Here is a 224,647-nt window from a genome sequence, read left to right on the forward strand (position 1 = left end):
CGCAACCTGCCCGCATCCTCTGCCGGGCTTCAGGCCCTGTCGGCCCTGCCGCGCGACCTCGCCCGATCCCGCCTTGCCGCCGAACTGGAGTCACAGCCATGACCGATCCGCAACCGAAACCCGGCGTCATGGTCAATGCCTATGTCCCCGGAAAGGGCGACCTGCCGCCCGATGATGCAGCCCTCGTCGCCCGCAGGCAGGCGGCGCTTGGCCCCGCCTACCGGCTGTTCTACGAAACCCCGGTGCACCTGGTGCGGGGCGAAGGCGTCTGGCTCTATGACCGGCAGGGCGAGGCCTATCTCGACACCTACAACAACGTGGCCTGCGTGGGCCACTGCCACCCCCATGTCGTGCAGGCGATGACCGCGCAGGCCGCCACCTTCGCCAGCCACACGCGCTATCTGCACGATACGGTGGTGGATTATGCCGAACGCCTGCTGGCCACCATGCCCGCCGGAATCGGGCACATGATGTTCACCTGTACCGGGTCCGAGGCGAACGACCTTGCCTTCCGCATCGCGCGCGAGGCGACCGGAGGCACCGGCATCATCGTGACCGAGAACGCCTATCACGGTGTCACGCTGGCGGTGGCAGAAGCCTCGCCCTCGCTTGGCACGGGCGTCCCGCTCGGCGCGCATGTCCGCACCATCCCGCCGCCCGACCCGGCGCGGCTTGGCCCCGATGTCGGCACGGCCTTCGCCGCCGAGGTGCAGCGCGCGATCGACGACCTGAAGCGCCACGGCATCCGCCCCGCAGCGCTTCTGGTCGACACGATCTTTTCCTCGGACGGGGTCTTTGCCGATCCGCCCGGCTTCCTCGCCCCGGCGGCCGATGCGATCCGTGCTGCAGGCGGCCTCTTCATCGCCGACGAGGTGCAACCGGGCTTCGGGCGCACCGGCGCGGGCATGTGGGGCTTTGCCCGCCACGGGCTCGTTCCCGACATGATCAGCATGGGCAAGCCGATGGGCAACGGCTATCCGGTCGCGGGCCTTGCGATGCGCCCCGACGTGATCGCCGAATTCGGCGCCCGCGCGCGCTATTTCAACACCTTCGGCGGCAATGCCGTGGCCGCCGCCACCGCCGCCGCCGTGCTGGACGTGATCGAGGACGAGGGCCTGATCGCCAATGCCCGCGACGTCGGCGCCTATCTGCGCGACGGCCTTGCCGACCTATGCCGCCGCCACGAGACATTGGGCACGATCCGCGCCGCGGGCCTGTTCATCGGGGCCGACATCCTGACCGACGGCAAGCCCGACGGTGCCCGCGCTGTCCGCGTCGTCAACGCGCTGCGCCGCAACCGCGTGCTGATCTCGGCCTCGGGCCCCAGGGGCGAAAGCCTCAAGATCCGCCCGCCCCTGCCGTTCTCGCGGGCGAATGCCGATCTTTTCCTTGACCGGCTGGATCAGGCGCTGAAGGCCAACTGACCTTCATTCTGGGTCAAATATCCCGGGGGATCCGGGGGGCAGCGCCCCTTGGCTAAAATTCTTCGTACGAAGAATTTCAGCCCCCCATCCGCCGCGCCACGTCCAGCATGCGGTTGGAAAAGCCCCATTCGTTGTCATACCAGCCAAAGACCCGCAAAAGCCCGCCGGCTGTCGTCCGTGTCTCGGGGCAGGCCATCACGATGCTTTCCGGCCGCGCCCGAAGGTCCGTGGACACCAGGGGCCGGTCCGTGGCGCCGATCACGCCGCCCGCTGCGCGGAAGGCCGCGTTCACCGCCTCGATCTCCGGGCGCGCCTCGGTCAGCACGGTGAAATCCACTGCCGAAACGCTGGCCGTCGGCACCCGCACCGCAGCCCCCTCGATCCGCCCGGCAAGATCCGGCAGAACCCGGTCCAGCAATCTTTGCGCGCTGGTCGTCGTCGGCACCATCGACAGCGCCGCCGCGCGCGAGCGTGCGAAATCCGCTGCGGGCGCATCCACCGTGGGCTGGCTGCCCGTGTAGCAATGGATCGTCGTCATCCAGCCGGTGACGATCCCCCATTCAGCATGGATCAGCCGCGCCAGCGGCGCCAGCGCGTTCGTCGTGCAGGAGGCGTTCGACACGATCCGATGATCGCCCAGCGACGCCTCGTTCGCGCCAAGGACCACGGTGAATTCCGCCGCCGATGAGGGCCCCGAGATCAGGATCCGCCCGGCCCCCGCGCGCAGGCCGCGTTCGGCCACCTCGCGTGCCTCGGCCCGGCCGGTGCATTCCATCACCAGATCGACCCCCGAAAGGTCCAGCGTCGAGATGTCGGGCGTCCGGTGCAGCGGAATCGCGCGGCCGTCCACGACCAGCGCCCCATCCGCAAGCGCGACGCTGCCCTGCCAGGGGCCGAAGACGCTGTCATATTCGAACAGATAGGCGCACATCTCGGGCGCGGCGATGTCGTTGATCCCCGCGATCTCGATTCCGGGGCCAGCGCCTTTCGCCCAGGCACGCAGGACGCTGCGGCCGATCCGCCCAAACCCGTTGATGAAGACCCGCATGGCGCGCCCCTGTGCCTTGTCTCGTGCCGCGATGCGCAGTCAGATCACGCCTGACCGCCGCCCGCAACCAGCGAAACCAAACTTGATCAAAAGGATAGGGCCTCTGCCCCGCGGCTGCCGGGCGCTTTCAGACCAAAACCTCGATCCCGAGGCCCCGCTCCTCGGCGCGGCGCAGCGCGATCCCTGCCACCGCCAGATCCTGCAAGCCGACGCCAGTTCCGTCAAAAAGCGTGATCTCGTCGGGCGACCGGCGACCAGGATGCGCGCCGGTCAGAACCTCACCCAGGGGTGTGATCGCCTCGGCCCGCAGGCTGCCCGCGGCCACCGCATGCTGCGCCTCGCCGATCGTGATGCTTTGCGCCACCTCGTCGGTGAAGACCCGGGCCGAAGCCACAAGGGCTGGATCGACCTCCTGCTTGCCCTTCGTGTCGGTGCCCATGCAGGCCAGATGGGTGCCGGGCGCGACATGTGGGGCCATCAGGCTGGCCGCCGGGGCCGAGGTGATGGTGATGATCGCATCGGCCTCGACCATCCGCTCCAGCGGCACGGCCTCGAACGGAAGGCCCAGTTCGGCCGCCACCGCACCAAGGCGCGGCAGCATCTCGGGGTGCAGGTTCCAGGCGATGACCCTTTCGAAGCGGCGCACCCGCGCCGCCGCGCGCAATTGGAACTGCGCCTGATGCCCGGCGCCCACGATGCCCAGCACGCGCGCCTCGGGCCGGGCCAGCCGGTCGATCGAAATCGCACTCGCTGCGGCGGTGCGCAGCGCGGTCAAGAGGTTGCCGCCCACCATCGCGCGGGGCACTCCGGTTTCCGGGTCGAACAGGATCACCACCGACTGGTGGTTGATCATGCCCCGCGCGGCATTGCCGGGAAAATATCCGCCCGATTTCACGCCCAGTGCCCCCGGCATGATCCCCGACTTGAAGCCGTATTGCCGCCCCTCGCCCAGTGCCTCGCGCACGACGGGAAAATTCCGCGCCTCGCCTTCGGCCATCGCGGCAAAGGCGGCCTCGACGGCGGCGTGGGCGTCTTCGGGGGTGACCAGATCGGCGATCAGGGATTCGGGGATGATAAGCATGGGGGCCTCGTTTCCCGCCGCACCGGCGGGGTGGATCGGAATACCGGGTGGCCCCGCCCAGGGGGCCGCCCGGTCAACGGGTCTCAATAAGCCTTGCCGCGCGCCGAGACGGGCCAGACGCATTCGACCTTGCCGTTCCGCACGCCCACATACCAGTCATGCACGTTGCAGGTCGGATCGCAGTGACCGGGCACGAGGCGCAGCTTGTCGCCCACCTTCAGAACGCCCTGCGAATCCTCGATGACGCCGTGTTCGTCGCTGCACTTGATGTATTTCACATCTGTCCGGCCGAAGATCACCGGCAGGCCGCTGTCCACCGATTGCGCCTTGAGCCCTGCATCGCAGATCGCCCGGTCGGCCTTCACATGGCTCATGACGCTGGTCAGGATGAACAGCGCATTCTCGAACTCGGTCTGGTCGATGCGGTTCCCGTCCTTGTCGAGGATCCGGCCGTAATCGGCATCCATGAAGGCATAGGAGCCGCACTGCAATTCGTTGTAAACGCCCGAGTTACCTTCGAAGTAATAGGAGCCGGTGCCGCCGCCGCCGACGATGTCGCAGGTCAACCCCTCGGCCGCCAGCGCATCGACCGCGTCCTTCACCATCGCCACGGCGATGTCGATCTTGGCCTTGCGGTCCTCATAGCGGTCCATGTGCTGCATCGCGCCCTGATAGGCCTGGATGCCCGCGAAACGCAGCCCCGGCGCCGCCGCGATCGCCTTCGCAAGCGCCACCACGGCGGGGGTCGAGGTCACGCCGCAACGCCCCGCGCCGCAGTCGATTTCCACCAGACATTCGATCTGCGTGCCATGCCTGACCGCCGCCGCCGACAGGTCGGCCACATTGGCCGGATCGTCAACACAGACGATCGCCCGCGCGCCCAGCTTCGGCAGCCGCGCCAGACGGTCGATCTTGGCCTTGTCGCGCACCTGATTGCTGACCAGCACATCCCGGATACCGCCACGGGCAAAGACCTCGGCCTCGCTGACCTTCTGGCAGCAGACCCCGCAGGACCCGCCCAGACGTTCCTGCAGCTTCGCCACGTCCACCGACTTGTGCATCTTGCCATGCACCCGGTGGCGGACGCCCACCGCACGCGCGAAATCGCCCATCTTCACGATGTTGCGTTCCAGCGCGTCCAGATCCAGCACCAGGCACGGCGTCTGGATGTCGGCCTCGTCCATCCCCGGCAGGGCGGGGATGTCGTAACCCACTTCCAAACCATCGAAATTCGCATGCGTGTTCATGGTCTTACCCTTTCATCCAAGGCAGGCGGTCAAGGTCCACATTGCCGCCGGTAATGATCACCCCGACGCGCTTTCCGCGGAAAACCTCGGGGTTCTTCAGGATCGTCGCCAGCGGCACGGCGCAGGACGGCTCGATCACGATCTTCATCCGCTTCCACGTCGTCTTCATCGCCTCGACGATCTCGTCCTCCTCAGCGGTCAGCACATCGGTGACGTGGTTCTTCACGAAATGCCAGGTCAGGTCCTTCAGCGGCACCTTCAGCCCGTCGGCCACCGTTTCCGGCGCGTCATCGGCGATGATATGGCCCGCGCGGAAGCTGCGTGCCGCATCGTCGGCGTTCTTCGGCTCGGCGGCATAGATCCTGACCCCCGGCGCGATATTGGAAAGCGTCAGGCACGTGCCCGAGATCATGCCACCGCCCCCGATCGGCGCCACGACCGCCTCCAGCCCCTCGACCTGCTCCATCAGCTCGCGCGAACAGGTGCCCTGCCCCGCGATCACGCGCGGATCGTTGTAAGGATGGACGAATTCCGCCCCCGTGCGGGCCTGAACCTCGGCAAAGACCGCCTCGCGGCTGGTGGTCGAGGGTTCGCATTCCGTGATCTGACCGCCATAGCCGCGCACGGCATCCTTCTTGGCCTGCGGCGCGGTGCGCGGCATCACGACATGGCAGGGAATGCCCCGCCGACCGGCCGCATAGGACAGGCTCAGCGCATGGTTGCCGCTGGAATGGGTGGCCACACCCTTCGCCGCCTCCGCGTCGCTCAGCCCGAAAACCGCGTTGCAGGCCCCGCGCACCTTGAAGGCGCCCGCCTTCTGGAAGTTCTCGCACTTGAAGAACAGCTCCGCCCCCGTCAGCGCGTTCAGATAGGACGAGGTCAGCACCGGCGTGCGGTGAACGTAAGGGCGGATCCGCTCATGCGCCGCGATCACATCGTCAAACTCGGGGATCACCATCCCCTCCATCGTCTTCATCTCAAGCCCTTTCATTCTGGCTCAAATATCCTCGGGGGGTCCGGGGGGCAGACAGCCCCCCGGCCTTCCCGCCTATTCCGCCGCCATGGCCAGCGCCGGCACGCTGCCGCGGAACCAGTCCTGCGCCGCGGCCACGCCCGATCCAAGCCGCACGTTCCAGCCAAGATCGGCCATGCACATCTCGGCCGTCGCCAGACCCGACAGCACCATCACGTCGGTCAGCATCCCCAGATGTCCGATGCGGAACACCTTGCCCGCGACCTCGCCCAGACCCACGCCGAAGGCCATGCCGTACTTGTCGGCGGCCAGTTTCACGAGGTCGGTGCCGTTGCAGCCCTCGGGCACGACAACCGCCGTCACCGTGTCCGAGAAAAGATCGGGCGTCGCCGCGCAGGGGCGCATGCCCCAGGCCGCCACCGCCCGGCGCACGCCTTCGGCCAGCCGATGATGGCGGGCAAAGACGGCCTCCATCCCCTCGTCCTCCAGCATCTCGACCGACCGGGCGAGGCCGGCGATCAGCCCCACCGCCGGGGTGTAGGGATAGCCACCGGCGGCATAGGTGCGCGCCATGTCGCGGAAGTCGAAAAAGGTGCGCGGCAGGGTCGCGCTTTCCATCGCGTCCAGCGCCTTGCGGCTGACACCCACGATGGCCAGGCCCGCGGGCAGCATGAACCCTTTCTGGCTGCCGGTCACGGCGATATCGACGCCCCAGCCGTCCATCTCGAACGGCATGGAGGCGATCGAGGACACGCCATCGACGAACAGCATCGCCGGGTGGCCGGCGGCATCCATCGCACGGCGGATGCCCGCGATGTCCGACCGCACGCCGGTTGCGGTTTCGTTATGGGTGGCCAGCACGGCCTTGATGCTGTGGCCCGTGTCGGCCCGCAGCGCGGCCTCGATCGCGGCCAGCGGCGCGCCCTGACCCCAGGGCGTTTCGATGATCTGCACCTTCAGCCCGTGGCGCTGGCACATGTCGATCCAGCGGTGGCTGAACATGCCGAAGCGCGCGGCCAGCACCGTATCACCGGGGCTGAGCGTGTTGGTGATCGCCGCTTCCCATCCGCCGGTGCCGGTCGAGGGGAACAGGAAGACTTCGCCCGTGGCCGTCTTCAGGATGCGCTTCACACCCTCCAGCGCAGGGCGAAAGACCTTGCCGAAGGCCGCCGAGCGATGGTCGATCGTCGGCATGTCGCAGGCTTTGCGAAGGGCTTCGGGAATGTTGGTCGGGCCGGGAATGAACACCGGGTTCTGCAGGGACATGGCCGCCTCCGTTCAGGATCTGCACACAGACTATGCGCCCGGCCACCCACCTGCAATTTTTTCGAAAAAATTTTTCATCATGCACGGTCTTCCAGATTGCCTGCGCAATTTCATGGTGTTATGATTTTTTCACATGATGGTTTACGTTTTCAGAAAGTAAAAAATGGTGCAGAAACCTGTCCCGCGCCCGCGCGGCCGGCCCAAGGCCTTTCATGACAAGACAGACCAGAACACCGTGCAGTCGCTGGACCGCGCGCTGTCGCTCTTGGAACGGCTGGCAGCGTCCTCGGGGATGACTCTTTCGGAACTGGCGACCGATACGGACGAATCCGTGGCGACCGTCTATCGGGCGCTTGTGACGCTCCAGACGCATGGCATGGTCGAGGCAGAGGAACCCGGACAGGTCTGGCATGTCGGCGCCGGGGCGTTCCGGGTGGGGTCGGCCTTTCTGCGGCGCACCAAGATCGTGGAACGGGCGCGGCACCCGATGGACAGACTGATGCGGGAAACCGGGGAGACGGCCAATCTTGGCGTGGAATCCGGGGATCAGGTGCTGTTCGTCAGCCAGGTCGAGACGCATCAGGCGATCCGCGCCTTCTTTCCGCCCGGCACGATGGGACCGATGCATGTGTCAGGCATCGGCAAGGCGCTTCTGGCGTGGTATCCACCGGAAAAGGTCGCGGGGATCGTGGCGCGGCGCGGGCTGGAACGGTTCACCAGCCTGTCGATCACCAGCGAAACGGCGCTTGCCCGTGACCTCGCGCGCACCCGCGACCGTGGCTTTGCCATCGACGATCAGGAACGCACCGAGGGCATGCGCTGCGTGGCCGCCCCGATCTTCAACGCGCATGGCGAACCTGTGGCGGGCCTGTCTGTATCGGGCCCCGCCTTCCGGGTGGGGCTGTCCGACACCGCCCGACTGGGCGAGATGGTGCGCGCCGCCGCAGACCGCGTCACCGACGCGACCGGAGGCTCTCAACCAAGCTGAGCGGCCCTGGCGTGAAGATGCGCCACCAGTTCCGCATCAAGCCCCAGGCGCGCGGCCAGCATCGCCAGATAGCCCTTTTCAGCGGCGCCTTCGGCGTTCACCACCAGAAGCGAGGCAGCATAGATTTCCGCCGCTTCCTGCGGCGTGCGCGCGAGGCCCGCGATGCGCCCGACATCCAGCGGCGAGTCGAGTTCCGCCGCGATCAGCGACTGTGCCTCGGCATCAAGGCCAAGCTGGCCCAGCTGGGCGTTGATCCGCTGATGTTCGGTGGGGGTGACATGGCCATCGGCCTTTGCGGCCGCGACCATCGCCTGAACCAGCCGTTCGGCCAGGTCGTTTGCCGCCACGGCATCGGTCGGCAGGAAATCGGGCGAGGGTTCGGGCAGGGCAAGCGGTTCATCGGGCCTTGCCGCCGCAGCGCTCTTTCCGGCCTTCCAGTCCTCATAGGCCTTGTAGGCCAGCCCGCCGATCAGTGCAGCGCCGCCCACCTTGAAGCCGGTTCCGACCAGCTTGCGGGCATTGCCCGACAAGAGCACGCCCAGAAGCCCGCCGGCGATGGCCCCCTTGGTCAGCGTCGACTGGCCGTCCCAGGTTTCCTTCGCCTTGCGCGCTAGCCCCCCGGCCCCGGCCCCGCCGGTCATGTCCTTGGCATTGGCGAACAGGCTGTCCAGCAGCGAACGGGCATTGGTCATGGTGATCGGCTCCTTCATGGCGTCTTGAATGGATATGGGGGCTGATCGGCGCCATGCAAGGCGGCCCGAAGCCGGGCGAAAGAATCGCTTGTCAATTTCTGACTGTTTTAATATGATTTCTTTCATTCCCACGCCAGCCCTGCGGGCAAGCCCGGGTCTTTCACCGCAGGAGACGCCCATGTTCACACGAACCATGACAAGACTGGCCCGGGGCTTTGCCCCCGACCACCACGACCTTTCCGACCTCCTCCGCCTTGCCTTTGACGGCGGCCTTGATGCGCTGTCGTTCCCGGTGGGCGATCTGGAACGCCTGATCGACCGCGTGGAGGGCACCGCATGAACGCCCGACCCGAATTCCTGACAGCGATGGCCCCGACGATCCCTGTCCATAATGCCAACGCGCTGGTGGGCGAAGGGAATGTCGCGCACATCCTGCTGAACGGGCAGGTCTATACCTTGCGGATCACGCGGGCGGGCAAGCTGATCCTGACGAAATGACAAGGGCGGGTCATGGACCCGCCCTTTCCGAAGGCCCGCCATCGGACGGGACCGGAAATTCCCGCCAAGATTGATCGACGCGCCCGTCTTGCGCCCTGTGATCGGGCGCAGGTCATCCCGGTCATCTTGCCTGCGGTCAGACGCGACATGTCGGCAAACGGCAGTCAGGTGACGCTGCTTCGTATGCCGTCGATCCCGCCGGGGATAGACTGCACCGCGGGGAAGCCGGCGTCGGCCGGGGCAGAGCGGAGGGGGCGCATCATGGACGGCAAGGAAACGCAGGCACCGGCGCGCGGACGCGGGCGGCAGGCCCGGCAGGCGGAACGCGCCCGCAAGGGCGGCGGCATGGGCCGCCCCTACATCCAGCGCAACATCCCCACCTACGACGTGATGTCCGAGGAAAACCTGATCCGGATCGAACAGGCCGCGGACCGGATCCTTGCCGAAGTGGGGATCGAGTTCCGCGACGATCCTGTTGCGCTTGATCACTGGAAACGGGCGGGCGCCACTGTCGACGGCCTTCTGGTGAAGTTCGAACCCGGCATGCTGCGCGAGATCCTGAAGACCGCGCCCGCCGAATTCACCCAGCACGCGCGCAACCCTGCCAATTCGGTGCGGATCGGCGGGCGGAACGTGGTGTTCTCGCCTGCCTACGGATCGCCCTTCGTGATGGACCTCGACCACGGCCGCCGGTTCGGCACGATCGAGGATTTCCGCAACTTCATCCGGCTGGCGCAATCCAGCCCGAACTTTCACCATTCGGGCGGCACGATCTGCGAACCCACCGACGTCGCGGTGAACAAGCGGCATCTGGACATGGTCCACGCCCATATCACCCTGTCCGACCGCCCCTTCATGGGATCGGTCACCGCCGAGGATCGGGCCGAAGACAGTATCGAGATGGCGCGCATCGTGTTCGGTCGCGATTTCGTCGAGGAAAACTGCGTGATCCTGGGCAATGTCAACGTCAACTCGCCCCTGGTCTGGGATGGCACGATGACGCTTGCGCTGCGCGCCTATGCGCGGGCGAACCAGGCGGCGGTGATCGTGCCCTTCATCCTGGGTGGCGCGATGGGGCCGGTGACCAGCGCGGGCGCGATCGCGCAATCGCTGGCCGAAACGATGGCCGGCTGTGCGCTGACGCAACTGGAACGGCCCGGCGCGCCGGTGATCTTCGGGAACTTCCTGTCGTCAATGTCGCTGCGGTCGGGCAGCCCGACCTTCGGCACGCCGGAACCGGCGATCGGCAGCCAGGTGATCGGCCAGCTGTGCCGCCGCCTCAACCTGCCGCTGCGCTGTTCGGGCAATTTCACCACCTCGAAACTGCCCGACGCGCAGGCGATGACCGAAGGCACGATGTCGATGCTGGCCGCGATCCATTGCGGGGCCAATTTCATCCTGCATTCGGCGGGCTTTCTGGATGGGCTGCTGTCGATGTCCTATGAAAAGTTCATGCTGGATGCCGATCTTTGCGGGGCGCTGCACAGCTATCTTGACGGGATCCGGGTGGATGACAACCAGCTTGCCGTCGATGCCTTCCACGAGGTCGGCCCCGGCAACCACTTCTTCGGCTGCGCGCATACGATGGCGAATTACGAAACCGCCTTCTGGGACAGCGACCTGGCCGACAACGACCCGTTCGAGAAATGGGAGGCGAACGGATCCCACGATGCGGCGTACCGGGCGAACAGGCTCTGGAAACAGCGGCTGGCCGAATTCGAACCGCCCCCGCTGGAAACCGGCATCCGCGACGCGCTGGACGATTTCGTCGCGCGCCGGAAATCCGAGGTTCAGGACATGTGGTACTGAACGAAAAACGCCCGGAGCTTCCTCCGGGCGTTTTCCTGCCGGGTTGCGGCGGGGCGGTTACTGCATTTCCGCCGCGCGCTTGGCGTTCACGGTCGCCTCGGCCTGGGCCACGGCGGCGTTGAAGGCGTCAAGCACCTCGGGCCCGCCCTTCACGTTCGCCTTGAACCAGTCGAACACCGGTGCGACGGCATCCTTGAAGGCGGCCTTTTCGGCGGGCGTGGGCACATAGATCTCGCCACCCGTGGCCTTGAAATCCTGGTAGGCCTGGATTTCCTTGCGCTTCGGGCTGGCAAAGGTCGCCTGCTGAAGGGCGGCGAAACCGTCCAGAACGATCTGCTTCTGGTCATCGGTCAGCGACATGAAACGGTCATTGCCCATCCACCAGAAGGCGCCCATGTAGCTGTGACCGTCCAGCGTGATGTATTTCAGCCCGGCATCGGGGAACTTCATGCTCATGATGTCGGTGATCCCGTTGGCGGTGCCTTCGACCACGCCGGTCTGCAAAGAGGTGAAAAGTTCCGGCCAGGCGATCGGCGTGGGCGACGCGCCCAGGGTGGTGGCCAGCGTCTGCGGCAAGTCCGCGGGAACGGTGCGCATCTTCAGCCCCGCCAGGTCGGCGGGCGCGACGATGCGCTTCTTGGTGTTGGCATAGTTGCGCCAGCCGCCGGTGTTCCCGATCGTCATCAGGCGGATCTTGTCGCCACTGTCGGCCATCGCCATCGCGCGCAGCTTCGCGGTGAAATCGGTGTTGGTCAGCACCTCTTCGGCAACGCGGTCATCGCTCATCAGGTAGGGCAGGTCCAGCACCTGGATATAGGGGAACAACCCCGCCGCCCCGCCCGAGGTCGAGATGTAGATGTCGATCGACCCGTCGGCCACGCCTGCAAGGCATTCGTCGCCCTTGGCGCAAAGCTGGGTGCCGATGAACAGTTCGACCGCGATCGCGCCGTTCGAGGCGTTCTCGACATAGTTCTTGAACACCACGAGGCCGTCGTAATCCTCGTCCTGTTCGTTGGAATTGGCCGTGGCGCGCAGCGTGATGTCCTGTGCCAGCGCCGCCCCGGCAGTGCCCGCCAGAAGCGCGGCCAGCGCCAGGGATTTGAGTGTGGATTTCAGCATCGTTTCCTCCCGTTTGGTCTTCATCTGTGGTGTCTTCCGGATCAGTTCACAAATCCCGTCAGCCGCGGGATCGTCAGGGTCAGGGCGGGGAAATAGGTGATCAGCAGGATCACCAGGAACTCCACCGCAAGGAAGGGCAGCGCCGCGCGGGCGATCGTTTCGACCCGCAGCCCGGAAACCGACGAGGTGACAAACAGCACCAGCCCCATCGGCGGCGTCAGCAGGCCCACGGTCAGGTTCACCGCCATGACGATGGCGAAATGCACCGGATCGACACCCAGTTCGATGAAGATCGGCCCAAGGATCGGGCCAAGGATGATGATCGCGGGCCCGGCATCGAGGAACATGCCTACGATGAACAGCAGCAGGTTGATCAGCAGAAGCAGGATCAGCGGATTGTCCGACAGGCCGAGGATGATGGCGGCCAGCATCTCGGGTGTGTGGGACAGCGACGCGACGGTCTTGAAGGCCATCGCCGCCCCCACCAGCAGAAGCACAACAGCCGATGTCAGCCCGGCCCGTGTCAGGACGTCCGGAAGGTCCGACAGGCGCATGGTGCGCATCACGAAGAGGCCGATGATCAGCGAATAGCCCACCGCCACCGCTGCCGCCTCGGTCGGCGTGAAGACGCCGCCAAGGATGCCGCCCAGGATGATGACCGGCGTCAGCAGGGGCCAGATCGCGCGCAGGCTGGCCTGACCGCGTTCGCCCCATGTCGCCCGCGTCGTGGCAGCCGGCAGGTCATAGCGGTCGGCCATGAAATGGATGACCAGCATCAGCCCGCCGCCGATCATGATCCCCGGCACGATCCCGGCAAGGAACAGGGCGGCGACGCTTTCGCCCATGACATAGGCATAGATGATCATGATGCCCGAAGGCGGGATGATCGGCCCGATGATGGAACTCGCAGCCGTGATGGCGGCGGCGAAACGGCGGGTGTAGCCCTGCTTTTCCATCGCCGGGATCAGCATCGACCCAAGCGCCGAGACATCCGCCACGGCCGAACCGGACAACCCCGCGAACAGCATCGAGGACAGCACGTTCACATGCGCAAGGCCGCCGCGCAGGTGGCCCATCATCGCCTGGCTGAATTCGACCAGCCGCACGGTGATGCCCGCGCGGTTCATCAGTTCGCCCGCCAGCATGAAGAACGGGATCGCCATCAGCGGGAAGCTGTCCATCCCGTTATAGACGTTGCGGTAAAGCAGGACGATGTCGCGTTCCTGCCCGTTCAGCCACAACAGAAGGCCGGGTGCCGCGATCAGCCCGAAGAACACCGGCAGGCCGATCAACAGGAAGACAAGGAACAGGGGCAGGAACAGCGACAGCATCATTCGGCCCCAAGGCTTACGCTGTGGGGAATGGGCGGCAGCCTGTCACCCGCGCCCAAAAGCTCGGCCAGGTTGCGCAGCACAAGTTCCACCGCGACCGAGATCAGCAGCACTGCCCCCACCACGAGCGAGGCCATCATCCACGCCTTCGGCACCTTGACCCACTGGCTGAAATCCAGCGATGCCGGCACGTTCAGGCTGTCGGTGGAGAAACGGCCGCCAAGCCCGGTGACCTCGGACCAGCCGATCCGCAGCGCGGCCACGAGAATCAGCAGCGAAAGCCCTAGAAGCAGCAGGTTCAGAACGGCCCCGGCACGCCGTGGCAGAAGCCGGGTCAAAACCTCGATCGCCACGAAGCCACCGCGCCGGAAGGCCGTGGGCGCCATCAGCCCGACGATCCACAGCATCAGGAAGCGTGCGGCTTCCTCGGGCCAGGCCAGCGCGCTGCCCAGCACATAGCGGAAGAAGACCTGCGCCAGGATGATCGCGACCATCAGGGCCAGAGCGGTGGCGCCCGTGGCCCGGCCAAGCGCCAGAAGGGCCGCGTTGACCGCGCCCAGGCCTCTGGCCATGGCTACCAGTGGCGTCATGCCGTCCTCCCTGTTCCGGCCCCCCTCCGGGCCGGGGTCTTACACCCTGTCGGCAAAGGCGCCGTAGCGCCCGCCGGAAAAAACAAGCGGCGCCCCTTCGCGCCAGGCCGCCCGAAGCACACGCCCCACGACGATCAGGTGATCGCCTCCCTCGTGGGTGGCATGCTGGACGGATTCGAACCGTGCCAGCGCCTGCGGCAGGACCGGCACGCCTTCGGGGTTCATCTCGAACGAAAGCCCGTCAAAGCCCGCTCCGGACCGCGCGAAGCGGCGGCAAAGGTCGATCTGGTCCTCGGCCAGGATATGAATTGCGAAATGCCGCGCGCCTGCGAAGGGCGCAAACCGGCTGGACGACCGCGCGGGCGCCCACAGAACCAGCGGCGGATCAAGCGACAGGCTGGTGAAACTGTTCGCCGTGAATCCCATCGGGCCATCGGGACCGTCGATCGTGACGACCGTCACGCCCGTCGCAAACCGCCCGAACGCATCGCGCAGGTGGCGCGGATCCGCCCCTTCCGCCTCGAACACCCGTTCCGTCATACCACCGGTTCCACCATCAGCCATCGTCATCCCTCACGGTACCTCATGCCCCAGGGCATGAGTGTAGAGTTCAAACCACGTCTGGCGATCCATTTCGACACGACAGGCATCGGAAATCCGCGCGATCCGCTCCAGGCTGTTCGTTCCCAGGACCGGAATGACCCTCGCCGGGTGCCGCAACAGCCAGGCCACGGCCACTGACGACCATTCCACGCCCTGCTCGCCCGCGATGCGTTGCAGCGCCTCGCGCAGCGGTGCGCCGGATTCCGCCAGAAGCCGGCCACCCCCCAGCGGGCTCCAGGCCATCGGCGCGATCTCGTTTTCCTGAAGAAACGCAAGATCCCCGTTGGTAAAGGCCTCATGGGCAGACAGGCTCAGTTCGATCTGGTTGGTCGCCAGATCGGTTTCCATTGCCGATTGCAGCAGGCTGAAATCCCACGGCCGGAAGTTCGACACGCCGACCGCCCGCACCTTGCCCGAGGCCACAAGCGCATCAAGCGCCTCGCCGGTCTCGAAATGATCCATCAGCGGATCGGGGCGATGGATCAGCAGAAGGTCGATCCGGTCGGTGCCAAGGTCACGCAGCGATGCCTCGACGCTGGCGGCGATATGGGCGGCCGTGGTGTCGTAATACTTCACTCGCCGGTCGGCATAGCGACCGACTGGCGCGACGATGTCGCATTTGGTGACGATCTGCATCCGGTCACGCAGCTGCGGCGCGGCCTTCAGCGCGGCGCCGAGGATCGCCTCGGCGGTGTAGCCGCCATAGATGTCGGCCTGGTCGAAGGTCGTGATCCCCTGATCCAGACAGGATTCGACCTTGGCCTGCACATGAGCGGGGCTTGTGTCGCGGTCATCCCCCAGCCGCCACATGCCATAGACCAGACGCGACAGCGAAACCGTGCCCAGATCGACCATTTCCATCAGCGGCGCGCTCCGTTTCCAAGGGGGGTGGCGGGGGTTTCGGCCGGCACCCGGCCATAGGCATGAGGCAGCGAACAGGTCTTGATCTGCGGCAATACCTTGGTTCCGAAGTGGTCGCATTCATCCAGATGCGGATAGCCCGACAGGATGAAGGCGCGGACGCCCATCTTGCGGTATTCCTCGATCTCGCTCAGGACCTGGTCGGTGGACCCGACAAGCGCCGCGCCACAACCCGACCGCGCCCGCCCGATCCCTGTCCACAGATGCGGTTCCACATAGCCGAACTTGTCGGCAAGTTCGCGCGCCCGCGCCTGATGGGCCACGCCAAGCGAGATCGAATCATGCGCCCGGTCACGGATGACGCGGCCGTATTCATCGTCCAGCCTGCTGACCAGATGTTCGGCGTATTCCCGGGCCTCGGCCTCGGTGTCGCGGACGATCACATGCACCCGCAACCCGTAATCCAGCGTCCGGCCATGCGCGGCTGCCCGCGCCGCGACATCGCGCATCCGTTGCGCGATCATCTCTTTCGGTTCGGGCCACATCAGATAGACGTCGCATTGCGCGCCGCACAGTTCCAGCGCATCGGGGCTGTAGCCGCCGAAATACAGAAGCGGGCCGCCGTTCTGCTGGTAGGGTTTCGCCGGATCGGCGGGCAGGCGGCTGATCTTGTAGATCTCGCCGTCATATTCGATCTCGTCCCGCGTCCAGGCCTGGCGCAGGATTTCCACCACCTCGTGGCTGCGGCGATAGCGATAGGCGCTGTCGGCCACCTCGCCGGGGAAGTCCGAGGAAATCACGTTCAGCGTCAGCCGGCCCTTCAGCATGTGATCGAGCGTCGCCACCGTGCGCGCCAGCATGACAGGCTGCACCTCGCCACAGCGGATCGCGGCCAGAAAGTTGATGTCGGACGTGATCGGCGCGCAGCCCGCGACGAACGAAAGCGTGTCCTGCCCCACCTGATAGGAAGACGGGCAGAGGATGTTGCGAAAGCCGTGGCCCTCGGCCCGCCTCACGATCGACGAACAATGATCCCAGCTTGACCTCAGCCGCCCGTCCGGCACACCCAGATATTCGTAATCGTCCGAACAGAGCGCCGCGAACCAGCTGACCTCGCAGGCGTCAAGGTCGGGCGAGGTGATCGGAACGATGGTCATCGAATCTGTCTCCGGCTTCCACTTCACACTTGCGTAGCACCCGCTTTGATGTAGATCAATAATGTATCAATTTCTGGTTTGACCGCATGAAGGCGCCCGGCTCCCTCCCGCTCTACCTTCAGATCAGCGAGCTTCTGATCCGCGATATCGCGTCGGGGCGGCTGATCGACGGCGAACGCCTGCCACCAGAACGCGAGATGGCGGCGCAACTGGGCATCGCCGTGGGCACCCTGCGTCAGGCCCTGGCCGATCTGGCCGACAAGGGCCTGCTGCACCGGGTGCAGGGATCGGGGAACTACATCCGGGCGAAGGCCGATCCCTCATCGGTCTATGCGATGTTCCGGCTGGAACTTGCGAAGGGCGGCGGCCTGCCCACGGCGCGCGTCCTGTCGGTCGACAGGCTGCCCAAGGACCCGCGCCTGCCCGATTTCGGCACATCACCCGACGGCCACCGCATCCGCCGCCTGCGTTTCCTGTCCGGCACCGTCGCGGCGGTCGAGGAAATCTGGCTCGACGGCAGCTATATCGACCGGATCACCCCCGACGACCTGTCGGAATCGCTTTACCTGTTCTACCGCGAACGGCTGAACCTTTGGATCGCGCGGGCCGAGGATCGCGTCGGCCAGGGGCCGTTGCCGGATTGGGCGCCGCCCGAATTTCCACACCCTCCGGGCACGCCCCTGCCGCTCATCACGCGCGTATCCTGGGCGCGCGACGGCGAAAGGGCCGAGGCCTCCTTCACCTGGTACGATCCGGCGACGACACGCTACGTCGCCCGCCTGAAATGAGGAAAAGAACGTGAAGCCAATGCGTTACGGAATCATCGGTTGCGGCATGATGGGGCAGGAACACCTGCGCAACATCGCCCTTCAGGATGGCGCGGACGTGGCCGCCATTCTGGAACCCGATCCGGACATGGCGGCGACCGCCGCCGCGATGGTGCCGGGCGCGCGGATGGTCGGATCCATCGCCGAGCTTCTGGCGGTGGAGGATGTGACCTGCCTGCTGATCGCAAGCCCCAATTACCTGCACCTGGCTCAGCTTGAAGAGATTGCCGCGATCCGGCCCCTGCCGATCCTGGTGGAAAAACCGCTGTTCACGGATCCCGCGGATGGCGCGCGCCTCGCCGCGCTGCGCGCCGCCTATCCGGCGCCGATCTGGGTCGCGATGGAATACCGCTACATGCCCCCGGTCGCCCATCTTCTGGCCGAGGCACCCGCAGCTACCGGCGGCGTCCGGATGCTGACGATCCGCGAACACCGCTTTCCCTTTCTGGAAAAGGTGGGTGACTGGAACCGCTTCAACCGCAATACCGGCGGCACCCTGGTGGAGAAATGCTGCCATTTCTTCGACCTGATGCGCCTTGTGGCAGGTTGCAACCCGGTCCGGGTGATGGCCTCGGGCGGGCAGGCGGTCAACCATCTGGCCGAACACTATGACGGCCGGACCCCCGACATCTGGGACCACGCCTATGTGATCGTCGATTTCGAAAGCGGCATGCGGGCCATGCTGGAACTGTGCATGTTCGCCGAAGGCAGCCGCTATCAGGAAGAGATTTCGGCCGTTGGCCCATTGGGCAAGATCGAATGTCTGGTGCCCGGCCCGGGGCGGTTCTGGCCAGCCGACCTGGGCGAGCCGCCGGTCCCGCAGGTGATCGTCAGCCCGCGCACCCCCAAGGGCCCCCGCGTTCTTCAGGTGCCGGTGGACCCGGCGCTTCTGGCGGCAGGCGATCACAACGGTTCGACCTTCTACCAGCATCGCGGCTTTCTGCAGGCGGCGCGCGGAGAGGGCACGATCGACGTGACCCTGACCGATGGATGGTGGGCCGTGGCCATGGGCATGGCCGCACAGGAAAGCGCCCGGACCGGCGAGGCGGTGGAATTCCACGGCCTGCCCTACGTGCCGCGCTGACAGCGGCGAAAACGCCTTATGGCCCGCAAGCCGCGCGCCGGTGCGCCGTGTGCGGGCGGGTGGTTCAGAGGAATTCGGAAAGTGGTGGCGAGGGGGGGACTCGAACCCCCGACCCCGCGATTATGAGTCGCGTGCTCTAACCAGCTGAGCTACCTAGCCACTGGCGGGGTGGGTATTGCAGGGGGCGGCGGGCGTCAAGAGGGAAATGCACCCGGATCCGCACCGGGGGCGTCCTCTGGACACGGGCCCGCTGTCGCGGACGGTTGCGGATTGGCGCACCGCGCCGCCCTGCCCCGCCACCCGTTCGGCATCAGCGCCGCGCCCGCCCTCACAGCGTCTGCGCCAGCGGTCCGTCCGCATCCTCTGCCACCGGATGCGCCACGCGCGGTCGGCCCGATGCGGTGACCGAAACGGTGCCTTCGATGAACATCGGCTTGCCCTCGATCTCGGCCTCGCGAATGTCGCGACGGGCGGCGACCTGCAGATCCTCGGCCCCGGCGCGGCGGGCACGGCCTTCGGCATCCGCGCGCAACGCGGCCTCGAGCGCATCAAGCGCCGTGTCGCGGTCGTTGAAGATCTGCACCCCGTCGGGCATGTGCGCGGCAAAGCGGCCCTCGGCCGGGCTTGTCACGATGCCGGTCGCGCGCTGGCTGACCTGACCCACCACGGCGCCGATGGCATTGGCCACGCCCGCATGTTCCGGCAGGATCATCCGGCACCCCAGAAGATCGCCCACCGCGCCGTAATAGGACGGTGCCGAGGCGCCAAGGCCCACTACCGGCACGCCAAGCCGGGCGCTGATCTCGACCACGCCGCGATGGCCGCGCAGCCCGGCCAGCAATAGCCCGTGGCGCGCCAGCCCAGCCGCGTCCTCGCCGGCAAAGACGGGATCCTCGGCAAAGGCCGCTTCCAGAAGGCACTCTGCCGTCTGCCGCGTCAACTGGTCGATGATCGCCTGCGCAAGTTGCGCCGGATCGGTCGAAAAGCGTTCACCCCGGCCGTTGCGCCGCCGCCCCAAGAGCCGCAGCGCCTTTTCCGATGCCTGCCCGTCCCATGCCGCCAGCCGGCCCAGAACATGGCTTGCGTCCGAGGGCGTGACGCCGGACAGCATCACCAGACCCCGCGCGACAAGACGTTCAAGCGCCGCCACCTCAAGCCGCGAGGTGATCGCCCGCGCCACGGGCATGGCCCTGCCGATCCTGGACAGAAGCACCGCCTCGCGCGGGGTCAGCCCTTCGGCATGCCCGCCCATCGGCAGGACGAACCGGCCATCGAATTCGCCCGCCGTCTCGGTCGAAAGCGCACGATCGAGTTCGGCGTGAACCATCGGCCCGTGATCGACCGCCATGAGCGACACCGGGATCAAGCGGCGCGGACCAAGGCGCAACCCGCCCTCAAGCCCGCTGGTCAGAAGATGCACCTCGCTGTCGCCGCCAAGGCCGGTCGTGCGCATCGCCACCGCCTCGACCATGGTGCGGAAGCCGCCGACGCGCGCGCCCTGCGGGTCGATTTCGGGCAGGCCGTCTTTCAGCAGCGCGACATCGGTCGTCGTGCCGCCGATGTCGGACACCAGCGCATTGGCCTCGCCGGTCAGCCAGCGCGCGCCGACGATACTGGCGGCGGGGCCGGAAAGGATCGTCTCGATCGGCCGTTCGCGGACCATCGCGGCCGAGATCAGCGCACCGTCCCCCCGCACGACCATCAGCGGGGCATGGATGCCCACCTCGGCCAGATGCCGTTCGCAGGCGGCCACCAGACGGTCGATCATCCCGATCAGCCGGGCGTTCAGAACGGCGGTGAGCGCGCGTTTCGGTCCGTTCAGGTTGGCGGAAAGTTCATGCGAACAGGTCACCGGCCGCCCGGTCACGAGTCGGATCAGGTCGCGCGCGGCGATCTCGTGGGCGGGGTTGCGGGTCGCAAAGCTGGAGGCCACGGCAAAGCCCATCACCTGCGGGCCAAGGCGGTTTGCCTCGGCCTCGAGCGCGGCCAGATCAAGCGGGGCAACCTCGGCCCCGGCGTGGCTGTGGCCACCGGCAAGGCGGATCACCGGATCGCCGCCCAGGGCTTCGGTCAGGCCGCCCCGTTCAAGATCGGAATCGCCGAAGCCGATGAAGACCAGCGCCACGCGCCCGCCCTGCCCTTCCACCAGCGCGTTCGTCGCCAGCGTCGTCGACAGCGACACAAGCGCGATCTCGGCGGCCGAAACGCCCGCCTCGGTCAGCGCGGCATCGACCGCCCGCCCGATCCCCAGGGCAAGGTCGGCGCGAGTCGTCAGCGACTTGGCCGAGCCGATGACCCGGTCCGCCGCCTCGTCGAGGATGACGGCATCGGTATAGGTGCCCCCGGTATCAACCCCAAGGAAATAGGCCATCGCGCATCCCGCCCTGTTCTGTCTGCCCTGTCCTGCCTTCTGGCAGATAGGGCGTTGCGGCGGAAGGGTCAGCCCTTGAAGCGACCTGTTCTGTCGCTCTGCGACCAGTCGGGCGGCGGGCCGTGCCCTTCGGATCACGCGGCTGTGGCAGCCTGCCCTCTCGCCATCGCAGCGCTTCGCCGCTAGAGAGGCGGAAAAACCACGGGTATCCCGACCGATGCAGCCTGCCCCTTCCCTGCCGTTGGTGAAAGACCTTGTCCTGATCGGCGGGGGGCATGCCCATGCGCTGGTGCTGCGGATGTGGGGCATGCGGCCGCTTGCGGGCGTCAGGCTGACGGTCATCAACCCCGGCCCCGCGGCCCCCTATACCGGGATGCTGCCGGGGCTGATCGCCGGGCACTACCGGCGCGAGGACATCTTCATCGACCTGGTCCGACTGGCGCGGTTCGCGGGCGCACGGGTGATCCTGGATCGCGCCGAGGGCATCGACCGGGACAGCCGGCACGTTCTTCTGTCCTCTGGGCGGCGCGTGGCCTATGACGTCGCCTCCATCGACATCGGCATCGCCTCGGGCCTGCCGGGCACGCCCGGTTTCTCCGATCATGCCGTGGCGGCGAAACCCCTGGGGCATTACGCCGACCGCTGGCGCGATTTCGTGGCCACCTGCGGGGCCGAGCCGCTGATCACCGTGATCGGTGGCGGGGTGGGCGGGGTGGAGCTTGCGCTGGCCTCGGCCCATCGGCTGACATCCGAAGGCCACCGCCCGCGCGTGACGCTGCTGGAACAGGCGCCGGCCGTGCTGCGCGACATGGGCGAAGGCACGCGGCGCAGGCTTCTGGCCCGCGCCCGCGACTACGGGATCGAGATCCTGACGAACACGACCGCCGCGCGCATCGCGGCGGATGCGGTGCATCTGGCCGACGGGCGCGTGCTGCCCTCGGATTTCACCCTGTCGGTGGCGGGCGGTCAGCCGCAGGCCTGGCTGGCAACGACCGGACTTGACCTGACCGACGGGTTCCTGACCGTGGGGCCCACGCTTCAGACATCGGACCCGGCGATCCTTGCCGCGGGCGACACCGCGCATCTGTCGCACGCCCCGCGCCCGAAGGCGGGGGTCTACGCCGTTCGCGAGGCGCCGATCCTGTTTGAAAACCTGCGCGCACTGCTCGCGGGCAAGTCGACCTTGCGGTCCTACCAGCCGCAAAAGGATTACCTCAAGCTGATCTCGACCGGCGACCGGCGCGCCGTGGCCGACAAGTTCGGCCTCAGGGCGGGCGGCGGCTGGCTCTGGCAGTGGAAGGACCGGATCGACCGCAAGTTCATGGCGAAATTCGCCGATTACCCCGCGATGCCCGCCTTCCCCCTTCCCGCCGAGCGCGCCGAGGGCGTGGTCGAAGCCCTGGGGCCGAAACCGCTGTGTGGGGGGTGCGGGGCCAAGGTGGGTGCGGCCGACCTGTCGGCGGCACTCGCCCATCTTCCGGCGCCGCGGCATGGCGACGTGATCTCGGGGCCCGGCGATGATGCCGCGATCCTGACCCGCCCCGACGGCGGGTTCGAGGTGATGACGACCGATCACCTGCGCGCCTTCTGGGACGATCCCGGCCTGTTCGCGCGGCTGACCGCCATCCACGCGCTTGGCGACATCTGGGCGATGGGGGCGCGGCCCCACGGCGCGCTGGTGCAGGTCACGCTGCCGCGCCTTGCCGCGCGCCAGCAAGTCGAAACCCTGCGCGAGGTGATGGAGGCGCTTTCGGCAACGCTGGCCGAGGCGGGAGCCGATATCCTGGGCGGTCATTCCAGCATCGGCGCGGAACTGTCTGTGGGCCTGACGCTGACCGGACGGGCCGGCCATATCGTGACCAAGGGCGGCGCGCGGCCGGGCGATGCCCTGATCCTGACCAAACCGATCGGGACGGGCACGGTCCTTGCCGCCGAAATGGCCCGCGCACTGCTGCCCGGCCAGATCCTTGGCGAACAGGTGGCGGCCTGCCTTGCGGTGATGGACCGGCCCCAGCACCGCGCCGCCGCCATCCTTGCGCCCGTGGCCCATGCGATGACCGACGTCACCGGATTCGGCCTTGCCGGGCATCTTCTGGAAATCCTCGAAGCCTCCAACGCGGGCGGGCGCCTCGCGCTGCCGTCGGTGCCGATGCTGCCGGGGGCGGTGGCGCTGGCGCGGTTGGGCCATGCCTCTAGCCTCGCCCCGGCGAACCGCGCGGCCTTCGCCCCGCGCATGGCCTTCACCGACGGCGCCGAGGCGGCACTTCTGTTCGATCCGCAGACCTGCGGCGGGCTGCTGGCGGCGGTTCCCGAAGACCGGGCGGACGAAACGCTTGCACGCCTTGCCGATGAAGATCATCCCGCGACCCGCATCGGCACGATCACCGAAGGGCCACCGCAGCTTTGGGTCGACGATGCCGGCTGACCGGGGAACGGGCGCCGCGGCCTAAAGCCCCGCGATCGCCCCCGCCAGATCATCGGCCAACGCGGGCAGGGCGGCGGGGGCAAGCGAGGCCACCGCCACCTCGGTCACAGGCACGGCCATCCGGGCGCGATGCTTGGCATAGCGCGGGTCGTAATGCCGTTCCATCAACGCATCCGCCAGCGCCTGCATCTGCCCGGCCTCGGCAAGCGCGCGCCACTCCGTGATCACCTCGGCGGCATACATCGGGCGCATCCGTTCGATCACCTCGACCAGTCGCACAGGATCGGCGACCAGATCGGCATAGGCGCGCGTCAGATAGGCGGCGCGTTCCTCGCGCGGGGCGGCGATCGCCACGCGCGGCGCCTCGACCATCGCCCGCCACAGGCGCGGCGGCAGGCGGCAGTTCCCGACCTTGGAGCTTTCGGCCTCCACCACCACGGGGCGCGCGGGATCGAGACCGGCAAAGGCCAGCGCCAGCCCCGCCTCGAAGGTCTTCTGCGACGGCTGCCCGCCCGGCATCGCGCCAAAGAGCGACCCGCGGTGCCGGGCGATCCCCTCAAGGTCGATCACCTGCACGCCCTGCGCCGCCAGAAGCGCCAGCACCTCGGTCTTGGCCGAACCGGTGTTGCCATCCAGCACGATCACCCGCGAAGGCACGGGCCGGTCATATACCGCATCCACCACCAGATGCCGCCAGGCCTTGTACCCCCCGGCGATGGTTTCCACCCGCCAGCCGACCTGCGACAGGATCGTGGCGAATGACCCCGAACGCTGCCCGCCCCGCCAGCAATAGACCAGCGGGCGCCATCCGCCGGGCCTGTCGGCCAGCGGCCCCATCAGATGGGCGGCGGCGTTCTTCGCCACCAGCGCCCCGCCGATCTTGCGCGCGTCAAAAGGGCTGACCTGCTTGTAGATCGTGCCGACCCGCGCGCGTTCCTCGTCATCCAGAACCGGCAGGCTGATCGCGCCGGGGATGTGATCCTCGGCATATTCGGCGGGGGCGCGCACGTCGATGATGTCATCGAAGCCATGCGCCGCAAGATCGGAAAGAGAGGTCAGGGTGATCGCCATGGCGCGCTTCTATCAGGCCCGCGCGGCGCCGGAAATCCCTCTGGTTCTTTGCCGCGGTTTCGGCAAGGATCGCGCCGGATTCCCCTTATGGAGGCGAAGCGCGCCATGTCCCTGATCGCTGATCTGAAAGACGCCATCGGGGCCGACCATGTGCTGACCGGGGCGGATCTGGCGCGGTTCCGCACCGACTGGACATCGCATTACACCGCCGATCCGGTGGCCGTGGCGCGCCCCGGCACGACCGCCGAGGTCGCCGCCTGCCTGCGCATCGCGGCCCGTCATGGCATGCCGGTGGTGCCCGTGTCGGGCCTGACCGGCCTTGTCGGCGGGGCGATGACGACCGGCGGGCTGATGATTTCGGTCGAGCGGATGAACCGCATCCGCGAAATCCGCCCCGAAGCGCGGATCGCCATCGTCGAGGCGGGCGTCGTTCTGGACCGCCTGCACGAGGGGGCCGAGGCCGCGGGGTTGTACTTCCCGCTCTGGTTCGGAGCGCGCGGGTCGGCAATGATCGGCGGCGTCCTGTCCACCAACGCGGGCGGGTCGAACGTGCTGCGCTACGGATCGACGCGGGCGCTTTGCCTCGGGCTTGAGGTTGTGCTGGCCGATGGCCGCGTCCTGAACCTGATGAGCGAGTTGCACAAGGACAACTCGGGCTATGACCTGAAACAGCTTTTCATCGGGGCGGAAGGCACCCTGGGCATCATCACGGCGGCGGTGATGAAACTGGTGCCGCGCCCCCGCGCCCATGCCACCGCGACACTGGCCGCCCGCAGCCTGCCCGATGCGCTTGCCCTGCTGAACCGCCTGCAAGAGGCGACCGGCGGGCAGGTCGAAGCCTTCGAATTCATGCCCGACACCTACATGCGCCGCCTTGTCGAGGCGCGCCCCGACATTGGCGAACCCTTCACCCCGCGCCATGCGGTCAACATCCTTGTCGAGGTGGGCGCCACCGCCCCGCGCGATTCAACCCCCGACGAGACGGGCGCGCTGCCCGTGGTTTCGCTGCTTGAGGAAACGCTGGCCGGGATGATGGACGAGGGCATGGTGCTGGACGCCCAGATCGCCCGAACCGAAGCGCAGCGCCGCACGATGTGGCAGCGTCGGGAACTCGCGGCCGAGATCACCTTTGCCCGCAAGCCCGCCATCGACACCGACATCGCCATGCCGCTGGACCGGGTGGCGGAATTCCTTGACCGCATCCACGCGCGCCTGCCCGATCTCGATCCGGGGGCGGAAACGCTGACCGTGGCCCATCTGGGCGACGGCAACCTTCATTTCACCGTATTTCCCGCCCGGCAGGACGACACCATCGCCGATGAGGTCTTCGAGGCGGTCGAGGATGTGGTGCAGGATCTGGGCGGATCCTTCAGCGCCGAGCATGGCGTCGGCCTGTCGAAGCTGAATTCGATGCGTCGGCGGAAATCACCGGTCGCGCTGGATGTGATGCGGGCGATCAAATCCGCGCTGGACCCCGAGGGAAGGATGAACCCCGGCAAGGTCATCCCCTCGGCCTGAGCCCCCGCGATGATCCCCGGAACGCTGTCGATCGTCCTTCGCAACCCCACGCTGCGGCTGGTCGCGCTGACCGTGCTGGGGGTCGGTGCGGTCAACGCCTCGCTTTACCCCTATCAGTCGCTGGTGGCGGTGCAGCGCGTGGGGCTGTCGGAGGCGGCTTTCTCGCTTGTCCTCGTGGTGGCGGCGGTCACCGGGGTTGCGGCCGCGCTGACCGCGGGCATCGTGACCGACCGCAAGGCGCGGCGGCGGCCCGCGGCGCTTTTGGCCAGTGGGGCAGCCCTGGCCGGGCCGCTGGCGATGTGGCTGCATCCCTCTCCCGTCACGCTGATCCTGTGCCACGGGCTGCTCATTCCCGCCTCGGCCTCGCTTTACGGGCAGGCCTTCGCGCTGGCGCGCCTGGCCTGTGCCGATCTGGCAGACCAGCGCGACGGCATCATCGCGACGCTGCGCGCCCTTCTGTCGCTGGCCTTCGTGGCCACGATGCTTTTGTGGTCTGCCGCCTTCAGCGCGGGCGCCGATGTGATGGCCGTCTATCCCGTCGCCACGGTCACGGCGCTTTGCCTCTTCGCGCTTCTCTGGGCGTTCTGGCCCAGGGACGGGCGCGGCACATGGCAGGATCAGCCCTCGGGCCTGTCGGTCATGCAGGCCCTTGGCGAACTGGCGCAGCCCTCTGTCCTGATCCGGGTGGCCCTTCTGGGGGCGATCGCGGCCGGTCCGGTGCTGTACCTGGCCCTTGCGCCCCTCGTGTTTGACGCCGCGGCAGGGCGGGACGCGGCGGATGTGGCACTTTATGTGGGCATGGTCGCGGGGTGGGAGGTGCCGTTCATGCTGTTGCTCGCGCTGGCGCTGCGCCACCTGTCGCGCGGCACGCTGATCGCCCTTGGAGCGGCGGTCTATGCCGCCCATGTGGTGCTGATGCCGCTGCTGGTCGGCTCGCCCCTGATCTGGGCCGTCCCGGTTCTGGCCGGGATCGGCGGGGCGGCGATCCTGACCTTGCCCCTGTCCTACCTTCAGGACCTGCTGTCGGCGCGGCCCGGCACGGCAAGTGCGCTTCTGGCGGTGCAGAAGGTGGTGGGCGATACGCTGGCCGCCGCGGCCTTCGCGATCGGCACGCTGGTGCCAGGCTACATGCTGGCGGCGGTGATCGGCGGCGGCGTGATGGTCGGCGGGGCGGTCGCGCTGATGGTGCTGGACCGCCGGCGCCTCAGCGCCAGCTGAAGAAATCCTTCGGTGCCTGCGACAGCAGATGCCGCGCCATGTCGGCCCCCATCGCCGCGCCATCGGCAATCGCCCCGCGCGCCTCGGCGCGGATCACGTCCGATCCGTCGGGGCGCAGGATTTCCCCCCTGAGCCAGAGCCTGTCGCCTTCCAGGATCGCAAGCCCCGCGATCGGCGTTTCGCAGGACCCGTCCAGCGTGGCCAGGAACGACCGTTCCGCCGCCAGCCGCTGGCCCGTCGGCCCGTCATGGATCGCGGCAAGCATCGCCTCGACCCGCGCATCGTTCGCACGGCGTTCGACCCCGATCGCGCCCTGCGCCACGGCGGGCAGCATCTCGTCCGGTTCGATCGCCGAGCGCGCGACATGCGCAATGCCCAGACGGTTCAGCCCCGCCATCGCAAGGAAGGTGGCCACCGCGACGCCATCCTCAAGCTTTTTCATCCGGGTCTGCACGTTGCCGCGGAATTCCACCAGCTTCAGGTCGGGCCTGCGATGCGCCAGTTGCGCGCGCCTGCGCAGGCTGGACGAGCCGACCACCGCGCCTTCCGGCAGGTCGGCCAGCCGCGCCACATGGGGCGAGACAAAGCCGTCGCGCACATCCTCGCGCGCAAGGTAGCAATCCAGCACCAGGCCCTCGGGCTGGACCGTCGGCATGTCCTTCATCGAATGAACGGCGATGTCGATCCCGCCGTCCAGCAGCGCCTCTTCGATCTCGCGCGTGAACAGCCCCTTGCCACCGATTTCCTTCAACGCCTTGTCCAGCACCTGATCGCCCGTGACCTTGATCACCACGACCTCGAACGCCGCCTCGGGCAGGTCGAAGGCCGCCATCAGGCAACGGCGCACCTCGTGGGCCTGCCACAGCGCCAGCGGACTGCCGCGCGTGCCGATGCGAAGGGGATGGGCGGGGGTGGGAAGCGGATGTGTCATGCGACATCCCTACCCGTGGCAAATGCGCCTGACAACTCCCCCTTGCCTTGACACGGGGCCGCAGGACCGTCAGGCAAGGGTGACAGCGACATTTGGGTGATCCATGGCCGAAAAACTGATCCTGCGCGCACTCCGCGGCGAAACCCTGCCCACTCCGCCGATCTGGATGATGCGTCAGGCCGGGCGCTATTTGCCCGAATACCGCGCCACCCGCGCGCAAGCCGGGGATTTCCTGTCGCTCTGCTACAATCCCGAGCTTGCGGCCGAAGTGACGTTGCAGCCGATTCGCCGCTACGGCTTCGACGCGGCGATCCTGTTTGCCGACATCCTTCTGCTGCCGCAGGCCCTGGGCCCGGACCTCTGGTTCGAGACGGGCGAAGGCCCGCGGATGGAAACCACCACCACGATGGAACAGGTCCGCGCGCTGAAGCCGACCGCCGCCATTCACGACACGCTTTCCCCGGTCTACGAAACGGTGCGCATCCTGTCGCGCGAACTGCCGCGCGAAACCACCCTGATCGGTTTCGCCGGTGCCCCCTGGACGGTGGCCACCTACATGATCGCCGGGCGCGGATCGAAGGATCAGGGCGCGGCCCATGCGCTGAAGAACACCGACCGGGCCACCTTCGAGGCACTGATCGACCGGATCACCGAGGCCACGGTGGAATACCTGTCGGCCCAGATCGAGGCCGGGGCCGAGGTGGTGAAGCTGTTCGACAGCTGGGCCGGCTCGCTGAAGGGCGCGGATTTCACCGATTTCGCCGTCAGGCCCGCCGCCACGATCATCGCCGCGCTCAAGGCCCGCCACCCCGGCATCCCGATCATCGCCTTCCCGCGCGAGGCGGGCGAGGGATATATCGGCTTTGCCCGTGCCACCGGCGCCGATTGCGTGGCGCTGGACAATTCCGTGACGCCGGAATGGGCCGCCGAACATGTCCAGAAGGATGGCTGCGTCCAGGGCAACCTTGCGCCCGAACACATGGTGACGGGCGGTCAGGCCCTGATCGACGCCACCCGCCGGGTGGTCGAAGCCTTCCGGCGCGGCCCGCACATCTTCAACTTGGGCCACGGGATCACGCCCGATGCCGACCCGGCAAATGTGCAACTGATGATCGACACGGTCCGGCGCGGCTGACCGACCGCCCGCGCCGCCCATTTCCTGGCCGGGGCGGGCTTCGACTGCGGTTTGACGAAATCCGCCTCGCCGCCGACAAAGGGCTTTTTCGTTCCGGTCGTCCTCTTGTGCGCCATGAACCCGCTTTCCCTTCCGAAGCCCGCAGGATACCTGCCCCGGGCGGGGGAAGGCCGACCGCAACCGAAGACGGCAAGGGGTCTGCCGCGGGGGCCGTATCTGCGGCCACTCACCCCCCGGCCTGCGGAACCTCAAGACGGTCGCCCAGCATGTCCGCCAGCGCCTGAAGCGCCGCTTCGGCCCCCTCGCAGCGATCAAGACGGATCGTTACCGATCCGGCGAAACCGAAGCGCGATACCCTGGCCGGGCGGATCGTGACCTCAAGCCCGGTCGCGGTGCGGATGATCCGTTCCACCGCATCTTCGGCACCCAGATCCTCGTCGTTCAATTCGAACCAGATCGGACCGCCGCCCATGGGCTGGCGGAACAGGGCATAGCCGTCCTCGTCGGCGGTCACGAAGCCCACGAACCGCAGCCCGTCCTCATCTGCCACGGTCGCATAGGCCGCCTTGATCGTGATGTCGGCCATGTGCCCGCCCCTTCAACCTGATCCAAATACCCCCGCCGGAGGCCCGAATTTTCGCAGAAAATTCGACGCCCCGTACGTCTGTCAGGTCCACTTTGCCACGGGCGGAAGGCTCATCAGCACCGCATCGGCGTTGTGGCCGGTTTCCAGCCCGAACTTCGTGCCCCGGTCGTAGACAAGGTTGTATTCGGCATAAAGCCCCCGGTGGATCAGCTGCGCCTCGCGGTCGGCCTCGGTCCAGGGGGTATTCACCCGCCCTTCCGTCACCGGCAGAAAGGCGGGCAGGAAGGCCCGGCCCACATCCTGGGTGAAGGCAAAATCCGCCTCCCAGTCGCCGGTGTTGAGATCGTCATAGAAGATCCCGCCCACGCCGCGCGCCCGCCCGCGGTGCGGCACGAAAAAGTATTCGTCCGCCCAAGCCTTGAACCGCTCGTAATAATCGGCGGAATGGGCATCGCAGGCGGCCTTCATCTGCGCATGGAAATGCGCCGTATCCTCGGCGTATTCGATACAGGGGTTCAGGTCGGCACCGCCGCCGAACCACCAGGCATGCGGCGTCCAGAACATCCGGGTGTTCATATGGACCGCAGGCGTATGCGGGTTGACCATATGGGCAACGAGGCTGATGCCGCTGGCCCAGAACCGCGGATCGCTGTCCATCCCCGGAACGCCGCGCGCGGCCATCGCCTTTTGCGCGCGCGCGCCCAGAACCCCGTGCACGGTCGAGATGTTGACGCCGACCTTTTCGAACACGCGACCGCCGCGCATCACGCTCATCAACCCGCCGCCGCCGTCATCCCCGCGGTGGGTTTCCGACACCTCGAACCGGCCGGGCATGCCGGTGCCGAAATGATCCTCGAGCCCCTCGAAGGCGGTCACGATCTGGTCACGCAAGTCGCGGAACCACGCGGCGGCACGGGCCTTGCGGCTGTCAAAATCCTCGGTCATCGGCGCCTCTCCTCCCGGTCGTCCGACATGGCCTAGCATGACGGGGCGGGCGCTGCCACAATGTGTTTTGCATCGGGGCAGGCCGGGGCCTAGAATAGCCCCCTGACCAGAGGTGCCCCATGAAACGAGCCCTGTTTCTGATCCTTGGCATGGGCCTTGCGGCCTGCGGGACGCCGCAGCAGCAGTGCATCGCCGCCGCCACCCGCGACCAGCGCGTGCTTGACCGCCTGATCGCGGAAACGGAACGCAACATCGCCCGGGGCTATGCGATCGAGCAGGTCACGATATCGCGCCCGGTCGTGCTGGATTGCACCCCGCGCCCCACGGCGGCGACCCCGAACCCGGTACCCCGCACCTGCCTGCGCGACGGCAGCTACACCGTGAACCGGCCGCAGGCCATTGACCTCAACGCCGAACGGGCGAAGCTTGCCTCGATGGTGGCCAAGCGCCGCGACCTTGCCCGGCAGGCCGAAGCCGCCATCGCGCAATGCCGCGCCACCTACCCCGAATAGCCTGGGCGTGACCGATCAGAAGGCCGGGGCCGCGACCGCGTCAAGAAGCCCCCGCCCCCCGTCCACCGTGACGACCTGCCCGGTCATGAAGCCTGACGCGTCCGAGGCCAGGAATTGTACCGTTTCGGCCAGTTCCGCCGCCGCCGCGATCCGGCCAAGCGGCGTTCCGGCGGCGATCACCTCGCGATAGTCGGGCTGGTCCTTCAGCATCTGCTGCAAGCCCGCGCTCATCACCGAACCGAAGGCCACCGCATTGACACGAATGCGGTTCGGGGCCAGCGCCACCGCCAGCGACCGCGTCATCTGGTCCACCGCCGCCGTCGCGATGGAATAGCCCAGCAGGCCCGGCTGCGCACGATGCGCGGCAATCGACGACAGGTTGACGATGGCACCCACGGGGCCGTCGCGGCCATCGGCCTCGGCCTGCGCGATCATCCGCCTGGCTGTCATCTGCGACAGGCGCAGGCTGGTCATCAGGTTCTGCCGCAGCATGGCCTCGACCCCGTCGCCCTCGGGGTCCAGCGGATCAGAGACCTGCATCTGCCGGCTCGCGTTCACCAGGATGTCGATCCGATCGAAAGCGTCGACCGTGGCCGACAGCAGGTTCGCCACCGTCAGCTTCTGGCACAGGTCGCCCGCGAACATGCGGACCGGGCCTTCGCCCCGCGCCTCGTCGCCCAGTTCCGCATCCAGCCGGTCCTCGTCGATATCGGCGAACATCACGTTCGCCCCCTTGTCAACGAAGTGCCGCGCAATGGCGAGACCGATGCCATTGGCGGCCCCGGTCACGATGGCGGTCTTGCCTGCGATGGAAAGGGACATGGGCGTTCTCCTATCGGCGGCGCCGGATCGGGCGGGCGGCACGGGTCAGGCGAAAGGCGGAATCCCCGCCGATTTCAGCGACATCCTGAAACAGCTCTTTCAGGGCGCGGTCATAGGGGAGATGGCGATTGGCCACGAGCCACAGATCGCCTTCGGGCGAAAGCATCCCCGCCGCCGCGCGCAGGAAGGCGACACCCAACGCCGGATCGGCATCGCGCCCGGCATGGAAGGGCGGGTTGCAGATGACATGGTCGGCATGGCCGTCGGCGCGGTATTCGGTGGCATCCGCCCAATAGAACCGGGCACGGGGATCGGTCACGTTGACCCGCGCGCAGGTCAGCGCGGCATGATCGGCCTCGACCAGATCAAGCCGCTTCACGCCCTTGCGGGCCAGCACGGCCCGCGAAAGAAAGCCCCAGCCCGCCCCCAGATCGACACTGTAACCCGGCAGGTAATCGGGCAGCGCCGCCGCCAGCAGGACCGATCCGCGATCGGGGCCATCGGCGGAAAACACACCCGGCACGGTGCGGAACCCACCCTCGACCTCGCGCGGCATTGCCGTCCAGTCGGCCAGTTCCGGACCGGCGACGAAGGCGAAGGTCTTGCCGTGTGCCTTCGAGATGGGCTCGGTGACCGGCAGGCGCGCCCGCAGGTCGCGCAACACGCCCTCGACGCCGTCCGTCTTGAACCCGTCCACGATCACCGGCGCCCCGTGCGGCAACGAGGCCGCAGCCTCGGCCAGCATGGCGCGGGCCTGTTCCTTGGACCTTGGCAGCATGACGACGGCAGCCGACGCGCCTTCGACCGGGCCTTCCGCCGCCATGTCAAAACCCATGGCCGAAAGCCTGCGATGATCGGGGAAATGGCCCTGCACCGCCTTCACCCGCGTCTTGTCGAAAGCCGCCATATCATCGGCATCATGCGGGCCGTAGACGGCCAGCGCACCGGTCGCGGGCAGCGCAAGGGCGCCGGTTTCCAGCGCAAGGGAAAGGCGGGTGGATCGCATGGGATATCCGGGCGGCCGACCTGCGGCCTACTCCTTTTCCATCGTGCATTGCAGCGGGTGCTGATGGCGGCGCGCGAAATCCATCACCTGCGCCACTTTCGTCTCTGCCACCTCGAACGAAAAGACGCCGACCACGGCCAGGCCCTTCTTGTGGACCGTCAGCATGATCTCGAACGCCTGCGCATGGCTCATGCCGAAGAACCGTTCCAGCACATGCACGACGAATTCCATCGGCGTGTAATCGTCGTTCAGCAGCAGCACCTTGTACATCGGCGGGCGCTGCGTGCGCGTTCTGGTCTTGGTCAGGACCGCCGGATCACCATCCCGCCCGCCATCTTTATCGGACATCTGGAAGGGGCGATCTGTCACCGGTCGGGGCTCCGTTAAGGCGGGATTCGATTGAGCTTGTTACGCGCGATACTATAGCGGTTTTTGACCGGGCGAAAAGGGGCACCGCCCTTGCATGCCCCGTGGCGTCGCGCGACAGTGCCGCGACGCGCCGCGACAGATGGACGACAGGATGACACTGACCCCGCGCCACCGCACCCTGACCACGATCGGCTTCGACGCCGACGATACGCTGTGGCAGAACGAAACCTTCTTCCGGATGACGCAGGACCGCTTCACCTCGCTTCTGTCGGATTATGCCGATCCCGACCACCTGCACGACCGGCTTCTGGCGGCAGAGCGGCGCAATCTGGGGCATTACGGTTTCGGCGTGAAGGGATTTGTCCTGTCGATGATCGAGACGGCGATCGAGGTGACGGCGGCGCGCGTTCCCGCCGCCGTCATCGCCGAGATCATGGCCGCCGGACGCGAGATGCTGGAACACCCGATCGAGCTTTTGCCTCATGCCCGCGACGCCGTGGAAAGCCTTGCCGCCGAGTTTCGCGTGCTGCTGATCACCAAGGGGGACCTGCTGGATCAGGAACGCAAGCTGGCGCAATCCGGGCTGGGCGAGCTGTTCGACGGGGTCGAGATCGTGTCGCACAAGACCGCCGAGGCCTACCGGCGGATCTTCCATCGTCATGGCGAAGGCCCGGACCGTGCGATGATGGTGGGCAACTCGATGAAATCCGATGTCTTGCCCGCGATCGAGGCGGGGGGCTGGGGCGTCTTTGTGCCGCACGGGCTGACCTGGGCGATCGAAGAGGCCGACGCCCCCGAGGGCCACCCCCGGTTTCACGAATTGCCGGACCTTGGTGGACTACCGGAAATTGTGTCTTCTCTGGTCGAGATCACAACATAAGGTGGCAGCCCGCCGGCCTCGGCAAACCCGCCACACCTGAAGACCGGACCCAAACCCATTGAAACAAGGGGCTTTTCCGCAGCGCCAGGTTTGTGCTAGCCTGATCAAAGCAGAACAAGCCCCAACAAAAAAAGTGGGGCATCAGAGGCAGGTCGAAAAGGGGCAGTGTCGTGACACGGCTACTCGGGCAGGGCGCCCGCATTTTCACATTGATCGCCGGGCTTTTCCTTGTTGCGGCCTGTTCGTCAGGCCCGTCCGGGGCAGCCCCCTATGCCGCGCTGGTCATGGATGCCCGCACCGGCGAGGTGCTGCACGCCAAGAACGCCGACACCCGCCTGCACCCGGCCTCGCTGACCAAGATGATGACGCTCTACATCGCCTTCGAGGCGATCGAACGCGGCGAGATCTCGCTTGATACGATGGTGACCGTCTCGAAGAACGCGGCGAGTGAACCGCCCTCGCGCCTGGGTCTGAAGGCCGGCCAAAAAATCGCGCTGCGCCACCTGATCCGCGCCGCGGCGATCAAGTCGGCCAACGATGCGGCCACCGCGATCGGCGAAGCGGTCGGAGGCTCCGAGGCGAAATTCGCCGCACGGATGAACCGCACCGCCAAGGCCATCGGGATGAAGAATTCCACCTTCAAGAACGCCCATGGCCTGACCGAAAGCGGGCATCTTTCGACCGCGCGCGACATGTCGATCCTCGGACGGCGACTGTTCTTCGATTATCCGCAGTATTATAACATCTTCTCGCGCCGGACGACGGATGCGGGGATCGCGCAGGTGTCGAACACGAACCGCCGTTTCCTTGACGCCTATGAAGGCGCCGACGGGATCAAGACCGGCTATACCCAGGCTGCGGGTTTCAACCTGACCGCCTCGGCGCAGCGCGGCAACAAGCGGATCATCGCCACTGTCTTCGGCGGCGCCTCGACCGCGGCACGCAACGCGAAGATGGCCGACCTTCTGGATATCGGCTTCCGTTCGGCCCCGAATTCCGCGCCAGTGAACGAACCGGCCCCGCCCGTCTATGCCGCCGACCCGGAAGCCGAAGCCATCGGGCAGGATGTCATCGCTTCGGCCGACAGCGACAGCCGGTCGGTCGGCAAGACCATCCGTCTGGTCACCGCGCCGACGAAATCGCCCCGCCCGCAGCATCGCCCGACGGCGGTCGATCCGAACGCAGCGGCCGAAGTGGTTGTGGCCATGCAGGACAGCATCGCCGGTGCGCTGGCCGCAGCGGTGGAGCCTGAAACGGCTGCCGCCGAACCCGGGCAACCTGTCGCCGTTACCGAAGTCGCGGGATTGAGTGCAGCGATCACCCCCGAACCGCGCCCGGAGGCCCTGCTGGAACCCGCAACCGAGGCCCCGGCGGAAGCGGCGGTCGAGGTCGTGCCCACCGAACTGGCCGAGGTTCCCGCAACCGCCGAGACGCCCGCACCTGAAAGCCCCTTCGCCATGGCATCGGCCGAAACCGAGGCTCTGGCCGCGTTTGACCAGGCGGACGCCGCCAACGTGCAACTGGCGGCCATGACCGTCGTCAGCCCGCGCCCGGAACCCAAGCCCGAAAAGCTGCGCCAGATCATCCACACGGCGGCCCCGATGGGCCCCGTCCTGGCCGAGGCCCCCACCCCCGAACCCACCGCCATCGTCACCCGGATTTCCACCTCGGGCGGGCGTCATTGGGGTGTGAACGTGGGGCGCTTCACGTCGCGCGGGCAGGCCGAACGGGCGCTGATGCAGACGGCGCTGGCCGAAAGCGCGACGCTGAACAACGGCCTGCAGAAGGTGGTGCAGAAGGGCGGCAAGTTCGATGCCAACTACATGGGGCTTACGCAGGAACAGGCCGACCTGGCCTGCCGCCGCCTGCAGGCCCGTGGCACCCAGTGCTTTACCATCGGGCCGTGACGCAGCACCCTTGAACATCCCCGGCCGTGGCGGCACTCTGCCCCGACCGGAGGTGCCCATGACCGAACCCAAGCCCGATTTCGTCCTGCCCTGCCCGCCCCAGCCCAGCCTTCCGGTCGCGGGCCAGGCCGCGCGCTTTCCGGTCAGGCGCATCTTTTGCGTGGGCCGCAACTATGCCGAACACGCCCGCGAGATGGGTCACGACCCCGAGGCGGAGCCGCCGTTCTTCTTCACCAAGCCCGGCGATGCCATCGTGCAGCATGGCGCCACCATCCCCTTCCCGCCCGCCACGGCGGACCTGCACCACGAAGCAGAGCTTGTGGTCTGCTTGGCGACGGGCGGGGCCGACATTCCTGCGGAAGGCGCGCTGGCGCATGTCTATGGCTATGCCACCGGAAACGACCTGACGCGGCGCGATCTTCAGGCGCTGGCCAAGCAGGCGCGCAGGCCGTGGGACATGGGCAAGGCGTTCGACAATTCGGCGGTGATCGGCACCGTCCATCCGGGCCGCGACGTGCCCAAGGGGCGCATCCGCTGCCGCGTCGACGGCAAGGTGACGCAGGATGCGGACCTCGCCGAGATGATCTGGGACGTGCCCCATATCATCGCCTTCCTGTCGCGGATGGTCACGCTTGCGCCAGGCGACCTGATCATGACGGGAACCCCCGCCGGGGTCGGCCCCGTGACACGCGGCCAGACCTGCACGGTCGAGATCGACGGCATGGCGCCCGCCACCGTCACGCTTGGCTGAGTGCCCGGCCCGTCCGGTGACGGACGGCCGTTGCGGTCACGGCTTCGGACGGTCGTCCCAATCCTTGGTCAGGATGCGGTTCGCGTCGCCCTGAGGGTCGTCGAACTGCCCCTTCTTCAGCGCCCAGAAGAACGCCACCAGCCCGACACCGCCCAGAAACAGCGACACGGGGATCAGGATGGTAAGGATTTCCATGATGGGTGTCCTGTGGGTTACTTCAGACGCAGCGCATTGAGCGATACGGTAATCGACGACAGGGACATCGCCAAGGCCGCAGCCAGAGGCGTTGCCATACCGACCAGCGCCAGAGGCACGGCCACCACGTTGTAAAGCCCCGAGATCGCGAAATTCTCCTTGATCCGGCTGCGCGACTGGCGGCTGATCCGGACGGCATCGGCGATCGGGGCCATGTCCTTGCCCAAAAGCACGATATCCGAGGCGACCCGCGCCGCATCCAGCGCCGAGGCGGGCGAGATCGATACATGCGCCGAGGCCAGCGCGGCGGTATCGTTCAACCCGTCGCCCACCATCAGGACGCGCGCGCCTTCCGCCGTCAGATCGGCCACGCGGGCGGCCTTTTCGGCCGGAAGCGCGCCCGCCACCCATTCACGGATGCCCAGGCGTTCGGCCAGATCGGCCACCGCGCCTTCGGTATCGCCCGACAGAAGGATCACGCGCTTGCCCTGGCGGGCAAGGGCGCTGACCGCCTCTTCGGCACCGGGGCGCAGGCGGTCGGCGAAGGTGAAGGCGCGGGGGGCGCCTTCGCCCGTGCAAAGATAGGTCGCGGTGACCGGAAGCGCATCGCCCCCGCACCATTCGGCCCGGCCCAGACGGACGCGGGTGCCACGCCAGGTGCCCTCGACGCCAAAGCCCGGAACCTCGCGCAGGTCCTCGACCCGCGCCGGATGGATGCCCGCCGCGCGGGTGGCCTGCGCCAGTGCGGTGGCCAGCGGGTGCGAGGAAACCCCCGCCAGCGCCGCCACAACCTCAAGCGCCGCGCGCGGATGATCGCCCAGGTTCGTCGGTTCGGGCGCGCCCAGTGTCAGGGTGCCGGTCTTGTCGAAGACGACGGTATCGACCTCGGCCAGACGTTCCAGCGCGGTGCCGTCCTTGATCAACAGCCCCTTGCGGAACAGGCGCCCGCTGGCAGCGGTGACAACCGCAGGAACGGCAAGCCCAAGCGCGCAGGGGCAGGTGATGATCAGAACCGCGGCCGAGATGTTGATCGCATAGCGCAGGTCGCCGCCCGTCTTCCACATCCAGAACCCGAAGGCGGAGAAGGAAAGCAGGTGGACCAGCGGCGAATAAAGGCTTGCCGCCTGTTCGGCCAGACTGGTGTAGCGGGTCTTGGCGGCCTCGGCCACGGCGACGAGATCGGCCATGCGATGCAGGCTCGAATCACGGCCGGCGGCGGTGACGCGCACGGTCAGCGGTCCGGTCAGGTTGACCTCGCCCGCGGCAACGATGGTGCCCTCGCCCGCCCAGGCTGGCAGGCTTTCGCCGGTCAGAAGCGACCGGTCGATTTCCGAGGTGCCTTCGGTCACGACCCCGTCGACCGGCATCCGGCCGCCCGGACGCACCTTCACCAGGTCGCCGGCGACCAGTTCTGAAATCGGCACGACGCTTTCCTCGCCGTCCCGCATGAGCGTGGCGCGCGGCACTTCCAGCGCGGCCAGCTCTTCGGCCGCAGACCGGGCGACGGCGCGCGTCCGGTGATCAAGGTAACGCCCCGCCAGCAGGAAGAAGGTCAGCATCACCGCTGCGTCGAAATAGGCGTGATGGCCGGAATGGAAGGTTTCGAAAAGCGAGATCGACGACGCGAGGATGATCGCAAGCGAGATCGGCACATCCATGCCAAGGCGCCGCGCCTTCAACGAATTCCACGCACTGCGAAAGAAGGGTTGCCCGGCGAAGATCACCGTCGGCAGGGCGATGGCGGCGGAAATCCAATGGAACAGGTCGCGCGTCGCATCCTGCGCCCCCGACCAGACGGCGACCGACAGAAGCATGACATTCATCATGCTGAAACCGGCCACGCCAAGCCGCATCAGAAGGTCGCGGCCCTGCTTGTCCATCTCGGTCGCGGACAGAAGCCCCGCATCCAGTTCGTGCGCCTCATAGCCCACGCCCTTCAGCGCAGCGATCACCTGATCGACCGTGACCGAAGGATCGGCATCGACGGAAATCCGCCGCATCGTCAGGTTCATCCGCGCCGAACGGACGCCGGGAACGTCCTGCACCGCGCCTTCCGCCGTGGAAATGCAGGCCGCACAATGGGCGGCCGGAACGGAAAGCATCAGGCGCGCGTTGCGGCGCGCCGAAAGTTCGGCCAGCCGTTCGGCGGACGGGGCCACCGCACAGGCCGGACAGGCGGAGGGAGAGACATGCCCCGCATCCCCGGTGTCGATCCGTTCGACGGCGGTCATCCGGTCAGCCTTTCACGAAAAGGTCGATGCGCTGCTGAAAGGCCGTTCCGTCGGCCGCCCGCGCCTTGACATGCAGCATCCACTTGCCCGGCGCCAGCGCGACGGGGGCGGAATAGGCCCCGAGGTGCCGCACGAATTCAGGGCGGCGATCCTCATCGGCCATCGTGGTCCGCCCGACCAGGACGGACAGGTCCTGCACCTCGACCGGGGCGCCCTGCCTGTCCGAGAAGGTCAGCCGCAGTTCGCCCGCCGCCGCGTCATAATCATGCGCCAGCGTCCAGCCCAGCGATGCCTGCGCGGCGCGTTCGGCGTCGAATGTCTGGCTGGCGACGTAAGAGTTCTTCACCTCCAGCCCCGGGAAGGTGGATATCGCCTTCCACGCCATGACAACGTTGACCGCGATGATGATCCCGAAGGCCGTCACCGTGAAAATCAGAACCTTGCGTCCGGTGATTTCACCCATGGCTGTCACTGTCCTTTCCCGTTGAACACCGTGTCATGGTACACGCGGCTTGTGCCGCTGGCATCCTCGATCCACAGCCGGATGTCGGTGCGGTCGGTGCTGGCGGCTGGCGTGCCGGGCGCCGCTTCCACATAGACGCGGATCGCATAGGTTTCCTGCGCGCCGACCTCGACGGTGGTATCGTCCTCGCCTTCCAGCCGGATCGCCACCGGCGCCCCGGAAGTGACCGAAAGCGTATAGGCCACCGTATCGCCCTGCTTGTTGCGCAGGCGCACGTCATAGGTGTTGCGCACCGTGCCGTCCGACAGGGTCACGAAAGTCGGGTTGCGGACGGGCGAGACGTTGACGTCGATCGGCGACCGCAGGAACAGCGCCACGACAAGCGCGATGCCCACGGCCGACCACAGCGTGGTGTAAAGGATCGTCCGCACCCGGAAGATATGCTTCCAGACGGATTTCGGGTCTTTCCCCTCGCGTTCGCGGGTCTCGTCGGTCAACGCAAGATAGCCGATCAGCCCGCGCGGGCGGCCGATCTTGTCCATCATCTCGTTGCAGGCGTCGATGCACAGGCCGCAGGTGATGCAGGCCAGTTGCTGGCCGTTGCGGATGTCGATGCCCATGGGGCAGACGTTGACGCAGGCCATGCAGTCGATGCAGTCGCCGTTGCCCGCGGCCACACCGCCCTTGGACAGCTTGCCGCGCGGCTCGCCCCGCCATTCGCGATAGGCGATGGTGATCGTGTCCTCGTCCATCATCGCGGCCTGGATGCGAGGCCAGGGGCACGCATAGATGCAGACCTGTTCGCGGAAGAACCCGCCGAACAGGAAGGTCGTTGCCGTCAGCACGAAAATGGTGGTGTAGGCGATGGGATGGGCGGTGCCCGCCAGAAGGTTCGCCGCCAGCGTCGGCGCATCCGTGAAGTAGAACACCCAGGCGCCACCGGTCGCGAGCCCGATCAGCAGCCACAGCGCCCATTTCACCATCCGCTTGCGGAACTTCTCGAAATCCCATTTCTGCCGGTGAAGCCGCAGCCGCGCGTTGCGGTCGCCCTCGACCCAGCGTTCGACCAGGATGTAAAGGTCGGTCCACACGGTTTGCGGGCAGGCATAGCCGCACCAGACCCGCCCGGCGGCCGAGGTGAACAGGAACAGGCCAAGCCCGGCCATGATCAGAAGCCCCGCGACGAAATAGAATTCGTGCGGCCAGATCTCGATCATGAAAAAGAAGAACCGCCGGTTCGCCATGTCGATCAGCACCGCCTGATCGGGCAGCTGCGGCCCGCGATCCCAACGCAGCCAGGGCGTGATGTAATAGATGCCCAGCGTCACCGCCATGAGCCACCACTTCAGGGTCCGGAAAGCGCCCTTGACACGCTTGGGAAAGACCGGCTCGCGCGCGGCGTAAAGGGATTGCGGTTCGGTATCGGGACTAGTCACGGACTCTCTCCGGTTGGCGGCATTTTGGGCTGGTATGGCCTTTTGCGGCACGCTGAACATTGACCTGCATCAAAAATTGCATTCAGGATACAGCTATCAAATGCGGCATTTCGTGCGCCCGGACCCCGGGGCAGAAATGAAAAAGCACCGGCACCCCCAGGAAACGCGCGAACAGGATGGGGTGCCGGTGCTTGGCCCCAGACCGATAAGCCCAAGGTCAGGTTGAAGAATGCCGCGCCTTCCGGGACCGCACATTGACTTGAGTCAAATGAACGTGAGCTTTCGTGCCCCGGTCATTCTGTCGCAGGCCGGTCACCGGGGGGGTGCGGAAATGAAAACGGCCCCCGACGGGGGCCGTTTCCGACACGTTCGAGGCGTCGCTTATTCGCCGCCGCCCAGACCGTGGACATAGGCCGCCACGGCGCGGATCTGGTCTTCGCTCAGGCGCGCGTTCCAGTTCGGCATCACGCCGAAACGGGCGTTGACGACCGATTCCGTGACCGATGCGCGATCCCCGCCGTAAAGCCAGACCGCATCGCTCAGACGCGGGGCGCCCTGCGTCCGGTCGCCAGAGCCGTCTTCCATGTGGCAGGCGGCGCAGTTGTCGACGAACACCGTCGCACCGGCTGCCGCCTTGGCGGCGTCATGCTCTTGCCCCGAGATCTGAAGGACGTATTCCACGACCTCTTCGATCTGCGCGGTCTCAAGCAGCTGGTCGGCACCGAACCGGGGCATCTCGGAATAGCGGGCATCGCCATCCGTCGTGTTCCGGATCCCGTGCGTGACGGTGTAATGGATGTCCTCCATCGTGCCGCCCCACAGCCAGTCGTCATCCAGCAGGTTCGGGTAGCCGCCGGCCTGAACGCCCGCCGCACCGGAACCGTGGCACTGCGAACAATGGGTGCGGAACACCGCAGCCCCTGCCGCCGTCGCATACTGGTTCAGTTCCTGGTCGCCCGGAATGGCGGTCAGGTCGGCCGCGATCAGCTTGGCCTTGATCTCGGCATTGGCGTCGTCAAAGCGCTTGATCTCTTCGGCGACGGCCAGCCGGGTATCCCCGGCGGGGCTTTGGCCCCAGATCCCCTGCGTCGCACGCGACACCAGAGGCCATGCCGGATAGAGGATCATGTAGCCGATCGACCAGATGATCGTGACATAGAAGGTCCACAGCCACCAACGCGGAAGGGGGTTGTTGTACTCTTCAATGCCGTCCCAGGTGTGGCCTGTCGTCTCGACCTCGCCGGGCTTCGTCTTCACTTGCTTGGCGCACATGGTCTTACGCCTCCTTCGAGTTGGGGCCGGTGGTGGCTTCCGCAGCGGGCTTGCGCTCGTTGCGGAAGATCGAATTCGCAGCCTCGCTCTGCACTTTCCGGCTGCCCGGGCGGAAGGCGAAGCCCACCACACCCAGGAACAGGATCATCATGAACAGAAGCATCCAGCTGTCCGCGAACTGGCGGAGGAAGGAATAGGTTTCCATTCCGCCCCCCTTACCGGCCAGCGTCCGGCGTGAAGGTCGAGAAGTCGACCATCGTGCCAAGGACCTGCATGTAGGCGATGATCGCATCCATCTCGGTCAGCGCGGGCTGGCCGTCGAAGTTGCGGGTCTGCGCCCCCGGATAGCGTGCCAGAAGCCCCTCGGTATCCGCATCCGGATTGGCCTGCGCGAGGAAGTCCTCGACCGCCGCTTCCATCATCTCGTCGCTGTAGGGCACGCCGACAAGGCGGTGCGTCTTCATCGAGTCCTGGATGTAGCGGCCGTCGATCTCGGTCCGGCCAAGGAAGGCATACTTTGGCATCACCGATTCCGGCACCACCGACTGCGGATTGTTCAGGTGGTCGACGTGCCATTCATCCGAATAGCGGCCGCCCACCCGGGCCAGATCTGGGCCGGTGCGCTTCGATCCCCACTGGAAGGGATGGTCGTACATCGATTCCGCCGCCAGCGAGTAGTGGCCATAGCGTTCGACCTCGTCCCGCATCGGGCGGATCATCTGGCTGTGGCACACATAGCAGCCTTCGCGGATGTAGATGTCGCGACCGGCGAGTTCGAGCGGCGAGTAGGGCCGCACGCCCTCGACCTTTTCGATCGTGTTCTCCAGGTAGAACAGGGGCACGATCTGAACCAAACCACCGATCGTCACCACGAGGAAGCTGAGCACAAGGAGCAGCGTCGCGTGGGTTTCGATAGCCTTATGCTTGTCTAGAAGAGCCATCGTTTTCTCCGATCATTCAGCGGGGACGAAGTTGTTCGCGTTCACCGGGGCTTTCGCCGGCTGCGCACGAACGGTCATCCAAAGGTTGTAGGCCATGATGATGCCACCAAGCAGGTAGAGCACCCCGCCAAGACCGCGCACCACATACATCGGGAACTTCGCGCTCACCGTGTCGGCGAAGGCGTTCACGAGGAAGCCGTTGGCGTCGACTTCACGCCACATCAGGCCTTCCATGATGCCCGTCACCCACATCGCCGAAGCGTAGAGAACGATCCCGATCGTCGCGAGCCAGAAGTGCCAGCTGACCATCGACAGGCTGTAAAGCCGTTCGCGGTTCCACAGGCGCGGCACCAGGAAGTAGAGCGCGCCGAAGGTGATCATGCCGTTCCAGCCAAGGGCGCCGGAATGTACGTGGCCGATCGTCCAGTCGGTGTAGTGCGACAGCGAGTTCACCGCCTTGATCGACATCATCGGGCCTTCGAAGGTCGACATGCCGTAGAAGCCGATCGAAACCACCATCATCCGGATGATCGGATCGGTGCGCAGCTTGTCCCAGGCCCCTGACAGCGTCATCAGGCCGTTGATCATGCCACCCCAGGACGGCATCCACAGCATGATCGAGAAGGTCATGCCAAGGGTCGACGCCCAGTCAGGCAGCGCGGTGTAGTGCAGGTGGTGCGGACCGGCCCAGATGTACAGGAAGATCAGCGCCCAGAAGTGGATGATCGACAGCTTGTAGCTGAAGACCGGGCGTTCGGCCTGCTTGGGCACGAAGTAGTACATCATGCCCAGGAAGCCCGCGGTCAGGAAGAAGCCCACCGCATTGTGCCCGTACCACCACTGCACCATCGCATCCTGCACGCCCGAGAAGACCTGCACCGACTTGGAGCCGAAGACCGACACCGGGATGGACAGGTTGTTGAAGACGTGCAGCATCGCGATGGTCACGATGAAGGACAGGTAGAACCAGTTTGCCACATAGATGTGGGGTTCCTTGCGCTTGATGATCGTGCCCAGGAACACGGCCAGATAGACCAGCCAGACGATGGTCAGCCACCAGTCGACGTACCATTCCGGCTCGGCATATTCCTTCGACTGGGTCGCGCCCAGAAGATAGCCGGTGGCCGCCAGCACGATGACCAGCTGATAACCCCAGAACACGAACCACGCCGCGTTGCCGCCCCAGAGCCGCGCCGCGCTGGTGCGCTGCACGACGTAGAACGACGACATCAGAAGGGCGTTGCCGCCGAATGCGAAGATCACCGCACTGGTGTGCAGCGGCCGCAAGCGTCCGAAGTTCAGGTAGGGCTGTGCCCATTCGATGTTCAGCGCCGGAAAGGCCAGCTGGAAGGCGATGATCACCCCCACCAGAAAGCCCACGACCCCCCAGAAGGTGGTCGCGATGGCACCGGCCCGTACCACGCCATCGAGATATTCGTTGGCTGGGGCAGGCTTGCGATCGCCCATGGTGCGCAGCACGTAAAGGAAGGTGATCGCAGCCGCGATCATCACCGTCAGTGCATTGACCATGTAGGCAAGGTCGCGCGCATAATTGGCGGCAATCGCGGCGGCAACCGCGATCACGCCAAGCACGACCAGTTTGATGTAATCCCACATAATGCGTCCCTTCGTCTTGCGTCCCGGGTCGACTCAGACCTCGCCCGGGCACTTTTCGACTGTGGACGCTTTTGCCGCCCGCGGAATTGCATCGCCTTGATCCATGTCAATCTTTACTCCGGCGTGGGTTGATTAAGGTCAATGCACGGAATCCAAACAAGGAACATGGTGTTCCGGTCACTCGTCAGGAGGAAACAACGATGGCGTACAAGTCGATCCTAACCATCGCCACCGCTGCGGATCAGGTGGAGCCAGCCGTATCTGTTGCAGCCGCAATTGCGCGGGCCCATGACGGTCATCTTGATGTGCTGGCCCTTGGGGTGGACCGCACCCAGGTTGGCTATTCCTACATTGGCGGCGGTGCCGTGCTGCTTCAGGTCGGCATGGAACGGGCCGAAGCCGATGCCAAGGCCGTCGAGGCGTCGGTGCGCAGCGCGCTGGCCGCACAACCCGACGGGCTTCGCTCGTCGGTCGAAGGGGCCGTCGCCCAATTGGGCGGGCTGGCCGATCTGGTATCGTTGCGTGCGCGGTTCGCGGATCTCGTGGTCCTGCCACAGCCCTATGACGGCAAGCACGGCGCCGACGGCGAGGCGGTGGTCGAATCGGCCCTGTTCGAAGGCCAGGCCCCGGTGATGATCCTGCCGACCAACGCCAGCGCGGCCTACAAGCAGCCCGACCGGATCGTGATCGGCTGGAACCAGAGCCGCGAGGCGATGGTGGCGGTGCGCCGCGCCCTGCCGTTCCTGAAGCGTGCGAGCCTTGTGAACATCGCCGTCATCGACCCGCCGACGCATGGGCCGGAACGATCCGACCCCGGCGGTTCGCTGTGCCAGATGCTGGTGCGTCACGGCGTGAAGGCCGAGGTTTCGGTTCTGGCCAAGACGATGCCGCGCGTGTCCGACGTTCTGGCCCGCCACGTGGCCGACACCGGCGCGGATCTTCTGGTGATGGGGGCGTATGGCCATTCCCGCTTTACCGAGGCGATCCTGGGCGGCGCGACGCGCAACATGCTGGAAAAGGCCGAAGTGCCGCTGTTCATGGCGCACTGAAAAGACCGGCCAAGGACACCTGTCGCGGCGCGCGGCCCCACCCGGCGCGCCGCGTTCAGGCCCTATATCACCTGCACCGCCCCGGCATAGGCCGCGACGATATATTCGTCGGCATGGGCCGCAAGTGACGCGATCTCGCGCATCTGGTCTTCGGAAAGGAAGCCCTCTTCGGGGGCCGCAGCAATTGCGTTCAGCGTCCAGTCGCGTGCCTCGTCAAAGGCCGTCCGGCGGCCCGACTTTTCATAGGCATCCCGCCCCTGGCGGAGGAAAACCTTAGGCGACAGCTGGTCGCGGCAGGTCTGGATCGTGTGGGCGCTGTCCAGGAAATGCCCGCCGACACGGATCTGCATCATCTCGTCCCAGTTCAGCGCCTCGGTGTTCAGGGGCGGTTTCCGGACGAAGCGGCGCATCATCGCCCCCACCTCGTTGTCAAGGACGGCCTGCACCGGGCTGAAGACCGTGGCGCATTCCAGCTGCCCCACGCCCCCCAGGATATCGGCCCCTGAAAGGGCAACGGTCTGCGTGACCATCGCACGTTCGGCCATCGACTGATGGTCCACGTCCGGCGTGTCAGAACCCGACCCGTAGGTATGGGTCAGCATCCCGAAGCCCTCGCGCATCAGCTGCACCGCCATGTTCTTGGCCTGAAGACTTTCGACACAGGCCTGAAGCGCGCTGCCCGTCCGCATGTCGAGCGTGAACATCAGGGGCGTCGCGATCACCGGCACCCCCGGCGCCAGAAGATGCGCCATCACAGTCATGCCCACGATCTCGGCCGCGGCCATGATCGCCATAGACCCCACCGAAAGGGGCGCCGTTCCCCCTGACGAGGGCAACGAGCAGGCATGCAGCGGCACGCCATACTTGCCCGCCTCGATGATCACATGCGTATCCATGTACTTGAATTCGAGCGGGGTGAAGGAACAGGTGATCGCACTGGTGACCGGATTGGCGCGCAGCGCATCCTCGCCCCCGGCCGCGATGGCGGCGATCTTCATCAGGTATTCGACGTTTTCCCACTGGTAGGGCTGCATCCAGACGTGTTTCTGCGTCCGCGCGATCAAGCGGCCGAAACTGTGGATGTCGGCTGTCTTTTCCGGCACGCCATGCACGAAGGGATGGGCGATGAACCCCACCTCGTCCAGCGTGTTGGCCACGGCCGCGATCTCGCTCACCGCGTCCAGATCCATGTTGCGATAGCGCGTGTCGCGCGGGTCCACATAGCCGTGCGCCCCGGTTCCGGTCCGCATCACGAAACCGCCGTCTGCCCGCGGCAGGTCGATGTCGAAGCGCGGCAACCTTCCGCCAAGGCGTGCCTTGCGCGGCGTGGCCGCCATCGCCTCGGCGATCAGTTCGCGCGGAAACCGCAAACGGTTGGCGTCCCTGCCCTCGCGTGCGCCGGCCTTCAGGAATGCCTCGCGCGCACCCGGATGCAGGATCACCACGCCGTATTCCGAAAGAAGCTGGATCACCCGTTCCTTCAGGAACTCCACCTCGGCGCCGGTCAAGAACCCGAATCGCGCGCGTCCGAAACCCGGCTCCTCCTGCCGGAAGGCGTTTGCGCTGTGGGATTGACGCGCCACACGGGCGCGTTTCTGCGTGCGGTCTGCGGGTTTGTCGTCCATCGGTCCCTGCCCATGACAAAAGGGTTCAAATGGGCACACACCGTTTAGGCTGACTGCCTGCCGACTTCAGCTTGCCGAAGTGTGAGGTCGGACCGCCGATTCCGTCAAGGGCATCGGCAAGGGCATCGGCGGGGCCGGTCAGCTCACCATGCCGCCGTCGCTGTCGTCCCCGGCTTCCTCGATCAGCCGGTCGAAATCGGGGATCGTGACGTGGCGCTTGCCTTCCAGATGGATCACGCCGTCGCGCCGCAGGGCGCTGATCTGGCGGCTGACGGTTTCCAGCGTCAGGCCAAGATAGTCGGCCATCTCCTCGCGTGTCAGCGGCAGGTCAAAGGTGATCTGCCCCTTGGCCGCGCGCAGCTTCAGCGTGGCGTCGCGGCGGGCGATGATGGCGATCAGGCTTGCGATCTTCTCGCGCGCGGTCTTGCGGCCCAGAAGAAGCATCCATTCCCGCGCCGCATCGAGTTCATCCAGCGTCATTTCCAGAAGGCGCTGGCCGATGTGCGGGGTGCGCAGCATCAGGTCCTCGAACGGCTTCTTGCGGAAACAGCACATCACGAGGTCGGTCGTGGCGGTCACGTCATAGGCGGCATTGTCGCGACCCGGACGACCGACGAAATCCGACGGCAGCAGCAGCCCGACCATCTGGCGGCGCCCGTCTTCCATGGTCTGGGTCAGCGTGGCAATCCCCGTCACGACGCTGGCGACGTAATCCATCCGGTCACCCGACCAGATGACGGTCTGCCCCGCCTGATAGGACCGGTAATACTTGATCTGCTCAAGGCGTTCCAGTTCGTCGGTCTCGCAGCGCGCACAAACCGCACGGTGGCGGATAGGGCAGGAACTGCACTCTTGATGAACCAATTGTGCGTCATGGAGTGCCATTAATACGTCCTGTTTGATCTGCATCAATGATGAATCTTACCTTACACTTTATGCGGGCGAAATGAACACTCAATCGCACCTCGCCCGACTGGGCCTGTTTGACGCACGTGTGCCCCGCTACACGAGCTATCCCACGGCGCCGCACTTCGGGCCCGATGTGGGCCCCGCGCAGTTCACGGCGTGGGTCGATGCGATTCCGGCAGGTTCGTCAATATCCCTTTACCTGCATGTGCCGTTCTGCCGCAGACTGTGCTGGTTCTGCGCCTGCCGCACGCAGGGCACGTCGAGCGACGAACCGGTTCGCGCCTATGTCGAAGTGCTGAAGCAGGAAATCGCCCTTCTGAAGGCGCATCTGGCGCCGGGCGTGCATCTGTCGCGGTTGCACTGGGGCGGCGGCACGCCCACGCTTCTGAAGCCCGACATGATCCGCGACCTTGCCGATACGGTGTTCGAGGCCGTGCCGATGGGCGAGGGTGCCGAATTCTCGGTCGAGATCGACCCGGACGAGGTGGATGCCGAACGGCTTGACGCTCTGGCCGCGGCGGGAATGAATCGCGCCTCCATCGGGGTGCAGGATTTCGACCCCGAGATCCAGAAGACCATCGGCCGGATCCAGAGCTATGAATTGACCAAGCGCGTCGCGGACATGATCCGCGACCGGGGCGTGCGCAGCCTGAATGCCGATATCCTTTACGGCCTGCCCCACCAGACCCGCGAACGCATCGCGGATTCGGTGCAGAAACTGCTTACCCTGTCGCCCGACCGCGTAGCGCTTTACGGCTATGCCCATGTGCCGTGGATGAGCCGCCGCCAGCAGATGATTCCCTCGGATGCGATCCCGACCCCGCAGGAACGCCTGGGGCTGTTCGAGACGGCAGCGCAGCTTTTCGAATGGGACGGCTATCAGGCGATCGGGATCGACCATTTCGCCCGGCCCGACGACGGCATGGCGGTGGCGCAGCGCGCAGGCCTTCTGCGCCGCAATTTCCAGGGCTACACCGACGATCAGGCGCCCGCGCTTGTCGGGCTTGGCGCGTCTTCGATTTCGCGCTTCCCGCAGGGATTTGCCCAGAATGCCAGCGCGACCTCGGCCTATACCAAGGCGATCCAGGCTGGCGCGTTCTCGACCCACCGGGGCCATGTCTTTGCCGGCGAAGACCTGCTGCGCGCCCGGATCATCGAGGCGCTGATGTGCGACTTCGAGGTCAGCACGGCGGAACTGATCCACGATTATGGCGTCAGCGAAGCCAGGCTGGACGCGCTGTTCGCCCCTGCCATTTTCACTTTCGAGGGGATGGTGGAACGCACCGCGAAGGGGCTTCTGATCCGCCCCGAAGGCCGCCCGCTGACCCGGATGATCGCACGCGCCTTCGACGCCTACGACCAGACCAAGGCGCAACACTCGGCCGCGATCTAGCCGGCCTTGGGCGCGAAGCTTTCGACGAATTCCACCATGCGCGGCAGGCAGACGCCGCGCAGGTCGTAGTTTTCCACGATGGTCCGGCGCGCGGCCTGCCGCAGGTCGTCGAACCGGTCGGGCCGCGCCAGCCCCTTGATCAGCATCTTCGACCATCCCTCGACGTCGAAAAAGTCGACCAGCCTGCCGTTGACCCCGTCCTGGATCAGTTCGCGCACCGGGGCCGTGTCGGACCCGATCACGCAGCAGCCCGCGCTCATCGCCTCGAGCATCGACCAGGACAGGACGAACGGATAGGTCAGATAGGCGTGGACACGGCTGACCTGCATCATCGACACGAAGGTCGGATAGGGCACCTTGCCCATGAAATGCACGCGGCTCAGGTCCAGCCGCCCCTCCACCTCGGACAGGAAGATGTCCTTCCAGGTCCGGCCCTCGGGCGCGGGCCGGCCATAGCTGACATCGTCGCCGCCCACGATCACCACCTGCGCCTCGGGCCGGTCGGCCAGAACGCGCGGCAGCGCCCGGATGAAGGTGTGATAGCCCCGGTAGGGTTCCAGGTTGCGGTTGACGAAGGTCAGCACCTCGTCACCGGCGCGCAGCACCCGGCCATTCGGCAGGGTCAGGCTGGCGGAAGGATCGGGACGGACCAGATCGGTATCGACCCCGTCGAAGATCACCGTGATCCGGTCGCGCAGCACCGGCGGATAGGTCGAGGCCTGCCACTCTGTCGGCGACAACCCCGCATCGGCATGGATCAGCGCCTGGCCCAGATGCGCCGTGCGCCCCTGCGCGATCATCACCTGATCGAACGAGGGCTTGTCGAATTCAGGATCAAAGCCCACGTCCGCGCCCCGCCCCTTGTAATAGAACTCGGCATAGACGATCAGCTTCGCCTCGGGCCAGACTTCCTTGAGAAACAGGGTTTCGCCCCAACCGGAATGGCCGAAGATCACATCGGGCACATAGCCCTTTTCGCGCATCTGAAGGGCGGCGCGGGCCACCGTCACGCCCCGGTCGCTCATCTGCGTGTAGTTGCGCCCCAGACGGCAGGCCGCAGGGTCGGGCGCGGGCGACGAATGGCGGTATTTCAACACCGGGATGGCCGAGGCGCGGTTGTTCGCGGCATCGGTCAGCGCCAGGCATTCATGCCCGCGCTTCTGCATCTCGGGGGCCAGATGCAGGAACTGTCCGGGAAAGTTCTGGTGCACGAACAGGATTTTCATCGGATCGCCTTCACTCGCTACAGGGTCGGGGACGGCGCCGCCACCTTGCCGGTTTCCGCGTCCGCGTGGCCCCCGGAGACGCCGAAGGCCGCGGCCATCAGCGTGCGTGTATAGTCGGTCTGCGGATGGTCGAACACCGCGCTGCCCTCGCCCGCCTCGACGATGTCGCCCGCGCGCATCACCACCACCTTGTGCGACAATGCGCGGACGACCCGCAGGTCGTGGCTGATGAACAGATAGGCCAACCCCCACTTGCGCTGCAAAGCACGCAGAAGATCGACGATCTGCACCTGCACCGTCATGTCCAGCGCGCTGGTCGGTTCGTCCAGCACCACCAGTTTCGGGCGCAGGATCATGGCGCGGGCAATGGCGATGCGCTGGCGCTGACCGCCCGAGAATTCGTGCGGATAGCGGCCCATCATCGCCGGGTCCAGCCCGACCTCGGTCATGATGTCGGCGACCATCTGGCGGCGGTCGCGGCCCGGTTCCACCCCGTGCACGCCCAGACCCTCGGCGATGATCTGTTCCACCGTCATGCGTGGCGACAGGCTGCCATAGGGGTCCTGAAAGACGATCTGCATGTCGCGCCGCAGGGCGCGCATCTGGCCCGCGCGCCAGCCCTGAACGTTCTGCCCCATGAAGACGACCGGCCCCTCTGACGAAATGAGCCGCATGATCGCCAGCGCAAGCGTCGTCTTGCCCGATCCGCTTTCGCCGACGATCCCCAGCGTCTCGCCCGCGCGGACCGATATGCTGGCCTCGTTAACCGCCTTCACATGGCCGACGGTGCGGCGCAAAAAGCCGCGCTGGATCGGGAACCAGACGCGCAACCCTTCGGTGCGCACCAGTTCGTTGGCGCCTTCCGGCACCGGATCGGGCCGGCCCTTCGGTTCGGCGGCCAGCAGTTTCTGCGTGTAGGGGTGCTGCGGATTGGCAAAGATCTCGGCCGCGGGGCCCTGTTCGACGATCTCGCCGTCCTTCATCACGCAGACCCGGTCGGCGATGCGACGGACAACGCCAAGGTCATGGGTGATGAACAGAAGGCTGAGGCCCTCGCGCGCCTTCAGTTCCGCCAGCAGGTCAAGGATCTGCGCCTGGATGGTCACGTCCAGTGCCGTGGTGGGTTCGTCGGCGACCAGCAGCTCGGGCCCGTTGGCCAGCGCCATGGCGATCATCACCCTTTGCCGCTGCCCGCCCGAAAGCTGGTGCGGATAGGCCCCGAGCCGGCTTTCGGCGTCACGGATGCCGACCTTTTCCAGAAGGTCCAGCACCCGCGCCCGCGCCGCCTCGCCCGACAGGCCCTGATGCAACGCGAGGCTTTCGGTCAACTGCCGCTCGATCGTGTGCAGCGGGTTGAGCGATGTCATCGGCTCCTGGAAGATGAAGCTGATGTCATTCCCGCGCACGCGGCGCAGGTCCGCCTCGGGCGCGCCCACCATCTGCGTGCCGCTGTAGGTGATCGATCCCGAAACCTCGGCGCTGTCGGGCAGAAGCGCCACGGTCGACAATGCGGTGACCGACTTGCCCGATCCGCTTTCCCCCACCAGCGCCACGGTTTCGCCCTTGCCCACGGAGAAGGACACATCGCGCACCGCATGGATGATCCGCCCGTCCTGACGGAAGCGCACGTTCAGCTTCTGGACGTCAAGCACGGTCATCGGAAGGTCTTTCGCGGGTCGAAGGCATCGCGCACGCCTTCAAAGATGAAGACCAGAAGGGACAGCATCAGCGCGAAGGTGAAGAAGGCGGTGAAGGCCAGCCAGGGCGCCTGCAGGTTCTGTTTCGCCTGCTGGGTCAGCTCTCCCAGCGAGGGGGCCGAGGACGGCAGGCCAAAGCCCAGGAAATCCAGCGCGGCCAGGCTGCCGATGGTGCCGGTGACGATGAAGGGCAGCATGGTCAGCGTGGCCACCATCGCATTGGGCAGGACATGGCGGAACATGATCACGCGGTCGCTGACGCCAAGCGCGCGGGCGGCGCGGACATATTCAAAGTTCCGCGCGCGCAGGAATTCCGCCCGCACCACCCCCACCAGCGCCGTCCAGCCGAACAGCGTCATCAGGATGACCAGCAGCCAGAAATCCATCTGCCAGATCGCGGCCACGATGATGATGATGTAAAGGCTTGGGGTGGCCCCCCAAAGCTCGATCACGCGCTGGAAGATCAGGTCGGTCAACCCGCCGAAATAGCCCTGCACGGCCCCCGCCGCGATGCCGATCACCGATGTGGTAAGCGTGACGATCAGCGCGAAGGCCACCGACAGGCGGAAGCCATAGATCACCCGCGCCAGCACGTCGCGCGCGGTGTCGTCGGTGCCCAGCCAGTGCCGCGCGTCCGGTGCCGAAGGGGCGGCCCCGCCGATGTCGTTGATCGTGTTGTAGCTGTAGGGAATGGGCGGCCACAGGATCCACCCCGCCTGAACCGTCTCGCCCCCCGCGGTGCCAAGGCTGCGCGCCTCTTCCAGCACGCCTTCGGGATCGTCCCAGCAGGCCTCGGACCCGGCGGCGACGATCAGGCACTGCACCTCGGGGTCGCGATAGGCGGCCTCGGTCCGGAAATCCCCGCCAAAGGCGGTTTCGGGATAGAACTGGAAGATGGGCGTATAGAATTCGCCCTTGTGCCGGATCAGAAGCGGCTTGTCATTGGCCAGCAGCTCGGCGAACAGCGACAGGCCGAACAGCACGAGGAAAATCCACAGCGACCAGAAGGCGCGGCGGTTGGCCTTGAAGTTGCGCCAGCGGCGCTGATTGAGCGGGGAAAGCGCCATAGCCTAGCCCCGTCTTTCGAAATCGATGCGCGGGTCGATCCAGACATACATCAGGTCCGACAGGATCCCCACGACCAGCCCCATCAGGCCAAAGACGAAAAGCGTGCCGAAGACCACCGGATAATCCCGCGCCACCGCCGCCTCGAACCCCAGCCGTCCCAGACCATCCAGCGAGAAGATCGTCTCGATGATCAGGCTGCCGCCGAAAAAGACGGAAACGAACACCGCCGGAAAGCCCGCGATCACGATCAGCATGGCGTTGCGGAAGACATGGCCGTAAAGCACCGCACCCTCCGACAGGCCCTTCGCGCGGGCGGTCATCACATACTGCTTCTTGATCTCGTCCAGAAAGCTGTTCTTGGTCAGAAGCGTCAGCGTGGCAAAGCTGGAGATGGTCGAGGCCAGCACCGGCAGGGCGATATGCCACAGGTAATCGGCGATCTTGCCGAAGAACGAAAGCTGATCCCAGTTGTCCGAGGTCAGGCCGCGCAGCGGAAACCACTGGAAATAGGACCCGCCGGCAAAGACCACCAGCAACAGGATGGCAAAGAGGAAGCCGGGGATCGCATAGCCCACGATGATCGCGCCCGATGTCCAGGTGTCAAAGGGCGTGCCGTCGCGCACCGCCTTGCGGATTCCCAGCGGGATCGACACCAGATAGGCGATCAGCGTGGACCACAGCCCGAGGCTGATCGACACCGGCATCTTTTCCAGCACCAGTTCCAGAACGCCGATCGACCGGAAATAGCTCTGCCCGAAATCGAAGGTCAGGTAGTTGCCCATCATGATGAAGAACCGCTCCACCATCGGGATCGGTTCCTTGACGCATTCGGGCACAGCCGTCGTGGGGCGGCCGGTATAGCCCGGCTCGCAGACGATGCGGGCAAAGCCGAACTGCGCTTCGAGCTGGTCGATGAATTCCGGCGGCAGGCCCCGCGCGCCGATATAGTCGCTGCTTCCGCCCGCGCCCTGATCCTCGACCCCGGCATCGCCGCTGCCTGCGATGGTCTGGAACGCGTCGCCGCCGCCTTCCAGCCGGGCAAGAACCTGTTCCACAGGCCCCCCCGGCACGAACTGCGTGAGGAAGAAGTTTATCATCATGATCCCGACAAGCGTCGGAATCACAAGGATCAACCGTCGTAGGATATAGGCGCCCATCCGGCCTGCCTGCCCCCTGCCCTTATCGTTATCTGAGAGCGCCCGCTGCTTTCAGCGCCTCGGCCTTTTCGGCGTTGTACCACCAGAAATCGAGTTCGCCCAGAGCATAGGGCGGCAGGGTTTCGGGATGTTCATACATGTCGAAATAGGCGACGGTATGGGTGTTCTTGTACCACTGCGGCACCCAGAAGCGTTCCGCCCGCAAAACCCGGTCAAGCGCCTTCGTGGCGTCCGTCAGCTCGTCGTTGCTTTGCGCGGCCAGAACCACGTCGATCAGCCGGTCGACCGCTGCGGATTTCAGGCCCATCCGGTTGAACACGGACTGATCCGCCGTTTCCGACCCGTAATACTGCTTGAGTTCCGAGCCCGAGATGTAGCCGGACCGCGCGTTGCCGGTGATGATGTCGAAATTGTAATCCGGGTTGCGCGTGCGCTGTTCCATCTGCGCATCGTCCACGCGGGTCATGAAGGCATCCACACCAAGGGCGCGCAGGTTTTCGACATAGGGGTTGATGATCCGGTCGAATTGCTGGTTGTCGTTCAGGAATTCGACCTTCAGCGTCTCGCCCTTGTCGTTACGGCGCAGCCCGTCATTGCCCACGGCCCAGCCCGCCTCGTCAAGCAGGGCCGAGGCGCGGCGCAGGTTGCCCCGGTCAAGCTGGCGTTCGCCCGAGGAGGGCGCCATCACCGCCTCGTCGGTCAGGATCGAGGCCGGCAGAAGCCCCTCGTCCACCAGCGGCTGAAGGATCGCCGTCTCTTCCGGGCCGGGCGCGCCCGTCGCGGCCAGCCACGAGTTTTCCCAGACCGAATGGATGCGCGCATAAAGCCCGTAGAACAGCGTCGCGTTCGACCATTCGAAGTTGAACATCAGCCCCAGTGCCTCGCGCACACGCGGGTCCTGGAATTTTTCGCGCCGAAGGTTGAACAGGAACGCCTGCCCGTTCGCCTTGTTGCCGTCGGGCAGTTCGGCCTTGCGGATGTGACCTGCCTGCATGGCCGGGAAATCGTAGGAGGTGGCCCAGCCCTTCGACGAGTTTTCCTGGCGGAACGTATAGGCCCCGGCCTTGAAGGCCTCGAAGGCCGCGTTCGAATCCGCGAAATACTCGATGCGGATCGTGTCGAAGTTTGACCGCCCGCGGTTGATCGGCAGATCGTTGCCCCAGTAATCGGGATTGCGGCGGTAGACGACGGTGCGCCCCGTCTCCATCCGGTCGAACACATAGGGGCCGGTCCCGATGTAGGGGGTCAGGGTCGACTCTTCGAGGTCCAGCCCGGCCTCGATATACTGCTTCTTCGACAGGACGGGCAGGCCGCCCATGTCCATCGGCAGGTCGCGCTTGGGGAAATCGGCCTTGAAGGTGAACTTGATGCGATGCGGGTCCAGCACCTCGACCTTCTCGACCTGCTGACCCAGCACGGTGCGGAAATCGCTCAAGCCCTTCTCGCGGAAGGTTTCGTAGGAAAACAGAACATCCTCGGCCGTCATCGGCGTGCCGTCCGAAAACCGCACCTCGGGACGCAGGTTGAAGATCACCCAGGACCGGTCCTCGGGGTATTCCATCGTGCTGCACAGCAGGCAGTAGGCCGATCCGATCTCGTCCGCGACGCCGGTCAGGATGGATTCGTGCATCACCGTCGACAATGCCGCGCCGCGCCCCTTGACCGAATAGGGGTTCATGCTGTCGAAGCCGCCAAAGGCCCATTGCGAAATCTCGCCACCCTTGGGCGCATCGGGATTGACGTAATCGAGATGCGCGAAATCGGCGGGATATTTCAGTTCGCCGAAGGTCGAGATCCCGTGCGAGGTGATGACCGTTTCGGCCCGGGCCGCCATCGCGCCCGCCGCCATTGCCAGGACCAGCGCGCCGGCCGCAAGCCAGCCCCGCCGGTGATCGGGTTTCGGTTCTGCAAGGGCCTGCGTGCGATTGCGCGTTGCGGTCATGCTCTCTCCCCTTTTGACGGGTCGGCACGACGGGCCGCCCTTTCCTGTCATGTTAAAGCGCGTTTCGCGCCAGTCTCAAGTTGCGAATCCGTGAGCAAAGGCCGGAATTCCCGGTGAAAACGAAACGGGCCGCCCCAAAGGGACGGCCCGCGTTCCGCGCGATGCGGACAGGATCAGTTCTGCGTCGCCAGCCAGGCGATCAGGTTCGCCCGGTCTTCCGACTTCGGCAGCCCGGCAAAGGACATCTTGTTGCCCGGCGCATATCCCTTGGGGTTTTCCAGGAAGGCGTAGAGGTTTTCCGGCGTCCAGGTGTCGCCGCTCATCGCCGCAAGCGCGTCGGAATAGCCGAAGCCCGCCGACGAAGCCTTGGCACGGTTCACCACGCCGTTCAGGTGCGGGCCGGTGCCATCGTTGCCGTCCACCTTGTGGCAGGCCTTACACTTGGCGAACACCTTTTCGCCGGCCGCTGCATCGCCCGCCGCAAGCACTGCGGCGACGTCAACGACTTCCTCGGCCTCGGTTTCCGTGGCTTCGCCCGCGCCGGTGTCGATGACGTAGGACTGTTCGGCACCTTCGCCGTGGCCACCGCCGGTCGAATACAGGCCATCGGCCGCCCAGCCGACGAGAAGGAAAACCAAAAGCGACCCGCAAAGGGCGCCGATGGTCTTGGTCATAGTCATCGTGTCGAACATGTCGCGTCCCATTCTGGCATATGGCTCGCGCGCTTCTACCCGCTTCCCCGCACCGGTTTCAAGGTGTAGTAGCGCGACCAATCGCCCGAGGGGGCGCCTTTTTCGACCGGAGGGCCACAGGAATGGCAGAACGAATCGCTTTCCAGGGGGAACTCGGGGCCTATTCGCACCAGGCCTGCCGCCAGGCGCGCCCCGATATGGAACCCGTGCCCTGCCGCACCTTCGAAGACGCGATCGAGATGTGCCGCACAGGCGAGGTCGCGCTGGCGATGCTTCCGGTGGAAAACTCGACCTACGGGCGGGTGCCCGACATTCACGCCCTGCTGCCCGGTTCGGGGCTGCGGATCGTCGACGAAACCTTCGTGCGCGTGCACATCAGCCTTTTGGGCGTGCCGGGCGCGAAACTGTCCGACATCCGCCAGGCGATGAGCCACATGGTCCTGCTGGGGCAGTGCCGCGGCTTTCTGCGCGAACACGGCATTTCCCCGGTGACGGGCGCGGATACGGCGGGTTCGGCGCTGCAGGTCGCGCGCGAGGGCGACAAGACGATGGGGGCGCTGGCATCAGAACTGGCGGGCGAGATCTACGGGCTTGATGTCCTGGCCAGCGAGATCGAGGACAACAAGACCAACACCACGCGGTTCCTTGTAATCTCGCCCCGGATCGACCTGACCCGTCGGGGTTCGGGCAAGATGATCACCACTTTCACCTTCCGCGTCCGCAACATCCCTGCCGCGCTTTACAAGGCGCTTGGCGGCTTTGCGACGAACGGGGTGAACATGACCAAGCTGGAAAGCTACATGGTCGGCGACAGCTTCATGGCCACCGAGTTCTATGCGGATATCGAAGGCCACCCCGAGGATGCCAACGTTGCGCTGGCGCTGGAAGAGTTGCGGTATTTCACCACCTCGCTGGATATCCTCGGCGTCTATCCGCAGGACCGCGGCCGGGGCTGACAGCCCTCAGGCGCGGCGGGTCGCCGCAAGCCTGCCCTCGATGTCCTTGCAGAAGGCCGTGACGCGCGCCTGATAGCGGCGGTCCATCTTGGCCTTGGCCAGTTTCAGCGACTGGATCACAAGCCGCGCCCCCAGCGTCTTGGGCTTGATCTCGGTGCTGATGTTCACGCGCGTCCGGCGCGGGGAAAGCTCCAGCAGGTCGATCACCATCGTTCCGTTCACGGGCTTCGAATCCCCCGCGAAGGCCAGTCGCGCCGGCTTGTCCATCTCGGTCAGTCGGATCGCAAGGGCGCGATCCTTGCCGCGAAAGCGGAACCGGACGTTCCAGCCCATGCCCGGCCCGGTTTTCGTCTGCTTGTCCGATCGCGAAACCTCGGCGCCGCGCCGCATTCCTGCCCGTTCCCAGTAATCAAAATCCGCCAGCGCGGCGAACACGGCATCAATGGGGGCTTCGATGTCTTCACGGGTACTGAACTTCATCACTTGCCTCAACTGCCTCGGGCTTCTTGGTTGGCCGCATTAGGCCCTCAATCCAGCCGGTCCGCAAGCCAGTTGGCAACAAGTTCATGGGCGATCGCCCCTTTGCGGGGCGCGCGGACGCGCGGATGTCGCCCGGCCACAACAGCGGCCATATCCTCGCGGCTGAGCCACAGCGCATCCTCAAGCTCCTCGGGGTCAAGCCGGATCTCCTCGGCCTCTGCCTCGGCATGGCAGCCGATCATCAGCGAGGCCGGGAAGGGCCAGGGCTGGCTGGCCAGGACCCTGACCGCCCGCACCGGAATGCCGGTTTCCTCGAAAACCTCGCGGCGCACGGCCGCCTCGACCGTCTCGCCCGGCTCGACGAACCCCGCCAGCGTGGAATACATCCCCTCGGGCCAGCCGGGCGACCGCCCCAGAAGCAGCCGGTTGCCCCGCGTGACAAGCATGATAACCACCGGATCGGTGCGCGGGAAATGCTGCGCGGCACAGGTCGGGCAGGACCTTTGCCATCCCCCCGCCGCCAGGTCCGACGGGGCGCCGCAGGCGGCACAATACCGGTGGCTGCGGTGCCAGTGCAGCAACGCCTTCGCCGTGGCGGCAATCTCTGCCTCCAGCGGGGAAAGCCGGATCATCACGGCGCGGAGTTCGGTGTAGCCGTGGCTGTCGTCCAGCGCGGGATGACGTTGCACCGACGGGTCAAGAAACCCCGCCTCGACCGCCTCGGCGCCTGCCTCGGGGGACCAGTCGGACGTGTCGGCGGCAAACAGCCCCTTGCCCGCATCGTCCAGACCCAGAAAGACGGGTGGCGCCGCGCCGTGCAGGACGGGGCTGCCCGCCCGCACCCAGCCAAGCGCGTCGCGTGGCGCATCGACCATCGGCTTGCCGCGCCAGACCGGCAGCACCCTGCCCTCTGACAGCATCCCTGACAGCAATGCCCCGTCCTTGCGCAGATGCGCCGCACGGACCAAACCGCCGCCCGCAAAGGCCATGCTGTCAAGCGCGATCATCCCGAAACCCATCCTGCATTGCCGTCCCGCGCCTTCTTCGCACGGGCCGCAGGCGGCGGCAACGGCCCGCGCCGTGGCGGCAGGGCAACGGTTTTCACAACCCTTGCGATATCGAGTGGCGCCCGCATCGTCCATTGCTAGAATCGCGAAAGACGAGTGGCATGCGTGGTTGCGATTGCGGGGTAGACATCTGAACGGTTCCGACGGCTTGGCAAGTTTGAGGGTGATCGCGACGACTGACATTCACGTCAATCTGTTGCCCTACGACTATTTCAACGATCGCCCGACGGCGGGAACCGCCTCGCTTGCGGCCCTGTCGCGGCTTGTCGCGGAAGCGCGCGCCGGGGCGGGCGCATCGGTTCTTCTGGACAATGGCGATTTCCTGCAGGGCAATCCGATGGGTGAGACTGGCCGGGCACACCCGGCACGCGCCCCTCATCCGGCGATCCTGGCCATGAACCATCTGGGCTATGACGCCACCGGCCTTGGAAACCATGAATTCAACTATGGCCTTCCCTTCCTCAGGTGGGCGCTTTCGCATGCGCGGTTTCCGGCCGTTGCCTCCAACCTGCGGCTGATCGCGGCGGGCGGGATGGCAGCCCCCCGCGGCGGCCGCCCGTTCTTTCGCCGCTTCGTCCTTCTGGAACGTCCGCTGTCGCCGGTCCTGCCGCCGGTCAGGATCGGCGTGATCGGCTTCACCCCGCCGCAGATCCTGCAATGGGACCGCCGCCACCTGAACGGCCGTCTGGCCGCCGATGACATCCTCGACACGGCGCCCGCAGCCATCGCCGAAGCGCGGCAGGCCGGGGCCGAAATCGTCATCGCGCTGTGTCATTCGGGGATCGCTCCGCTGGACACCCTTTATCACCCCGAGGCGGCCGCGGCGCATCTGGCGCTTGTGCCGGGGCTGGATGCGGTGATCTGCGGGCACAGCCACCGGCTGTTTCCCGTCCGGTCGGGCCCTGCGGAGCCGGGCGTGGATCATGCCCGCGCCACGCTTGGCGATGTGCCCGCCGTGATGCCGGGCGCGAACGCCTCGCACCTGGGCATCATCGACCTTGACCTCGTGCATGAGGGTGGCACCTGGCGGCGTGTCGGCCACCGGGTGACGCTTCGCCCCGCCCCTGCCGGGGTGGATGCGGGGTTGGCAAGCATCCTGGATCCTGCGCACCGACGAACGCTGCGGGTCATCCGCCGTAAGGTGGGCCGGACCGACGCCCCGCTTCATTCCCATTTCGCGCTTCTGGGCCGGTCCACCGCCCTGTCGCTGGTCGCCGAAGCGCAGGCCCGCGCCGCGCACCTTGCGCTTGCGGCGGCCGGACGACCCGCGCATCTGCCGCTTCTGTCGTCCATCGCGCCGTTCAAGGCCGGGGGCAACGGCGGACCGGACCATTTCACCGACATCCCCGCCGGAAACCTTCACCTGTCGCATGCCGCGGACCTTTACCTTTTCCCCAATGAACTGGCGATCATCGAAATTGACGGCGCGGGCTTGCGCGACTGGCTGGAACATGCGGCCTCGGTCTTTGCGCGCGTTTCTGCGGGCGGCGATCCGGCAGCCCTGATCAACCCGGACTTTCCCGGCTACAACTCTGACATGATCCACGGGCTGGACTGCACGATCGACCTATCCGTGCCCCCACGGCACGACCGGGCGGGGGCGCTGATCGACAGGGCGGCCCGTCGTGTCGTCAGCCTCAGCCATGCCGGGCGCGAGGTCGGGCGCGACGACAGGTTCCTTCTGGCCACGAACAGCTATCGCGTGTCGGGGTCGGGCGGATATCTGGCCGGACGGATGCCGCAGCCTGTCGACATCGGCAGGATCACACTTCGCGCCGCAATCATCGACCACCTGCAGCGGCAAAGCCCCGTCCGCCCCCGCCCCGGTCCGGGCTTTCGTCTGATCGCGTCCGAAGGGGGTGCCGCGATCCTGCGGACCGCCCCCGCCGCCCTGCGCCATCTTGACGAGATCGCTGATTACCGGCCTCGGCCGCTTCCGCCCGATGCCGAGGGTTATCTGCCGCTTGTCCTGACCTTCGGCTGACCTTTCACATTCCCGGCCGCTGCCCTAATGTGCCGCGGCAACCCGCAGGCGACAGCACAAGGATGGCCGGATGTTCGAGGCCGTGATCTTCGATCTGGACGGAACCCTGATCGACACCGAGGCACAGGCGATCACCGCCGGAAACGCGGCCTTCGCGGCCTTGGGCGTGGCCGATCCGGGAAACATCTTTCACCGTCTCGTCGGCACCGACCAGCCCACCGGGCGCAGGATCCTTGAGGCAGAATTTCCGGGGCTGGACGTGCAGCGCCTGACATCGCTCTGGAACGAGGCCTTTCTGGACCTGATCGCACAAGACCTTCCGCTGAAGCCGGGCGTGACCGAACTTCTGGACCGGCTGGACCGGCCCAAGGCTGTCTGCACCTCGTCCGGACAGGTCGAGGCTCACCGCAAGCTGCGGCTGGCGGGGCTTGATCACCACTTTCCGGTGGTCACGACGCTTGCCTGCGTGACCCGGCCCAAGCCGGATCCCGAACCCTATGTGCTGACCGCGCACAGACTGGGCGTGACGCCCGCACGCTGCGTCGTCTTCGAGGACAGCGAACCGGGCGCGGCGGCGGCCTTCACGGCGGGCTGCACCGTGGTGCATGTCCCCGATGTGATGGCGGCAAGCGGAAAGAACGCACATCTGGTGGCCCCCACGCTTCTGGACGGGGCGCGGCGGATCGGCCTGATCTGACCTCTCAGAGAGCCAGCACAGAGCGCGGATCCAGAAGAAAGGGCGCGATGATCCCGCAAGTATCGGCCAGCGGCAGCAGGCTGTCGGGTACATCAAGCCCGATCACCTCGCGCATGAAGCCCTGACGCAGGGCGCATCGCGCGGCGACATCGGGAAAGCAGGCGGCCAGATCGGCGCGCAGGTCCGCATCGGCGATCACATAGCCGTCTTCCATCCGGGTGGACCCGTAGACCGGGTTCGACGGGATCACGTCGCATTGCATCGCCATCCCCGACCGGATCGGCAGGCCGGAACCTTCGAAGATCGGCGAAGACACCCATTCATCCAGCCCGATCAGGTGGCCAGGGTTCAGCGTCACGGCGAAGCGGTCGAAGGGAAGCACCCCGCGCATCGCGGCCCATATCTCGCCCCCGCTGACGCCGGGGCGCATCAGCCCGCACCAGACCGACATCGCCTCAAGATAGGGGCTGGCGAAGACCTCGGCATAGTCGGCGGCGGGCCGGGGCAGGTCGTCGGGGCCGGAGGCCACCCAACCCGCCCGGCAGATGTTCGCGCCCCAGTGGCAGATGTTGAACGACAAGGGCTGCCCGCGCCTCAGGCGTTGCCCGGTGGGGCCGGAAAGCCCCTGATCGGCCCGCGCCCCGGTGGCAAAGGTCGGATGACAACCAAGCGGCAGGCCCCCGATCCGCGCCGCCTCCAGCGCCTCGAAATCGCTCTGCCCCTCGCGGAAGGCGAAGACCATCCGCCGCAGCGCCGTGGCCGCCATGTGATTGGCGAATTCAAGCCGCGCTATTTCGGTGACATCCACCGTCGCGCGCAACCCGTGACCGGGATGCTGGAACAGGTCGGTGGCATTTTCCACCCGCCCCGCGACCCGCCGCAGCGGATCGGCAATGAAGGCGGGCAGATCCAGCGCAAGCGCAGGATCCGGCATCTCTGCGGCCTCGAACCATTTCCAGCCGACCGCCCCCACCTTGCCCGCAATCGGCACCGCCCCGGCCAGCCAGTCGGCAAGCGTCCGTCCGCCCCGCGGCTGCGACGGCAGCGAGAACGAGGCGCAATGCCCCACCCGGATCAGCCCCGCCGCGACAAGCGGCGACACCCCCGTGTAGGGCAGACATTCGTTTCCGGCCAGCAGAAGCGCATCATCGGGCGTGACGATCAGCAACGCCTCCTCGAAGCGCGGATCGAACCCCGTGGCCCAGTGAAGGTTCGCCGCATGCTCGCGATCGCCATAGATCACCAGCGCATCGTATCCGCGCCCCGCCATCGCCCCGCGCAGGCGGGACAGCCGCGCCTCCATCGTGGAAAGGCCGGGCAGGCGCGGCAGATCGGGCGCGCCGAAATCGGGCCAGTCGATGCGGATCAGGCGGCTTGTCATGCGGTTGTTCCCCGGCTCGGGTGGAGTCTAGCGCGGCCCGATACGGCGCGCCAGCCACCACCGCTTGCGAATCCGCACCCGCCCCCCTATATGAACGGTCGAGAGGTTGGCGCGGGCGAGCGCCTCGCCAACCCGGTCAGGTCCGGAAGGAAGCAGCCGTAACGAGCCCCGCTTGGGTCGTTGTCCAGCCTCTCACCCAACACCCCCCTAACGCGTTGATGCAAAATACCCCCCTTGTCCTCAAGGGGTTGGCACCGTTCACGGCGCCAGATCGCCTGCCCGAATGAGGCCACTGATGGCGGGAAACCCGTAAGCGGACGAGCGCTTCCATGCGCGCCTCGCGGTGCCCGCTGCGTTGCAGTCGGCCATCGGGAGGTCGAAACGTCTTTGTTGTCCAAACCGGCCGATGGCCGGGGTTCCCCTTTCCGCGGACGGACTTTTCCAAAGCCTTTTTCACGGGACTGCCAACCAAGACATCCCGGCTACGACAATGGTGTCACGGGATTTGTGCAACTGGGCCAACCTCCCCGCCCGGCGGGGACGCCGCCTGCGCCGCCCAGGCGAACTGGGCCTCGGTCTCGACCGCGCAGGGGCGCACGGCGCGCAGGCGGGTCAGGGCTGCGGTCGGGTCCTCGCCCGCCTCGACCATCAGGCGCAGCGCGGCCATGCCCGACCGTCCGCATCCCCCCATGCAATGGATCAGCACGCGCCCGCCCGCCCGCAGGGTCGCCAGCGCCTCGGCCGCAACAGCAGGAAAGCGGGCGGCGGTATCGCCGTCGGGCGTGCCGAAATCGGGGATCGGCAGGTGCCGCCACACGGTGCCCCGCCCCTCCATCTCGGTCCCGAGGGGCGCCGCCCCCTTCGCCGCCATCTCGTCGCCCGTGGTCATCGAGATCACCAGATCCGGCGACCACAGGATCAGCACGCGCAGGTCGGCCTCGAACGCCCCGCCGCGCCCGGGAAGGGGCGACAGGGCAAGCCGCCCGCCCGCACAGTCCAGTTCCGCAATCGTCAGTGCCATCGGCGCCCCCGTTTGCCCCACCCTAGCCGAGGGCACGCCCGCACCGCCATACGGAAAGGACCGATCCGCGCCCTTGGCGCCATCTGGCCCTGCCCCATAGACCTCGCCCGCCCGGTCCCCTAGTCTGGCCGCCAGACGAATCCCGCAGCGAACCGCCTCGAGGCCCCATGTCCGACACGCCCGAGCAAGGCTATCAGGTCCTTGCCCGCAAGTACCGCCCCCAGACCTTCGCCGACCTGATCGGGCAGGAGGCGATGGTGCGCACGCTGAAGAACGCCTTCGCGGCGAACCGGATCGCCCATGCCTTCGTGATGACGGGCGTCCGGGGGGTGGGCAAGACGACGACCGCGCGGATCATCGCCAAGGGGCTGAACTGCGTGGGCCCCGATGGCACCGGCGGGCCCACGACCGAACCCTGCGGGGTCTGTGAACCCTGCCGCGCCATCGCCGAGGGCCGCCATGTGGACGTGATGGAGATGGACGCTGCCAGCCGCACCGGCGTGGGCGACATCCGCGAGATCATCGAAAGCGTCCACTACCGGGCGGCCAGTGCGCGCTACAAGATCTATATCATCGACGAAGTGCACATGCTGTCGACCAGCGCCTTCAACGCGCTCTTGAAGACGCTTGAAGAACCGCCCGCGCATGTGAAGTTCATCTTTGCCACCACCGAAATCCGCAAGGTGCCCGTCACCGTCCTGTCGCGTTGCCAGCGGTTCGACCTGAAGCGGATCGAGCCCGAGGTGATGATGGCGCATCTGGCCCGTGTGGCCGAGGCCGAGGGCGCGGCCCTTGCCCCTGACGCGCTGGCGCTGATCACGCGCGCGGCCGAGGGATCGGTGCGCGACGCGATGAGCCTGATGGATCAGGCAATCGCCCATGGCGCGGGCGAGACCACCGCCGACCAGGTGCGCGCGATGCTTGGCCTCGCGGACCGGGGGCGCACGCTTGATCTGTTCAACATGGTGATGCGGGGCGATGCGGCGGCGGCGCTGGCGGAACTGGCGGCGCAGTACTCCGACGGGGCCGATCCGATGGCCGTCCTGCGCGATCTGGCCGAGATCACGCACTGGATTTCGGTCATCAAGATCACGCCCGAAGCCGCAGAAGACCCGACCATCCCGCCCGACGAACGGACCCGCGGGCTGGACATGGGGGGGCGGCTGCCGATGCGGGCGCTGTCGCGCATGTGGCAGATGCTGCTGAAGGCGCTGGAAGAGGTCAGCCTTGCGCCGAACGCGATGATGGCCGCCGAAATGGCGATCATCCGGCTGACCCATGTGGCCGACCTGCCCGACCCCGAGACGCTGATCCGCAAGCTGCAATCGCAGCCCGCGCCGGTGCCGCCATCCGGCGGGGGTGGCGGCGGGGGTGGCGGCATGGTCCATGCCCCGCAAACCCGCCTGCAAGGTCCGACGATGGCCCCGGCGCGCGGCCCCATGCATGGCGCGACGATGCAGGGCGCGGCGATGCATGGCACGGCGGCGGCCGTCGCGCTGGCCGAGGGCGATCTGGCGCGCTTTGCCACCTTCGAAAGCGTGGTCGCCCTGATCCGTGACCGGCGCGACATGATGCTTCTGATGGAGGTGGAAACCTGCGTCCGCCTTGTGCGCTATTCCCCCGGCCGGATCGAATTCGAACCCACGCCGGACGCGCCCGCCGACCTTGCCGCGCGGCTGTCGGCGCGGCTTCAGGGCTGGACCGGCGCGCGGTGGGGCGTGTCCATCGTGTCGTCCGGTGGCCAGTCCACCATCGCCGAAGACCGGAACCGCGACCGTCTGGCCGCCGAGGCCGAAGCGCTTGGAAATCCGCTGGTTCAGGCCGTCATGGCCGCCTTTCCCGGCGCGACGATTGCCGAGATACGCAGCCCCGAACAGATCGCGCAATCGGCAGCCGCCGAAGCCCTGCCCGAGGTCGAGGACGAATGGGACCCTTTCGAGGACGGCTGATCGCCGCAGGTGCGGGCCTGGCCGCCCCGCGGGCCGCCTTGGCCGAGGTCTGCGACAAGATCCGCCCCGCATGGGATGCGGCGGCAGGGCCGATCGGCTGGTGGGGGGAATTCGCCCATGTCTTCGGCTCCATCCCGGTGATGGCGTTGCTGACGGTGTTTCTTGTGTCGATGTGGCGCGGCTGGCGATGGGTGCTGGCCCCCGTGTCCTTCGCGGCGATGGCGCTGGCGGTTCTGCTCTACATCGGCTCGGGCGCCGAAACCCGGGCGCAGGCCGTGGCCGAGGGCTGCGTCGGCAATGTCTATCCCGCCGCCGCGGCGCTGGCGCTGGTGTCGGTGCTGGCCTTCGTGCGGTTCTGGCAGAAGCTGGGCTGAAGGCACAGATCGGCGCCCGTCGCCCTTGTGAAGCCGGGCAGGTGCCCGTATCTCTGGACGGAACTGCAACGGAGTGAACGCGATGCTGAAGGGCTTGGGTGGCTTGGGCGACATGGCCAAGATGATGAAGGCCGCGCAGGAGATGCAGGCCAAGATGGCCGAGATGCAGGAGGCGCTGGCGCGGATCGAGGTGACGGGCGAGGCAGGCGCCGGGCTGGTCAAGGCGCGCGTCTCGGCCAAGGGCGATCTGCTGGGCCTTGATATCGACCCGTCGATCTTTGTCCCCTCCGAAAAGGAAGTGGTCGAGGATCTGATCCTCGCTGCCATCAAGGACGCCCAGGGCCGCGCCGCAGACCGCAGCCAGCAGGAGATGGCCAAGCTGACCGAGGGCCTGCCCCTGCCGCCCGGCATGAAGTTCCCGTTCTGAGATCATGGCCGACGCCGCGCGCGATATCGAGGACCTGATCGAACTGATGTCCCGCCTGCCGGGGCTTGGGCCGCGCTCTGCCCGCCGCGCGGTTCTGTCGCTGCTGAAAAAGCGCGGCCCCCTGATGGCGCCCCTGGCGCAGGCAATGGCCCATGTGGCGCTGACCGCGCGCGATTGCGCGACCTGCGGCAACATCGGGACCGAGGATACCTGCCCGATCTGCGCCGACCCCGCCCGCGCCACCGGCGAGATCTGCGTGGTCGAGGATGTGGCCGATCTCTGGGCGATGGAACGCACCGCCATGTTCAAGGGCCGCTATCACGTCCTGGGCGGCACGCTGTCGGCGCTGGATGCCGTGGGGCCCGATGAACTGCGCATCCCGCAACTGGTGCGGCGGGTCGCGGCCGAAGGCGTGCGCGAGGTGATCCTGGCGCTGAACGCCACGGTCGACGGCCAGACCACGGCCCATTACATCGCCGACGCGCTTGGCGGCACCGGGGCAAAGGTCACGACGCTGGCACAGGGCGTGCCAATCGGCGGCGAACTGGACTATCTGGATGACGGCACCATCGGCGCGGCCCTGCGCGCCCGCCGCAGCGTTTGAGGAGAAAGCGGGACATGCAGGCGCAGGACCTTGCCACAGCCCTTGCCACGGCCCTTGTCGGCAAGACTGACCTTTACGCCGCGATCCGGCAGGCCCTTTCGGGCCGGGGGATCACCCCTGAATTGGCCCCCGCCGTTCTCGCATCGGCGATGGATCATCTGGCCGGGGGCGATGCCGCGGCGCGGGAAACGGCCGAAAGGCTGCGTTCGGCGGACCAGGGACTTCTGGCCGCGATCGCGCGGGCGGGTGCGGGCGGGGCGGCAATCTCGCAGGCCCCTGCCCTGCGGGCGGCCCTCGCGAACGCCGAGGTGGCGCCGCTTTTCCGGCCCGACATCGCGGGCGCGCGGCACATGGCCCTGCTGACACGGGGCGAGATGCCCGACATGCCCGCCTATTCGGACCGCGCCTTCGACGTTTGGTTCACCGCGCAAGGGGTGGATTATGGCCTTGGCCCCTATGGCGAAAAGCGCACCGTCTACACCGCAGCGCAATTCGCCGATGCCGCCAGCCCGGAACGCCGCATGGTCCATCTGGGGATCGATGTCTTTGCGCCTGCCGGAACGGCGCTTTACGCGCCCCTGCCCGGCACCGTGGAACATGTGACCTACAACGCTGACCCGCTGGATTACGGCCATACGCTGATCCTGCGGCATGACCTCGGCGGGATCACTTTCCACACGCTTTATGGCCATCTTGCCGGAACCTTGCCTGGCCTCTGCCGGGTCGGACAGCAGGTCGCCGCGGGCCAACATATCGCCGATCTGGGCGACTGGCACGAAAACGGGGGCTGGGCCGCGCATGTGCATTTCCAGATCATGTCGGACATGCTGGACCAGACCGGGGGCAACTTCTTTGGCGTGGGCCACGAAAGCCTGTGGGATGTCTGGTCGGACATCTGCCCCGACCCGAACCTGATCCTGCGCCTGCCGCCCTCGGCCTTCACGCGCTGAGGGTTTCACCTTTCCCACAGCACCCGCCGGAGGCGCCTGAGCCTGCGCCGCAACGGCGGCGCGGGCGAGGCAGAAGGAATGCGCGGCCCGGCCGGGCCGCGCGCGATGGGATCACCCTGACCGGCCTCAGCCGCGGCGGCCCTTGTGGCCCAGATCGTAGTAGCTGCCGGTGCGGGTCGCCAGATAGGGCTTCAGCGGGATCGATTCCTGCTTCAGGAACCCGGTCTTCGGCAAGGCGCCGTCACGCACCATCTCGATCACCGCCACCACCGAGGCAGAAGTGGTCCAGGCGATCGCCGTCCGGTGCTTGCCCGCGATTTCCAGCGGGTAATAGGCGCGGACGAATTCCCGGCGGCGCAACTGGCCGTCCTTCCAGCCCTCGGCGGCGGCATGGACATAGACCACATCCTCATCCACCGGGGGTTTCGCATGGGTCAGGATGCGCCCTGCCTCGGCGCGGTTCTCGCGCATCAGAAGTTCGTGGAAGAAGAAGTTCATCAGCTTGACATGGCCGGGATAGCGCATCGTCTTGTAATCCAGGTTCTCGACCCGGTCGGCATAGGTTTCGCACATCGTCCCCAACCCGCCCGACGTGGTGAAGGCCTCAAGCTGCATGCCGTCGATGTAGATCGTTTCCAGCCATTCCATCGCCGACACGGTCTTCAGCACGCCTTCCTCGATCACCTCGCAGTCGTTGAGATATTCGTTGACCACACCCTCGGGCGACCAGTTGAAGGCATAGCCCAGAAGGCCCGTGGGGTTCTGCGGCAACGCGCCCACGCGCAGCTTGATCGACCGGACGCGGTCGAACTGGTCGGCCAGATGCGCGCCCACGATGCCGATGAAGCCGGGCGCCAACCCGCATTGCGGGGCCATCAGGCCCTTGGCCGTCTTCGCCAGTTCGCGGATGTGCCTGGTCGTCGGCACGTCCTCGGTCAGGTCGAAATAGTGGATGCCCAACCCGTGCGCCACGGTCGAGACGCCGATGTTCAGGTGATAAGGCAGGCAGGACAGCACCGCCTCCTGCCCGTCAAGCGCGGCCTTCAGCGCGGCGGCGTCGGTCAGGTCGACCTTCCGCGTGGGAAAGCCCGCCGCGACGTCGCGCGCATCGATCCCGGTGACATCGAACCCCGATCCTGCCAGCAATTCGGCCGCCAGATGGCCGACCTTGCCCAACCCAAGAACCGCAACCTTCGAAAAGCTCATCGCCTGTTTCCTTCTGTCCATCCTGCGCCGCGCGCTTCGGGCCAGAGTCGCCGATGTTCCAGACGATTTCGCGCGTCAATTCCGCCGAAATGCAGCGCGGTTTCGGCAAAGTGACGCCCCGGCCGTCATTTCGACGGCCGGGGCGCGCAGGTCGGGCCAAGCCCTTGATTCAGAAACCGATTCAGAAGTCGAACTTGACGCCCTGGGCCAGCGGCAACTGGGCGGAATAGTTGATCGTGTTGGTCTGGCGGCGCATGTAGCCCTTCCAGGCGTCCGACCCGCTTTCGCGGCCGCCGCCGGTTTCCTTCTCGCCACCGAAGGCACCGCCGATTTCCGCGCCCGATGGCCCGATGTTCACGTTGGCGATACCGCAATCCGACCCTGCGGCCGACAGGAACGCCTCGGCCTCGCGCATGTTCAGCGTGAAGATGCAGGACGACAGGCCCTGCGGCACGTCGTTCTGCATGGCGATGGCCTCGTCCAGCGCGTCATAGCCCATGACGTAAAGGATGGGCGCAAAGGTTTCCTCTTTCACCACGGCCGTTTGCGCGGGCATTTCCACCAGCGCGGGTTCCACATAGGCCCCGCCCTGCGGCACGCCCTCGGCCACCACACGGCCGCCATGCACGGTGCCGCCTTCGGCCTTGGCGCGTTCCAGCGCCGAAAGCATCCGGTCGCGGCTGGCGTGATCGACCAGCGGGCCGATCAGCGTGGTGGCGCGGCGCGGATCGCCGATGGGCAGGCTGGCATAGGCCTTGGCCAGGCGCGCCACCAGGTCCTCGCGGATCGAGTTGTGGGCGATCAGGCGGCGCAGCGATGTGCAGCGCTGCCCCGCGGTGCCGACGGCAGAAAAGACGATGGCGCGCACCGCCATGTCGAGATCGGCCGAAGGCGCCACGATCATCGCGTTGTTGCCGCCCAGTTCCAGGATCGGGCGACCCCAGCGGGCGGCGACCTTCGGGCCGACGATCCCGCCCATCCGCGTGGAACCGGTGGCCGAAACGATCGGCACGTCGCGGCTTTCCACCAGCGCTTCGCCGATTGCCGGGCCGCCGATCACCAGCTGGCACAGCCCCTCGGGCGCGTCGCCGAACCGCGCGATCGCACGTTCCATGATCTTCATCGAGGCCATGGCCGTCAGCGGCGTCTTTTCCGACGGCTTCCAGATCACCGGATCGCCGCACACCAGCGCCAGCGCCGCATTCCACGACCAAACTGCCACGGGGAAGTTGAAGGCGGAAATCACCGCGCAGGGCCCCATCGGATGCCAGGTTTCCATCATCCGGTGGCCGGGACGTTCCGAGGCGATGGTCAGGCCATAGATCTGCCGCGACAGGCCCACGGCAAAGTCGCAGATGTCGATCATCTCCTGCACTTCACCCAGGCCTTCCGAGGTGATCTTGCCTGCCTCCAACGTGACCAGGGCGCCGAGCGCTTCCTTGCTGGCGCGCAGTTCCTCGCCGAAAAGCCGGACAAGCTCGCCACGCCGCGGGGCGGGAGCGGTGCGCCAGGCCTTGAAGGCCGATTGCGCGCGGGCGATCACCGCCGGCATCGCCGAGGGATCGGTTTCCGCGACATGCGCGATCTCGGCCCCGTCGATCGGCGAACGGACGGCCAGGCTGCCGCCGGTCAGTTCGGCCTTCGTCAGGCCGAGGGCCGCGAAGATTTCGTCGTTGGTCATGTCTTGTCTCCCTTGGTGACCGTGGCGCGCTGATCCTCCATGCCCATGGAGACCAGCATCGGCGCCGTCTTCTGTTGTGTCTGGAAATCCGCCTTCGATCCCATGCCGTGCCAGCCGGACAGGATCAGCGATTGCGCGACCGCCCCGCCCAGCGTGGTGCCGGGCCCGGTCACGATGAAAAGATCGGGCGCGAATTCGCGCGCGGCGGTGCGGATCGCGGCGGTGAAATCGTAGGGTTCCACCACCTGATGGCCCAGCGTGTAATCCCAAAGCACCGACGGATCGCAGCCGCCCGGCCACCAGACATGGCCGCGCCCGTCGATCATCGGGTGATGCGGCTGCCGGAACAGGGTTTTGGGCAGGGCCGCGCGCCCCTCGGCCGCGACGGGCGCCTGAAGCGGGGTGTGAAAGGCGGCATGGTTGGCCAGCCGCATCGGAAACCGGCCCTGGACAGGGGGAACCGCCGCCTCGAACGCGGCGATCCCGGCCTCGTTGCCGCCCAGCACCAGCATCCCGCCCAGGTCGATCGACAGCGCCAGGTCATGCCCGGGCCGCGCGGCAATCTGCGCCACCATCGCCATCAGGTCGGACTTGCGCGCGGGGTTCGCAACCCAGTCATCGTCCACGAAAGGATAGATGACCTGACCGCCGATCAGGGATTTCTGCATCAGGGTGCCCATGGTGTTGACCACCTCGAACCCCGCCTCGGCGGTCAGTGCACCGCCGCAAGCCAGCGCCGAATACCAGCCCATGGAATTGCCCGTGACGGCCACCACCCGCACGCCCTCCAGCGCGCGGAAATCGGCCAGCGTGCTGGCATAGATCAGGGCGCTGGCATTGTCGCCGCGCGTGTGACGGGCGACCGAATAGGCTGCCGCCCCGTCCAGATCGGTCAGGCTGTCCTGCCCCGCCTGCCGGCGCCGTTCGTCGAAATCGGCCAGCAGCGCGCGGTCGCGGAAATGGCGTTTCAGATAGCCCAGCTCGGTCTTGGTATAGGTGCCCCGACCGGGGCAGATGACAACAGCGGTCTTCATTTCATCATCTCCAGCGCGGCGGCCACGATCTGGTCGCGGCTTGGCATCGTGGCGGCATAGGCAGGGCCGGTCGCGATGAAGCTGTCCTCTGCCGTCACACGCGACAGGGGCACATCCGTCACTTCGTGGAAATGGGCCATCAGCGCCTCGGCCACGCCGCCGGAATGGCGCGTCTCGTCCACGATCAGGATGCGCCGCGCGCCCCCGACCGCCGCCGTCAGCGCCTCTTTCGGCAGGGGCGACAGCCAGCGCGTGTCGATCACCCGTGCCTTTACCCCCTGCCCGGCCAGAAGCTGTTCGGCCTGGCGTGACAGGTAATACCCGTTGCCGAAGGTCACGATGGCCAGATCGTCGCCCGCGCCATGCACGCCCACCTCGCCCAAGGGGATAACCTCTGACGGATCGGGATAAAGGCCCATCCAGCCACCGTCCTTGTCCGCGTGCAGGTCGCGCATCGGATAAAGCGCGATCGGCTCAAGGAACACCACGACGCGCTGTTCCTCGCGCGCAAGGCGCACGCATTCGCGGATCATCCGCGCCGCATCCGGCCCGTTTGACGGGCAGGCAAGGATCACCCCCGGAATGTCGCGCAAGACCGCGACCGAGTTGTCGTTGTGGAAATGCCCGCCGAACCCCTTCTGATACCCCAGCCCCGCGATGCGCAGCACCATCGGGTTGGTGAACTGTCCGTTGGAAAAGAACGGCAAAGTCGCCGCCTCGCCGCGGATCTGGTCTTCGGCATTGTGCAGATAGGCGAGGAACTGGATTTCGGGCATCGGCACGAACCCGTTCTGCGCCATGCCGATGGCAAGGCCCAGAATGGACTGTTCGTCCAGAAGCGTGTCGATCATCCGGTCGGGGCCGAACCGATGGATCAGTTTCTGTGTCACGCCATAGACGCCGCCCTTGCGGCCCACGTCCTCGCCCATCATGACGATCTCGCGGTGGGTCAGCATCAGGTCGGTCAGCGCCCAGTTGATCAGCCGCGACATGATCTGGGGTTCGGCCATCGCCTTCATGTCGCCGCCAAAGGCCGCTGCGCGCGCCTCGGCCGTTGGGCCGTTCGTCGGGCGGCAATCGCGCCGTGGTGGGACAAGCGAGGCCATCACATCGACGGCGGTCTTCAGCCGAGGCCGGGTGACGGCCTGATCTGCCACGCGGACGACGCGGGCGTTGGTTTCCTCGTAGACGACAAGCGCCTGATCGGGGGTCATCACTCCCGCCTGATCCAGAAGCCGAACGGAATGCAGCAGCGGATCGTTCGCCTCTTCGGCCTCCACCTCCTCGCGGGAAAGGTAGGTCGTCGGCACATCGGCGCCCGCGTGGCCATAAAGCCGGATGGTGCCGATGTGCAGGAACGCGGGCTTGCGGCGGCGGCGGACGTAATCCGCGGCCTCAAGCGCGACCAGATAGGTCTGATAGATGTCCAGACCGTCGGCCCGGAAGTATTTCAGGCCGGGCCGATGGGCGAAACTCGCCTCGATCCAGCCCTTCGGAGTCTTGGTGGAAATGCCGATCCCGTTGTCCTCGCAGACGAAAAGAAGCGGCAGGGGGATCGACTGGAACGAGGTCCACTGCGCCGTGTTGAACGCACCCTGCGCGGTTGAATGGTTCGCGCTGGCGTCCCCGAAGCTGCAATAGACGATGGCGTCCTCGGGGTATTCGGCGTGTTCCGGCCGGTGACGCCGGGCGGCGCCGATGGAATAGGCCGCCCCCACCGCCTTGGGCAGGTGGCTGGCGATGGTCGAGGTCTGCGGTGGGATGGCCAGCGCCTTTGACCCCAGCACCTTGTGCCGCCCGCCGGAAATCGGGTCCTCGGAGGACGAGGCGAAGGACAGAAGCATGTCCCAGGCGGGTGTCTGGCCCGGCACCTGGCTGGCGCGCGCGATCTGGAAGGCCGCATCGCGGTAGTGCAGGAAGGCCGGATCGGTCGGGCGCAGCGCCAGCGCCACGGCGGCGAGCCCTTCGTGCCCCGAAGATCCGATCGTGTAGAACCCCTGCCCCGCCCGCTGCATCACCCGGCTTTGCCGGTCCAGCGCCCGCGTCAGACAGCCGGCGCGATAGGCCGCGACCGCCAGAAACGGCGAAAGCGGCCCCTCGGGGAGCCGCCCATGCGGAAAGTCCCGCGCCGCAACGCGACGCAGGAAATTGTCGTGAACGATGTCGGCGCGATCCATGCCGCCCCTTTCCTTCCTGTCTGCCCCGGTTCAGCCGCTGCCGATCTTTCTGCGAAAGATCGGACTGCCGGGTTTTCTGCGAAAACCCGGCCTCTCCGGATCAGAAGAACGCCTGCAGCCCGGTGACGGCACGGCCGAGGATCAGCGCGTGCACGTCATGCGTGCCTTCGTAGGTGTTGACGGTTTCCAGGTTCACCATGTGGCGGATGACCTGGAAATCCTCCTGGATCCCGTTGCCGCCGTGCATGTCGCGGGCGTGGCGCGCGATTTCCAGAGCCTTGCCGCAGTTGTTGCGCTTGATGACCGAGATCATTTCGGGCGCGGCATTGGCCTCGTCCATCAGGCGGCCCACGCGCAGGCAGCCCTGAAGGCCCAGGCTGATGTCGGTCAGCATGTTCGCCAGTTTCAGCTGGTAAAGCTGCGTGCCGGCGATCGGCTTGTTGAACTGCTTGCGGTCAAGGCCGTACTGACGGGCGGCATGCATGCAGAACTCGGCCGCGCCCATCACACCCCAGGCAATGCCATAGCGGGCACGGTTGAGGCAGCCGAACGGCCCCTTCAGCCCCTCGACGTTGGGCAGCAGCGCGTCCTCGCCGACCTCGACATCCTTCATCACGATCTCGCCGGTCACCGAAGCCCGGAGGGAGAGCTTGCCCCCGATCTTCGGCGCCGTGAGACCCTTCGTGCCCTTGTCGAGCACAAAGCCCCTGATCTTGCCGCCATGCGCCTCGGACTTGGCCCAGACGACGAACACATCCGCGATGGGTGCGTTCGAGATCCACATCTTCGACCCGTTCAGGACATAGCCGCCGGCCGTCTTGCGGGCGACCGTCTTCATCCCGGCCGGGTCCGACCCGGCATCGGGTTCGGTCAGGCCGAAGCAGCCGATCCATTCGCCCGACGCCAGTTTCGGCAGGTATTTGCGGCGCTGTTCCTCGCTGCCGTAGGCATAGATCGGATACATCACCAGGGACGACTGCACCGACATCATCGACCGGTATCCGCTGTCCACCCGTTCGACCTCGCGGGCGACCAGGCCATAGGCCACATAGGACGCGCCCAACCCGCCGTATTCCTCGGGGATGGTCACCCCCAGAAGGCCCATCTCGCCCATCTCGCGGAAGATCGCCGGATCGGTGGATTCCTCGCGATAGGCGGCAATGACGCGGGATTGAAGCTTGTCCTGCGCATAGGCGCGGGCGGCATCGCGCAGCATCCGTTCGTCTTCGGTCAGCTGGTCGTTCAGGCGGAAAGGGTCTTCCCAGTCAAAGCGACCAAGATCGGGGGCGTCCTTCGGCTTAAGGGCCATGGCGGGCTCCATTTCGCTGGATTTTCAGATTGCCGTGACGATACTATATCAAGACAGCCGCGAATAACCCATTTTTCGCGCCTTTCTATGAGGTTTTGGAATACATGGCCACGCCGCGGCGCCTTCTGCCCTCGCTCAGCCAGCTTGCCGCCTTTGAATCGGTCTGTCGGACCGGGTCGACGCTGGCCGCGGCAGGGGACCTGAACCTGACCCAGGGCGCGGTCAGCCGCCTGATCCAGAACCTCGAATCCCAGCTGGGTGTCGCGCTTTTCCTGCGCGAGGGCCGGCGGCTGGTGCCGACCGATGCAGCGACGGCCTATGCCCGCGACGTTTCGCGCGCGATGGACCTGATCAGCCGCGGGTCGATGCGGGTGCGGTCGACCCCCGGCGGCGGAACGCTGGCACTGTCGATCCTGCCCACCTTCGGCACACGCTGGCTTGCGCCGAGGCTGCCCGGTTTCCTGGCCCAACATCCCGGGATCACGATCAACCTGGGCACCCGTCTGAGGCCCTTCGACTTCGATGGCGAGGGCTTTGACGCCGCCATCCATTTCGGCGAGAGGACCTGGCCGGATGCGGGATATGCGCGGCTTTTCGGTGAACGGATGATCGCCTGCTGCGCGCCGGGATTCCGCGCCAGCCATCCGATCGCGGCGGCGGCCGACCTGATCGGCCTGCCCCTTCTGCAACTGGAAACGCGGCCCGGTGCCTGGGCCGACTGGCTGGCCCATCACGGGGTGATGGAACCGGCACCGCAGGGCATGCTGTTCGACCAGTTCGCACCGATGATCCAGGCGGCGATCTACGGCATGGGTGTGGCGCTGCTGCCGGAATTCCTGGCGCGCACGGAACTGGCCGAGGGCCGCCTGATCGGGGCCTGGGGCGGCGCGGTTCCCGGACGGGGCAGCTATTGGCTGGTCTGGCCGCTGGCCGGCGGGGATTACCCGCCTCTGGTGGCGTTCCGGCAATGGCTTGTGTCCGAGGTGCAGGGCACCGGCCCCGAAGACATGCTGCCGCGCTGACCGCCCTCAGGGCGAAACAAAAAAACCCCGGCCGATGGCCGGGGTCCTGGTCTGCGGTCCCGAGACGGGCCGGCGACGGATCAGCGACGGTCGTCGTCGTCCTCGTCGTCCTCATCATCGTCGGGCAGGTTGAAGAAGCTGTCGGCGTCCGAATAATCGGCGGGGCTTTCGGGTTCTTCCTTTTCGGTCAGGGTGAAGCTTTCCAGACCCGCGATCGACGACGGAATCCGCGGTTCGGCCGCCATGCCCAGCGACTGTTCCGTCGACACCAGCTTGCGGCGTTCGTCATCGCTCATCACGACGCCATCGGCGGCCTTGCGGCGGGCGGCGGCCTGCACGGCGGCGTCCAGTTCCGACTGCTTGCACAGGCCAAGCGCGACCGGGTCGATCGGGGTGATCTGGCCGATGTTCCAGTGCGTGCGTTCGCGGATCGACTGGATCGTCGGCTTGGTCGTGCCGACCAGCTTGCCGATGGCCCCGTCAGAAAGTTCGGGATGGAACTTGACCAGCCACAGGATCGCGGCCGGGCGGTCCTGGCGCTTGGACAGGGGGGTATAGCGCGGGCCGCGGCGCTTTTCCTCGCCCGCGGCGGCGGGGTTGTGCTTCAGCCGAAGCTTGTAGGCGGGATCGGCCTCGCCCTTCTTGATCTCGTCGGCGTCAAGCTGGTTGTTCGCGATCGGGTCAAAGCCCTTCACGCCCCCGGCCACGTCGCCATCGGCGATGCCCTGGACTTCCAGTTCGTGCAGGCCGCAGAAGTCGGCGACTTGCTTGAAGGTCAGCGTGGTGTTGTCCACCAGCCAGACGGCGGTTGCCTTGGCCATCAACGGCTTTGACATCGGATCTCTCCTTTACAAATCTCTCCCGTGCCGGGAAAACGGCTGCGGGCGAGGCCCGCGATTTCCACGTTTTCGGGGAATTCGTGCCGTATATAGTGCCGTTCCAGTTCAGAGGAAAGAGAAAATGCGCCAGCTTGCAACCGCCCTGTCGATGCTTGCAGCGATGGCCTTCGCCAGCCCCGGCGCGGCGCGGGCCGAGGGCGAGGCGGCCGGGGATTTCGACTATTACGTGATGGCGCTGTCCTGGTCGCCGAACTGGTGCACGCTGGAAGGCGATGCGCGGGGCGCGCCCGAATGTGACGGCCGCCGCGATCTGGCCTTCACGCTGCACGGGCTCTGGCCGCAATATGAGGACGGCTGGCCTAGCTTCTGCCGCACCGCCGAACGCGACCCGACGCGCAGCCAGTCCGACGGGATGGCCGACATCATGGGAAGTTCGGGGCTGGCCTGGTACCAGTGGAAAAAGCACGGGCGCTGTTCCGGCCTTTCGGCCACCGAATATTATGCCACCATGCGGCAAGCCGTCGAAAGCGTGACGGTACCGCCCGTCTTTTCGCAGATGACCAAGACGCTGAAGGTTCCCGCCGAAGTGATCGAAGGCGCCTTCCTCGAATCCAACCCCGGCATGACCCGCGACCAGATCACCATCACCTGCAAGGACGGCTTCATCCAGGAGGTCCGGATCTGCCTGACGAAGGATCTGGAGCCGCGCCGCTGCGGCGACGACGTGATCCGCGACTGCCGGATGAAGGATGCGATCCTGGGGGCGATCCGCTAGGCCCGCCCCCCGACGCGGCCCAGCCCCCTGCGGTCACATCTCGGCCAGACGGACGCGCCGCCCCTCGCGCGCGGACAGCGCGATGGCGTGGATCGCCTTCTCGATCTCCAGCCCCGCGGTGAAATCCAGCGCGGGGCGCGTATTGTCGCGGATCGCCCGCAAGAAGCCCGCCAGTTCGATCACCTTCAGATCGTTGAAACCAAGCTGATGCCCCGGCGCGGGGCAGAAGGCACCATAGGGCGGATGTTCCGGCGCGGTCAGGATCGTCGTGAACCCCTGCGTGGCCTTGTCGCCGCGGTTGCGGAACAACTGCAACTCGTTCATCCGCTCCTGATCGAAGATCACCATGCCCTCGGTGCCGTGCACTTCGAACCCCAGGCGGCTTTTCCGCCCCCAAGCGCTGCGCGAGGCGGTGAAGATCCCCTTCACCCCGCTGACAAAGGTCAGAAGCGCGCTGGCCGCGTCCTCGTTCTCGACCGGCGCCGCGCCGCTGCCGTCGGACAGGGGGCGCGTCTTGTGGATCGTGTCGATCTCGCCCAGGACGCTGTCGATTGGCCCGGCAAGGCCGGTCAGCAGGGAAATCAGGTGACAGCCAATATCGCCCAGGGCCCCGAGGCCCGCATCCTTCAGCCGGGCGCGCCAGGTCCAGGGCAACGCCGGGTCGGCCTGATAATCCTCGTCCACCCAACCCCGCACATGAACGACGCGCCCGATCGCGCCGTCCGCGACTAGGCGGCAGGCGTGGGCAAAGGCCGGGTTGGCGGTATAGTTGTAGCCAAGCTGCGTTTTCAGGCCCGAGGCACGGGCAGCAGCCTCCATCGCGCGGGCACCCTCAAGCGAAAGCGCCATCGGCTTTTCACACCAGACGTGCTTGCCCGCGGCCAGCGCCGCCAGCGCCATTTCGCTGTGCATCCCGTTCGGCGTGGTGATCGAGACGACCTGCACCCGCGGATCGGCGACCAGATCGCGCCAGTCGGCGGTGGCGCGTGCAAAGCCGAATTGCGCGCCCATCTCGGCGGCCTTTTCGGCGGGCGTATCGGCCAGCACCTCAAGCCGCACGCCCGGCACGTCGCCCATCACCGCGCGCACCGTCCGATAGGCCAGCGCATGCGCCTTGCCCATGAACCCCGTGCCGATCAGCCCGACCCCGATGTCATTCATCGCCCAAACCCTTCACAAACGCCTCGAATTCCGCATCCGACACGGCAACGTCATGTTCCGGCCCCGGATAGCGGCCTGCCTTCACATCGGCGACGAATTCGCCGAAGGCGGCGACACGTTCGGCCTGCAACCGGTCGTATTCCGCGCGGAAGTTGCGATAGGTCCTGGCGTGGCGCGGGCGATGTCCGCGGGTGCATCCCAGCACATCCTCGGCAAAAAGATACTGCGCATCCGTGGCCGAACCCGCCCCCATGCCGAATGTGACAAGCGGGGACCGCCGCGACAGTTCCGCGCCGACCTTCGCGGGCACGACCTCAAGCTCGACCGCGACCGCGCCCGCCTGTTCCAGCGCGCACATGTCCCGCCAGACCGACAGCGCCGACGCGGCGGTCTTGCCCACGGCCCGGAACCCGCCGGTCCAGGTGGCCTTCGACGGCACCAGCCCGACATGACCGACGACCGGCAGGCCCTCGGCCGCGAGCCTGCGCACGGTGTCAAGCGAGGCGCCGCAGTAATAGGCGTCGCCCCCCACGGCACGGGCGGCAAAGGCCGCGCGCAGGTAATCCTCTGCCGTGACGAGTTCACCGTAGAGAAGCCCCACCTGCACGAAACAGTCGCCCGCCGCCTCGCGCATCTGGGGCGTCCAGACGGGCGCGATGATCGACAGGACATCGACCCCGGCGGCCGAGGCAGCAGCGGCCTCTTCCACCGTCTCGACATAAAGCATGGACAGCACCCGCTGCCCCTTGGCGGCCCGCAGGTCGGCCACCGTCATCCGGTTGTTGCGCATGAATGGCGGCCTCCCTGCCGCAGATGCACCAAGGGCGGCCCTCCCGCGGCCCCTCCTTGCCTTCTCGAGCCTCAGCCCAAGTCGATGAAGACGCGCCCGCCCTCGACCTTGACGGGAAAGGTCTTGAGGTTGACGCAGACCGGGGCGCGTTTCGCCTCGCCGGTGCGATAGTCGAACTGGCCGTTATGCTTGGGACATTCGATCAGATGGCCCATCACCAGGCCGTCGCACAGATGCACGTCTTCATGCGTGCATTTCCCGGCGGTGGCGAAGAAGTCACCTTCGGGAGAATGGTAGATGGCGAAGGTCTGTGTGCCGTGGTCGAAGCGGATCAGGTCCTCTTCGTCGATGTCATCGGTGGCGCAGGCGTCGATCCATTGGCTCATGTCATGGGTCCTCATTCGGCCGCGGCGCCAAGGGCGGCGGCGTGGAAATCCTCGCGGTAGGGGCGCGCGGTCGGCGGCAGGTCGCGTTTCAGGAAATAGTCCTCATAGGCCAACTGCCGCTTCAGCGCGGGCCACATCTCGGCAAAGCCTTCGGCGATCGAACGGTTGGGCGCGGGCAGGTCGTGCCTGATCCTTTCGTGCAGGTCAGGCAGCCGGTGATAGGGCACCATCGGGAACATGTGGTGTTCGACGTGGTAGTTCATGTTCCAGTAGATGAACCGGCTGATCGGGTTCATGTAGACGGTCCGACTGTTCAGGCGGTGATCGGTGACGTTGTCGGCAAGCCCGCCATGCTGCAAAAGGCCTGTCATGATGTGATGCCAGGCGCCGTAAAGACGCGGCAGGCCGATCACCATCAAGGGCAGGATCGACCCCGTCCAGACCGCAAGCGCGATGGTCGCGGCATAGATCCCCACCCAGATCCGCGCGACGCGCACCACCTTGGGGCGTTCGCTTTCGGGGATGAAGGTGGCCTCTTCGGCCTCGATCCCGACGAAGGCGTTGTAAAGCATCCGCTTCCACCCGTTCCATGCATCGACGATGCCGAAAACGTTGGCGATGAGCCGCGCGAATTCCGGCGGGCGCATGACGGCGATCTCGGGGTCGCGCCCGACGATGATCGTATCGGTATGGTGGCGGGCATGGCTCCACCGCCAGGTGACGGGGTTGCGCACCATGCAGAAGCTGGCCACCTGATAAAGCGCGTTGTTCATCCACGGCGTCTTGAAGGCGGTGCCGTGGCTGCATTCGTGCCAGCGGCTGTCCATCGCGCTGCCGTAAAGCACGCCGTAGGCCAGCCAGAACGGAACCGACCACAGGCTTGGCCACAGCGCGATGCCGAACCCGGCGAACAGGACCATACAGCCTAACAGGATGGCCGTGTCGCGAATGGCCGGGCCATCCTTGCGCTGCATCAGGTCCTTCATCTCTTTCCGGGGCACCTCCGAATGATACCATTCGGCGGCGGCAAGTCCGGTTTCGACCGCGCGTCGCGCATCAGGCCCAAGAAGGCTGTAATTCCGTTTGGCCATGTTTCCCTCCGTCACGAACGTCCTGTCCGTAGTCTGTTCGGCGGCAGGATAGGCAGGGCAGTCCGTTGCGCAAAGATGACCCCTCGCAAAACGCATCAGAAAGCGTCATGATTTCCGGGCAGGTCTGACGAATTATCGTCAATGGGGGCTTCGATGAAAAAACGCATGGGCATGGCCGATCTGGCACGCGAGGCCGGGGTTTCGCTGTCGACGGTCGACAGGGTCCTGAATGGCCGCGAAACCGTGCATCCCGACACGCGCGCGCGGATCGTGGCCGCGGCGCGCGCCATCGGCCACCCGGCGGCGCGCCGTCTTGCCGGTACGGATGAAAGCCTGCCCGAGGTTCGCTTTGGCGTGGTCCTGCACAAGCAGGGGCAGGATTTCTACAAGGCCTTCGCCGAAACGCTGACCCGTGCTGTCGAGGCGGCGCCGGGCATCCGGGGGCGACTGACGCTGGAATTTTCGGCCAGCCAGTCGCCTTCGGAAATGGCGGCCCGGCTGCGCGCGATGGCCGGGCGTTGCGATTCACTTGCGGCAACGGCGGTGAACCATCCCGAAGTCACCGCAGCGGTGGAGGATCTGACGGCTGGCGGCCTGCCGGTGTTTTCGCTGCTGTCGGATTTCGCGCAAGGCGCGCGGACCGGCTATCTTGGCCTGAACAACCTCAAACACGGGCGGACGGCAGGCTGGCTCATGGCGCTGGCCACCGGCGGCCAGCCCGGCAAGATGGCCGTCTTCGTAGGCGGGCATCGCTGGCATGGGCACGAGTTGCGCGAAACCGGCTTTCGCAGCTATCTGCGGGAATGTGCGCCGCAGATCACCGTGCTTGAACCCTTGGTCAACCTTGAAACGCGGCAACTGACCTACGAGGCAACGCTGGGCCTGATCGCCCGCAATCCGGACCTGCGCGGCATCTACGTCGCCGGGGGCGGCATGGAGGGCGCCATCGCCGCCCTGCGCGAGACCCGCCCCGAAGGCCCGTTCTCGCTTGTCGTCAGCGCGCTGACCCCGGATTCGCGCGCGGGTCTTGCCGAAGGTCTGGTCACGATGGTGATCGACACGCCGCTGGAACGGCTGTGCCGCGACCTTGTGCAAGAGATGACGGCGGCCGCCCGCGCCGAGGCCCCGCGCGCGCAGGCACAGACCTTTCTGCCACCCGACATCCATGTCGCAGAGTCGATCTGAGCCCCGCCCTGGCCGGATTGCCAGGATCATGATTTTGGAATTTTTCAGTTGAACTGATCCCAAAATAGAATATCAATTCCATTTATGACGGCCAGTGCGGCCCGAACGGGGAATCACCAGGGATTGATGATGCTGCCTTTCGCCTTGAACCACATGACAGCGCCAAAGCTTGACTGGCTTTCCTTTCTGGACCTTGCCCAGGGCCTTGGCTGTGTGGGGGTGGAATTCCGCAACGACCTGTCCGCCCCCCTGTTCGGCGGCGACGACCCGGAGCGGGTGCGCCACGAGGTTCAGGCGCGCGGCCTGCGTTTTCTGGCGCTGGCCGAAGTGAAGATGTTCAACGACTGGTCCGACGCCAAGGCGGCCGAGGCCGAGGCCCTGATGAAGATCGCCGTGGCCGCCGGCGCCGAGGCGGTCAGCCTCATCCCCCGCAACGACGGCATGGCGACGGACCGCGCGGAAAGCCGCAAGGTCACGGAAACCGCCCTGCGCGAGATCCTTCCGATGCTGCGGGCGCATGGCCTGAAGGCGATGGTGGAACCGCTGGGCTTTGCGGTGTGCAGCCTGCGTTACAAGGATGTCCTGGCCGACGCGATCGATGCGGTAGGCGGTGCGGGAACCTATTTCATGGTGCATGACACCTTCCACCACGCGCTGGCCGGGTTCGGGCCGATCTTCCCGGAACTCACGGGGATCGTGCATGTCTCAGGCGTTCGGGACGCGATCTATCTTGACGACATGCGGGACCCGCACCGGGTGCTGGTCGATGCCGATGACGTGCTGGGCAATGTCGCCCAGCTCCGCGCCTTGCGCGCGGCGGGCTATGCCGGGCCGGTTTCCTATGAACCCTTCGCGCCCTCGGTGCATGACCTGGCCGATCACGGCCCGGCGCTTCGGGCCAGCATGGACTACCTTGGGGCACAGGTGGAATGAGCGGAGGGATAGACCGCAAGGGAAGACAGGACGGGGGAGGCTTTGCAACCGGTTGCAAAATTCTGTTGACCGCACCCATGAACTTCTTCAGCCTCTTTCATCGGGCTGATCGAGTCGTCTGGGGCGCCCGCGGGGCGCAGCAGCGAATTGACTAACCAACCTGCCGCAGGAAGCGGCAGACCATCACTGGGAGGAGTGAACCATGAAAAAGACCCTGATCGCCGCGGGCTTCGCCAGCCTGATGACGACCACCGCCATGGCCGATGGCATCGGCGTTTCGATGGCGCTGTTCGACGACAACTTCCTGACCGTGCTGCGCAACGGCATCCAGGCCCAGGCCGATGCCCAGGGCCTGTCGGTCCAGATCGAGGACGCGCAGAACGACGTGGCCAAGCAGCTTGACCAGATCAACAACTTCATCGCCTCGGGCGTCTCCGCGATCATCGTGAACCCGGTCGATACCTCGGCCACCCAGGCGATGACCGATGCCGCCGCGGCCGCCGGCGTGCCGCTGGTCTATGTGAACCGCCAGCCGATCAACGTCGACAGCCTGCCCGACAACCAGGCCTTCGTCGCCTCGAACGAATCCGAATCGTCCAGCCAGGGCTTCACCGAGCAGTGCAACCAGTGGGCCGCCGCAGGCAAGACCGAGGTCAGCGTCTATGTCCTGCAGGGCGAACTGTCGAACCAGGCCGCCGTGCAGCGCACGCAGAACTACTATGACGTGATCGAAGCGGGCAAATGCGCGGTCAAGGTCAACATCATCGACCAGCAGACCGCCAACTGGTCGCGCGATCAGGCCACCAGCCTGATGACCAACTGGCTTTCGGCAGGAACCCCGTTCGACGGCGTGCTGGCCAACAACGACGAAATGGCACTGGGCGCGATCCAGGCGATGAAGGCCGCCGGGATCGACATGAACGCGGTCATCGTCTCGGGTGTGGACGCGACGCAGGACGCGCTGGCCTCGATGCAGGCGGGCGAACTGGACATCACCGTGTTCCAGAACGCGGCGGCCCAGGGCGGCGGCGCGCTGGACGCGGCGGTGAAACTGGCCGCGGGCGAAGCGGTCGACCAGAAGGTCTATGTACCGTTCGAACTGGTGACGCCGGCCAACATGGCCGACTACCTGGCAAAGAACTGATCCTGCCGGACAAGACCAACGGGGGGCGGCGCCTTGGTGCCGCCCCCTCTGCCAAGGCCCCGCCGATGCGGACGGGCCAGGCGGGCAATCTGGGAAGGGCGACCAATGGCACAGACAACTCATGGGATCGGCGGCCTCGCCTATGATCCGACCAAGCGCACCCGTCCCCCGGAACTGAACGTTCTGGCGGCACTGATCCTGATCATCCTTGCCTTCGAGGTTCTTGGTCGGATGTTCATCGGTGACAGCTTCCTGTTCAACACGCGAGAAAACATCGACACGCTGTTCAACGAACAGCGGTTGCAGATCATCATCCTTCAGGTGTCGATCGTCGGCATCATCGCCCTTGGCGTGACGCAAGTCATCATCACCGGCGGGATCGATCTGTCGTCCGGCTCGGTCGTGGGGGCCACGGCGATGATCGCCATGAGCTTTGCCCAGACCGCGATCGTGAACGGCAATCCGAACCCCAAGGCGATCTTCGGCGAAGGGATGATGGACCTGCCCGTGATCGTGCCGGTTCTGGTAGGTCTTGGCTGCGGCCTGTTCGCGGGCCTGGTGAACGGCCTGCTCATCGCCTACACCCGCATCCCGCCCTTCATCGCGACGCTTGGCATGATGGTCGCGGCGCGCGGCTGCGCGAAATGGTGGTCGAAGGGCAATCCGATCTCTTTCCCGACCGAATCCTATGCCGCCATCGGCAAGGGCATGATGCCCGTGCTGATCTTCATCACACTGGCGGTCGTGTTTCACCTGATCATGACGCAGACGCGCTATGGCAAGCATTCCTATGCCATCGGTTCGAACGAACAGGCCGCGCGCATGTCGGGGATCAACGTCGCCCGCCACAAGGTGCTGGTCTATGCCATCGCCGGGATGCTGGCCGCGCTGGCCGCGATCGTTCTGTCATCGAAGAACCTGACGGCGCAGGCCGGGATGGGCGTAATGTACGAACTCGACGCTATCGCGATGGCCGTGATCGGGGGCGTTTCGCTTCAGGGCGGGCGCGGGTCGATCATCGGCACCGTCCTTGGCGCGCTGATCTTCGGCGTGATCATCTCGGGGTTCACCTTCCTCAAGCTCGACGCCTACTACCAGGAGATGGTGAAGGGCGTGATCATCGTGGCGGCCGTGGTGCTGGACACCTGGCGGCAGAACCAGAGGGGGCGCGGCTGATGTCCGAGATCATCCTGGAAACCCGCGGCCTGACCAAGCATTACGGCGGCGTCCATGCCCTGACCGAGGCCGACTTCACCCTGCGGCGCGGCGAACATGTCGCGATCATGGGCGACAACGGCGCGGGCAAGTCAACCTTCGTGCGCCAGATCACCGGGGTGGAAAAGCCCACCCGCGGGCAGATCATCTTTGACGGCGTCGAACACACTTTCGAAAGCCCGATCGAGGCCCGCGAGGCCGGGATCGAGACGGTGTTCCAGACGCTGGCGCTGGCCGATGACCTGGACGTGCCCTCGAACCTGTTCCTCGGTCGCGAAAAGGTGCGCTTCCGCCTTGGCCCGTTCTCGATCCTCGACAAGCGGGCGATGCGCGAGGCGACAATGGCAGCCCTGGTCAAGACCGGGGTAAAGATCCCGAACCTGTCGAACACGATCCGCAACATGTCGGGCGGGCAGCGGCAATGTGTGGCCATCGCCCGCACCGCCGCCTTCAAGTCCAAGCTTGTCATCATGGACGAACCGACCGCCGCCCTTGGCGTGCAGGAAACAGCGCAGGTGGAAAACATCATCCGCACCCTGAAAGAGGCGGGCGAACCCCTGATCCTGATCAGCCACAACATGCGGCAGGTCTTTGACCTGGTGGACCGGATCGTCGTTTTCCGCCGGGGCCGGATCGTGGCCAACCTTCGCAAGGAGGAAACCGACGGCCAGGACGTGGTGGCCTATATCACCGGCGCCAAGACTGGCGCCGAATACGAAGGGGCCCCATGACCCCGCATGCCGCGACACATGCCCTGATCCTGGGGGGCACCCAGGGTCTGGGGCTGGCCATCGCCGAGGCGCTGGCCGTCGAAGGCTGCACGCGGCTGGTGCTGGCGGCGCGCGACCCGGTGAAGGGGCAGGCCGTGGCCGAACGGCTTGGCGCCGCTTTCCTGCCGGTCGATCTGGGCGATGCGGGCGATGTGGTGGCCTGCGTGGACCGGGCCGCCGCGATCATGGGCCGGATCGACGCGCTTTGCATCGCCGGGGCGCTGACCGACCGGGGGTCGATCCTCGACACCACGCCCGAGATCTTCGACCGGATGTTCGCCGCCAATACCAAGGGGCCGTTCTTCGCGATCCAGCGGGCGGCGCAACTGGCCCGCGCGGGCGGGCATCCGGTCAGCATCGTGACCATCCTGTCGATGGTCACGCATTGCGGGCAAAGCTATCTTGCGCCCTATTCCGCCTCGAAGGCCGCGCTGGCCAACATCACGAAGAACGCGGCGAACGCCCTGCGCCATGACCGCATCCGCGTGAACGGCATCAACTGCGGCTGGATGGACACGCCGGGCGAAGACGCGGTGCAGCGCCGGTATCACGGTGCGACCGATGGCTGGCTTGAGGCCGCCGAGGCGCGCCAACCCTTCGGAATGCTGGTCAAGCCCGCCCATGTCGCGGGTCTGGCCGCCTATTTGCTGGGGCCGATGTCCGGTGTAATGACCGGCTCCATCATCGACTTCGATCAAAACGTCTCGGGTGCCTACCCGGAGTAAGGAAAGAACCATCATGTCGCTCAGATTCGCGATTCTCGGGGCCGGTCGCATCGGTCAGGTCCATGCCCGTGCCGTTGCCTCGACCCCCGGCGCCACGCTTGTGGCCATCGCCGACCCGGTCGCGGCCGCGGCCGAAACGGTGCGCGCGGCCTATGGCTGCGACATCCGCACCATCGACACGATCGAATCCTCGGCCGATGTCGACGCGGTGGTGATCTGCACCCCGACCGACACCCATGCCGACCTGATCGAACGCTTTTGCAAGGCCGGAAAGGCGGTGTTCTGCGAAAAGCCGGTGGACCTGTCGCTGCCCCGCGTCGCCGCCTGCCTGAAGGTGGTTGAGGCCACGAAGGGCACGTTGATGGTAGGCTTCAACCGCCGGTTCGATCCCGATTTCATGGCCGTGAAGGCCGCGATCGACGCAGGCCGCGTGGGCGATGTGGAGATGGTCACGATCACCAGCCGCGACCCCGGCGCACCGCCCTATGACTATATCACCCGTTCGGGCGGCATCTTCCGCGACATGACGATCCACGATTTCGACATGGCGCGCTGGCTTCTGGGCGAAGAGGTGGAAACGGTCATGGCCGCCGCCTCTGTCCTGACCGACGCCAAGATCGGCGAACTGGGCGATTTCGACAGCGTGAACGTGATCCTGCGCACGGCCTCGGGCAAGCAGGCGATCATCACCAACAGCCGCCGCGCGACCTATGGCTATGACCAGCGGATCGAGGTGCTGGGGTCAAAGGGCCTGGCCGCCGCGCAGAACCACGGCGAGAACCGCATCACCGTGGCCGATGGTGCGGGCTTCCACGACGCGCCCCTGCTGAACTTCTTCATGACGCGCTACATCGCGGCCTATGCCAACGAGATCGCGGCCTTCATCGCCACCGTGAACGACGGCAAGCCCACGCCGACCACCGGCCATGACGGCCTGATGGCGCTGGCGCTGGCCGAGGCTGCGCTGAAATCCGTGGCCGAAGGACGCGCCGTGAAGGTGTCGGAAATCCTGGGCTGACCGGGCCGGAGGGGGCGGCCGACCTCAGCCGCCCTCGACCCGCAGCACGATCTTGCCGATATGGCCCGAGCTTTCGATGCGCCAATGCGCCTTGGCGGCATCTGCCAGCGCGTATTCGCTGTCCATCACCGGGCGCAGGGCGCCGCGTTCGATCAGCGGCCAGACATGGGTTTCCAGATCCCGCGCATAGGCCGCCTTGGCCAGGTCACCTTGCGGGCGCAGCGTTGATCCGGTGATTGTCAGCCGCCGGGTCATCACCTCGGCGAAATTCAGTTCCACCTTCGGACCGGTCAGAAAGGCGATCTGCACCAGACGCCCGTCATCGGCCAGCGCGCGGACGTTGCGCGGCAGGTAGGACCCGCCCACCATGTCGAGGATCAGGTTCGCCCCGCCTTCCGCGCGCAGGGCGGCCACGAAATCCTCTTCGCGGTAGTTGATCGCGCGTTCCGCCCCTAGCGCCATGCAGGCTTCGCATTTCTCGTCGCTGCCGGCGGTGGTGAACACCCGCGCACCCATGGCGCGGGCCATCTGGATCGCCGTCGTGCCGATGCCCGACGATCCGCCATGCACCAGGAACCGTTCCCCCGCCTTCAACCCCCCGCGCAGAAAGACGTTGGACCAAACGGTGAAACAGGTTTCCGGCAGGCAGGCCGCCTCGCGCAGGGACAGACCGGCAGGAACGGGCAGCGCGTGGTCGCCATGCGTGACCACATATTCTGCATAACCTCCCCCCGGCAGAAGGGCACAGACCTGATCGCCCTCGCGCCAGCGGGTCACGCCCGGCCCCACCGCCGCCACGGTCCCCGAAGCCTCCAGCCCCGGCAGGGGCGAGGCCGAGGGCGGCGGCGCATATAGCCCCGCGCGCTGCAGGGCATCGGGCCGGTTCACCCCGGCCCAGGCAACGCGGATCACGATCTGGCCGTGCCCGGGCACCGGCACCGGCCAATCGACCGGCTGCAACACGTCCGGCCCGCCCGGTTCCTTGATCTGGATAGCGGTCATCATGTGGGACATTGCCATCGGCGGGTTCCTCGCAGGGGGGTCAGCTTAGGGAAGGGGCAGGATCAGGTGCGGGTGCGGCCCGGCAGGTCGTCCCGGGGCGCGGGCGCGGTGACACGGTCCATCACCCGCGAAAGGGGTTTCAGCACCGCCTTTGCCAGCGGATTCTCGCGGGCCGAGGCCTTCCACTTCTCGAAGCTCATCACATCCGCGATCCGGCGCGACAGGAATTCCCAGGTGCGTTCATGGCCGGGGCTGTCATCGCCCAGCCAATACAGCACCGTCGATCCGTAGACCGCCGAAAGCGTCGCGCGCTTGGTGTACCAGTTGATGTCGACCGACGTGTCGCCAAGCGCCCGCCAGATCGCATCCGCCGTGCCCCAGATCGCCTTCGCGCCATCCGCCGCATGGACCGGCAGCGCGAACAGCGTCGTGCCCCGCCGCACCAGTTCCTTGTCCTCGGCCATTTCCAGCCGGGTGCGGATGGCATGGGCCACGCGTTCGGAATAGCGCATCTGCGAAAGGTCGGCCCCGGCCAGCCGGTCGGCCATCAGACGGTCGCCCCGCCTGTGATATTCCAGCGCCATGTCGACCGCCCCGCGCGGGAACAGCGCCCGCGCCAGCCCTTCGGCCACGCCCGAATCGGCCACCGCCGCGCGGAAGGCCGTTTCCGACCAGCCGTCGAAGGGCACATGCATCAATGCCGCGTCCAGAACCGCATCGCGGGCCGTGTCCGTTCCGTTTTCCGTCTGCATCGCCATCCTCTCTTGCTTGCCCGAAGGTAGACAAAGCCGCGCCGCTTTGCTATAGGCCCCCGGCCTGCACACTCTGTGCAACTCTAACTTAGGAAGGTGGTGACAACCACATGCAGGTCAGCGTTCGTGACAACAACGTCGAACAGGCCCTCCGGGCCCTGAAGAAGAAGCTTCAGCGCGAAGGCGTGTTTCGGGAAATGAAGCTCAAGCAGCATTTCGAGAAACCGTCCGTCAAGAAAGCGCGGGAGCAAGCCGAAGCGATCCGCCGTGCGCGCAAGCTCGCGCGCAAGAAGGCGCAGCGTGAAGGCGCCCTCTGAGGCGTTGAACGATGCTGGGGTCGCAAGACCCTTGTCGAACAGCCCCCGTCCGAAAGGCCGGGGGTTTTTCGTTTCGGACCCTCCGTCCTCATGATGGCCCCTTGCGAGGCAGGGCCATCTGGATCAACCTCCGCATGCCCGTTTTCCCGCGCGGGTGCGATGTGTCTTTGTGTTGTTCAATGCGTCCAGGTGCCCCATGACTGCCCCGGCTGAACGCGATCCGGTCCAGCCCGAAGACATCGGGCCGGCGATCGGGATCAACACGATCTTGGGGTGCTTTCTGCTTTTGCTTTCGGTCTTTCCGGCCGCACCTGTGGTCATGGGGATTTACTACGATGGCATCGCAAGCCTGTTCGACGGGCCATCCGTCTTCACGTGGTTCGCGGCGATGGCTGCGGCATTCTTCATTTCCGGGGTGTCTCTGACCGTGACGCCGCAGCGGATTGGCGGCAATGTCCGGTTTCTGAACGATGGCTTTGCCATCCACATAAGGCAGTTCTTTCGCAAGGACGAAACCCTGCGCCTTGCCTGGTCCGAGGTGGCCCAGATCGAGGTTCTCAAGATGGGGAGGAATGCCGACAGTATCGCCATCCGCCCACGGAACGGGGCGCCGTTCCGGTTTCAGATACACCTTCTTGCCGTCCGGACGGACGAGGCCCTCGCCCGTTTCCGGGCCTCGGCGCATGTCGCCGGGTATCGCCTGGCGCCGGGGTCCGGCTTCAATGTGCTGATTGTCGAAAGGCATATCTGGCGGGTGGAGCCCATCGACACCGCGCCGCCGGTGCCATGATCCGTCACCGCGACCGGACCGCCATCACACCACCAGTGCGGTGGTTTTCACGACCGTGCGCAGCGCGAAGCTGGATTGCATCTGTCGCACGCCGGGCAAGCGGGACAGGTATTGGCGGTGGATGCGGGCGAAATCCTCGGTGTCCTCGGCCATGATCTTCAGAAGGTAATCCGCCGTCCCGGCCATCAGGTGGCATTCCAGCACATAGGGCACGCGCGCCACCTCGCGCTCGAACGCGTCCAGCAGATCCTCGGCCTGGCTTTCCAGCGTGATCTCGACAAAGACAGTGGTCGGCCTGCCCAGACGGCGCGCATCCAGAAGGGCGACATAGGCGGCGATGTAACCCTCTTCCTCAAGCCGCTGCACCCTGCGGTGACAGGCCGAGGGCGACAGGTTCACCCATTCGGAAAGTTCCGCATTCGTGATCCGGGCCTGTTTCTGCAACACATTCAGAATTCGGCGGTCTGTCGCGTCCAGTTCCATTTTGCTCGAAGAATCTTTCGCTGATGGCAGATTGGATGACCGAAACTAGCACGACACGGGCCAAAGGCCGATTCCTTTTCAAAACGCTTGCAACGATTCTGGCGCATCCTTTCCCGCACACGGAACGGCCGAAGCCGTCCATCAGGGAGAAGAAGATGAAGATCGGTTGCCCGAAAGAGATCAAGCCGCAGGAATTCCGCGTGGGCATGATGCCCTCGGCAGTGCAGGAGGCCGTCGCGCATGGCCACGAGGTTTACGTCGAGAAGGGCGCGGGCCTTGGCGCGGGCTTTGCCGATACCGATTATGTCGCGGCTGGTGCGCGCATGGTGGACACCGCCGAAGAGGTCTTCGCGACCGCCGACATGATCGTGAAGGTCAAGGAACCCCAGACGGTGGAACGCAAGCGCCTGCGCGAGGGGCAGATCCTGTTCACCTACCTGCACCTTGCCCCCGATCCGGAACAGACCAAGGATCTCCTGGCTTCGGGCGCGACCTGCATCGCCTATGAAACCGTGACCGACGATCGCGGCGGCCTGCCTCTGCTGGCGCCCATGTCCGAGGTGGCGGGCCGTCTGGCCCCGCAGGTGGGGGCGTGGACGCTGCAAAAGGCCAACGGCGGGCGGGGCGTTCTGCTGGGTGGCGTGCCGGGCGTGGCCCCGGCCAGGGTTCTGGTGATCGGCGGCGGCGTCGTCGGCACCCATGCGGCCAAGATCGCCGCCGGAATGGGCGCGGATGTGACTGTTCTGGACCGGTCGATCCCGCGCCTGCGCTATCTGGACGATGTCTTTGGCGGCACGTTCAAGAACGCCTATGCCAGCGCGGCCAACACGATCGAACTGGCCCGCCAAGCCGACATGATCATCGGCGCGGTGCTGATCCCCGGTGCCGCAGCACCCAAGCTGATCTCGCGGGCGCAACTGAGCGAGCTGAAGCCGGGTACCGCACTGGTCGATGTGGCCATCGATCAGGGGGGCTGCTTTGAAACCAGCCGGGCAACCACCCATCAGGACCCGATCTACGAGGTGGACGGGATCATGCATTACTGCGTGGCCAACATGCCGGGCGCCGTGGCGCGCACCTCGACCCAGGCGCTTGGAAACGCGACCATGCCCTTCATGCTGGCGCTGGCCGACAAGGGCTGGAAAAAGGCCGGCGCGGACGACCGGCATTTGCTGAACGGCCTGAACGTCCACGCGGGCAAGCTGACCTATGCCGCCGTGGGCGCGGCGCTTGGCCTGCCGTCGATCACCGCCGACGACGCGATGAAGATCTGATCCATTGCGCCTTCCGTGCAAAAAGCCCCCGGCAGGTCCGGGGGCTTTTCATTTGGCGATGCGCAGGGTTTCGCCGCGCATCGCCAAATGAAAAGGCGCGTCACTTCTTAAGCGCGGCCGCGATTTCCTTCAGCAGGTCCAGTTCGGTCGGCCCGGCCGGGGCGGCAGGCGCCTCTTCCTTCTTGATCGCCGCATCTTTCAGCCGGTTCACACCCTTGACCAACAGGAACACCACCCAGGCGACGATCAGGAACTTGATCACCGCATTGATGAAGTTGCCGTAGTTGAAGGCCGCCTCGCCCACCATCACCTTGAGGCCGCCAAAGTCGATCCCGCCGATCACAAGCCCGATCAGGGGATTGATCATGTCATCGACAAGCGAGGTAACGATCGCGGTGAAGGCCGCACCCAGGATGATACCCACGGCCATGTCCATCACATTGCCCTTGGCGATGAAGGCCTTGAATTCGTTCAGCATGCTCTTGTCCCTTGTCCAGTTGGCCCGCACCGATGGGCCGTTCAACCTGCGTTCACATTTACGCAATGCGGACAAATTAACAGAAGAGCCGGTTTTTTCACTGGGAAAGTCGTCATAGAAACGTCAGGCCCCGCCACGGAGACCGACATGACCGACCTGAACAGCTTTCCCATCACCCGCCGCTGGCCCGCTACGCGCCCCGATGTCATCCAGCTTTATTCACTGCCCACCCCGAACGGGGTTAAGGCATCCATCGCGCTGGAGGAAATGGGGTTCGATTATGAACCGCATCTGGTGGCCTTCGCCACGAACGACCAGCTTACCCCGGAATTCCTGTCGCTGAACCCCAACAACAAGATCCCCGCCATCATCGACCCGAACGGGCCAGGCAACAGGCCGTTGGGCCTATTCGAAAGCGGGGCGATCCTGATCTACCTGGCCGAAAAGTCGGGCAAGCTTCTGCCCGATGCGCGGCGTTATGAAATCCTGCAATGGCTGATGTTCCAGATGGGCGGCATCGGGCCGATGTTCGGCCAGCTTGGCTTTTTCCACCATTTCGCCGGCAAGGAGATCGACGATCCCCGCCCGAAGGAACGCTACCGCGCCGAGGCGGAACGCCTTCTGAAGGTTCTGGATGGCGCGCTTGCTGGCCGCGACTGGATCGCGGGGGACTATTCCATCGCCGATATCGCGATCTGCCCCTGGCTGCGGACCTTGCGGGATTTCTACAACGCCGCCGATATCGCGGGATGGGGCGGGCTGCAGCACGTGCCGGCCTATCTGGACCGCTTCCTGGCGCGTCCCGCCGTGCAGAAGGGCCTGACCATTCCCGCGCGGGCCTGACGATCCAACGGCCCGACGGCCCTTCGCGTGGCCCCTCAGGGCCGGGGGGCCGCCGCGCGGCGAAGCCGGTCGTTGATGGCGCGGCCCAGGCCGGTTTCCGGCACCGGCGCGAAGGCGATGCTGCCCTCGGGCGGCGTCGCCCTGTCGGCCTCACGCAGGATGTGAAACAGGTTCGCCGCCGCCTCGACCAGATCGCCGCTTTCCGACAGGCTGAACCGCGCGGGCACCCCGAAGCTGACCCAGGTCTCGTCCGGACCGGGGCGGTCGACCCCAAGGCGCACCCGCGCGCGCGGCGCATAATGCGAGGCCAGCTGCCCCGGCGCCTTGGGCAGGGCCGGATCGCCGGGCAGGATCAGCGGCCGTCCCAGGGCGGCCTCGATCGCCTCGGCCGGAACGCCGCCGGGCCGCAAGAGCGCGGGCGGGCCATCCAGCCCGACGATCGTGCTTTCCACACCCACGGCGCAGGGTCCGCCATCCAGCACGGCCTCGATCCGGCCCGACAGCCCGTCCAGCACATGATCCGCCCGCGTCGGCGACACCCGGCCCGAGGGATTGGCCGAGGGCGCGGCCAGCGGACCGCCGAAAGCCGCCAGCAGCGCCCGCGCGACAGGATGGGCGGGCAGGCGGATGGCCACGGTATCAAGCCCCGCCGTCACCAGCGGTGACAGCCCCGTTTCCGCCCGCAGCGGCAGCACCAGCGTCAGCGGACCGGGCCAGAAGGCACCGGCCAGCGCCTCGGCCTCGGGGCCGACATCGGCAAGGCCCCGCACCGCATCCAGATCGGGCAGATGCACGATCAGGGGATTGAAACGGGGGCGGCCCTTGGCCTCGAATATCCGCGCGACGGCGCGATCGTCGCGCGCATCCCCGGCCAGCCCGTAGACGGTTTCGGTCGGCATGGCGACAAGCCCGCCGGACCGCAGTATGCTGGCGGCGCGGGCGATCCCGCCGGTATCCGGTTTCAGCACTTCAGTCTGCATGGCCGTGACGCAGCGTCCTTGTTGCGGGAAGGTGCCCTTGGGTTAGGTTCGGGGGGTTGGATCGGGCCAACGCATTCAGATAGCCGTGTGACCGGCGATTGCCAACCCGCCAGTGCCGATGCGGGCAGGCCCGACGCTTGAAGGAGAAGACATGGCATACCGTGCCCCCGTTGCAGAGTTCCGCTTCATCTTCGATCATATCGTCGGGCTGGATCAGGTGACCGCGACACCGCGTTTCGCCGACGCGGCCGCCGAGACGGTCGAGGCCGTCCTGAACGAGGCCGCAAGGCTGAGCGAGAACGTCCTTGCCCCCTTGAACCGCGCGGGCGACCTGCATCCGGCGCGACTGGATAACGGGATCGTCCGGACATCGCCGGGTTTTGCCGAAGGTTTTGCCGCGATCCGCGAAGGCGGCTGGATGGCGATCGCCGCCGGTCCGGAACATGGCGGCATGGGCCTGCCCTTCGCCCTGTCCTGTGCGGTCAACGACATGATGGGATCGGCCTGCCTTGCGCTGCACCTGATCCCGCTTCTTACCCAGGGTCAGATCGAGGCGCTGGAACATCATGCCAGCGATGCGATCAAGGCCCTTTACCTGCCCCGGCTGATTTCCGGCGAATGGACCGGCACGATGAACCTGACCGAACCGCAGGCCGGAACGGACGTGGGCGCGCTGCGCACGCGGGCCGAGCCGAATGGCGACGGGACCTATGCCATCACCGGCCAGAAGATCTTCATCAGCTGGGGCGACAACGACCTTGCGGAAAACGTCTGCCACCTCGTGCTGGCCCGCCTGCCCGACGGCGCGCCGGGCACCCGAGGCATCAGCCTGTTCATGGTGCCGAAGCTGATCCCCGATGAAAACGGCCGGCCGGGGCAGAGGAACAGCCTCAAGGTCGTCAGCCTTGAACACAAGATGGGCCTGCACGGATCGCCGACGGCGGTCATGCAGTATGACGGCGCGACCGGCTGGATGGTGGGCGAGCCGCACAAGGGCATGGCTGCGATGTTCACCATGATGAACAACGCCCGCGTGGGCGTGGGCGTTCAGGGCATCGCGATCGCCGAAGCCGCGTTCCAGCACGCGCTGGCCTTCGCGCAGGACCGCCGGCAGGGGATGACCCCCAAGGGGGAAGGGCCGATCATCGACCATGCCGATGTGCGGCGGATGCTGGCGCAGATGAAGGCCGAAACCTTCGCCGCGCGGTCAATCGCGCTGGCCTGCGCCGTCGCCATCGACATGGGCCACGCCACCGGCAGCGCCGATTGGGCGGCCCGCGCGGCCTTCCTGACCCCCATTGCCAAGGCCTATTGCACCGATGTGGGATGTGAGGTGGCGCATCAGGGTGTGCAGGTCCACGGCGGGATGGGCTTTGTCGAGGAAACCGGCGCGGCGCAGTTTTCCCGCGATGTGCGGGTGACGACGATCTACGAGGGCACGAACGGCATCCAGGCGATGGACCTTGTCGGGCGCAAGATGATGGACGGGGGCGAGGTCGCCTATCGGCTTTGCGAGGAAGTGCAGGATGCGGCCGAAGCCGCCCGCGCCCGCTTTCCCGATCTGGCGGGCGATGTCTGGGCGGCGGCGGAATCCCTGCGCGAATGCACCGAATGGCTGGTCACGCAGGACCTGAACGACCGTTTCGCCGGGTCGGTCGCCTATCTGCGTGCCTTCGCCCGCGTCCTTGGCGCCCATTACCACCTGATGGCGGCAGGGGCCGATGATGCGCGCCTGCCGCTGGCGCGTTTCGCGATCCGGCGCCTTCTGCCCGAACATGCCGGGCTGCTTGCGCAGGTGCGCGAGGGCGCGGCCGGTCTTTACGATGTCACGCCCGAGGCGCTGGCCTCGTGACCGCCGAGGGACTCCGCAGCCCCTTTGCCGACCCGCCCACCGAGGGTAGGGCGATCGAACTGGCCGAGGGCATCCTGTGGATGCGCCTTCCCTTGCCGATGGCGCTGGATCACGTCAACGTCTTCGCACTGGACGATGGCGATGGCTGGACGGTGATCGACACCGGCTTCAACAGCCGGAGAGGCCGGGCTATCTGGCAGGCGTTGCAGGCAGGGCCTCTGGTGGGCAGGCCGGTCCGCCGGGTGATCGTGACGCATCATCACCCCGACCACATCGGCATGGCGGGCTGGTTGCAGGATCAGGGGGCCGAACTGGTCACGACCCGCACCGCATGGCTTTACGCCCGCATGCTGACGCTTGATGAACAGCCGCTGCCCGTGCCGCAGCAACTGGCCTTCTGGCGCGGGGCCGGGATGGACCCGGCGCTTCTGGCCAGACGCGCGGGCGAACGGCCCTTCAACTTTGCCGATGTCGTGGCCCCCCTGCCGCTTGGCTTTACCCGGATCGTCGAGGGCCAGAGCATCGTCGCCGGAGGGCGGCGCTGGCGGGTGCGGATGGGCAATGGCCACGCGCCCGAACATGCGACGCTCTGGCAGGAAGACGGGCCGCTGGTCATCGGCGGCGATCAGTTGCTGCCCTCGATCTCGGCCAATATCGGGGTCTATCCGACCGAACCCATGGCCGACCCTCTGGGCGAGTGGATCGGCAGTTGCCGCGCCTTCCAGCCCCATGCCCGCTGGGATCAGCTGGTTCTGCCCGGTCACAAGCTGCCGTTCACCGGCCTGCCGCTGCGGTTGCGGCAGATGATCGAGAACCACGAAGGCGCGATCGACCGGCTGCTGGACCATCTGGCCGGGCCGCGGACCGCCGCCGACTGTTTCGCGCCCCTGTTCAAGCGGACCATCGGCGAAGGCGAATACGGGCTGGCGCTGGTCGAGGCGGTCGCGCACCTGAACTATCTCTTGCACCGGGGGCTGGCCCGTCGTTTCCTGACGGCAGACGGCATCTGGCTATGGGAGAGGACATGAGCGGCGAAGACATCAGCACCGCGGCGGAACTGCACGAGGCGACCGCCCTGCCCTGTGCCGGGGTGGTCCATGCCGATCCGAAGGCCCCCGAAACGGCCGAGACAAAACCACTGCCCCCCGGCATCGCACGCAAGCCCGTGGAACAGAAAAGTGCCGCGCAATGGGCCTATGAGCGGCTGATCCTCTACATCAACAACTTCGAGGAACAGCTCGACTCCGAACACGAGATCGCGATGGGGTTCACCGGGGGCGAGGCTGGCGTGCTCCGGATCGAGGGGATCGGCTATTTCGACCCCGACATCATCACCTTCTATGGTCGCGACGATGACGGCACCCGCACCCAGCTGGTGCAGCATGTCAGCCAGCTGAACGTGCTTCTGCAGGCCGTGCCCAAGACCGAACCCGAAATCCCGCCGCGCCGGATCGGGTTTCACCTGGTCCGCGATTTCGTGACCACATGACACTCTGCCGGGCTACGGAGGCGCGTGACAGCGCGTTCTGAATCGGCTATCTGAACCCCAAGCGCCCAGAACACAGGAGACGACCGATGGCGGAACACAAGCACGGCAGCATGGACATCCGGGAACATGAAAAGACCTTTGCCGGTTTCATCAAGCTGAGCATCTGGACGGCCGGCATCTCGATCGGTGTCCTGATCTTCCTCGCCCTTGTGAACGCCTGACACGTAACGATCATCACGGAATTCGCCGAATGCGCCGCACGATCCTTGCCCTTGCTGCGGTCCTGACCGTTGCGGCCTGCGGGGCCGATCATACCTGGGCCCCCGATGACGAGGTGATCGCTGCGCGCTACGCCCATGACGGGCCGAAGGCGATCACGCTTTACACCGTGGTCAACAACCGGTCGGGTTCGGGCGGTCATTCGGCGCTGATGATCAACGGATCGGAACGGGTCATCTTTGACCCGGCGGGAACATGGTATCACCCCAGCCGCCCGATCCGGCATGACGTGCATTTCGGCATCAACGACCAGGCCAAGGCCTTCTACATCGACTATCACGCGCGCGAGACGTACCGCGTGGTCGAACAGACCGTGGTCGTCTCGCCCGAGGTGGCGGAAATCGCGCTTCAGCGTGTCCTGAACTACGGCGCCGTCCCCAAGGCGCTTTGCGCAAGCGCGGTGTCGAACGTGCTGCGCAGCATTCCCGGCTTTGAATCGATCCCGCCGGCGTTGGGGCCGAACCGGATCATGAACGCCTTCGATCAGATCCCCGGCGTGGAAAAGCGCGTCATCACCGACAAGGACGATGACGAAAACCACGGCATCCTGATGATCCAGGCGGACCAGACGATCAACAACGACTGATCGTCAGCCGATCCACCATCCCAGCCCGTAAAGCACCAGCCCGCCAGCAAGGATCGCGGCCAGCACGTTGCGCAGCAGCACGCCGGCAAGGATCGTCGCGATGGCGGCGCCCAGACGCGCCGGGTCGGTTTCGCCCCCTGTCGCCGCAGGCCACATGACGGCCGGGGCGACAAGGCCGGGAATGACCGCCATCGGGGTATAGCGCAGCAGGCGCAGCGCCCATGCGGGCAGCGCCCGCCCCCCGATAAGCCCGAGGAAGGAATACCGCAGCAGGAAGGTGCCAAGACCCAGCCCGATGATCACGGTCCAGAGGGTCGCCTTGTCCTCGATCATGTCCGCCTCGCCGCGCGCCTTTCGTCATGCAGTTCGACCGCCGCGCCGGTCGCCATCGCCGCCGCCGCGGCAACCAGAAGGCCCGTGGAATAGGGCATCCAGACAAGAGCCAGCGCCACCGACACCGACACCACCGCGGCGGCGACATGGGCGCGGGTGCGCAGCATCGGTGCCGTGATCGCCAGAAAGGCGATCGGCACCGCGAAATCCAGCGCGTATTCGGGCGGGATCGCCTTGCCGAAGACGGCCCCACCATAGCTTGCCGCATACCACAGCGGGCAGACCGGGGCGACCGCGCCGAAATAGAAGGTGACCTTTTCCGACAGCGACTGATCGGGCCGCTTGGCGAATTCCGCGGACGCGGCGGCAAAGCTTTGATCGACAAGGAAATAGGCCATGATCGCCCGCTGCCATCCGGGGGCCCCACCAAGATGCGGGGTCAGCGCCGCCGAATACATCGCCATGCGCAGGTTCACCGCGATCGATGTGACGAGGACGATCAGCAGCGGCGCCCCCTCGTTCATCAGCTGCACCGCGGCGAATTGCGCGGCCCCGGCGATGACCACAAGGGAAAAGGCCAGAACCTCCCACGGGGTCATGCCCGCATCGGTCGCGACCACGCCGAACAATACCCCGAAGGGAACGATGACGATCACGAAAGGAACCGAGGCAAGCACGCCCCGGAAAAAGGCCTGACGATGGGCAGACATCGGCACCTGCGGGCTTTACCTGTTCCGGCTCCGGGCTTAGGGCTTTGGCGGTAGGGTTGCAATGGCGGAACGGCATCGGGTGATGGTGGCGCGGATCGAGACAGCGGGGGTGAGGCTGCGCATGGGCCTGTCGCCGTCGAACCGCGCCACGGCGGCGGCGCTTTACTGGGAAGCCTTCGCGGGAAAGCTGTCGCGCCTGATGGGGCCCGACGACCGCGCGCTTGCCTATCTGGAACGGATCATCGCCGCCGATCACTGCCTGACGGCCGAGGATGAAAGCGGCGCGCTTCTGGGCCTTGCGGGGTTCCGTTCACCGCGCGGGTCCTTCGCCGCCGGCAGTTACGCGGACCTGCGCGCGATCTACGGGCTTGCCGGCGCTGCCTGGCGGTCGGGCCTGTTCCGGGCGCTGGAGACCGAGATCGACAACACACGCTTTCTGGTCGACGGGATCTGCGTGGCGCGCCACAGGCGCGGGCAAGGCATCGGTGCCGCGCTGGTGACCGGCCTCTGCGATCTGGCGCACGACCGGGGCTACCGCGAGATCCGCCTTGACGTGATCGACACGAACCTGCGCGCAAAGGCGCTTTACGAACGTCTTGGCTTTGTCAGCCGGGGCACCAAGCCAATCGGCCCGCTGCGCCATGCCTTTGGCTTCGATGCGGCAACGACGATGGTCCGCCCGCTGGACTGAGGCGGGATCAGCTGCTTTGGGCCTGCGCGATCAGGTCCAGCACCTTCGGCCCCAGCCCTTCGACGATCTTCGCCACGCCTTCGGCATTGGGGTGAATCCCGTCGGGCTGCATGAAGGGCGTCAGCGCGGCAGGATCGGCCCCGTCCTGCATCAGCGGGGCAAAGAAACCTTCGGCAAACAGCGTTCCGAACCGCTGTGCAAGATCGGGATAGATCGCATCGAATTCGACCTTGTAATCGGGGCCGTAGTTGCCAGGCGCCTCCATCCCGATCAGAAGCACCGGCAGATCGCGTTCCGCCGCCTTCGTCAGGATCGCTTCAAGATTGGCGCGGCTGGTCGCCGGGTCGATCCCGCGCAACAGATCGTTGCCCCCCAGCGTGACGATCAGCGCGTCGACCTCGGGCGTCAGCGTCCAGTCGATCCGCGCCAGCCCCCCCGCCGTCGTGTCGCCCGAAACGCCTGCGTTCACGATCTCCGCATCGGCACCGTTTGCGGCAAGCCAGGCCTGGAGCCGCGGCACGAAGCCATCGCCCTGCGGCAGGCCATAGCCCTGGGTCAGACTGTCGCCCAGGGCCGCGACCGTGACGGGTTCCGCCGCCGCCGCCCCCCCCGCGACGATCAGCGCCGCGGCAATCAGGTTGCGCATCCTGCCGATCACCCCATATCCAAGGGCTACAGGACCCAAGAGGCAGGATCGAAAGGCAGTTTTCATGACCGAACCCGTTCTGGCGCTGACCGATGCGCGGCTCACTCTGGACGGAAACGCGGGCCCCGTCGAGATTCTGAAGGGCATCACGCTGTCCGTCGCGCGCGGCGAAACGCTTGGGATGATCGGTCCGTCCGGGTCTGGCAAGTCGTCTCTCCTCATGTTGATGGGCGGGCTGGAACGCGCCACCGGCGGCACCGTCACCGCCCTTGGCCATGACCTGACCGCCATGGACGAGGATGCGCTGGCACGGTTCCGCAGGGGGAATATGGGGGTGGTGTTCCAGTCTTTCCACCTGATCCCCACGATGACCGCCCTGGAAAACGTGGCGGTGCCGCTGGAACTGGCCGGTGTGCCGGATGCCTTTGACCGGGCCGAGGCGGAACTGGCAGCCGTGGGCCTTGCCAGCCGGATGCACCACTACCCCAGCCAGATGTCGGGCGGCGAACAGCAACGCGTGGCGCTGGCGCGTGCCGCCGCACCGCGCCCGGCGATCCTTCTGGCCGACGAACCGACCGGCAATCTGGACGGGGCGAACGGCGCCGCGATCATGGACATGCTTTTCGGCCTGCGCGACCGTCACGGCGCGACGCTGATCCTTGTGACCCACGCGCCGGAACTGGCCGCGCGCTGTGACCGTGTGGTGCGGCTGGCCGACGGCCGGGTCGCGGGCGAGGGGCTTGCCGCATGACCGGATTGGCATGGCGCATCGCGCGCCGCGAGTTGCGTGGCGGCCTGCGCGGGTTTCGCGTGTTCCTTCTGTGCCTGGCACTTGGCGTGGCGGCGATTGCCGCCGTCGGCACGGTGCGGGCCGCCATCGAACGGGGGCTGTCCGACCAGGGCGCCGTCCTGCTGGGCGGCGACGCGCAGTTGGAATTCACCTACCGCTTTGCCACGCCCGAGGAACGCGCCTGGATGGACGCCCGCGCCCTGGACCTGTCCGAGATCGTGGATTTCCGGTCGATGGTCGTGACCGGCGAGGGCGAGGCCGAGGATCGCGCCCTGACCCAGGTGAAGGCGGTGGACGATGCCTATCCGCTGGTCGGCGCGGTCACGCTGGAATCGGGCACCCTGCCCGAGGCGCTGGCGATGAAGGATGGCCTGCCCGGCGGGGTGATGGACAAGGTTCTGGTCGACCGGCTCGGGCTGGCACCCGGCGACACCTTCCGGCTTGGCCTTCAGGAATTCCGCCTGGGGGCGGTGCTTTTGCGCGAACCCGACAGCGCCACGGGCGGCTTTTCGCTGGGTCCGCGCACCATCGTCCGCACCGCGGATCTGGCGCAAGCGGGGCTGATCGCACCCGGCACGCTTTATGAAACCGAATACCGGCTGACCCTGCCGCCCGCGACGGATCTCGACGCGCTGCGTGCCGAGGCCGAAGCCGCCTTTCGCGATGAGGGGATGCGGTGGCAGGACCGGCGGCGCGCGGCACCGGGGATCGAACGCTTTGTCGACCGGATCGGGGCCTTCCTGATCCTGGTCGGGCTGGCCGGGCTGGCGGTGGGCGGCGTGGGCGTTTCAGCCGCCGTGCGCGCCTATCTGGATCGCAAGGTCGCCACGATCGCCACGCTGCGCACTCTGGGCGCCGAGGGGCGGCTGATCTTCCAGACATACCTTTTGCAGATCGGCGTTCTGGCCGGTCTGGGCGTGCTGGCCGGGCTGGTGATCGGAACGGTTCTGCCGATGGCCGCGGCCCCCTGGATCGGTGCCGCCCTGCCCTTCCCCGTCAGCTTCCGGCCCGCCGCAGCGCCCCTGGCCGAGGCAGCCTTCTACGGGCTGGTCACGGCCTTCCTGTTCACGCTCTGGCCGCTGGCGCGGACCGAGGGCGTTCGCGCCGCAGCCCTTTACCGAGGCGCCGGGCGCGGTGGGCATCCGAGGCCCGTCCACTGGCTGGCGGTGGCGGGGCTGGCGGCGATGCTGATCGGCGGGGCGGTGGCCTTTTCCGGCACGCCGGAACTGGCGCTCGGCTCGGCTGCAGGGATCGTCGCCGCGCTGGTCGTGCTGTGGCTGGCGGCGCTTGGCCTGCGCTGGATCGCGCGGCATCTGGCCCGGTCGCGCATCGCGCGGGGCCGCACCGGGCTGCGGCTGGCACTGGCCGCGATCGGCGGCCCACGGGAAGAGGCGGCCTCGGTCGTGCTGTCGCTGGGGCTTGGCCTTTCGGTTCTGGCCGCCGTGGGGCAGATCGACGCCAACCTGCGCGCCGCGATCGACCGCGACCTGCCGGAACGCGCGCCATCCTATTTCTTCGTCGACATCCAGAATGACCAGATCGACGGCTTCCTCGGCCGGGTGAAGGACGACCCCGCGGTAAGCCGCGTGGAAAGCGCGCCGATGCTGCGCGGGGTGGTCACCCAGATCAACGACCGCGACGCGCGCGAGGTGGCGGGCGAACATTGGGTGGTGCGTGGCGACCGGGGCATCACCTACGCCGCGACCCCGCCGGAAAACACCACCGTCATTGCCGGCGAATGGTGGCCCGAGGACCACACCGGCGACCCCGAAGTCAGCTTTGCCGCCGAAGAGGCCGAGGAAATGGGCCTGAAGCTGGGCGATACCGTCACGGTCAACATCCTGGGCCGGGACATCACGGCAACGATCACCAGCTTCCGCCAGGTGGATTTCTCGACCGCCGGGATGGGATTCGTGATGACGCTGAACCCCGCCGCGCTGGCCGGGGCGCCGCACACGCATATCGCCACCGTCTATGCCGAAACCGAAGCCGAGGCCGCGATCCTGCGCGACCTGTCGCGTGCCTATCCCAACATCACCGCGATCCGGGTCCGCGACGCCATCGACCGCGTGACCGAGGCCCTGACCGCCATCGGATCGGCCACCCGTTGGGCGGCGGCGGTGACGCTGGTCACGGGCTTTGTCGTGCTGATCGGCGCGGCGGCGGCAGGCGAAGGCGCGCGGGTCTACGAATCGGCGATCCTCAAGACTCTGGGCGCATCGCGCGGGCGCATCCTTGCCAGTTTTGCCCTCCGGTCCGCCTTGATGGGGGCGGCGGCGGGGCTGGTGGCGATTGCGGCGGGCGGAATGGCCGGATGGGCCGTGATGACCTTCGTGATGGAGGCAGATTTCGCCTTCGAACCCGTGTCGGCGCTGGTGATCGTGGCGGGCGGGGTTCTGGCCACGCTTCTGGCGGGGCTGGCCTTTGCGCTGCGCCCCCTGGGCGTTCGGCCTGCCCGCATCCTGCGCGCGGACGGGTGACGGATGCTGCGCAGCGCGACGTTTCATGCTGCGCAGCAATTTCCCCGGAAGGTCGCGTGACGCCCGGCCTTCCGCCTGCGGATTTCTGCGTGAGTTTCTGCGCAGCAATTCTTTGGGAACAAGGGCTTAGTTTGTCAGCAAGAGATAGCTTGCCGGCTGTTCCGACAGGTTTTCGACTCGCAGGGTGAAATACCCGCTTTCGCGTGGCACGAAGGCGCAGCTGGCTGTCGGTTTCTGCGTCTGCGGCATGCAGATCACGGCGCCCGCCGCATCCGTCACCGTCATCCGCAAAGGCACCTGCCCTGCCCCTATGATGCCGACCTCGGCCAGCGCCTGACCGTCGAAGGCAAGCCGCCAGTCCTGCGCTGCCCCCGGGGCCAGAACCGCCTGCGTGCTGCGCAGCGAACCGGCGGGGATCAGGCGGTTTGCCGCCTCTTCCTCGGCCAGAACGATCGCCAGCGTCTCGTCCGGGTCAAGTGCCGCCCTTGCCGCCGCAGCCATCGCCGCGGCGTCGGGGGGAAGCGGCGGCCCTTCGCCATCAATGGCGGTCGCTGCGCCGGCTTCGGGCTGGCGTTCGGTCGCAATCAGGGTGACGGAACCGGCCAGATGCGCCGCGGCCAGCATCGAAAGCGCGTCCTTCTGCAGCTGACCCGCTGCAAAAAGCGCCTGCGCCGTGACCATCCGCGCCACCAGCCCCGGCGCGGTCACTGCCGAAGGGTCAAGGTTCGGGGCGGCTGTATCCTCTGCCGATGCGGCAAGCGGAAAGGCGGCAAGAAAGAGAAGGCAAAGTCGGCGCATGGCGGCCCCATCCGGAACGTCGCCGCCAGAATGGCAGCTTGATCCGGCGGGGGAAAGCCCGCATCGGGGGTTCCTCAGGACAACGGAATCGGATTAGCTGCGCCCGCGAGAAGGAGAGCGAAGATGCGCGACATTCTGGATCGGCTGATTGCCTTCGACACCGTCAGCGCGCGCCCGAACATGGCGCTGATGCAGTATGTCCGCGATCTGCTGGCGGCCGAGGGGATCGCCGCCGTTCTTATCCCGGATGCCAGCGGGCAGAAGGCGAACCTTTACGCCACCGTCGGCCCCGAGGGCGTGGGCGGCGTCATGTTGTCGGGCCATACGGATGTGGTGCCTGTGGACGGGCAGGCGTGGACGCGCCCGCCCTTTTCCCTGACCGAAGAAGGCGGGCGGCTTTACGGCCGCGGGACGACCGACATGAAGGGCTTTTGCGCCTGCGCGATCGAGGCGCTGATTGCGGCGCACCGGCGCCCGCTGAAGGTGCCGTTGCACCTGGCACTGTCCTATGACGAAGAGGTCGGCTGCATGGGCGTGCGATCGCTGGTCGACATGCTGGCCTCGGCCCCTGTCAGGCCGCGCTTCTGCATCGTGGGCGAACCGACCGCGATGCAGGTGGCGACCGGACACAAGGGCAAGGTCGCGCTGCGAGCGACCTGCACGGGGCGTGAGGGCCATTCCGCGCTAGCCCCGCTGGCGCTGAACGCGCTGCATCTGGCGGCCGATTTCCTGAACGAGGTCCGCGCCTTGCAGGGGCGGGTCGCGACCGAAGGGCGGCGCGACGGGGATTACGACGTGCCCTATACCACGATCCATGTGGGCAAGATGGCGGGCGGCGTTCAGGTGAACATCGTGCCGAACAACGCCGTCCTCGATTTCGAGATTCGCAGCCTTGCCGAAGACGACCCCGAGGTGCTGATCGCCGAACTGCGCGACGCCGCCGAACGCATCGTGGCCCCCCTGCGCGCTGAATTTCCCGAAGCCGCGATCTCTGTCGAAAGGCTCTGGGATTATCCCGGGCTCGGCACGCCCACTGATTCGGTGGTGGTGAATTTCGTCAAGGCGCTGACCGGGGCGAACGGCACGATCAAGGTGGCCTTCGGCACCGAGGGCGGGCTGTTCTCCACCCGCCTTGGCATCCCCACGGTGATCTGCGGGCCAGGCAGCATGGCACAGGGCCACAAGCCCGACGAATACGTCGCGGTCGAACAGATCGAACGCTGCCGCGGGATGCTGGCGGCGCTGGTCGACCGTCTGGAGACCGGGTTCTGACACATCAGCCGCCGGCCAGGCCGGTCAACCCGCGCGTCTAAACCAAAGCGATATTGCACCCAGAACTGTCCCGCCGATGATCCGGACGGCAGCAGGAACGGAGCGGGCGAATGACGGAAAATGGTATGCGGGCGGCGGTGTTCCGGCGCTACGGCGGCCCCGAGGTCATCGAACTGGGGCGACGCCCGATCCCGGTTCCCGGCAAGGGCGATGTTCTGATCCGTGTCCGCACCTCGTCGGTTTCCAGCGGCGACGCCCGCATCCGGGCGATGCGGATGCCTGCCGGGATGGGCGGTTTCGGGCGGCTGGCCTTCGGCGTGACAGGCCCGCGCCACACCGTGCTGGGGTCTGAATTGTGCGGCGATGTGGTGGCCCTTGGCCCCGAGGTCACGAGCGTTGCCGAGGGGGAAAGAGTGCTTGGGGCCACGGGTTTCCGGATGGGTGGGCATGCGGAGTTCTGCTGCCTGCCCGCCATCACCCTGTTCCCCGCACCGGACATCCTGACCGATGACGAGGCGGGGGCAATGATCTTTGGCGGCACATCGGCACTGGTCTATCTGCGCGACAAGGCGCGGCTGCGCGCCGGCGAACGTCTGCTGATCCTCGGCGCGGCGGGGGCGGTCGGGTCGGCGGCGGTCCAGATCGCGCGGGCGATGGGGGCCGAGGTCTGGGCGCAGGCGCGGTCGTCGCGGCATGAGGCGCTGCGCGCGCTCGGGGCCGATCACCTGTTCGACCGGCGCGACCGGGATTTCGTGGACCTGGGGCAGGCCTGGGATGTGATCCTCGACACGGTGGGCGTCTACCCGGTAGACCGCCTGCGCCGCGTCCTTGCACCGCGCGGCCGGCTTCTGCTGCTGGCGGCGGGACTTGGCCAGATGCTGTTTTTGCCCCTTGGCAACCGGCTGCGCCCGCAGAAGGTACTGGCCGGGCCGGTCATGGATCACCCCGACGACGTGCGGGCGCTTGCGCAGATGGTCAATGAAGGGCAGTTCCGGCCGGTGATCGACAGCGCCTTTCCCCTGTCCGAGATCGTCGAGGCGCACCGGCGGGTCGATACGGGCGAAAAGTTCGGCAACGTCGTCGTGCGGCTGCGCGATCAGGCCAGAAGCGAGGCGGAGTAGGCCTTCAGGACCCGCAGCGCATCGGCGGGTGCCATACCCATGAGCAACCCCCGCTGACCCGCATTGATCCAGACCTTCGGCGCCGCGCAGGCAGAAATCTCGATGGCCGTGGGCACGAGCCGTTTCTGGCCGAAGGGGGAAATGCCCCCGACCCGGTATCCGGTCAGCTTCTCGGCCTTTGCGGGCGGCATCATCGCCGCCGACTTGCCGCCGAAGGCCGCCGCCACCCGTTTCATCGACAGTTGCCGGTCAGAGGGAAGGATGCAGCAGGCGGGCTTGCCATCGACCTCGACCATCAGGGTCTTCAGCGTCAGCGCGGGGTCAAGGCCAAGGGCGACCGCCGCCGCCAGACCCACCGCATCGGCGCCGGGGTCATAGGCATAGGGATGAAGCGAAACCGCAACCCCCTCGCGTTCCAGGGCCTTGAGCGCGGGCGTCGATGCCATTCCGTGCGTCCCGGGGCGGCAGGATCAGTCCCGCCGCCGCACCTCCAGATGATTTCCCGTGCCCTGCCGCACCTCGAAAGCGCCCGCGCGCTTCAGAAGGTCCGACAGCTTGGCGCTGCCATAGGTGCGCGGGTCGAAATCGGGGTTCTCGCGCTGGATGAACTGGCCGACCTGCCCCAGCGAATACCATTCGCCATCAGGGTCGATCATGTTCATCGCCTTCCGCGCAAGCGGCACCACGCGCGAAGGCGGCTCTTTCTCGGCGCCGTCCCTCGGGGCTTCGGCAGGCTCCGCGCGGCGGGTCGTCTTCGGTCCGGTCGCGGGTTCGGGCTTCTCGACATCCCGCAGGATGTTCTCGATGAACACGAACCGGTTGCAGACGTTGCGCAGCGAAGGCGGCGTCTTTTCCTCGCCGATGCCGATCACCTCAAGCCCGTCCTCGCGGATGCGGCTGGCAAGGCGGGTGAAATCGCTGTCGGACGACACCAGCACGAAACCGTCGAACTTGCCGCCGTGCAGGATATCCATCGCGTCGATCACAAGGCCGATGTCGCTGGCGTTCTTGCCCTTGGTGTTGGCCGATTGCTGATGCATCACAAGGCCCAGCTTTTGCGACACATCCTTCCACTTGGCCAGCGCGCCCGACGACCAGTCGCCATAGACGCGCCGCAGCCCCGGTTCGCCGAAGCCCGCGATTTCCTGAAGGATCGCCTCGGCCGCATTGGCCGAGACGTTGTCTGCGTCGATCAGGACGGCCAGAAGCTTGGCGCCGTCGCGGGCCATCAGTAGACCACGACCGAACGGATCGATTCGCCCGCATGCATCAGGTCGAACCCCTTGTTGATATCCGAAAGGGGAAGCAGGTGGGTGATCATCGGATCGATCTCGATCTTGCCGTCCATGTACCAGTCGACGATCTTCGGAACGTCCGTGCGGCCCCGCGCGCCGCCGAAGGCCGTGCCTTTCCAGACCCGCCCGGTGACAAGCTGGAAGGGCCGGGTTTCGATGGTCGCGCCCGCCGGAGCCACGCCGATGATGATGGACTGGCCCCAGCCGCGATGGGTGCATTCCAGCGCCGCGCGCATCACCTTGACGTTGCCGGTGCAGTCAAACGAATAGTCCGCGCCACCGATCTGGTCGAAGGGCGTCTTCGTCATGTTCACCAGATAGGGGACGATGTCGCCGTCGATCTCGGTCGGGTTGACGAAATGGGTCATCCCGAAGCGTTCGCCCCAGGCCTTCTTGTCGTTGTTGATGTCGACGCCGATGATCATATCGGCCCCGGCAAGGCGCAGGCCCTGGATCACGTTCAGCCCGATGCCGCCCAGGCCGAAGACCACCGCCTTGGCGCCGATTTCCACCTTGGCGGTGTTGATCACCGCACCGATCCCGGTGGTCACGCCGCAGCCGATGTAGCAGACCTTGTCGAAGGGCGCGTCGGGGCGGATCTTGGCCACCGCGATCTCGGGCAGGACGGTGTGGTTGGCAAAGGTCGAGCAGCCCATGTAATGCAGGATCGGCGTGCCATCCAGCATCGAGAACCGCGAGGTGCCATCGGGCATAAGCCCCTGCCCCTGGGTGCCACGGATCGCCGTGCAGAGGTTCGTCTTCTGCGACAGGCAGGACGGGCACTGACGACATTCGGGCGTGTAAAGCGGGATGACATGGTCGCCCGGCTTGACCGAGGTCACGCCCGGCCCCACCTCGACCACCACGCCCGCGCCCTCATGTCCGAGGATGGCGGGGAACAGGCCCTCGGGGTCGGCGCCCGACAGGGTGAATTCGTCCGTATGGCAGATGCCGGTGGCCCGGATTTCCACCATGACCTCGCCCGCCTTCGGGCCTTCGAGGTTCACATCCATGATTTCAAGCGGTTTTCCGGCGGCGACGGCGACGGCGGCACGGGTGCGCATGAGGTTCCTCCCCTTGTTCGATGCGGGCAGGCTGTGCGAAACAGAGGGGGAATGCAACTTAGGAAACGACCGATCATGGCTTCTTTTCCCCTCTCTGCCGGTTTGTTCATCGTGTTCGGGTCAGTGGTTCTGGCAGGGTGCACCCCGGCGGCACGGCGCGCCCCCGCGCCGGTCGTCCCGGTGGTGACGGTGCCATCGGCGACCGACCCGGCCCTGGCCGTTCCCGGCGCGATCGCCGTCGATCCCACACCCGGCCTGAACGACCGCGAACCCGACACCTGCAAGGCCGCCGATCACGTGGCGCTTCTGGGCCAGCCGGGCAGTGCCGCGGCGACGGCGGCCATCGCCAAGCCGGTGCGGATCGTGGCGCCGGGGATGATCGTCGATCAGGAGGAATACGACAGCTTCCGCGTGAACTTTTACCTCAACGATCAGGGCGTGATCGTGCGGATGAATTGCGGCTGATGCGGTGGCCTAAACCTTTTGCGGATGGACGCGGCGCGGCCTTGGCCGCGATAATGGCGCTTGCCGGGTGCGGCGCGGGTCAAGAAACCGGCGCCGGTGGCGATCCCCGGCCGAATCTCGCCCCGGCCACGCCCGATCTCTGCGGTGCGGGCCGGCTGGCGGGGTTTGCGGGCCTGCCGGTGGCGGAACTGGACGAACAGTATCTGCCGCAGGTGGTGCGGGTCATCCGTCCGGGCGACGCGGTGACCGAGGATTTCAGCGCCGCGCGCCTGAATGTCGATCTGGACGCGGGCGGACGGATGGTGCGCTTCTGGTGCGGTTGAGGCCGCCGGACAAAGGGAAGGGAAGGAAACGATGCGGACGAAGGCTGTTCTTGCTGCGGCGATTGGGCTTGGCCTTGCGGCCTGCACCCCGGCGGCGCCCCCCGATATCGAGATGCCGACCACCGAAATCGGACTGGAGAGCTGCGGCGGCGACAAGCTGCAACACTGGGTCGGCCTGCCCTGGAACGAGACGATGGCCGCACAGGCCGGGCCGAACCTGCGCGTGATCACGCCGGGCATGGCCGTGACGATGGATTACAGCGCCGAACGGCTGAACGTGGAACTTGACGATGGCGGCATCGTCCGGGTGCTGAGCTGCGGCTGAGCGTTCGGGCAGCCCGAGGCAATGAAAAGGCCCCCGTCGATGCGGGGGCCTTTCCATTTTGCGCGGTGCGGATCAGTTCTGCACGCGATAGGTGGTGTGGCAATCCTTGCAGGCCCCGCCGATCGCGCCCATGCCGGCCTTGACCCCATCGAGCGACGACACGTCGATCGCGGTGACGGCGGCGTTCAGCGCCTCGCCCTTCTTCACGAAATCGTCCCAGCTGGTCCAGATTTCCGGCTTCGCCTCGGACGCGGGGTCAAGATCGCCCTCGGTCTCGAACGCCGTGCCGACCTGCGCGATGGCGGCCAGAAGACCGGCCTTCGCGGTCTCGGCTGCGGCGGCGTCGAACGGTGCCTTGTCGCCCGCCATGTCACCCAGAACCTTGGTGTTCATGCCGACGGTCTTCATCAGGTCCGACCGCGCCTTGGCGTTCGGATCGGTGCGGTCACCGGCGGCGAAGGCGGTGCCGGCGGCAAGGACAAGGGCGGCGGTAAGGGCTTTGGTCATCAATTTCATGATCTGGCTCCATGCTGGACATTGGCCTTCAGTATAGATGCGCCAGAATGTCGCGGAAGTGACGTTGTCACATCGGCAAACAGACTCACAGAAATGTCATCGCGAAAGGCGGATCGACTCCCCTCACCGGCGCTGTATAACGACAAAAAACTGGAACATAGTGTGAACATATGGCTGGCCGACGGATTCTCTCGCTCTGGTTTCCCCGTCTCGCGGCGGAACGCTGGCTGCGCCTTCTGCGGCTGGCGCTGCCGCAGCCCTTCGCCGTGGTCGCCGACCGCAACGGCGCGCAGGTGCTGACCTCGCTTTCGCCCGAGGCCGAGGCAGCCGGGCTGCGCCCCGGCCAGCCGCTGCGCGACGCCACGGCGATGTGCCCTGGCCTTCTGACACGGCCCGCCGACCCGGTGGCCGAGGCGCGGTTCCTCGACACGCTCACCCGCTGGGCCGGCAAGTTCAGCCCCTGGGTCGCGCAGGAAGCCCCCGACGGCCTGGTGATCGACCTGACCGGCTGTGCCCATCTCTTTGGCGGCGAGGCCGGGCTTCTGGCGCAGGTGGAGGCGGATTGCGCCGATCTGGGCCTGACCATGCGGGCAGGCGTCGCCGACACGCGCGGCGCGGCCTGGGCGCTGGCCCGTTTCGCCGGGCAACGGCCCGCCCATGACCGCAGCGGCGACGCGATCGAACAAGAGGCCCGCGCCACACGGTCGCGCGCCGCCACCCGCCGCAGGGGATGGGAACGGGGGGGCACGCTGCCGCCCGCCCGCCCGGTGGATGGCCCGCCACAGGGCCTGATCGCCGCGCCCGGGCAGATGCGGCAAGCGCTGGCGGCCCTGCCGCTTGCCGCCCTGCGCCTGCCCGGCGACGTGGTGGAGGGGTTGGGCCGCCTGGGCCTGCGCCGCGTGGCCGATATCATGGGCCTGCCCCGTGCTGCGCTGGCACGGCGCTTCGGCACCGATACGCTGGCGCGGCTGGATCAGGCCCTGGGGCTGATGCCGGAACCGGTGAACCCCGGCATGGCGCCGCCACAGTTCGCCCTGCGCCTGACCCTGCCCGATCCGATCGGCCTGCGCGCGGATGTAGAGGCGGCGATGGACCGGCTTCTGCCCGAACTCTGTCTCCGCCTGCGCCGCCAGGGTCGCGGCGCGCGCCGGGTCCGGCTCGAAGGCTGGCGCAGCGACGGCGGCACGGCGGCGGTCGAGGTGGGACTTGCCCGCGCGACGGATACGCCCGACCGCATCCGCCCGCTTCTGGCGCTGAAGCTGGACGCGATGGAGGCGGGCTTCGGTTTTGACGTGATCCGCGTCGTGGCCACCGAAACCGAACCGCTGAACCCGCAGCAGCATCGCGGCCATCTGGAGGCGCGCGATGCGGCCGAGGCCCGCGGCCAGGCCGACACCGCGCTGGAGGATCTGGTGGGCAAGCTGGGCGCCCGGCTGGGAATGGAGAATGTGCTGCGCTTCCACCCGGCCGAAAGCAACATCCCCGAAAAGACCGCGACCGTCCATGCCGCGGCCTGGAGCGAGCCCTGCCCCGATCCCTGGCCCCGCCCCCCGACCCCGCGGCCGCTGATCCTGTTCCGCCCCGAACCTGTCGACGCCCCCGAAGACCCGGTTCCTCCGGCCCGCTTCCGCTGGCGCCGCCGCGACCTGTCGCTGCGCCAGGCCATCGGCCCCGAGCGGATCGCCCCGGAATGGTGGCTGGACGATCCCGAATGGCGCTCGGGCCCGCGCGATTACTGGCGCGTGCTGACGCGCGAGGGCGACCGGCTGTGGCTGTTTTATGCCCACGGCGGCGCGATCGGCGGCGGCTGGTTCTGCCACGGCAGCTTCACCTGACCCCCGCCGCTGCGCCCCGGAACGGCCTCGGTGAAAGGGGGCTTTCCGCCCCCTCGCCACCTGCAGTGGCTCACCCCCGAGGATATTTGCGCCAAAGTGAAGCCGGTTTGACTCAAATTGTTTTTCAACCTGGCGAAAATACCCTCGGGGGTGAATTTGGCGCAGCCAAAGAGGGGGGCAGACAGCCCCCCTTTCGCACGCCCCCCCTTTCGCCATGGCTATCACGGGATATAATGTTCACTCTTTGTTCAAGTCCGAATCCATGCCCTTCGTCGAACTGTCCGCCACGTCGAACTTCACATTCCTCACCGGGGCCTCCCACCCCGAAGAGATGATGCGGCGTGCCGGTGAACTGGGGATGGAGGCGCTCGCCATCGCCGACCGCAATTCGGTGGCCGGGATCGTGCGCGCCCATGTCGAGGCGCGCGAGATCCGGCGACTGGCTGGCCGCGGACCCCGGCTCATCCCCGCGGCGCGCGTCGTCCTGCGCGATGGCCTTGCGGTGACCACCCTGCCGCAGGACCGCGCGGGATGGGGGCGGCTTTGCCGCCTGCTTAGCCTCGGCCAGGGGCGTGCCGCCAAGGGGCAGTGCGATCTGGGTCTGGATGACCTTCTGGAATGGGGGGAGGGGATGGTTCTGGCCATCCATCCTCCCAGATCAGGGCCACAGGCGCCGCGGCCGGGCGGCGGCGCGGGCGGATGGGCGTCACAGGCAGAACGGCTGGCGCGCCGCTTCGGGACGGATGTGCACCTGCTGCTTGCGCCCTTCTATGACGGTCAGGACCGCGCGCGCATCGCAGCCCTGGCCGACTGGGCCGGGGCGCGGGCGATCCCCACCCTCGCCTCGGCCCTGCCGATGATGCACACCGCCGCCCGCCGCCGCCTCGCCGATGTGCTGACCGCGATCCGGCTGGGGTGCCGGGTCGAGGATCTGGGCCGCCACGCCCTGACCCATGCCGAACAGCGCCTGCGCTCCGAGGCCGAGATGCTGCATCTCTTCCGCGGGCACGAGGCCGCGGTCCGCCGCAGTGCCGAGATCGCCCAAGGGCTGCGCTTCAGCCTGGACGACCTGAGCTATGAATATCCCTCCGAGATCACCGGAGACGAGACCGCCGCCGCGCGGCTGGCGCGGCTGACGGCCGCCGGGCTGCGCTGGCGCTATCCCGCCGGGGTGCCCGACCGTGTCCAGGCCCAGGCCGATCACGAACTCGCCCTGATCGGGCGGCTGGGGTATGAGCCCTACTTCCTGACCGTCCACGATATCGTGGATTACGCGCGGTCGCGCGGCATCCTGTGCCAGGGGCGCGGATCGGCCGCCAATTCGGTGGTCTGCTATGCGCTCGGCGTCACCTCCGTCAGCCCCGAGATCGGCACGATGGTCTTCGAACGCTTCGTCAGCGAGGCGCGCAACGAACCGCCCGACATCGACGTGGATTTCGAACACGAACGCCGCGAGGAGGTGATCCAGCACATCTATGCCCGCTATGGCCGCCACCGCGCGGGGCTCTGCGCCACGGTGATCCATTACCGGGGCAAGCGGGCCGTGCGCGAGGTCGGGCGCGCAATGGGCCTGTCCGAGGACACGCTGGCCGCGCTTTCCAGCCAGATCTGGGGCTGGGGCGGACCAGGCCAGATCACGGCGGCGCGGCTGCACGAGATCGGGCTTGACCCGGCCGACCACCGGCTGCGACTGGCGCTGCACCTGATCGACGAAATCCAGGGCTTTCCCCGCCACCTGTCGCAGCATGTCGGCGGTTTCATCATCACCGAGGGCCGGCTGGACGAGCTGTGCCCGATCGAGAACGCGGCGATGGAGGATCGCACCATCATCCCCTGGGACAAGGACGACATCGACGCGCTGAAGATCCTCAAGGTGGACATCCTCGCGCTTGGCATGCTCAGTTGCATCCGCAAGGGGTTCGACCTGATCCGCCGCCATCACGGCATCGGGCTGACGCTCGCCACGCTGCCACCAGAAGACCCCGAGACCTATGACATGCTGTGCCGGGCCGACAGCCTCGGGGTGTTCCAGGTGGAAAGCCGGGCGCAGATGAACTTCCTGCCCCGGATGCGGCCACGCTCATTCTACGATCTGGTCATCCAGGTGGCGATCATCCGCCCCGGCCCGATCCAGGGTGACATGGTGCATCCCTACCTGCGGCGGCGCAACGGGCAGGAGGCGGTCAGCTTCCCCTCCGACGCCCTGGGCCGGGTGCTGGGCAAGACACTGGGCGTGCCGCTGTTCCAGGAACAGGCGATGCAGATCGCCATCGTCGGCGCGGGCTTCACCCCCGAAGAGGCCGACCGCCTGCGCCGGTCGCTGGCGACCTTCAAGAAACACGGCAATGTCAGCGAATTCCACGGCAGGTTCATGGCGGGAATGCGCGCCAATGGCCATGACGAGGATTTCGCCGCGCGCTGCTTTGCCCAGATCGAGGGCTTTGGCAGCTATGGCTTTCCCGAAAGCCACGCGGCAAGCTTCGCGCTTCTGGTCTATGCCAGCGCCTGGATGAAACGCCACCATCCCGGCATCTTCGCCTGCGCGCTGCTGAATTCCCAGCCGATGGGCTTCTACGCCCCGGCCCAGATCGTGCGCGATGCCCGGGAACACGGCGTCACCGTTCTGCCCCCCTGCATCAACCGAAGCCATTGGGACAATGTGATGGAACCCGACGGGCAGGGCGGGCTCGCATTGCGGCTGGGCTTCCGCCAGATCCGGGGCCTGGCCGAGGACGAGGCGCTGTGGATCGTGGCCGCCCGCGGCAACGGCTATGCCGCGCTGGCCGATGTCTGGCGCCGCGCGGGCGTGCCCCCGGCCACCCTGACCCGCCTGGCCGAGGCGGATGTCTTCGCCGCCCTTGGCCTGACCCGGCGCGCGGCGCTGTGGGAGGCCCGCGCCCTGGGCGGCCCGGCACCGCTGCCGCTTTTCGCCGCCGACATGGATGGCGAGGCACTGGCCGAACCTGCCGTGACCCTGCCCCGGATGACCGAAGGCGAGGCGGTGGTCGAGGATTACCAGGCGCTGCGCCTGACGCTGCGCGCCCATCCCGTCGCGCTGCTGCGCCCCTTCCTGACCCCCGCAGCCTGAGCTGGCGAATGGCGAAAGGGTGCAGACAGCCCCCATTGCTGCACGGATCAGCGCAGCAGGTCGATCAGTGCGGGGTTGGCATAGCCGTCGGGCACCATGCCCCGCGACCGCTGGAACGCGCGGATCGCGGCGATGGTGTTGGGGCCGATCCGGCCGTCCACCCCGAAGGTGTCAAAGCCGCTTTCCGTCAGCAACCGTTGCAGCGAAAGCCGTTCATCAAGCGTCAGCGCCCGGTCCTCGCGCGGCCAGGGGGCCCGGATCGGCGGGCCGCCCTGCAGCCGGTCGGCCAGATGGCCCACCCCGATCACATAGGCATCCGCGGTGTTATACCTCTCGATCACCTGGAAGTTCGAAAAGATCAGGAAGGCCGCGCCGCGGTGCCCGGCGGGCAGCAGGACAGAGGCCGCCCCATGATCGGGCAGGTCCCCCCCGTCCACCGCGCGGACCCCCATCGCCTGCCAGTCGGCGACGGGCTTCTTCACCCGTTCGCTGGTCTGTTCATAGTCGAAGCCTTCGGGCAGGGTGATCTCGAGCCCCCAGGGCATTCCTTTCGTCCAACCCCAATGGGCGAGGTAGGCAGCAGCCGAACCAAGCCCGTCGGCAGGGCGCGACGCGTCCCAGATGTCGCGCCGCCCGTCGCCATCGTGATCGACGGCGAAGGCCAGGAAGCTTGACGGCATGAACTGCGTATGTCCCATCGCCCCGGCCCAACTGCCCTTCATCCGCTCGGGGCTGACATCGCCCGCCGCGACGATCCGCAGGGCGGCGATCAGCTCGCGTTCGAAGAAGGCCGCGCGGCGCCCGTCATAGGCGAGCGTGGCCAAGGCGGCGAGCGTCGGCGTGTCGCCCATGTAGCTGCCATAGGCGGTTTCCAGCCCCCAGATCGCGGCCACAACATGCCGGTCGACGCCATAGCGGTCTTCCACCTCGCGCAAAAGCGCGTCGTGCTGCGCGATGGCCCTGCGTCCGGCTTCGACCCGCGCATCCGACACGGCGCTGTCGAGATAATCCCAGATCGTCTTGGTGAACTCGCTCTGGTTGCGGTCTTTCCGGACGATGTCGGGATCGAACGACGCCCCGCGCAAGGCGCGGTCAAACAGAGCCGCGTCGATCCCCTGCTCCAGCGCGCGGGTGCGGAACCCGGCCAGCCAGTCCTCGAACCCGGCCTCGGTTCCGGTGATTTCGAGTGTCATGCGCTCGGCCCCCGTATCGCTCTGGGACAGGGCGGTCTGCGCCGGCAGATCGACCGGAAAGGCCACCAGACCCGCCATCACCAACCCGAAGACAACCCGCATGACTTCCCCTGCCCGTTTTGCCAAAGGTTAGCGGGAAAGAGCAGGCCCGGAAAGCCGTGACCTCAGCGGCGGCGGCGCACGACCTTGCGCTTGACCTTTTCGGCCTTGCCCCGCGCCCGCGCGGCCTTGCGGCGCATCGGGCCGCCGCGTCCGCCGGACTTGCCCGCGGGCAGCGGTCGGTTCTCGATCTCGATCAGTTCCAGCATCAGGCCGCCGGTCACCGGCACGGCTTCGGCCAGACGCACCGTGACCTTCTGCCCGATCCCGATCGTCAGGCCCGTATCGGACCCCATCAGCGTCTGGCTGTCAGGATCATAGTGGAAGAACTCGCGCCCCACCTCTCGGATCGGGATCAGCCCGTCGGCGCCGGTCTCGTCCAGTTTCACGAACAGGCCGAAACGCTGCACGCCCGAAACGCGGCCGCTGAAGGTGCTGCCCACCCGGTCCGAAAGATAGGCGGCAAGATAGCGGTCGGTCGTGTCGCGTTCGGCCATCATCGACCGGCGTTCCGTCTCGCTGACCTGGACGGCGGTTTCCTCCAGCTGCTCGGTATCCTGCGCCGAGAGCCCGTCGCTGCCCCAGCCATGCGCCGCGATCAGCGCGCGATGCACGATCAGGTCGGAATAGCGCCGGATCGGCGAGGTGAAATGCGCGTAGGACCTGAGCGCCAGCCCGAAATGGCCGAAATTCTCGGCGTTGTAATAGGCCTGGGTCATCGACCGCAGCGTGGTGATGTTCAGCAGTTCGTCGAATTCCGTACCCTCGGCCTGCGCCAGAAGCCGGTTCAGGTGCGCGGTCTTCAGGACCTGCCCCTTGGCCAGGGTGAAGCCCGACGCCTCCGCCACCTCGCGCAGCGCATCCAGCTTTTCGGGGCTGGGTTCCTCGTGCACGCGGAACAAGAGCGGGCGGCGCAGGCGGGTCAGTTCCTCGGCCGCGGCCACATTGGCGAGGATCATGAATTCCTCGATCAGGCGATGCGCATCGAAGCGCTCCTTGAAGGCCACCGACAGCACGCGCCCATCCTCGGAAAGCTCGATCCGCCGCTCCGGCAGGTCAAGGTCCAGCGGCTGGCGTTCGGCGCGGGCGAGTTTCGTCGCCTCGTAGGCGGCGAACAGCGGCCGCAGCACGGTGTCGAGAAGGGGCAGGGTCTTGTCGTCGGGCGCGCCATCCACGGCGGCCTGAACCTGCGCATAGTTGAGCGAGCCGCGCGACCGCATCATGCCGCGCGCGAAACGGTGGCCGATCTTTTCGCCCTGCGCGTTCAGCTTCATCCGCACCGCCATGCAGGGCCGGTCGACATGTTCGTGCAGCGAACACAGGTCGCCCGAAAGGATGTCGGGCAGCATCGGCACGACCCGGTCGGGAAAATAGGTGGAATTGCCGCGCTTGCGTGCCTCTCGGTCCAGCGCGGATTGCGGGCGGACGTAATGGGCGACATCCGCAATGGCGACCCAGACGACATGGCCGCCAATGTTCTTCGGGTCGTCATCGGGATGGGCATAGACCGCGTCATCGCGGTCGCGCGCATCAACCGGGTCGATGGTCACAAGGGGCAGGTCACGAAGATCCTCGCGCTCGGCCATCGGCGCAGGTTCGGCACGGTCGGCCTCGGCGATGACGGCATCGGGGAACTGGTCGGGGATGCCATGCTGGTGGATCGCGATCAGGCTGACGGCGCGCGGCCCCGTCGGATCGCCCAGACGCGCCACGATGCGGGCGGCGGGCAGGCCCATCCGTTTGGGTCCGGCCTGTTCGGCCTCCACAAGCTCGCCATCGCGCGCCCCGCCGGTCAGATCGGGGGCCACGCGCCATTCCTTGTCCGCGCCCTTGTCGATGGGCAGGATGCGCCCGCCCTCGGCCCCCTGCCGGAAAATCCCAAGAACCCGCACCGGATTGGTGCCGATCTTGCGAATCAGGCGCGCCTCATAGCTGTGGTCGGTCGCGTTGACGGGCGTCAGCCGGGCGAGGATACGGTCACCCTGCCCAAGCGCCGGGTCCTCGCGTCGCGTCACGATCAGGATGCGCGGCGCCTCGGCAGCGGCCTCGCCGTCCAGTTCCAGCGGGCGGGCGAACAGATCGCCCTGGGCATCCGGTGCCATCACCTGAAGGATCGACACCGGCGGCAATTGCCCCGGTTCGCGATAGGCGCGGGCCTTTTTGGAAAGCTGGCCCTCGGCCTCCATCTCTTTCAGGATCCGCTTCAACTCCACCCGCAGGGCCGAGCCGCGGATGCCGAAGGCCTTGGCGATGTCGCGCTTGGCCGTCAGGGTGGGGTTGTCAGCGATCCATTGCAGGATCTGTTCTTTCGAAGGCAGCTGTTCCATTGCCATCGCCTAGCACGCGACGACGCCTTGCACAAACCCGGCGTGCACGGCACGGCCCGCAGAAAGGGGGCCCTGCCCCCTCGGGCCTTTGGCCCTCACCCCCGGGATATTTAAAGACAGAAAATGACAACTTGAATCAGGGTTTCATTTTCTGTCCGGAAATATCCTCGGGGGGTGAATTTGCCGTCAGGCAAAGAGGGGGGCAGACAGCCCCCCTGTCCCGGTCGCCGCCCGCGCCTCAGTCGAACGTGCCGGTGACGCGGCCGAACAGCATGAAGGCGCGTGCGGTGCGGGTTTCGGCCAGATCGGCGATCTCGGCGTCGGTCGCGTTCTTCTCGAACTCGGAAAAGGTCTTGTCGAAGGTCCGCAGGAAATGATGCGCGGCATCGCGGAAGATCGGGTCGTCCTTCATGCGCGCCGCTGTCAACGCAAGGCTCGACCGGTCGCGCACGCCTCCGAGTGCGGCAATGGCGCGGCCCCGTTCCCCGGCGGCGAACCGGCGCCATACCTCGGGCCGGGCCAGATCAGGCTTGAGGTCATCCATGAAGATGCCCTCTTGCGACAGCAGCGTCAGCACATCCTGCGCGGCCCGGATCAGGCGGGCGACGTTGCGATCCTCAAGCGCGAGGCGCAGGGCGCGAAATCCCTCCTTGTCCTCGGCAGTTTCCGGGAACTGCAGGGCGCGTACGAAATCCGCGACCGACAGCGGCGGACGCAGGTCTTCGGCCGGGGTTCCAAGCGCGAGCGCGGGTTGTTCATCGACCGGTGCGGCGCGCGGCGCGACCAGCGCCGCCTTGCGATCGGCCGAGGGAACCGTCAGCGCCGCATCGCGGCGCGAGGTGAAGGTGGCCAGCACGGTTTCCGCCTGCCGGGTGACGGCCGCGATTTCGTCCAGCTTCTTTTCGACCGAAGGCTTGATCCCCGAGGCCTGGGCCTGCTGTCCCGCCACATAGGCATGGCGCATCGCGTCGACCGCCGCCTGAAGCCGCGCGGCCTCGTCCCGGAGCGCGCGCACGCTGCGCAGCGTGATCACCGTCACCCAGATCAACGCCAGCGGCAGGAAGACGACCAGCAGCGTCATCACCAGCCCAAGCGCCGACCGGCCCTCGGGGGCGGTGAACATATAGGCCAGGACGGCCACGACCCACACGGCGCTGAGCAGCGCCGCCATCAGTTCATAGCCGGTCAGCCCGGGTTTCGGGGCAGCGGGCGGCACGGGTCCCGCAGGCTTTGATGTTGGGTTCTGTTCCGGCATGGCGGACGCTTCCGATCGCAGGCCCCGATCGCGGGTGTTGAAGGTCAATCAGACAAAACGGACACTGACGATTTCGTAACTCCGGTCGCCACCGGGGGTGCGGACCTCGACGCTGTCGCCTTCGTCCTTTCCGATCAGGGCGCGGGCAAGCGGCGACTTGATGTTCAGCAGGCCACGCTCGATGTCGGCCTCGGCCTCGCCCACGATCTGGTAGGTCTTTTCTTCCTCGGTGTCCTCGTCGATCAGGGTCACGGTCGCGCCGAACTTCACCGATCCCGAAAGCCTCGTGGGGTCGATCACATCGGCCAGCGACAGCATCGCCTCGAGCTGGGCGATGCGGCCTTCGATGAAGCTCTGTTTCTCGCGCGCCGAATGGTATTCGGCGTTCTCGGAAAGGTCCCCGTGTTCGCGCGCCTCTGCAATGGCGCGGATCACGGCGGGGCGTTCCACCGATTTCAGCGTCTTGAGTTCCTCGTCGAGCGCGTTGAAACCCGCGCGGGTCATCGGGATCTTTTCCATTGGTCACTTCACGCAAAAGACAAAGCCACAGCCCGTGCAGGCGGTGACTCTGTCAACTTCCTCTGTCCCGCACCAGACCCGAAGGCCCGGTCGATTGCAAGGGGGTAGGCCGCGGCGGTCGCGAGCAAGGGCGAAAAACCGCGCCGGGCGGTTCGGGGCGACGCCGGGAATGTCCGGGCGATGCCGCTTCCGTGCCCCGTGATGCCGCGTAACGATTGAACGCAGCCGCGCCATAAGGTAACGCAGGGCGCAGCCTGCGGGTAAGGAAGTTGCGCGGCCGCCACAAGGGATGGCACCGCCACGGCGAAGGATAGGGAAGCGACATGACCGAAATCGTCCGCGAAGCGATGGAATATGACGTGGTGATCGTGGGGGCGGGGCCGTCGGGCCTGTCGGCGGCCATCCGGCTGAAGCAGCTGGACCCCGATCTTTCGGTCGTCGTTCTGGAAAAGGGCTCGGAAGTCGGGGCGCATATCCTGTCGGGCGCGGTGCTCGACCCGTCGGGCCTTGATGCGCTGCTGCCTGACTGGCGCGAGATGGACGCGCCGATCAAGGTACCGGTGAAGGAAGACAACTTCTATATGCTGGGCCAGGCTGGCCAGATCCGGATTCCGAACTTTCCGATGCCGCCGCTGATGAACAATCACGGCAACTATATCGTTTCGATGGCCAATGTCTGCCGCTGGATGGCGGGCGTGGCCGAGGGTCTGGGCGTCGAGATCTTCCCCGGCATGTCCTGCAGCGAACTGGTCTTTGACGGCGACCGGGTGGCGGGCGTGGTGGCGGGCGAATTCGGCCGCGACCCGGCCACGGGCGAACCCGGCCCATCCTATGAACCGGGGATGGAACTGCGCGGCAAGTACGTCTTCCTGTCGGAAGGCGTGCGCGGGTCGCTGGCCAAGCAGGTAATCGAGAAATACGACCTTTCCAAAGGCCATTGCCCGCAGAAATTCGGCATCGGCATGAAGGAAATCTGGGAGATCGACCCCGAGAAGCACAGGCTGGGGACCGTGACCCACACCATGGGCTGGCCGCTGGGTTCGAACGCGGGCGGCGGGTCGTTCATCTATCACATCGAGAACAATCAGGTCTATGTGGGCTTCGTGGTGCACCTGAACTACGAGAACCCGCACCTCTATCCCTACATGGAATTCCAGCGATTCAAGCACCACCCGATGGTGGCCGAGCTTCTGAAGGGCGGCAAGCGCGTGGCCTATGGCGCGCGGGCGATTTCCGAGGGCGGGTATCAGTCGATGCCCAAGATGGTGGCGCCGGGCGTGGCGCTTCTGGGCTGTTCGGTCGGCATGGTGAACGTGCCGCGCATCAAGGGCAACCACAACGCCATGCTGTCGGGCAAGGCCGCAGCCGAGGCCGCCCACGCCGCGATCAAGGCGGGCCGCCAGGGCGACGAACTGACCGCCTATGAAAAGGAGGTCCGCGAAGGCGCGATCGGCCAGGACCTGAAGAAGGTCCGCAACGTGAAACCGATGTGGTCGAAATACGGCCTGCTGACGAGCCTCGTGGGCGGTGGCCTCGACATGTGGACGAACACGCTTGGCTTCTCGCTGTTCGGCACGCTGCGCCATGGCAAGACCGATGCGGCGGCAACCGGCAAGGCCAAGAACCACAAGCCGATCGACTATCCCAAGCCCGATGGCAAGCTGTCGTTCGACCGGCTGACCAACGTGGCTTTCAGCTTCACCAACCATGACGAGGCGCAACCCGCCCACCTGAAGCTGAAGGATCCTTCGGTTCCGATCGGGGTGAACCTGCCCGAATACGCCGAACCCGCGCAGCGCTATTGCCCGGCCGGCGTTTATGAGGTTGTGGCCGAAGAGGGCAAGGACCCCCGCTTCGTCATCAACTTCCAGAACTGCGTGCACTGCAAGACCTGCGACATCAAGGACCCCAGCCAGAACATCGTCTGGACGACGCCGCAGGGCGCGGGCGGGCCGAACTATCCCAACATGTGATCCCGATCACGCGGATTTGCGCCAATCAGGCGGGATGGGGCGGCCAAGGGGCCGCCCCTTTCCGTTGGTCGCATTGCTTCCTGTCGCGCCGGGCACTACCTTGGCCCCAGACGAACCGGAGACCGCCATGCCCGACCGCCTTCGCCGCCCCTTTCTGATGCTGGCCCTCGCCGGCCTTCTGCCCTTCGGCCTCCCCGCGCCGGTGATGGCCGAGGACAATGCCGGGGCCTATCTGGCGGCCCGCGTGGCCGGGGCGAACCGGGATTTCCGCGAGGCGGCGATGTGGTTCAACCGCGCGCTTCTGGGCGATCCGGCCAATCCCGCGATCCTTGAAGGTGCGGTCCTGTCGCATCTGTCCATCGGCGAGGTCGACAAGGCCGCCGCCATAGCGCGCCAGTTGCAGCAGACCGGGATCAACAGCCAGTCTGCCTTCATGGCGCTGATCGCCGAACAGGCGATGAAGGATGATTTCGCGGGGATCGTCGCCGATGCCCGTGCCGGGCGCAGCGTGGGCAGGTTGTTCGACGGGCTGTCAGTGGCCTGGGCGGAATTGGGCACCGGGCGGATGTCCGAGGCGATCGAGGCATTCGACGCGGTTGCCACCGCCGATGGCCTTCGGATCTTTGGCCTGTACCACAAGGCGCTGGCGCTGGCCTCTGCCGGGGATTTCGAGGGGGCAGAGGCGATCCTGTCCAGCCCCGAGGCAGAGGCCCTGACCGGTGTGCGCCGCGCCGTCATCGCCCATGCCCAGATCCTGAGCCAGCTTGAACGCAACCCCGAGGCGGTGGAGCGGATCAACGCGGTCTTCATTCCGGGACAGGAACCCGGAATGGACGCCCTTCGCGCGCGGCTGGAAGCGGGCGAGCCCGTGCCCTTCGACATCGCCCGCGACGCCCGCGAAGGTATCGCCGAGGTCTATTTCACCCTCGCCACGGCGCTGAACGGCGAGGCCGACAACAGCTTTACCCTGCTTCACAGCCAGGTCGCCGCCTACCTGCGCCCCGATCATGTCGAGGCGCATCTGATGTCGGCCGGGCTGCTTAGCCTCCAAGGCCAGTACCAGCTTGCCAGCGAAACCTACGCCAGGGTCCCGCCGGGGGATCCGACCTTCCATGTCGCGGAAATGGGCCGGGCCGATGCGCTTTATGCCTCGGACAAGAAGGAAGCCGCCGTCGAGGTGCTTCAGGCGCTTGCGCGCAGCCACGGGCAGCTGATTTCGGTGCAGAAGGCCCTGGGCGACATGTTGCGCCGCGAGGAACGCTATGCCGAGGCGGTGCCGGCCTATGACGCCGCGATCGCCGCCGCCTCTGCCACCGAAAGCCCCGAGGATTGGGTCCTGTATTACGCCCGCGCGATCTGCCACGAGCGTCTGAAAGATTGGGAAAAGGCCGAACCGGATTTCCGCAAGGCGCTGGAACTGAACCCAGACCAGCCGCAGGTCCTGAACTATCTGGGCTATTCGTTCCTCGAGATGAACACCAATCTCGACGAGGCGCTGGCGATGATCCAGACCGCCGTCGAACGGCAGCCCGATGCGGGCTATATCGTTGACAGTCTCGCCTGGGCCTACTTCCGCCTCGGCCGATATCAGGACGCGCTGGAACCGATGGAACGCGCCAGCGTGCTGGAACCGGTCGATCCGATCGTCACCGACCATCTTGGCGATGTCTACTGGGCCGTCGGGCGCAAGCTGGAGGCCCGGTTCCAGTGGCGGCGCGCGCTGTCCTTCAACCCCGAGGAAAAGGACGCCGAACGCATCCGCCGCAAGCTTGAGGCGGGTCTTGATGCCGTTCTGGCCGAGGAAGGCGCACCGCCCCTGACCCCCGTTGCCACGGCGGGAAATGGCAACTGAATTCGCCTATGCGAAGGTCAATCTGGCGCTGCACGTAACCGGGCAGCGCGCCGACGGCTATCATCTGCTGGATTCCCTCGTGGCCTTCGCGGGGATCGGCGACAGCCTGCGGGCCGACCCGGCGGACCGGCTGACACTGGCGGTGGACGGGCCCTTCGGGGCCGAGGTTCCGGCAGGCGACGACAATCTGGTGATGCGCGCGGCGCGGCTTTGCCTTGGCGACCGGGGCGCGGCGCTGCGGCTGACGAAGCGCCTTCCCCCGGCCAGCGGCATCGGCGGCGGTTCGGCGGATGCCGCCGCCACGATCCGGGCGCTGATGCGGATGATGCTGGAACAGGGCAAGCCCCCGGCGCCGATCAACGCCGATCAGGGGGCAGCGATCCTTGCGCTTGGCGCGGATGTGCCGGTCTGCCTTGCCTCGCATCCCGCCCGGATGCGCGGGATCGGCGAACAGCTGGACTGGCTGACACTGCCGCCCTGTTTCATCGTGCTGGCCAACCCGCGCGTCGAGGTGCCCACGCCCGCCGTTTTCCGCGCCCTTGCGGTGAAGGAAAACCCACCCCTTCCCGATGCCCTGCCGGGCTGGACGACGGCGCGCGAACTGGCTGACTGGCTGGCCCTGCAACGCAACGACCTGGAGCCGCCCGCAAGGCAGGTCGCGCCGGTCATCGGGGATGTGGTGGCGGCGCTGTCCGGCCTGCCCGGCGCGCTGATGGCGCGGATGTCGGGTTCGGGGGCAACCTGCTTTGCGCTTTTCGCCGACGAGGACGAGGCGCGCGACGGTGCCGAGGCGCTGCAATCCGCGCATCCCGGCTGGTGGGTCGCCGCGGCCCCCGTTTATCCGGGACGCGCCGACATGGATCAGTTGATCCGCGCCACCACGTAATCCGCCAGATCGTGCAGCATCTCGCGGATCGGGTGATCGGGCAGGACGGTCAGCGCGGCACGCGCGCGGTCTGCCCAGGTCAGCGCATCGTCCCGCGCCGCCTCCATCGCGCCATGACGGGCCATGATGGCCAGCGCCCGGTCAAGGTCGCCTTCTTCCTGGCGCCCCTTTTCGATCGTGCGGACCCAGAAGGCGCGTTCCTCGGCATCGGCCCGCGCCACGGCCTTGATCACCGGAAGCGTCAGCTTGCGTTCGCGGAAATCGTCGCCCGTATTCTTGCCGATGCTGGCGTCCGAGCCGCCGTAATCCAGCAGGTCATCGACGATCTGGAAGGCGATGCCAAGCGCATCGCCATAGGTGAACAGCGCGCGCACCTGTTCCTCGTCCGCCCCGGCGATCACGCCGCCCACCTCGGTCGCGGCGGAAAACAGCGCTGCCGTCTTGCCGCGCACCACTTTCAGATAGATCGATTCGTCGGTCGCCAGATCCTGCGCCGCCGTCAGTTGCAGCACCTCGCCCTCGGCGATCGTGGCCGAGGCATTGGCAAGAATGTCCAGCACCCGCAGGCTGCCGGTTTCCACCATCAGCTGGAAGCTGCGGGAAAACAGGTAATCGCCCACCAGGACCGACGACTTGTTGTCCCACAACAGGTTGGCCGTGGGCCGCCCCCGCCGCCGGGTGCTTTCGTCCACCACGTCGTCATGCAACAGCGTCGCCGTATGGATGAATTCCACCGTCGCGGCCAGATGGATGTGATAGGGCCCGCCATAGCCACAAAGCCGTGCCGCGGCCAGCGTCAGCAGCGGGCGCAGGCGTTTGCCGCCCGCCTCGACCAGATGGGCCGTCACCTGCGGAATCCGCGGCGCGTGCTCCGAGGCCATCCTGTCGCGGATCAGCGCATTCACCGCCGCCATGTCATCGGCCAACAGGGCGGATAGCCGGTCGTGCGGCTTCTGCGAAACCTCGTCCAAACCCATCTACTTCCCGTCTTGCGCTCGACAAGGGCAAAGCCCTGCCGCATATCATCCCCATGAAGGAACTGATGCGCAGCACCGACCCGACGGCCATTGCTTTTGCCACCACCCTTCTTGAGGGTGAGGGTATAGCGACCTTTCAGATGGACGTCCACATGAGCATCCTCGAAGGCGGGATCGGCATTTTGCCGCGCCGCGTGATGGTTGCGGACCGCGATCTGTTCCGCGCCCGCGCCATCCTTCGCGACAATGACATCGACACGGGGTTCTAGGTGTTCACGCCGGACGAATTGACCGACGACAAGTTCCTGTGCGGCAGGCTGCGGCTGTGGCAACCCGCCAAGGGCTATCGTGCGGCGACCGATCCCGTGCTTCTGGCGGCGGCCTGCCCGGCGGGTCCGGGCGAAAGCGTGCTCGATCTTGGCTGCGGGGCGGGGGCTGCGGCGCTCTGCCTTGCGGCGCGGGTGCCCGGCGTCCTGCTGGCGGGGCTGGAAGTGCAAGAGGCTTATGCCGATCTGGCGCGGCGCAATGCCGCCCGGAACGGCATAGCGATGGAGGTCTTCACTGGCGATCTGCGCCACATGCCGAAAGCCCTGCGCCACGATTTCGATCATGTGATCGCGAACCCGCCCTACTATCCGCCAGGCGGATCGCCCTCGCCCCTGCCTGGCCGGGCCACGGCGATGCAGGTGGATCAGGTGCCGCTGTCGGAATGGGTGGCGGCCGCGACCCGGCGTCTGCGCCCCGGAGGATGGCTGACGCTGATCGCGGGCGCCGACGGTCTGCCCGATCTTCTGGCCGCCCTGCCGCCCAAGCTCGGCTCGGGTTCGGTGCTGCCGCTGACCCCGCGCGAAGGGCGTCCGGCGGGCCGCATCATCCTGCGCGCGCGCAAGGGGGGGCGTGCGCCCTTCCGACTGCTGGCACCCTTCGTGATCCATCGCGGCGACCGGCACGAGGGCGACCGCGAGGATTACACCGATGACGCCAACGCCGTTCTGCGCGAGGGCTGCGCCCTGTCGGCGCCTTTCGGCGAATTGAGCGGAATTGCCGCACCGCGGCGGTCGGTTTCGGGTGACACGACTCGGGGATTGTGATGCACTTGCCTCATGTACAGCCATCACAGGAGGTAAGAATGACAGTTGCTTCGCATATCGCGGAACTGAAGAAAAAGCATGCGCACCTTTCAGAGATGGTCGAACAGGCGCAACGCAGCCCCGGATCGGACGATCTTCAGATCGCGGAATGGAAGAAGCAGAAGCTGAAGATCAAGGAGGAGATCGAGCGTCTGTCCCACGCCTGAGCGCGGCTCATCCCTTTCGCGCGCTGGCCCGTGCGGCCAGCGCGGCACCGCCGGCAATCAGCCCCGCCGCGATGAAGATCGTGGACGATGGCCCCGTGATCCCGGCGGCGACAAGCGCCAGCGTCGACAAAAGCGGCGCGGCATAGGAGGCGACACCCAGCAACTGGATGTCGCCTTTTTTCATGCCCACATCCCAGGTGAAGAAGGCAGCACCCACCGGCCCGATCCCGAGTGCCGCCACCGCGGCCCAGCCCGTTGCATCGACGGGCCAGACGGTTTCTTCCAGCGCAAGATGCGCCAGAACCGACAGCGCCGCCGTTGCCAGGCAATAGACTGTGACGCTTTCCGTGGGCACGCTGCCCAGCCGGCGCGACAGCACGGAATAAAGCGCCCAGGTCAGCGCGCATCCGAAGGCCAGCCCAAGGGCCAGCCCCGAAACGGCGCCACCGTCGCCACCCCGGCCAAGGACGATCAGCGCCGCCCCGGCAAAGGCCACCAGCGCCCCCGCCACATGCAGGATCGTCAGACGCTCTCCGGGCAGGAAGCCCGAGAACAGAACGATGAACAGCGGCCAGAGATAGGCGATCAGCCCGGTTTCGGCGGTCGGGCCAAGCCGGAAGGCGGTGAAATACAGAAAGTGATATCCGAACAGCCCGATCGTTCCGAAGGCGTAGACCTTCCACGAAATGCCCCGCAGCACGCCAAAGCCGCGCCGGGCCGTCCAGACCAGCCCGATCAGCCCCCCGATCCCGAAGGTCAGCGCATTCAGCAGGAAGGGCGGCACCGGGGCCGACCCGATGGTGAACAGCGCCAGAAGCGCCCACATCAGGATGGCGGTGAACCCGATTGCCGTGGCCTGCCTGCGCGTCATTTCGCCCCTTCCTTGCACCGGCCTTCCGCCGGGTCTGCCCGCCCGGATGGTTACCCGCTTCCCCGTAAAAGCGAAAGCCCCGGACATCTGTCCGGGGCCCTGCCATTTCAGCCGGCCGTTTCTGCCGGTTATTTCCGCCTGTCAGTTCCGCCGGTGCGGATCAGACGAAGAACTGACCGCCGTTCGCGCTGATCGTCGAGCCGGTGATGAAGCCCGCGTCGTCCGCGGCCAGGAACACCACGCAGCGCGCGATTTCCTCGGGCTCGCCCAGGCGGCCCACAGGGATCTGCGGGATGATGCGTTCGGCCAGGACCTTTTCGTCGATGGCGCGGACCATCTCGGTGCCGATGTAGCCGGGGCAGATCGCGTTCACGGTGATGCCTGCACGGGCGCCTTCCTGCGCCAGCGCCTTGGTGAACCCAAGGTCGCCCGACTTGGCCGCGGAATAGTTCGCCTGCCCCGCCTGCCCCTTCTGGCCGTTGATCGAGCTGATGTTGACGATCCGGCCGAACTTGCGGTCGCGCATGCCCGACCACAGCGGATGGGTCATGTTGAACAGGCCCGTCAGGTTGGTGTCGATCACCTCTTTCCACTGCTGCGGCGTCATCTTGTGGAACATGGCATCACGGGTGATGCCCGCGTTGTTCACCAGAACCTCGACCGGGCCCAGATCGGCCTCGACCTTGGCGATGCCCGCGGCGCAGGCGTCGTAATCGGCGACCGACCACTTGTAGGTCGGGATGCCCGTCTCCTTGGTGAAGGCGGCGGCGGCCTCGTCATTGCCGGCGTAATTGGCGGCGACCTTGAAGCCCGCAGCCTTCAGCGCGATCGAGATCGCGGCACCGATGCCGCGCGACCCGCCCGTGACCAAAGCAACTCTTCCCATGATTCCTCCTCCAAAAGAGACTTCGTTTGAAATGGTGTTACCGAAATGAAAAAGTGGGCGCAACATTATTGCGCCCACTTTTTTGCACTTGCAGCAATATTTCGTCGCCGTTAGCGGCGGACGGTGGCGCTATCAGGGACGTTCAAGGCACATCGCCACGCCCATGCCCCCGCCGATGCACAGCGTGGCAAGACCGCGCTTGGCCGAGCGGCGCTGCATTTCGAACAGCAGCGTGTTCAGGATGCGGCAGCCCGAGGCGCCGATCGGGTGGCCGATGGCGATGGCGCCACCGTTCACGTTCACGATCGACGGGTCCCAACCCATGTCCTTGTTCACCGCGCAGGCCTGTGCGGCAAAGGCCTCGTTCGCCTCAACCAGATCGAGGTCGCCCACCTTCCAGCCGGCCTTGTCCAGCGCCTTGCGGCTGGCATGGATCGGGCCGACGCCCATAATCGAAGGGTCAAGCCCCGCCGTCGCATAAGATGCGATGCGCGCCAGCGGCGTCAGGCCGCGACGCTCGGCCTCGTCCGCGGTCATCAAGAGGACGGCCGCCGCACCATCGTTGATGCCGCTGGCGTTGCCCGCAGTGACCGACCCTTCCTTGGTGAAGGCGGGCTTCAGCTTGGCCATGCTGTCCAGCGTGGCGCCGTGGCGGATGTATTCGTCGGCATCCACGGTGATGTCGCCCTTGCGGGTCGAGATCACGAAGGGCACGATCTCGTCCACGAACTTGCCGGCCTTCTGGGCGGCTTCGGCCTTGTTCTGGCTGGCCAGCGCAAAAGCGTCCTGCATGTCGCGGGAAATCTGCCACTGGTTCGCGACATTCTCGGCGGTCTGGCCCATGTGATAGCCATTGAAGGCATCCCACAGCCCGTCCTTGATCATCGAATCGATGAACTTCATATCGCCCATCTTGTGACCCGCGCGCAGATGCGCGACGTGGGGCGACAGCGACATGTTTTCCTGCCCGCCCGCGACAACGATGGCCGCGTCGCCCAGTTGCACATGCTGGGCGCCAAGCGCCACGGTGCGCAGGCCCGAGCCGCAGACCTGGTTGATCGACCAGGCGCTCGATTCCTTCGGCAGGCCGGCCTTGATATGCGCCTGACGCGCGGGGTTCTGGCCCTGCCCGGCGGTCAGAACCTGGCCGAGGATGGTTTCCGACACTTCCGCCTTGTCCACGCCTGCGCGGGCGACGACCGCCTCGATCACGGCGGCGCCCAGATCATGGGCGGGGGTGTTGGCAAAAGCACCATTGAAGCTGCCGACGGCGGTGCGTGCGGCCGAGACGATTACGACATTGGTCATGGTGGGTCCTCTCCCTTGGCCAGTGCAGGCAGAGGGGGCCTCTGCCGCTCTGACTTCGGCCTAAGCTGCGACGCAGCAAAGCGCAAGAAGATTGCGCAAACAGGCCCGTCCGAGGGTGGAAAATGCCGTACCCGGGGGCAGCGCACGGCCCGAACAAGGCCCGCATCAGGCCTGCCGGCGTTCGACCGGCGCGGCGAAACCGGGAAACACCGTCGGTGCGCCGAACAGATACCCCTGCATGCAGTCGACCCCGGAGGCCTGCAGGTGCCGCGCCTCCTCGGCCGTCTCGACCGCCTCGGCGACGGTGAACATGTTGAACTGGCGCGCGATGCTGATCAGCGCGGCCGCCAGAACCTGATTGTCCGGGTCGCTGTGAATGTTGCGGATGAACTGGCCGTCGATCTTGACGATATCGAACTGGAAATCGCGGAAATATCGGAATGCGGTGAACCCGGCGCCGAAATCGTCCAGCGCAAAGGCGATGCCCTCGCGCTGCAGGCTGTCCATGAACTCCACCACCAGTTCCGGCACCGTCATGGCGCTGGCCTCGGTGATCTCGAGGATCAGCCGCTCCCCGATCGTGGGTGACAGCGCCAGCCCCTTCTTCAGGACCTGCATCCAGCGCGGGTAGCCGATGGACCGGGCCGACATGTTGATTGCCAGCCGGATGTCGGGGTGGCGGTGCAGCGTCCGCAACCCCATCTCGAGCGAGGCGCAATCGACCAGCCGCCCCAGATCGAGGGTTTCGATCGCCGCCATGAAATCGCGCGCGGGAATCACCCGGCCCTTTTCGTCCATCACGCGGATCAACCCTTCGTAAAAGGCGATGCGTTCGACATCGCGCGCCAGCACGATCGGCTGGAAGGCCAGCCGCAGGCGCCGCGTTTCCAGCGCGGCGCGCACCATCGCGATGGTCCGGCGATCCTGGTCGCGCGCGACAAACGACAGCGGATCCTGATCCGCCGCGTGCAACCCGCGCCGCCGCTGTGCCATGTCCTGCGTCATGCCGCATCGCCCCCGATCCGCCGAATGCGTCGACAGGCTTCACGCCTGCGGGTAAACACCGGATGAAGATTCGCATTTTGTTCTAATTTTCGATACGCGAGGCCAGACGATGCAGGACTTGACCGGGCGCTGCCCGTGGTGCGGGACGGACCCGCTTTATGTGGCCTATCACGACACGGAATGGGGTGTGCCCGAACGGGACGGGCGCGCGCTTTGGGAAAAGCTGATCCTAGACGGCTTTCAGGCGGGCCTTGCCTGGATCACCATCCTGCGCAAGCGCGATGGCTTCCGCGCGGCCTTCGAGGGGTTCGAGCCGCAGGTGATCGCGGGCTGGGGCGACGCCGACGTGGCCCGCCTTCTGGCCGATCCGGGCATCGTGCGCCATCGTGGCAAGATCGAAGGCACGATCCGCAGCGCGCAGGCGTGGTGCCGGATCGAGGAACGGCAGGGCTTTGCAGATTTCCTCTGGAGCTTCCAGGAGGGCCGGGTGGTGACGAACCACGCGCGCAGCATAGCCGAGGTGCCGGCGGAGACGCCAATGTCGCAGAAGATATCGAAGGCGCTGAAGCAGGAAGGATTCACCTTCTGCGGCCCGACGATCGTCTATGCCTTCATGCAGGCTACCGGCATGGTGAACGATCACCTCGTCACCTGCCCGCGCCACGCCGAGGTCGCGAGAGCGGATCGCCACCGCTGACGTTGCCCCCCGGGCATCGGGCGGAAACGGGGACGGGAAAGGGGGGCTGTCTGCCCCCCTCTTTGGCTGCGCCAAATTCACCCCCCCGAGGGTATTTTTGTCAGGTTGAACGACAATTTGAGTCAAACCTGCTTCACTTTGGCGCAAATATCCTCGGGGGTGAGCCGCCAGAGGCGGCGAGGGGGCGGAAAGCCCCCTTTTCCGCAGAAAGGGTCAGCGCCCGGAGCGGTCGTCAAGACCGGGTGTGCCGCGAAGATGCGGGTTCCGGGCCAGGTGCCTGCGCTTGATCCCCTCCGAGGTTTCGCGGCTTCCGTCATGGCTCCACCCCGGCGGGGCGAAGGCATACATCAACCGCTCGCGCCAGCCGATCCCGGGCTGGGTCACGTCCTTCCAGATGCCGACCCATTCGTGAAAGGCCACGCGCAGCGGGTTGAATGTGCCCAGATTGTGGACCAGCCCGTATTCGGGTTTCTCGTCCTCCAGTTCCGGCACGAAGGTCCCGAACAGCTTGTCCCAGATGATGAAGACGCCCGCATAATTGGCGTCCAGATAGCGGGCATTGCGGCCGTGGTGGACGCGGTGGTGCGAGGGCGTGTTCATCACCGCCTCGAACCAGCGCGGCATGCGCCCGATCGCCTCGGTATGGATCCAGAACTGATAGATCAGGTTGAGGCCGCCGACGAAGAGGATCATCGCCGGATGGAACCCGACAAGGACCAGCGGCATTCTCAGCACGAACATGAAGGTGAAGGTTCCGGTCCATGTCTGGCGCAGCGCGGTGGTCAGGTTGTAGTGCTGGCTGGAATGGTGGTTGACGTGGCTGGCCCAGACCCAGCGCGAGCGGTGCCCGATCCGGTGCACCCAGTAATAGCGCAGGTCGTCCAGCACGAAGCACAGCGCCACCACCCACCAGGATGTGCCCAGATCGAAGGGCGCGACCTGCCACAACGCCATCATCACCCCATAGGCGACAAAGCCCAGAAGCAGCGTTTCCACCACATTCCCCGCCCCCATGACCAGCGAGGTCACAGCGTCGCGTGTCTCGTAGCGGCCGCCGCGGCCCTGCCACCAGATGAACAGGATCTCGGCCAGGATCAGCGCGATGAAGGCGGGCACGGCCAGAAGCACCACGTCGGGATATGTCAGCATGTCGGTCATGGCCGGTCCTTCAATGCGCGGATCCACAGGGCAAGCGTGCCGGCGTCGAGGCGCAGCCGGGCGGGCGGGCTGCCGAAGTCGCCGAAATCGAGGGAAAGCACGGTGTCCGTGGCCTTGGCGTCGCGGATGTAATGGGCGACCGTGTCGGCCCCGAAAGACCGAAGCAGCCCCCGGCCGCGTCCGGTCAGCACCAGCGCGGCCCGCCCGTCGGGCGCGAGGTGCACCGTCTCGACCCTGTCATCGGGCCAGTGCCGCAGCCATTCGGCGCGCGCCGTTGCCTCGTCGCCGATCCGGAACGGACGCGACCAGCCCAACGCCCAGGTCAGCAGCGCGGCGCCGCCGATCCCGCCCAGCACAAGACTGACAAGCCATTCCAGCGGCATGAGCCCGATCCTTCCCCCGTCTGGAAGCATGCCGAACCACACGCCTGCGTCAATCGCGCCGTGGCGTCATCCCCGGCCGGTTGGCGGGGTCAGTTGCCGGTCAGGGCGGTCAGGACCGCGATCGCCTCGGGTGAATCCCATTCCGCATCGCCGATCAGCCGACCGACTTCCTGACCCTCCGGGTTCAGGATGACGGTCACGGGCAGGCCCATCACACCCATGCCGCGCGCCAGTTCCGAACCTGGGTCGCGCAGGACGGGAAGGTTTTCGATGCCCGCCTCGTCCCAGAACTTGCGGATCGCGGGCACCGGGTTGCGACCGGTGGCCACGGTCACGACCGAAAGCCTGTCGCCCATCTCGGCCTGCAACCGGTCGAGTCCCGGCATTTCCTTGCGGCAGGGCGGGCACCATGTGGCCCAGAAATTCACCAACACCCATTTCCCGCCGTAGTCCGACAAGGATGCGGGTTGGTCATCAAGCGTCAGCAGCGCGGCCTGCGGAATTTCGGCGGCCGCCGCAAAGGCCAGTTTCTTCATGTCGCCGTCGCGCAAGGCATCGGCGGCGGCCACATCGGCGGCAGCCGGGTTTGCACCGAACATCAGGGCCGTATAAAGAACGGCAAGACCAGACCGCAGCATGTTACCTCCGAAGGCCGCATCATGACCGACCAGCCCCAATCCCCTTCAATCGCCGCACAGGCCAATGCCATGTGGGGCGGGCGCTTTGCCGACGGGCCGGACGCGATCATGCAGGCGATCAACGCCTCGATCGGGTTCGACCGGCGGCTTTACGCCCAGGACATCCGGGGCAGCCGGGCCCATGCCGCGATGCTGGCGGCGACGGGTATCCTGAGCAATAAGGATGCCGAGGCGATAGGGGAAGGTCTGCTCACGGTCTTGTCAGAGATCGAAACAGGCGGCTTCCCCTTCCGGGTCGAACTGGAAGACATCCACATGAATGTCGAAGCCCGGCTGAAAGAGGTGATCGGCGAACCCGCCGGGCGGCTGCACACGGCGCGGTCGAGGAACGATCAGGTGGCCGTCGATTTCCGGCTGTGGGTTCGCGATCAATGCGATGCCGCCGCGCAGGGGATCGAGGCGCTGATGCGCGCCTTCCTCGCCCAGGCCGAGGCGGGCGCAGACTGGGTGATGCCGGGCTTCACCCATCTGCAAACCGCCCAGCCGGTGACATGGGGCCATCACATGATGGCGTATGTCGAGATGCTGGCCCGCGACCGGGGCCGTTTTCTGGATGCCCGCGCCCGGATGAACGAATGCCCCCTTGGCGCGGCGGCGCTGGCTGGGACATCCTTCCCGATCGACCGTCACATGACGGCCGAGGCGCTTGGGTTCGACCGGCCCACGGCCAACAGCCTTGATTCGGTATCCGACCGGGATTTCGCGCTGGAATTCCTGTCGGCGGCGTCGATCTGCGCGATGCACCTGTCGCGCTTTGCCGAGGAACTGGTGATCTGGTCCTCGGCCCAGTTCCGGTTCGTCCGCCTGTCCGACAAGTGGACCACCGGCAGCAGCATCATGCCCCAGAAGAAGAACCCCGATGCGGCCGAACTGTTGCGGGCCAAGCTCGGTCGCATCCTTGGTGCCACCGTTGCGCTGTTCACGGTGATGAAGGGGCTCGCGCTGACCTATTCCAAGGACATGCAGGAAGACAAGGAACAGGTCTTTGACGCGGCCGACAACCTGATGCTGGGTCTGGCCGCGATGACCGGAATGGTGGCCGACATGACGGCAAACCGCGCGGTTCTGGCCGAGGCGGCGGCGTCGGGCTTTTCCACCGCGACGGACCTCGCCGACTGGCTGGTGCGCGAACTTGGCCTGCCCTTCCGCGAGGCGCATCACGTCACCGGCACGCTGGTGGCTTTGGCCGAGGGCAAGGGGTGCGACCTGCCCGACCTGACGCTGTCCGACATGCAGGGTGTCCACGCGGGCATCCGCGCCGATGTGTTTGACGTGCTGGGGGTTGAAAACTCGGTCCGGTCGCGGCGGTCCTATGGCGGCACCGCGCCCGACCGTGTGCGCGAACAGATCGCCCGCTGGAAGGCCGCGCTGGCCTGAACTTTGGCCTGAACTTTGGTTTAGGGGGAAGGACGGGGCGCAAATCCCCGCTTTCCCCCAGCCGGCTCATGCTATCAGATGGCGCTGCGGGGACCACGCAAGCACAAGGGATGATCCATGATCCGACCGACCGTTTTCCTTCTGAGCCTGGCGGCGCTTGTCGCGGCCTGCGGGGCGGATGCGCCCCCGCAACCCCCGGCCGACGAGCCGGGCATCACGATTTCGGGCCTGGCCCGCATCGGTATCGCCGGAGGGAACTGAAAATGTCGCGCACCCCGTTCCTCACGCTTTCCGCACTGGCCTGCGCCACGGCGCTTGCGGCCTGCACGCCCACCGATCCCGCCACCCCGCAACTGGGCGTGGGCGTCGGCATCGGCCCGAACGGCGTGCGGCTGGTGCCGCGCGTGACGACCAACGTTGGCGGCGCGAATGTCGGCGTGACGCCCGGCGGCGCCTCGGTGGGCACCAATGTGGGCGGGGTGAACGTGGGCGCCTCGCTTTAGGGCAGGCCGATTGCGCGCCCTGCCGCCTGTGATATAGCGGGCGGCAAAGGTCGAAAGAGGCGCGCCCATGGATCATTTCCTGTATCGTGACGGCATCCTTCATGCCGAGGATGTGGCGCTTCCCGATATCGCGGCGACCGTGGGCACGCCGTTCTACTGCTATTCCACCGCCACGCTGACGCGCCACTATCACCTCTTCACCGAGGCGCTTTCGCCCCTGCCGCATCTGGTATGCTTTGCGATCAAGTCGCTGTCGAACCTTGCCGTGCTGAAACATCTGGGCAGCCTTGGCGCGGGGATGGATGTGGTCTCGGCAGGCGAATACCTGCGGGCACGGGCGGCGGGCGTGCCGGGCGAGAGGATCGTCTTTTCCGGCGTCGGCAAGACGCGCGAGGAAATGCGGCTGGCGCTGGAAGGCGGCATCCGCCAGTTCAACGTGGAAAGCGAACCCGAGATGCGGGCGCTGTCCGAGGTGGCGGTTTCTCTGGGCAAGATCGCCCCGATCACCATCCGGGTGAACCCGGACGTGGACGCGAAGACTCACGAGAAGATCGCCACAGGCAAATCGGAAAACAAGTTCGGCATCCCGATCGCCCGCGCGCGCGAGGTGTATGCCGAGGCCGCGGCCCTGCCCGGCCTGCGTGTCGTGGGGATCGACGTGCACATCGGCAGCCAGCTGACCGAACTTGCCCCCTTCGAGCAGGCCTATCGCAAGGTGGCCGCGCTGACCGAAACCCTGCGCGCCGACGGCCACGCCATCGAACGGCTGGATTTGGGCGGCGGCCTTGGCATCCCCTACACCCGGTCGAACGAAGCCCCGCCCCTGCCCACCGATTACGGCGCGCTGATCAAGCGCACCGTGGGACATCTGGGCTGCGAGATCGAGATCGAGCCGGGGCGGCTGATTTCCGGCAACGCGGGGATCCTCGTGTCGCGCGTGATCTATGTGAAGCATGGCGAGGGCCGCGATTTCCTGATCCTCGACGCCGCGATGAACGATCTGGTCCGCCCGTCGATGTATGGCGCACATCATGATATCGTTCCGGTCATCGAACCCGCCGCCGGAACCGAGGCGCAGCCTTATGACGTGGTCGGCCCGGTCTGCGAGACGGGCGACACCTTCGCCAAGGGCCGCCCGCTGCCTGCGATGGTCGAAGGCGACCTTGTCGCGTTCCGGTCGGCCGGGGCCTATGGCGCGGTGATGGCCAGCGAATACAACAGCCGCCCGCTGATCCCCGAGGTTCTGGTGAAGGGCGATCACTTTGCGGTCATCCGGGCCAGACCGACGTTTGACGAAATCCTCAGGCGCGATACCATCCCCGAATGGCTCTGACCTGACGTCGGGCCGGAATCGGCAGGGCGGATGACCGAAACGCGCGACATCTCGGACGATCTGGAAAGGCTCCGCTGGCCCCTCCGGCTGACCTATGCCGGGCTTTGGGCCGAACGGATCGCGCGGGCATTCTGGCCGCTGTGGACGACTCTTGCGCTGACGCTGGCGGCGCTTCTTCTTGGGGTGCAGGATTTCCTGCCGCTCGAGGCGGTCTGGACCGGGCTTGGCCTTGCCCTTCTTCTTGCGCTTGGGACGGGCTTCGTCGGCGCGCGCAGGTTCCGCCGGCCGACCCCGCGAGAGGCGGTTGACCGCCTCGATGCCGCCATGCCCGGCAACCCCCTTGCCGCGCTGCGCGACAGGCAGGCGATAGGCACCGACGATCCGGCATCGGCGGCGGTATGGCGGGCGCACCGTCTGCGCATGGCCGACCGGCTGAAGGATGCGCGCGCCGTGCGGCCCGATCCGGCCCTTGCCCCGCGCGATCCCTTCGCGCTGCGCTATGTCGCGCTGACGGCGCTGGCCGTGGCGCTGGTCTTCGGCTCTGTCTGGCGGGTGGCCAGCGTGGCCGACATGGCCCCCGGCCGGGCCGAGGCGATGGTCGGCGGGCCAAGCTGGGAAGGCTGGGTGCAGCCGCCCGGTTATACGGGCAAGCCCGCGCTTTACCTCAACGACATCACCCTGCCCGATCTGGAAGTGCCGCAGGGCAGCCAGGTCCAGCTTCGGCTCTACGGCGAGGTGGGCGCGCTTGCGGTGGCCGAAGGCGTGTCGGGGCGCGCCCTGCCGCCCGACCATGACGCCACCGCCCCCGCGCAGGATTTCCAGATCACGCAATCGGGGCGTCTGGCCATCGACGGCCCCGGCGGGCGCGAATGGCAGGTCGTGGCTCTGGCCGATCGCGGCCCCAAGGTCACTGCCAGCGGCGAGGTCAGCCGCGAAGCCGAGGGGATGATGAAACTGCCCTTCACGGCGCAGGACGACTATGGCGTGACGGGCGGGCGTGCCGTCATCACGCTTGATCTGGCTGCGGTCGATCGCCGCTTCGGGCTTCAGATCGCGCCGGAACCGCGCGAGGCGGTCACGCTGGACCTGCCGCTTCCGATCACCGGCAACCGTGCCGAGTTCTCGGAAAACCTGATCGAGGACCTGTCGGAACATCCCTTCGCCAACCTGCCGGTCCAGATCCGGCTTTTGGTGGACGATGCGGCGGGCCAGACCGGCGAGTCGGCGGCGCTTTCGGTCGTTCTGCCCGGCAAGCGCTTCTTTGATCCGCTGGCCGCCGCCCTGATCGAGATGCGCCGCGATCTGCTGTGGAACCGGGAAAACATCGACCGGTCGGTGCAGATCCTGAAGGCCGTGACGAACCGGCCCGAGGATCTGATCCGCAACGAACGCGCCTTCCTGCGGCTGAAGGTGCTGATGCGCCGGATGGAGGCCGAGGCCGCCGCCCTGACCCCCGAGATGCGCGACGAATTCGCGGCCCAGCTTTGGGAAATCGCGCTGATGGTCGAGGAGGGCGATCTGGAAAGCGCCCGCCAGCGCCTGCAACGCGCGCAGGACCGCCTGGACGAGGCGATCCGCAACGGCGCCGATCCGTCCGAGATCGAAGAACTGATGCAGGAACTGCGCGAGGCGCTGAACGACTACATGCAGGAACTTGCCGAAGAGGCGCAGCGTAACCCGGACCGGGAAATGTCGCAGAACCTTGAAGGCATGGAAATGACCGGCGACCAGTTGCAGCAGATGCTGGACGAGTTGCAGAAGCTGATGGAAGAAGGCCGCATGGCCGAGGCCGCCGAGCTGATGGAAATGCTGCGGCAGCTGATGGAAAACATGCAGGTCACCGAAGGCCAGGGCGGGCAGGGCGGCCCCGGCAGTCAGGCCATGCGCGACCTGCAGGATACGCTGCGCGATCAGCAAGGCCTGTCGGACGATAGCTTCCAGGAGCTGCAGGAACAGTTCAACGGCCAGCAGGGGCAGAACCAGCAGGGTCAGCAGGGTCAGGGCAACCAGCAGGGCCAGAACCAGCCCGGCGGCCCGCAGCAAGGCGACCAGCAGGGTCAGGGCAGCGACGGGCGCAGCCTTGCCGAACGCCAGCGCGACCTGCGGAACCAGTTGCGCGGGGTGAACCCTGATGCGCTGCCCGGTCAGGGCAGCGACGCCGGCGAACGCGGGCGCGATGCGCTGGACCGGGCCGGGCGCGCGATGGAGGATGCCGAACGCGCCCTGCGCGACGGCGATCTGTCGGGCGCGCTGGACCGGCAGGCAGAAGCGATGGAAGCCCTGCGCGAAGGCCTGCGCGACTTTGGCGAGGCGATGGCCGAGGAACGCCAGCAGCAGGGGCAGGCCGATCAGGGCGAGGCGTTCGGCCGCGCCGACCCCAACAGCCAGCGCGACCCGCTGGGGCGCGAGCTGGGCGAAATGGGCCGCATCGGTTCGGATCGCAACATGCTCCAGGGCGAGGACGTCTATCGCCGGGCGCAGGACCTTCTGGATGAAATCCGCCGCCGTTCGGGCGAACAGGCCCGTCCGGAAAGCGAACGCGACTACCTGCGCCGCCTGCTCGACCTGTTCTGACGAATGGGAAGGGGCGCGGCGTCATCCCGCCCCGGCTTGGCGACCGACAACCGGCTTCGGTCAGGCCGGATCAGCCGTTGCCTTGCTCAGCCGTTGCCCTGCACAGTGGTTGCCGCAGTATCAAGCAGCCCGCTCAGCCACAGGCGAAGCCCGTCGACAAAGGCCACATAGCCTTCCAGCGTCCCGGCCAGTCCGGGGATCTGCTGCGACAGGCGCGGCGCGATGACATAAAGCACCACGGCCAGCACGGCCAGCGTCACCACCAGCGAGAACCCGGTGCGGAAACCGCCCCCCTGGCCCCGCACCTTCTGCGGCTGCGGCAGGTCATCGGCAGAAACGCCCCGCCGGTCGTCATCCGGATCGAGCGTTGAATTGATCTCTTCGATATCGGGCAGAAGGTCACGCCCCTTGGGGGGCGGCCCCGCCGGGCGCGGCGGCGGCGGCGGTTCGGGCTCGACACCCTTCATCTGTGCGATCCGGCGGGCCGCAGGCGAAAGCGCGGGCGCGGCGGCCTCGAGCCCCAGGTCGGGCTGGCTTTCCAGCGGGGCGGGGGCTTCGGCGCGGCGGGCCGCAACCTCGCGCTCGGCCTCCTCGCGCAGCACATCCATGACGGCCTCGTCGATCGCCCGGCGCTTCATAGGCTCGGGCGCGTCAAAGGCCGCGGCATCCTCTTCATCGGTATCAGTCGCGTCTGCCCAGGCTCCGGCCTTCTCGGGCTCCTGGCCCATGTCGTCGGGTTCGGGCATGGGTTCGGGCGGATCGAAAAGCGCATCCTGGCGCTGTTCATCCTCGATTTCTTCCGGCCGGACCTGATACCAGGCATGCCCGCAGTTCGAACATTGCACATCGCGACCGCCCGGAGGAATGGCATCCTCGGCCACCTCGTACTGAGCATCGCAGTTCGGGCAAATCAGCCGCATTTCATCTGCCTTCAATCGCCTAGGGCGCCCGCCTCGCTGACTTTGTAGCAACGATGTCCGTTCTGTCCAAGCCTTTGTCGCTACGGGCGTCCCGATGCGCATTGAATCGGGCGGCGTGCTGGGCAATGGTGTGCGCCATGTTCGGGCCTCAGAAGGGTGTGCTGTGATCGCTTTCGACAACGTCGCCTACAACTACGGCGGCGGAGAACTGCTGTCGGAAATCTCGCTTCGGCTGGCGCCGGGGTCTTTCCACTTTCTGACTGGGCCTTCGGGTGCCGGCAAGACCACCTTCCTGAAGCTCTGCTATGCGGAACTTCTGCCCACGGCCGGCCGTGTGGCGCTGTTCGACCGCGACGTGCGCGGATTGAGCCGTGACGACATCGCCCACACCCGCCGCCGGATCGGGGTGGTGCATCAGGATTGCCAGTTCCTCGATCACCTGCCCTTGGCCACGAATGTGACCCTGCCCCTGACGGTCTCGAACCGCGAACCCGATGTCCGCGACCTGACGGACCTGCTGCAATGGGTCGGGCTTGCGGATCTGGCCGATGCCCTGCCGCCCTCGCTTTCCGGTGGCGAACGGCAGCGCGCGGCGCTGGCGCGGGCGGTCATCATGTCGCCCGACGTGATCCTTGCCGACGAACCCACCGGCAACCTTGACTGGGAAATGTCGCTGCGCTTGCTGACGCTGCTGGTGGAACTGAACCGGATGGGCAAGACGATCCTTGTCGCCACGCACGACCTGAACCTGATCCGCCAGGCCAAGGCGCAGGTCGCCGCCCGTGTGCTGCGCATCCGCAATCGCCGCATCCAGCTTGCGGGGGCCGACCTGTGACACGCTTTCGCACCCTTCTGTCCGATCTGATGCACGCCGACCGCCACGCCGATCGGGTGGTGCCGCCCACCGGGCACACGGCCTGGCTGACCCTGTTCACCGCGGGCGCGATGACCTTCCTTGCCGTCTTCGCGCTGGCGCTGTCGCTGGCCTCGGGGCGGCTTGCCGATCGCTGGGCCGATGCACTGGCCCGCACCGCGACGATCCGGATCGCCGCCCCGCCCGATCAGATGGAGGTGCAGATCCGCGCCGTGCTGGACGTCCTGGCCACCACGCCCGGCGTTGCCAGTGCCCGCGCGCTGACCGATGACGAACAGCGCGCCCTGCTGGAGCCCTGGTTCGGCCCCGACCTGCCGGTCGAAAGCCTGCCGGTGCCACGCCTTGTCGAACTGATCGAGGAAGACGACGGCTATGATGCCGAAGGGCTGCGCCAGAGGCTCGCCGCCGAAGCGCCCGGGGCGGTGCTGGACGATCACACGCGCTGGCGCCGCCCGCTGGTGATCGCGGCGGGTCGCTTGCGGCTTCTGGGATGGGCCTCGATCCTGCTGATCGGCGGCACGATGGCGGCCATGATCACGCTGGCGGCAAATGCCTCGCTTGCCGCGAATGCGCAGGTGATCAAGGTGCTGCGCCTTGTGGGCGCGCGCGATGCCTATATCGTCCGCGCCTTCGTGCGCCGCTTTACCCTCAGGGCCCTGGCCGGTGCTGCGGCGGGCGCCTTGGCCGGGATGATCGGCGTTGCCCTTTTGCCTTCGGCCGATGCGGCTGGCGGGTTCCTGACCGGCCTTGGCTTCACCGGGGCGGGCTGGCTTCTGCCGCTGCTGCTGCCGCCGCTGGCGGCGCTTGTGGCCTTCCTGGCGACCCGCACCGCCGCCTTCCGCAAACTGAAAGAGTTGACCTGACCCATGCGCCGCATCCTGCAATGGCCCCTGTCGATCCTGTTCATCGTCCAGATGTATCTGGCCATGCTGGTGCTGGGGATCGTCTTCCTGCCCTGGGCCGTGGTCAGCCGCGAGGGCGCCTTTGCCGCCTGCCACGCCTATTGTCGCTGGGTGATGTTCACTGCCCGCGTGCTGGTCGGGCTGAAATCCGACGTGCGTGGCACGCCGCCCGCCGACGAGGTGCTGATTGCGGCCAAGCATCAATCCTTCTTCGACATCATCATGATCTTTTCCGCCGTCCCGCGCGGCAAGTTCATCATGAAGCGCGAACTGATCTGGGCGCCTGTTCTGGGGCTTTATGCCCTTCGCATCGGCTGCGTTCCGGTGAACCGGGGCAAGCGGGCAGCGGCGATCACCAGGATGATGGCCGATGTCAAATCCGGCGCGCAGGACCCGGGGCAACTGATCATCTATCCTCAGGGCACCCGCGTCGCCCCCGGCGCGAAACGCGCCTACAAGGTGGGTACAGCCGTCCTTTACCAACAGCTGAAACAGCCCTGCGTGCCGGTGGCGACGAATGTGGGCGTCTTCTGGCCGAAGCGCAGCCTCTATCGCAAACCCGGCACGGCGGTCGTCGAATTCCTGCCGCGGATCGAACCGGGGCTATCCAACGATGCCTTCATGGAACGGCTGGAAACCGAGGTCGAAACCCATTCCAACCGCCTGATGGCGGATGCCGGGTTCCGCGTGAAGGGCGCCGCATGAGGCGGATCGAGACGCCCGAGGCACTGGCCGCGCTTTATGGCACGCCGGGGCGCGGCGCTCAGATCAAGGTGCAGAGCCGGCTGATCCCGACCTACCGCGCCTATCTGGAACGCGCGCGCTTTTGCGTGCTTTCGACGGTCGGCCCGGAAGGAACCGATGGCAGCCCCCGCGGAGACGAGGGGCCGGTTGTCGCGGTGCTGGATGACGGGACGCTGGCCCTGCCCGACTGGCACGGCAACGACCGCATCGAAAGCCTGATGAACATCGTCCGCGATGGTCGGGTCAGCCTTTTGTTCCTCGTGCCCGGATCGGGCATCGCGATGCGGGTGAACGGGCGCGCGATCCTGACCGAAGACGACGGGATGCGCGACAGGTTCCGGCGCGGCGATGCCCGCCCGCGATGCGTGATCGTGATCACCATCGCCGATGTCTATCCGCAATGCGCCCGCGCCATCATCCGCGCCGACCTGTGGGGCGCGGATCAGTCTGCCGGCCTGCCGACGGTGGGCGAGATGTTCGCAGAGATTACCGAAGGCGAGATCGACGCCACCGCCTATGATGCCGAATGGCCCGGTCGCGCGGCGCGCACCATGTGGTGACCCCGCGCCGGGCAACTCCGTTCGATCAGGCGAATTTCAGAACGACAATGCCGGCCAGGATCAGGCCGATGCCCGCCGCGCGCATCAGGGTGGCGGGCTCGCCGAACAGGATCACCGCCGCAATCGCCGTACCCACGGCGCCGATGCCCACCCAGACAGCGTAGGCGGTGCCCACGGGCAGCGATTTCATGGCGGTCGCCAAAAGCCAGAAAGACGCCAGCGCCCCCAAGATCGTTGCGACACTCGGCCAAAGCCGCGTGAAGCCGTCGGAGTATTTCAGCCCCAGTGCCCAGGCGGTTTCCATCAGCCCTGCGATCAGGACAATGACCCAGGGGTTCAAGCCGCCAGCCCCTTGGACCCCATGTCGAGGAACTTCTGCCGCCGCGATTTGACCAGATCGACAGGCTTCTTGCCCGACAGTTCCTTCAGCATCGCCTCGATGGCGCTGCCGACGGCGGCGATGGTTTCCTTGCGGCCGCGCTGCGCCCCGCCGACCGGCTCCGAAACGATCCGGTCCACCACGCCCAGCTTCTGCAGGTCCTGCGCGGTAAGGCGCAGCGCCTCGGCCGCCTCGCGCATCTTTTCGGCATCCTTCCACAGGATCGAGGCGCAGCCTTCGGGGCTGATCACCGAATAGATGGAATGTTCCAGCATGGCGATCCGGTCGGCCGTGGCAAAGGCAACCGCCCCGCCCGATCCACCCTCGCCGATGATGATGGAAATCAGCGGCACGCCGATTTCTAGGCACTTCTGGGTCGATCGTGCGATCGCCTCGGCCTGGCCGCGTTCCTCGGCGCCCTTGCCGGGGTAGGCGCCGGGCGTGTCGACAAGCGTGATCACCGGCAGGCCGAACCGATGGGCCAACTCCATCAGGCGGATCGCCTTGCGATAGCCTTCGGGCCGGGCCATGCCGAAGTTCCGTTCGATCCGGGACTTGGTGTCATTTCCCTTTTCGTGCCCGATCACCACGACCGGCATGTCGTTGAACCGTGCCAGCCCGCCCATGACCGCGTGGTCGTCGGCAAAGTTCCGGTCGCCGGCCAGGGCCGTGTATTCGGTGAACAGCGCGTCGATGTAATCCTTGCAATGCGGCCGGTCGGGATGGCGCGCGACCTGACATTTCCGCCAGGGCGTCAGATCCTTGTAGAGATCCTTCAGCAGGCTTTCGGCCTTGCGGTCCAGCGCCTCGGCCTCTTTCGAGATGTCCATCTCGGGATTGCCGCGCGCAAGGGCGCGCAGTTCTTCCGCCTTGCCCTCGATTTCGGCCAGCGGCTTTTCAAACTCCAGATAATTCATCACGGACCCCTTGCGGAACGACGAACTCTATATGGCCAAGCCCGCCCGAAGATGCAACGACGCAAAGCCGGGCGCGGGGCTGTCGCCCAGTTCAGTAACTTTGATCGACGATCATCCGGTAGTTCCGGCGGATCAGGATCAGGCCGACGGTCAGGCAGATCAGCGCGATCGAGAAGACATAGAACGGCGATACGAACCCGGCGTCATACTGCGCATAGAACCCCTTGCGCATCATCGCCGTGATGTGGATGAGAGGGTTGTACCACAGGATCTGCTGGCCGGCGTGGGGCAGTTCCTCGTAGATGTAGATGACGCCCGACACGAAGAACAGCGGCGTGGTCAGGATGCTCCAGACCGAACCGTAGATCGGAAAGACCGGCATCAGATAGGCATTCAGCGACCCGATCCCCAGTCCAAGGGTATAGGCCATGGCCAGCGACAGCGCGATCGAAGGCAGGTCGATCACGGCCCTCGTCTCGAACAGCGCCATGATCGAGGCGGTCACGATGACGATGATGATCGTCATCGTCAGGGCGTTCAGGATGAACCGGCCAAGGATCGCGTCTACGAAGGTAACGGCCGGGTAGCGCAGCAGCGACCGGGAATAGGTGATCGACATCGCCACCTTCGCCTGCACTCGCACATAGGCCGTGAAAGACAGCAGGCCCGTGGCATAGAACATGGCAAAGCTGACACCCAGCGAGGGCGACTTGAGCCGGAGCCCGGCGGAAAAGATCAGCGTCAGGATCATGATGCCGCCGATCGGTTCCAGCAGCGACCAGAGATACCCGCCCGGCGAACGCCCGTAGGTGGTCGTCATTTCGCGCAGGATCATCGCGGTCACGGTCCGCACCATCTTGAACCGCCGGATGCCGGTTTCGGGCGGTCTGGAACTGGGCAGGGCCACGGTGCTTTCGCTGTCCATCGGGCGGATCGTCCCCAGGGCCCGCAGGAACGGGCCGGAAATTGTGACCGGATCGTTTCGGCATGACACCGGTTCCGGCTGGATTCTCTGCGATTGTCTATGTAGGAACCGGGCAGAAAGATCAAATGACCTTTGCTTGGGCCGGCACTGGCCCGCGCGGGGGCGATGTGCGCCCCGGTAGTCGGTTCGACAGGAAAGGATGGCCAGCGTGGCAGCCAAGGAAGACGAAGGCAATGTCGCAACCGGCGAAGGCCAAGGATCCGGTCAGGGGAAGGGTCGTGGCCGGAAGGGTGGCATGAACCGGGTAAAGGCGCTGGAACTTGCCGAACGCGAGCTGACACCCGAAGCGCTGGCCGCCATTCCACCGCCCGTCGCGCCCGCCCGGATGCGCCGCCGTCATCATCTGGCGCTGTGGACCTTCATCCTGTTCGTCATCCTGCCCTTCATCCTTATCGCCGGATACCTCACGACCTTTGCGCAGGACCAATACGCCTCGGAGGTGGGCTTTTCGGTTCGCAAGGAGGAAGGCCCGGCCACGGTCGATGCGATCGGCGGGCTTGCGCAGCTGACCGGCGCGGCCTCGACCGATGCCGAAATCCTTTACGACTTCATCCAGAGCCAGGACCTGGTGACGCTGCTGGATACGGAGCTGGATCTGGATCAGGTCTATGGCCGCAACCACGCGGCGGACCCGCTGCTGAGCCTGAAACCGGGCAGCCCGATCGAGGACAAGGTGGATTTCTGGCAACGGATGATCACCGTCGAATACAACGAGGGCACGGGCCTCATTCACCTTGAGGTACGTGCCTTCACCCCCGATGAGGCGCAGAAGATCGCGGGCGCGGTGCTGCGCAATTCGACCGAGATGATCAACCGCCTCTCAGATGCCGCGCGGCAGGACGCCACGCGCTATGCCGAACAGGAACTGGTACGCGCCGTCGACCGGCTGAAGGACATCCGCGAGCGGATCACCGAATACCGGTCGCGCACGCAGCTTGTGGACCCCCTGACCGACATCCAGGGCCAGATGGGCCTTCTGACCAACCTCGAAGCGCAACTGGCGGAATCGCTGATCGAACTCGACATGATGTCGGACCTGCGTGACGACGACCCGCGCAAGGGCCTGATCGAGCGGCGGATCGAGGTGATCAACAAGCGCATCGCCGAAGAGCGCAGCAAGTTCTCGGTCGGGTCGCCCACATCGGGATCGGGCGCGGATTACGCCACCATCGTATCCGAATACGAACGCCTGATCGTGGACCGCCAGGTGGCCGAGGAATCGTTCCGTTCGGCAACGATCATCCTTGAGGCCGCCCGCGCCGAGGCGCAGCGTCAAAGCCGCTATCTTGCCGCCCATATCCAGCCCACACTGGCGCAGTCGGCGCAATATCCGCGCGTCGGGCTGATCCTTGCGGCTGCGGCCTTCCTGCTGTCGCTGACCTGGGCGATGGGGCTTCTGGTCTATTACAGCATCCGGGATCGCCGCTGACCGATGATCGTCCTGAGGAACGTCTGCAAGAGCTTTGTGATGGACGGGGTCCGGAAGGTCGTCGCGGACAATATCTCGTTCACCATTCCCAGCCGGACCTCGGTGGCCCTTCTGGGACGGAACGGGGCGGGCAAATCCACGCTTCTGTCGATGATCGGCGGGCTCACCGACCTTGACAGCGGCACGATCACCTCGACGGGGACGATTTCCTGGCCCGTCGGCTTTCGCGGCAGTTTCCATTCCGATCTGAGCGGGGCGCAAAACGTGCGCTTCGTCGCGCGGGTCTATGGCGTGGACAGCGATGAGCTGGTCGATTTCGTGGCCGATTTCGCGGAACTTGGCGATCATTTCCACATGCCGGTGCGCACCTATTCGGCCGGGATGCGGTCGCGCCTGTCCTTCGGGCTGTCGATGGGCATCCATTTCGACACCTACCTGGTGGACGAGGTCACAAGCGTCGGCGATGCGGTCTTCCGGGTGAAAAGCGCCAAGGTCTTTACCGCCCGGTTGCGGGAAAGCGCCGCTGTCGTTGTGACCCATTCGATGGCACAGGTCCGCAAGCTGTGCACCGCCGCCGCCGTTCTGGAAAACGGGCATCTCACCTATTTCGAGGATATCGAGGAAGGCATCGCGCAACACCTGCGCAACATGAACATCGACAGCGAAGAAGCCGACGAGATGGAAGAAGACGGCTGAGGCCGGATTGCGCCCCGCCTCGCCACATGGGAGGCGGGGCGCAGGCCCCGCCGCCGCCAGCCAGAAACCGGTTTACTGGACGCCCGCCAGCCTGAGCAGTTCGGCGAATTGATCCGGGGTCAGCACGCTGCGCCAGTGGTCAACGCAGTTTGACCGCATCATGATCAGCTCGATTTCCATCTCGCCGATCTTCTGCGCCAGTGCACGACGTTCCTCCTCAGGCTTTCCGCCTGCGATCGCCAGGCGCATTTCCGCGCGAAGCGTGGCGATCTCGTCCTCGAAGGCGCCGCGCTTCTTGGGCATGACCTCAAGCCACGCGGCAAGGTCGGCGCGCTGATCGTCATTCAGGTTCAGCGCATCGGCGTTCTTGGCCAGTACCTGGGTAATCGCGATCACCGGGGCCGAAAGACCCTTTTCCTGCGGTGTCATCATTCCCTGGGCGAGCGAAAGGTTTGGCAAAGCAAGGATGAAAACGGCGGCACACAGGATTTTCTTCATTGGACACTCCGGTATGTTGAATTGGCCGCACATCTTTTGCCCGTTTGTCGGGCAACCAGATTGATTCCGATCAAATTCACATCATTGAATGCTGCGACAAAATAACGTCGCCTGAATGCGAACCGCCCCGGCATGGGCCTTGCCGGGGCGGTTTCCTCCCTCGACGGGCCGCCGGTCCTCCCAAACCGGACAGGCCCACGGGCAACTCAGTTGCGGGCGATCAGTTCGGCCTGTTTGACGATCACCTCGGCCTGCTTGATCGAGGCGATATCCACAAGGCGCCCCTTGTAGACGGTCGCACCCTGCCCGGCAGCCTTGGCAGCCTCCATCGCGGCAAGAATCTCGCGCGCCTCGGCCACGGCGGCCTCGGACGGGGTGAAGACCTCGTTGGCGAGCGCCACCTGTTTGGGGTGGATCGCCCATTTGCCGACCATCCCCAGCGTGGCCGACCGCAGCGCCTGTGCGCGGAAGCCGTCATCGTCGCTGAAATCGCCGAACGGGCCATCGACCGGCAGGATGCCATGCGTGCGGCAGGCGGCGACGATGGCGGCCTGCGCCCAGTGCCACGGGTCCGACCAGTGTTTCACGCCCTCGCGCAGCATGTAATAGTTTTCCTGCGTCCCGCCGATGCCGGTGGTCTGCATCCCCATGCTTGCGGCAAAATCCGCGGCGCCGAGGCTCATCGCCTGAAGGCGCGGGCTGGAGGCGGCGATCGCCTCCACATGCGCGATCCCGGCCGCGCTTTCGATGATGACCTCGAAGCTGATCGGCTTGGTCCGCCCCTTGGCGCGTTCGATGGCCGTAACCAGCGCATCGACGGCATAGACATCCTCGGCGCAGCCCACCTTGGGGATCATGATCTGGTCAAGCCGGTCGCCCGCCTGTTCCAGCAGGTCCACGACATCGCGATACCAGAAGGGCGTGTCCAGCCCGTTGATCCGCACAGACAGCGTCTTGGTGCCCCAGTCGACCTCGTTGATCGCCTGGATGATGTTCGCGCGGGCGGCATCCTTGTCCGAGGGCGCCACCGAATCCTCGAGATCGAGGTTGATCACATCGGCCGCGCTGGCTGCCATCTTCTCGAACAGCGCCGGGCGCGATCCGGGTCCGAACAACTGGCAGCGGTTCGGGCGTGCGGGGGCGGGCGGCTGGAGGCGGAAGCTCATCTGGGCACCTTTCGGCAAGGAAGTTTCGCGTTTGATTGTCATGGCGATATAATGTTGCGTAGCTGCCTGCAAGGCCGAATTCGCAATCGCAGCATCAGGCGCGCCGCATCGCCGCATCGCTGGACAGGCGCGGCCCGAGGCGCGAAGAAGGCCGGACCGGCTTGATGAGCGTTCGAAAGACCTGCCCCATGATCACCGTTACCGCCGACAGCTTTGCCCTTGCCCAGACCTTCACCATCTCGCGCGGGTCCAAGACCCATGCCCATGTGCTGACGATCCGCGTCAGCCGTGATCGCGTGACGGGATGGGGCGAATGCGTGCCTTATGCCCGTTACGGCGAATCGCTGGACAGCGTGCGTGCACAGATCGAGGGCCTGCCGCCTGGAATCACCCGCGCAGCGTTGCAATCAGCCCTGCCGCCGGGGGCTGCACGCAATGCCGTGGATGCCGCGCTCTGGGATTGGGAGGCCAAGGCCACCGGGCGCCCCGCCTGGCAGATCGCGGGGCTGGATGCTCCGGGTCCCTTGCCTGTCACCTATACGCTGTCGCTCGACACGCCTCAGGCGATGCGGGCCGAAGCCGTGAAACACGCGCACCGCCCGCTTCTGAAGATAAAACTGGGCACGCCCGATGACATGCCCCGGCTTGAGGCCGTGCGCGCGGGTGCGCCCCGCCCGGTGATCATCGTGGACGCCAACGAAGGCTGGACGCCCGAAGTCTATGCCGATCTGGCGCCGCATCTGAAACGCCTTGGCGTGGCGCTGGTGGAACAGCCCCTTCCCGCCGGGGCGGATGAGGCGCTGGCCGACATGGCGCGCCCGGTGCCGGTTTGCGCCGACGAATCCTGCTTCGACCGCGCCTCGCTGCCGGGGCTGCGGGGCAAATACGACTTCGTCAACATCAAGCTGGACAAGACCGGCGGGCTGACCGAGGCGCTGGCTACCCGCAAAGCGGCACGCGTGGCAGGATTCGGGATCATGGTGGGCTGCATGGTCGGATCGTCGCTTGCGATGGCGCCTGCGGTGCTGGTCGCGCAGGGCGCCGCCTTCGTGGACCTTGACGCGCCGCTTCTGCTGCGAGAAGACCGCGACCAACCGATCCATTACGACGCCGCCGGGATCCACCCCGCGCCGTCCCAGCTCTGGGGATGAAGATGACCCGCACAGTTTACGTGAATGGCGACTACCTGCCCGAAACCGAAGCCAGGGTTTCGGTCTTTGACCGGGGCTTTCTGATGGCCGATGGCATCTATGAGGTGACATCGGTGCTGGACGGCAAGCTGATCGATTTCGCCGGGCATTGCGTCCGGCTGGACCGGTCCTGCCGCGAACTGGACATGAAAAACCCCCACAGTCAGGACGAATGGCTGGCCATTCACCGCGAGATGGTGGCGCGGAACGGCATCACCGATGGCCTGGTCTATCTGCAGGTCACGCGCGGCAATCCGGGCGACCGCGACTTTGCCTATCCGTCGGTGGATGTGGAGCCTACGGTCGTCCTGTTCACGCAGTCCAAGCCCGGACTGGCGGACAGCCCGGCGGCAAAGACCGGCTGGCGCGTGATCTCGATCCCCGATGAACGCTGGGGGCGGCGCGACATCAAGACGGTGCAACTGCTTTATCCCTCGATGGGCAAGATGATGGCCAAGAAGGCGGGGGTCGATGACGCCTGGTTCGTCGAGGACGGGTTCGTCACCGAAGGCACATCGAACAACGCCTATATCGTGAAGGGCAACCGAATCGTCACGCGGGCTCTGTCGAACAACATCCTGCACGGAATCACCCGCGCCGCCGTGCTGCGCTTTGCCGCCGAGGCGCAGATGGAGGTCGAGGAGCGCAGCTTCACCATCGACGAGGCCAAGGCCGCCGACGAGGCCTTCATCACCTCGGCCTCGGCCTTCGTGATGCCGGTGATCGAGGTCGATGGCGCCGCGATCGGTTCGGGCAAGGTGGGCAATGTCGTGCCCCGCCTGCGCGAAATCTACCTGGACGAGATGCGCAAGGCCGCCGTCTGAGCAGGAAAGGGCGGGGGCGCTGCCCCCGCACCCCCGGGGTATTTCGATCAGGTTGAACGATCAGGCGGTCGTCACGACCTGAACGGTCACGGCGGCATAGAAGACAAAGCTCGCCGCAAGGACAAGCACGTGCCAGATCGTGTAGTGGAACGGCATCCCCTCGGCGAGGTAGAAGAGCACACCGAGCGTGTAGAGCGCGCCGCCGGTCAGGATCAGGACCAGAACCGGCGTTGACAGCGTGGCGAGGAAATCCGCCCCCGCAAACAGCCCGGCCCAGCCGAGGGCCAGATAGAGCGCAAGGCCGATCCAGCGCCAGCGATTGGGCGAGGCCAGTTTCAGCCCGACGCCAACCAGGGCCGCGCCCCAGATCCCGGTCAGCAGCCAGCCCGCCTGCCCGCCCGACAGGGTAAGGAAGGGCGTGTAGGTGCCGGCGATCTTCACATAGATCGCCGAATGGTCGAGCCGTTGCAGCACATGGCCCCAGCGTTGCCGGCCGACCGTGTTGTAGATGGCCGAACAGGCGATCATCAGGATCAGCGCACCGCCATAGACCGCGGCCGCCGTGACCGTCGCCATGTCGCCCCGCAGGACGGCGGCAAGGGTGACCAGGACCGGCACCGCGACCAGAACCGCGACAAGGCCAAGCCCATGCACGACCGCATCCGAAAGCACCTCGGCGCGGGTATAGTCGGCGGTGCGGCGGGCAAAGACGGGCATGGCCCTCTCCGTTGCGGTCGTCTCGGGTTCAGGCTACCCCCGAAGCGTGCCAATCGCATGTCACATTTGCGGCAGTTCCGTTACGCCGCGGATGCAAGACGCACCGTCACAGTGCCGCCAGCGCCCCGGCCAGGATCGGCGCCAGACGGTCGGCCCAGGCGGCCTGTTCGGCATCGGTTCCGATCAGGTCGTTGCGCAGTTCCACCAGCGTGTTCAGCCGTCCGTGCCGCAGGGCATGCCGGTCGATGGCATCGCCGGGAAGATGGCCGGAATAGGGTTCGTTGTCGCCCACGCAAAGGTCGGGTTCGGCCCCGAGGCGCGCGATGAGCGGACGCGACAGGCGTTCGTCGAGATGGGAATAGAGCACCCCCACCTGCCAGGGCCGGGGCGGGCGCCCCTTGAGGCAGGGGGTGAAGCTGTGGATCGCGAGGATCACCGTATCGGGGCGGCGTGCGGCAAGGCGGGCATAGGCCGCGTGATAGGGCCGGTAGAGCGTTTCCATCCGGCGCGTCACCTCGGCCGCGTCGACATGGCGGTTGGCGGGGATGATCGTGCCGTCGTAAAGCTTCATCACCAGCGTCGGATCGTCCTCGCCCCGGTTCGGGTCGATCACCAGACGCGAGAAATCCGACAGGATCGCCGGGCTGTCCAGCCGTTCGGCAAGCGCGCGCGCCAGCCCCGCCGCGCCGATGTCATAGGCGATGTGGCGTTCCATGTCCTCGGCCGCGATCCCCAGGCTGCCGCCGCCCACGTCGGCAGGCACGCGGTTCGTGGCATGATCGCAGGTCACCAGCCAACGGCCGGGTCGGTCTTCGCCGATGATCTGGAACGGGGGCACGGGTCATCATCCTGTTGCGCGCGGGGACGGCACCCTGTTTAGAAAGCTTCGCGCGAAAGGAAAATGCCCGGCGGGCCCGGAAAATTGGTGTTAACGCTAACAGAACCCCGGTTGCCCTGTATCGGGTTTTCCGCCATAAGGTCTGCGGCCCAGCATCACAGACAGACACTCGCATCAGAAAGACGGGAACCGGCGCAGATGAGACGCCTTCGCAAAGTCAAGATCGTGGCCACGCTTGGCCCTGCCTCCAGCGACTATGACACCATCCGCGCGCTGTTCGAATCCGGCGCGGATGTGTTCCGCCTGAACATGAGCCACGGCACCCATGCCGATATCGCCGCGCGCCATTCGATCATCCGCCGGATCGAGGCCGATATTGGTCGCCCGATCGCCATCCTAGCCGATCTTCAGGGCCCGAAGCTGCGGGTTGGCACCTTCGCCGAGGGCGCGCATGACATCGAGGAAGGCGCCGGCTTCCGGCTGGATCTTGACCCGGCACCGGGCGATCTGCAGCGAGTGCAACTGCCCCATCCCGAGATTTTCGCCGCATTGGAACCCGGCGCGACGCTGCTGGTCAATGACGGCAAGATCCGGCTGCGGGTCGATGCCTGCGGCAAGGACTTTGCCGACTGCACGGTGATGGTGGGGGGCACGATCTCGAACCGCAAGGGCGTGAACGTGCCCGACGTCGTGCTGCCGCTGGCGGCGCTGTCCGAAAAGGACCGTGCCGATCTGGAATTCGCCTGCGAACTGGGGATCGACTGGCTCGCGCTGTCCTTCGTGCAGCGTCCCGAGGATGTCGAGGAGGCGCGCAAGCTGGTGCGGGGCCGTGCCGCCGTTCTGTCGAAGATCGAGAAACCCGCGGCGGTGAAGGCCTTCGACGCCATCCTTGCCGTGTCCGACGGCATCATGGTCGCCCGGGGCGATCTTGGCGTGGAATGTCATGTGCAGGACGTGCCGCCGATCCAGAAGCGCCTGGTCCGCGCCGCCCGCGCGGCGGCGAAACCGGTGATCGTGGCCACCCAGATGCTGGAATCCATGATCGAATCCCCCGTGCCGACACGGGCCGAGGTATCGGACGTCGCCACCGCGATCTATGAGGGCGCCGATGCGGTGATGCTTTCGGCGGAATCCGCGGCGGGGCAGTATCCGGTCGAGGCCGTGACGACGATGAGCAACGTCGCCATCTCGGTCGAAAGCGACCCGACCTACCGCGAGGTGATCGAGGCCAGCCGCCGCGCCAAGCGGCAGACCGTGGCCGATGGCATCGTGGCCGCCGCACGCGAAATCGCCGAGACGACCGACATCAAGGCGATCTGCTGCTTTTCGCAGTCGGGCACCACGGTCAGCCTTGTGGCGCGCGAACGCCCGCGCGTTCCGATCATCGCGCTGACGCCCCTGGTGCGCACTGCCCGGCGGCTTTGCCTGACCTGGGGCACGCATTGCGTGATGACCGAGGAACAGGAACGCTTCAAGGGCGCGGTCATCTCGGCCGCCCGGGCCGCGCGCGGCTACGGATTTGCCACCGAGACCGATCAGATCGTGGTCACGGCAGGCGTTCCCTTCAACGTCCAGGGCACGACGAACATCCTTCGTGTCGCTCCCTGCGATGAAAGATTGATTTACCGCGTGGACCCTGAATAATCGCTCCAGTGGGGGCGAGGCCGGCAAGGGCTGCGGGCTTTCAGGGGTGAGTGCGATGAATACGGATGTCTATCTGGTCGTCGGCATCGTTCTTGGGGTGCTGGCGCTGCCGTCGATGATGTCGGCCTTTTCCGAAGGCAGGGCACCACGGATCGCGGCGATCATGGTGATGATCGCGGGAACGCTGATTGTTCTGGCGCTGAGCCAGAAGCCGGGCGGCTATGCCCTGGGCGACATTCCCCGCGCCTTCTACCGGGTGATCGGCCAGATCATGAACTGAAAAGGCGGCAGAATCCGCTTGCAACACCGCCGGACGCCCCCTATACGGGCGCGTCTGAATGACCCGCGCGGCCGGCCGATTGTGGCATGCCGAGTCGCGCCTGAAACCACGGAGATGGAAATGCCCAAGATGAAGACCAAATCCGCTGCCAAAAAGCGGTTCTCCTTCACGGCTTCGGGCCGTGTGAAGGCCGGCCCCGCCGGCAAGCGTCACGGCATGATCAAGCGCAGCACGAAATTCGTGCGCGAGGCGACTGGCACGATGATCCTGAACGATTCGGACGCCAAGATCGTCAAGAAATACATGCCCTACGACCGCTGAGGAGAGACTGAACCATGGCACGCGTCAAATCCGGCAAGGTCACCCACGCCCGTCACCGCAAGGTGATCAAGCAGGCGGCTGGCTACTATGCCGCCCGTTCCACCAACTTCCGCACCGCTACCCAGGCCGTCGACAAGGCGAACCAGTACGCGACCCGCGACCGCAAGACCCGCAAGCGCAACTTCCGCGCGCTGTGGATCCAGCGGATCAACGCGGCCGTCCGTCTGTTCGACGCCGAGATGACCTATTCGCGCCTGATCAACGGGCTGTCGAAGGCCGGGATCGAAGTGGACCGCAAGGTTCTGGCCGATCTCGCCGTGCACGAACCCGAAGCCTTTAACGCCATCGCGGCGCAGGCGAAATCGGCTCTGGCCTGATTTCACTTCGGACATGTCATCGAAGGGCCCCGCCATCGTGCGGGGTCTTTTCGTTTCCGGCGGGCAGGACGGGCCTGTTGCGGGCGCGATGCGTCTTCCCCTACCCTGATCGCTGGTGAAGGGTTCCCGAAGGACGAGTGACCATGTTGAACAGGCGCAGCATGTTGGCGCTGCTGGGCATTGCCCCCCTTGCGGCCCGGCCCGCGTCGGCGACGGGTGGAAGATCCGTGATCGTGGTGGGTGCCGGACTGGCGGGGCTGACCGCTGCACAGGCGCTGGCGACGGCCGGCCACCGGGTGACGGTTGTCGAGGCGCGCGATCGCATCGGCGGGCGCATCCATACCTCGCGGCTCTGGCGCGGCCTGCCGATGGACATGGGCGCAAGCTGGATCCACGGAACCCGCGGCAACCCGCTGACCATGCTGGCCGATGCGGCGGGCGCAAGGCGCGCGGCAACCTCCTATGACCGCGCGACCGCCTTCGGGCCGAAGGGGCGCGAACGCGATCTGGACCCGGCGATGACCCGCGCCGAACATCTGGTCGAAACGGCGGTCGAGGCGGCCGGTGCGGGCGATGACCTCGCCAGCGCGGTTCGGGCCACGCAGGGATGGCGAAAGGCGGATGCAAGCGAACGCCGGCTGATCCGGCATTACGTGAATGCCAATCTGGAACTGGAATACGGCTGCGACTGGTCCGAGGCCTCGGCCTGGCACATCGACGACATCAAGGAATTCAGGGGCAACGACGTGGTCTTTCCCGACGGGTTCGACGCCATCCCCCGGCACATGGCGCGCGGTCTCGACATCCGGACCGGCCTGCCGGTGGCCGGGCTGTCACCGCGGGGCCAGGGGATCGAACTGCGGCTGAAGGACGGCACAAGCATGACCGCCGATCATGCCGTGGTCACGGTACCGCTGGGTGTCCTGCAATCGGGCAGCATCGCCTTTGGCGAAGCGCTGAAAGGCGACCGGCAACGGGCGCTGTCGCTTCTGAAGATGGGGACATTGAACAAATGCTGGCTGCGCTTCGACCGCACCGCCTGGCCCGAGGACGTGGACTGGATCGAATGGCTCGGCCCCGAGGATGGTGCCTGGGCACAATGGCTTAGCCTCACGCGGGTGGCGGGGGCGCCGGTGCTGCTGGCCTTTCACGGCGGCGCGAAGGCCCGCCAGATCGAAGGCCGCACGGATGACGCGATCCGGGCCGAAGCGCATGACGCCTTGCGCGCCATGTTCGGCACCAGGTTTCCCGCGCCCAGGGCCGCCCAGATCAGCCGATGGTCGCGCGATCCGCTGTCCTTCGGGGCCTATTCCTTCAACGCCACCGGCTGCACCCCGGCCACACGCCGCGCCCTTGCCGGAACCGACTGGGGCGGGCGGCTGGTCTTTGCCGGGGAAGCCTGCGAACCGCATTACCACGGCACGGCCCACGGCGCCGTACTGTCAGGCAGGGCCGCGGCGAGGTCGATCCCGGCCTGATCCGCTTGCAAAAGCCCGGCGGCGGGGCTAGCACACTCGCCGACCGGATGGAGAGCAGCCGATGGACCTGAGCGAACTGCGTGGCAAGTATATCGAGGCCGTGGCCCGGGCCGCCGACGAGGCGGCGCTGGAAGAGGTGCGGCTTGCGGCCCTTGGCAAGAAGGGCGAGATCAGCGCCATGATGGCCACGCTGGGCAAGATGGCACCGGAGGAACGCAAGACCGCCGGCGCCGCGCTCAACATCCTGCGCGACGAGATCGACGCCGCGCTCCGCGCCCGCAAGGCCGCACTGGCCGATGCCGCGCTTGATGCCCGGCTGAAGTCTGAATGGCTGGACGTCACGCTGCCCGGGCGCCCGCGCCGCGCGGGCACCATCCACCCGGTCAGCCAGGTGATGGACGAACTGACCGCGATCTTCGCCGACATGGGCTTTTCGGTGGCCGAAGGGCCGCAGGTGGAAAGCGACTGGTACAATTTCGACGCGCTGAACATCCCGCCGGAACATCCCGCGCGTCAGGAACATGACACCTTCTTCATGCACCGCGCCGCGGGCGACGACCGCCCGCCGCATGTGCTGCGCACGCACACGAGCCCGGTGCAGATCCGCGCCATGATGGATCGCGGCGCGCCGATCCGGGTGATCGCGCCGGGCCGCGTCTATCGCATGGACATGGACCAGACCCACACGCCGATGTTCCATCAGGTCGAAGGGCTGGCCATCGACCGCGATATCAGCATGGCCAACCTGAAATGGGTGCTTGAGGAATTCTGCCGCGCCTTCTTCGAGGTCGACAAGGTGGAACTGCGCTTCCGCGCGAGCCACTTCCCCTTCACCGAACCCTCGGCCGAGGTCGACATCCGCTATTCCAACGTGGGCGGACAGCTGAAGATCGGCGAGGGCGAGAAGTGGATGGAAATCCTCGGTTCGGGGATGGTCCATCCCAAGGTCCTTCAGGCGGCGGGGGTGAACCCGGACGAATGGCAGGGCTTTGCCTTCGGCATGGGGATCGACCGGCTCGCGATGCTCAAATACGGCATCCCCGACCTGCGTGCCTTCTTCGAAAGCGACCTGCGCTGGCTGCGTCACTACGGCTTTTCCGCGCTGGACATGCCTGACCTGGCCGCAGGGCTGAGCCGATAGGCGCGTGCGGGTCAGCCGCCCCGCGCCGCCACGGCGATGAATGCCAGCAATGTCAGGCCGATCAGCACCGCCAGCCGCATGGGCCGGGGCTGCTGTCTGTCCGGCGGGATGTCCAGAAGGTCATTCATGCGCCATGTTTACACCACAATTTTGCCGCAATCCTGCTGCGCGCCGGCCCGACTGGTGAACAATCCGTTTCCGGAATGGAAACCGGATCGGCCCGCCTTCCCCTTTTCGGCCTGATGCGTTAAGGCCAACCGGCGCGGAATCCGCATGTTGCGCCCATTGCAGACCAACGAGGCAGACCCATGAAATTCACCCTGTCCTGGCTGAAGGATCACCTTGAGACCACGGCCACGCTGGACGAGATCCTGATCGCGCTGACCGATCTCGGTCACGAGGTCGAAGAGGTCGAGAACCCCGAGGACAGCCTGGGCCCCTTCCGCATCTGCCGGGTGATCGAGGCGGTGCAGCACCCCAACGCCGACCGGCTTCGCCTGTGTCGCGTGGCGACCTGGCCACAGGGCCCCGATGGCCCGATGGAAGAGGTGCAGGTGGTCTGCGGCGCGCCCAATGCGCGCACGGGGCTGGTGGGCGTCTTCGCCCCCGTCGGTACCCATGTGCCGGGAACGGGCGTCGATCTGAAGCCGGGCAATATCCGGGGCGTGGATTCGAACGGCATGCTGTGTTCGGAACGCGAACTGATGCTGTCGGACGACCACGACGGCATCATCGACCTGCCCGAGGATGCACCGGTGGGCGTGCGGTTCATCGACTATCGCGGCCTCAATGACCCGATGATCTACATCAAGGTCACGCCGAACCGTCCCGATGCGCTTGGCGTGCGCGGCATTGCGCGCGATCTGGCCGCGCGCGGCCTGGGCAAGCTAAAGGACATGCCGGTGGAACCGGTGGCGGGCGGCTTCCCCAGCCCGATCCGGGTGGAGATCGACCCCGCGCTGAAGGAAAAGGGCTGCCCGCTGTTCGCCGGTCGCCTGATCCGGGGCGTGACGAACGGCCCCTCGCCCAACTGGATGCAGGCACGGCTGAAGGCGATCGGGCTGCGTCCGATTTCGGCGCTGGTCGACATCACCAACTATTTCACCTTCGGCCTGAACCGCCCGCTGCACGTCTTCGATGCGGCGAAGGTGAAGGGGGGCCTGCTGCGCATCCACCCCGCGCAAGGCGGCGAGGAACTTCTGGCGCTGGATGGCAAGACCTATGCCCTGCGCCCCGGCATGATGCTGATTTCCGATGCCGAACAGCCGGAATCGCTGGCCGGGATCATGGGCGGCGAACATTCCGGCTGCACCGGGGAAACGACCGACGTCTTCCTTGAAAGCGCCTTCTGGGATCCGATCACGATCGCCGCGACCGGACGCGCGCTGAAGATCAATTCCGACGCGCGCTATCGCTTTGAACGCGGTGTTGACCCCGCCTTCACGCTGCCGGGGCTGGAACTGGCTACGCGGATGATCCTTGCCCTCTGCGGCGGCGAGCCGTCCGAGGTGGTGATGGACGGCGCGGTGCCCGACACGACCCGTCATTACCGGCTGGATGCGGGCCGGGTGCAGCGCCTTGTCGGCATGGACATCCCCGAGGCCGAACAGCGCCAGACGCTGACCGCGCTTGGCTTTGCCCTGTCCGGCAACCAGGTCACCCCGCCGTCGTGGCGCCCCGATATCCTGGGCGAGGCCGATCTGGTCGAGGAGGTGGCCCGCGTCGCCTCGCTGACCAGGCTCAAGGGCAAGCCGCTGTCGCGTGCCGTGCCGGGCGTGCCGAAACCGATCCTGACGCCCACGCAGATGCGCGAACGCGCGGCGCGGCGGACGCTGGCCGCGCTTGGCTACAATGAATGCGTCACCTACAGTTTCATCGACGGGCCTGCCGCGCAGATGTTCGGTGGCGGCAGCGATGCGGTGCGGGTCGAAAACCCGATCTCGTCCGAGATGACGCATCTGCGCCCCGACCTGTTGCCGGGCCTGCTGCGCGCGGCCGCCCGCAATCAGGCGCGCGGCTTCATGGATCTGGCCCTGTTCGAGGTCGGCCCTGCCTTCACCGGCGGCGAGCCGGGCGAACAGGACCTGCGCGCAACCGGCCTTCTGGTGGGCGCGAGCGCCCCGCGCGATCCCTATGGCTCGCGCCGCCCGGTCGATGTGTTCGATGCCAAGACAGATGTCGAGGCCGTGCTGTCTGCCCTTGGCGCCCCGGCCCGCGTTCAGATCACCCGCAAGGTCGATGCCTGGTGGCATCCGGGCCGGTCGGGCGTGATCGCCCTGGGGCCGAACGCCCTTGCCACTTTCGGCGAGGTTCATCCGCGCATCCTGAACGCGATGGGTGTGAAGGGCCCGGCGGTGGCCTTCACGGTCAACATCGGGGCCGTTCCGATGCCCAAGACCAGAACACCCACACGCCCGGCGCTGGCGATGTCCGACCTTCAGGCGGTTGACCGCGATTTCGCCTTCGTGATGGATTCCGGCGTCGAGGCCCTGGTTGCCGTGAACGCGGCACAGGGCGCCGACAAGGCCCTGATCGAAAGCGTCCGTGTCTTCGACCAGTTCATCGGCGAGAAGGCCGAGGCGCAGATGGGCGCAGGCAAGAAATCCGTGGCCCTGACGGTGCGCCTGCAACCCACCGAAAAGACCCTGACCGAAGCCGAGATCGAAGCCGTGTCCGCCAAGATCGTCGAGAAGGTCACGAAGGCCACCGGCGGCACCCTGCGCGGCTGAACCGCGCGGACCGTTCCGTTGCGTCACGCACCGGAATTGCCGCATTGAGTTCGAGGCGGGCCGGCGTAGTCTCGGCCCGTCATGGAGTTCGACTATATCATCTGCGGTGGCGGTTCGGCCGGTTCGGTCATGGCCGCGCGCCTTTCGGAAAACCCGGGCGTGACGGTCTGCCTGATCGAGGCGGGCGGCACCGGGCGCGACCTTTTGGTGCGTGCGCCCGCATTGGTCGCGGCGATGGTGTCAGGCCGCCCGCCGATTCACAACTGGGCCTTTCGCACGGCGCCGCAACCCGGCCTCGACGGGCGGCGGGGGTTCCAGCCGCGCGGCAAGGCGCTTGGCGGATCATCGGCGATCAATGCCATGCTCTATGTTCGTGGCCATCCTGCCGATTACGACGAATGGGCCGAATTGGGCGCGGATGGCTGGGACTGGCAATCGGTCCTGCCGTGGTTCCTGCGGGCCGAGGGCAATGCCCGCGGCGCGTCTGCCTTCCACGGGGCGCATGGGCCGCTTCAGGTTGGCGACCAGCAGCACCCTCGCGCCATCACCCGCGCCTGGCTTCAGGCCTGCGCCGAAAACCAGATCCCCCCGAACGACGATTTCAATGGCCCCCGGCAGGCAGGCTCGGGGCTTTATCAGGTGACGCAATTCCACGATGGCCCACGCCGGGGCGAACGCTGTTCGGCGGCGGCGGCCTATGTGCACCCCGCAATGAGCCGCCCGAACCTGACGGTTCTGACCCGTGCGCGGGTGGCGCGGATCACACTGGAGGGAAAGCGCGCAACGGGCGTCCTGCTGACGAACGGCAAGGCGCTGCGCGCCCGGTCCGAGGTGGTGCTTTGCGCCGGCGCATTCGGGTCGCCGCAGCTTCTGCTGCTGTCGGGGATCGGCCCCGAGGACGAGTTGCGCGCCCACGGGGTGCCGGTGGCCCACGCCCTGCCGGGCGTCGGGCAGAACCTGCAGGACCATCTGGATTACACCATAAGCTACCGCAGCCTGCGCCGCGATGTGGTCGGGCTTAACCCGCGGGGCCTGATGCGGATGCTGAAGGCGGGGCTGCGGTGGCGCCGGACGGGCGAGGGGCTCTTTGCCTCGCCCATGGCCGAAGGCGGGGCCTTCCTGTCTTCGCGCCCCGGTCTGGACGGCTCCGGGCTGGACCGCCCCGATCTGCAGTTCCATTTCGTCATCGGGATCGTCGATGACCACATGCGCAGGCTGCATGCGGCCGATGGCTATTCCTGCCATGTCTGCGTGCTGCGTCCGGCCTCGCGAGGATCGGTCGGGCTGCTGGATGCCCGCCCCGAAAGCCCGCCCCGGATCGACCCGGCCTTCCTGTCCGATCCGGCGGACCTGTCGGCCCTTATGGCGGGGGCACGGATCATGGAAAGGGTGATGGAGGCCCCGCCCCTCGCCCCTTGGCGCGGCGGTCGGCTTTATCCCCATGATGGCAGCGACGCAGCACTTGAGGCTGACATCCGCGCCCGCGCCGACACGATCTATCACCCGGTCGGCACCTGCAGGATGGGGCGCGACGACATGGCCGTGACAGACCCCGAGGGCCGCGTGCACGGCATGACGGGCCTGCGGGTCGCCGATGCCAGCCTGATGCCGCGCCTGATCGGCGGCAACACAAACGCCCCCACGATCATGATGGCCGAACGGATCGCTGCCGGCATCGGCACGCCCGGCTGAGCCCGGCCTTATCCGGCGTTCACTTGCGCGGCTTGGCCCGCCAGGTGTTCAGCCAGGCCCGGAACCGGCCCCAGACACCGGCCGCACGATCCTGCGCCTGATCCACGCGTTGTCCTGCCGCATCCATCGCCTCGGCCACATCCTCAAGCGCGGGGTCGATGGTGCGTTCGCGGAACTGCGCCCACATCCGCCACAAGAGGAACAGGATGAACAGCAGCGTCGTCAGGATGATGATGTTCACCCAGGGGATGATCCGCACATCGGGGCTTTCCACCTGTTTCACCGAAACCGCGTTCGGAAAGATCGTAAAGAACTCGTTGCGCCAGCCGTAATGCGTGATCGCGACCCATTTCGGCGCCTCGGCGGTAGAGACAAGCGCCTGCGCCTCGGCCTGGGTGTTGGAACTGTCGAGCTTGAAATAGGGCGGCCAGCCCCAGCCGGTATCCTCGTTGCGATAGACCATCGGCTTGCCGTCGGGCTGCACCGTCTGGACGAAGAAAACGTCGCGGTTGCCGCCGCCGGCGGTGCCCACATCCGGCTGCGCCCAGAAGATCGAATTCTCGCCGAAGTCGATCCGCCGGTTTTCGGTGCCGACGATGCGCACGATGTCGTTCTGCGGCAGCGTGTAATGCAGGAAGGAAAAGACCGTCAGCGCGATCAGGGCAAGGAGCGTCCATTTGACATAGCGCATGACGGGCCTCTCAGGCGAAGTTCAGAACATAGATCAGCACCAGCACGATCACGGCCGGGACAATGTAGATGAGCAGAAGGAGCCGTTTCCACAACCCCTTTTCGTAGGCGGCCATGCCTTCGGCGATGAAGGTATCGCGGTCGCCCTCGATCCCGCCGGCATCGAACTCTTCTTCCAGCGCCTCGCGCCGCAACGAACGGACATAGACATAGACCAGAAGGTAAATGACCGACAGGCCCAGAAAGCCGAACACGGCAAGGCGGATCCATCCGATGATCATCGTCTGTCCTTTCGTAGCGCGCCCCAGGGACCGACCAGATCGGCCATCGTGGGGGTGGGCTGGGGTTCGGGGCGGTCGCCCTCCTCCATGCCGGGTTCGGGGCCAAACAGCGCCGCCCGCGCGCCCTGCTTGTCGACCACGTATTCGCGTTCCAGGAAATCGGCCACATACTGCCGCTTTCGTTCGGACCAGCGGGCATAGGAAGCGTAGAACAGTTCCTTGTGGGTGATGAAAAGCTGCCGCACATCCAGGGGCGCCAGTTCCGCCAGCAGCATGTTGACCAGATCGCGGTCGGCATGGGGCCGGGCGCGCAGCGTATAGAAATAGGCCGGATGTTCCGAGGTGATGCGCGGCCAGGCACCGCCGCCCTCGACCCAGCGCAAGAGATCCGCAAGGCCCAGGAATTCGTCCGGCAACCCCTTTCCCAGACGGTGCGCGATCTTGCGCAGGTCGCTGCGGGTGGCGTTGCCCAGATCGAGGTCCAGCGCGTCGGCGGCATCGACCAGGATGAAATCCATCTTCTGCCGCAAGACCGCGGCCGCATCCATCCCGCGCGCCTTGACGATGGGTTCGACGAACTCGTTGATTTCGAGGAATTCGGCGATGTGGTTCCTTTGCGTCAGGTCCATCACCGGGGCGATCGGCATCTGCCCCAGCGACGCGCGCGGCAGGGTCGAGATCACGCCCGACAGTTTCGCGCGCTGAAAGACGTAGAGCCCGCCAAAATGCGAGGTCCAGAAGTTCGGCTGCTCGAAGGTCATCCGGGGCAGGTGGATCGGCACGCGGGTCACGTCGCCTGTTTTCTTGGCCAGCCCGATCATCTCGGCGATCAACAGGTCATCGCGCCAGCCATCGGGTTCGGTGCGGAACCGTTCGATCAGCCGCGCAAGCTTGCCCGCATCGGCCACATGACCGCCGATCGTGTCGGCCTCCACCGTGATCTGGCGGATGTCCAGAAGCCGCGCGGGCGATGAGACTTCATAAACGGAATTCTGCAGCTCCCCCGCCACCGCATCGCGGGCGGTCAGGGCGAACAACTGCGCCTCGTTCTGATCGATGAACTGTCGCAGGATGCCGCGCGAGGTGGAAAACTTGATGTTCAGAAGCGGCGCGTTCTTCTGCGCCGTGGTCAGAAGGATGAACTGCCGGTTGCATCCGTTGGGATTGAGGTAAAGGTCATCGCCCAGCTCGTCGCCCACTTCCGGGGAATAGCCCGAGACATCGATGTGGAAATCGGCCAGCTTCGTCTGCTTGCCCGTCAGATGCGCCAGGGCCCGGTTATAGCGCTCCACCAGCGCGGGCGAAGACACCTCGACGAGGTTCCCGAACATCAGGCCTTTCTGGATGAGGCGTTTCATGTCCAGCCCTCCCCGCACGGGCGGCGCCGGACCGAGGGGGGCGCGACAGCACCTGCCTGGAGGGCGGGCGGGCGCTGCCCGTGCTGGTGCACGGGCGGGGCATCTCCCGGACGTTGCGAGCAGATATTCACCCCCGCCCCTCCAGATACCGCCGTTTGGCCTCTTCCATCCGGCGCATGTCGCGCACCGCGTTTTCGATGGCGACCTCGTCGGATTTGTCGGCATAGCGGAATTCGCTGTCCGCGTAGCGGTTCACTTCCTGAATGACCATCTCGACCGTGATGGGCGTCATCAGCCCGCGGATCATGGCGAGTTTCTCGTCATAGGGTTTGAACAGGAACAGGTCGGGGTTTTCCATCCAGTCGTCGGGCAGTTCGAAATCCATCGCCCGCACCTTCACCGCATCCGTGATGTTCTTGATCGCGCGGCCGGTGAACCGTTCATCCGCCTCCTGGATGGCCTTCAGATAGCGGCCGATCTTGGCGATGGTATCAAGCGGCCCGATCTCGGCCGCGACCTTTTCCCAGACGCGGATCAGCCCTTCCTCATGCGGGCGGGAATGGCCCTCGAAACTGGCGGCAACGGCGCGCTTGATTTCCTGCGCGGCGAAAAGATCGTGATCGCCCAACGGGATCTGATGGTTCTTGCCCATCAGAAGCGACAGGATGTCGATGTAATCCTCACGCGTTTGCGGGCCATCGACCAGAAACCGCGCCCCCGCGCGCTGGCGCAGCGCATCATCCACATTCTCGGGGTAGTTCGAGAACATCCCGAAGGTGCAGTTGCCCCGCACGACCGTATTGGCCCCGGCGAAGGCCTGCATGAAGACGGCCGTCACCTCTTGCTGGCCGGCGCTGGACTGGCGGTCGCCGCGCTTGCCGGCGACCTGGTCGATATCGTCGATCGTGCCAAAGCCGATCACGTTCGGGTCAAGCACATTGTCGATGAAGGCCTTGGCGTTCTGGCCCGACTTGCCCTGATAGCTGTCGATCTGGTCGATGCTGAAATTCTGATAGCGGAACGGATAGCCCGCGACCTTGCAGTAATCGTTCAGTAGCCCCGCCATCATCTGGATCAGCGTGGTCTTGCCCGTGCCCGGCTTGCCGTCCCCCATGAAGGTGAAGATGAACCCACCCAGTTCGGCAAAGGGGTTCATCCGTCGCTCGAAATCATAGGCCATCAGCATCTTGGACAGGCGCAGCGACTGATACTTGGCGATGTGGTTGCCCACCACCTCATGCGGTTTCTTGAACTGCATGGTCAGCGCGGTGCCCTTGGCCGTGCGCGCGGGCTTGAAGCCCGACAGCGTCAGGTCATCGGCCTCGACCCGCCAGCTTGCCGCACCGAACCAGGCCGCGCGGGGCACGCCTTCGGCGCGGGCGGCGACGCGTTCCATCAGCGCCTCGACAAAGGCCGCGACAGTCGCGACCAGACGCGCATCGTCCGAGGCAAGCGCCGCGATGTCCTGATCCAGTTCCCAAAGCGCCCCCTGCAGGGCGAGGGGGGCATTGTCGGTCAGCACTTCCTCGACCGCGCCGACCTCGACGGTGGTTTCCCCCATGTGCGGCGACAGAAGGAACGCGGTCGCATTGGCGAAGACATGCAAGGAAATCAGCGCCTCGGCCGCCAGCAGATCGGTGAATTCGGCCCGCCGCGCCTCGGGCAGGCGGCCTTCGAGATTGGCCTTTTTCAACTCTGCCAGCGCAGAACCCTGGGCAAAGCCCTCTCCCATGGCCAGCGCGATCGACAGCGCGCGGCGCAGCGCGGCGAGGACATGTGCCTGCTGCGGCGTGGTCAGCCCGTCGCCAAGGCCCTCGACCCGCTCGATCACCCGCACCCCGCCCGGCCGCGCGGTGGACCGCGCCGCCATCCCCGGCACCGTCGACCGAAAGCGGGGACGCGTGCCGATGCCGGGCGAACGTTCCGGCTGCGTTTCGGTCGTCACGGGCCTGGCAAGCCGGGGGGCGTGGTCGAAACCGGTCAGAAGGTCAAGCGCCGCGCCGTAATGGGCGCGGATGGCGTCTTCCTTCAGTTCCATCGTGTCGCGAGTCGTCATCTGAAATCACCTCGTCGAAATCAGGCGGCCACCCGCCCCCACCACGAATTTCCGCACATCGGCAAAACCGGGCGGCTTCTTTTCCACCAGCGCCTGAAACGGGCGCTCGGGCAGAACGATCATGCGTTCGGTGCGGGTGGCGCCGGTGTCGGCACCCCGGCCTGCAAATGGGTCCAGCGTGAAGATCTGCCGGTCCACCTTGGAAAACCAGCCATCCTGCACGCTTTCCTCACGCTCTGAAACCAGATCCTCCACCGTCCAGACCAGCGCCCAATCCTGCCCTTCGGGCGCGTTGGCCATGGCCAGCACATCGGCGATGGGGCCCGATTGAAGGGTAAAGCTGTGCGAATACATCGGGCCAAGGTGGATGCGCCGCAGCCGTTTCGGGTGCAGATCGTCGAAATCCTTGTCAAAGCCCTGCGCGATGGTCAGAAGCTTCAGCCCGCCCGAGGATTGCGCCATCAGATGCGATTGCACCCTCGGCCAGCGCCGGTCGTCCTTGGGCAGGGGCGCACGGCCTGAATCCTCGACATCCAGAAGGTAGACGACCGGCAGGTTCACCTGCAGGTCATAGACCGCCCAATGCACCAGATAGCGCCGCCGTTCGCCCTGATTGCCCAGCCATTGGGCATCAGGGTCGTTCCGGGGCCAGAAGGGCGTGCCGGTCAGCAGGTCTTCGTAGTAAAGCCGCTGCGACAGGGCGAACTGCAACTGGCTGGGGATCGACAGATCGCCCACGATCTGGCGGATCATCCGGTCCTTCAGTTCGGCGATCGAGGCCATGCCGGCCAGATGCGCGCTGGCCTGCTGCGCATCGACCGCCATCTGCATCAGTTCCTGCGCCACCGGGAATCCGCTTTCGTGCCGGTCGAAGGTGGGGCGGCCCGGCACCGGCCCTTCGACCCGGCCCGTCATCAGATATTTGTGCGACAGCGCCCGGAACGTCGTGGCCAGCCGCGAGACATAGGCCCCCAGCACCCGCGCCTCGAGCTTCGAGATGCGGCCTTCGGCTTCCAGTTCCGCCGCGACGCGCGCCAGATGGGCGGTGATCGACTGGAACTTCGCGAAATACCGCCGCGCGACGGCGGTATCGTGCAGTTCGGTATGGTCTTCGGTCAGATGGGTTGCCACCTGTCATTCACCATACTGGTTCTTGTCGTGCTTTTCGACGATGGCGGCAAAGCGGCGGGCAAAGCGTTCGTCCGCCTTGGCCTTGGCCTCAAGGATCTTGCGGGCAAAGACCATGTGATCTTCATGCGCCTCCATCATCTCGGCCATGCGTTCGTTCGTCGCCGTGCCGATGGCGGCCATCGCGGCCTGCGCTTCCTGATCCGTCTTCACGCCGATCTCGTTGATACGGTGGGCCACGTCCTGCTGCTGCGCGGTCTTCAACGACGACGTCAGCGCATCATACAGCACCACGCGTTGCTTTGTATCGGTCTGCAGCTTGTTGATAAGCACAAGCTGGGTCGCGGCCTGGTTGGTCAGGCTGTCCACCCATGTCTTGCCTTTCTCGATATAGCGTTCCAGCGTCTGGGATTTGGCCAGCTTCACCTGTTCGTCCTGCACCATCGCGTTGTAGCGCGCGTTCAGCTCGGCCAGTTCGGTTTCAAGCCGCGTGCGGGCGGCGGCGTCCTGTTCAACGGAAATGCGGTTTTCAAGTTCGATGATCTTCGGGTCCATCCCCGCGATCTCGGCCCGGACCGCCTCGAGTGCGCCGACCGTTTCCTCGCGTTCGGTCAGCGTCTGCGAAAGGTTGCCCTCGACCTTGGTCTTCTGGCCGTTCAGCAGGTCAAGCTGGCCCTGAAGCAGCTTCACGATCACGTCGGATTTGGAAATCAGGTCCTGCAGCTTGGAATCGATCGACGCCTCGCGCAGCCGTTCCTGGCGCATCGATTCCGATTTCGCGGACGAAAAGATGCCGATGAAGCTTTCCATCCCGGTCTTCGACCGCATCTCGTCGAAGTCCTTCGAAAAGCCTGCCGTCACATCATCCAGCCCCATGATGAGTTCCGCGATGTTCGCGTTCATCAGTTCGGTATGCTTGTGGACATCCTCAAGCGTGGCGTTTTCCACGTCGATGGCCGCCTCGCCCGCCGCAAGCTTTGACCGCGCGGCCTCGATCCGGCTGGTGATGGCACTGATCTTGGCCTGCGCCTCTGCGACCTGCGCCTGGCTTTCCTTGATCTGAGCGTCGAAATCGGCCATTGAGCCCTCCGATGTAAATACATTTCACATATGGGTGAGCCAACTTGCCCTGTCCAGTGCCCCGGCACAGATCGTATCTGTTGGCACCGACACCGCGCCGACCCGGCCCGCTGGTTTCACCCTGCGACAGAAGCCGCCGCCAATGCAATTTGAAACTGCGGGAATACCCCCTGAAACCGCCTTGCCGCACAACGGATTTGCCCCCTAATCTTGCCCATGCCCAAGTCGCTGACAGACCGTGAAACCGCCCTGCTGGCCGCCATCGCCGCGCGCGAGGACGATCTGGTGCGTCTGACGCAGGATCTGATCCGGATTCCCACCCTGAACCCGCCGGGCCTGAACTATCGCGAGATCTGCGAATACCTTGCGGCGCGGCTGATGCCCGAGGGCTTCGAACTATCGTTGATCCGGGCCGAGGGCGCGCCCGGCGACAGCGACACCCATCCCCGCTGGAACCTGATCGCGCGACGCGAGGGGGCACGGCCCGGCGACTGCGTGCATTTCAACAGCCACCACGATGTGGTCGAGGTCGGCCACGGCTGGACCCGCGATCCCTTTGGGGCCGAGCGCGACGGCGACCGCATCTATGGCCGCGGGTCCTGCGACATGAAGGGGGGGCTTGCCGCCTCGATCATCGCGGCCGAGGCATTCATCGCCACATTCCCCGATTTCGCGGGTGCGATCGAAATCAGCGCCACCGCGGACGAGGAATCGGGCGGCTATGGCGGGGTGGCGTGGCTTGCCGAACGGGGATGGTTCGCGCCCGAACGGGTGCAGCATGTCATCATCCCCGAACCCCTGCACAAGGACCGCATCTGCCTTGGCCATCGCGGCGTCTGGTGGGCCGAGATCGAAACCCATGGCCGCATCGCGCATGGGTCGATGCCCTTTCTGGGCGACAGCGCGATACGTCACATGGGCGCGGTGCTGGCGGAAATCGAAGACAGGCTTTACCCGCATCTTGCGACAAAGCGCACCGCCATGCCCGTGGTGCCCGAAGGCGCGCGCGCGTCGACCCTGAACATCAACTCCATCCACGGCGGCGAACCGGAACCCGAACCCGGCTATACTGGCCTGCCCGCGCCCTGCGTGGCCGACCGCTGCCGCATCATCATCGACCGCCGCTTCCTGATCGAGGAAGCCCTGCCCGAGGTGAAGGCCGAGGTGACGGGCCTGCTTGACCGGCTGGCAGAAACCCGGCCGGGATTCAGCTATGCGATCCGCGACCTGTTCGAGGTGCAGCCGACGATGGCCGACCGCGAGGCGCCCGTCGTCCGCACCACGGCGGCGGCGATCGAACGCGTGCTGGACAGGATGCCTGATTTCGTCGTCTCGCCCGGCACCTACGACCAGAAACACATCGACCGCATCGGACGGCTGAAGAACTGCATCGCCTACGGGCCGGGGCTGTTGCATCTGGCACACCAGCCCGACGAATGGGTGGGGATCACCGACATGATGGACAGCGCCCGCGTCATGGCGCTTGTCCTGGCCGATCTGCTGGGCGGTCCTGCCGACGCTTAGCCGGTTTGCCCCGCTTCACGGCCTGTGGTAACGCAGACCGATAGCGCTAACGACCAGTGGACAGGCCCATGACCCGGATCACCCGCCTTCTGCCCGACACCCGCTTCGGCCTGGGCGAAGGCCCGGTCTGGGATGACCGGGCGCAGGTCCTGTATTTCGTCGACATCGCCGCGCGCGCCCTGCACCGCCTGGACCCGGAAACGGGCGCCCACACATCCTGGGCATTCGACGAAAAGATCTCGTGCCTCGGTCTGACCGAGGGGGATGGCATCCTTGTGTCGGGCCAATCGGGGCTTTGGCTTCTGAACCCGGCGGATGGCAGCCGCGCCTTGCGCTTTCCGATCCCCGCCCTGCCCGCCGACATGCGCACAAATGACGGCAAGGTCGGGCCGGATGGTTGTTTCTGGGTCGGCACGATGACCGACAGCGACACACGCGGCCCGGACGGGTTCCTGATGCGGATCGCGCCCGACGGCGAGGTGCGGGTCGTGCTGAAGGGTTTGACCACCCCGAACGGTCTGGGCTGGTCGGCGGATGGCGCGCGCCTCTACTACGCCGAAACCCGCGACAGGACAGTGGACCTGTTCGATGTGGGCGTGGATGGCGCGCTGTCGAACCGCCGCCGCTTTGCCGACATACCCGCCGATTGCGGCCGCCCGGACGGCGCGGCCTTCGACGCCGAAGGCCATTACTGGGTGGCGGGAATAGACGCGGGCCGGGTCAACCGGATCGCGCCGCATGGGCGGATCGCTTCCCATGTCGACCTTCCCACGCCGATGGTGACGATGCCCTGCTTCGGCGGCCCGGACCTTCGCACGGTCTTTGTCACCTCACTGATCCGCAAGGGCGCGGACGACCCGCAGGCAGGCGGGCTGTTCAGCTTTCGCGCGCCGGTCGCGGGCCGCCTGCCCCATAGGTTCAAAATCCGTGGGAATTTGATCTAGGTCATTATTCCTTCCGGGTTACTGGTGAAAAGCTGACGCCATATCGAAACGCGTTTGCGCCAGTCCTAGCATTTCGATTAATCATTTTCCCTGTTGCCAGTGCCCATGTCCGGGATGACGCGCGAACTCCCTGCAGGAGGAGTCGGCAATGGTATCCTTGATCAATGGTCTCGGCGGAACGGTCGGGTTTGGCGAAAATGAACTCTACAGGAATGACGATGGCTATTCGACCGCCATCGACATCACCTCGGTGTTCCAGAACGGGCTGAATTTCTTCGGCACCCGTTACGACAACATGTATGTCAACACCAACGGGTCGGTCACGTTCAACTTCGGCCTGTCCACATACACGCCGACGACGATCACCTCGGCCACCTACGCCGGGCTGTTTCCCTTCTGGGCGGATGTGGACACCCGCAGCGGCACGTCGTCGATCACCCCCGGCGGCACCTCCAAGGGCACGAACCTTGTCTATTGGGATATCGCCCCGGGGCGCGACCGGATCGTGATCACCTGGGATGACGTGGGGTACTACAGCTACCAGACCGACAAGCTGAACGCCTTCCAGATCGTCATCACCGACCTGTCCGACCGGACCGGCTATCGCGACGGCGATTTCATGTTCGAATACCGCTATGAAACGCTCAACTGGACGACCGGTTCGGCCAGCGGCGGGGTGAACGGCCTTGGCGGGAACATCGCCCGCGCCGGGTGGTCGGCCGCGAACGGGCTGAACTTCTTCGAGATGCCGGGATCGGGTAACCAGACCGGCGCGCTGACCTGGGACACCCGCGCCGGCAACACCGGCACCGATGGCCTGTGGCGCTTTGTCGTGCGCAATTCCTCGGCCGGCGATGACCGGATCACCGGCGGCGCGAGCGATGACGTGATCGACGGCGGGGCGGGCAACGACTCGCTCAATGGCGGTCTGGGCGGCGACTACCTTGCCGGTGGCCTGGGCAACGACCTGCTGATCGGCGGGGCGCAGAACGATTATCTGGTGGGCGGACCGGGCCGGGATTCCCTTTACGGCAAACGCGGCAACGACGTGCTGAACGGCGGTCTGGGCAATGACCTGCTGAACGGCGGCCTTGGCAAGGACTGGGCCGAATTCACCGATGCCGCCGCCCGCGTGAACCTGGCCCTGACCGGCCGCCAGAACACCGGAAACGGCTATGACCGGCTTGTCAGCATCGAGAACCTGCTGGGCAGCTCCTTCGACGACGTGCTGCGCGGCAACGGGCGGGCCAATGTGATCGACGGCCGCGCCGGGAACGACAAGATTTTCGGCAAGGGCGGGAACGACCGGCTGATCGGCGGCGACGGGGCGGATACCGTCTATGGTGGCAGCGGTAGCGACAAGTTCATCTTCGCCGAACTGAACGACATCAGCACGGGCGAGAAGATAGGCGACTTCCAGCATGGCATCGACAAGATCAACCTGCGCCCGATCGCCGAGGATCTGGATTTCATCGGTCGCGCCGCCTTCACCGGCGATGCGGGCGAGGTCCGCTTCAACCGCGCGCAGACGCAGCTTGAAATCGACTCCACCGGTGACGGTGTTGCCGATTACATCATCGACCTGCCGCGCGTGACGCTGTTCACCGCGATTGACATCCTGGTGTAACGCAGGCCCTCTCGGGGGCAGGAAACCATGCGAAGGGGCGCGGACGATCCGCGCCCCTTCCGCTTGCCGGGGGCGCAAGCCCCCTTCCCCCCGGCTTCGGCTTTCGGCTAGGAATGGGCCATGACATGGACGCTGCCAAATATCCTGACCCTGCTGCGCCTCTTCGCCGCGCCCGGCGTTGCGGTCATGTTTCTGTATTTCCACCGCCCCTGGGCGGATTGGCTGGCACTTGCGCTGTTTGTCGGCGCGGCGATCACCGATTTCTTTGACGGCTACCTCGCGCGCCTGTGGAAGCAGGAATCGAAGTTCGGCGCCATGCTGGACCCGATCGCCGACAAGGCGATGGTGGTCATCGCCCTTGTCATCATCACCGGATATTCCGGCATGAACCCCTGGCTGATCCTGCCTGTCACCGTGATCCTGTTCCGCGAAGTCTTCGTGTCGGGTCTGCGGGAATTCCTGGGCTCCACCGCGGGGCTGCTGAAGGTCACGAAACTGGCCAAGTGGAAGACCACCGCGCAGATGGTGGCGATCGCTGTCCTGTTCCTTGGCACCGGCCTCGAACATCTTGAGGGGATCGCCCGGCAGGGTCTGACGCCGGAACAATATGCCGACCTCGTCTCGCAGGGGCAGGCCGATCCGATCCGCTCTTGCGGGGTTCGGGGCTGTTCCTCCTATGCCACCCTCGCCGGGCTCGGATTGATCTGGATCGCGGCCATCCTCACCTTTCTGACCGGCTGGGACTATTTCCGCAAATCCCTGCCCTACCTGAAGGATGGCGCATGAAGACGATCGAGGTTCTCTATTTCGCCTGGGTGCGCGAACGAATCGGCCTGCCGCGTGAAACTGTGACGACCGAAGCGGCCACAGTCGCCGATCTGGTGGCGGAACTTTCCGCCCGTGAAGACCGCTACGCGCTGGCGTTCTCGGACCTTTCTGTGCTGCGCGTGGCACTGGATCAGGACCTGTCGGATTTCTCCGCCCCGCTCGACGGTGTGCGCGAGGTGGCCTTCTTCCCGCCCATGACCGGGGGCTGATCCGATGCGCCTCTCGGTCCAGTCCGCCCCCTTCGATCTTGGCGCCGAGGCCAATGCCTTTGCCGCCGCGCAGACCGGCGCCGGTGCCGTAGTGACCTTCACCGGCATCGTGCGCGACAACGCAGGCACGCTCGCCGCGATGGAAATCGAACATTACCCCGGCATGACCGAACGCGCGATCGGGCAGATCCTGGATCAGGCGATGGCGCGCTGGTCGCTGTCGGACGCGCTGGTGATCCACCGGCACGGACGACTGGCAGCGGGCGAGCCGATCATGATGGTGGCGACAGCGGCCCCGCATCGCGCCGATGCCTTCGCCGCGGCCGAATTCCTGATGGATTACCTGAAATCCCGCGCGCCCTTCTGGAAGAAGGAAATCGGCACCGACGGCGCGGCCTGGGTCGCCGCGAAGGACGAGGACGAAGCCGCCCTTACCCGCTGGTGAAGGCCTCGCGCCAGACGGGCTGCGGAAAGCCCGGAAGCGGCGTGGCCGCATGCACGGCCCGCGCGATCGCCCGCGCAAGGCAGGTCGCGGCCGCATGGCCGATCTGGAAGGCATCCCGCAGCGGATCCTCCAAGGGCCGCGCGCCCGTCGCCGCGGCAAAGACCAGATCACCGTCCAGCGGCGTGTGGCTGGGCAGGATGGCCCGCGCCATGCCGTCATGGGCCGCCGTCGCCATGCGCTGCGCCCCGGCCTGGTTCAGCGCCGCGTCGGTCGCCACGATCGCGATGGTGGTCGCCTCGCCCATCCGCTTGCGCGGCACCGGATCGTCCGGCGGCGGAAAGGACGCGGGCAGGCCAAGCCCGCCGAATTCGGCCGCCAACTCCCAGGGCGCGGACCAGAAATGCGGCCCCTCGCCCACCGTGACCGACCCGAGCGCATTGACGGCAACCAGCGCGCCCACCGTGATCCCGCTGTCCAGCACCGCCGAGGCCGAGCCAAGCCCCCCCTTCCACCGCCCGGTCATCGCGCCATAGCCCGCGCCCGCCGTGCCGAGGGCGAAATCCGTCCCGGCGGCGGCCAGCGCCGCGCGGCCCAGTCCGCGATAGGGGTTCTCCGTCCAGCCCTTGTCGCCCCCGTTCAGGAGATCGAACAGGATCGCCCCGGGCACGATCGGCACCCGCTGATCGCCCACGGCAAAGCCGCGCCCCGCCGCGCGCAGGGCATCGGCCACCCCCGAACAGGCATCAAGCCCGAACGCCGAACCACCCGACAGGACCAGCGCATCGACTTCCTGCACGAGCCGGTCGGGCGCAAGAAGATCCGTCTCGCGCGTGCCCGGTGCGCCGCCCATCACATGCACCGCCGCCGTGAAGGGCCTGCTGGCCGTCAGCACCGTCACCCCCGAGCGGAGCGCCGCATCCTCGGCATTGCCCACCCACAGCCCCGCCACATCGGTGATCAGGTTTCGCGATCCGGTCTTCATCCTGCTGCCTTTCACCTGGTGGCAAGTATCCTCGGGGGTGAGCCGCCGCAGGCGGCAAGCGGGCAGACAGCCCCCTTGCCCGATTTTTCGCCGAAAAATCGGCGCCAACCAAGCCCGAACCGCGCCCTTGCCAAATGTCACGGGTCAGGGCATGTTCCCGCCTGAGCCGCGGCGATGGCGTCGCCGCAGGGGCCGCCATGCGCGCCCTGACGCTTGCGGAACCACCGCCACCGTCCTGTACGCCGGGACCTTTCGGGGTCCCGCAAAGGGCGGACCCCGTTCAAAGGGGTCTGACAATGACGCTCATCCGTCCCGAAATGTATCGCTATCACAATGGCGGCGCCAAGGATGCACTGCCCTTCTCGGTCGAGGAATACGAAGACCGGCTTGCCGGCCTGCGCGACATCATGGACATGCACGGCCTCGATGCGGTCGTGCTGACCTCGATGCACAACGTCGCCTATTACTCGGGCTTCCTCTACTGCTCGTTCGGGCGCCCCTATGCCTGCGTCGTCACGAAGACCGAATGCGTGACGATCAGCGCCGGCATCGACGCGGGCCAGCCCTGGCGCCGTTCGGTGGGCGACAACATCACCTATACCGACTGGAAGCGCGACAATTTCTGGCGCGCCGTCGCCTCGGTCACGGGCACCGGCAAGTCCATCGGCTGCGAGGCCGATCACCTGACGCTGGAACGGTCGGAAAAGCTGAACGCCTTCCTGCAACCCAAGCGCGGCATGGACATCGCGCCGGCGACGATGGAACAGCGGATGCGCAAGTCGCCCGCCGAAATCGCGCTGATCAAGCATGGCGCGAACGTGGCCGATGTCGGCGGCTACGCCATCCGCGAAGCCGTCCGCGAGGGCGCGACCGAGCTTGAGGTCACGATGGCCGGGCGTGACGCGATGGAACGCGAGATCGCAAAGCGCTTCCCGGACGCGGAATATCGCGACACCTGGGTCTGGTTCCAGTCGGGTCTGAACACCGACGGCGCACACAACCCGGTGACGAACCGCAAGCTGAAGCGCGGCGATATCCTGTCGCTCAACTGCTTCCCGATGATCTCGGGCTATTACACGGCGCTGGAGCGCACCATGTTCGTGGGCGAGGTCGATGACGCCAGCCTGAAGATCTGGGAAGCCAACGTCGCCGCCCATGAATACGGGATGAGCCTGCTGAAACCCGGCGCCTCCTGCGCCGAGGTGACGCACAAGATCAACGAGTTCTTCGCCGAACGCGACCTGCTGCAATACCGCACCTTCGGCTATGGCCACTCGTTCGGCGTCCTGTCGCATTACTACGGCCGCGAGGCCGGTCTGGAACTGCGCGAGGATATCGATACGGTGCTGGAACCCGGCATGGTGATCTCGATGGAGCCGATGCTGACCATCGCCGACGGCGAACCCGGCGCGGGCGGATACCGGGAACATGACATCCTCGTCATCACCGAGGATGGAAACGAGAACATCACCGGCTATCCCTACGGCCCCGGCTTCAACGTCGTGGGTTGAACCGGTCCGCGTGCCCCGTTGGCACAGCGCGCCCCCAGGCGCCGCCGACGGGTGCCCGAAACCGCGGCCGTCACGCGAAAGTGTGCCGCCGGATGTTACAATCCGGCGGCATTCGTGAACGCAGTCAGGCCCAAAGGCTTGACGCCGCATGACCGGAGGGGGTTCTTAGGGGGACTCTTGAGAATCCGGGAAATCTGTCGTGGATCGTACCATTACCCGTCGAACAGCCCTGATGGGCCTTGCCTCCCTTGCCGCCTGCACGCAGGTGCCAAGCGGACCGGTGCTCCTGCCGGCAGTGCCCGGATATGAAGAGATCGATGACGTCGATTTCGTCATCCCCGGCGTGAACCCAGCCTACCTTCAGGGCACCAACCGCCGGGTCGAGGTCGCCTACACCGGCCCGGACGGCCCTGGCTCCATCGTGGTCGACCCCTACGCACGGCGGCTCTACTTCGTGACCGGCCCGCTTCGGGCCTGGCGCTATGGCATCGCCGTGGGCCGCGCGGGGCTTGGCTTCACCGGCACCGGCACGATCCAGCGCAAGGAACGCTGGCCGAGCTGGACGCCGACCAAGAACATGATCCGCACCTTCCCCGAGATGTATGCCGAATATGCGGGCGGCCTGCCCGGCGGCCTGTCGAACCCCCTGGGTGCGCGGGCGCTCTATCTCTATCGCGGCGGGCGCGACACCTATTACCGCATCCACGGCACGAATGAACAATCCTCGATCGGTCGCGCCACCTCGGCGGGCTGCATCCGGCTGTTCAACCAGGACATCATCCACCTGTTCAACCAGGTGCCACTGGGCAGTTTCGTCCGGGTTCGGTCCTTGCAGGAATCGCTGGAACAGGAAGGCGCCTACATGGACGACGCCGAGGGCCGCGCCGTGCCGGTCGATCCGGCCGCGTCAGAGGCGATCGCCCGTGCCAACGCGGCCGCAAAGGGATACGTGCTGCGCTGACATGCGTCAGCTACGGATCACGTAATCCTTCAACGTGGTTTCCACGACCTCCCAGGTGCCTTCGAAACCGGGACGGATGATATAGCTGTCGCCCGCGCGCAGCGTGGTGGCGCGGCCCGTCGCGTCGGTCAGGATCGAAACGCCTTCGAGGATCCGGATGTATTCCCATTCGGCATAGCTGATCCGCCACTTGCCGGGGGTGGATTGCCACAGGCCGCAATAAAGCCCGTCGACCTCTTCGAGGTTCCAGGTCGTGTGGACGGGGTCGCCCGCGATCACCTTTTCAGGCGCGGGGCGTTCGACTTCGGGATCGGTTCCTTGCCGTGTCACGGGCAGCAGCAGTTCGGGCATCCGGGGCTCCTTCATGATCTGCACGCATAGCGCACGGACCGGGCCGGTCGGTCAAGCCACTCCCGCGCCAGAGGTCACGCCGCAATGCAGCGCAACATAATTGCTGGCACAGCGCCGGTGCGGCAAGTATAAGCGACTCAACGGTTCCTCGCGAGGGAGTGAGCAAGCAATGAGCGCGAACAGCCCCGTCCGCCCGGTCCTGCCCGCCGACATCAAGGCCCGCAAGGGCGCCGCGCCGCTGGTCTGCCTGACCGCCTACACGACGCCCGTCGCCCGTCTGGTCGATCCGCATTGCGACATTGCGCTGGTGGGCGACAGCCTTGGCATGGTGCTGCACGGCCTGCCCTCGACCATCGGCGTGACGATGGAAATGATGATCTTTCACGGGCGCGCCGTGGTGCGCGGCCTGCAGAAGGCGATGCCGGTCATCGACATGCCCTTCGGCAGCTACGAGGAAGGCCGCGAACAGGCCTTCCGCAACGCCGCACGGCTGATGGCGGAAACCGGCGCGCCCGCGGTCAAGCTGGAAGGCGGGCAGCACATGGCCGAAACCATCGCCTTCCTGACCGCGCGCGGGGTGCCGGTGATGGCCCATGTCGGGCTGACGCCGCAGGCGGTCAACACATTGGGCGGCTACAAGGTGGTGGGCCGCGAGGCCGAGGCCGACCGCGTCATGGCCGACGCCCGCGCGGTGCAGGATGCCGGCGCTTTTTCCGTCGTTCTGGAAAAGGTCCCCGAAGGTCTGGCCGGACGGATCACACAGGCGCTGGACATCCCCACCATCGGCATCGGCGCAGGGGTGAAATGCGACGGCCAGATCCTTGTGGTGGACGACATGCTGGGGCTCTTCACCGAATTCCGGCCGAAGTTCGTCAAGCGCTATGCCAACCTCGGACAGATGGCCGATCAGGCGATCGCCGATTACGCCGCCGAGGTGCGCGCGCGAACCTTCCCCGCCGCCGAACACGCCTTCCCCGACGTCCTTCCCGCGAAGGGCGCGAAATCGTGACAACGATCCTGCGGACCGTCGCGGACCTGCGCACCGAGGTGCGCGCCTGGAAGGCCCAGGGCAAGACCGTGGGCGTGGTGCCGACGATGGGCGCGCTGCACGATGGCCACCTGAGCCTCGCGCGTCGCGCACGGGCCGAATGCGACCGGGTGATCGTGACGATCTTCGTCAACCCGATGCAGTTCAACAACCCCGAAGACCTGAAGAAATACCCTCGCACCGAAGAGGCGGATGCCGCGTTGCTGCGCAGCGTCGGGGTGGAACTGATCTTCGCCCCCGCCCCCGAGGAGGTCTATCCCGAGGGCTTTTCCACGACGGTTTCCGTTGCGGGCGTGTCCGAACCCCTGGAAGGCAAGATGCGTCCGGGGCATTTCGACGGCGTCGCCACCGTGGTCACGAAACTCTTCGGCATGACGATGGCCGACCGCGGCTATTTCGGCCAGAAGGACTGGCAGCAGTTGCAGGTCGTGCAGAAACTGGTGCGCGACCTGAACCTGCCGATCACCATCGTCGGCTGCGAAACCATCCGCGAGCCGGACGGGCTTGCCATGTCCTCGCGCAATGTCCGCCTGACGGACGCGGGCCGCCGCATCGCCCCGGTGTTCTACGCCGCCATCACGGCCGCCGCCGAGGATATCCGCGCCGGTCAGTCGGACCGGATGGCGATCCGCGAGGCGGCGGTGACGATGCGCGACGCCGGGTTCGAGCGGGTGGAATACATCGAATTGCGCGATGCCGAAACGCTTCTGCCCTCGCACGATCCCACGCGACCGCGCCGGATGCTGGCCGCAGCCTGGCTGGACGGCGTGCGCCTGATCGACAACATCCCCGTGTGATACGCGCGGACAAATGGGGGCTATCTGCCCCCGGCTTTCCTCAACCTTTGGCGTGAAAGAAATCGTGGATCGTGCGGGCCATCGTTTCGCTGATGCCATCCACGGCCATCAGATCGGCAAGGCCCGCCCGCGACACGGCCTTGGCGCTGCCGAAATGGGCCAAAAGCGCCCGCTTGCGCGCAGCCCCCACGCCCGGCACGTCGTCAAGAGGTGTCGCGCCCACGGCCTTGGCACGTTTCGCGCGATGCGCGCCGATCGCCCAGCGATGCGCCTCGTCGCGCAGGCGCTGGATGAAATACAGGACCGGATCGTTCCGTTGCAAGGCGAAGGGCGGCTCTCCGGGGCGATGGAATTCCTCCTTGCCCTGGTCGCGGTCGATCCCCTTGGCCACGCCCACCATGGCGATGTCATCCACGCCCATCTCGGCCATCACGCCCGCCACGGCCGAAACCTGCCCCGCCCCGCCGTCGATCAGCAGCAGGTCGGGCCAGGCGTCCGTCTTGCGCTCGGGGTCTTCCTTCAGAAGCCGTTCGAAGCGGCGTGTCAGCACCTCGCGCATCATGCCGAAGTCATCGCCCTGCGCACCTGCATCCCCCTTGATGTTGAACTTGCGGTACTGCGATTTCAGGAAACCGTCGGGCCCGGACACGATCATGCCACCCACCGCAATCGCACCCTGGATGTGGCTGTTGTCATAGACCTCGATCCGCCGGGGCGGCGCGTCCAGATCGAATGCTTCTGCCAGCCCGGCCAGAAGCCTGTTCTGTGTGGCACTTTCGGCCATCCGCCGGGCCAGGCTTTCGCGGGCGTTGCGCGTGGCGTTTTCCACCAGTTCGGCCTTTTCGCCGCGCCGGGGCACGGCCAGTTCGACCCGGCGTCCGGCCCGCTGGGCCAGAAGATCGGCCATCAGGTCTTCATCCTCGATCGGATGCGACAGAAGGATCAGCCGGGGCGGGTCCTTGTCATCATAGAACTGCGCAAGAAACGCCTGAAGGATTTCCGGTTCCTCGGCGCCCGCACCGGTGCGCGGATAGAAATCGCGGTTGCCCCAGCTCTGGTTCGCGCGGATGAAGAACACCTGCACACAGGCCTGGCCGCTTTCCAGATGCACGGCGATCACATCGGCCTCGGCCACACCGCGCGGGTTGACGCCCTGAGCTTGCTGCACCTGGGTCAGCGCGCGGATCCGGTCGCGCAGGGCGGCGGCGCGTTCGAACTCCATGGCCTCGCTAGCGGCCTGCATCTGTTCGGCAAGCTCGGCCTGCACGGCGGTCGACTTGCCTTCCAGAAAGCGCTCGGCATCGGCGACCAGCGCGGCATAGCCCGCCTCGTCGATCTTGCCCACGCAGGGGCCGCTGCATCGCTTGATCTGGTACTGAAGGCAGGGGCGCGTGCGGCTTTCGAACATCGCGTCCGAACAGTTGCGAAGCAGGAACACCTTCTGCAACTGGTTCAGCGTCCGGTTCACCGCCCCGGCGCTGGCGAAGGGGCCAAAGTAGCTGCCCTTCTCGGTCTTGCGCCCCCGGTGCTTCTTGATCTGGGGAAAGCGGTGTTCCTTGCCGATCAGGATGTTCGGGAAGGACTTGTCGTCCCTGAGCAGCACGTTATAGCGCGGCTTCAACTGCTTGATCAGGTTCTGTTCCAGCAGCAGCGCCTCGGTCTCGGTCCGGGTCGTCAGGAACATCATCGCGGAGGTTTCGCGGATCATCCGCGCGATGCGGGCGGAATGACCCGAGGGCCGGGCATAGTTCGACACCCGCGCCTTCAGGTTACGGGCCTTGCCGACGTAAAGAACCTCGGCCTTGTCGTTCAGCATCCGGTAGACGCCGGGCGATGCATCGAGCGTCTTCAGGTAATCCTGGATAAGATCATGCCCGGTCAGGGGCGGGGTCTGGCCCGTTTCGACGGTCACGCGAAAACACCTTGGTCCGAGTCATCGATTCCCCTCCTTGGCTGCAACAGACCAAGGACGAGGGCAAGGGCAAAGCTGTCCACCATTTCTGTGGATAACTCTGCGCAAAAACTTTTGGGAAGCCGGAATTTTCCTTGTTTTCGGCCCCCCTGAACGGTTTGCACAAAAAATGGGCAGTAATTCAATCCGTTGATTGTAAACGAAAAATAATTGTACGGATGGCAAATTCCTTGCAAATCAGGGGCTTACGTAACACTTTCGTAACCGGATCGTGAGGGGTGGACAACTTGCCGCGACCTGCCTCCGCAAGGTCACTCCACGCCCAGCACGTCGGGGGTTTGCCAGGCCAGATGCTGGCCCCCATCCACCGCGATCATCTGCCCCGTGACGGCCGGGGAATCGAGGAAAAATCCCAGCGCGGCAACGATATCGGCCGCATTCGCCCCCCGCCCCAGAACCGTGGCGGCGCGCTGCCGGGCGAAGTGGGATTCGCTTTGCCGACCGCCGCGCAGGGTCGGGCCGGGGCCGATCGCATTGACGCGGACCGCCGGGGCCAGGGCCTGGGCCGAGGTGCGGGTCAGCGCCCAGAGGCCCATCTTGGCCAGGGTGTAGGTCATGAATTCGGGGGTCAGCTTGTGCACACGTTGGTCGATCATGTTCACGATCAGGGCACGCGCCACCGGTTCGCCCGCCTCGTCCCGCCCGGCCTCGGGCGCCTGCGCGGCGAAGGCCTGCGTCAGGACGAAGGGCGCGCGAAGGTTCGATTCCATGTGCCTGTCCCAGCTTTCCCGGGTGGCACTGCGCAGGTTGTCGTATTCAAAGATCGATGCGTTGTTGACCAGAACCGTCAGGGGGCCGCCAAGCGCCTCGGCGGCCTGCCCGACAAGAGGCGCGACCTGCGCCTCGTCCAGCAGATCGGCGCCAAGGGCCACGGCCTTGCGTCCCATCGCCTGAAGCTCGGCCACCACCGCCTGGGCCGCGTCGGCCGAGCCGTGGTAATGCACGGCCACGTCATGGCCGCGCGCGCCAAGGTACAGCGCCATTTCGCGCCCCAGACGTTTCGCCCCGCCCGTAACCAGCGCCCGCATCAGAGCACCAGCCAGGCGGAATAGCCGACGTAGGCCGCGACAAATCCCACACCCGCCAGCCGCGTGATATCCAGACGGAACAGGACGAACGGCGCCAGGGCCAGGGCGACCGCCATCATCACCCAGTTGTCACGCCACAGGATCGCCGGATCGACCGGCAGGGGCGCGATCAGGGCGGTGATGCCAAGGATCGACAGGATGTTGAAGATGTTCGATCCGATCACATTGCCAAGCGCCACGTCCGCCTGCTTGCGGATCGCCGCCACGATCGACGTCACCAGTTCCGGCAGCGAGGTGCCGATCGCAACCAGCGTCAGCCCGATCACCGTTTCCGATATCCCGAAGTCGCGGGCGATGTTCACGGCGCCCGTCACCAGAAGGTTTGCCCCGACGCCAAGCCCGACCAGACCGCCCAGGATGTAGGCCGCGACTTTCCACGCCTGCATGTTTTCGTCGGCGCCTTCAAGTTCCACATCCTCATTGGCCGCCTTGTGCGCGCGGGCGGAACGGATGTTGTCGAGGATCATCGCGGCAAGCGCCGCCAGCAGCAAGAGGCCATGCCACCAGATCAGCGGGCCGGTGAAGCACAGCAGCGCAAAGCCCAAGGATACCGCCAGCATCGTGTAATAGCCGCGCCGCGTGTCGATCTGGCTGGAATGGATGGTGGTGATGATCGCGGGCAGGCCCAGGATCAGAAGGATGTTGGCGATGTTCGATCCCACCACATTGCCAATGGCGATCCCCGCCGCGCCGTCCAGCGCGGCCGTGACCGAAACCAGCAGTTCCGGCGCGGACGTGCCGAAGGCCACCACCGTCAGACCCACGATCAGTGCCGGGATGCCAAGACGCAGGGCAAGCGCCACGGCACCCTTCACCAACCCGTCACCCCCGAACACAAGCAGGATCAGACCTGCAACGACATAGCCCAGATCAAGCAGCAAGATAGGTCATCCCTTCGACTTCGGGGGCGTCTTGCACCGGCAATCCCCCTTGCCAATCATGTAGGCCCCGCATTCGGGGCATTTTCGTGCACTGGCCGTCGCCCCCGGCTTGCGCCGCCCCTTTCCGGGAAAGCGCAGGCGTCCGAACATGGCAAGCACCGCCATGGCCAGAAGGAAAAGGGCGATGACCTTGGTGATCATGTCAAAGCCCGAACCTGGCCCATTCGGCCCGGTCCTCGACCGTGGCAAGCGCACCGTCGACCGCCTGCGCCCCAAGCCGCTGGAACAGGCTGCGGCGCTGGCCGTGGCGGATGAAGCGGACCTTTTCGCCGAACATCTCTTTCATCTTCGGCTCCAGATGGGCGATGCCATCGACCAGCCCCAGATCGGCGGCCTGCTGGCCCACCCAGATGTCGGCGTTGAACAGGTCCTGCCCCTCGGCCAGACGCGCACCGCGCCGCGACTTCACATGGTCGATGAAGGCCTGATGGATCGGCTCCTGCAGCGACTTCAGGCGCGCCACGTCCTCGGGCTTTTCGGGCAGGAAGGGATCGGCCAGCGATTTCGACCGCCCGGCCGTGTGGACGCGGCGTTCAATACCGTGCTGCCTGAGGAATTCAGGAAAGCCGAAGCCGGCGAATATCACACCGATCGACCCCACGATCGACGTGCGGTCGACCCAGATGTGATCTGCCGCACAGGCCAGCCAGTAGCCGCCCGAAGCGGCGACATCCTCGACAAAGGCATGGACGGGGATCTTCTTTTCCTCGGCCAGACGGCGGATGCGCGCGGCGATCAGGCTTGATTGCGCGGCCGACCCGCCGGGCGAGTTGACGATCAGCGCCACGGCGGCCGGTTTGCCTTTTGTGAAGGCCCGTTCGATCACGGGGGCAAGGGCGGCATCGTTCAGACCCTGGCCAAAGCGTCCTGCGGCTCCGATGGCGCCGGCAAGACGGACAACGGCGACACGGGGCGGCGCCTGAAGGAATGGGATGAAACGTCGCATGCCAGCCGATGTAGCGGCCCGCCCCCCGCCAAACAAGGCGGGAGGGGAAAAGATTCCCGCCTCAGTCGTATTTGCGCAGGTCGTCGATCACCTTGCCGTCGTTGGGCAGGCTGCCCGGCGGGACAAGTTCGATCCGCCCCTTCATCTTCAGCGCGGCGACGACCGACCCTTCGTAAAGCGCGGGGTTCGTGGCGCGGGTTTCCACCTGCACGGTCATCACGTCCATCTCGCCCTCGCGGGTGGCCACGACGCGGGCGCGGCCGACCTCTTCGTGACGGGCGACGAAATCGGCCACCTGTTCGGGACGCACGAACATGCCCTTGATCTTGGTGGTCTGGTCGGCCCGGCCCATCCAGCCCCGGATACGGGCGTTGGTGCGCCCGCAGGGGGACTGGCCCGGCAGGATGGCCGATAGATCGCCTGTTGCAAACCGGATCAGCGGGTAATCGGGATTGAGCGTTGTCACCACCACCTCGCCCACCTCGCCGTCCGGCACCGGATCGCCCGTGCCCGGTCGGACGATCTCGACGATCACGCCCTCGTCGATCACCATCCCCTCCATCGCCTCGGTCTCGTAGGCGATATTGCCAAGGTCGGCGGTGGCATAGCATTGCAGGCAGAGAATGCCGCGGTCCGCATATTCCTTGCGCAGCGACGGAAACAGCGCACCGCCCCCCACCGCGGCGCGGGTGATCTTCAGCCGCTCGCCCAGTTCCTCGGCCCGGTCAAGGATCACCTTCAGGTAATCGGGCGTGCCGGCATAGGCCGTCGTCCCCACATCCGCCGCCGCGCGAACCTGAAGATCGGTCTGCCCCGTTCCGGCCGGCAGCACCGCCGCACCGACCGCCCGGCAGCCGGATTCAAAGATCATGCCCGCCGGTGTCAGGTGATAGCCGAAGCAGTTCTGCACGATGTCGCCCCGGCCAATCCCGCAGGCATGCAGGAAGCGCCCCATGCGCCACCAGTCGTGACTGATCCCGCCCGGTTCGTAGATCGGGCCGGGGCTTTGAAAGACATGGGCGACATTTGCGGTGAGGATGCCGCCGAAGGGCGGGTTTTCCTTCTGCCATTTCCCAAGCTCGGACTTCCGCAGGACAGGCAGCGCCTTCAGCCCCGCCAGATCGGCCAGCGGCGCGCCGTCGATCCGGCAGGCGCCGGGATGGGCCGCCACGCGGGCAAGCTGGGCATTCAGCCCAGCAAGCTGGGCCGCCGCGCGTTCGTGGGCGGATCGGGTTTCCAGTGAATCGTAATGGCCCACCGCACGATCCCCCCTCATGCCAGCCACCGCTTGCGGCGGCGATAGCTGCGCACGTCGCGAAAGGATTTCCGGCCCTTGTCGGACATGCCCAGATAGAATTCCTTGACGTCCGGGTTCTCGCGCAGCTCGCGCGCCGTTCCCTCCATCACCACACGGCCGCTTTCCAGGATGTATCCGGTATGGGCATAGCGCAGGGCGACGTTCGTGTTCTGCTCGGCCAGAAGGAAGGTCACGCCTTCCTTTTCGTTCACGGCCTTCACGATCTCGAAGATCTGTTCCACCAGCTGCGGCGCAAGCCCCATCGAGGGTTCGTCCAGCAGCACGGTCTCGGGGCGGCTCATCAGGGCACGGCCGATCGCGACCATCTGCTGTTCCCCGCCCGAGGTGTAGCCGGCCTGGCTCTTGCGGCGTTCGCGCAGGCGCGGAAAGTAATTGTAGACCATCTCGAGATCGGCGCTGATCGCCCCCGATCCGTCCTTGCGGGTGTAGGCCCCGGTCAGCAGGTTTTCCTCGACCGTGAGGTGTTCAAAGCAGTGGCGTCCCTCCATCACCTGGATGACGCCCATCTTGACCAGTTCGGCGGGGTTCAGATCCTGCACCTTCTGGCCACGGTAGAGGATGCTGCCCTTCGTGACCTCGCCGCGTTCGGAATGAAGAAGGTTCGACACCGCCTTCAGCGTCGTCGTCTTGCCCGCGCCGTTGCCGCCCAGAAGCGCCGTGATCCCGCCCTTGGGCACGCTGAGGCTGACGCCTTTCAGCACGAGGATGACGTGATTGTAGATCACCTCGATGTTGTTGACCTCCAGCAGCGTGTCGGCTGTGGCATCGGTCCGTGTCTCGGGCTTGGCATCCAGCATCTTCGTCGCCTCCGGCGGATAGGCAGGGGGCCGGGCGTACCGGCCCCCCGGTCACATCAGTTGCAGCGTTCGGCGATGTTGTTCTCGGCGGCGAAGGCGGCCGAGTCTTCCATAACCAGCGGCGTCAGCACCTCGTCATCCGGCGCGATGAAACCGGTGAGCAGGTTCCACTTCTTGGCGCTGGCGTCCCACTGCTGGATCAGGGCCGCACCCGGGCCACCGTGATCGGTGCACGAGGCCGCGAAGGGCTGGCCAAAGTTCGGCAGGCCAAGTTCGACCATCCGGGCCTCGGTGATTTCCAGCGCCTCGAAGCCGTCGCGCACCTGCGCCGCGTTGACCGCCGCCGTGCCGTGGATTTCCTGCGCCTTGCGGATCGCTTCCGAGATCACCATCGCCGCGTACATGCCGCGCGAATACAGCACGCTGCCCACCTGATCGCCCGCGCCGCTGGCCTTGCCGGCGTCGTGGACGTATTTCTTCAGGTCGGCATAGACCGGGTAATCCGAACCCGTCCCGTGCATCGCCAGCGATTTGTAGCCATTGGCGCCGTCGCCCGCCGGGGTCACGTCGTTTTCCGAACCCGACCACCAGACGCCGATGAAATTCTCCATCGGGAAGTTGATGTTGGCGGCTTCCTGGATGGCGACCGCGTTCATCACGCCCCAGCCCCACATCAGCACATAGTCGGGCTTGTCGCGGCGGATCTGAAGCCACTGGCTTTTCTGTTCCTGACCGGGGTGATCGACCGGCACTTCAACCAGCGTGAAGCCGTGCTTTTTCGACAGTTCGGTCAGGGTGCGGATCGGTTCCTTGCCATAGGCCGAGTTGTGATAGACCAGCGCGATCTTCTTGCCCGACAGGTCGCCGCCGTTCTCGTCCAGCAGGTATTTCACCGCCACGCTGGCCGCGTCCCAATAGTTCGCCGGGTAGTTGAACACCCATTCGAACACCTTGCCGTTCGCGGCCGAGGTGCGGCCGTAGCCGGGGGTGTACAGCGGGATGCCATCGGCGGCGACCTTGGGGATCAGCTGATAGGTGATGCCGGTGGACAACGGGTTGTAGACCAGCGCGCCCGAGCCCTTGGTGGCCTCGTAGCATTCCACGCCCTTTTCGGTGTTGTAGGCGGTTTCGCATTCCGGCACCTGAACCTTCTCGCCGCCGATGCCGCCGTCGCGTTCGTTCAGAAGCGTGAAATAGTCGTTGAAGCCGTCGGCATAGGGGATGCCGCCCGGTGCGTAGGGGCCGGTGCGGTAGCTGAGGTTCGGCACGACCAAGTCGGCCATGGCCGGGGCGGCGACACTGGCCGCCAGGGCCGCGGCCGCAAGGGCTGCAAAGGTCTTTTTCATGTTGGGTCTCCTCCCATGGGTCAAGGTTGGTGCCGGTTGCCCGGTTCTGTGGTTGGGCGGCCCGCCGCTAGTGCGGGAAGGGCCAAAGCCGGAGTTTCTCTTTCGCGACACGCCAAAGCTGGTTCAGGCCGTGCGGCTCGGCGATCAGGAAGGTGATGATCAGCCCGCCCACGATCATCAGCTCGATATGGGCGGCAAGGTCGGTGGGCCATCCCAGCACGCCGACCAGCACGTTCTTCAGGAACACGGGCAGCAGGACCAGGAAGGCCGCGCCGGCAAAACTGCCGAAGATCGACCCGAGCCCGCCGATGATGATCATGAACAGGACAAGGAAGCTCTTGTTGATGCCAAAGGCCTCGCCCACTTCGGCGGCGCCAAGATAGACGGCAAAGAACAGCGCCCCGGCCACGCCGATGAAAAAGGACGACACGGCAAAAGCCGAAAGCTTGGTCGTCAGGGGGTTCACGCCGATGATCTCGGCTGCGATGTCCATGTCGCGGATCGCCATCCACTTGCGCCCGACCGTGCCGCGCGTCAGGTTCCGCGCAAGCCAGGCCAGCGCGAACAGGATCACCGCGCAGAACAGGTACTTGGCCCAGGCGGGCGTGTTGGCGCCGGTCACCGCCACACCCAGAATCGTGCGTTCCGGCGCGGTGATCTGGCCCGAGGCAGAATAGTTGTAGAACCACGGCACCTTGTTGAAGAGCCAGACAAGGAAGAACTGCGCCGCCAGCGTCGCCACCGCCAGGTAGAACCCCTTGATCCGCAAGGACGGCAGGCCGAACAGCACGCCCACGCCCGCCGTGACACCCCCTGCCAGCAGCACATGGATCAGGATCGACACCTCGGGGAAGGCTGTCATCAGCTTGTAGACGGCATAGGCGCCGACCGCCATGAAACCGCCCGTGCCAAGGCTGACCTGCCCGCAATATCCGGTCAGGATATTCAGCCCGATCGCCGCGATCGCGTAGATCAGGAAGGGCACGAACACCGCGTTCGCCCAGTAATCGTTGATGACAAAGGGAATGATCCCGAAGGCCACCACCAGCACCGCGTAATAGCGCAGCCGGTCGAACCGGATCGGGAAGGTCTGGCTGTCATCCCTGTAGGACGTCTTGAAATCGCCTGCCTCGCGGTAGAACATCAGACCTCTCCCCCCATGGCGGACACCAGGACCACAGGACCCGGAATGATGAGGGGCGCGGCCTGCCTTGCGGCAGACCACGCCCCTTCGGTGAAAATCCCTGCCCCGGCCGTCAGGCGGCGGCGGTTTCCTGCTTTGCCACGCGACGGCCCACGGGCACGTCCTGCGTCATCTGCACGACGCGGCGCCGCATCACGATGCCCACTGCAAGCCCCAGCCCGCACAGCACCAGCACAAGCGCGCTGACCGGATGCCCCTGAACCAGACTGATCACGGCAAGACCGCCGAACACCCAGAAGGCCGAAAAGCCCAGAGTGCAGGCGATGGCACAGAATTTCTTCATTCCCTGTCTCCTCCCAGACGGCGCCTCTCCCTGCGCCGTAATGTCGCAGAGTAGACTGCACGATTTGTCCGCGAGTCAACATGTATTCACAATCCGGAATTTCTTGGGCGGGAAACGGCTGCATCGTCACACCCTCTCGATGATCTTCTCGCCGAACAGGCCCTGCGGCCGGAAGACGAGGAACAGAAGCGCCAGCACATAGGCAAACCAGTTTTCGGTCGCGCCGCCCACCAGGGGCCCGATGAAGAATTCGAACAGCTTTTCGCCCATGCCGATGATGAGTCCGCCCACGATCGCACCGGGGATCGAGGTGAAGCCGCCCAGCATCAGGACCGGCAGCGCCTTCAGCGCAATCAGCGACAGGCTGAACTGCACGCCCGATTTCGACCCCCACATGATGCCGGCAACCAGCGCGACAAAGCCCGCGATGGACCACACCAGCACCCAGATAAAGCGCAGGCTGATGCCCACCGACAGCGCCGCCTGATGGTCATCGGCCACCGCGCGCAGGGCGCGGCCATACTTGGTGTATTGCGAAAACAGCGTGAGGCTGGCCACCAGAAGCGCCGCAACGACCGCCGCCACCATATCGAGCCGGTCGATGAAGAAGCCGTAGCCGAACCATTCGTAGGTCGTGCTTTCGATCGCGTCCGAAATCCCCTGCGGCAGCCCGACATCCAGCTTCTTGATGTCGGCCCCCCACATGACGTCGCCCAGGCCTTCCAGGAAATAGGCAAGGCCGATCGTGGCCATGAACAGGATGATCGGTTCCTGGTTCACCAGATGCTTGAGGATGTAGCGTTCGATCAGGATGGCGAGGCCGACCATGACCAGCGCCGTCAGCAGGATCGCGATGATGCCCGGCAACTGCCAGCCGAAGCCGTGAATCGACGTGCCGAACACCGCGTTGATCAGATGCGCAAAGGGCACCTGCCCGTTCTGCAACCCGACGAGCGTCAGCGCGGCGAAAAGCGCCAGAACGCCTTGCGCATAGTTGAAGATGCCGCTGGCCTTGAAGATCAGCACGAAGCCAAGCGCCACCAGCGAATACATCACCCCGGCCATGAGGCCGTTCAGCGACACTTCCAGCGCATAGAAGAATGTATCGGGCATCACAGGGCCCCCATGTTCGCGGAAAGGGAAGGCAGGCGCGCCGCGTCAGTCATGGGCCACCCCCAGATAGGCGTCGATCACGGCCTGGTTGTTGCGCACCTCGTCGGGTGTGCCGTCGCCGATCTTCTTGCCGTAATCCATCACGACCACACGGTCGGACAGGTCCATCACCACGCCCATGTCATGTTCGATCAGGGCGATGGTGGTGCCGAATTCGTCGTTCACGTCGAGGATGAAGCGGCTCATGTCCTCTTTCTCCTCGACGTTCATGCCCGCCATGGGTTCGTCCAGAAGCAGAAGCCTGGGTTCGGCCGCCAGCGCGCGGGCCAGTTCCACCCGCTTTTTCAGACCATAGGGAAGACGGCCCACGGGCGTCTTGCGGATGTGCTGGATTTCGAGAAAGTCGATGATCTTCTCAACCTTCTCGCGGTGTTCGGTTTCCTCGCGTTCGGCGCGGCCCCACCACATCGCCTGTTGCAGAATGCCCGATTTCATCAGGGTCAGCCGGCCGGTCATGATGTTGTCCAGCACGCTCATCCCTTCGAAAAGGGCGATGTTCTGGAAGGTGCGGGCGATGCCCTGCCGGGCGACCTGATAGGGTTTCATCGGCGGGCGTTTCCTGCCTCGGAACCAGACCTCGCCCTCCTGCGGGACATAGAAGCCCGAAATCACGTTCAGCATGGATGACTTGCCCGCGCCGTTCGGGCCGATGATCGCGCGGATCTCGCCCTCGCGGATGTCGAAACTGATGTCGGTGATCGCCTTCACCCCACCGAAGCGCAGGGTGATGTTCCTCATCTCCATCAGCACACCGCCGATCTTTCGACCGTCCGGGGTGGTGTAGCCTTCAGCCGTCATGGGGTTGTCCTGAGGGGTGTCCTGAAGGTTCATTCCGCCGCCATCCTTTCCGCCGCGCCGCCCGCCACGGCGGCATCCTCAAGCCTGAGGGTGGCCTTGATGCTGCCCTTGCGACCATCCTCGTAGGTCACTTCGGTTTCGGTATAGACGCTGTCCTTGCCCGCATAGAGCGCGTCGATCAGGTCGGCGAACTTCTCTTCGATGACCCGGCGGCGAACCTTTCGGGTCCGCGTCATCTCGCCGTCGTCGGCGTCCAGTTCCTTGTGCAGGATCAGGAAGCGGTGGATCTGGCAGCCCGACAGCATCGGGTCGGCGGCGACCGAGCGGTTCACCTCTTCGACATGCGCCTTGATCATCTGATAGACCTGCGGGTGGCCTGCCAGTTCCTGGTAGCTGGAATAGGCGATGTTGTTCCGTTCGGCCCAGTTGCCCACGGCAGTAAGGTCGATGTTGATGAAGGCGGTGCACATCGTGCGGCCATTGCCGAAGACCACCGCCTCGAGGATCGAGGGATAGAACTTCAGCTTGTTTTCCACGTATTTCGGCGCGAACAGGCGGCCATCGGCCATCTTTCCCACGTCCTTGGCGCGGTCGATGATCCGCAGGTGGCCGGTGCCCTCTTCGAAGAACCCCGCGTCGCCGGTCGCAACCCAGCCCTCGGCGTCCTTGGTCGATGCCGTGCTTTCTGGGTTCTTGAAATACTCCACGAAGGTGCCGGGGCTGCGATAGAACACCTCGCCGCTCTCGGCGATGCGCACCTCGACACCGGGCGAGGGCACGCCCACCGTGTCCGAACGCACCTGCCCGTCGGGCTGCTGGGTGATGAAGACGCTGGCCTCGGTCTGGCCGTAAAGCTGCTTCAGGTTGATCCCCAGCGAACGGTAGAAGTCAAAGATCTCGGGCCCGATCGCCTCGCCCGCGGTATAGCCCACGCGGATCCGCGAAAAGCCAAGGCTGTTCTTCAGCGGGCCATAGACGAAAAGGTTGCCAAGCGCATAGGCAAACCGGTCGCCTGCCGAAACCTGCGTGCCGTCCAGAATCGCCGGTCCCACGCGCCGCGCCACAGCCATATAGCGGTGAAACAGCCATTTCTTGAACCGTCCCGCATCCTCCATCCGGATCATCACATTGGTCAGCTGCCCCTCGAAGACGCGGGGCGGGGCGAAGAAATACGTCGGCCCGATCTCGCGCAGGTCGGTCATCATCGTCGTGGCGCTTTCGGGGCAGTTCACGCAGAACCCCGCCCACATCGCCTGCCCCATCGAAAAGATGAAATCGCCCACCCAGGCCATCGGCAGATAGGCCAGAACCTCGTCCCCGGCCTTCAGGCGGTCGAACTCGCAGGAATTCTTCGAGGTTTCGATGATGTTGCGGTTCGACAGCACCACACCCTTGGGTTTGCCGGTCGTCCCCGAGGTGTAAAGCATCACGCAGGTGCTGTCGTAGTCCAGCTCGGCGATGCGCTTTTCCAGTTCGGCGTCGAACCGGTAATGCCCCGCCTTCCCTTCGGCCACCACATCGGCCAGCGCATTCATATGCGTGTGGTCGTATTTGCGCATCCCGCGCTTGTCGACATATACCACCTGTTCGATGTGGTGGATGCGGTCCTGAACCTCGATCACCTTGTCGACCTGTTCCTGGTCGCCGCAGACGACAAAGCGCGCGCCGCAGTGGTCAAGGACATAGGCCATCTCTTCGGCCACCGCGTCCTGGTAAAGCGGCACGGGGATTGCGCCGCACATCTGCGCCGCCACCATCGACCAGTAAAGCGCCGGACGGTTGCGGCCGATGATCGCCACATGGTCCCCGCGTTCCAGACCGAGCGCCAGAAATCCGAGCGCCGTCGCCCGGATTTCGGCCGCGGCCTCTTTCCAGGTCCAGCTTTGCCAGATCCCGAATTCCTTTTCGCGATACGCGGGCAGGTCGCCATGCAGGCGCACGTTCCGCGCCAGCAGCGCCGGGATCGAGTTCAGGGCCTCGTTCGCCACCATCCATGTCCTCCCTCGGTGCCTCTGCACCGTGTCCGGGCGCGATTCTTCGTTCGCCGCGCCTTGGAACAACCTTAGGGGTGTCGCCCAATGGTTGCGGGATTTTTTCGCAATCCTTTCGAATTGTAACAGGCAGCGATTGCCCCTTTTCGCCAAAGCCCCGCCGATGCTAGCCAAGGGATGCGAGAGGAGCCTCGATGCCGCTGACAGAGGATGCCCACACCGGCCTCATGCGCGCCGGCCTGAACCTGATCCAGCAGGCGCTGTCGATCTTCGACAGCGATCTGCGCCTCGCGGTGTGGAACCGCCGGTTTCAGGAGATGTTCGATCTTCCGCCCGCGCTGATGCAGACCGGCGCCTCGTTCGAGGACATCATCCGCCATCTGGTGGACCGGGGCGAATACGGCCCGGTCGACGATTTCGAAAGCGCGGTGAAGGCGCGCGTGGACGCGGCCCGCGCCTTCCAGCCGCATTACATGGAACGCCCGCGCCCCGGCGGACGCTGGATTTCGGTCGAAGGCTCGCCCCTGCCACAGGGCGGGTGGGTGACGGTCTATACCGACATCACCGAAATCAAGCTGCAGGAGGGCCTGCTTCGGGCGCGGTCCGAGGAACTCTCGGGCGAGGTGATCGCCAACAGCGAACGGCTGGCCATGGCCAACCGCGAACTGGCCGCCACCAACGCCGCGCTTCAGGAAGCCAAGCGCGAACTGACCGAGATGGAGGCGCGGACGCGCCTGACGACCGAAATGATGCCCGCCCACATCGCCCATGTGGGCCGCGACCTGCGCTATACCTATTCGAACCGCCGCCTGTCCTCGGTCCTTCCGGGCCGGCCCTCCGGCATCATCGGGCTTTCCGGGCGCGAGGCCCTGGGCGAGGCGAACTTTGCCCGCATCGCCCCGTATCTGGCGCAGGCGCTGGACGGCGAACCCAGCGTCTTCGAATTCAACGACGAAGACAGCGGCAGACGCATCCGCGCCGCCTTCACCCCAGACCGCGTTGGCGACGGGCCGATCAACGGCGTCTACATCCTGTCGATGGACGTGACCGAGGAAACCCAGGCGCGTTCGGCCCTGACCCAGACGCGCAAGCGCGAACTGGCCGCACAGCTCACAAGCGGGTTGGCGCATGATTTCGCCAATCTGTTGACCATCATCCTGGGCCTGCAAAGTCGGCTGGAAAAGGAACCGCTTCCCGAAAGCGCCGCCGAACTGGTGCGTGCCACGCTGGCCGCCGCGCGGCGCGGCGGCACCCTTCTGGATCGGATCGCCAGCATTTCGGGCCGGCGCGAGCTGCGCCCAGTGGCGACGGACCTGCCCGCTTTCCTGCGGGATCTGGGCACGCTTGCCACCCCGACGATCCCGCCGGGCATCGGACTCGACATCCGGTCGGACCTGCCGGCGGGGCCGGTCCTTCTGGATGCGGGAGGGCTTCAGGATGCGCTGGTCAACCTGATCCTGAACGCGCGCGATGCGATGGCGGCGAAGGGGGCAGGCACGATCCGCCTGACGGCGCGGGCCGTGCGCGACACCTGGCTTGAATTCGCGGTCGAGGATGACGGCCCCGGTTTCACCGACGTGGCGCTGGAACGCGGGCTTGACCCGTTCTTCACGACCAAGGGGGGCGAGGGTTCGGGGCTGGGCCTGTCGATGGTCTATGACCAGATCAAGCTTCAGGGCGGCACGGTCCGGCTGATGAACCGCCCCGAAGGCGGCGCCCGTGTCACCCTGCGCCTGCCGCTGCGGCGGGTCGAGACGCGCGCCGAACCCGCCCTTGTCCTGCTGGTCGAGGACAATCCCGACATCCGCGAGAACACGCGCGAGATGTTGCGCGCCCTTGGCCACACCGTTCTTGAAGCCGCCAGCACGGACGAGGCGCAGGCCCTTGCCGATCTGCCGGGGATCGGGATCGTGCTGACCGACATCAACCTGCCGGGGCAGCTTTCGGGTGTTGATCTGGCCGAACGGCTGGCCGATGCGCACCCCGGCCTGCGGGTGGCGGTGATGACATCCCTGCCCCCCGCCGATCCGCTGCGATCCCGCGCCGCCGCCCGCTTTCCCGTTCTGGCCAAGCCTTTCGGCGCCGAGGCGCTGGCCGCCGTCCTGGCGATGGAGCCTGCATGACCCGACCCATTCCGCCTGCATCGACCCAACCCCATGTCGCGATCCTCGACGACGAACCCGAGATCCGCAGGATGCTGGCCGATGCGCTGGAAGAGGCGGGGTTCCGCACGACCTCGTTCGGGCGGGCAACCGAATTCGAGGCGGCGCTGAAACGGATGACGCCCGATGTCTGTCTGGTCGATCTGGGCCTGCCCGACCGGGACGGGCTGGCGCTGGTGCATCGCCTGGCGCTGGAATCGGGCGCCTCGATCATCATCATTTCGGGCCGGGCGCAGGTGCAGGACAGGGTGACGGGGCTGGAACTGGGGGCCGATGACTACATCATCAAGCCCTTCGACCCGACCGAGGTGGTCGCCCGCGTGCGCGCGCGCCTGCGCAAGGGCCGGGGCGATGCCGAACGCGGCGGGCACCAGACCGCGCGGTTCAACGGCTGGACCGCGCATTTCGACCGTTATCTGCTGGTCGCGGAAGATGGCACCGAGGTGCCCTTTTCCCATGCCGAGGGCGAAGTGCTGCGGCTGTTCCTGGAAAGCCCCAAGCGTCTGATCAGCCGCGCGCAGATGCAGGAATCCCTAGGCGGCGCGGCGGGGGAAAGCTTTGACCGGGCGATGGATGTGCGCATCTCGCGGCTGCGCACGAAACTGGGCGAAGACCCGAAGAACCCCACACTGATCAAGACGATCTATGGTGCGGGTTACATCTTTCTGGGCGATGTCACCTGGACCTGAGGCCGGTCACAGCACCAGGGCCGTCAGCAGGTGATCTTCGGCCAGCGCGTGGCGGCCCTCCATGACCGCGCCCTTGCGGAACGGGCCAAGGTCGATCTGCCATTCGGCTGTGAAGGTCGCCGGCGCCAGCCGCACGCGCAACGCGTGAAAGTCGATCAGCGTCCGGGTCAGCGGATGCTGGGCCTTGTAGGCGGCCTCTTTCGCGGAAAAGACCAGAAGCGCCTGAAACCCCGCGCCCTCGCGCGGCAGGTCCATCCGTTCCTCGGGGCGCAGGACCGTGTCCCACAAATCGGGGTCAAGCCTGCCCTGCGGTTCAAGGTCGATCCCGATCCCCCAGATACTGTCCGTCCGGGCCACGGCGGCAAGGCAGGCGGTATCGCTGTGGGTGATGCTGCCCACCACCCCGGCGGGCCAGTGCGGCGCGCGGTGCGCGCCCATCGGCAAGGGGACCTCGGGCAGGCCGAGGGCCACCATCGCCGCCCGTGCCGCCGCCCGCCCGGCCGCGAATTCCCGCAGCCGCCTGTCAACCGCCCGACCACCCGGCGTTTCGCCCTGCAGCAGCGGCGGCGCGGGGGCGCGCGGGTCGGCCGCCCGAACCGCGACACCCGGCGGCAGCAGCGCGCGGGCTGTCCCGGCCAGCGCAGCCAGGTCAGGCATCGACCTTGCCCGCACGCAGGGCCCGCCTGCGCGCCATCGCCTCAGCCCTTGCATCGGCGCGGTCGCCAAGCCCGCCGACGGCCGCGACCGGCCCGGTTGCGGCAACGGGCACGGCCTGCACCGGCGCCGGACGCGGGGCATCGTCCAGATAGGCCGCAAGCTGCGACAGCACCGGGAAGCGGAAGATGTCGGTGATCGACAGTTTCGTCGCGCCCAGATCCTGCCTCAGCTCGCGATGCGCCTGCACAGCCAGAAGGCTGTGTCCGCCGAGGGCAAAGAAATTGTCCTTCGCCCCCACCTTCGAGACGCCGAGAACCCGGCTCCAGATTGCGGCGATCCGCGTCTCGATATCCGAGACGGCGGCTACGAAATCGGTCGCGGCCTGCGGCGCCGCCGCCTTCGACGGCGGCGACAGCGCCTTGCGGTCGACCTTGCGGTTCGGTGTCAGCGGGAAAGCATCCAGCCGGACGAAATGCTGCGGCAGCATGTGTTCGGGCAATTCGGCAGCAAGGGCCGCACGCAGCGCCGTCTCGCCCGCCGACCCGGTGACGTAGGCCACCAGCCGCCGGTCGCCGGGCGTATCCTCGCGCACCAGAACCACCGCCTGCGTCACACCCGGCTGGGCCTCCAGCGCGGCCTCGATCTCGCCCATCTCGATCCGGTAGCCGCGCAGCTTCACCTGATGGTCAGCGCGGCCGATGAAATCGATCCGCCCGTCCTGACGCCACCGCACCAGATCGCCGGTGCGATAGATCCGACCCTCGCCGAAGGGGTTCGCGACAAAGCGTTCCGCCGTCAGGTCCGGCCGCTGCCAGTAGCCGCGCGCCACGCCCTCGCCACCGATCCACAACTCGCCCGACGTGCCCACGGGCACCGGCTGCATGGCCGCATCCAGCACATGAACCTGCGTGTTGGCGATCGGCGCGCCGATGTTGGCGATGGCCTCGGGCACGGCGCCGATCCGTTCCGTGGTCGACCAGATCGTCGTTTCGGTCGGGCCATACATGTTGGTGATCGTGGCCTGCGTTGCCCGGCGCAGATCGGCCACCAGCCCGCCGGGCAGTGCCTCGCCCCCGATCATCAGGTGCCGGACCTGCGAAAGCGCGTGCCGGCTGTCTTCGTTCATCGCAATCATCCGGGCCATCGAGGGCGTGCATTGCAGATGCGTCACCCCATGGCGGATGATCTGCGCCGCGATGGACCAGTCTCCATCCTGCGGCCCGGCGCCCGCATTGGCGCGACGCACCACCTCGGCCAGCGGATAAAGCCCCTCCATCACGGTTTCGGGCGCGATGCCATAGTCGATCAGGCAGGCCACCTCGGACACGCCGATCCGTTTCAGCTGTTCGACCCGTGCCAGCGCATCCTCGACCGTGCCGAACAGGCCCGAATCCTCGAAATACCGATGGAAGGCGAAATCGAGGATCGCCGCGTTTTCCTCGTCCGACAGGGTACGCAGGTCGATATCCATCGGCTTTTCAACGCCTTGCGGCTTTTTGAATGCCGGGAAGGCCCAAGCGTACTGCTTGACCAGACCCGCTGCCGACGCAAGGTAGGATTTCATCGGCCCTTCCGCCACGCGACGCGCCAGGTCGCGGTCGCGCGCCACATAGGTATGCAGCATCAGCGTCACCTTGAACGCCGCCGGATCATACCCGGCGCCGCGCAGCGCCTGATGGTAGATGGCGATCTTTTCGGACACTTCCTCGATCGACTGCCCCAGAAGGTGGGTCAGCACATGCGCACCCATCTCGCCGGCTTCGCGCCAAGTCGCGGGATTGCCCGCCGTCGTGATCCAGATCGGCAATTCCGACGACACCGGGCGCGGCTGCGTGACCACGCCGAAGGCTCCCCCGTTCGCGGTGGGGAAATCCACCTTTTCGCCACGCCACAGGCGGCGGATCTGTTCGGTCGCGGCGAACATCGCATCGCGGTTTGCGGGTGGCGTGTTCTCGGGCCGCAGCACGAAATCATCGGGATGCCAGCCCGACGCCACGGCCAGCCCCGCCCGACCGTTCGTCAGGTTGTCGATGACCGCCCATTCCTCGGCGACGCGGGCCGGATGATGCAGCGGCACCACGCAAGACCCGGCGCGCACGGCGATGTTCTTCGTCACCGCCGCAACGGCGGCGCCGGTCACCGAAGGGTTGGGATAGGGTCCGCCAAAGGCATGGAAATGCCTCTCGGGCGTCCAGACGGCGCAGAACCCGTGGGTATCGGCGAACTTCGCCCCTTCCAGAAGCAGTTCGTATTTTTTCGGCCCCGCCCCGTCGTCATTGCCCCAGTAGTAAATCGAGAATTCCATCTGCCGGTCGCTGGCGATCCGCCCGGCCGAGACAAGCGCGCGGCTTTCCTCGCCCGACAGCACGACCTTGAAGCCGCGCGCCAGCGTCCAGAACAGTTCCAGGACCGAGATGTCAAAGGACAGCGAGGTGACGGCCAGCCAGACGCCGCCCGCGGCATGGTCGATCCGGTCATCCATCCCGGCAAAGAAGTTGGCCACGTTCCGGTGTTCCACCATCACGCCCTTCGGTCGCCCGGTGGACCCCGAGGTATAGATCACATAGGCCAGATCCGCGGCGGAAACCCCGCTGTCGGGGTTCGTCACCGGCGCATCCGCCAGACGCCCGTCATGGTCGAGCGTCAGGACCTGCGCCCCGTGCGCGGGCAACCCCGGCACCAGCGGCGATTGCGTGACGATCACCGGGCAGGCGCTGTCCTCGACATAAAGCGCGATGCGGTCGGCCGGATAGGCCGGGTCCATCGGCACATAGGCCCCACCCGCCTTCTGGATCGCAAGCGCCCCCACGATCATGTCAATCGACCGGCGGCAATGCAGGCCGACAAGCGTGCCGGGCCGCACCCCCATCCCGATCAGCACATGGGCGGCGCGATTGGCCCGTGCGTTCAGTTGGCCGTAGGTCAGGCTTTCGCCTTCAAAGACCACGGCCACCGCATCGGGCGTGCGTGCCGCCTGCGCCTCGAAGGCCTGATGCACGCAAAGCGCGCGGTCGTGGTCCTTCGCCGTCTGGTTCCATTCCGACAGAACCCGCGCGCGTTCGGCCTCGGGCAGGATCGGGGCGGTCGCGCTGGCCAGATCGCCAGAGGCTGCGGCAATGACCGCCAGCCGCGCGGCCATCGCCTGCGCCTCGTCCGCGGGCAGGCGGCTGGCGTCGAAGTGCAGGGCGCCGGGCGTCAGCGTCAGCACGGTTCCGGGCACCGGCGCATCGGTCAGCGACAGGCCCACAGGCGGGCACTCGACCGCCGAAAGCGCGGCATCGCGCGCGCGGATGTCCCATGCGAAACCGGGGGCGGCGGCCTCGATCGCGGCGGCCACGGCGGCGCCGTCGGCCCCCAGCGTTCCGGCCGGGGCCAGATGCAGGGGCACCCAGGGCGACAGGATCGGCACGGCGGCAGGCCCCTTCGACAGGGCCATATCGCCCGCCTCGCGCCCCGCGATGCGCAACGCGCCGATCGCCAGACGGGCCAGCGCGGGCGTGCCCGTCAACGGCAGGTCAAGCACCAGCCGCTGCCAGTCGCTGCCATCGGCGGCGGGTCGTGCTGCGACGTCCACCGGGTCAAGTGCGGCCAGCGCCTTGCGCAGCGCGCCTTCCTGCGGGGCGACCGCGGCCAGCGCCCCTGTCCAGAGGTCAAGATCATCCGCCGACGGAAGCGCCAGCCGCGCCACCCCCAGCGATTTCGGACAGACCGGCAGGCCGCGCTGGCAGGTCAGCACCGTCAGGCGCAGCGCCCCCGTGCCGCAGGCCACCGTCAGCCCATCCTCGCGCGCGTCCAGAACGGTGCCGGCGGCGCCCTGCCCCTCGGCCATCTCGGCCCCGGCCACCAGCAGTACCCGGTCGCCCGCGACGATCTTGGGGCAGGTCAGCGGGTTGAAATACCTGCCATGATCCAACGCACGGACCATTCGCAGCACCGCCTCGGCGGGTTGCGCGAAATCCAGCCGCCCGGCGCCGCGCGGCCGGTCGGCGCGGGCGTAAAGGCTGCGGCGGCTGAAATCCTGGGGCTGGCGGCGCAAGGTGCCGCTTTCCAGCTGGTCCATCAGCGAAGGAAAGCTTTCGATCGCGGCCTCGTAGCAGCGGGTGTTCAGCGTCAGCGCCGTGTCGCCCGGCGCGATGTCGAACAGGCGCTGTTCCAGGATGTCGCCTTCGTCCACGCCCGGCGTGATCAGATGCCAGGTGATCCCATGGCGCGCCTCTCCGTTCAGGATCGCCCAGACCGGCGCGTTCAACCCGGCATAGGCAGGCAAGGGGCCATCATGGAAATTGACCGCTCCGCGCGCCGCCCGCGCCAGAACCGCATCGGGGATCAGCGACAGGTTGGCGACCGACAGCAACCAGTCAAAGGACAGGTCCGCGATCCGTACGGCATGGCCCTTGTCCTGCGTCTCGGCCCGCAGGCCGTGGCCCTGCGCCCATGTCCGGACGTCCGCGTTGCGCGTGACCACGGCGGCAATCCGGTGGCCGCGGGCGATCAGGGTTTCGCCGCACTGGATGGTCAGGCTTTCGTTGCCGATCAGCAGAACAGAAAACGGGTTCATCACACACTCCTTCCGCCCCGGTCGAGAGGCGGACATGCCCCTATCCGGCGGGGCGGGTTCCTTCGATCGCCGCGCCGGTCCGGGCAGCGGCGGACGGTCCCTGACGCGCTGGCCGCAGTGAATGACGGATCAGGTCGCGCAGGAAATGCGGCGGATCGCCCCGGTCCTTGCGCTGCACCACAAGCCGCGCGCGCCACAGAAGCCCCCCAACCACATGCGCCAGCGTTGCGAGCGCGAAATAGGCGTAGCCGTGGTTCTTGGTGAAATAATGGCGACGGCTGTCCAGCCAGAAGGCAGGGATCCGGGTCCAGGTCTTCATGCCCGTAGAGGCCGAACCGATATGGGCCACGCGGCTTTGCACGACATAATCGGTGGGCCATCCCGCCAGCGCGGCCCGGCGGCACAGGTCGGTTTCCTCGAAATAAAGAAAAAAGGTTTCATCAAACAGGCCGATCCGGTCCAGCACGGACTGCCGCATCATCAGGCTGGCCCCGGCCAGCCAGTCGACCCGCCCGGTCTGTTCCGGAATGGGCTGCGCAACGATCCGGTTTTTCAGGATGCGGCTGATCGGGCCGAACCGCGCCGCGCCTTCCAGTTCCGAGGCGATGGTCGGAAACCGGAAGGCCGTGCGATGCGGCGCGCCGTCCGTGCCGTGGATGTAGCTTCCGGCGAAACCCGTGGCCGGGTGGCGTTCCAGATGATCCAGCAGCGCAAGGATCGCATCCGGCGCGGGGAAGGCATCGGAATTCAGGATATAGACGTAATCCGGCGCGCGCCCGTCTGGCAGGCCCTGACGGATGCCGAAATTGTTGCCCGCGCCGAAGCCTCCGTTGCGCCCCGACTGGACGACGCGCACCTGATGCGGGCCATCCGGCCATCCGCGCGCGCTCACCTCTGCCGTGATCCGTTCGAACGATCCGTCACCGGAATCGTTGTCGACGATCACCAGCGCGCCTTTGATCCTCTCCATCGCCACAAGCGCCGCCTCGGCCGCCCGGATCGTCATCTCGGGCGTGCGCCAGTTCAGGATCACGGTCAGGACGGTCGGGCCGGTCATGGGTCATTCCGCCGCCGTGCGCAGGGTGGCGCGCGCGGGCAGGATCGCCACGGCGGCCCCGACAGGCCCCGTATCCGCAGGCGCCGCCCGTTCCGCCGCCTCGATCGCCGCGCGCATCCGCGCCGCCAGCACCCGCACGTTCGGCTCCAGCACCATGCTGTCATGGTCGCCCGGCACCTCTTCGACCTGCAGCGCCGGCGCATGGCGTGTCAAGTCGTTGTCGGCCAGCACATATTCCTTCGCCGATGACACCCAACGCCCGCCCGACACCTGCCAGCGCCGGTCCAGCGGCGGGCGATAAAGCACCGTCGCCCCCGACCGCGTCGGCAGGTCATAGACCGCGATCGCATCGCGGAACGCAGCCTCGATCGCGGCGTTGTGGAAGCCGTGGGCCTGCGCGGCATCGCCCGCCCGGTGGCGCTTCTGCCGTTCCCAGGCGATACGATTGCGCGCCCATTCGACTAGATACCCGGGGCCCTTCTGCCGCAGTTCCGCCAGTTTGATCAGCGCCTTGTCGCGCCGCGACAACGCCGGGCGCACCGGCAGCGGCGTATCCAGCAGGACCAGAAGCGATACCTCTTCGCCATCTGCCTCAAGCTGGCGGGCCATTTCCCAGGCGGTCAGCCCGCCGCCCGAGAACCCGCCCAGAAGATAGGGGCCGCGCGGCTGCACCTGTTTCAGTTCGGCGATATAGTCGGTGGCGGCCTCGGGGATGCGGCGGTGGGGTTCGGCATCGCCGAACAGCCCCCGCGCCTGAAGCCCATAAAACGGCCGGTCTCCGCCCAGAAGCTGTGCCAGGTGCCGCAGGTTCAGCACATTGCCGAACATCCCCGCCACAAGGAAGAAGGGCTGCCGGTCGCCGCCCGCGCCTTCGTGCATCGGCACCAGATGCGTGAACCGGCGCACCGGCGCGTCAGTCCGCGCGGCGGGTGCGGCACCTTCAACCACGGGGCCGATCTGCGCCTCGATCAGGGCGGCGCATTTCGCGATCGTGGGCGCCTCGAACAGGATCGAGATCGGGAAATCCACGCGGAAGGCCTTTTTCACCATCGCGAAAAGCCGTACGGCGATCAGGCTGTGCCCGCCAAGGGCGAAGAAGTCATCCTCCACCCCGACCTGCCCGACGCCCAGCAGATCCTGCCAGAACCCGGTCAGCGTCCGTTCGATGTCGTTGCGCGGTTCCACATAGGCGCTGTCCAGATCCGGCCGGGCAAAGGCCTGCACCTCGGCTTTCGGGGCCTCGGTCTGTGCTGCCTGTGCCACCAGCGCGGGCAGGTCGATCGAGGAGACGATCACCTGCGCCTGCCCGGCCGCCAGCGCCCGGGCAAAGGCCACCGGCCCCTCATCGGCGCGGATGCCTTGCGACAGGTTGTGCAAAAGCCGCTCTTCGGCGGGCGAGGCGGCACGCCCCGGATCGGGATCGTCGAATTCGAGGTCGCGCGTCTCGGGCGCGGCGGTCTGCAACGCGCCATCCAGCCTGCGGATCGAAAAGCCCTCGATCTCAGCCAGGATCCGCCCGTCGGGCGCGCAAAGCGTGATGTCGAAAGTCGCAACCGGGCCATCGCCACGGTTGGCGCCCGCGTTGCGGACCCAGCTGACGATATCGCCCGGCAGCGGGGCGAAGACCCGCACCCGTCCATAGGACACCGGCACCCAGAGGTGATCGGGGCGGTAGCCGTCGATCAGGCCCATTGCCCAACCGGTGGCCAGGTCCAGAAGCGCGGGATGCATCCGCCAGCCGGCGCCCGGTTCGCCCGCGAAATCGCCGGGCAGGGTCAGCCGCGCGATCCCCTCGCCCACGCCCAGGGCGCGGCGGTTCAGCACCCGCCAGCGCGCGCCGAAGGCCAGATGCGCCTCTTGCGGGCTGGCCAGCCCCCGGCCTTCCTCGGCCGGGCCGCAGCGCGCCCAAAGCTCGGGCAGGTCCAGGGCGGCGGGTGCGGATCCGGTCAGGGGCAGAAGCCGCGCCTGCGCATTCAGCGCAAAGCCGGTGCGCCCGCGATGGGGAAGGCTGCCACGCGCCTCGGCAAGGAAACCCTCGTCGCTGCGGGCCAGTTTCAGGCGCAGCACGCGCGCCGTGCCATCGGTCACGTCGAAGGGCCGGAAGAACATCAGGTCGCGGATCTCGAAGGCGGCCATGCCCTCGTGTTCCGCCGCCTCGGCGAGGATTTCCAGATATCCCGTGCCGGGGATCAGCGCCTGCCCGTCCTTCGTCCGGTGGCCGTCGAGGATCCACCGATCAGTGCCCAGGGTGGCCAGATACAGCCGGTTCCCCTGCCGGTCGAACGTCGCCTCGTCCAGCATCGGCAGACCCAGCGGCAGGCGCGGCGCGGGCGGGCGGCTGCCGGTGCGGTCGGCCAGCGCCTCGGCCGCCATGCCGACATCGGCCCAGATCCCCCAGTTCAGCGCCGTCACCTTCGTCTTGCCCCCGGCGCGCGACCGTGCCCAGGCATTGAGGTATTCGTTCGCCGCGACATAGTCGATCTGACCCGCCGGGGCCGTGACCGTGGAGGTCGAGGAAAACACCACCAGACGGTCCAGCCGCCCGTCGGGGAAGAGCTGTTCCAGCACTTTCAACCCGTGCAGCTTGGGCGCCAGAACCTCTTCGACCGCCGCCGGGGTCTTGGCCAGCAGCGGCGCGTCGTCGACCACGCCCGCGGCATGCACGACCATCCGCATCGGGCCGAATTCGGCCTCGGCCGCGGTCACGGCCGCCTGCATGTCGGACAGGTTGCAGACATCGGCGGCAAAGACGGCCACGGACCCGCCCAGGGCTTCCAGCCGGCGCAGCGCCTGTATCCGCCGCGACACCGGATCGTCGGGGCCATGCGCGCCAAGCCATCCGTCCCAGCCAGCACGATCCGGCAGGGCCCGCCGCGTGATCAGGGCAATCCGCGCGCCGAACCGGCCAATCAGATCCTCGGCCAGCGTCAGGCCGATGCCACCGAAACCGCCGGTGATCAGGACGGGGGCGCCAAGGGGCAGGTCAAAAGCATCGGCCGCAGGCAGGGCCAGGGGCCGGATCGCCTGTTCCAGACGGCGCGATCCGCGCAGTGCGGCCACCCCGTTTGCAGGTTCGGCCAGCAGGTCCTCCAGCACGCGCCCGGCCAGGGCCGACAGCGCCGCCGGATCGCCCTTGGCCCCGCGCCGGGACGGTCGTGGCGGCAGTTCCACATCCAGCGTCGCGCAGGTCACGCCCGGCAATTCGCGCGGGATGACGCGGGCCGGTCCCGCAACCGTCGCCTTTTCGGGATAGGGCAGCGGCTCGGCCCGGACCTGTGCCGCGCCATTCATGACCACCGTGATGTGGATCGGACGCGGCAGGTTTTCCTCGGTCATCGCCTGGGCGAGGAACATCAGGCTGTAAAAACCCTGTTCCATGTTGCGATGCAGGAAGCTTGATCCGGGGCGGAACGTCTCGTCCCCTGTCACCAGCCAGAAATGCGCGATCCGGTCTGGCGCACGGCCATGCGCCACAAGTTCGCGGATCAGCGCGTCATATCCCTCGCGCCCGCGTTCGGGGTTGAGCCAGTAGCCACCCTCGCCATCGGGGGCAAAGGCATCGCCCGCGCGCACGGTCACGACCGATTGTCCGGCGGCGCGCAGCCTGTCGACAACCTGCCGGGCAAGCCCCGCCTCGTCGGCGAAGACCAGCCAGCTGTGGGGCGGCGCGCCCTCGATCCCGGCGTCGATGTCGATCTCGCAATCGGCCGCGCGCGGGCGCCAGTGCGTCTGCCATCCCCAGTGCCCGATATCCTCGGCCCGCATCGGCAGGGGGGCTGCCGTTTCGACCACGGTCCGGGCCGGTTCGATGAAATAGGGCTTGCGCTGGAACGCATAGGTGGGCAGCGGCACGCGGTTGCGCCGTGCGCCGGCCCAGATCATGTCCCAGTCGACCGCCACGCCACAGGCCCAGGCCCGCGCGACGGTGCCGATGTGCCAGGCGTCATCGGCCATCGCCTGTTCGGGGTGGCGCAGCGCCGGAATGACCGCACCTGCAGGCACGCCATTGGCCTGCGCCAGCGACGACAGCGCGCGCCCCGGCCCCATTTCCATGTAGACCCGTCCGGGCGCGGCGGTCAGCCATGCCATGCCGGCCTGGAAAAGAACGGTGTTGCGCAGATGCGCGACCCAATATTCAGGGTCGGTCGCCTGATCGTCGGTCAGCGGAAGGCCCGTGCGGTTCGACACGATGGGCAGCGCGGGCGGATTCAGACGGATCGACCGCAGGTAATCGCCGAATTCCGTCAGGATCGGGTCAAGCATGCGGGAATGGGCGGCGATGTCGATCTGGATGCGCTGCGTCTCGATGCCCGCGTCCGCCAGCCGCCTCACCAGCCCGTCCAGCGCCGCATCGGGGCCGGACACGACACACAGACCCGGCGCATTGACCGAGGCAAGGTCAAGATCATCCGTCAGGTAGGCCGCAAGCGCCGCCTCATCCAGCGGAACCGAAACCATCCCCCCCGCCGGCACCGTGTCGAACAGTCGCCCGCGCAGATGCACAAGGCCGATGCAATCCTCGAAGCCGATCACGCCAGCAAGGCAGGCGGCGGTGTTTTCGCCCATCGAATGACCGATCAGCGCGGCGGGGGTGATGCCCCAGCCTTCGTACATCTTCGCCAGCGCATATTCGGTGATCATGATCAGTGGCAACTGGACCGAGGGCTTTTTCAGCCGTTCGTTCGCCTGCGCCTCGGCCCCCGGTTCGGGCAGCCAGAGCGCCCGGATGTCGTAATCCAGCTTCGGTTGCAGGATCGCGAGGCCCCGATCCATCCAGTCGCGGAAATCGGGTTCGGTGTCGTAAAGGTCGCGCGCCATGCCCGCGTATTGCGCGCCCCCGCCCGGGAACATGAACACCACCTCGGGCGCGTCGCCCAGATGGTCATGGTTGAACACGCGGCGCGGATCGGCGCCTTCCAGGAGGGCGGCGGCCTCGTCATGGCTGGCGGCCACGATGACCCGGCGCTTGTCAAAGGCGCGGCGGCCTTCCTTCAGCGTATAGGCGACATCGGCCAGCGGCTGTTCGGGATGGGCGCGCAGATGCGCGGCCAGCCGTTTCGCGGCCTCGTCCAGCGCCGGTTTCGACCGGGCCGAAATGACCAGCGGCTGGAACGGGAACAGGCTTTCTTCGGATGCCTCGCGCGCCGGGGCCTCGGCAAGAACGGCGTGGGCGTTCGTGCCGCCCACCCCAAGGCTGTTCACCCCGGCGATGCGCCGCCCCGGCGCCTGCCAGTCGGTCAGCCGGTCATTCACCCGGAAGGGCGAGGTTTCGAAATCAATCGCGGGGTTCGGCGCCTCATACCCCAGACTGGGCGGCAGTTGGCGATGATGCAGCGACAACGCCACCTTGATCAGGCTCGCCACACCCGCCGCCGTGTCCAGATGGCCGATGTTCGTCTTGACCGAACCGATGCGGCAATGCCCCGTGTCCTGCCCCGTCTCGCGGAAGGCCGCCGTCAGGGCGGCCACCTCGATCGGGTCGCCCAGATAGGTGCCGGTGCCGTGGCATTCGACGTACGAGACATCATCGCCGGTGACGCCGGAAATCGCCTGCGCCTCGGCCACGCAGCGCGCCTGCCCGTCGACCGAAGGCGCCAGATAGCCCGCCTTGGCCGCCCCGTCATTGTTGACGGCCGATCCCTTCAGGATGGCCCAGATGTGATCGCCGTCGCGGATCGCGTCCTTCGCCCGGCGCAGCACCACACAGCCCGCACCGGAACCAAAGACCGTCCCCTGCGCGCGATGATCGAAAGCGTGGCAATGCCCGTCGGGCGAAAGGATCTCGCCCTCGTGGAAGACATAGCCCCGCCCGTGCGGCAGCTCAATCGTCACACCGCCCGCCAGCGCCATGTCGCATTCGCCATTCAGCAGTGCCTGTGCCGCGTAATGCACGGCGACCAGCGAGGTGGAACAGGCGGTCTGGATGTTGAGGCTGGGCCCCTTCAGGTCGAAGATGTGGCTGACGCGGGTCGAAAGGAAATCCTTGTCGTTGCCCGTGTGGCGCAGCAGGAACATCCCCGTGCTGTCGACCAGATCGCGGTTCGAACAGAGGTTGAAGTAGAAATAGCTGCCCATGCCGCAACCGGCGTAGACGCCGATCGCACCGGGGAAGGATTCCGGCGGGTGGCCCGCGTCTTCCAGCGCTTCCCAGGCCACTTCCAGGAACTGACGGTGCTGCGGGTCAAGGATCGCGGCCTCCTTCGGGGAAAAGCCGAAGAACTCTGCATCGAAATGTTCGAACCGGTCCAGCACGGCGGCGGCGGGCACATAGTTGCGGTGCCGCATGCGGGCCGCGTCTTCACCATTCGCCAGCAGGTCGGCTTCGGACAGGTGGCGGATGCTTTCCACGCCCGCGGCAAGATTGGCCCAGTATTCTGCAACACTTGATGCGCCCGGCAAATGCGCGGCCATCCCGACAATCGCAATGTCGGTGTCAGCCACTCCTGTCGCCTCGTTCATGCCTGCCGTCACCCGGTTCACCGATCCACACACCCCATAAGGGGACCCATCCCCCAATTTTCAGGGGGGAATTTCACCACATCTCACACCTCGGAAAGAGTATCGCAAAGCGGGGGTTGGCGATACCCTTGCCGGGCGTCCTTACCGATCTTGCACCCATCGGAAACAATGCCGCGCGGCCGACACAGCAAGGCCGGAGTTGCCGGGGGATTGTGGCAGATCCGCCTACCAATGCCCTGCCCCCACGCCCCGCGCCATCCGGATTTGTGCGTTCAGATAAACAATCAGATCAAAGCCGAAACCTGCGATCGCCACGAAAAGCCGACGCGGGCGCAGCAGGTCGCGCGGGTTCTGTACCAGCCGGGCCAGCCGCTTGAACAGGAAATGCGCCGGCACATAGCCCCAGGGCAGGGCTGGCAGACGCTGCCGGATGACCCGGCGCAACCACTCTTCATCCCCGGCGGCGCGGGTCAGTTCCGGACGGCGCGCGCGCCTTGGCAAATCCCGCAGATGCGCGAAGCAGGCCGCATTGACGGCCGAGCCGATGACAATCCGTGTCTGGTGCCGGATCAGCGCACCGATGGACCGTTCCGAGGCATAGACATGCCACACGGTGCCGCCGTCGATCAGCCCGGTGTCTTCGGGCGCGGTCAGGGCATCGGTCAGGATCATCGCACGCAAAAACCCGTCCTCGACCGGCAGGCCGATGGGCAGATGCAGGCTGCGGGCGCTGTCCGCGCGCATCGCGTAAAGCTGGCCGCAGATCGCCGTCTTCCAGTCGTCCAGCATCCCCGACGAGGCCGCGATCAGCCGGTCAAGCCGCGACAGGCCTTCCGGGCGGTGCACAAGGTCCTTCACCGGACGACTGTTGAACGCCCAGAGCGACGGCCGCGCCGCCAGCCCGCGCACAAGACGCGACAGGCTGTCGGGTTCCGGCAGTTCGATATCGGCGTCGCAAAAGATCAGGATATCGGCATCGCTGCGGCTCAGGTCATGGACAAACCGGTTCCAGGTTCGCGACTTGCCGCCTTCGGGCAGGTCGACCACCTCGATCCGGCCGCCGATCGCGGCGCTGGCGCGTTCGGCCGCCGCCGCGGTGCCATCGGTGCAGCCATTGGCCAAGATCAGCACACGCGCGGCGATGTCGGGCGCCAGAAGGATGTCCTGCCGCCCCAGTTCCGCGACCATCGCCGCGATGCCCTGCACCTCGTCATGCGCGAAGACGCCGATATCGACCTTCAGGACCATGGATCAGATCACCGTGCGCGACGGCCTGCGCCGCACCACCGCCTTGCGCTGCAACCAGTGATGCGCGCGGCGTTCCTCAGCCAGCGCCTCGGCATGGCCGATCAAGGCCCCGGCCATCAGCCAGGTCAGCGGGATCAGCGTGGCGTTCGGCAGCATGTCGAGCATGTTGAACGCCAGAAGCAGCGCGACCGCCCCGGCATAGGGCGACAGGGGGCGGATGTCGCGCCCGGCAATCGCCTCGCGCCCCATCAGGAAAAGCGGAAGCGCCAGAAGGCCGAACTGGGCGATGTAACCGCTCCAGCCATAGATCCCCATGGTGATGATCCAGGCACCGTCGGCGATCGATCTTCCGGCCCCGGTCAGCGGATCATAAAGCAGGTTCCGCCCGTATCCGCCCCATCCGAACCAGATCCGTTCGGCGGCCTTGTCCAGGAGCGCCTCTTCGTTCCCGATCCGGAAGGCCAGCGAATGGGCCCGTTCGGCGCTGATGCCTTCGGCAAAGCGAAGGATGTCATCCAGCGGCACCAGATGCGCGCCGCGCAGGATCGGATAGGCCACCACCATCACCGCCAGAACCGCCGCCGTCAGCACCTGCGCGCGGGGCCGCAGAAGATAGGCAAGCGGCACAAGCGCCACGGCAAAGATCAGCGCCCCAAGGCTCTTGCACAGGATCAGCACGGCGGAGAGGTAAAGGAGGGCGGCGAAATACCTGGGCCTTTCGCCAACCGGCACGTCACGCAGCAGAACCGCCGCAGCCGTGACCGTCATCAGAGTGAACAGCGCCACCCACAGGCCATGCGGCAGGAAGACCACCGGGCGATAGCCGCCAAAGCGGATCGTCTGGAAGAAATCGTGCTGGAAATAGCCATAGACCCAGACGTTCATCTGCGGCGACAGCCGGATCTCGACCAGCATCGGCAGGGAATAGACCAGCCCCGCCAACACCAGCGCGACCAGCAGATGCCGCATCGCCTCGGGTGTGGCGAGGTATTTACGCGCAAGGAAGAAGGGCAAGAGGGCAATGAACTGGTTCGCGACCGAGGCGACGGAATCATAGATCCGCATTCCCTGCAGGTCGCCGTCCACCTTCGGCACCGGATCGGCGTTGGTCAGCACCGTGGCAAAGGGGCCCAGCACGAAAAGCGCCATCAGACCCCGCCCGATCCAGCTTTGCGGAAGCAAGGAAAACCGCCCCTTGAGGTAGAAGAAAACGATGGCGGCGGCGGCCAGGGCCGGGATGCTGTCCTTGGTCAGGTCGGGAACCACCGGCAGGTTGATCGCGGCCAGCGGTGGCAGCACAAGATAACCGCCGAGGATGGTCCAGATCAGCGCGCGATCCGCGCTGGTGCGCTGAAAAAGGGCCAGGGCCACCAGGGGCCAGACCATCAGCATCAACCAGGCAAGGGCGTTCGGCGATACTTGCACGCTTCGGAACCGTCATGGACAGGCGCGCCCGATCAGGCGCGCGCGAGACCTAGCATAATCCGGAGATTGCGGCAATTTTCGGGGGTTTCCGGGTCAGACCAGGGTCCGCAGGACAGGCAGGCGGCGCAAGATTTCGGCCGCGGCCCAGGACATCAGGAAGGTCAGCACCGTGGCCAGCAGGCGGTTCACATCCGCTCCGAGGAACTTGTAGCAGACCAGCATGAAGAACGGATGCACAAGATAGATGCCAAACGCGGCAGCCCCCAGCGGCTTCATCCATCCCGCCGTGACGGGCGCGCGCCAGAACGCCTCAAACGCCAGTGCGGCCACGATCGGCATCAGCGCCCAGGGTTCGCCCGTCAGCGCGAAACCCGCGGCCGACAGCAACGCCATCGCCGCGACCGGCCAGCCCACGCGCCCGATCCGGTGCGCATGCCCGATGATCAGGCCATAGGCATAGACCGGAAAGCCGAAGGCCCATTGCGGCAGCGGTTCGGGCATCGGCGCGAAATGGTGCAGCGCGAACAGCGGCACCGTGACAAGGACAAGGAAGACGCTTGCCAGCCGGACCCGCTCGTCCGAGGTGATCCACCGCCCCGAGGGTTCGACCATCACCATCGCCAGCATGACGAAGGGCAGGAACCACAGGTGGATCGACGACCCGATCAGAAGCGTCCAGGGATCGGAAAGGATCGCCCATTTTTCCGGCCCGTCCGCCACGACCAGAAACACCACACGGAACACCGCCGACCAGAACAGCCACGGAAGGACAAGCCGCCGCGCGCGCGCAAGCCAGGGATAGCGCCCCCCGGCCCGGTCCATCGACTGCACCGCAAGGAACGCCGTCAGGACAAGAAACAGCCCCAACGCCAGATGCCCGATCCAGTCACGCTCGGAGGCATAGGCATGGGCCGCGACCACGCCGAAGGCGGCAAGGAAGCGGGCCAGGTCCATCGCGGTGCGGTATGTCGGTCGGGCGGGGCTCATCGCGCCTGCGCTAGCCGAACCATCCTGTTCTGGCAATGGCCGCGCGGCCCGTTCCGTTTCCCCTGTGGCAACACAGTGTCGCCGCGCGACGCGACGCCTGCGGTGATCGCGTTTGCGGTTCTTCTGTGCTATCACGCAGGCGGTGTGTGACAAGGCGGGATGGCACGGTGGAGTTCCAGTTCGATACGGCCCGGATAGGGGTGAACCTGCCCGACAGGCAGTCCGTGCTGACCGCCGTGCGCGACCGTTTCGAGCGCCGGCAGGGATTTGCGCTGGCCACGATCAACCTTGACCATCTGGTGAAGCTGGCCCGTTCGCCCGCCTTCCGGCAGGCCTATGCCGCGCAGGATCTGGTCTGTGCCGACGGCAACCCCATCGTCTGGCTGTCGCGACTGGCCAGGCGGCCCGTCTCGCTTGTGCCCGGCTCGGATCTGGTGATCCCGCTGGCGCGGCTGGCCGCCGAGACGGGGATCCGGGTTGCGCTGGTGGGCACCACCGATGCCGCCCTCGATGCCGCCGCCGCCCGGTTGCGGTACGAGGCGCCCGGCCTGTCCATCGTCGCCACCATTGCCCCGCCGATGGGCTTCGACCCTGACGGGGAACCGGCGGCGGCCATCCTTTCCGATCTGGCCGCGCGCGACGTGGGGCTGTGCTTTCTGGCCCTTGGCGCGCCCCGGCAGGAGGCACTGGCCGCGCGCGGACGCAGCCTTGCACCGGCCACGGGCTTTGCCTCGATCGGGGCGGGGCTGGATTTCCTGGCCGGATCGCAGCAGCGCGCGCCCCAATGGGTGCGGCGGATCGCGATGGAATGGGCCTGGCGCATGCTGTCGGCGCCGCGCCGTCTGGTGTCGCGCTATGCCGCCTGCGCCGCGATCCTGCCCGGTCAGGCCGCTGCGGCGCTGGCCCTCAGGCGCCGGACGCGGTGATCAACTGTAGCCGGATCACTTGTATTCGATCAGCCCGGCCCGGCGACCGGCAAGGCGGCGCAGGTGGAACTCGGCCACGCCTAGCGCCTCGGGCAGCTTGCCGAGAACCGTGAAGAAGGCGGCCTCGGCCCCCATCCGGGGCATCAGGCGCAGGAACTGCGCCCCCCAGGCCAGCAGCGGAAACGCCGCCGCCGGGGGCCAGACCAGCGCCCCCGCAAGCCCGATCGCCGGAACGGCCATCCCCCACAGGATCGCACGGCGGGTTTCCCGCACCCAGTGCCGTTCCGGGCCCGCGCCATGCAGTGCGGCACCCTCGGCAAAGGCATGACCGGCGCGGCGCGTTCTGCGCCACCATTGCGAAAACCGAACCATCGCCGCGTCATGCAGCGTCATCTCGGCATCGATGCGCCAGACCTCGCCACCCGCGCGACGAAGCCGCAGGCAAAGTTCCGGCTCTTCCCCCGCGATCAGGGTATCGCGAAAGCCACCGACGGCGCGCACTGCGGCAACCCGCATCAGCGCATCGCCGCCGCAGGCCGTGGCCAGCCCCAGGGGCGTGTCCCATTCGCGGTCGCACAGCCGGTTGTAGACCGATGCCTCGGGTTGCCTTTCGCGCCTGCGACCGCAGACGACGACCGCCCCGGGATGCGCCCGCATATGGGCCAGCGCGACGGCGATCCAGCCGGGCCGGACCTCGCAATCGCCATCGACGAACTGCACGAAGGCAGCATCGCCCGCGCGCGCCAGACCGGCGTTGCGGGCGCGCGCGGCGGTGAAGGGGCGCGACAGGTCAAGCGGCACAACCTCGGCCCCGGCGGCCGCGGCGGCGGCGTGGCTGTCGTCCGTCGACCCACTGTCCACATAGATCACGCGGTCGACCTGCCCGGCCAGCGAGGCCAGACAGGCGACAAGGCGGGCGCCCTCATTGCGCCCGATCACAACCGCGACGACCCGACCTTCCTGCACGCCCCGCCCACCTTCACCCGCCGATCACGCCTTACCTTAAGCCGATCAAGGGGGGGATTCCACGGCTTTACCAAGGCACCGTGACGCTTTCATTTCCACCGAATTTCTGTTAATCATCAAACGGCTGGGCGGGGGTCCGGACGATTCTGAAAGGGGTGCGGATGATCGTGTTTCCGCAGCCCGGAAGGGGAAAACCGGTTCTTTGCCTGCTGCATGGCGGGTTACGTGTGTAATGGTTGACGCAGCCCCGAGGGGTTGCGCCGCAGCAGGAGCCGGATGGTCGCATGAACCAGCGCAACCTATTGATTTCCGGGGCGGAAAATACTTCCGATGCAGGGCACTACACGATGACGGACAGCCGCCCTGACAAGAAATCCACCCCGCCGGGACAGGAAGGGCGGGGCGTTTTCTCGGTGTTTCGTCCGGGGCGAGGATCCGACCAGCCCGGCACCGGCCTTGATCTGGCGAAGGCTCGCGGGATGATCGTTTCACCGCTGCCGGTGTTGCGGCCACGCCCCGACCGGGTGTGGGAATCGCTGACGCCCGTCACGCTGAACCCCGATCATCTGGCTGGAAACGGTTTGTTTCCAACGCCGGACAAGCACGGCGTATCCACCTATTTCGACATCCTGCGCACCCGCGCGATGCAGGCGCTGGAGGAACGCCGCTGGCGGCGGATCGGTGTGACCTCGCCCACGCATGGCTGCGGAAAAAGCTTTGTCGCCGCCAATCTGGCACTGAGCCTTGGCCGCCTTCCTGCGACACGGTCGGTTCTGATGGACATGGAACTTCGCAATCCCGTCCTGTCGCGGATGCTGGGCGTGAAATCCCCTGGCCCCATGCGCGATTACCTGACTGGCGAACAGCCGCTGGAATCGCATTTCCGGGTGCATGGCCGCAATCTTGCGCTGGCGCTGAACGATCAGCCGGTCGAGGGTGCATCGGAACTGCTGCTATCGCCCTTCACCGGCGAGACACTGGCGGCGATGATGGAACATCTTGATCCCGACATGGTCGTCTGTGACCTGCCGCATGCCCTTGGAAATGACGACGTGATCGCAATGTTGCCGCAGTTGGATGCCATTCTGCTGGTGACCGATGGCACGATGACGACGGCAGAAGACATCCGCCGCTGCGAACGCCTGTTCGAGGGGAGGATGCCAATCCTTGGCGTGGTTCTGAACCGCGCGCAGGATCGCAACGCCGCCCGCTATCGGTATGGTACACGATAAGGCCGCCGCACGTCGGACGGCACACAAGAGGCAGAGCGGACGGGAAGACCGGCATGGGGCCGATACAGACGATTGACGATTTGTTGGGTTTGGTTTTTCGCCGCCGCTGGCTGATTGCGGCGGTGATCGTGGTCGGCATGATCCTTTCGGTCATTGCGGGCCTCAGCCGACCGAAGGTCTACGAGACGGGCGCCGTGATTCAGGTCCAGACCCCGATCGTGGGGGTCGAGGATGCCGCGGCCGTCGGTGCGCGCGCCGCACAGACGCTTCAGATGATCGAACAACGCCTGACCACGCGCGAGAACCTGATCGCGATGATCGAACGCCACAGCCTTTTCAGCGAGGCGCCCGGCCTGAGCGTCGATCAGAAGGTGGCCGCGTTGCGCGCCTCGATCGGCTTTCAAAGCGTGGCCTCCGCCGATCAGCCGGGATTTGGCGCGCAACGTGTATCGGCACTGATTATCACCGCGCGGCTGGGGGACGGCGACAAGGCCGCGCGCGTGGCCAACGATCTGGCGCAGGGCGTGCTGGACATGTCCAGCGCCCGGCAGGCCAGCCGCGCCCAGGAAACCTACCGGTTCTATGTCGGCGAAGACCGACGCATCCGTGATCAGATGGCCGCGCTTGAAGCGCAGATCGCCGACGTCCGCAACAGCAACGCCGAGGCGCTGCCTGGGTCTGCGGAAAGCAGCCGATCTGCCCTGACCGACCTTGCGGCCGATCTGCGCGAACTGGATCAGTCCCGCGCGGCACTGGAAGGCGAAAGAACCGCCATCGAACGCAAGCAGACCCTGCGCGAAACCGACCGGCGCCGCCTGGAAGAGATTGCCTCCGCAACGGCGGTCTTGGATACGCAGCGGGACGCGCTGCTGGCGCAACGCGATGCCCTGAACGCCAATCTTGCGCGACAACCCTCTGTGGAACAGGAACTGGCCGGTTTCGAACGCCAGCTGACCCAGTTGCGCGCGCAATCCGATGTGGTGACGGCCCGGCTGGCCGAGGCCGAAAGCAACCTCAGGCTTGAAGAGTTGCAGCAGGGCGAACATTTCACCCTTCTGGAACGCGCGATCATCCCCGAATTCGCGTCCGGCGGCGGGGGCAAGAAGGTTGCCGTTCTGGGCGCCATCGCCAGCGCCGGCCTGGCACTTGGCCTCGCCTTCCTTCTGGATCTGGTCTATCCCGCGATCCGCACTTCGGCCCAGATGGAACGCGAACTGGATCTGCGGCCGGTTGTGGCAATCCCTGAGATTCCCTTCCGCAACTCGGGCAAACGGTGGCCCAGGCTGCAGACGGTGGGCCCGAAACTGGCCGAAGCGGTGCGGGATGCCCCGAAACCCGTGGTCTTTCTGGGCGGCGCGGCGCTGTTCCTGCTGGCTGCAGCGGCGGCGATGGCCTGATCGGCCAAAGGGCCCGCGCGAGGGGTGCGGGGCGTGCGGCTTTGGCGCCGTTTCCGCCGGAAAGGATTACCCACCCGGGCCGGGCGACGCTATGGAAGCAGCCGCCAACCATGACAAAACCCGCCCGGACCGGGCGGGTTTTTCTGTTTCCGGATCAAGCCTGCTGCGCCCGGTTCAGTATCCGGTGCATTTCATCACGACGCCGACAGTGCGCATCAGCACGCGCAGGTCGGTCATCAGCGAAACATCGCGCGCATAGTCGTCATCGAACCCGACGCGGGCCTCGAACGTCGTCTTGTTCCGCCCGGCGGTCTGCCAATACCCTGTGATGCCCGGACGCAACTGGAAATAGGACTGGCCGGGATACAGCGCCTGCTGGTTCAGCATCATAGGGCGCGGGCCTACGAGGCTCATGTCGCCCACCAGAACGTTCCACAGCTGCGGCAGCTCATCCAGCGAGGCACGGCGCAGGAACCGGCCCACGGGCGTGATCCGCGGATCGCATTTCAGCTTCTGGGTCTCATCCCATTCCGCCCGCGCATGGGGGTTGGACTGAAGATAGAGTTCCAGGCGCTCGTCGGCATCCGTGACCATCGTGCGCAGCTTCCACATCCGGAAGGCCCGGCCATGCCGGCCCACCCGCAACTGGGTATAGAACGGGCGCCCACCGTCGCGCGCGACCGTCGCCACCAAGAGCAGGACCATCGGCAGGATGAACGGCGTGGCAAGAAGAATGACGGACACGTCAAGAAAACGCTTGAAGAACCGCCCGTAGATCCCGCCCGAGGGGGGAAGGGCACGGGTCGCCACCGGAACGGCAATCGTTGCCACATGCTCGGACGCAGCAGGTTCAGACGCTCCGAAATCGGGATAGGTGATCGTCATTGTCAATCACCCGGCAACAGTTACGGAAGGTGTCATTGCGGCGGCGTCTTCTGCCCAGGAACAAAACAACCGGGAAATCCCCGGAAACCAGCAATACATGGCTTACACTTTCATGCAGCGCCCCCAAGGATATTTTACCCGGTCTCTTCCCCCCTTGGCGACAGCGGCCAGGGCCCGCGGCGGCACAATTCTGCCTTCATCATGATTTTTTTCGCCTGATCCTCGCCCCATTGCTGCCGCATTTCGGCGCAGAACAACCCTGAGGCGAAGAGGCCCGTGGATGCGGCGTCATTTCCAACAAGATGATTCGGGGCGATTTTTCGCCCGGGCGTGGACGGCGCGCAAATCATGCGGAACGGGCGTCTGATTTGCGCCTGCCGCGGACGGCAACCATTGGTTGAGTATTGTTTCGGATTGGCGTCAAACCGCGCCTCAGCGCGGGTGGCGCGCCCGCTCAAGCGCGAAGGCCGGTTCGCGCGCCACGTTCATGCCAAGCGCCAGCATCACGAAGGATAGCGCGCCGACCATTCCGGCCAGCGAATAGACAGCAAGCAACCCGAGAACGGAAAGCCCGGCGGCAATGCCCCAGATGACACCACCGATTCCTGCGAGGAACCCGAAGAGGACCATTCCGATGACCATCGCCCGATCTCCCGTGCCGCTG

211 protein-coding genes, 1 tRNA gene and 1 other RNA gene (1 of these 213 only partly in view) are annotated in these 224,647 nt (G+C 66.4%); 98 read left to right on the top strand and 115 right to left on the bottom strand.

The window, feature by feature from the left end:
* Together E7811_RS09125 and E7811_RS09130 are read left to right on the top strand one after the other, a co-directional pair.
* Positions 1-102 carry the 3' end of a phosphotransferase gene (locus tag E7811_RS09125; protein WP_136394339.1) on the top strand. The gene continues 945 nt to the left of window position 1, outside the view, so the window shows 102 of its 1,047 coding nt (coding positions 946-1,047); the start codon falls outside the window, past its left edge; its stop codon occupies positions 100-102.
* On the top strand, positions 99-1,424 hold the full coding sequence (locus E7811_RS09130; protein WP_246020339.1) for an aspartate aminotransferase family protein: 1,326 nt from the start codon (positions 99-101) through the stop codon (positions 1,422-1,424). Before E7811_RS09125 ends, E7811_RS09130 begins: the two co-directional genes overlap by 4 nt.
* Positions 1,425-1,500: 76 nt before the next feature.
* Here E7811_RS09130 and E7811_RS09135 read toward each other — a convergent pair whose 3' ends face one another.
* From E7811_RS09135 to bhcA, 5 genes are all read right to left on the bottom strand, one after another.
* Complete coding sequence (locus tag E7811_RS09135; protein ID WP_136394340.1) at positions 1,501-2,472, bottom strand: type I glyceraldehyde-3-phosphate dehydrogenase; 972 nt, start codon at positions 2,470-2,472, stop codon at positions 1,501-1,503.
* A gap of 127 nt (positions 2,473-2,599) precedes the next feature.
* Positions 2,600-3,553 carry an iminosuccinate reductase BhcD gene (gene bhcD, locus E7811_RS09140; RefSeq protein ID WP_136394341.1) on the bottom strand — a complete coding sequence of 318 codons (954 nt, stop codon included), beginning with the start codon at positions 3,551-3,553 and terminating at the stop codon, positions 2,600-2,602.
* A gap of 83 nt (positions 3,554-3,636) precedes the next feature.
* On the bottom strand, positions 3,637-4,800 hold the full coding sequence (gene bhcC, locus E7811_RS09145; RefSeq protein ID WP_136394342.1) for a 3-hydroxy-D-aspartate aldolase BhcC: 1,164 nt from the start codon (positions 4,798-4,800) through the stop codon (positions 3,637-3,639).
* A 4-nt stretch (positions 4,801-4,804) separates the two neighbouring features.
* Positions 4,805-5,791, bottom strand: a complete 987-nt coding sequence (bhcB, locus tag E7811_RS09150; protein WP_394345611.1) for a beta-hydroxyaspartate dehydratase BhcB — start codon at positions 5,789-5,791, stop codon at positions 4,805-4,807.
* A gap of 57 nt (positions 5,792-5,848) precedes the next feature.
* On the bottom strand, positions 5,849-7,039 hold the full coding sequence (bhcA, locus tag E7811_RS09155) for an L-aspartate--glyoxylate aminotransferase BhcA (RefSeq protein WP_136394343.1): 1,191 nt from the start codon (positions 7,037-7,039) through the stop codon (positions 5,849-5,851).
* 163 nt (positions 7,040-7,202) lie between these two features.
* Between bhcA and bhcR the strand changes: the two genes are divergently transcribed.
* On the top strand, positions 7,203-8,027 hold the full coding sequence (gene bhcR, locus E7811_RS09160; protein ID WP_136394344.1) for an HTH-type transcriptional regulator BhcR: 825 nt from the start codon (positions 7,203-7,205) through the stop codon (positions 8,025-8,027).
* Here the strand turns inward: bhcR and E7811_RS17895 are convergent.
* Positions 8,015-8,719 (bottom strand): tellurite resistance TerB family protein, encoded by a 705-nt coding sequence (locus E7811_RS17895; protein ID WP_168732975.1) that lies wholly within the window; start codon positions 8,717-8,719, stop codon positions 8,015-8,017. The two genes, bhcR and E7811_RS17895, sit on opposite strands and share 13 nt — an antisense overlap.
* A 178-nt stretch (positions 8,720-8,897) precedes the next feature.
* On the opposite strand from E7811_RS17895, the gene E7811_RS17900 reads away from it, so the two are divergent.
* The 3 genes from E7811_RS17900 (at position 8,898) to E7811_RS09175 (ending at position 11,026) form a co-directional block, all read left to right on the top strand.
* Complete coding sequence (locus tag E7811_RS17900; RefSeq protein ID WP_168732976.1) at positions 8,898-9,059, top strand: hypothetical protein; 162 nt, start codon at positions 8,898-8,900, stop codon at positions 9,057-9,059.
* Positions 9,056-9,217, top strand: a complete 162-nt coding sequence (hemP, locus tag E7811_RS09170; protein ID WP_136394346.1) for a hemin uptake protein HemP — start codon at positions 9,056-9,058, stop codon at positions 9,215-9,217. The genes E7811_RS17900 and hemP overlap by 4 nt, the downstream gene beginning before the upstream one ends.
* Positions 9,218-9,478: 261 nt before the next feature.
* The gene (locus E7811_RS09175; RefSeq protein ID WP_136394347.1) at positions 9,479-11,026 is read left to right on the top strand and encodes a trimethylamine methyltransferase family protein; all 1,548 of its coding nucleotides are present in this window, start codon (positions 9,479-9,481) and stop codon (positions 11,024-11,026) included.
* A 57-nt stretch (positions 11,027-11,083) separates the two neighbouring features.
* Here E7811_RS09175 and E7811_RS09180 read toward each other — a convergent pair whose 3' ends face one another.
* Genes E7811_RS09180 through E7811_RS09205 form a run of 6 tightly spaced genes read right to left on the bottom strand, consistent with a single transcriptional unit; the run spans position 11,084 to position 16,687 of the window.
* On the bottom strand, positions 11,084-12,145 hold the full coding sequence (locus E7811_RS09180; RefSeq protein WP_136394718.1) for a TRAP transporter substrate-binding protein: 1,062 nt from the start codon (positions 12,143-12,145) through the stop codon (positions 11,084-11,086).
* Between the two features lie 41 nt (positions 12,146-12,186).
* Positions 12,187-13,476, bottom strand: a complete 1,290-nt coding sequence (locus E7811_RS09185; protein WP_136394719.1) for a TRAP transporter large permease — start codon at positions 13,474-13,476, stop codon at positions 12,187-12,189.
* A complete protein-coding gene (locus E7811_RS09190; RefSeq protein WP_136394348.1) occupies positions 13,476-14,066 on the bottom strand; it encodes a TRAP transporter small permease in 591 nt (196 codons plus the stop codon). Before E7811_RS09190 ends, E7811_RS09185 begins: the two co-directional genes overlap by 1 nt.
* A 39-nt stretch (positions 14,067-14,105) precedes the next feature.
* Positions 14,106-14,606 carry a flavin reductase family protein gene (locus E7811_RS09195; RefSeq protein WP_136394720.1) on the bottom strand — a complete coding sequence of 167 codons (501 nt, stop codon included), beginning with the start codon at positions 14,604-14,606 and terminating at the stop codon, positions 14,106-14,108.
* 33 nt (positions 14,607-14,639) lie between these two features.
* Entirely contained in the window at positions 14,640-15,530 is an 891-nt protein-coding gene (locus tag E7811_RS09200) for an aldo/keto reductase (protein WP_136394349.1), read from the bottom strand.
* Entirely contained in the window at positions 15,530-16,687 is a 1,158-nt protein-coding gene (locus E7811_RS09205; RefSeq protein WP_136394350.1) for an LLM class flavin-dependent oxidoreductase, read from the bottom strand. The genes E7811_RS09200 and E7811_RS09205 overlap by 1 nt, the downstream gene beginning before the upstream one ends.
* 86 nt (positions 16,688-16,773) lie before the next feature.
* Between E7811_RS09205 and E7811_RS09210 the strand changes: the two genes are divergently transcribed.
* A complete protein-coding gene (locus E7811_RS09210) occupies positions 16,774-17,475 on the top strand; it encodes a GntR family transcriptional regulator (protein WP_136394351.1) in 702 nt (233 codons plus the stop codon).
* Positions 17,476-17,494: 19 nt separating this feature from the next.
* A complete protein-coding gene (locus tag E7811_RS09215; RefSeq protein ID WP_136394352.1) occupies positions 17,495-18,598 on the top strand; it encodes a Gfo/Idh/MocA family protein in 1,104 nt (367 codons plus the stop codon).
* Positions 18,599-18,680: 82 nt separating this feature from the next.
* Here the strand turns inward: E7811_RS09215 and E7811_RS09220 are convergent.
* Together E7811_RS09220 and E7811_RS09225 are read right to left on the bottom strand one after the other, a co-directional pair.
* A tRNA-Met gene (locus E7811_RS09220) sits at positions 18,681-18,757 on the bottom strand.
* A 169-nt stretch (positions 18,758-18,926) separates the two neighbouring features.
* On the bottom strand, positions 18,927-20,969 hold the full coding sequence (locus tag E7811_RS09225) for a hydantoinase/oxoprolinase N-terminal domain-containing protein (protein WP_136394353.1): 2,043 nt from the start codon (positions 20,967-20,969) through the stop codon (positions 18,927-18,929).
* A gap of 244 nt (positions 20,970-21,213) precedes the next feature.
* On the opposite strand from E7811_RS09225, the gene selD reads away from it, so the two are divergent.
* Positions 21,214-23,394 (top strand): selenide, water dikinase SelD, encoded by a 2,181-nt coding sequence (gene selD / locus E7811_RS09230; RefSeq protein WP_246020343.1) that lies wholly within the window; start codon positions 21,214-21,216, stop codon positions 23,392-23,394.
* Positions 23,395-23,415: 21 nt separating this feature from the next.
* Here the strand turns inward: selD and mnmH are convergent, their stop codons facing one another.
* Complete coding sequence (gene mnmH / locus E7811_RS09235; RefSeq protein ID WP_136394355.1) at positions 23,416-24,465, bottom strand: tRNA 2-selenouridine(34) synthase MnmH; 1,050 nt, start codon at positions 24,463-24,465, stop codon at positions 23,416-23,418.
* Between the two features lie 105 nt (positions 24,466-24,570).
* Between mnmH and E7811_RS09240 the strand changes: the two genes are divergently transcribed.
* Positions 24,571-25,983 (top strand): FAD-binding oxidoreductase, encoded by a 1,413-nt coding sequence (locus tag E7811_RS09240; RefSeq protein ID WP_136394356.1) that lies wholly within the window; start codon positions 24,571-24,573, stop codon positions 25,981-25,983.
* A gap of 9 nt (positions 25,984-25,992) precedes the next feature.
* Complete coding sequence (locus E7811_RS09245) at positions 25,993-27,201, top strand: MFS transporter (protein WP_136394357.1); 1,209 nt, start codon at positions 25,993-25,995, stop codon at positions 27,199-27,201.
* On the opposite strand, the gene hemC is transcribed toward E7811_RS09245, so the two are convergent.
* Positions 27,188-28,132 carry a hydroxymethylbilane synthase gene (hemC, locus tag E7811_RS09250; RefSeq protein WP_136394358.1) on the bottom strand — a complete coding sequence of 315 codons (945 nt, stop codon included), beginning with the start codon at positions 28,130-28,132 and terminating at the stop codon, positions 27,188-27,190. The genes E7811_RS09245 and hemC overlap by 14 nt on opposite strands.
* 103 nt (positions 28,133-28,235) lie before the next feature.
* On the opposite strand from hemC, the gene hemE reads away from it, so the two are divergent.
* Positions 28,236-29,267: a uroporphyrinogen decarboxylase gene (gene hemE / locus E7811_RS09255; RefSeq protein WP_136394359.1), complete on the top strand. Its 1,032-nt coding sequence runs from the start codon at positions 28,236-28,238 to the stop codon at positions 29,265-29,267.
* A gap of 226 nt (positions 29,268-29,493) precedes the next feature.
* On the opposite strand, the gene E7811_RS09260 is transcribed toward hemE, so the two are convergent.
* Complete coding sequence (locus tag E7811_RS09260) at positions 29,494-29,853, bottom strand: hypothetical protein (RefSeq protein ID WP_136394360.1); 360 nt, start codon at positions 29,851-29,853, stop codon at positions 29,494-29,496.
* Between the two features lie 81 nt (positions 29,854-29,934).
* Positions 29,935-30,798, bottom strand: coding sequence for an oxygen-dependent coproporphyrinogen oxidase (gene hemF / locus E7811_RS09265; protein ID WP_136394361.1), 864 nt, complete (start codon positions 30,796-30,798; stop codon positions 29,935-29,937).
* A 119-nt stretch (positions 30,799-30,917) separates the two neighbouring features.
* Between hemF and E7811_RS09270 the strand changes: the two genes are divergently transcribed.
* Positions 30,918-31,310, top strand: coding sequence for a putative periplasmic lipoprotein (locus E7811_RS09270; RefSeq protein WP_136394362.1), 393 nt, complete (start codon positions 30,918-30,920; stop codon positions 31,308-31,310).
* A 15-nt stretch (positions 31,311-31,325) separates the two neighbouring features.
* On the opposite strand, the gene E7811_RS09275 is transcribed toward E7811_RS09270, so the two are convergent.
* From E7811_RS09275 to clpS, 3 genes are read right to left on the bottom strand one after another with little or no spacing between them, the layout of a single operon-like run.
* Entirely contained in the window at positions 31,326-32,132 is an 807-nt protein-coding gene (locus E7811_RS09275) for an SDR family NAD(P)-dependent oxidoreductase (protein ID WP_136394363.1), read from the bottom strand.
* Positions 32,133-32,142: 10 nt separating this feature from the next.
* Positions 32,143-33,138, bottom strand: a complete 996-nt coding sequence (locus E7811_RS09280; RefSeq protein WP_136394364.1) for a class I SAM-dependent methyltransferase — start codon at positions 33,136-33,138, stop codon at positions 32,143-32,145.
* A 27-nt stretch (positions 33,139-33,165) separates the two neighbouring features.
* Positions 33,166-33,486: an ATP-dependent Clp protease adapter ClpS gene (gene clpS / locus E7811_RS09285; RefSeq protein ID WP_168732977.1), complete on the bottom strand. Its 321-nt coding sequence runs from the start codon at positions 33,484-33,486 to the stop codon at positions 33,166-33,168.
* 172 nt (positions 33,487-33,658) lie between these two features.
* On the opposite strand from clpS, the gene E7811_RS09290 reads away from it, so the two are divergent.
* From E7811_RS09290 to E7811_RS09300, 3 genes are all read left to right on the top strand, one after another.
* Positions 33,659-34,387: an HAD family hydrolase gene (locus E7811_RS09290; protein WP_136394366.1), complete on the top strand. Its 729-nt coding sequence runs from the start codon at positions 33,659-33,661 to the stop codon at positions 34,385-34,387.
* Positions 34,388-34,671: 284 nt separating this feature from the next.
* Entirely contained in the window at positions 34,672-36,294 is a 1,623-nt protein-coding gene (locus E7811_RS09295; protein ID WP_136394721.1) for a D-alanyl-D-alanine carboxypeptidase family protein, read from the top strand.
* 58 nt (positions 36,295-36,352) lie between these two features.
* Complete coding sequence (locus E7811_RS09300; RefSeq protein ID WP_136394367.1) at positions 36,353-37,045, top strand: fumarylacetoacetate hydrolase family protein; 693 nt, start codon at positions 36,353-36,355, stop codon at positions 37,043-37,045.
* A 36-nt stretch (positions 37,046-37,081) separates the two neighbouring features.
* Here E7811_RS09300 and ccoS read toward each other — a convergent pair whose 3' ends face one another.
* The 8 genes from ccoS to ccoN all read right to left on the bottom strand — a co-directional run bounded on the left by ccoS (position 37,082) and on the right by ccoN (position 45,200).
* The gene (ccoS, locus tag E7811_RS09305; protein WP_136394368.1) at positions 37,082-37,240 is read right to left on the bottom strand and encodes a cbb3-type cytochrome oxidase assembly protein CcoS; all 159 of its coding nucleotides are present in this window, start codon (positions 37,238-37,240) and stop codon (positions 37,082-37,084) included.
* A gap of 17 nt (positions 37,241-37,257) precedes the next feature.
* The gene (locus tag E7811_RS09310) at positions 37,258-39,471 is read right to left on the bottom strand and encodes a heavy metal translocating P-type ATPase (RefSeq protein WP_136394369.1); all 2,214 of its coding nucleotides are present in this window, start codon (positions 39,469-39,471) and stop codon (positions 37,258-37,260) included.
* A gap of 4 nt (positions 39,472-39,475) precedes the next feature.
* The gene (locus E7811_RS09315) at positions 39,476-39,934 is read right to left on the bottom strand and encodes a FixH family protein (protein ID WP_136394370.1); all 459 of its coding nucleotides are present in this window, start codon (positions 39,932-39,934) and stop codon (positions 39,476-39,478) included.
* Positions 39,935-39,939: 5 nt separating this feature from the next.
* On the bottom strand, positions 39,940-41,370 hold the full coding sequence (ccoG, locus tag E7811_RS09320; RefSeq protein ID WP_136394371.1) for a cytochrome c oxidase accessory protein CcoG: 1,431 nt from the start codon (positions 41,368-41,370) through the stop codon (positions 39,940-39,942).
* 381 nt (positions 41,371-41,751) lie between these two features.
* The gene (gene ccoP / locus E7811_RS09325; protein ID WP_136394372.1) at positions 41,752-42,642 is read right to left on the bottom strand and encodes a cytochrome-c oxidase, cbb3-type subunit III; all 891 of its coding nucleotides are present in this window, start codon (positions 42,640-42,642) and stop codon (positions 41,752-41,754) included.
* Between the two features lie 4 nt (positions 42,643-42,646).
* Positions 42,647-42,847 (bottom strand): cbb3-type cytochrome c oxidase subunit 3, encoded by a 201-nt coding sequence (locus E7811_RS09330; RefSeq protein WP_136394373.1) that lies wholly within the window; start codon positions 42,845-42,847, stop codon positions 42,647-42,649.
* Between the two features lie 10 nt (positions 42,848-42,857).
* Positions 42,858-43,583 (bottom strand): cytochrome-c oxidase, cbb3-type subunit II, encoded by a 726-nt coding sequence (ccoO, locus tag E7811_RS09335; protein ID WP_136394374.1) that lies wholly within the window; start codon positions 43,581-43,583, stop codon positions 42,858-42,860.
* Positions 43,584-43,595: 12 nt separating this feature from the next.
* Entirely contained in the window at positions 43,596-45,200 is a 1,605-nt protein-coding gene (ccoN, locus tag E7811_RS09340) for a cytochrome-c oxidase, cbb3-type subunit I (RefSeq protein WP_136394375.1), read from the bottom strand.
* A gap of 200 nt (positions 45,201-45,400) precedes the next feature.
* On the opposite strand from ccoN, the gene E7811_RS09345 reads away from it, so the two are divergent.
* Positions 45,401-46,249, top strand: a complete 849-nt coding sequence (locus E7811_RS09345) for a universal stress protein (RefSeq protein WP_136394376.1) — start codon at positions 45,401-45,403, stop codon at positions 46,247-46,249.
* A 62-nt stretch (positions 46,250-46,311) separates the two neighbouring features.
* On the opposite strand, the gene E7811_RS09350 is transcribed toward E7811_RS09345, so the two are convergent.
* Together E7811_RS09350 and fnrL are read right to left on the bottom strand one after the other, a co-directional pair.
* Entirely contained in the window at positions 46,312-47,874 is a 1,563-nt protein-coding gene (locus tag E7811_RS09350) for a trimethylamine methyltransferase family protein (protein ID WP_136394377.1), read from the bottom strand.
* 138 nt (positions 47,875-48,012) lie between these two features.
* Positions 48,013-48,759: a transcriptional regulator FnrL gene (gene fnrL, locus E7811_RS09355; protein WP_136394378.1), complete on the bottom strand. Its 747-nt coding sequence runs from the start codon at positions 48,757-48,759 to the stop codon at positions 48,013-48,015.
* Positions 48,760-48,820: 61 nt separating this feature from the next.
* Between fnrL and hemN the strand changes: the two genes are divergently transcribed.
* Positions 48,821-50,176 (top strand): oxygen-independent coproporphyrinogen III oxidase, encoded by a 1,356-nt coding sequence (hemN, locus tag E7811_RS09360; protein WP_136394379.1) that lies wholly within the window; start codon positions 48,821-48,823, stop codon positions 50,174-50,176.
* On the opposite strand, the gene E7811_RS09365 is transcribed toward hemN, so the two are convergent.
* The 6 genes from E7811_RS09365 to E7811_RS09390 form a co-directional block, all read right to left on the bottom strand.
* Positions 50,173-51,402 carry a glycosyltransferase family 4 protein gene (locus E7811_RS09365; protein WP_136394380.1) on the bottom strand — a complete coding sequence of 410 codons (1,230 nt, stop codon included), beginning with the start codon at positions 51,400-51,402 and terminating at the stop codon, positions 50,173-50,175. The genes hemN and E7811_RS09365 overlap by 4 nt on opposite strands.
* 17 nt (positions 51,403-51,419) lie before the next feature.
* Complete coding sequence (locus E7811_RS09370; RefSeq protein WP_136394381.1) at positions 51,420-53,060, bottom strand: ABC transporter ATP-binding protein; 1,641 nt, start codon at positions 53,058-53,060, stop codon at positions 51,420-51,422.
* The gene (locus E7811_RS09375) at positions 53,057-54,166 is read right to left on the bottom strand and encodes an ABC transporter permease (protein WP_136394382.1); all 1,110 of its coding nucleotides are present in this window, start codon (positions 54,164-54,166) and stop codon (positions 53,057-53,059) included. The genes E7811_RS09370 and E7811_RS09375 overlap by 4 nt, the downstream gene beginning before the upstream one ends.
* Positions 54,167-54,169: 3 nt before the next feature.
* Entirely contained in the window at positions 54,170-55,324 is a 1,155-nt protein-coding gene (locus E7811_RS09380) for a microcin C ABC transporter permease YejB (protein WP_136394383.1), read from the bottom strand.
* Between the two features lie 28 nt (positions 55,325-55,352).
* Positions 55,353-57,266, bottom strand: coding sequence for an extracellular solute-binding protein (locus E7811_RS09385; protein WP_394345613.1), 1,914 nt, complete (start codon positions 57,264-57,266; stop codon positions 55,353-55,355).
* Between the two features lie 173 nt (positions 57,267-57,439).
* On the bottom strand, positions 57,440-57,958 hold the full coding sequence (locus E7811_RS09390; RefSeq protein WP_136394722.1) for a c-type cytochrome: 519 nt from the start codon (positions 57,956-57,958) through the stop codon (positions 57,440-57,442).
* Between the two features lie 122 nt (positions 57,959-58,080).
* Here E7811_RS09390 and E7811_RS09395 point away from each other — a divergent pair, with 122 nt between their 5' ends.
* Entirely contained in the window at positions 58,081-58,914 is an 834-nt protein-coding gene (locus E7811_RS09395) for a prephenate dehydratase (RefSeq protein ID WP_136394385.1), read from the top strand.
* 6 nt (positions 58,915-58,920) lie between these two features.
* On the opposite strand, the gene E7811_RS09400 is transcribed toward E7811_RS09395, so the two are convergent.
* Together E7811_RS09400 and nudC are read right to left on the bottom strand one after the other, a co-directional pair.
* Complete coding sequence (locus E7811_RS09400; protein WP_136394386.1) at positions 58,921-59,394, bottom strand: SRPBCC family protein; 474 nt, start codon at positions 59,392-59,394, stop codon at positions 58,921-58,923.
* Positions 59,395-59,441: 47 nt separating this feature from the next.
* A complete protein-coding gene (gene nudC / locus E7811_RS09405) occupies positions 59,442-60,401 on the bottom strand; it encodes an NAD(+) diphosphatase (RefSeq protein ID WP_136394387.1) in 960 nt (319 codons plus the stop codon).
* Positions 60,402-60,624: 223 nt separating this feature from the next.
* Between nudC and E7811_RS09410 the strand changes: the two genes are divergently transcribed.
* Positions 60,625-62,445, top strand: a complete 1,821-nt coding sequence (locus E7811_RS09410) for a 5'-nucleotidase C-terminal domain-containing protein (RefSeq protein ID WP_168732979.1) — start codon at positions 60,625-60,627, stop codon at positions 62,443-62,445.
* A 70-nt stretch (positions 62,446-62,515) separates the two neighbouring features.
* Entirely contained in the window at positions 62,516-63,142 is a 627-nt protein-coding gene (locus tag E7811_RS09415; protein ID WP_136394389.1) for an HAD family hydrolase, read from the top strand.
* A gap of 4 nt (positions 63,143-63,146) precedes the next feature.
* Here E7811_RS09415 and E7811_RS09420 read toward each other — a convergent pair whose 3' ends face one another.
* Positions 63,147-64,523 (bottom strand): aminopeptidase P family N-terminal domain-containing protein, encoded by a 1,377-nt coding sequence (locus tag E7811_RS09420; RefSeq protein WP_136394390.1) that lies wholly within the window; start codon positions 64,521-64,523, stop codon positions 63,147-63,149.
* Between the two features lie 100 nt (positions 64,524-64,623).
* Between E7811_RS09420 and ffs the strand changes: the two genes are divergently transcribed.
* Positions 64,624-64,720: signal recognition particle sRNA small type (gene ffs, locus E7811_RS09425), an RNA gene on the top strand.
* Between the two features lie 299 nt (positions 64,721-65,019).
* Here ffs and E7811_RS09430 read toward each other — a convergent pair.
* Positions 65,020-65,544 carry a phosphatase domain-containing protein gene (locus tag E7811_RS09430; protein ID WP_136394391.1) on the bottom strand — a complete coding sequence of 175 codons (525 nt, stop codon included), beginning with the start codon at positions 65,542-65,544 and terminating at the stop codon, positions 65,020-65,022.
* Between the two features lie 167 nt (positions 65,545-65,711).
* On the opposite strand from E7811_RS09430, the gene E7811_RS09435 reads away from it, so the two are divergent.
* From E7811_RS09435 to E7811_RS09455, 5 genes are all read left to right on the top strand, one after another.
* On the top strand, positions 65,712-67,493 hold the full coding sequence (locus tag E7811_RS09435; protein WP_136394392.1) for a DNA polymerase III subunit gamma/tau: 1,782 nt from the start codon (positions 65,712-65,714) through the stop codon (positions 67,491-67,493).
* Entirely contained in the window at positions 67,469-67,867 is a 399-nt protein-coding gene (locus E7811_RS09440) for a hypothetical protein (protein WP_136394393.1), read from the top strand. The genes E7811_RS09435 and E7811_RS09440 overlap by 25 nt, the downstream gene beginning before the upstream one ends.
* Before the next feature lie 82 nt (positions 67,868-67,949).
* Positions 67,950-68,294, top strand: coding sequence for a YbaB/EbfC family nucleoid-associated protein (locus E7811_RS09445; RefSeq protein WP_136394394.1), 345 nt, complete (start codon positions 67,950-67,952; stop codon positions 68,292-68,294).
* Positions 68,295-68,298: 4 nt separating this feature from the next.
* Positions 68,299-68,898 carry a recombination mediator RecR gene (gene recR, locus E7811_RS09450; protein WP_136394395.1) on the top strand — a complete coding sequence of 200 codons (600 nt, stop codon included), beginning with the start codon at positions 68,299-68,301 and terminating at the stop codon, positions 68,896-68,898.
* A gap of 14 nt (positions 68,899-68,912) precedes the next feature.
* Positions 68,913-69,848 (top strand): peptidoglycan DD-metalloendopeptidase family protein, encoded by a 936-nt coding sequence (locus tag E7811_RS09455; protein ID WP_136394396.1) that lies wholly within the window; start codon positions 68,913-68,915, stop codon positions 69,846-69,848.
* A 126-nt stretch (positions 69,849-69,974) separates the two neighbouring features.
* Here the strand turns inward: E7811_RS09455 and E7811_RS09460 are convergent, their stop codons facing one another.
* From E7811_RS09460 to E7811_RS09480, 5 genes are all read right to left on the bottom strand, one after another.
* Complete coding sequence (locus tag E7811_RS09460; protein WP_136394397.1) at positions 69,975-71,054, bottom strand: saccharopine dehydrogenase family protein; 1,080 nt, start codon at positions 71,052-71,054, stop codon at positions 69,975-69,977.
* 181 nt (positions 71,055-71,235) lie between these two features.
* Positions 71,236-72,735: an L-piperidine-6-carboxylate dehydrogenase gene (gene amaB / locus E7811_RS09465; RefSeq protein ID WP_136394398.1), complete on the bottom strand. Its 1,500-nt coding sequence runs from the start codon at positions 72,733-72,735 to the stop codon at positions 71,236-71,238.
* On the bottom strand, positions 72,732-73,769 hold the full coding sequence (locus tag E7811_RS09470; protein ID WP_136394399.1) for an ACP S-malonyltransferase: 1,038 nt from the start codon (positions 73,767-73,769) through the stop codon (positions 72,732-72,734). Before E7811_RS09470 ends, amaB begins: the two co-directional genes overlap by 4 nt.
* On the bottom strand, positions 73,766-75,946 hold the full coding sequence (locus tag E7811_RS09475; RefSeq protein ID WP_136394400.1) for a dehydrogenase E1 component subunit alpha/beta: 2,181 nt from the start codon (positions 75,944-75,946) through the stop codon (positions 73,766-73,768). Before E7811_RS09475 ends, E7811_RS09470 begins: the two co-directional genes overlap by 4 nt.
* Before the next feature lie 100 nt (positions 75,947-76,046).
* Entirely contained in the window at positions 76,047-77,255 is a 1,209-nt protein-coding gene (locus tag E7811_RS09480; protein WP_136394401.1) for an acyl-CoA dehydrogenase, read from the bottom strand.
* A gap of 104 nt (positions 77,256-77,359) precedes the next feature.
* On the opposite strand from E7811_RS09480, the gene E7811_RS09485 reads away from it, so the two are divergent.
* Positions 77,360-78,277: a LysR family transcriptional regulator gene (locus E7811_RS09485; RefSeq protein WP_136394402.1), complete on the top strand. Its 918-nt coding sequence runs from the start codon at positions 77,360-77,362 to the stop codon at positions 78,275-78,277.
* A gap of 80 nt (positions 78,278-78,357) precedes the next feature.
* Here E7811_RS09485 and E7811_RS09490 read toward each other — a convergent pair whose 3' ends face one another.
* A complete protein-coding gene (locus tag E7811_RS09490; RefSeq protein ID WP_136394403.1) occupies positions 78,358-79,113 on the bottom strand; it encodes a DUF1013 domain-containing protein in 756 nt (251 codons plus the stop codon).
* 124 nt (positions 79,114-79,237) lie between these two features.
* Here E7811_RS09490 and E7811_RS09495 point away from each other — a divergent pair, with 124 nt between their 5' ends.
* Positions 79,238-79,891 (top strand): ribonuclease T2 family protein, encoded by a 654-nt coding sequence (locus E7811_RS09495; RefSeq protein ID WP_136394404.1) that lies wholly within the window; start codon positions 79,238-79,240, stop codon positions 79,889-79,891.
* A 33-nt stretch (positions 79,892-79,924) separates the two neighbouring features.
* Here E7811_RS09495 and E7811_RS09500 read toward each other — a convergent pair whose 3' ends face one another.
* The 4 genes from E7811_RS09500 to E7811_RS09515 form a co-directional block, all read right to left on the bottom strand.
* Complete coding sequence (locus E7811_RS09500; protein ID WP_136394405.1) at positions 79,925-81,052, bottom strand: Gfo/Idh/MocA family protein; 1,128 nt, start codon at positions 81,050-81,052, stop codon at positions 79,925-79,927.
* Positions 81,045-81,842 carry a 3-methyl-2-oxobutanoate hydroxymethyltransferase gene (locus E7811_RS09505; RefSeq protein ID WP_136394406.1) on the bottom strand — a complete coding sequence of 266 codons (798 nt, stop codon included), beginning with the start codon at positions 81,840-81,842 and terminating at the stop codon, positions 81,045-81,047. Before E7811_RS09505 ends, E7811_RS09500 begins: the two co-directional genes overlap by 8 nt.
* Before the next feature lie 71 nt (positions 81,843-81,913).
* Entirely contained in the window at positions 81,914-82,228 is a 315-nt protein-coding gene (locus E7811_RS09510; RefSeq protein ID WP_136394407.1) for a MocE family 2Fe-2S type ferredoxin, read from the bottom strand.
* Between the two features lie 11 nt (positions 82,229-82,239).
* Positions 82,240-83,319: a fatty acid desaturase family protein gene (locus E7811_RS09515; protein WP_136394408.1), complete on the bottom strand. Its 1,080-nt coding sequence runs from the start codon at positions 83,317-83,319 to the stop codon at positions 82,240-82,242.
* A gap of 153 nt (positions 83,320-83,472) precedes the next feature.
* Here E7811_RS09515 and E7811_RS09520 point away from each other — a divergent pair, with 153 nt between their 5' ends.
* The 7 genes from E7811_RS09520 to iolG all read left to right on the top strand — a co-directional run bounded on the left by E7811_RS09520 (position 83,473) and on the right by iolG (position 90,309).
* Complete coding sequence (locus tag E7811_RS09520; RefSeq protein ID WP_136394409.1) at positions 83,473-84,504, top strand: LacI family DNA-binding transcriptional regulator; 1,032 nt, start codon at positions 83,473-83,475, stop codon at positions 84,502-84,504.
* Between the two features lie 153 nt (positions 84,505-84,657).
* A complete protein-coding gene (locus E7811_RS09525; protein WP_168732980.1) occupies positions 84,658-85,437 on the top strand; it encodes a TIM barrel protein in 780 nt (259 codons plus the stop codon).
* A gap of 202 nt (positions 85,438-85,639) precedes the next feature.
* Entirely contained in the window at positions 85,640-86,581 is a 942-nt protein-coding gene (locus E7811_RS09530; protein WP_136394411.1) for a substrate-binding domain-containing protein, read from the top strand.
* A 105-nt stretch (positions 86,582-86,686) separates the two neighbouring features.
* Positions 86,687-87,757 carry an ABC transporter permease gene (locus E7811_RS09535; protein WP_136394412.1) on the top strand — a complete coding sequence of 357 codons (1,071 nt, stop codon included), beginning with the start codon at positions 86,687-86,689 and terminating at the stop codon, positions 87,755-87,757.
* On the top strand, positions 87,757-88,527 hold the full coding sequence (locus E7811_RS09540) for an ATP-binding cassette domain-containing protein (protein ID WP_136394413.1): 771 nt from the start codon (positions 87,757-87,759) through the stop codon (positions 88,525-88,527). Before E7811_RS09535 ends, E7811_RS09540 begins: the two co-directional genes overlap by 1 nt.
* The gene (locus E7811_RS09545; RefSeq protein WP_136394414.1) at positions 88,524-89,291 is read left to right on the top strand and encodes an SDR family oxidoreductase; all 768 of its coding nucleotides are present in this window, start codon (positions 88,524-88,526) and stop codon (positions 89,289-89,291) included. Before E7811_RS09540 ends, E7811_RS09545 begins: the two co-directional genes overlap by 4 nt.
* A gap of 13 nt (positions 89,292-89,304) precedes the next feature.
* Positions 89,305-90,309 (top strand): inositol 2-dehydrogenase, encoded by a 1,005-nt coding sequence (gene iolG / locus E7811_RS09550; RefSeq protein WP_136394415.1) that lies wholly within the window; start codon positions 89,305-89,307, stop codon positions 90,307-90,309.
* Positions 90,310-90,333: 24 nt separating this feature from the next.
* Here iolG and E7811_RS09555 read toward each other — a convergent pair whose 3' ends face one another.
* On the bottom strand, positions 90,334-91,323 hold the full coding sequence (locus E7811_RS09555) for an NAD(P)H-quinone oxidoreductase (RefSeq protein ID WP_168732998.1): 990 nt from the start codon (positions 91,321-91,323) through the stop codon (positions 90,334-90,336).
* Positions 91,324-91,373: 50 nt separating this feature from the next.
* A complete protein-coding gene (locus tag E7811_RS09560) occupies positions 91,374-92,063 on the bottom strand; it encodes a COQ9 family protein (RefSeq protein WP_136394723.1) in 690 nt (229 codons plus the stop codon).
* 110 nt (positions 92,064-92,173) lie between these two features.
* Here E7811_RS09560 and rpsU point away from each other — a divergent pair, with 110 nt between their 5' ends.
* Positions 92,174-92,380, top strand: coding sequence for a 30S ribosomal protein S21 (gene rpsU, locus E7811_RS09565; RefSeq protein ID WP_082400860.1), 207 nt, complete (start codon positions 92,174-92,176; stop codon positions 92,378-92,380).
* Between the two features lie 196 nt (positions 92,381-92,576).
* On the top strand, positions 92,577-93,170 hold the full coding sequence (locus E7811_RS09570) for a hypothetical protein (protein ID WP_136394417.1): 594 nt from the start codon (positions 92,577-92,579) through the stop codon (positions 93,168-93,170).
* A 24-nt stretch (positions 93,171-93,194) separates the two neighbouring features.
* Here the strand turns inward: E7811_RS09570 and E7811_RS09575 are convergent, their stop codons facing one another.
* A complete protein-coding gene (locus tag E7811_RS09575) occupies positions 93,195-93,653 on the bottom strand; it encodes an Lrp/AsnC family transcriptional regulator (protein WP_136394418.1) in 459 nt (152 codons plus the stop codon).
* A gap of 155 nt (positions 93,654-93,808) precedes the next feature.
* Here E7811_RS09575 and ald point away from each other — a divergent pair, with 155 nt between their 5' ends.
* Positions 93,809-94,927, top strand: coding sequence for an alanine dehydrogenase (ald, locus tag E7811_RS09580; protein ID WP_136394419.1), 1,119 nt, complete (start codon positions 93,809-93,811; stop codon positions 94,925-94,927).
* Between the two features lie 100 nt (positions 94,928-95,027).
* Here ald and mscL read toward each other — a convergent pair whose 3' ends face one another.
* A complete protein-coding gene (gene mscL / locus E7811_RS09585; protein WP_136394420.1) occupies positions 95,028-95,405 on the bottom strand; it encodes a large conductance mechanosensitive channel protein MscL in 378 nt (125 codons plus the stop codon).
* A 147-nt stretch (positions 95,406-95,552) separates the two neighbouring features.
* Between mscL and E7811_RS09590 the strand changes: the two genes are divergently transcribed.
* On the top strand, positions 95,553-96,248 hold the full coding sequence (locus E7811_RS09590) for a glutathione S-transferase family protein (RefSeq protein ID WP_136394421.1): 696 nt from the start codon (positions 95,553-95,555) through the stop codon (positions 96,246-96,248).
* A 35-nt stretch (positions 96,249-96,283) separates the two neighbouring features.
* On the opposite strand, the gene E7811_RS09595 is transcribed toward E7811_RS09590, so the two are convergent.
* Entirely contained in the window at positions 96,284-97,228 is a 945-nt protein-coding gene (locus E7811_RS09595) for an L-threonylcarbamoyladenylate synthase (RefSeq protein WP_136394422.1), read from the bottom strand.
* 151 nt (positions 97,229-97,379) lie between these two features.
* Between E7811_RS09595 and E7811_RS09600 the strand changes: the two genes are divergently transcribed.
* The 5 genes from E7811_RS09600 (at position 97,380) to E7811_RS09620 (ending at position 101,434) form a co-directional block, all read left to right on the top strand.
* Positions 97,380-99,080 (top strand): acyl-CoA dehydrogenase, encoded by a 1,701-nt coding sequence (locus E7811_RS09600; RefSeq protein ID WP_136394423.1) that lies wholly within the window; start codon positions 97,380-97,382, stop codon positions 99,078-99,080.
* Positions 99,077-100,108: an MBL fold metallo-hydrolase gene (locus tag E7811_RS09605; RefSeq protein WP_136394424.1), complete on the top strand. Its 1,032-nt coding sequence runs from the start codon at positions 99,077-99,079 to the stop codon at positions 100,106-100,108. Before E7811_RS09600 ends, E7811_RS09605 begins: the two co-directional genes overlap by 4 nt.
* Positions 100,105-100,569 carry a DUF6173 family protein gene (locus tag E7811_RS09610; protein WP_136394425.1) on the top strand — a complete coding sequence of 155 codons (465 nt, stop codon included), beginning with the start codon at positions 100,105-100,107 and terminating at the stop codon, positions 100,567-100,569. The genes E7811_RS09605 and E7811_RS09610 overlap by 4 nt, the downstream gene beginning before the upstream one ends.
* A gap of 86 nt (positions 100,570-100,655) precedes the next feature.
* On the top strand, positions 100,656-100,790 hold the full coding sequence (locus E7811_RS09615; protein WP_136394426.1) for an aa3-type cytochrome c oxidase subunit IV: 135 nt from the start codon (positions 100,656-100,658) through the stop codon (positions 100,788-100,790).
* 29 nt (positions 100,791-100,819) lie between these two features.
* Complete coding sequence (locus tag E7811_RS09620) at positions 100,820-101,434, top strand: hypothetical protein (RefSeq protein WP_136394427.1); 615 nt, start codon at positions 100,820-100,822, stop codon at positions 101,432-101,434.
* Positions 101,435-101,437: 3 nt separating this feature from the next.
* Here the strand turns inward: E7811_RS09620 and E7811_RS09625 are convergent, their stop codons facing one another.
* Both E7811_RS09625 and E7811_RS09630 read right to left on the bottom strand, forming a co-directional pair.
* Positions 101,438-101,767: an AzlD domain-containing protein gene (locus E7811_RS09625; RefSeq protein ID WP_136394428.1), complete on the bottom strand. Its 330-nt coding sequence runs from the start codon at positions 101,765-101,767 to the stop codon at positions 101,438-101,440.
* Complete coding sequence (locus tag E7811_RS09630; RefSeq protein WP_136394429.1) at positions 101,764-102,477, bottom strand: AzlC family ABC transporter permease; 714 nt, start codon at positions 102,475-102,477, stop codon at positions 101,764-101,766. Before E7811_RS09630 ends, E7811_RS09625 begins: the two co-directional genes overlap by 4 nt.
* Positions 102,478-102,538: 61 nt before the next feature.
* Between E7811_RS09630 and E7811_RS09635 the strand changes: the two genes are divergently transcribed.
* On the top strand, positions 102,539-103,168 hold the full coding sequence (locus E7811_RS09635; RefSeq protein ID WP_246020345.1) for a GNAT family N-acetyltransferase: 630 nt from the start codon (positions 102,539-102,541) through the stop codon (positions 103,166-103,168).
* A gap of 7 nt (positions 103,169-103,175) precedes the next feature.
* On the opposite strand, the gene E7811_RS09640 is transcribed toward E7811_RS09635, so the two are convergent.
* On the bottom strand, positions 103,176-103,880 hold the full coding sequence (locus E7811_RS09640) for an arylesterase (protein ID WP_136394430.1): 705 nt from the start codon (positions 103,878-103,880) through the stop codon (positions 103,176-103,178).
* Here E7811_RS09640 and E7811_RS09645 point away from each other — a divergent pair.
* Together E7811_RS09645 and E7811_RS09650 are read left to right on the top strand one after the other, a co-directional pair.
* On the top strand, positions 103,879-104,565 hold the full coding sequence (locus E7811_RS09645) for an ABC transporter ATP-binding protein (RefSeq protein ID WP_136394431.1): 687 nt from the start codon (positions 103,879-103,881) through the stop codon (positions 104,563-104,565). The two genes, E7811_RS09640 and E7811_RS09645, sit on opposite strands and share 2 nt — an antisense overlap.
* Entirely contained in the window at positions 104,562-107,084 is a 2,523-nt protein-coding gene (locus E7811_RS09650; protein ID WP_136394432.1) for an ABC transporter permease, read from the top strand. The genes E7811_RS09645 and E7811_RS09650 overlap by 4 nt, the downstream gene beginning before the upstream one ends.
* A gap of 126 nt (positions 107,085-107,210) precedes the next feature.
* Here the strand turns inward: E7811_RS09650 and E7811_RS09655 are convergent, their stop codons facing one another.
* Positions 107,211-107,882: a hypothetical protein gene (locus tag E7811_RS09655; RefSeq protein WP_136394433.1), complete on the bottom strand. Its 672-nt coding sequence runs from the start codon at positions 107,880-107,882 to the stop codon at positions 107,211-107,213.
* Positions 107,883-108,005: 123 nt separating this feature from the next.
* Between E7811_RS09655 and argE the strand changes: the two genes are divergently transcribed.
* Together argE and E7811_RS09665 are read left to right on the top strand one after the other, a co-directional pair.
* Positions 108,006-109,154 (top strand): acetylornithine deacetylase, encoded by a 1,149-nt coding sequence (gene argE, locus E7811_RS09660; RefSeq protein ID WP_136394434.1) that lies wholly within the window; start codon positions 108,006-108,008, stop codon positions 109,152-109,154.
* Positions 109,155-109,264: 110 nt separating this feature from the next.
* Positions 109,265-110,275, top strand: coding sequence for a quinone oxidoreductase family protein (locus tag E7811_RS09665; RefSeq protein ID WP_136394435.1), 1,011 nt, complete (start codon positions 109,265-109,267; stop codon positions 110,273-110,275).
* On the opposite strand, the gene E7811_RS09670 is transcribed toward E7811_RS09665, so the two are convergent.
* From E7811_RS09670 to E7811_RS09680, 3 genes are read right to left on the bottom strand one after another with little or no spacing between them, the layout of a single operon-like run.
* Positions 110,251-110,721: an aminoacyl-tRNA deacylase gene (locus tag E7811_RS09670; RefSeq protein ID WP_136394436.1), complete on the bottom strand. Its 471-nt coding sequence runs from the start codon at positions 110,719-110,721 to the stop codon at positions 110,251-110,253. The two genes, E7811_RS09665 and E7811_RS09670, sit on opposite strands and share 25 nt — an antisense overlap.
* 24 nt (positions 110,722-110,745) lie before the next feature.
* Positions 110,746-111,504 carry an NYN domain-containing protein gene (locus tag E7811_RS09675; RefSeq protein WP_136394437.1) on the bottom strand — a complete coding sequence of 253 codons (759 nt, stop codon included), beginning with the start codon at positions 111,502-111,504 and terminating at the stop codon, positions 110,746-110,748.
* Complete coding sequence (locus E7811_RS09680; protein WP_136394438.1) at positions 111,504-112,634, bottom strand: S-(hydroxymethyl)glutathione dehydrogenase/class III alcohol dehydrogenase; 1,131 nt, start codon at positions 112,632-112,634, stop codon at positions 111,504-111,506. Before E7811_RS09680 ends, E7811_RS09675 begins: the two co-directional genes overlap by 1 nt.
* A 75-nt stretch (positions 112,635-112,709) precedes the next feature.
* Here E7811_RS09680 and E7811_RS09685 point away from each other — a divergent pair, with 75 nt between their 5' ends.
* Genes E7811_RS09685 through E7811_RS09695 form a run of 3 tightly spaced genes read left to right on the top strand, consistent with a single transcriptional unit; the run spans position 112,710 to position 113,747 of the window.
* On the top strand, positions 112,710-113,099 hold the full coding sequence (locus E7811_RS09685) for an I78 family peptidase inhibitor (protein ID WP_168732981.1): 390 nt from the start codon (positions 112,710-112,712) through the stop codon (positions 113,097-113,099).
* A gap of 53 nt (positions 113,100-113,152) precedes the next feature.
* Positions 113,153-113,422: an I78 family peptidase inhibitor gene (locus E7811_RS09690; RefSeq protein WP_136394440.1), complete on the top strand. Its 270-nt coding sequence runs from the start codon at positions 113,153-113,155 to the stop codon at positions 113,420-113,422.
* A 31-nt stretch (positions 113,423-113,453) separates the two neighbouring features.
* Positions 113,454-113,747: an I78 family peptidase inhibitor gene (locus tag E7811_RS09695; RefSeq protein WP_168732982.1), complete on the top strand. Its 294-nt coding sequence runs from the start codon at positions 113,454-113,456 to the stop codon at positions 113,745-113,747.
* Positions 113,748-113,819: 72 nt separating this feature from the next.
* Here the strand turns inward: E7811_RS09695 and E7811_RS09700 are convergent, their stop codons facing one another.
* Positions 113,820-114,263: a c-type cytochrome gene (locus tag E7811_RS09700; protein WP_136394442.1), complete on the bottom strand. Its 444-nt coding sequence runs from the start codon at positions 114,261-114,263 to the stop codon at positions 113,820-113,822.
* A gap of 170 nt (positions 114,264-114,433) precedes the next feature.
* Between E7811_RS09700 and E7811_RS09705 the strand changes: the two genes are divergently transcribed.
* Both E7811_RS09705 and E7811_RS09710 read left to right on the top strand, forming a co-directional pair.
* Positions 114,434-116,098 carry a Y-family DNA polymerase gene (locus tag E7811_RS09705; RefSeq protein ID WP_136394443.1) on the top strand — a complete coding sequence of 555 codons (1,665 nt, stop codon included), beginning with the start codon at positions 114,434-114,436 and terminating at the stop codon, positions 116,096-116,098.
* Positions 116,099-116,360: 262 nt separating this feature from the next.
* Positions 116,361-119,186, top strand: coding sequence for an error-prone DNA polymerase (locus tag E7811_RS09710; RefSeq protein ID WP_136394725.1), 2,826 nt, complete (start codon positions 116,361-116,363; stop codon positions 119,184-119,186).
* 47 nt (positions 119,187-119,233) lie between these two features.
* On the opposite strand, the gene E7811_RS09715 is transcribed toward E7811_RS09710, so the two are convergent.
* The 4 genes from E7811_RS09715 to greA form a co-directional block, all read right to left on the bottom strand.
* On the bottom strand, positions 119,234-120,481 hold the full coding sequence (locus E7811_RS09715) for a lytic murein transglycosylase (RefSeq protein WP_136394444.1): 1,248 nt from the start codon (positions 120,479-120,481) through the stop codon (positions 119,234-119,236).
* A 62-nt stretch (positions 120,482-120,543) separates the two neighbouring features.
* Positions 120,544-122,805 (bottom strand): ribonuclease R, encoded by a 2,262-nt coding sequence (gene rnr / locus E7811_RS09720; protein ID WP_136394445.1) that lies wholly within the window; start codon positions 122,803-122,805, stop codon positions 120,544-120,546.
* A gap of 238 nt (positions 122,806-123,043) precedes the next feature.
* Positions 123,044-124,060, bottom strand: coding sequence for a hypothetical protein (locus E7811_RS09725; protein WP_136394446.1), 1,017 nt, complete (start codon positions 124,058-124,060; stop codon positions 123,044-123,046).
* A gap of 48 nt (positions 124,061-124,108) precedes the next feature.
* Positions 124,109-124,579: a transcription elongation factor GreA gene (gene greA / locus E7811_RS09730; RefSeq protein WP_168732983.1), complete on the bottom strand. Its 471-nt coding sequence runs from the start codon at positions 124,577-124,579 to the stop codon at positions 124,109-124,111.
* A gap of 323 nt (positions 124,580-124,902) precedes the next feature.
* On the opposite strand from greA, the gene E7811_RS09735 reads away from it, so the two are divergent.
* The 3 genes from E7811_RS09735 (at position 124,903) to E7811_RS09745 (ending at position 129,290) form a co-directional block, all read left to right on the top strand.
* Positions 124,903-126,552 (top strand): electron transfer flavoprotein-ubiquinone oxidoreductase, encoded by a 1,650-nt coding sequence (locus E7811_RS09735; protein ID WP_136394447.1) that lies wholly within the window; start codon positions 124,903-124,905, stop codon positions 126,550-126,552.
* Between the two features lie 127 nt (positions 126,553-126,679).
* Complete coding sequence (locus tag E7811_RS09740) at positions 126,680-128,404, top strand: tetratricopeptide repeat protein (RefSeq protein ID WP_136394448.1); 1,725 nt, start codon at positions 126,680-126,682, stop codon at positions 128,402-128,404.
* Complete coding sequence (locus E7811_RS09745; RefSeq protein ID WP_136394449.1) at positions 128,394-129,290, top strand: 4-(cytidine 5'-diphospho)-2-C-methyl-D-erythritol kinase; 897 nt, start codon at positions 128,394-128,396, stop codon at positions 129,288-129,290. The genes E7811_RS09740 and E7811_RS09745 overlap by 11 nt, the downstream gene beginning before the upstream one ends.
* Here the strand turns inward: E7811_RS09745 and E7811_RS09750 are convergent.
* On the bottom strand, positions 129,266-130,267 hold the full coding sequence (locus E7811_RS09750; RefSeq protein WP_136394450.1) for a polyprenyl synthetase family protein: 1,002 nt from the start codon (positions 130,265-130,267) through the stop codon (positions 129,266-129,268). The two genes, E7811_RS09745 and E7811_RS09750, sit on opposite strands and share 25 nt — an antisense overlap.
* A 53-nt stretch (positions 130,268-130,320) precedes the next feature.
* Here E7811_RS09750 and E7811_RS09755 point away from each other — a divergent pair, with 53 nt between their 5' ends.
* Genes E7811_RS09755 through E7811_RS09765 form a run of 3 tightly spaced genes read left to right on the top strand, consistent with a single transcriptional unit; the run spans position 130,321 to position 131,564 of the window.
* Positions 130,321-130,536, top strand: a complete 216-nt coding sequence (locus tag E7811_RS09755; RefSeq protein ID WP_136394451.1) for a putative signal transducing protein — start codon at positions 130,321-130,323, stop codon at positions 130,534-130,536.
* Entirely contained in the window at positions 130,537-131,358 is an 822-nt protein-coding gene (locus tag E7811_RS09760) for a tRNA1(Val) (adenine(37)-N6)-methyltransferase (protein ID WP_136394452.1), read from the top strand.
* Between the two features lie 38 nt (positions 131,359-131,396).
* Positions 131,397-131,564, top strand: coding sequence for a YdcH family protein (locus tag E7811_RS09765; RefSeq protein WP_136394453.1), 168 nt, complete (start codon positions 131,397-131,399; stop codon positions 131,562-131,564).
* A gap of 7 nt (positions 131,565-131,571) precedes the next feature.
* Here E7811_RS09765 and yddG read toward each other — a convergent pair whose 3' ends face one another.
* The 4 genes from yddG to E7811_RS09785 form a co-directional block, all read right to left on the bottom strand.
* Positions 131,572-132,435, bottom strand: a complete 864-nt coding sequence (yddG, locus tag E7811_RS09770) for an aromatic amino acid exporter YddG (protein WP_136394454.1) — start codon at positions 132,433-132,435, stop codon at positions 131,572-131,574.
* A gap of 160 nt (positions 132,436-132,595) precedes the next feature.
* Positions 132,596-133,321 (bottom strand): beta-ketoacyl-ACP reductase, encoded by a 726-nt coding sequence (gene phbB, locus E7811_RS09775; protein WP_136394455.1) that lies wholly within the window; start codon positions 133,319-133,321, stop codon positions 132,596-132,598.
* A 132-nt stretch (positions 133,322-133,453) separates the two neighbouring features.
* On the bottom strand, positions 133,454-134,629 hold the full coding sequence (locus E7811_RS09780) for an acetyl-CoA C-acetyltransferase (protein WP_136394456.1): 1,176 nt from the start codon (positions 134,627-134,629) through the stop codon (positions 133,454-133,456).
* Between the two features lie 165 nt (positions 134,630-134,794).
* Positions 134,795-135,634 carry an EAL domain-containing protein gene (locus E7811_RS09785; RefSeq protein ID WP_246020347.1) on the bottom strand — a complete coding sequence of 280 codons (840 nt, stop codon included), beginning with the start codon at positions 135,632-135,634 and terminating at the stop codon, positions 134,795-134,797.
* 109 nt (positions 135,635-135,743) lie between these two features.
* Between E7811_RS09785 and E7811_RS09790 the strand changes: the two genes are divergently transcribed.
* Positions 135,744-136,331, top strand: a complete 588-nt coding sequence (locus E7811_RS09790; protein WP_136394457.1) for a DNA-3-methyladenine glycosylase I — start codon at positions 135,744-135,746, stop codon at positions 136,329-136,331.
* Positions 136,332-136,544: 213 nt separating this feature from the next.
* On the opposite strand, the gene E7811_RS09795 is transcribed toward E7811_RS09790, so the two are convergent.
* The 3 genes from E7811_RS09795 to E7811_RS09805 form a co-directional block, all read right to left on the bottom strand.
* On the bottom strand, positions 136,545-137,489 hold the full coding sequence (locus E7811_RS09795) for a sterol desaturase family protein (protein ID WP_136394458.1): 945 nt from the start codon (positions 137,487-137,489) through the stop codon (positions 136,545-136,547).
* Positions 137,486-137,872: a hypothetical protein gene (locus E7811_RS09800; protein WP_136394459.1), complete on the bottom strand. Its 387-nt coding sequence runs from the start codon at positions 137,870-137,872 to the stop codon at positions 137,486-137,488. The genes E7811_RS09795 and E7811_RS09800 overlap by 4 nt, the downstream gene beginning before the upstream one ends.
* 89 nt (positions 137,873-137,961) lie before the next feature.
* Positions 137,962-138,510 (bottom strand): TlpA disulfide reductase family protein, encoded by a 549-nt coding sequence (locus E7811_RS09805; protein ID WP_136394460.1) that lies wholly within the window; start codon positions 138,508-138,510, stop codon positions 137,962-137,964.
* A 21-nt stretch (positions 138,511-138,531) separates the two neighbouring features.
* Between E7811_RS09805 and argH the strand changes: the two genes are divergently transcribed.
* From argH to E7811_RS09825, 5 genes are all read left to right on the top strand, one after another.
* Positions 138,532-139,947 carry an argininosuccinate lyase gene (argH, locus tag E7811_RS09810; protein WP_136394461.1) on the top strand — a complete coding sequence of 472 codons (1,416 nt, stop codon included), beginning with the start codon at positions 138,532-138,534 and terminating at the stop codon, positions 139,945-139,947.
* A 117-nt stretch (positions 139,948-140,064) separates the two neighbouring features.
* Positions 140,065-140,208, top strand: a complete 144-nt coding sequence (locus E7811_RS17905) for a hypothetical protein (RefSeq protein ID WP_168732984.1) — start codon at positions 140,065-140,067, stop codon at positions 140,206-140,208.
* Positions 140,209-140,210: 2 nt separating this feature from the next.
* A complete protein-coding gene (locus E7811_RS09815) occupies positions 140,211-140,450 on the top strand; it encodes a hypothetical protein (RefSeq protein WP_136394462.1) in 240 nt (79 codons plus the stop codon).
* Between the two features lie 67 nt (positions 140,451-140,517).
* Positions 140,518-141,783 (top strand): diaminopimelate decarboxylase, encoded by a 1,266-nt coding sequence (gene lysA, locus E7811_RS09820; RefSeq protein ID WP_136394463.1) that lies wholly within the window; start codon positions 140,518-140,520, stop codon positions 141,781-141,783.
* A gap of 30 nt (positions 141,784-141,813) precedes the next feature.
* Positions 141,814-144,357, top strand: a complete 2,544-nt coding sequence (locus E7811_RS09825) for a TIGR02302 family protein (RefSeq protein WP_136394464.1) — start codon at positions 141,814-141,816, stop codon at positions 144,355-144,357.
* 86 nt (positions 144,358-144,443) lie between these two features.
* Here E7811_RS09825 and E7811_RS09830 read toward each other — a convergent pair whose 3' ends face one another.
* Positions 144,444-145,277 (bottom strand): zinc-ribbon domain-containing protein, encoded by an 834-nt coding sequence (locus tag E7811_RS09830; protein ID WP_136394465.1) that lies wholly within the window; start codon positions 145,275-145,277, stop codon positions 144,444-144,446.
* 163 nt (positions 145,278-145,440) lie between these two features.
* Between E7811_RS09830 and E7811_RS09835 the strand changes: the two genes are divergently transcribed.
* From E7811_RS09835 to E7811_RS09850, 4 genes are read left to right on the top strand one after another with little or no spacing between them, the layout of a single operon-like run.
* Complete coding sequence (locus E7811_RS09835; RefSeq protein ID WP_136394466.1) at positions 145,441-146,112, top strand: cell division ATP-binding protein FtsE; 672 nt, start codon at positions 145,441-145,443, stop codon at positions 146,110-146,112.
* Positions 146,113-146,141: 29 nt separating this feature from the next.
* On the top strand, positions 146,142-147,014 hold the full coding sequence (locus tag E7811_RS09840) for a cell division protein FtsX (RefSeq protein WP_136394728.1): 873 nt from the start codon (positions 146,142-146,144) through the stop codon (positions 147,012-147,014).
* A gap of 3 nt (positions 147,015-147,017) precedes the next feature.
* Positions 147,018-147,758 carry a lysophospholipid acyltransferase family protein gene (locus tag E7811_RS09845; RefSeq protein WP_136394467.1) on the top strand — a complete coding sequence of 247 codons (741 nt, stop codon included), beginning with the start codon at positions 147,018-147,020 and terminating at the stop codon, positions 147,756-147,758.
* Positions 147,755-148,357, top strand: a complete 603-nt coding sequence (locus E7811_RS09850; RefSeq protein ID WP_136394468.1) for an MSMEG_1061 family FMN-dependent PPOX-type flavoprotein — start codon at positions 147,755-147,757, stop codon at positions 148,355-148,357. The genes E7811_RS09845 and E7811_RS09850 overlap by 4 nt, the downstream gene beginning before the upstream one ends.
* 25 nt (positions 148,358-148,382) lie before the next feature.
* Here the strand turns inward: E7811_RS09850 and sugE are convergent, their stop codons facing one another.
* From sugE to E7811_RS09865, 3 genes are all read right to left on the bottom strand, one after another.
* Complete coding sequence (sugE, locus tag E7811_RS09855; RefSeq protein ID WP_136394469.1) at positions 148,383-148,697, bottom strand: quaternary ammonium compound efflux SMR transporter SugE; 315 nt, start codon at positions 148,695-148,697, stop codon at positions 148,383-148,385.
* Positions 148,694-149,653 (bottom strand): acetyl-CoA carboxylase carboxyltransferase subunit alpha, encoded by a 960-nt coding sequence (locus E7811_RS09860; RefSeq protein ID WP_136394470.1) that lies wholly within the window; start codon positions 149,651-149,653, stop codon positions 148,694-148,696. Before E7811_RS09860 ends, sugE begins: the two co-directional genes overlap by 4 nt.
* 91 nt (positions 149,654-149,744) lie before the next feature.
* Positions 149,745-150,578: an ABC transporter permease gene (locus E7811_RS09865; protein ID WP_136394471.1), complete on the bottom strand. Its 834-nt coding sequence runs from the start codon at positions 150,576-150,578 to the stop codon at positions 149,745-149,747.
* 295 nt (positions 150,579-150,873) lie between these two features.
* Between E7811_RS09865 and E7811_RS09870 the strand changes: the two genes are divergently transcribed.
* Both E7811_RS09870 and E7811_RS09875 read left to right on the top strand, forming a co-directional pair.
* A complete protein-coding gene (locus tag E7811_RS09870; RefSeq protein ID WP_168732986.1) occupies positions 150,874-152,067 on the top strand; it encodes a sugar transporter in 1,194 nt (397 codons plus the stop codon).
* 3 nt (positions 152,068-152,070) lie between these two features.
* Positions 152,071-152,763 carry an ABC transporter ATP-binding protein gene (locus tag E7811_RS09875; RefSeq protein ID WP_136394473.1) on the top strand — a complete coding sequence of 231 codons (693 nt, stop codon included), beginning with the start codon at positions 152,071-152,073 and terminating at the stop codon, positions 152,761-152,763.
* A gap of 72 nt (positions 152,764-152,835) precedes the next feature.
* Here the strand turns inward: E7811_RS09875 and E7811_RS09880 are convergent, their stop codons facing one another.
* Both E7811_RS09880 and E7811_RS09885 read right to left on the bottom strand, forming a co-directional pair.
* Positions 152,836-153,192 carry a Spy/CpxP family protein refolding chaperone gene (locus tag E7811_RS09880; protein WP_136394474.1) on the bottom strand — a complete coding sequence of 119 codons (357 nt, stop codon included), beginning with the start codon at positions 153,190-153,192 and terminating at the stop codon, positions 152,836-152,838.
* Positions 153,193-153,467: 275 nt separating this feature from the next.
* A complete protein-coding gene (locus tag E7811_RS09885) occupies positions 153,468-154,427 on the bottom strand; it encodes an L-malyl-CoA/beta-methylmalyl-CoA lyase (protein WP_136394475.1) in 960 nt (319 codons plus the stop codon).
* A gap of 188 nt (positions 154,428-154,615) precedes the next feature.
* Here E7811_RS09885 and dgcA point away from each other — a divergent pair, with 188 nt between their 5' ends.
* Positions 154,616-155,578, top strand: a complete 963-nt coding sequence (dgcA, locus tag E7811_RS09890) for an N-acetyl-D-Glu racemase DgcA (RefSeq protein WP_136394476.1) — start codon at positions 154,616-154,618, stop codon at positions 155,576-155,578.
* A 2-nt stretch (positions 155,579-155,580) separates the two neighbouring features.
* Positions 155,581-156,441 carry a D-amino-acid transaminase gene (locus E7811_RS09895; RefSeq protein WP_136394477.1) on the top strand — a complete coding sequence of 287 codons (861 nt, stop codon included), beginning with the start codon at positions 155,581-155,583 and terminating at the stop codon, positions 156,439-156,441.
* Between the two features lie 60 nt (positions 156,442-156,501).
* On the opposite strand, the gene trhA is transcribed toward E7811_RS09895, so the two are convergent.
* On the bottom strand, positions 156,502-157,158 hold the full coding sequence (gene trhA / locus E7811_RS09900; protein WP_136394478.1) for a PAQR family membrane homeostasis protein TrhA: 657 nt from the start codon (positions 157,156-157,158) through the stop codon (positions 156,502-156,504).
* 106 nt (positions 157,159-157,264) lie between these two features.
* Positions 157,265-157,996 (bottom strand): N-formylglutamate amidohydrolase, encoded by a 732-nt coding sequence (locus tag E7811_RS09905; protein ID WP_136394479.1) that lies wholly within the window; start codon positions 157,994-157,996, stop codon positions 157,265-157,267.
* 198 nt (positions 157,997-158,194) lie between these two features.
* On the opposite strand from E7811_RS09905, the gene pyk reads away from it, so the two are divergent.
* The 8 genes from pyk (at position 158,195) to E7811_RS09945 (ending at position 167,658) form a co-directional block, all read left to right on the top strand.
* Positions 158,195-159,640: a pyruvate kinase gene (gene pyk, locus E7811_RS09910; RefSeq protein WP_136394480.1), complete on the top strand. Its 1,446-nt coding sequence runs from the start codon at positions 158,195-158,197 to the stop codon at positions 159,638-159,640.
* 55 nt (positions 159,641-159,695) lie between these two features.
* Positions 159,696-159,920, top strand: a complete 225-nt coding sequence (locus E7811_RS09915) for a hypothetical protein (protein WP_136394481.1) — start codon at positions 159,696-159,698, stop codon at positions 159,918-159,920.
* 120 nt (positions 159,921-160,040) lie between these two features.
* Positions 160,041-160,241 (top strand): 50S ribosomal protein L35, encoded by a 201-nt coding sequence (gene rpmI, locus E7811_RS09920; protein ID WP_136394482.1) that lies wholly within the window; start codon positions 160,041-160,043, stop codon positions 160,239-160,241.
* Positions 160,242-160,255: 14 nt separating this feature from the next.
* Complete coding sequence (rplT, locus tag E7811_RS09925) at positions 160,256-160,618, top strand: 50S ribosomal protein L20 (RefSeq protein WP_136394483.1); 363 nt, start codon at positions 160,256-160,258, stop codon at positions 160,616-160,618.
* Positions 160,619-160,761: 143 nt separating this feature from the next.
* Positions 160,762-162,096, top strand: a complete 1,335-nt coding sequence (locus E7811_RS09930) for a flavin monoamine oxidase family protein (RefSeq protein ID WP_136394484.1) — start codon at positions 160,762-160,764, stop codon at positions 162,094-162,096.
* 61 nt (positions 162,097-162,157) lie between these two features.
* Complete coding sequence (pheS, locus tag E7811_RS09935) at positions 162,158-163,237, top strand: phenylalanine--tRNA ligase subunit alpha (protein WP_394345614.1); 1,080 nt, start codon at positions 162,158-162,160, stop codon at positions 163,235-163,237.
* Between the two features lie 308 nt (positions 163,238-163,545).
* Positions 163,546-165,966 carry a phenylalanine--tRNA ligase subunit beta gene (pheT, locus tag E7811_RS09940; protein WP_136394485.1) on the top strand — a complete coding sequence of 807 codons (2,421 nt, stop codon included), beginning with the start codon at positions 163,546-163,548 and terminating at the stop codon, positions 165,964-165,966.
* 81 nt (positions 165,967-166,047) lie between these two features.
* A complete protein-coding gene (locus E7811_RS09945; protein ID WP_136394486.1) occupies positions 166,048-167,658 on the top strand; it encodes a GMC family oxidoreductase in 1,611 nt (536 codons plus the stop codon).
* 19 nt (positions 167,659-167,677) lie between these two features.
* Here the strand turns inward: E7811_RS09945 and E7811_RS09950 are convergent, their stop codons facing one another.
* From E7811_RS09950 to E7811_RS09975, 6 genes are all read right to left on the bottom strand, one after another.
* Positions 167,678-168,349 carry a DUF1523 family protein gene (locus tag E7811_RS09950; protein ID WP_136394487.1) on the bottom strand — a complete coding sequence of 224 codons (672 nt, stop codon included), beginning with the start codon at positions 168,347-168,349 and terminating at the stop codon, positions 167,678-167,680.
* A 10-nt stretch (positions 168,350-168,359) separates the two neighbouring features.
* On the bottom strand, positions 168,360-168,629 hold the full coding sequence (locus tag E7811_RS09955) for a hypothetical protein (protein ID WP_136394488.1): 270 nt from the start codon (positions 168,627-168,629) through the stop codon (positions 168,360-168,362).
* Positions 168,626-169,987 carry a DUF6638 family protein gene (locus E7811_RS09960; RefSeq protein ID WP_136394489.1) on the bottom strand — a complete coding sequence of 454 codons (1,362 nt, stop codon included), beginning with the start codon at positions 169,985-169,987 and terminating at the stop codon, positions 168,626-168,628. Before E7811_RS09960 ends, E7811_RS09955 begins: the two co-directional genes overlap by 4 nt.
* A 127-nt stretch (positions 169,988-170,114) precedes the next feature.
* Positions 170,115-172,043 (bottom strand): AAA family ATPase, encoded by a 1,929-nt coding sequence (locus tag E7811_RS09965; RefSeq protein WP_136394490.1) that lies wholly within the window; start codon positions 172,041-172,043, stop codon positions 170,115-170,117.
* Between the two features lie 6 nt (positions 172,044-172,049).
* The gene (locus E7811_RS09970) at positions 172,050-173,174 is read right to left on the bottom strand and encodes a hypothetical protein (RefSeq protein WP_211092105.1); all 1,125 of its coding nucleotides are present in this window, start codon (positions 173,172-173,174) and stop codon (positions 172,050-172,052) included.
* Positions 173,175-173,177: 3 nt separating this feature from the next.
* Positions 173,178-174,251: a coiled-coil domain-containing protein gene (locus E7811_RS09975; RefSeq protein ID WP_136394491.1), complete on the bottom strand. Its 1,074-nt coding sequence runs from the start codon at positions 174,249-174,251 to the stop codon at positions 173,178-173,180.
* A 216-nt stretch (positions 174,252-174,467) separates the two neighbouring features.
* Here E7811_RS09975 and E7811_RS09980 point away from each other — a divergent pair, with 216 nt between their 5' ends.
* From E7811_RS09980 to E7811_RS10005, 6 genes are all read left to right on the top strand, one after another.
* The gene (locus E7811_RS09980; RefSeq protein WP_136394492.1) at positions 174,468-175,775 is read left to right on the top strand and encodes an acetylornithine deacetylase/succinyl-diaminopimelate desuccinylase family protein; all 1,308 of its coding nucleotides are present in this window, start codon (positions 174,468-174,470) and stop codon (positions 175,773-175,775) included.
* 68 nt (positions 175,776-175,843) lie between these two features.
* Positions 175,844-176,719, top strand: a complete 876-nt coding sequence (locus E7811_RS09985; RefSeq protein ID WP_136394493.1) for an SMP-30/gluconolactonase/LRE family protein — start codon at positions 175,844-175,846, stop codon at positions 176,717-176,719.
* 148 nt (positions 176,720-176,867) lie between these two features.
* On the top strand, positions 176,868-178,346 hold the full coding sequence (locus E7811_RS09990; RefSeq protein ID WP_136394494.1) for a calcium-binding protein: 1,479 nt from the start codon (positions 176,868-176,870) through the stop codon (positions 178,344-178,346).
* Between the two features lie 120 nt (positions 178,347-178,466).
* Positions 178,467-179,132, top strand: a complete 666-nt coding sequence (gene pgsA / locus E7811_RS09995) for a CDP-diacylglycerol--glycerol-3-phosphate 3-phosphatidyltransferase (RefSeq protein WP_136394495.1) — start codon at positions 178,467-178,469, stop codon at positions 179,130-179,132.
* 5 nt (positions 179,133-179,137) lie between these two features.
* Positions 179,138-179,383: a molybdopterin converting factor subunit 1 gene (gene moaD / locus E7811_RS10000; protein ID WP_136394731.1), complete on the top strand. Its 246-nt coding sequence runs from the start codon at positions 179,138-179,140 to the stop codon at positions 179,381-179,383.
* Between the two features lie 4 nt (positions 179,384-179,387).
* Entirely contained in the window at positions 179,388-179,828 is a 441-nt protein-coding gene (locus E7811_RS10005) for a molybdenum cofactor biosynthesis protein MoaE (RefSeq protein ID WP_136394496.1), read from the top strand.
* Here E7811_RS10005 and E7811_RS10010 read toward each other — a convergent pair.
* Positions 179,815-180,810 carry a P1 family peptidase gene (locus tag E7811_RS10010; protein ID WP_136394497.1) on the bottom strand — a complete coding sequence of 332 codons (996 nt, stop codon included), beginning with the start codon at positions 180,808-180,810 and terminating at the stop codon, positions 179,815-179,817. The genes E7811_RS10005 and E7811_RS10010 overlap by 14 nt on opposite strands.
* Positions 180,811-181,106: 296 nt before the next feature.
* Here E7811_RS10010 and E7811_RS10015 point away from each other — a divergent pair, with 296 nt between their 5' ends.
* Both E7811_RS10015 and E7811_RS10020 read left to right on the top strand, forming a co-directional pair.
* Positions 181,107-182,321: a M24 family metallopeptidase gene (locus E7811_RS10015; RefSeq protein WP_136394498.1), complete on the top strand. Its 1,215-nt coding sequence runs from the start codon at positions 181,107-181,109 to the stop codon at positions 182,319-182,321.
* A 232-nt stretch (positions 182,322-182,553) separates the two neighbouring features.
* Entirely contained in the window at positions 182,554-183,282 is a 729-nt protein-coding gene (locus E7811_RS10020) for a L,D-transpeptidase (RefSeq protein WP_136394499.1), read from the top strand.
* Between the two features lie 6 nt (positions 183,283-183,288).
* Here E7811_RS10020 and E7811_RS10025 read toward each other — a convergent pair whose 3' ends face one another.
* Positions 183,289-183,633 (bottom strand): cupin domain-containing protein, encoded by a 345-nt coding sequence (locus E7811_RS10025; protein WP_136394500.1) that lies wholly within the window; start codon positions 183,631-183,633, stop codon positions 183,289-183,291.
* 169 nt (positions 183,634-183,802) lie between these two features.
* Between E7811_RS10025 and panB the strand changes: the two genes are divergently transcribed.
* On the top strand, positions 183,803-184,642 hold the full coding sequence (gene panB, locus E7811_RS10030; protein WP_136394501.1) for a 3-methyl-2-oxobutanoate hydroxymethyltransferase: 840 nt from the start codon (positions 183,803-183,805) through the stop codon (positions 184,640-184,642).
* On the top strand, positions 184,639-185,478 hold the full coding sequence (gene panC / locus E7811_RS10035) for a pantoate--beta-alanine ligase (protein ID WP_136394502.1): 840 nt from the start codon (positions 184,639-184,641) through the stop codon (positions 185,476-185,478). The genes panB and panC overlap by 4 nt, the downstream gene beginning before the upstream one ends.
* Before the next feature lie 40 nt (positions 185,479-185,518).
* Here panC and uvrC read toward each other — a convergent pair whose 3' ends face one another.
* The 13 genes from uvrC to E7811_RS10100 form a co-directional block, all read right to left on the bottom strand.
* The gene (gene uvrC / locus E7811_RS10040) at positions 185,519-187,390 is read right to left on the bottom strand and encodes an excinuclease ABC subunit UvrC (protein ID WP_136394503.1); all 1,872 of its coding nucleotides are present in this window, start codon (positions 187,388-187,390) and stop codon (positions 185,519-185,521) included.
* 311 nt (positions 187,391-187,701) lie between these two features.
* A complete protein-coding gene (locus E7811_RS10045) occupies positions 187,702-188,478 on the bottom strand; it encodes an SDR family oxidoreductase (RefSeq protein WP_136394504.1) in 777 nt (258 codons plus the stop codon).
* Entirely contained in the window at positions 188,478-189,419 is a 942-nt protein-coding gene (locus tag E7811_RS10050) for a calcium/sodium antiporter (protein WP_136394505.1), read from the bottom strand. The genes E7811_RS10045 and E7811_RS10050 overlap by 1 nt, the downstream gene beginning before the upstream one ends.
* Positions 189,420-189,425: 6 nt before the next feature.
* Entirely contained in the window at positions 189,426-189,620 is a 195-nt protein-coding gene (locus E7811_RS10055; RefSeq protein ID WP_136394506.1) for a hypothetical protein, read from the bottom strand.
* Between the two features lies 1 nt (position 189,621).
* Positions 189,622-190,425, bottom strand: a complete 804-nt coding sequence (locus tag E7811_RS10060) for a S49 family peptidase (RefSeq protein ID WP_136394507.1) — start codon at positions 190,423-190,425, stop codon at positions 189,622-189,624.
* Between the two features lie 61 nt (positions 190,426-190,486).
* A complete protein-coding gene (locus tag E7811_RS10065) occupies positions 190,487-191,701 on the bottom strand; it encodes a phenylacetate--CoA ligase family protein (protein ID WP_394345615.1) in 1,215 nt (404 codons plus the stop codon).
* Positions 191,698-192,540 carry an ABC transporter ATP-binding protein gene (locus E7811_RS10070; RefSeq protein WP_136394508.1) on the bottom strand — a complete coding sequence of 281 codons (843 nt, stop codon included), beginning with the start codon at positions 192,538-192,540 and terminating at the stop codon, positions 191,698-191,700. Before E7811_RS10070 ends, E7811_RS10065 begins: the two co-directional genes overlap by 4 nt.
* A gap of 56 nt (positions 192,541-192,596) precedes the next feature.
* A complete protein-coding gene (locus E7811_RS10075) occupies positions 192,597-193,886 on the bottom strand; it encodes an ABC transporter substrate-binding protein (RefSeq protein WP_136394509.1) in 1,290 nt (429 codons plus the stop codon).
* Positions 193,887-193,953: 67 nt separating this feature from the next.
* Complete coding sequence (locus E7811_RS10080) at positions 193,954-195,030, bottom strand: branched-chain amino acid ABC transporter permease (RefSeq protein ID WP_136394510.1); 1,077 nt, start codon at positions 195,028-195,030, stop codon at positions 193,954-193,956.
* A 112-nt stretch (positions 195,031-195,142) separates the two neighbouring features.
* Entirely contained in the window at positions 195,143-195,373 is a 231-nt protein-coding gene (locus E7811_RS10085; protein WP_136394511.1) for a hypothetical protein, read from the bottom strand.
* Positions 195,374-195,499: 126 nt separating this feature from the next.
* Positions 195,500-196,486, bottom strand: a complete 987-nt coding sequence (locus E7811_RS10090; RefSeq protein WP_168732987.1) for a branched-chain amino acid ABC transporter permease — start codon at positions 196,484-196,486, stop codon at positions 195,500-195,502.
* Positions 196,487-196,531: 45 nt separating this feature from the next.
* Complete coding sequence (locus E7811_RS10095) at positions 196,532-197,377, bottom strand: ABC transporter ATP-binding protein (RefSeq protein WP_394345616.1); 846 nt, start codon at positions 197,375-197,377, stop codon at positions 196,532-196,534.
* The gene (locus E7811_RS10100; protein WP_136394513.1) at positions 197,374-199,335 is read right to left on the bottom strand and encodes a long-chain fatty acid--CoA ligase; all 1,962 of its coding nucleotides are present in this window, start codon (positions 199,333-199,335) and stop codon (positions 197,374-197,376) included. The genes E7811_RS10095 and E7811_RS10100 overlap by 4 nt, the downstream gene beginning before the upstream one ends.
* Before the next feature lie 194 nt (positions 199,336-199,529).
* On the opposite strand from E7811_RS10100, the gene E7811_RS10105 reads away from it, so the two are divergent.
* Positions 199,530-201,458, top strand: a complete 1,929-nt coding sequence (locus tag E7811_RS10105; protein ID WP_136394514.1) for a PAS-domain containing protein — start codon at positions 199,530-199,532, stop codon at positions 201,456-201,458.
* Positions 201,455-202,186, top strand: a complete 732-nt coding sequence (locus E7811_RS10110) for a response regulator transcription factor (RefSeq protein WP_136394515.1) — start codon at positions 201,455-201,457, stop codon at positions 202,184-202,186. The genes E7811_RS10105 and E7811_RS10110 overlap by 4 nt, the downstream gene beginning before the upstream one ends.
* 6 nt (positions 202,187-202,192) lie before the next feature.
* Here E7811_RS10110 and E7811_RS10115 read toward each other — a convergent pair whose 3' ends face one another.
* From E7811_RS10115 to E7811_RS10145, 7 genes are all read right to left on the bottom strand, one after another.
* Positions 202,193-202,843, bottom strand: coding sequence for a 4'-phosphopantetheinyl transferase family protein (locus E7811_RS10115; RefSeq protein WP_136394516.1), 651 nt, complete (start codon positions 202,841-202,843; stop codon positions 202,193-202,195).
* Entirely contained in the window at positions 202,836-207,401 is a 4,566-nt protein-coding gene (locus E7811_RS10120) for a MupA/Atu3671 family FMN-dependent luciferase-like monooxygenase (protein ID WP_136394517.1), read from the bottom strand. The genes E7811_RS10115 and E7811_RS10120 overlap by 8 nt, the downstream gene beginning before the upstream one ends.
* A gap of 40 nt (positions 207,402-207,441) precedes the next feature.
* The gene (locus E7811_RS10125; protein ID WP_136394518.1) at positions 207,442-208,458 is read right to left on the bottom strand and encodes a glycosyltransferase family 2 protein; all 1,017 of its coding nucleotides are present in this window, start codon (positions 208,456-208,458) and stop codon (positions 207,442-207,444) included.
* Between the two features lie 3 nt (positions 208,459-208,461).
* Positions 208,462-214,917, bottom strand: coding sequence for a type I polyketide synthase (locus tag E7811_RS10130; protein WP_136394734.1), 6,456 nt, complete (start codon positions 214,915-214,917; stop codon positions 208,462-208,464).
* Positions 214,918-215,142: 225 nt separating this feature from the next.
* Positions 215,143-216,165, bottom strand: a complete 1,023-nt coding sequence (locus E7811_RS10135; RefSeq protein ID WP_136394519.1) for a glycosyltransferase — start codon at positions 216,163-216,165, stop codon at positions 215,143-215,145.
* A gap of 3 nt (positions 216,166-216,168) precedes the next feature.
* On the bottom strand, positions 216,169-217,551 hold the full coding sequence (locus E7811_RS10140; RefSeq protein WP_246020349.1) for a hypothetical protein: 1,383 nt from the start codon (positions 217,549-217,551) through the stop codon (positions 216,169-216,171).
* A gap of 132 nt (positions 217,552-217,683) precedes the next feature.
* On the bottom strand, positions 217,684-218,577 hold the full coding sequence (locus E7811_RS10145; protein ID WP_136394521.1) for an acyltransferase family protein: 894 nt from the start codon (positions 218,575-218,577) through the stop codon (positions 217,684-217,686).
* Positions 218,578-218,744: 167 nt separating this feature from the next.
* Between E7811_RS10145 and E7811_RS10150 the strand changes: the two genes are divergently transcribed.
* A complete protein-coding gene (locus tag E7811_RS10150) occupies positions 218,745-219,503 on the top strand; it encodes a WecB/TagA/CpsF family glycosyltransferase (protein ID WP_246020383.1) in 759 nt (252 codons plus the stop codon).
* 15 nt (positions 219,504-219,518) lie between these two features.
* Here the strand turns inward: E7811_RS10150 and E7811_RS10155 are convergent, their stop codons facing one another.
* The gene (locus E7811_RS10155) at positions 219,519-220,469 is read right to left on the bottom strand and encodes a glycosyltransferase family 2 protein (protein ID WP_136394523.1); all 951 of its coding nucleotides are present in this window, start codon (positions 220,467-220,469) and stop codon (positions 219,519-219,521) included.
* A 284-nt stretch (positions 220,470-220,753) separates the two neighbouring features.
* Between E7811_RS10155 and E7811_RS10160 the strand changes: the two genes are divergently transcribed.
* Both E7811_RS10160 and E7811_RS10165 read left to right on the top strand, forming a co-directional pair.
* On the top strand, positions 220,754-221,701 hold the full coding sequence (locus E7811_RS10160; protein ID WP_136394524.1) for a CpsD/CapB family tyrosine-protein kinase: 948 nt from the start codon (positions 220,754-220,756) through the stop codon (positions 221,699-221,701).
* 83 nt (positions 221,702-221,784) lie between these two features.
* The gene (locus tag E7811_RS10165) at positions 221,785-223,098 is read left to right on the top strand and encodes a Wzz/FepE/Etk N-terminal domain-containing protein (protein ID WP_168732988.1); all 1,314 of its coding nucleotides are present in this window, start codon (positions 221,785-221,787) and stop codon (positions 223,096-223,098) included.
* Positions 223,099-223,272: 174 nt separating this feature from the next.
* Here the strand turns inward: E7811_RS10165 and E7811_RS10170 are convergent, their stop codons facing one another.
* Both E7811_RS10170 and E7811_RS10175 read right to left on the bottom strand, forming a co-directional pair.
* Positions 223,273-223,983: a sugar transferase gene (locus E7811_RS10170; protein WP_136394526.1), complete on the bottom strand. Its 711-nt coding sequence runs from the start codon at positions 223,981-223,983 to the stop codon at positions 223,273-223,275.
* Between the two features lie 432 nt (positions 223,984-224,415).
* The gene (locus tag E7811_RS10175) at positions 224,416-224,625 is read right to left on the bottom strand and encodes a hypothetical protein (protein WP_136394527.1); all 210 of its coding nucleotides are present in this window, start codon (positions 224,623-224,625) and stop codon (positions 224,416-224,418) included.
* Between the last annotated feature and the right edge of the window lie 22 nt (positions 224,626-224,647).

Origin of the sequence: Aliigemmobacter aestuarii, assembly GCF_004799285.1 — a bacterium.
Classification (GTDB): Bacteria; Pseudomonadota; Alphaproteobacteria; order Rhodobacterales; family Rhodobacteraceae; genus Aliigemmobacter; species Aliigemmobacter aestuarii.

What these genes read in the sequence shown, in the direction of transcription:
- E7811_RS09130 (WP_246020339.1), top strand. Translation starts at nt 99, where the DNA reads ATGACCGATCCGCAACCGAAACCCGGCGTCATGGTCAATGCCTATGTC.
- E7811_RS09135 (WP_136394340.1), bottom strand. Translation starts at nt 2,472, where the DNA reads ATGCGGGTCTTCATCAACGGGTTTGGGCGGATCGGCCGCAGCGTCCTG.
- bhcD (WP_136394341.1), bottom strand. Translation starts at nt 3,553, where the DNA reads ATGCTTATCATCCCCGAATCCCTGATCGCCGATCTGGTCACCCCCGAA.
- bhcC (WP_136394342.1), bottom strand. Translation starts at nt 4,800, where the DNA reads ATGAACACGCATGCGAATTTCGATGGTTTGGAAGTGGGTTACGACATC.
- bhcB (WP_394345611.1), bottom strand. Translation starts at nt 5,791, where the DNA reads ATGAAAGGGCTTGAGATGAAGACGATGGAGGGGATGGTGATCCCCGAG.
- bhcA (WP_136394343.1), bottom strand. Translation starts at nt 7,039, where the DNA reads ATGTCCCTGCAGAACCCGGTGTTCATTCCCGGCCCGACCAACATTCCC.
- bhcR (WP_136394344.1), top strand. Translation starts at nt 7,203, where the DNA reads ATGGTGCAGAAACCTGTCCCGCGCCCGCGCGGCCGGCCCAAGGCCTTT.
- E7811_RS17895 (WP_168732975.1), bottom strand. Translation starts at nt 8,719, where the DNA reads ATGACCAATGCCCGTTCGCTGCTGGACAGCCTGTTCGCCAATGCCAAG.
- E7811_RS17900 (WP_168732976.1), top strand. Translation starts at nt 8,898, where the DNA reads ATGTTCACACGAACCATGACAAGACTGGCCCGGGGCTTTGCCCCCGAC.
- hemP (WP_136394346.1), top strand. Translation starts at nt 9,056, where the DNA reads ATGAACGCCCGACCCGAATTCCTGACAGCGATGGCCCCGACGATCCCT.
- E7811_RS09175 (WP_136394347.1), top strand. Translation starts at nt 9,479, where the DNA reads ATGGACGGCAAGGAAACGCAGGCACCGGCGCGCGGACGCGGGCGGCAG.
- E7811_RS09180 (WP_136394718.1), bottom strand. Translation starts at nt 12,145, where the DNA reads ATGCTGAAATCCACACTCAAATCCCTGGCGCTGGCCGCGCTTCTGGCG.
- E7811_RS09185 (WP_136394719.1), bottom strand. Translation starts at nt 13,476, where the DNA reads ATGCTGTCGCTGTTCCTGCCCCTGTTCCTTGTCTTCCTGTTGATCGGC.
- E7811_RS09190 (WP_136394348.1), bottom strand. Translation starts at nt 14,066, where the DNA reads ATGACGCCACTGGTAGCCATGGCCAGAGGCCTGGGCGCGGTCAACGCG.
- E7811_RS09195 (WP_136394720.1), bottom strand. Translation starts at nt 14,606, where the DNA reads ATGACGGAACGGGTGTTCGAGGCGGAAGGGGCGGATCCGCGCCACCTG.
- E7811_RS09200 (WP_136394349.1), bottom strand. Translation starts at nt 15,530, where the DNA reads ATGGAAATGGTCGATCTGGGCACGGTTTCGCTGTCGCGTCTGGTCTAT.
- E7811_RS09205 (WP_136394350.1), bottom strand. Translation starts at nt 16,687, where the DNA reads ATGACCATCGTTCCGATCACCTCGCCCGACCTTGACGCCTGCGAGGTC.
- E7811_RS09210 (WP_136394351.1), top strand. Translation starts at nt 16,774, where the DNA reads ATGAAGGCGCCCGGCTCCCTCCCGCTCTACCTTCAGATCAGCGAGCTT.
- E7811_RS09215 (WP_136394352.1), top strand. Translation starts at nt 17,495, where the DNA reads ATGCGTTACGGAATCATCGGTTGCGGCATGATGGGGCAGGAACACCTG.
- E7811_RS09225 (WP_136394353.1), bottom strand. Translation starts at nt 20,969, where the DNA reads ATGGCCTATTTCCTTGGGGTTGATACCGGGGGCACCTATACCGATGCC.
- mnmH (WP_136394355.1), bottom strand. Translation starts at nt 24,465, where the DNA reads ATGGCGATCACCCTGACCTCTCTTTCCGATCTTGCGGCGCATGGCTTC.
- E7811_RS09240 (WP_136394356.1), top strand. Translation starts at nt 24,571, where the DNA reads ATGTCCCTGATCGCTGATCTGAAAGACGCCATCGGGGCCGACCATGTG.
- E7811_RS09245 (WP_136394357.1), top strand. Translation starts at nt 25,993, where the DNA reads ATGATCCCCGGAACGCTGTCGATCGTCCTTCGCAACCCCACGCTGCGG.
- hemC (WP_136394358.1), bottom strand. Translation starts at nt 28,132, where the DNA reads ATGACACATCCGCTTCCCACCCCCGCCCATCCCCTTCGCATCGGCACG.
- hemE (WP_136394359.1), top strand. Translation starts at nt 28,236, where the DNA reads ATGGCCGAAAAACTGATCCTGCGCGCACTCCGCGGCGAAACCCTGCCC.
- E7811_RS09260 (WP_136394360.1), bottom strand. Translation starts at nt 29,853, where the DNA reads ATGGCCGACATCACGATCAAGGCGGCCTATGCGACCGTGGCAGATGAG.
- hemF (WP_136394361.1), bottom strand. Translation starts at nt 30,798, where the DNA reads ATGACCGAGGATTTTGACAGCCGCAAGGCCCGTGCCGCCGCGTGGTTC.
- E7811_RS09270 (WP_136394362.1), top strand. Translation starts at nt 30,918, where the DNA reads ATGAAACGAGCCCTGTTTCTGATCCTTGGCATGGGCCTTGCGGCCTGC.
- E7811_RS09275 (WP_136394363.1), bottom strand. Translation starts at nt 32,132, where the DNA reads ATGTCCCTTTCCATCGCAGGCAAGACCGCCATCGTGACCGGGGCCGCC.
- E7811_RS09280 (WP_136394364.1), bottom strand. Translation starts at nt 33,138, where the DNA reads ATGCGATCCACCCGCCTTTCCCTTGCGCTGGAAACCGGCGCCCTTGCG.
- clpS (WP_168732977.1), bottom strand. Translation starts at nt 33,486, where the DNA reads ATGTCCGATAAAGATGGCGGGCGGGATGGTGATCCGGCGGTCCTGACC.
- E7811_RS09290 (WP_136394366.1), top strand. Translation starts at nt 33,659, where the DNA reads ATGACACTGACCCCGCGCCACCGCACCCTGACCACGATCGGCTTCGAC.
- E7811_RS09295 (WP_136394721.1), top strand. Translation starts at nt 34,672, where the DNA reads ATGGATGCCCGCACCGGCGAGGTGCTGCACGCCAAGAACGCCGACACC.
- E7811_RS09300 (WP_136394367.1), top strand. Translation starts at nt 36,353, where the DNA reads ATGACCGAACCCAAGCCCGATTTCGTCCTGCCCTGCCCGCCCCAGCCC.
- ccoS (WP_136394368.1), bottom strand. Translation starts at nt 37,240, where the DNA reads ATGGAAATCCTTACCATCCTGATCCCCGTGTCGCTGTTTCTGGGCGGT.
- E7811_RS09310 (WP_136394369.1), bottom strand. Translation starts at nt 39,471, where the DNA reads ATGACCGCCGTCGAACGGATCGACACCGGGGATGCGGGGCATGTCTCT.
- E7811_RS09315 (WP_136394370.1), bottom strand. Translation starts at nt 39,934, where the DNA reads ATGGGTGAAATCACCGGACGCAAGGTTCTGATTTTCACGGTGACGGCC.
- ccoP (WP_136394372.1), bottom strand. Translation starts at nt 42,642, where the DNA reads ATGTGCGCCAAGCAAGTGAAGACGAAGCCCGGCGAGGTCGAGACGACA.
- E7811_RS09330 (WP_136394373.1), bottom strand. Translation starts at nt 42,847, where the DNA reads ATGGAAACCTATTCCTTCCTCCGCCAGTTCGCGGACAGCTGGATGCTT.
- ccoO (WP_136394374.1), bottom strand. Translation starts at nt 43,583, where the DNA reads ATGGCTCTTCTAGACAAGCATAAGGCTATCGAAACCCACGCGACGCTG.
- ccoN (WP_136394375.1), bottom strand. Translation starts at nt 45,200, where the DNA reads ATGTGGGATTACATCAAACTGGTCGTGCTTGGCGTGATCGCGGTTGCC.
- E7811_RS09345 (WP_136394376.1), top strand. Translation starts at nt 45,401, where the DNA reads ATGGCGTACAAGTCGATCCTAACCATCGCCACCGCTGCGGATCAGGTG.
- E7811_RS09350 (WP_136394377.1), bottom strand. Translation starts at nt 47,874, where the DNA reads ATGGACGACAAACCCGCAGACCGCACGCAGAAACGCGCCCGTGTGGCG.
- fnrL (WP_136394378.1), bottom strand. Translation starts at nt 48,759, where the DNA reads ATGGCACTCCATGACGCACAATTGGTTCATCAAGAGTGCAGTTCCTGC.
- hemN (WP_136394379.1), top strand. Translation starts at nt 48,821, where the DNA reads ATGAACACTCAATCGCACCTCGCCCGACTGGGCCTGTTTGACGCACGT.
- E7811_RS09365 (WP_136394380.1), bottom strand. Translation starts at nt 51,402, where the DNA reads ATGAAAATCCTGTTCGTGCACCAGAACTTTCCCGGACAGTTCCTGCAT.
- E7811_RS09370 (WP_136394381.1), bottom strand. Translation starts at nt 53,060, where the DNA reads ATGACCGTGCTTGACGTCCAGAAGCTGAACGTGCGCTTCCGTCAGGAC.
- E7811_RS09375 (WP_136394382.1), bottom strand. Translation starts at nt 54,166, where the DNA reads ATGGCGCTTTCCCCGCTCAATCAGCGCCGCTGGCGCAACTTCAAGGCC.
- E7811_RS09380 (WP_136394383.1), bottom strand. Translation starts at nt 55,324, where the DNA reads ATGGGCGCCTATATCCTACGACGGTTGATCCTTGTGATTCCGACGCTT.
- E7811_RS09385 (WP_394345613.1), bottom strand. Translation starts at nt 57,266, where the DNA reads ATGACCGCAACGCGCAATCGCACGCAGGCCCTTGCAGAACCGAAACCC.
- E7811_RS09390 (WP_136394722.1), bottom strand. Translation starts at nt 57,958, where the DNA reads ATGTTCGACACGATGACTATGACCAAGACCATCGGCGCCCTTTGCGGG.
- E7811_RS09395 (WP_136394385.1), top strand. Translation starts at nt 58,081, where the DNA reads ATGGCAGAACGAATCGCTTTCCAGGGGGAACTCGGGGCCTATTCGCAC.
- E7811_RS09400 (WP_136394386.1), bottom strand. Translation starts at nt 59,394, where the DNA reads ATGAAGTTCAGTACCCGTGAAGACATCGAAGCCCCCATTGATGCCGTG.
- nudC (WP_136394387.1), bottom strand. Translation starts at nt 60,401, where the DNA reads ATGATCGCGCTTGACAGCATGGCCTTTGCGGGCGGCGGTTTGGTCCGT.
- E7811_RS09415 (WP_136394389.1), top strand. Translation starts at nt 62,516, where the DNA reads ATGTTCGAGGCCGTGATCTTCGATCTGGACGGAACCCTGATCGACACC.
- E7811_RS09420 (WP_136394390.1), bottom strand. Translation starts at nt 64,523, where the DNA reads ATGACAAGCCGCCTGATCCGCATCGACTGGCCCGATTTCGGCGCGCCC.
- E7811_RS09430 (WP_136394391.1), bottom strand. Translation starts at nt 65,544, where the DNA reads ATGGCACTGACGATTGCGGAACTGGACTGTGCGGGCGGGCGGCTTGCC.
- E7811_RS09435 (WP_136394392.1), top strand. Translation starts at nt 65,712, where the DNA reads ATGTCCGACACGCCCGAGCAAGGCTATCAGGTCCTTGCCCGCAAGTAC.
- E7811_RS09440 (WP_136394393.1), top strand. Translation starts at nt 67,469, where the DNA reads ATGGGACCCTTTCGAGGACGGCTGATCGCCGCAGGTGCGGGCCTGGCC.
- E7811_RS09445 (WP_136394394.1), top strand. Translation starts at nt 67,950, where the DNA reads ATGCTGAAGGGCTTGGGTGGCTTGGGCGACATGGCCAAGATGATGAAG.
- recR (WP_136394395.1), top strand. Translation starts at nt 68,299, where the DNA reads ATGGCCGACGCCGCGCGCGATATCGAGGACCTGATCGAACTGATGTCC.
- E7811_RS09455 (WP_136394396.1), top strand. Translation starts at nt 68,913, where the DNA reads ATGCAGGCGCAGGACCTTGCCACAGCCCTTGCCACGGCCCTTGTCGGC.
- E7811_RS09460 (WP_136394397.1), bottom strand. Translation starts at nt 71,054, where the DNA reads ATGAGCTTTTCGAAGGTTGCGGTTCTTGGGTTGGGCAAGGTCGGCCAT.
- amaB (WP_136394398.1), bottom strand. Translation starts at nt 72,735, where the DNA reads ATGACCAACGACGAAATCTTCGCGGCCCTCGGCCTGACGAAGGCCGAA.
- E7811_RS09470 (WP_136394399.1), bottom strand. Translation starts at nt 73,769, where the DNA reads ATGAAGACCGCTGTTGTCATCTGCCCCGGTCGGGGCACCTATACCAAG.
- E7811_RS09475 (WP_136394400.1), bottom strand. Translation starts at nt 75,946, where the DNA reads ATGGATCGCGCCGACATCGTTCACGACAATTTCCTGCGTCGCGTTGCG.
- E7811_RS09480 (WP_136394401.1), bottom strand. Translation starts at nt 77,255, where the DNA reads ATGGCCCTTAAGCCGAAGGACGCCCCCGATCTTGGTCGCTTTGACTGG.
- E7811_RS09485 (WP_136394402.1), top strand. Translation starts at nt 77,360, where the DNA reads ATGGCCACGCCGCGGCGCCTTCTGCCCTCGCTCAGCCAGCTTGCCGCC.
- E7811_RS09490 (WP_136394403.1), bottom strand. Translation starts at nt 79,113, where the DNA reads ATGTCAAAGCCGTTGATGGCCAAGGCAACCGCCGTCTGGCTGGTGGAC.
- E7811_RS09495 (WP_136394404.1), top strand. Translation starts at nt 79,238, where the DNA reads ATGCGCCAGCTTGCAACCGCCCTGTCGATGCTTGCAGCGATGGCCTTC.
- E7811_RS09500 (WP_136394405.1), bottom strand. Translation starts at nt 81,052, where the DNA reads ATGAATGACATCGGGGTCGGGCTGATCGGCACGGGGTTCATGGGCAAG.
- E7811_RS09505 (WP_136394406.1), bottom strand. Translation starts at nt 81,842, where the DNA reads ATGCGCAACAACCGGATGACGGTGGCCGACCTGCGGGCCGCCAAGGGG.
- E7811_RS09510 (WP_136394407.1), bottom strand. Translation starts at nt 82,228, where the DNA reads ATGAGCCAATGGATCGACGCCTGCGCCACCGATGACATCGACGAAGAG.
- E7811_RS09515 (WP_136394408.1), bottom strand. Translation starts at nt 83,319, where the DNA reads ATGGCCAAACGGAATTACAGCCTTCTTGGGCCTGATGCGCGACGCGCG.
- E7811_RS09520 (WP_136394409.1), top strand. Translation starts at nt 83,473, where the DNA reads ATGAAAAAACGCATGGGCATGGCCGATCTGGCACGCGAGGCCGGGGTT.
- E7811_RS09525 (WP_168732980.1), top strand. Translation starts at nt 84,658, where the DNA reads ATGACAGCGCCAAAGCTTGACTGGCTTTCCTTTCTGGACCTTGCCCAG.
- E7811_RS09530 (WP_136394411.1), top strand. Translation starts at nt 85,640, where the DNA reads ATGAAAAAGACCCTGATCGCCGCGGGCTTCGCCAGCCTGATGACGACC.
- E7811_RS09535 (WP_136394412.1), top strand. Translation starts at nt 86,687, where the DNA reads ATGGCACAGACAACTCATGGGATCGGCGGCCTCGCCTATGATCCGACC.
- E7811_RS09540 (WP_136394413.1), top strand. Translation starts at nt 87,757, where the DNA reads ATGTCCGAGATCATCCTGGAAACCCGCGGCCTGACCAAGCATTACGGC.
- E7811_RS09545 (WP_136394414.1), top strand. Translation starts at nt 88,524, where the DNA reads ATGACCCCGCATGCCGCGACACATGCCCTGATCCTGGGGGGCACCCAG.
- iolG (WP_136394415.1), top strand. Translation starts at nt 89,305, where the DNA reads ATGTCGCTCAGATTCGCGATTCTCGGGGCCGGTCGCATCGGTCAGGTC.
- E7811_RS09555 (WP_168732998.1), bottom strand. Translation starts at nt 91,323, where the DNA reads ATGTCCCACATGATGACCGCTATCCAGATCAAGGAACCGGGCGGGCCG.
- E7811_RS09560 (WP_136394723.1), bottom strand. Translation starts at nt 92,063, where the DNA reads ATGCAGACGGAAAACGGAACGGACACGGCCCGCGATGCGGTTCTGGAC.
- rpsU (WP_082400860.1), top strand. Translation starts at nt 92,174, where the DNA reads ATGCAGGTCAGCGTTCGTGACAACAACGTCGAACAGGCCCTCCGGGCC.
- E7811_RS09570 (WP_136394417.1), top strand. Translation starts at nt 92,577, where the DNA reads ATGACTGCCCCGGCTGAACGCGATCCGGTCCAGCCCGAAGACATCGGG.
- E7811_RS09575 (WP_136394418.1), bottom strand. Translation starts at nt 93,653, where the DNA reads ATGGAACTGGACGCGACAGACCGCCGAATTCTGAATGTGTTGCAGAAA.
- ald (WP_136394419.1), top strand. Translation starts at nt 93,809, where the DNA reads ATGAAGATCGGTTGCCCGAAAGAGATCAAGCCGCAGGAATTCCGCGTG.
- mscL (WP_136394420.1), bottom strand. Translation starts at nt 95,405, where the DNA reads ATGCTGAACGAATTCAAGGCCTTCATCGCCAAGGGCAATGTGATGGAC.
- E7811_RS09590 (WP_136394421.1), top strand. Translation starts at nt 95,553, where the DNA reads ATGACCGACCTGAACAGCTTTCCCATCACCCGCCGCTGGCCCGCTACG.
- E7811_RS09595 (WP_136394422.1), bottom strand. Translation starts at nt 97,228, where the DNA reads ATGCAGACTGAAGTGCTGAAACCGGATACCGGCGGGATCGCCCGCGCC.
- E7811_RS09600 (WP_136394423.1), top strand. Translation starts at nt 97,380, where the DNA reads ATGGCATACCGTGCCCCCGTTGCAGAGTTCCGCTTCATCTTCGATCAT.
- E7811_RS09610 (WP_136394425.1), top strand. Translation starts at nt 100,105, where the DNA reads ATGAGCGGCGAAGACATCAGCACCGCGGCGGAACTGCACGAGGCGACC.
- E7811_RS09615 (WP_136394426.1), top strand. Translation starts at nt 100,656, where the DNA reads ATGGCGGAACACAAGCACGGCAGCATGGACATCCGGGAACATGAAAAG.
- E7811_RS09620 (WP_136394427.1), top strand. Translation starts at nt 100,820, where the DNA reads ATGCGCCGCACGATCCTTGCCCTTGCTGCGGTCCTGACCGTTGCGGCC.
- E7811_RS09625 (WP_136394428.1), bottom strand. Translation starts at nt 101,767, where the DNA reads ATGATCGAGGACAAGGCGACCCTCTGGACCGTGATCATCGGGCTGGGT.
- E7811_RS09630 (WP_136394429.1), bottom strand. Translation starts at nt 102,477, where the DNA reads ATGTCTGCCCATCGTCAGGCCTTTTTCCGGGGCGTGCTTGCCTCGGTT.
- E7811_RS09635 (WP_246020345.1), top strand. Translation starts at nt 102,539, where the DNA reads ATGGCGGAACGGCATCGGGTGATGGTGGCGCGGATCGAGACAGCGGGG.
- E7811_RS09645 (WP_136394431.1), top strand. Translation starts at nt 103,879, where the DNA reads ATGACCGAACCCGTTCTGGCGCTGACCGATGCGCGGCTCACTCTGGAC.
- E7811_RS09640 (WP_136394430.1), bottom strand. Translation starts at nt 103,880, where the DNA reads ATGAAAACTGCCTTTCGATCCTGCCTCTTGGGTCCTGTAGCCCTTGGA.
- E7811_RS09650 (WP_136394432.1), top strand. Translation starts at nt 104,562, where the DNA reads ATGACCGGATTGGCATGGCGCATCGCGCGCCGCGAGTTGCGTGGCGGC.
- E7811_RS09655 (WP_136394433.1), bottom strand. Translation starts at nt 107,882, where the DNA reads ATGCGCCGACTTTGCCTTCTCTTTCTTGCCGCCTTTCCGCTTGCCGCA.
- argE (WP_136394434.1), top strand. Translation starts at nt 108,006, where the DNA reads ATGCGCGACATTCTGGATCGGCTGATTGCCTTCGACACCGTCAGCGCG.
- E7811_RS09665 (WP_136394435.1), top strand. Translation starts at nt 109,265, where the DNA reads ATGACGGAAAATGGTATGCGGGCGGCGGTGTTCCGGCGCTACGGCGGC.
- E7811_RS09670 (WP_136394436.1), bottom strand. Translation starts at nt 110,721, where the DNA reads ATGGCATCGACGCCCGCGCTCAAGGCCCTGGAACGCGAGGGGGTTGCG.
- E7811_RS09675 (WP_136394437.1), bottom strand. Translation starts at nt 111,504, where the DNA reads ATGGCCCGCGACGGCGCCAAGCTTCTGGCCGTCCTGATCGACGCAGAC.
- E7811_RS09680 (WP_136394438.1), bottom strand. Translation starts at nt 112,634, where the DNA reads ATGCGCACCCGTGCCGCCGTCGCCGTCGCCGCCGGAAAACCGCTTGAA.
- E7811_RS09685 (WP_168732981.1), top strand. Translation starts at nt 112,710, where the DNA reads ATGGCTTCTTTTCCCCTCTCTGCCGGTTTGTTCATCGTGTTCGGGTCA.
- E7811_RS09690 (WP_136394440.1), top strand. Translation starts at nt 113,153, where the DNA reads ATGGCGCTTGCCGGGTGCGGCGCGGGTCAAGAAACCGGCGCCGGTGGC.
- E7811_RS09695 (WP_168732982.1), top strand. Translation starts at nt 113,454, where the DNA reads ATGCGGACGAAGGCTGTTCTTGCTGCGGCGATTGGGCTTGGCCTTGCG.
- E7811_RS09700 (WP_136394442.1), bottom strand. Translation starts at nt 114,263, where the DNA reads ATGAAATTGATGACCAAAGCCCTTACCGCCGCCCTTGTCCTTGCCGCC.
- E7811_RS09705 (WP_136394443.1), top strand. Translation starts at nt 114,434, where the DNA reads ATGGCTGGCCGACGGATTCTCTCGCTCTGGTTTCCCCGTCTCGCGGCG.
- E7811_RS09710 (WP_136394725.1), top strand. Translation starts at nt 116,361, where the DNA reads ATGCCCTTCGTCGAACTGTCCGCCACGTCGAACTTCACATTCCTCACC.
- E7811_RS09715 (WP_136394444.1), bottom strand. Translation starts at nt 120,481, where the DNA reads ATGCGGGTTGTCTTCGGGTTGGTGATGGCGGGTCTGGTGGCCTTTCCG.
- rnr (WP_136394445.1), bottom strand. Translation starts at nt 122,805, where the DNA reads ATGGAACAGCTGCCTTCGAAAGAACAGATCCTGCAATGGATCGCTGAC.
- E7811_RS09725 (WP_136394446.1), bottom strand. Translation starts at nt 124,060, where the DNA reads ATGCCGGAACAGAACCCAACATCAAAGCCTGCGGGACCCGTGCCGCCC.
- greA (WP_168732983.1), bottom strand. Translation starts at nt 124,579, where the DNA reads ATGGAAAAGATCCCGATGACCCGCGCGGGTTTCAACGCGCTCGACGAG.
- E7811_RS09735 (WP_136394447.1), top strand. Translation starts at nt 124,903, where the DNA reads ATGACCGAAATCGTCCGCGAAGCGATGGAATATGACGTGGTGATCGTG.
- E7811_RS09740 (WP_136394448.1), top strand. Translation starts at nt 126,680, where the DNA reads ATGCCCGACCGCCTTCGCCGCCCCTTTCTGATGCTGGCCCTCGCCGGC.
- E7811_RS09745 (WP_136394449.1), top strand. Translation starts at nt 128,394, where the DNA reads ATGGCAACTGAATTCGCCTATGCGAAGGTCAATCTGGCGCTGCACGTA.
- E7811_RS09750 (WP_136394450.1), bottom strand. Translation starts at nt 130,267, where the DNA reads ATGGGTTTGGACGAGGTTTCGCAGAAGCCGCACGACCGGCTATCCGCC.
- E7811_RS09755 (WP_136394451.1), top strand. Translation starts at nt 130,321, where the DNA reads ATGAAGGAACTGATGCGCAGCACCGACCCGACGGCCATTGCTTTTGCC.
- E7811_RS09765 (WP_136394453.1), top strand. Translation starts at nt 131,397, where the DNA reads ATGACAGTTGCTTCGCATATCGCGGAACTGAAGAAAAAGCATGCGCAC.
- yddG (WP_136394454.1), bottom strand. Translation starts at nt 132,435, where the DNA reads ATGACGCGCAGGCAGGCCACGGCAATCGGGTTCACCGCCATCCTGATG.
- phbB (WP_136394455.1), bottom strand. Translation starts at nt 133,321, where the DNA reads ATGGGAAGAGTTGCTTTGGTCACGGGCGGGTCGCGCGGCATCGGTGCC.
- E7811_RS09780 (WP_136394456.1), bottom strand. Translation starts at nt 134,629, where the DNA reads ATGACCAATGTCGTAATCGTCTCGGCCGCACGCACCGCCGTCGGCAGC.
- E7811_RS09785 (WP_246020347.1), bottom strand. Translation starts at nt 135,634, where the DNA reads ATGACGCAGGACATGGCACAGCGGCGGCGCGGGTTGCACGCGGCGGAT.
- E7811_RS09790 (WP_136394457.1), top strand. Translation starts at nt 135,744, where the DNA reads ATGCAGGACTTGACCGGGCGCTGCCCGTGGTGCGGGACGGACCCGCTT.
- E7811_RS09795 (WP_136394458.1), bottom strand. Translation starts at nt 137,489, where the DNA reads ATGACCGACATGCTGACATATCCCGACGTGGTGCTTCTGGCCGTGCCC.
- E7811_RS09800 (WP_136394459.1), bottom strand. Translation starts at nt 137,872, where the DNA reads ATGCCGCTGGAATGGCTTGTCAGTCTTGTGCTGGGCGGGATCGGCGGC.
- E7811_RS09805 (WP_136394460.1), bottom strand. Translation starts at nt 138,510, where the DNA reads ATGCTGCGGTCTGGTCTTGCCGTTCTTTATACGGCCCTGATGTTCGGT.
- argH (WP_136394461.1), top strand. Translation starts at nt 138,532, where the DNA reads ATGACCGACCAGCCCCAATCCCCTTCAATCGCCGCACAGGCCAATGCC.
- E7811_RS17905 (WP_168732984.1), top strand. Translation starts at nt 140,065, where the DNA reads ATGATCCGACCGACCGTTTTCCTTCTGAGCCTGGCGGCGCTTGTCGCG.
- E7811_RS09815 (WP_136394462.1), top strand. Translation starts at nt 140,211, where the DNA reads ATGTCGCGCACCCCGTTCCTCACGCTTTCCGCACTGGCCTGCGCCACG.
- lysA (WP_136394463.1), top strand. Translation starts at nt 140,518, where the DNA reads ATGGATCATTTCCTGTATCGTGACGGCATCCTTCATGCCGAGGATGTG.
- E7811_RS09825 (WP_136394464.1), top strand. Translation starts at nt 141,814, where the DNA reads ATGACCGAAACGCGCGACATCTCGGACGATCTGGAAAGGCTCCGCTGG.
- E7811_RS09830 (WP_136394465.1), bottom strand. Translation starts at nt 145,277, where the DNA reads ATGCGGCTGATTTGCCCGAACTGCGATGCTCAGTACGAGGTGGCCGAG.
- E7811_RS09840 (WP_136394728.1), top strand. Translation starts at nt 146,142, where the DNA reads ATGCACGCCGACCGCCACGCCGATCGGGTGGTGCCGCCCACCGGGCAC.
- E7811_RS09845 (WP_136394467.1), top strand. Translation starts at nt 147,018, where the DNA reads ATGCGCCGCATCCTGCAATGGCCCCTGTCGATCCTGTTCATCGTCCAG.
- E7811_RS09850 (WP_136394468.1), top strand. Translation starts at nt 147,755, where the DNA reads ATGAGGCGGATCGAGACGCCCGAGGCACTGGCCGCGCTTTATGGCACG.
- E7811_RS09860 (WP_136394470.1), bottom strand. Translation starts at nt 149,653, where the DNA reads ATGAATTATCTGGAGTTTGAAAAGCCGCTGGCCGAAATCGAGGGCAAG.
- E7811_RS09865 (WP_136394471.1), bottom strand. Translation starts at nt 150,578, where the DNA reads ATGGACAGCGAAAGCACCGTGGCCCTGCCCAGTTCCAGACCGCCCGAA.
- E7811_RS09870 (WP_168732986.1), top strand. Translation starts at nt 150,874, where the DNA reads ATGAACCGGGTAAAGGCGCTGGAACTTGCCGAACGCGAGCTGACACCC.
- E7811_RS09875 (WP_136394473.1), top strand. Translation starts at nt 152,071, where the DNA reads ATGATCGTCCTGAGGAACGTCTGCAAGAGCTTTGTGATGGACGGGGTC.
- E7811_RS09880 (WP_136394474.1), bottom strand. Translation starts at nt 153,192, where the DNA reads ATGACACCGCAGGAAAAGGGTCTTTCGGCCCCGGTGATCGCGATTACC.
- E7811_RS09885 (WP_136394475.1), bottom strand. Translation starts at nt 154,427, where the DNA reads ATGAGCTTCCGCCTCCAGCCGCCCGCCCCCGCACGCCCGAACCGCTGC.
- dgcA (WP_136394476.1), top strand. Translation starts at nt 154,616, where the DNA reads ATGATCACCGTTACCGCCGACAGCTTTGCCCTTGCCCAGACCTTCACC.
- E7811_RS09895 (WP_136394477.1), top strand. Translation starts at nt 155,581, where the DNA reads ATGACCCGCACAGTTTACGTGAATGGCGACTACCTGCCCGAAACCGAA.
- trhA (WP_136394478.1), bottom strand. Translation starts at nt 157,158, where the DNA reads ATGCCCGTCTTTGCCCGCCGCACCGCCGACTATACCCGCGCCGAGGTG.
- pyk (WP_136394480.1), top strand. Translation starts at nt 158,195, where the DNA reads ATGAGACGCCTTCGCAAAGTCAAGATCGTGGCCACGCTTGGCCCTGCC.
- E7811_RS09915 (WP_136394481.1), top strand. Translation starts at nt 159,696, where the DNA reads ATGAATACGGATGTCTATCTGGTCGTCGGCATCGTTCTTGGGGTGCTG.
- rpmI (WP_136394482.1), top strand. Translation starts at nt 160,041, where the DNA reads ATGCCCAAGATGAAGACCAAATCCGCTGCCAAAAAGCGGTTCTCCTTC.
- rplT (WP_136394483.1), top strand. Translation starts at nt 160,256, where the DNA reads ATGGCACGCGTCAAATCCGGCAAGGTCACCCACGCCCGTCACCGCAAG.
- E7811_RS09930 (WP_136394484.1), top strand. Translation starts at nt 160,762, where the DNA reads ATGTTGAACAGGCGCAGCATGTTGGCGCTGCTGGGCATTGCCCCCCTT.
- pheS (WP_394345614.1), top strand. Translation starts at nt 162,158, where the DNA reads ATGGACCTGAGCGAACTGCGTGGCAAGTATATCGAGGCCGTGGCCCGG.
- pheT (WP_136394485.1), top strand. Translation starts at nt 163,546, where the DNA reads ATGAAATTCACCCTGTCCTGGCTGAAGGATCACCTTGAGACCACGGCC.
- E7811_RS09945 (WP_136394486.1), top strand. Translation starts at nt 166,048, where the DNA reads ATGGAGTTCGACTATATCATCTGCGGTGGCGGTTCGGCCGGTTCGGTC.
- E7811_RS09950 (WP_136394487.1), bottom strand. Translation starts at nt 168,349, where the DNA reads ATGCGCTATGTCAAATGGACGCTCCTTGCCCTGATCGCGCTGACGGTC.
- E7811_RS09955 (WP_136394488.1), bottom strand. Translation starts at nt 168,629, where the DNA reads ATGATCATCGGATGGATCCGCCTTGCCGTGTTCGGCTTTCTGGGCCTG.
- E7811_RS09960 (WP_136394489.1), bottom strand. Translation starts at nt 169,987, where the DNA reads ATGAAACGCCTCATCCAGAAAGGCCTGATGTTCGGGAACCTCGTCGAG.
- E7811_RS09965 (WP_136394490.1), bottom strand. Translation starts at nt 172,043, where the DNA reads ATGACGACTCGCGACACGATGGAACTGAAGGAAGACGCCATCCGCGCC.
- E7811_RS09975 (WP_136394491.1), bottom strand. Translation starts at nt 174,251, where the DNA reads ATGGCCGATTTCGACGCTCAGATCAAGGAAAGCCAGGCGCAGGTCGCA.
- E7811_RS09980 (WP_136394492.1), top strand. Translation starts at nt 174,468, where the DNA reads ATGCCCAAGTCGCTGACAGACCGTGAAACCGCCCTGCTGGCCGCCATC.
- E7811_RS09985 (WP_136394493.1), top strand. Translation starts at nt 175,844, where the DNA reads ATGACCCGGATCACCCGCCTTCTGCCCGACACCCGCTTCGGCCTGGGC.
- E7811_RS09990 (WP_136394494.1), top strand. Translation starts at nt 176,868, where the DNA reads ATGGTATCCTTGATCAATGGTCTCGGCGGAACGGTCGGGTTTGGCGAA.
- pgsA (WP_136394495.1), top strand. Translation starts at nt 178,467, where the DNA reads ATGACATGGACGCTGCCAAATATCCTGACCCTGCTGCGCCTCTTCGCC.
- E7811_RS10005 (WP_136394496.1), top strand. Translation starts at nt 179,388, where the DNA reads ATGCGCCTCTCGGTCCAGTCCGCCCCCTTCGATCTTGGCGCCGAGGCC.
- E7811_RS10010 (WP_136394497.1), bottom strand. Translation starts at nt 180,810, where the DNA reads ATGAAGACCGGATCGCGAAACCTGATCACCGATGTGGCGGGGCTGTGG.
- E7811_RS10015 (WP_136394498.1), top strand. Translation starts at nt 181,107, where the DNA reads ATGACGCTCATCCGTCCCGAAATGTATCGCTATCACAATGGCGGCGCC.
- E7811_RS10020 (WP_136394499.1), top strand. Translation starts at nt 182,554, where the DNA reads ATGGGCCTTGCCTCCCTTGCCGCCTGCACGCAGGTGCCAAGCGGACCG.
- E7811_RS10025 (WP_136394500.1), bottom strand. Translation starts at nt 183,633, where the DNA reads ATGCCCGAACTGCTGCTGCCCGTGACACGGCAAGGAACCGATCCCGAA.
- panB (WP_136394501.1), top strand. Translation starts at nt 183,803, where the DNA reads ATGAGCGCGAACAGCCCCGTCCGCCCGGTCCTGCCCGCCGACATCAAG.
- E7811_RS10045 (WP_136394504.1), bottom strand. Translation starts at nt 188,478, where the DNA reads ATGCGGGCGCTGGTTACGGGCGGGGCGAAACGTCTGGGGCGCGAAATG.
- E7811_RS10055 (WP_136394506.1), bottom strand. Translation starts at nt 189,620, where the DNA reads ATGATCACCAAGGTCATCGCCCTTTTCCTTCTGGCCATGGCGGTGCTT.
- E7811_RS10060 (WP_136394507.1), bottom strand. Translation starts at nt 190,425, where the DNA reads ATGCGACGTTTCATCCCATTCCTTCAGGCGCCGCCCCGTGTCGCCGTT.
- E7811_RS10065 (WP_394345615.1), bottom strand. Translation starts at nt 191,701, where the DNA reads ATGAGGGGGGATCGTGCGGTGGGCCATTACGATTCACTGGAAACCCGA.
- E7811_RS10070 (WP_136394508.1), bottom strand. Translation starts at nt 192,540, where the DNA reads ATGCTGGATGCCAAGCCCGAGACACGGACCGATGCCACAGCCGACACG.
- E7811_RS10075 (WP_136394509.1), bottom strand. Translation starts at nt 193,886, where the DNA reads ATGAAAAAGACCTTTGCAGCCCTTGCGGCCGCGGCCCTGGCGGCCAGT.
- E7811_RS10080 (WP_136394510.1), bottom strand. Translation starts at nt 195,030, where the DNA reads ATGTTCTACCGCGAGGCAGGCGATTTCAAGACGTCCTACAGGGATGAC.
- E7811_RS10085 (WP_136394511.1), bottom strand. Translation starts at nt 195,373, where the DNA reads ATGAAGAAATTCTGTGCCATCGCCTGCACTCTGGGCTTTTCGGCCTTC.
- E7811_RS10090 (WP_168732987.1), bottom strand. Translation starts at nt 196,486, where the DNA reads ATGCCCGATACATTCTTCTATGCGCTGGAAGTGTCGCTGAACGGCCTC.
- E7811_RS10095 (WP_394345616.1), bottom strand. Translation starts at nt 197,377, where the DNA reads ATGAACCTTCAGGACACCCCTCAGGACAACCCCATGACGGCTGAAGGC.
- E7811_RS10100 (WP_136394513.1), bottom strand. Translation starts at nt 199,335, where the DNA reads ATGGTGGCGAACGAGGCCCTGAACTCGATCCCGGCGCTGCTGGCGCGG.
- E7811_RS10105 (WP_136394514.1), top strand. Translation starts at nt 199,530, where the DNA reads ATGCCGCTGACAGAGGATGCCCACACCGGCCTCATGCGCGCCGGCCTG.
- E7811_RS10110 (WP_136394515.1), top strand. Translation starts at nt 201,455, where the DNA reads ATGACCCGACCCATTCCGCCTGCATCGACCCAACCCCATGTCGCGATC.
- E7811_RS10115 (WP_136394516.1), bottom strand. Translation starts at nt 202,843, where the DNA reads ATGCCTGACCTGGCTGCGCTGGCCGGGACAGCCCGCGCGCTGCTGCCG.
- E7811_RS10120 (WP_136394517.1), bottom strand. Translation starts at nt 207,401, where the DNA reads ATGAACCCGTTTTCTGTTCTGCTGATCGGCAACGAAAGCCTGACCATC.
- E7811_RS10125 (WP_136394518.1), bottom strand. Translation starts at nt 208,458, where the DNA reads ATGACCGGCCCGACCGTCCTGACCGTGATCCTGAACTGGCGCACGCCC.
- E7811_RS10130 (WP_136394734.1), bottom strand. Translation starts at nt 214,917, where the DNA reads ATGAACGAGGCGACAGGAGTGGCTGACACCGACATTGCGATTGTCGGG.
- E7811_RS10135 (WP_136394519.1), bottom strand. Translation starts at nt 216,165, where the DNA reads ATGGTCCTGAAGGTCGATATCGGCGTCTTCGCGCATGACGAGGTGCAG.
- E7811_RS10140 (WP_246020349.1), bottom strand. Translation starts at nt 217,551, where the DNA reads ATGGTCTGGCCCCTGGTGGCCCTGGCCCTTTTTCAGCGCACCAGCGCG.
- E7811_RS10145 (WP_136394521.1), bottom strand. Translation starts at nt 218,577, where the DNA reads ATGAGCCCCGCCCGACCGACATACCGCACCGCGATGGACCTGGCCCGC.
- E7811_RS10160 (WP_136394524.1), top strand. Translation starts at nt 220,754, where the DNA reads ATGAACCAGCGCAACCTATTGATTTCCGGGGCGGAAAATACTTCCGAT.
- E7811_RS10170 (WP_136394526.1), bottom strand. Translation starts at nt 223,983, where the DNA reads ATGACGATCACCTATCCCGATTTCGGAGCGTCTGAACCTGCTGCGTCC.
- E7811_RS10175 (WP_136394527.1), bottom strand. Translation starts at nt 224,625, where the DNA reads ATGGTCATCGGAATGGTCCTCTTCGGGTTCCTCGCAGGAATCGGTGGT.